This window comes from Roseateles sp. GW835-FHT13E02 (assembly GCF_058794035.1).
In genome coordinates this window covers 1-223,975 of the sequence record NZ_JBXAGJ010000001.1, presented here as the reverse complement: position 1 = coordinate 223,975, position 223,975 = coordinate 1, and the positions used below count along the sequence as shown (strand labels likewise).

Here is a 223,975-nt window from a genome sequence, read left to right as displayed (position 1 = left end):
AGCCCTTGGCCTTCGGTTCGGTGCGCCGAAATCACGATGGTGGTTCGGCGTGGTTCATCGGTCTGCCCGGTAATCCGGTCGCCAGCCTGGTCACCTTCTGCCTGCTGGTGCGGCCAGTCATTCTGCGCTTGCAGGGGGCCACCCGCTTGCATCCTCGTGCCTACGCATTGCGAGCCGATTTCAACTGGCCCCGGGCTGACCGGCGCCAGGAGTTTCTGCGTGCCCGCCTCAATGAGGCGGGCGGCCTGGATCTGTTTGCCAACCAAAGCTCGGGCGTCCTCAGCTCGGCGGTTTGGGGCGACGGCTTGGTGGACAACCCCTCGGGTCGCAGCATCGCGCCCGGCGACACGGTGCGCTTTCTGCCGTTCAGCGAGTTGCTGTCATGAGCGAGGGCGTGGCCATGATTCAGGTGCAGCTGAAATTCTTCGCCTCGCTGCGTGAGCAACTGGGTTCGGGTGAGCGGCTGGAGATACCTGCGGGAACCAGCGTGGCGGCGCTCCGGGCCCAGCTCTGCGCCCGCTCTGCCGTGCATGCCGAAGCCTTGGCGCCCGGGCGTGCCGTGCGCTGCGCGCTGAACCAGCAGATGGTGGCCAGCGATCTGACCCTCATCCCTGCCGATGCCGAGCTGGCTTTTTTCCCGCCAGTCACCGGCGGTTGAGTCGCTGAGGCTGCCGTGCAGGGCTTGCACCTGACTGCTGATCTGCGTGGCTGCGACCCGCAGTCGCCTCTGATGCTGGACCCAGAGGCTCTCGGCCGCCTGTGCCGCGATGCCGTGCAGGCGGCAGGCTTGGGCGCCGTGGCCGAGTTGTTCCATCGTTTCGAGGTCGCGCCGGGCTGTGAGCAAAGCGGCATCACGGGCGTGGTCTTGCTGGCCGAATCGCATTTGGCCATCCACACCTGGCCCGAGTTGGGGGGTGTGACGCTCGATGTCTACGTCTGCAACCTCGTGGGCGACAACAGCGCCTCAGCGGAGCGCCTGATGAAGCTGCTGTGCGACGCCTTCGAGCCCCGCGAGCGGCGAGAGCAGCGTCTGTTGCGAGGTTGAATCGGTTGGCTGGTATCGGCACATTGCGGACCTCTGTGGGGTTGTCGTTCTCGCTGCGGTGTCTCGTCCCGCCGCCGGGCTCATGGTTCGCGGGTCGGCTCTGTGAGCCGACTTCGCTCGGTGCTCACTGCGGGGCTCAGCGGCGCCCTCGGCTGCGCACAAATCGCCCGTCGGCGGGCCGAGCCACCTTCGGAGTTGGCGTGTTCCACCGTGGATGAGGCACATCGACCGCGATGCAAGCGCCCTGCAGCCCGTGCCGCTGCCGGGCGATTTGTGCAGGGCCGAGCAGCACAGCGCCTCGGGGCGCGCACGTACTCGTGCGCTTCAAGTTCTGACTTGGCGCTTCTGTCTGAACGAAGCGAACGCAGGGAGCGGAGTGAGTTATGCGCCAGCCCCGAGGTGCGAGCAGCGCAGGGAAGTCGGCCCGCCAGGGCCGACCCCGGAACCACGAGCCCGGCGGCGGCACGGGCTGCAGGGCCTCACGAGCAAAACCAAAGGCTGTTTCGTGCCGTATTCAGCCCTTCACAACGCAACTCGCCAACAAAAAAGCCCCGCGGCTGCGGGGCTTTTGATAGCTGCATTCAGATCGGTGAGGATCAGAAAGCGTAGTTCAGACCCAGGTTGAACTGGTGGATCTTGATTTCGACGCTGTCGGTGCCGTCGCTGATCTTGTTCTTGCCCAGGTTGGCGTACTCAGCACGCAGGCTCAGTGCCTTGTCGATTTGGTAGGCGCCGCCCAGGCCGAAGAATGCCTTGGTCTTGTGGATGGAGTAGGTTGCCTTGCCTTCGTCCAGGTCCAGGGAGTTGCGGCTCACGCCCAGGCGCGCGAACACCGAGAACTCATTGTTGATCGGGGCGATGCCCAGGGCGGAAATTTGCAGAGCGTTGGCCGACAGCTCATCGCCGTTTACTTTCCAGGAGCCCAGGCGGCGAGCCGAGGCTTCGAAAGCCACATTGGTGTTCAGTTGGTAGCCCACGGTGGCGCCGAAGCCGGTGCGGCTCGACGAGGTGCCCAGCAACTTGAACTTGCTGGAGCCGATGTCGCCACCCACGTACCAGCTGTTGTCAGCAGCGCAAGCGGTGGTGGCGGCGAAGGCCAGAGCGGCCAGGGCAAAAATCTTCTTCATTGGAATACTGCTTTCTGTCTTGATTTCGAGGATCAGGTCACTACTCTCCCCCCTCTGGAGAGAGGGGGCGCATCCTATCAAGGGTTTTCCCGATTCGCGGGCTGTTGTTGTAATCACCCATCAAGCCACGAAGGGGAAGATTTCCCTGCATGACCTCATGCCAGCGACATCGTTCTTGGTGGTCTTGGCCCAAGAAATGGGCAACTCTGATGTCAGTCGGAAGATCGGCGGCTGCCGCGTCGTGCTGCTTTGTGTTGGGCTTGATCGGGCTGCGGCGCGACATCTCCCAGCAGGTAGCGGGCTCCTGGGCCTTGCCTCGCGGCCTGGTCGGCCGGGTTGTAGAGCGCGCATTTGCTCAGGGACAAGCAACCGCAACCGATGCATGAGCTCAGCGTGTCACGCAGGCGGCTGAGCTCGGCAATGCGCTGGTCCAGCAAGGGGCGCCAGGAGGAGGACAGTCGGGCCCAATCGGCCACCGTGGGCGTGCGTCCTTCCGGCAATTCGGCAAGCGCGGCGCGAATCTGATCCAGGCTCAGGCCCACGGCCTGTGCCGCACGCACAAAGGCCAGGCGACGCAGGTCGCTGCGTGCGTAGTGGCGCCGGCCGCTGTCGCTGCGCGTGCTTTGCAACAGCCCTGCGTCCTCGTAGAAGCGCAAGGCGCTGGCGGCCACACCGCTGCGCCGAACCAGCTCGCCGATGGGCAGGCGATCGCCTGCCGAAGGCGCGGCGGATCGCGTTGTTCGGCTGGAACTGGATGCGGAAATGGGAGCAGACGGTTTGCGGATGCGCATGTTCATGGATGGGGCTGCATTTGAATGCCCTTGCGGCATGCAGGGCAAAGCGACTGAAAGGGCTTGACTTCAAGTTCACTTGAACTTTGAGTATAGAGGCCTCTTCACTGCAGCCGAGGTCTCGCACCATGAACCTACATCCCGCACATCCAGCCCATCAAGCACCACGTACTCGCGCGACTCTCGCCGCGCTGCATGCCAGCCTGGACCAATTTCAGGACCATCCTCCCGAGTACGGCGATCAGCTCAGCAGCCACCTGCCCATGGCCGTGCATGCCTTGTATCAGCTCGGTGCAGAAGCGGAACAGCTTGAGGGCTTTGCGTCGACCTATGCAGCCCGTTTCGAAGGCCGACGTCTGGACGAGGCTGGCCAGGTTTTGCCCGACTGGCGCGAGGCCCTGGGGCAGTTCGACGCCTTTGCCGATCTGCGTCGCAGCTTTGCCGAAGAGCTGGCCCGTCGCGGGCGTGATGAACTGCTGGGCCAAGCCCTGCCGGTGTTGCTGCCCGGCATGTCGGCCGTGGCCTTTCACGGCCTGATTCGTACTGCACATGCGGTGGAGGGCGGCCATGATGGCGAATTGGCCTCGGCCTTGGCCTACTGGGCCTGCCGTTGGCAGACTTTGCCCCCGCCGCCATCACCCCCGCCATCACCACCGCCATCGACCATGGCATCGCCCGCATCGCCCGCATCGCCACCTGGCAGGGCGATGGACTTGGCCGCGTGGTCGCAAGCCCTGGTGGACGGTGCGCGTGGCTGGCGCAGTGAGGCGCCGCTGATCTTCCTGCGCATGCAGGAGGCCAGTGCCACGCCTTTGTATGCGGAGCTGGCTCAGGGCCTTGAGCCCGAATCTCTTTTGGCGCAGCGGGTGGCTCAGCTGGCCCATTTGGCCCTGGGCTACTACTTGGCCAGCGGCAATTTCACGGTCTTGCACATGATCACCGGCCTGCGCGCCTTGCGGGTGCTTCTGCCCTGGCTGCCCCAGCGCTTGCATGTGGATCCTGCGGTTCAACACCTGCTCGGGCAAGCCTTTGTGGCCGCCTATCTGGCGGGACGGGTGCAGGTTCGGCCGCAGGCGAATGAGGCCTCACCGCTTCTGTCATGGCCCGAGCTTGCGGCCGCCGCATGCGGTTCCAAGGATGATCACGCGATCAAGTTGGTGCATGCCTGTGGCGATGAAATGGCGGTGTATGGAGACCGCCGCTATATGCAGGCCGCGGCCCTGGCCTTGCGTTCGGGATGAGGGCTTGGGCCTGGCCAGGCGAGGCGAGGGAGCACGCTTTGCTTCTGCCAAAGCGAAAGCCCCGCAGCTGCGGGGCTTGTCACGATTCACACGGGCTGAGGCACTCGTGTCAGAGGTGACGAGGCCTCAGCTTGATTCAGGTTCAGAAGGCGTAGTTCACGCCCACATTGAACTGGTGCATCTTGACCGTCACGGTGTCGGCGCCCGAACCCAGCTTGTTGCTGCCCAGGTTCATGTACTCGCCACGCAGGCTGACGTTTTTGGCCAACTGGTAGCTGGCGCCCAGGCCGAACAAGGCCTTGGTCTTGCGTTCCGTGCCGTTGTAGCCGCCTTCGGTCACGGTCAAGGAGTTGCGGCCCACGCCCAGACGGCCGTAGAGCGAGAACTCATTGGTGATCGGTGCGATGCCCAACACCGAAGCTTGCAGCGCATTGGCCTTGGCAGAGACGCTGCCTTCCTTCCAAGTGCCCAAACGACGCGCGCTCAGTTCAAAAGCGACGTTCGGGTTCAGGGTGTAGCCCAGGGTGGCACCGAAGCCGGTCTTGGAGCCGGACTCTCCATCGACTTTGAATTTGCTCGAGCCGATGTCGGCGCCGATGTAGAAGTTGCTGTCTGTGCCAGGGGCAGCAGAGGCGGTACCAGCGATCAGGGCCAGGGCGGCGGCAGCGATGAATTTGTTCATGGTGTGGACTGCTTTCAAGGAAAAGTTGTGGTTCAAATCAAGCTCCCCCTCGGGAGATGCTTCGCACTCTAACCATCGCTTCACCGGGTGTCGCGTCCGCCTGTGCAAGTGCTGCCGAACTGCCGCTTGGTGCTGAAAATTGCTACCTAAGCTGATTTTCTATGGTTGTTGGTGGTGAATTTTGCGACTGTCGTCGCCGTTTCATATCCCAGGGTGTAAGCCTCCTCGAACACGGAGTAGGCGGCCAGGTCGCTGTGGGCGAAGTGGATGCGCCCGGGCAAGTTCCGCAGCGCCCGCAGGGCCGATGAGCCCCGCAAGCCTGGGCTCGGAATGCTCATGGCATGGCCCCAGCGCACCAGGTCGGCGCGTTCCAGCTGGGTGGGCAGATCTGGATGAACAGCGCTCAATTCCGCCAGCACCTGGGTCAGCCAGTGTCGTCTGTCTGAGCGCAGCAATTCTCCGCGGCGAGATTGAGGCAGTGCCCAGTAGGCGCTCAGCACGGTCGGGCCGCTCACAGGGCGAAGGCTTTGGTGCATGGCGTCGACGTAGCCCAGCGCCTGGCTGCCGTAAATGACGTTGTCCCAGGAGGGCGGGGCGCCCAGGCGCTGCAGCAGCGGCTGCTTGAGCTGCAGATTGGCCACCAGCCAGGGCGCGTGGGCTTGCTGCGCGACCACTTCGTCGAGCGCGGCGAGACCGGGGCCCAGCAGGCGCTGGGCCATGAACAAGGGCGTGGCCAGCACTAGGTGCTGGCACTGCCAGCCTTCCTCGCGTTGCAGGCCTTCGTTCCAGACGCGCAGGCTGATGTCGTGCTTGCCGGCTTCGATGCGCAGTACCATGCGACCGGCATGGATGCGCTCACGCAAGGGGGCGGCCATCGCCTCGCTGAGGAAGGCATTGCCTTGCGGCCAGGTCAGCACCGGTTCGCGCTCGATGCTGTCGGCGCCTGGCGCATGAAAGCCGTGGCGGCTGGCAAAGTAGTGCAGACCGGCCCAGGCCGAAACTCCTTCGCTGGACGTGCCGTAGTCATCGCGGCAGCAATAGTCGAGGTACCAGCGCAGCGTGGGCTCGTTCAGGCCTTGAGCTTGGAGCCAGGCCGCAAAGCTCTGGCTGTCGAGTGCCGCATGGGCTGGCGTCCAGGGCGCGCGATGGCTGGGCATGGCAAAACCCAGCTCGCGCTGTGCGCGCTCCACCGCCTGCTCGAAGCGGCGCAGCTGGGCCAGGGCATTCGGGCTGGGCTCGGGAGGGAGCAGGCCTTCGTGCCACTGGCCCTCGAAGAACAGGCGCTCCTGCGGGCTGTGGCAAAGATAACGCTCGTCCCAGACGGCGCGGCCGAGCTCCTGGCGAACCAGCCCCAGCTGCTCCAGCAACTGGTAGACCTCGTGAGACTGAGGCCCCGGCAGCGGCAGGTAATGCGCGCCCATGGGGCAGGCCATGCCGCCCATGCGATGGCCGCGGCTGTTGCCGCCGACCTGGTCTTCCAGCTCCAGCAGGGCGAAGTCGTCCAGGCCCGCCTGGCTCAGGCCGCGCGCGCAGGCCAGGCCTGCGATGCCGCCGCCGACGATGAGCACCTGGCGGCGCTGCAGAGGCAGGGCTGGCGCGCTCTGAGCCGCAGGCAGAGGCCCACGCAGGCGGTGGCCACGCTCGGCGCTGGCGCCCAGCCAAACGCCGGGCAGCTGGGCCAGCTCTGCCTGTTGGGCTTCGCAGCCCGCCAGCAGCAGCGAGGCGCCTGCGCCTGCACCGGCGGCCGCTTGCAGGAACTCGCGCCGACTCCAGTCCATCAATGCACCTTGCCCCATTCGGCCTCGAACTCATGGACCAGGATCTGGTTGGACAGACGGTTGATCTCGGTGGGCACACGGGCCATATCGGGCGGAAAGTCCAGCAGCGCCGGCAGTCCGCCGAGGCTCAGGAATCGCAAGCCCTCGGGCAGTTGTCTCGGCAGGGCCCAAGGCCGGCGGCCGGCCAGCACAAAGCCCCATTCGCCAAAGCTGGGTACATGGGCGTGGTAGGGCGTGGTGCTCAAGCCAGCCGACTCCAGGGTGCTTACCACGGTCCAGAAGCTGCGACGGGCAATCAGGGGCGAGGTGGTTTGCACCACGGCATAGCCACCCGCGTTGAGGCGTTGATCGATCAGGCGGTAGAAGCTGCTGCTGTAGAGCTTGCCCAGCGAGAAGTTGCTGGGGTCGGGGAAGTCGATCACGATCACATCGAAGCGCTGGTCGGGCGGTTGCTGCTCCAGCCAGCCAAAGGCATCGGTGTTGACGATGCGCAGCTTGGGGCTGAGCAGGGCATCGCGGTTGAGCTGACGCAACATGGGCAGGGTGGAGAACAGCCGGGTCATGTGCGGGTCCAGCTCGACCAGGGTCACCTGCTCAACGCTCGGGTAGCGCAGCACCTCGCGCACGGCCATGCCATCACCACCGCCCAACACCAGCACCCGTTTGGGCGCGCCGTGGCCGGCCATGGCGGGGTGGACCAGGGCTTCGTGGTAACGGTACTCGTCGCGCGAATGGAACTGCAGATTGCCGTTCAGGAACAAGCGCGTGCCGGCCTGGCCCGAGGTCACCACCACGCGCTGGTAGTCACTGCTCTCGCGCACGATGATGTGCTCGCCGTAGAAGCGATCTTCGGCCCAGGTGTTGAGCCGCTCGGCCATCAGCATTGCCAGCATCAGGACCAGCACGCTCAGCCCACAGGCCAGGGCGTGGCTGCGCCAGGCGCGCAGCTCGCTGCGAAAGAGAAACAGGGCCCAGACTGCCACGCCCACATTGAGCAGGCCGAAGAACAAGCCCGTGCGCACCAGGCCCAGATGCGGCACCAGCAGCAAAGGGAAGGCCAGGGCCACGACAAGGGCGCCGAGGTAGTCGAAGGTCAGCACCTGGGATACCAGATCGCGCAAGGCATAGCGGTGGCGGAACTGCTTCTTGAGGATGCGCATCACCAGCGGGATCTCCAGGCCCACCAGGGCGCCGACCAGCAGCACCAGGCCGTACAGCAGCACCCGGAAGGCCGCCTGTTGCCCGGGCGGCAGCAGGCTGTGGGCCAGGAACAGGGCGGCCGGCATCAGGCCGCCGATCAAGCCCACCAGCAGCTCGATCTTCAAGAACTGCGCCACCAGCTGACGCTCGACGTAGCGGCTCAGCCAGGAACCCAGGCCCATGGCGAAGAGGTAGGTGCCGATGATGGTGGAGAACTGCAGCACCGAATCACCGAGCAGATAACTGGCCAGCGCCCCGGCAGCCAGCTCGTAGACCAGGCCGCAGGCCGCCACCACAAACACGCTGACCAGCAGCAGCACTTCGTGCAGGGAGATGCGCCCGGCCTCAGGCGAGTCAGGGCTGGCAGGCTCGGTCGTTTCGGCGGGCGAAGGAGGTGGCGTGAGGCTCATGGAGTCCAGGGCTCTTTTTTCGGGTGCTGCATTGTGGCCGCTGCGCCGCGGCTGATTCGGTGCAGGGCGCTTCTGGGTGGCTCCGGGCCTGGCGAGTTGCTGTTGCAAATCTGCAGCAGTCGGCCCGCCCTTGATTTGAGGGGGTTGGGCAAGGATGGGTGGCGCGAGTGTGAACTGCGTCACCGCGGCTTCCGGGTGGGCCCGGATTTTGCGCTGACACTGGTTTCATTCCACAGCCACGACACCAGGACCTTTCGATGAAGACCCAGACCATGAACGCTTGGACCCGCTGCGCCGCCCTCTTGAGCTTGTTGGGCGCTGGTGTGGCGCAAGCCGGCATCGTCAGCAACGGCGGTTTTGAGAGCCAGACCGGCAGCAATGCCAATGGCTATTGCTACACCAGTTCTGCGGGCTGCGCTTTTGCCGGTTGGAGCAGCACGGGCAACGGCACCGTGGTCATTGGCGCCAACAGCAGTGCCTGGGGCACGCCCAGCAGCCTGGGCAACGCCAGCGGCAATCTGGGCAGCTTTGTGCTCGGGTTGCAAGGCAATGGCGCCAACATTTCGCAAACCTTGAACCTGGCCACGGCCAGTCTGGTGGAACTGAGCTGGTTCGACGCAGGTCGCAGCAACTGGTCGGGCCTGCAAAGCTACAGCGTCTACTTTGCCGGCACCGAGCTCGGCACTTTCTCCACCCAGGCCGGTCAGGCTTGGCGCCAGCATCAGCTGAGCTTCACCGCCAGCGGCTCGGGTCTGCTGGAGTTCCGCAGTCTGAACCTGGGCAGCTATGACCGCACCAGCTTCATCAACGGCGTGCAAGCCACGGCCAGCCAGGTTCCGGAGCCGCAGTCGCTGGCGCTGGCCCTGACCGCACTGGCGGTCTTGGGCCTGACGCGTGCTCGTCGTCATCGCGGCCTCTGAGTCCGCGCGGCGCGCCATGCCGCAGGGGCTCTTGGGCAAGAGGGATTGGCAGAGTTTGCAAAAATACAGGCTGTCTGTTTGCTTCCTGTTACTTGATCGCGATGAGCCAGGCCCCTTCCTGCAACCCGACCCATTCGTCCTCTGTTCCTATCCCTGCGGCCTCCCAGCACACCAGCCCGTGCCAGGCGTGCGGCGCGTGTTGCGCGTTTTTTCGCGTCTCGTTCTACTGGGCCGAGGCAGCCGAGTTGAACGCGCGATGGGTGGAGCCACTCACGCCCCACCTGAGCTGCATGGCCGGCACCAATCGCAAATCCCCGCGCTGTGAAGCGCTGGGTGGGCAGGTCGGCCAGCATGTGGCGTGCAGCATCTATGCCCAGCGCCCCAGCCCCTGCCACGAGTTGCAGGCCGGCGATGAGAAGTGCCAGCGTGCCCGCGCCGCGCATGGCTTGCCGCCGCTGGCCTGAGGCTTGGGGCGACGGCGCTCAGCCGTGGATGGCCGCCGCGACGATCTGACCGATCGAGATGCACATCGCGCCCACCACAATGGCCAGGGCGATGTTTTTGTGCTCGACGATTTCCTCCCAGAGCTTGTAGGGGGTGAGCTTGTCGATGATGACGAAGCTGATCCAGAAGACCAGCACGCCGATCAGGGCGTAGAGGATGGAGCCCAGCACGATGCCGGGCTTGAGCCATTCGAAAGCGCTGTGGTCCATGATGTGGATCTCCTCAAATCTTGCGTGAACGGGTTGTGGCCTGGACGTTTGGCTATTTGTGGCCGCCGCCACCGCTGCTGTAGCCGCCGTAGGAGCCGCCATAGCTGCCGCCGCTTGTTCCGTAACGGGCGCCGCTGGATTTGCGGCATTGCTGGTACTCGCTGCTGGCTTCGCCGTAGCTGTCCTTGTAGGCCTGGCAATCGTCGCTGCTGCAGGCGCGCAGCAGCAAGACCAGGATCAGCAGGATGAAAAAGGCGATGACGATCTTGCGCAAGAGGCCGCCGCCGTCGCTGAGGCTGCTGGCATCGCGGCCCAGAGCGGCCGCGCGCTCGGGCGCCAGCTTGAAGGCCCGCGCCACCACGGCGGCATCGAGCTTGCGCCCGAGGCTCCAGACGACTTCGTTCTCGGTCTGTTCGCGGCTGAGCAGCATCTGCCGGGCTTCGCCCTGGCCTTCGTAGTCGCTGACCAGGGTACGTTGGTCGCGGCTGACCTGCCAATAGAACTCACCCAGCACATAAGTGACCTTGGCCTGATAGGTCCAGCGCTTCTTGTAGCTCTTGCCACCCCAATCGATGCGATCTCCGCGGCTGCTGACGGGTGCGCCGGTCAGGGGCCGCACCAGGCTCCAGCCCTCTTCGGTGTCGACCAGAAAGGCGAAGCCCTCAATCTTGTTGTAGAGCAGGTACTCGCGCCAGAAGGTCTGCTCGTCCTCGCTGCTCTCGGGCAGGTCGCAGCGCTCCTGGTAGCCCACCACCTGCCAGGTGATGGCCTGGCCGGTCTCGGTCTGCAGCATGCCGGTGCTGCCCAGGCGCAGCTGCGGCTCCATGCCATTGTTCTGGGCATAGTGTTCGAGATCGGCCCCGGCGCCCTGCGAGATATCCACCACCGCATGGCATTGGCCGCAGACGATGGAGCGGGTGCTGCTGAGGCTGGGCGTCAGGGCGGCGCCGCAGCTCGGGCATTCCAGGCTGCGCGATTTCAGGTCTTTGCTGTTGACATCGTCGCGCAGGCCCTGCATGGCCATGGCGTCCAGTCGGATCGATCGGCCGATCGACCAGATCGGTGCCGCGTTGCTGGATGCGAGACCTGGGCTGAAGTCGAGGCTGCCGACTTCGTTGCCGGGCCCGCGCAGCTCGGCCACCAGGTACTGGCGCTCCGCTCCGAGCTGGGGTGGGCGTGGCAGCTCACCTTGGGCGGCGCGCAGATGACAGCGGGTGACGGCCGCCACTGTCCAGCGCTGGCCGGCCAGTTGCAAGCTGCGGTCAAGAATCAGTTCCTGTGCCTTGGGGGCGGCTTCCGGCAGAGGCGCTTCGAAGGCCATGACATAACTGCCATTGTCCTCGGCCAGCCAGCCCGAGCGAGGTCCGGCCGGTCCGCCATCGAACAGCACATGCCATTCGTTCCAGCTGCCCTCGGCATAGGCGATCTGCTGGCGGCCGACGACGGTGAAGGGCGCGCCGGCATAGCGGCCGCTGGCGCCGATCTGCAGCGGTGAATAGTCCTCGATCAGCTCGGCGCTGATGCCGATTTTGCGCAGGGCCTCGCCCTCGCGCAGCAGGCTGCTGCGGCAATAGCTGCAGACGGCGCTGGCAGAGGCCGCCGAGGCGAACTCCACCGTGGCGCCGCAGTTGGGGCAGGTGGCTTGCCAGCGGCGCTGAGGAGCGCCACTGGCGGAGGAGCCTGAAGGAGGCGAGGTGTCCGATGCCAAGGCGCGCGCTGCTTCCTCAGCCCAGTTTCTTGAGCAGGTCGGCCTTCTTGGCGGCGAACTCTTCGTCGGTCAGGATGCCCTTGGTCTTCAGGTCGCCGAGCTTCTCCAGCAGCTGCATGATGTCCTCGGCGCTTTGCACCACGGGCGCCGCAGCAGCCACAGCGGCCGCGGCCACGGGTGCTGCTGCAGCCGCCAGTCCGCCTTGCAGCTGCTGGGCCAGCACCTGGCCCATGGCCAGGCCCGCGCCCAGGCCCATGGCGTCGCCTGCGACACCGCCGCCTCCGCCCTGGCCCACGCCTTCGGCCAGCTTGGGGATGGCTTGAGCGGTCTGGTACTGCATGAACTGGCCCATGTTCTGGCCGATCATGCCCATGCCGATCTTCTGGTCGAGGATCTTCTGCAGCTCTTCCGGCAGGGAGACGTTCTGCAGCGTCACGCCTTCCAGCTTCAGGCCGATCTTTTCAAACTCGGGCGCGGTGGCGGTTTGCAGCTGGCGCGCAAACTCGATCTGGTTGGCCGCCAGATCCAGGAAGGGGATGCCGCTTTGGGCCACCGCATCGCTGATGTGTTGCAGCATCAGGCCGCGCAGCTGACCGTCCAGATCCTGCACGGTGTAACGCTCGCGCGTGCCGGAGATCTCGGTGTGGAAGAGTTTCGCATCGGCCACGCGGTAGACGAAATTGCCGAAGGCGCGCAGGCGCACGGCACCAAAGTCCTTGTCGCGGATGGTCACTGGCTGCTGTGTGCCCCAGCGCTGGTCCACCTGCTGGCGGGTGCTGAAGAAGTAGACGTCACTCTTGAAGGGCGACTCGAAGAGCTTGTCCCAGTTCTTCAGATAGGTCAGCACCGGCAGGGTCTGGGTGTTCAGGGTGTGGGTTCCAGGCCCAAAGACATCGGCGACCTTGCCTTCATTGACGAACACGGCCAGCTGCGACTCGCGCACCGTCAGCGAGGCGCCGTACTGAATTTCCATATCGGCCATGGGGAAGCGCCAGGCCAGCGTGCCGTCTCCATCCTCCGTCCACTGGAGGATGTCTATGAACTGCTTCTTGATGAAATCCATCAGGCCCATGGCCGCGTCTCCTTGTTGTCAGCCCGATCCCATGCAGCCGGCGCCAGCACATCACCGATGTGCTGGCATCGAAGCTCTGGCTTCGATGCAAACCGACCGCGCTTGCCGGGCAGTATGCGACAAAGTACCAATGCCTCCGGGCTCGCCCCCGGGTCAAATTCACCGTCGATCCCCAAGCTGGATGTGATATCTCCAGTGGCCGATGACACAATCCGCGCCATGACAGTCAGCCCCACTCGTGTCCGCATCCAGACGGAAGATTTTGACTTGAGCCAGGAAGCGGCCGCCTTGCGCGCGGGCGATGGGCGCACAGGCGCGGTGGTCAGCTTTCTGGGCACGGTGCGAGATGTCGGGGGCGAGGGGCCGGCCATCGAGGCCATGGAGCTCGAGCATTATCCCGGCATGACCGAGGCCAGCATCGAAGCCATGATTGAGGCGGCATTGCAGCGCTTCGACATCCACGAGGCCCGCGTGATCCACCGGGTTGGCCGCCTGGCGGCCTTGGATCAGATCGTGCTGGTGCTGGTCAGCGCCCGCCACCGCGGCCAGGCCTTTCAAGCCTGTGAGTTCTTGATGGACTACCTCAAGACCCAGGCGCCGTTCTGGAAGAAGGAATACACGGCCGAGGGCGGCCACTGGGTCGACGCCCGCGAAGCGGACGATGCGGCTCTGGCTCGCTGGGGCATTCAGGTGGCCGGCAATACGGCGGGTTCGGCCCGGTGAGCTGCCTGCCTGTGGGGTTGGCCCAGGGTGCCGCCGTTGCCGGTGGTGCTGCTTTGGGCGCGCTCTGCCGCTGGATCGCCGGCGTCTACCTCAACAGCAGCTACGCGGGTTTCCCGCTCGGCACCTTGCTGGTCAATCTGGTCGGCGGCCTGTTCATCGGCATGGCGCTGGAATGGTTCGGCCGCACGCCGGATGAGTTCCTGCGCCTGCTGCTGGTCACAGGCTTTCTCGGTGGCTTGACCACCTTCTCGGCCTTTTCGGGTGAATCGCTGGGGCTGTTGCTGCGGGGCGAGATGGGGATGGCCTTGCTGCACGCTGCAGCCCATGTGCTGGGCTCGCTGGCGTGTGCGGCGCTGGGTATGAGGCTGATTCGCTTGTGGCTGGCGATGGGTGCTTGATGTCGCGAGCAGGGCAGGGGCGAAGAACGAGGTCATGAGTTGCTGGCTCGACGGCGCCCCCGGCCAGCCGGGTGCCCGCTTACTGCTCAGCCACGTGGTGGCGACGCGATGACAGCCAGCCGAACAAAGCCAGGCCCGAGAACATCAGCGCCCAGCTGGAAGGCTCAGGCACCGCAGTCACGCGCAAGGTGATGTCGCTGGCGTTGTAGTCGACGCTCAGCGTCAAGCCCGGGCTGCCCAGCCATTGCACCTGGCTGAAGCGGCCCCCGCCGACCAGTTGGCTGAAGGTGGCGATCTTGAAACTGTCTCCCACCTGAGGGCCGAATCCGTCCAGGCTCTCCACTTTCAGCACGCCGCCGACGCGCAAGTCGCTGCTGATGCTGATGGCATCAAAGCTGCTCAAGCTGGCCAGGTCGATGTCCAGCACCGAGGTGCTGCCCAGGGTCAGATCGCCGTCGATGGCCAGTTGGCCGACGGTGGACAAGCTTCCTGGGCTCAGCTCGCCCAGGTTCAGCAGCGCATAGCTCTGGCCTGCAGTCCGGATCATTCCGTCGCCCTCCAGCCGCCCGTGGTTGTTGAAGTTGGCCTCAGATGAGCTCAGGCTCGCGCCTGCAGCAATGCGGGCGACCCCGGTGTTGTTCCATGCGTCTCGGAGCAGGAAAGTGCCGGAGTTGATGTGAATCTGGCCGCTGTTGTTGAAGCCGTAGGCCTGGGTGGTGCCCAGGCCGTTGCGCTCGTAGGTGCCGGCGTTGTTGAAGCTGCCATTGCCGGAGTAGGCGAGGTAGCGGTTGCCGGAGGGGTTGAGGGTACCGGCATCGACGAAGGTGGTGCCGGAGGCGACGTTGATGCGGGCATTGGAGCCGACGGAGATGGTGCCGCTGCCGGCGGACCAGCTGGCGCCGCCGTTCAGGTTGAGGGTGTGGGTGGCGTCGACGTACTGGTTGTTGCTGCCGGAGAAGCTGGCCGCGCCGGTGATGGTGGTGGTGCCGGGGCCGAAGAGGGAGCCGGAGGAGAAGGTGAGGGCGCCGGCGGTGAGCAGGCCGCTGCCACCGCGGTTGCCGCCGGCCAGGCCCAGGCTGGCCACGCTGTGGCTGCCTTCGTTGTAGAAGTTGCCGTAGTCCAGTTGCAGGGCGCCGTCGATGCTGGCGGCCGCGGTGAGGGTGAGGTTGCCAGCGCTCTGGCGCAGCAGGCCGGCGTTGCTGACGCTGCCGGAGATGGTGGCGTTGCCACCGGAGTAGTCGAGCACAGCGCCGCTGGCGATCTGGATCTGGCCGGAGGAGCTGGAGTCAGCGCGCATCAGCATCGTGCCGGCGTTGAGCTTGAGCGTGCCGCTGTTGTTGAAGCCGTAGGCATGGGTGGTGCCCAGGCCGTTGCGCTCGTAGGTGCCGGCATTGTTGAAGCTGCCGTTGCCGGAGTAGGCGAGGTAGCGGTTGCCGGAGGGGTTGAGGGTACCGGCATCGACGAAGGTGGTGCCGGAGGCGACGTTGATGCGGGCATTGGAGCCGACGGAGATGGTGCCGCTGCCGGCGGACCAGCTGGCGCCGCCGTTCAGGTTGAGGGTGTGGGTGGCGTCGACGTACTGGTTGTTGCTGCCGGAGAAGCTGGCCGCGCCGGTGATGGTGGTGGTGCCGGGGCCGAAGAGGGAGCCGGAGGAGAAGGTGAGGGCGCCGGCGGTGAGCAGGCCGCTGCCGCCGCGGTTGCCGCCGGCCAGGCCCAGGCTGGCCACGCTGTGGCTGCCTTCGTTGTAGAAGTTGCCGTAGTCCAGTTGCAGGGCGCCGTCGATGCTGGCGGCCGCGGTGAGGGTGAGGTTGCCAGCGCTCTGGCGCAGCAGGCCGGCGTTGCTGACGCTGCCGGAGATGGTGGCGTTGCCACCGGAGTAGTCGAGCATAGCGCCGCTGGCGATCTGGATCTGGCCGGAGGAGCTGGAGTCAGCGCGCATCAGCATCGTGCCGGCGTTGAGCTTGAGCGTGCCGCTGTTGTTGAAGCCGTAGGCATGGGTGGTGCCCAGGCCGTTGCGCTCGTAGGTGCCGGCATTGTTGAAGCTGCCGTTGCCGGAGTAGGCGAGGTAGCGGTTGCCGGAGGGGTTGAGGGTACCGGCATCGACGAAGGTGGTGCCGGAGGCGACGTTGATGCGGGCATTGGAGCCGACGGAGATGGTGCCGCTGCCGGCGGACCAGCTGGCGCCGCCGTTCAGGTTGAGGGTGTGGGTGGCGTCGACGTACTGGTTGTTGCTGCCGGAGAAGCTGGCCGCGCCGGTGATGGTGGTGGTGCCGGGGCCGAAGAGGGAGCCGGAGGAGAAGGTGAGGGCGCCGGCGGTGAGCAGGCCGCTGCCGCCACGGTTGCCGCCGGCCAGGATCAAGCGGTCCAGCAGTCGGTCGCTGTCCAGAATGGCGCTGCCGGTGCTGAGGGTGGCTGTGTCGCCCGAACCCGGCAGGCCCAGCAGTGACCATTTGTTTGCATCGGTCCAGCTGCCTGTGCCTCCCAGCCAGACGTAGTCCAGCGCCTGGACCGGACCGGCGCCCAATGCCAGCAAGCTGGCCAGCAGCAGGGGACTCAAGCGCATGGGCATCGGCATCAGCTGCTTCGATGGACGGCGAGATGGAATACGCGGTGCGTTCTTCATGTGGATCCCTGTGGTGAAGTGCTGCGGATGTGGGCAGCGGGACGGGGCGAATGACAATGGAGTGCCGGGCGTCATGGCCATGAACAGGCGAATGAGGCTGGGCCTGTGAAACGGCCGCCAGTCCTTTCGCCCACGCCTTGAGCGCGCCGACCCCTCAGAGACGGACATGCGGCAAGGCTGTCAGGGCCGGACGAACTTCAAGTTAGGGGGCTCGCGTACAAGCCTTGGGCGTCGTCGCTCACGCGAAGGACAGGCAGCGTTGCCCCGGACACCGGGCGCGCTGGTTCAGGGGCTAACGGTAGCGATGCAAACCGTCAAAGTCCTGCTTGCCCAGGGGCACGCCGCTCTGGCGCAGCAAGGCGTAGGCGCAGCTCAGATGGAAGAAGAAATTGGGCAGGGCGAAGTGCTGCAGAAACTCGGTGGCGGGCAGTTGCAACTGAGCGCGGCCGGCGTCGCTGTCGATCACCTGCGCTTCGGCGTTGCGGAAGGCCTCGGCAGGCAGGGCGTCGAGGTAGCTTTGACGCTCACGCAGCAGGGCTTGCAGGCCGGCCAGTCCGGGCGCCGGGCTGCCCAGTGGTGGCACGGGCAGCCCTTGCAGCGGGGCGCAGGCGCGCAGGACAAATCCTGCGGTTATCTGTACCTGCAAATGTAGCGGCAGCATGTCCGGCGCCAGGCGCGCTTGCAGCAGCTGGGCTTCGTTGACGCAGCCCTTCGTGACTTCGGCTTGAGCTGCATCAAGCATCAGGCTCAGCTGCCTGAGGTAGCGTTGGAACACGGGCACGCTGGCGGTGTAGAGCTGGGGCGGGTTCATGGTGTGGAAGGCAGGCAGGGCGGCTGACAGGTTTGCGGCGGCGATTGTGCCGTTCGCTGTATGCCGGCGGTAGCAAGCCCTTCGCTGGAGCACTCCCCCTAGAAGCCGCGCTCTGCGCCGCGGACCTCTTGAAAGCCGGGTCTATGGCCTCAGCTGTCCGAGCAACGGAGGATTCATCCCATGCGTGCAGACAAGTTCACCACCCGTTTCCAAGAAGCCTTGGGCGAGGCCCAAAGCCTGGCCATCACCCGCGACAACCCGTACATGGAGCCAGCCCATGTGCTGAGCGCCATGTTGGCGCAGGAAGACGGCCCCAAAGCCTTGCTGGAGCGTTCCGGCGTCAAGGTGCCGGCGCTCAAGACCGCGCTCGACAGCATCATCGCCGGCCTGCCTCAGGTGCAGGGCGAAGGCCAGCAAGTCAGCGCCGGGCGCGACCTGGTGGCCTTGCTGCAAGCGGCCGAGAAAGAGGCCTCCAAGCGTGGCGATCACTTCATCGCCAGCGAGATGTTTCTGCTGGCCTTGGCCGATGCCAAAACCGATCTGGCCGGCATCGCGCGCGGCCACGGCCTGAACCGCAAGTCGCTGGAAGCCGCCATCGAGGCGGTGCGTGGTGGCCAGAAGGTCGACAGCCAGGAGTCCGAGGGCAACCGCGAGGCGCTCAAGAAGTACACGCTCGATCTGACCGAGCGTGCCCGCGAAGGCAAGCTGGACCCGGTGATCGGCCGCGATGACGAGATCCGCCGCGCCATCCAGGTGCTGCAACGCCGCAGCAAGAACAACCCGGTGCTGATCGGCGAGCCGGGCGTCGGCAAGACCGCCATCGTCGAAGGCCTGGCCCAGCGCATCGTCAATGGCGAGGTGCCCGATTCCCTGAAGAACAAGCGCGTGCTGGTGCTGGACATGGCCTTGCTGCTGGCCGGCGCCAAGTACCGTGGAGATTTCGAGGAACGTCTGAAGTCCGTGCTCAAGGAAGTGGCGCAGGACGAAGGCCAGACGATTCTCTTCATCGACGAGATCCACACCATGGTTGGTGCCGGCAAGGCCGAGGGCGCCATCGACGCCGGCAATATGCTCAAGCCGGCCCTGGCCCGCGGCGAGCTGCATTGCATCGGCGCGACCACGCTGGACGAGTACCGCAAGTATGTGGAGAAGGACGCCGCCCTGGAGCGCCGCTTCCAGAAGGTGCTGGTCGATGAGCCGACGGTGGAGGCCACCATCGCCATCCTTCGCGGTCTGCAGGAAAAGTATGAAGTTCACCATGGCGTGGAGATCACCGACCCGGCCATCATCGCTGCGGCCGAACTGAGCCACCGCTACATCACGGACCGCTTCCTGCCCGACAAGGCCATCGACCTGATCGACGAGGCCGCGGCCAAGATCAAGATCGAGATCGACTCCAAGCCCGAGGTGATGGACAAGCTCGATCGCCGCATGATCCAGCTCAAGATCGAACGCGAGGCCGTGCGCCGCGAGAAGGACGAAGGCTCGATCAAGCGTTTCGAGCTGATCGAGGAAGAGCTGCTCAAGCTGCAACGCGAGTACAACGACCTGGAAGAGATCTGGACCGCCGAGAAGGCTCAGGCCCAGGGCAGCGCCCACGTCAAGGAAGAGATCGACCGCATCAAGCAGCAGATCGAGGAACTCAAGCGCAAGGGCGACTTCAACAAGGTCGCTGAGTTGCAGTACGGCCGCCTGCCCGAGCTGGAAAAGGGCCTGAAGGAGGCCCAGGCCAAGGAGGCCGGCAAGGCCAAATCAGGCAAGGAAGGGACTTCGCGCCCTCAGCTGCTGCGCACCATGGTCGGCGCCGAAGAGATCGCCGAGGTGGTGGCCCGCGCCACCGGCATCCCGGTGTCCAAGCTGATGCAGGGCGAGCGTGACAAGCTGCTGCAGATGGAAGCCAAACTGCACCAACGCGTGGTCGGCCAGGACGAGGCCATCACCGCGGTGGCCGATGCCATCCGTCGCTCGCGCGCCGGCCTGTCGGACCCGAACCGCCCCCTGGGCAGCTTCCTCTTCCTGGGCCCCACTGGCGTGGGCAAGACCGAGCTGTGCAAAGCGCTGGCCGGCTTCCTGTTCGACAGCGAAGAGCACCTGATCCGCATGGACATGAGCGAGTTCATGGAAAAACACTCGGTGTCGCGCCTGATCGGCGCGCCTCCGGGCTATGTGGGCTATGACGAAGGCGGCTACCTGACCGAAGCGGTGCGCCGCAAGCCCTACAGCGTGCTGCTGCTGGACGAGGTCGAGAAGGCCCACCCCGATGTCTTCAATGTGCTCTTGCAGGTGCTGGATGACGGCCGCCTGACCGATGGCCAGGGCCGCACCGTGGACTTCAAGAACACGGTGATCGTGATGACCAGCAACCTGGGATCTCAGCAGATCATGGCCTTGGCCGGTGAATCGAGCGAAGTCATCAAGGACGCCGTCTGGGGCGAGGTCAAGGCGCATTTCCGCCCCGAGTTCCTCAACCGCATCGACGAGACCGTGGTCTTCCATGCCCTGGACGCCAAGCACATCGCCTCCATCGCCAAGATCCAGCTGCAGATCCTGGAGCAGCGTCTGGAGAAGCTGGAGATGAAGCTCGACGTCAGCCCGGCGGCCTTGGACGAATTGGCCAAGGTCGGCTTCGACCCTGTGTTTGGCGCCCGCCCGCTCAAGCGCGCCATCCAGCAGCGTGTCGAGAACCCGCTGTCCAAGCTCATCCTGCAAGGCCGCTTCGGCCCCAAGGATGTGATCCCGGTCGATGTGCAGAACGGTGAGTTCCAGTTCGGGCGCGTGGTGCATTGAGTGAGTGCGTGGCGGCCCCTCTCGTTCTGCGAGGGGCTGCTGGCGGCACTTTGCGGACCTCTGTTGGGTTTGTCGTTCTCGCTGCGGTGTCTCGTCCCGCCGCCGGGCTCATGGTTCGCGGGTCGTCTCTACGAGCCGACTCCCCTCGGTGCTCACTGCGCGGCTCAGCGGCGCCAAACTCCCTCCGTTCGCTGCGCTCACTGTGGTCAAACAGTGGCGCCGAGTCAGAGTTTGATGCGCGTGGGTACACGCGCCTGAGCCGCTCCGCTGCGCCCTCGGCCGCGCACAAATCGCCCGCCGGCGGGCCGAGCCACCTTCGGAGGTGGCGTGTTCCACCGTGGAAAGGGGCAGATCGACCGCTATGCAAGCGCCCTGCTGCCCGTGCCGCTGCCGGGCGATTTGTGCCGGGCCGAGCAGCACAGCCCCGAGGCGCGAGCAGCGCAGGGAAGTCGGCCCATCAGGGCCGACCCCGGAGCCATGAGTCCGGTGGCGGCACGGGCTTCAGGGCCTCACGAGCAAAACCAAAGAAAGCTTTGTGCCGTTCACTGCCATCCCAGCTCTCGGATCACCACATCGACCGATGGTCCTCGGTCACGCCCAGCAACTGGTGAACTTCGTGCTTGGGCCCATCGGGTGATGCTCGCACCCAGCCGCTGAAGCGGCCGACCGGCTGCACATAGTGGCTGGCGGCGAAGCCGAGGTGGCGGGCGTCTTGACGGGATCCTTCGGGCTGGAACTGCAAGTCGAGCAGCCCGTCGTCCGTGCGCACATGCCAGGGCTGAAGGGGCCGGGCCGCGTCGAAGGTGAACTGGGCGGCGCTGAGCGGGATGAGCTGACCGTCCAGCCACAGCGCGTTTTCCTGCCCACCGAAATAGCCCTGCTGCAGATTGAAGCCCAGCCCGGGCCCGTGGGCGCTGGCCCAGCGCCAGGCGGTGTGGCGTGCCAGCAGGCCGTTGGAGGCGTCGAGCGCACCCCAGGCCTGGTCCAGGCTCAGATCCTCATGCCCGGCCGCGCCGCGCAAGCGCGCCTCGCCGCGCAAAGGCAAGGCGCTGGTTTTCAGCGTGGCATGGGCCACGCCGCCATCGGCGATGGGGCCGATGGCCAGCAGTGGGGGCGCCATGTGGGCGAGATCCAGTTGTGCGTCCAGCTGAAACTGTGGCGTGTCGAGCTGAACCTGCATCAGCTGACCCGAATCACGGCTCAGGCTGATGCGCGCGCCTGGGCCGCGGAAGCGGGTGACGCTGCCGGCTGCGAACGGCGCATCGGCCACGTGCGCCTGCAGACCCGGCAGACCATCCTGGCTCCAGTCCACGCGCAGGCGGGCTTGCTGCCGGTCGAACAGATAGGCGAAGGCCGTTGCGGTCCAGCCGACATCGACCACGGCCAGGCCGATGAACAGCCGTTCATCTCCGAGGCCCAAGTAAAGCCAGCGCTTGTGATGCAGCCGGCGCCACAGCCAGCTGCGCGCGTGCGGGGGCTGCAGGCCGCGCCAGTCAAAGCCGAGGTCCAGCCGGCCGGCATAGCGCCCCGTGGCGGGGGCGCCGTTCAAGACCAGGCCGGGAGGCGTGGCGGGCAGAGAGAGGGCTTTCATCAGCGACGCACCTCGGCATCCTGCGCGCGCCGCCATTCCTGCGGCGTCTGCCCCGTCCACTGCCGAAAGGCGCGGCTCAGGGCGCTGTGCTCGGAGTAGCCCAGCAAGCCGGCCACCTCGCTGAGCTCTAGCTCGGGGTCGCGCAAATACGCTTCGGCCAGCTGCTGGCGGGTTTGGTCCAGCAGGGTTTGGAAGCTGCTGCCTTGCTCGCTCAGCCTGCGCTGCAGGCTGCGCGGGCTCAGGTGCAGGGCTTGGGCCAGGTCGGCCAGGGCCGTGCGGCCCGAGCGGATCAGGCCGATCAAGGTGTGGCGCCACAGGGCCAGCGGTTCGCTCAGGGCTTGGCGGGTGCCCAGCTCCTGCAGCAAGCGCTCGGCCTGCTCGTCCAGCAGGGCCAGCAGGGCGTTGTCCGAGGCCCGCAAGGGCAGGGCCAGGTCCGCATGGGCCAGGGTCAGGCGGGTGAGCGGCTGGGCAAAGCGCACCGGGCCGCCGAAATAGGCCACGTAGGGCGTCACATCGGCCGGCCGAGGGTTGACGAAATCCACGCCCAGGGCGCGCAGCGGCTTGCCGCTCAAATCACGCGTCAGCTGCATCAAGGCGGCCAGCGCGGTCTCGTCCACCAAGGGGCCGGGTCGGCCGCGCTCCACGCCCCAGACGATGTGCAGGCCTTCCGAACCCAGCTCGACCTGGGCCTGGTTGACGTCGTAGACCGAGCGGTGGTGGCGCTCCAGGCGCTGCAGCGCTTGCGCCAGGGTGCCGCAGGCCAGGGCGGCGTAGCCGATCACGCCGAAATGCCGCGGGCTGATGCCACGACCCAGTCGCAGCGCAAAGGTGGCCGGCGGGCCGGGGTCCAAGGCCTGGGCGCGCTGCAGCAAGGCTTGCCAGCGCTTCAGGGCCACGAAATGTTCGCTCGCGGCCGGGCCTGGGCCCAGAAGGGCGGCTGCGTCGAGGCCGAGCGCGGCCAGATGCTCGTAGAGCAGCTGCACATAGCTGGCGGCAACGCGGGCTTCGGTCATGGGCAAATGGGGGGCAACAGGCGAACGTGCGAGGGGCATGTCTCGGGAAACTGGCCGCGATGATGCCCGAGCCGCATGCGGCGGCGCTCCGGACAAACGCCAGGGCGCCGCGGTTTTGGCGCGATCGGTCAAGTGATTGGCCTTGTCCGTCAAGCCGGTGCCTGCGGTGCGGCGCATCATGTGGGTTGCCGCGGTTTTCTGTTGACCCCATGGACGCCCTGATCGACTTTTTCCAGCAGCTCTACCTGCGCCATGGCGACTGGCGCGACCTGACCCTGCTCTTGCTCTCGCCGCTCTTCATGGTCTGCATCGCCCTGGAGGCCTGGCGCCTGCGCCAGCGCCGTGTCTACCGCTGGCGCGACACCCTGGACAGCATGAACAGCGGCGGCAGCTATCTCTTCGTCGATCTGGTCCTGCTGGCCGTCTGGGTGCTGCCGGCCATGGGCTGGATCTACCAGCACCGGTTGTTCACCATCGAGGTGACGCCGCTGAACTTCATCGGCCTGTTTCTGGCAGTGGAGTTTTTGTACTACTGGTTCCATCGCGCCAGCCATCGCATCCGCTGGTTCTGGTGCGCCCATGTGGTGCACCACGGCTCGGAGCAGATGAACTTCACCACGGCGCTGCGGCAGAGCTGGTTCTACCCCATCGCCGGCAACTGGTTGTTCTACACGCCTATGGTCTGGCTGGGTTTCGAGCCGCGCTGGGTGCTGTTCGCGCTCTCGCTCAATCTGGGCTACCAGTTCTTCGTCCACACCCAGTGGGTCGATCGCATGCCGGCCTGGTTTGAATGGGTGTTCAACACCCCCTCGCACCACCGCGCCCATCATGGCCGTAACGAGGTCTACATCGACCGCAACTTCGGCGGCATGTTGATCGTGTTCGATCGGCTTTTCGGCACCTTTGTGCCCGAAGACGAACCGGTGGACTACGGCCTGCAGCACCCGGTCGAAACCCACAATCTCTTCTGGCTCAATGCCCACGAATGGGCGGCCATGCTTGCGGACATGCGGCGTGAACGCAGCCTGTGGCTGGCCCTCAAGCATCTCTGGGCGCCGCCGGAATGGCGGCGGCTCAGCGACGGGGCCGATGCGCGCTGAGTTGCCGCCGCAGCGGGCTCAGGCGCGCGCCGCCCGGCGTCGCAGCCAGAGGTAAACGCCGCTGCCCAGCAGGAGTGCCGGCACCAGGCCGAACAGCGTCCAGAGCAGGCGCGCGCCCAGGCCCAGGGCTTCGCCCTTGTGCAGGGGGTAGATGAAATCCAGCACCTGATTGCCCGCCGCGGTGTGCAGTGGGTCGTGCAGGGCCTGCGGCTGGCCTTGAAGATTCAGTCGCAGCCGGGTGCTGCCGGTGTCCTTGCGCCATTCGCCCTGCTGCAGCAGGCGCAGCTCCGTCTGGCCTTCGGAGGCCTTGGCCAGGGTGATGCGTGTCCAGCGTGCCTGGCCGGCGGGGAACTGCGCTTCGGCGGCGCGGGCCAGGGCGTCGTAGTCCCAGTCGGTGCTTGCTGCCGCAGGCTGCGCTGATGGCTTGAGCTTGGGCCAGCTCTGCACCGGCAAGACGCTGCCGACCAGGGCGTGCGTGCTGTCACCAAAAGCCAGGGCCGCACCGCTGAGGCTGAGCACGATCAGCACCGGCGCCATCCACAGGCCCACGGCGCGGTGGACATCGAACCAGGTGCGTGCGGTCGATGCCCCCGTCTTGATGCTCAGAACCTGCCGCCAGCTGCGCCAGCTGGGGCGCGCCGGCCAGGCCAGCCAGATGCCCGAGAGGCCCAGGCCCAGCAGCACCAGGCCGCCGATGCCGACCACCGTCTCACCACGGTCGCCGCTGAGCAGGTAGCGGTGCAGCTCGAACAGCGTGGGCATCAGATGAGCGGTGTCCCAGCGCAGGGCGCCGCGGTCGCGGTGGCCGAGGTAGAGCCCGCAGCGGGCATCGATGAAATGCTCGCGGCGCCAGCCGGTCTGCGGATCGCGACGCTCCCACACCTGGTAGGCGGCGCCCGGCTGGGCTGGCGCCACGATCAGGGCCGGCTTGCGGCCGGGCGCATGCTCGGCCAGCCGCTGCAGCACGCGGCGGATGGGCTCCGCGTCTTGGGCAGCTTCGGCCTCGGCGCAGGCCGGCCGCGCCTGCAACCAGGCCGGGTTGAGTACCGCGTCCAGCTCGGCGCGCCAGACCAGGGCGCTGCCGCTCAGGCCCAGCAGCAGCAGCAAGAGGCCTGCCGCCAGCGACACCCAGCGGTGCAGCCAGACCCAGAGCTTGCGAGCGTTCCAGCGCCGGGCCCGGGCCGGGTTTTGCATGATGTGCAGCGTCTCCACGTTCAGAAGGGGCGGCGCCAGCTCAGGTTCAGGCCGCGGCCGCGGCCGGCGTAGAAGTCCTCGGGCGTGCCGGCGTAGTGGGCCTGGCTGTAGTAGGTGATGTACTGGCGGTTGAACAGGTTCTCGACGCCGGCGCTCCACTGGCCTTGTGCCGTGTTCCAGCTCAGCGAGGCATCGACCAGGGTGACGCCCTTGAAGTGCTCTTCGAGCGAGGTCTTGCCCGAGAACTTGCCCACATTGGCATGGCGCGGCAGCTGCCGCTGCAGGCTCAGCTGGCTGCTCCATTGCGGGGCGAACTGCCAGGTGGCGGCGGCCACCCATTTGTCCGGCCCTTGCGAGCGGGCGCCCAGGTCCAGGTCGAGCCCGCCGCCATTGCTAGTGCTGGACGTGCGGCCGCGGGTGCGGGCATAGCTGCTGCTGAGCTTGAGCTGCTCGCTCGGCCGCCATTCGCCGCTCACTTCCAGGCCGCGCACGGTGATGGGCACGCGCTGCACGGTGCCGATGCCATTGCTGACGATCAGCTGGCTGCCCAGGTCGGAGCGCGATTCGTAGACCGAGGCCGAGACGCTGGCCTGCCGGCCGCGCCAGGCCAGGCCCAGCTCGCGGTTCTGGGTGACGATGGGCTGCAGGTCCACCAGGTCGGTGACCGAGCTGTTCGCGGCCTTGACAGCACGCAGGATCAGGCCCACATCCGGCGGGCCGAAGCCCTCGTTGTAGGCCACAAAGCTGGACCAGCCGCTGCGGCCAAAGCGCCAGACCGCGCCCAGGCTCTTGACCATCTCGCTGGCGCGGCGCTCGCCGCCTTGCACGCGCGGCTTGCCGTAGAACGCCAGGGTGTTGTAGTTGTCCACCTGCAGCTGGGTGTGCTCATCGCGCAGGCCGCCGCGCAGGGTCAAGGAGCCGAGCTCGTACTCCAGTTGGGCAAAGGGCGCGGTGCTGCGGAATTTGAGCGGCGGCACCCAGGCACGGCCGGTGAGGGTCAGGTCTTGCTGCGAGACATCGTCCAGCACGTCCAGGCCCAGGGTCAGCTCCAGGCCCGGGGTCCACAAGTCCTGGCGCACCCAGCTGGCGCGCAGGCCCCATTTTCGGGCTTCGATCTGGCTCTGGTCGACCAGGGTGTTCAGCGGCGCAATGGCTGCGTCCTGGAAGGTGGCGATCACGCCGCCGCTGTAGCGTGCGGCAAAGCGCTGGGCGAACAGCTGCAGCTGTGCCTGGCCCTGGGCCAGATCGGCGTGGCTCCAGCTCAGGCTGGCCGAGCGGCTGCGGTTGTAGAGCGGCTGGTAGTCCAGCCGGCCCGGCTTGGCGGAAGCGGGCAGCTCGCGGGCGCGGTCCCCCGGCACATCGACCCAGTCCTCGAAGCCATGGGCGGTGAACTGGTTGAACATCAGCTGCAGCTCTTGGTCGCCGAGGCGCTGGCCCAGCTTGATGAAGGCGTCATTGGCCTTATGCAGGGATTCGGTGGCCAGCATGCGGCCCTCGCCGTCCACGCCCACATCTTGCGAACGCTGGCCGAGGTAGACCAGGGCACTCCAGGGATCGGGGCCCTCGCTCAGGTGTTCCAGGCGGTAGCCGGTTTTCCAGCTGCTGCTGTCGCTGTGGCCCTGGCTGCCCAGTTTCAGCTCCAGCAGGTGTTGGGTGCCGACCCGGCGCGGGCTGCGGGTGATGGTGTTGATGATGCCGCCGGTGGCACCCATGCCCTGGGCCGCCGAAGCGCCGCTGACCACCTCGATGCGCTCCACGATCATCGGGTCGGCGAAGTAACCCTCGCGGCCGCCGAAGCGCAGCGGGTTGGTCTGCGGAATGCCGTCCAGCAAAAGCAGGGCGGTGCGGCCGCGCAGGCCCTCGCCGAAGTTGCTCATCTTCTGCCGCGCCGGCGCATAGCCCGGGATCTGCAGGGTCAGCAGCTGGCTGGGGTCTTCGCTGATCAGGCTCTGGCTTTCGATGTCCTGGCGGCCGATCACGCTGACCGCGCCGGGGATTTTCTCCAGCGCCTTGCTGCTGCGTGTGGCGGTGACGACGGTGCGTTCCAGCTGCTGCACCGAGCTGGTGGGCGCATCCTCGGCCAGTGTTTGCGCCTGGCTGGCGGCGGCAGCGCTGCACAGGCTGGTGGCGAGGGCGAGGGCGTGAGGGGTGAAACGAAGGGCGGAGGTGTGGCGGGCGGAGCGGGGAGGGCGTGACATGAAGAGGGAGGGGAGAAAAAGCGCGAACGAGAAGAAAAAAGAGGAGCCGCCAAGACCCGCGAGCTGCGGGCCTGACGTTTGAGGCCTGGGCTCGGTCGGTGCCCAGGTGGCCCGACCAGCGTTGCCGTGCATTGTAGATTCATAAATGAGAACAATTCGCATTTAATGTTTGACGAAGCGCAATTTACCGCAGGCTCGGCCCGGCTTCCGCCCCTGCCGCACAGCGGTCTCCCCTGCGCCTCCTAGAATGGCCCACGCTGATTTCTCAGCGCCCCGCCGAGACGGGGCGTTTTTCTTTCGATTTCATGACAACTGCCGCTATGCCGAATCCGGACACTTCGCTCCCCGTGGTCATCGTCGGCGCGGGTCTGGCCGGCCTGACCACAGCGCTCCATCTGGCCGACCGCGTGCCCGTGGTGGTGCTGGCCAAGCGCCAGCTGGGCGAGGGCGCCACCGCCTGGGCGCAGGGCGGCATCGTCGGCGTGCTGGGCAGCGATGACAGCATCGACTCCCATGTGCGCGACACCCGCGACGCCGGCGCCGGCCTGGTGGACGAAGACACGGCCCGCTTCATCGCCGAGCGCAGCGCCAAGGCCGTCGAGTGGCTGGTCAATCAGGGCGTGCCCTTCACCGCCGACGAAGAAGGCCCGCTGGGCTTGCACCTGACGCGCGAAGGCGGCCATGCCGTGCGCCGCATCGCCCATGCGGCGGATGCCACCGGCAAGGCCATCCACGAGCAGCTGCTGGCCGCCGCTCAGGCTCACCCCAATATCGACCTGCGCGAGCGCTGGATGGCGCTGGACCTGATCACCTCGCGCCATGTGCAGCGCGAGGAAGAGCCGCGCTGCTACGGCATCTACGCGCTCAACATCGACAGCCAGCGCGTCGAGGCCCTGGCCGCGCGCGCCGTGGTGCTGGCCACCGGCGGCGCCGGCAAGGTCTACCGCTACACCACCAACCCCGACACCTCCACCGGCGATGGCATCGCCATGGCCTGGCGCGCCGGCTGCCGGGTGGCGAATATGGAGTTCATCCAGTTCCACCCGACCTGCCTCTACCACCCGCAAGAGCGCAGCTTTCTGATCACGGAAGCGCTGCGCGGCGAGGGCGGCCATCTGGTGCTGCCCGACCATGTCGGCGGCGGCCGCTTCATGGCCGCACATGACGAGCGCATGGAGCTGGCGCCGCGCGACATCGTCGCCCGCGCGATTGACTTCGAGATGAAGAAGCATGGCGTCGACCATGTCTGGCTGGATGCCACCCATCTGGGCGAGGCCTTCTTGAAGGAGCATTTCCCCACCGTGCATGCGCGCTGCCTGGCCCTGGGCATCGACATCGCGCGGCAGAAAATCCCGGTCGTGCCGGCTGTGCATTTCACCTGCGGCGGCGCCGTCACCGATCTGCAGGCCTGCTGCGATCTGCCCGGGCTCTATGCCGTGGGCGAAACCGCCTACACCGGCCTGCACGGCGCCAACCGCCTGGCCAGCAACTCGCTGCTGGAATGCGTGGTGCTGGGCCAGACCTGCGCCGAGCACATCCTCGGCCTGCCCGATCTGCCGCCCGCGCCCCTGCCGGCCTGGGATGAGAGCCAGGTCGAGGACGCCGACGAGCAGGTGGTGATCGCCCACAACTGGGATGAGATCCGCCTGCTGATGTGGAACTACGTCGGCATCGTGCGCACCACCAAGCGCCTGGAGCGGGCTCTGCACCGCATCCATCTGCTGCGCGCTGAGATTGACGATTACTACGCCAATTTCCGAGTCACCCGCGACCTGCTGGAGCTGCGCAATCTGGTCGATTGCGCCGAGCTGATCGTGCGCTCGGCGCTCTTGCGCCACGAAAGCCGCGGCCTGCACTACAGCCGCGACTACCCGCGCACCCTGCCGGTCAGCTTCCCCACGGTGCTGGTGGCCGACCGCGGCCTGCGCACCACCAAGCGTTGAGCGCCAGCATGCACCGCCTTCGTGGATGGGCCCTGGCGGGCTGGGGTCTGATGAGTGGCGCAGCCCTGGCCGCCGATGTGACGGTGTCGGCGGCTGCCAGCCTCAGCAATGCCTTCAAGGAGCTGGGCCCGGCATTCGAGGCGCAAAACCCGGGTACCCGGCTGCTGTTCAACTTTGCCGCTTCGGATGCCTTGCTGGCCCAGATCAGCAAGGGCGCGCCGGTCGATGTGCTGGCCACGGCCGATCAGGAGACCATGGACCGGGCGGAGGCGCAGAAGCTCTTGCTCCCGGGTAGCCGCTTCAATTTCGTCAGCAATGAGCTGGTGCTGGTGACGCCGGCGGAGGGCGGGGCGGCTTTGAGCAGCCTGGCCGATCTGGCCCGGCCCGCCGTCAAGCGCGTGGCGCTGGGCAAGCCGGAGGGCGTGCCCGCAGGGCGTTATGCCAAGGCGGCCTTGGAGTCGGCCAAGCTCTGGGCTGCGGTCGAGCCCAAAGCCATCTACGCCATCCATGTTCGGCAGGCGCTGGACTATGTGGCGCGCGGCGAGGTGGATGCCGGATTTGTCTACGCCAGCGATGCCTTAGCGCAGAAGGACAAGGTCCGGGTGCTGTTCACGGTGCCGACCGAAACGGCCATCCGCTACCCGGTTGCGGCCATTGCCGGCAGCAGCAAGGCCAGCGAGGCGCGCAAATTCATCGACCACCTGCTCTCTCCGGCCGGCCAGGCAGTGCTGGCGCGGCACGGCTTTCGCAAGCCCTGAACGGAGAGGCCGCGCCCCTCAGGCCTGCTGGCGCAGGGCGGTGCGGGCTTGCACGAAGTTGAAGGCGTAGTCGACCGCCTCTTCGATCGCGGCGTCGATCTCGCGGCGCTCGTTCTCGGTCAGGTAGAAGAGGAAATCCACCGCGTGGCGGATGTAGCGAGGCGGCAGGCGGTTCAGGGCCACGCAGGCCACGTCGCAGAGCAGATCGCTGTCGGCCTCGATGCTGGGGTATTTGTGTGCCAGCGCCATCACGGCGGCCGTCACCTCGCGTTCGTGGTGGTTGTAAAGCGAGCTGAAATCTTGACTCATGGTGCAGGGGTCTCCGCGTTTCGCCGGCAGGGCGGCTTGATCCCTGCAACGATAAACGTTTTTACACGCCGGGCGTGGCAGAAAAAGCCGCGCCCGGCCGCTATTTCGCTTCCTTGCCCGTGGCTCAGATCTGCTGGCTGAAGCTCAGCTTCAGATTGCGGCCCGGCGCATAGACCGCCTCCGCCAGATAGGGCTGGTAGCTGCGGTTGAACAGGTTGTCGACACTCAGCTGCATCCGGCTGCCGGCCCAGCGGCCCCGGCCCTGCCATTGGGCGAACAGGCCGTGCACGGCATAGCCCTTGGCCGCAGGCAGGGCATAGGGCACGATCTCGTCATCCGGCACCTGGGTCTGCGCGCCGACGAACTTGCCCTGCCAGCCCAGCGCCAGGCCGTGCGCCGGCCATTTGGAGCCCAGCACCAACACCGCCTTGGGCGCGCCGATGTCGATCAACGGCTGGTTCTTGGCCGACCAGGGGTCGCGGATCGAGCCCCGGTGCTCGCCGTCCATCCAGGCCAGCGAGGCCGTCATGAAGTAGCGGCGTTGCTCGTAATGCGCCTCTACTTCCAGGCCCTCGCTGCGGTAGCCGGGCAGGTTGCGGTAGAAGGGTAGCTGCGCGGGCCGCACGCTGCCGGGCTCCACCATGACGCCGAAGCGCTTGTGGATGTTGTCGTGCACCAGATTGCGGAAGGCGGTGAAGGTCGCGGCCAGAGCATCGCCATCGCTGAGCCAGTCGGCCTGCTGAAACTTCAGCCCGCCGCGCAGGGCGGTGACCCGCTCCTTACGCAGGCCGCGGCTGGTCGCCGGCGCGCTGGCCGCGGCCGACTGGACCTCGAACATCTCGTCGATCACCGGTGCCCGCCAGCTGCGGCCGGCATCGGCGAACCAGCTCGTCGCAGCGCTGGCCCGCCAGCTGGCAGCCAGGTGCTGGGACCAGCCGCTGTGCCGGGCGGCACTGTAATCATGGCCGGCCTTGGGGTCGTTGTAGCGCGGGGCCCAATTGGGCTGACCCTCGGTGCGTACCTGCTCGTAGCGCAGGCCGGGCTTCAGGCTGAAGCGGCCCCAGCGCATCTCGTCCTCCAGCCAGCCGGCGAGGCTGCGCTGCTGGCCGCTGGGCATGTAGTAGGGCTGCAACCAGCCGTAGTTGTAGCTGGCGTCCTGCGTGCGGGTGTGCAGCAGCATCAGGGTGTCGCGCTGGTGGCGCTGCACTTGCAGGCCGGCGGCCAGCTCGTGCGCCAGCGCGCCGGTGGCGAAGCGGGCGGTGTTGCTCAGCTCGAACTGCTGGTCGCGGTAGCTGGCATGGCTTTGCTTGCCCAGGCTGGCGGCGAAATCGCTGCTGATGCTGTCGGGCCGCTGGTCGTCCTGCACGCTGGACGAGCGCGTCAGGCGCAGCTGCAGGTCCAGCAGCGGCTGTGCCGCCGGGGCGTACTGCCACTGCAGCGTCTGGCTGCTGTCGCGCTGATCGCGCCACAGGACCTTGCGCAGCCAGGCCTCGCGCTCGCCGTACTTGGCGATCTCGGCCGCTGTCGGCGCCGGCATCTCGTCGCGCTTGGCGGCAAAGGGCGACCAAGCCTTGCTGCGTCCCTCGATGGCGGACAGGGTCAGCTTGGCTTCGCCGATCGGCAGGCTCAGCTTGGCCAGGGCCGAGCGCGCATGGGTGTTGGAGAACTCGTACTCGCTGCCGTCGGCGCGCCGCTGGTTGCCCGAGTCGCGGGCGGTAACGGCGAGCAGGAACTGCCAGGGCAGGGCCGCCTCGTCCTCGGCCCGCGCAAACACGCTGGCCGAGCCCAGGCGCTGGTCGTCATTGCTGTGCCAGGCGATCTTGGCCAGACCGCCCAGGCGCTGGCCGGGTTGCAGCAGGTCGGCCGCATCCTTGCTCTCGATCTGCACGGTGCCGCCGAAGCCGCCGTTGCCGAAGCGCACCGAGTGCGCGCCCTTGTCGACGGTGATGCGCTTGATCAGCTCGGGCTCGATGAAGATGGAGCCCTGGCGGTATTTCTCGAAGCCTTTGTTGGCGCCGTCCAGCTGCACCCGGATGTCCTCGACATCGCCGAAGCCCCAGATATTGAGGCTCTGGCCACCGGGGCGGAAGCTGCCGTTCAGGTCGACGCCGGGCAGATTGTCCAGCAGCTGCTGCACCGTCAGTGCCTGCTGGCGCTCGATCTCGGCGCTGCTGATGCTGGTCTTGCCAGGGCTGATGCTGCGCACGCCGTAGACGGTGACCGGCGGCAGCTCCAGTTCGGCAGGGGTGCTGGCAGCGAAGGATTCGGGGATGGCCAGCAGCAAGGGGAGGAGAAGAGACAACGAGGGGGCGGGATGCAAGGACTTCACGAAAACTCAAATGAGAATTATTATCATTTGAGTATAAGGCAGTCCAGCAGCTCAGCCCTCAAGCCAAGCGGCCAATCTGCCAACGAACTGGAAGCGCGGCGGGCCCTAATGGCCGGCCGCTTGCGTGCCGCCGCTGCCGAATCAGGCCGCGCCGATGCCGGGCACCAGGCTGCCAGCAGCGGAAACCGGCGCCTGGCCCTGCGCCTGGCGCGCCTTGAGCGCGGCGGTGAAGTCCAGCATGCGGTCGATGCAACCCAGGGCCTCGACCCGGATCGCTTCTTCGATGTGGATCTCGCCCAGGCCCTGCTCCAGGCAGTCGACCAGGTTCTGCAAGCCGTTCATGGCCATCCAGGGGCAGTGCGCGCAGCTCTTGCAGGTGGCGCTGTTGCCGGCGGTGGGGGCTTCGATCAGGGTCTTGCCCGGCGCCAATTGGCGCATGCGGTGCAGGATGCCGTTGTCGGTGGCGACGATGTACTCCTGCGCCGTGCCTTCGACCACGGCCTTGATCAGGGCCGAAGTCGAGCCCACCACATCGGCCTTGTCGACCACACTCTTGGGCGACTCGGGGTGAACCAGCACCATGGCGCCGGGGTGCTGCTCACGCAGCAGGTCCAGCTCCAGGCCCTTGAACTCGTCGTGGACGATGCAGGCGCCGTTCCACATCAGCATGTCGGCGCCGGTCTGCTCCTGGATGTAGCGGCCCAGGTGGCGATCCGGGGCCCAGAGGATTTTCTGGCCCTTGGCATGCAGATCGGCCACGATCTCGAGCGCGCAGGAGCTGGTCACCATCCAGTCTGCGCGGGCCTTCACGGCGGCGCTGGTGTTGGCATAAACCACGACCTGGCGGTCCGGGTGGGCGTCGCAAAAGGCCGCGAATTCATCGGCCGGGCAGCCCAGATCGAGCGAGCAGGTGGCGTCCAGATCGGGCATGAGCACGCGCTTCTCGGGGCTCAAGATCTTGGCGCTTTCGCCCATGAAGCGAACACCGGCCACTACCAGGGTCTGGGCCGCATGGTCGCGGCCGAAGCGGGCCATCTCCAGCGAATCGGAGACGATGCCGCCGGTTTCCAGGGCCAGGTCTTGCAGGTCCCCATCGACGTAGTAATGGGCCACCAGCACGGCGTTGTGCTGGCGCAGCAGCTCGGCGGCGCGGGCCTTGAGTGCCTGTCTTTGGCTGGGGTTCAGGGGCGCGGGCACCTTGGCCCAGGCGTGGGCGGTGCAGCTGTCGCCCTGGGCGTCCTGGCGGGTGTAGTCGAAAAGTACCTGTGTCATGGGCGGAAATGGTAGCGCAGGCCCGATGGACAGCGGCTGCGCAGGGTGAAGGGCGCGGTGCAGAGGGTGCTTTGCTCAGGCCTCGGCAAAGAACTTGCTCGGCGGCATGCCCACGGTGCGGGTGACCATGGCGCTGAAGGCGCTGGCGCTGGCATAGCCCAGCTCGGCGGCGATCAGGCTCATGGGCCGCTTGCGGGCGGCCAGGCTCAGGGCTTGCGCCAGCAGCACCTGCTGGCGCCACTGGGCATAGCTGCTGCCCAGCTGTTCGCGGAACAGGCGTGAGACGGTGCGCTCGCTGGCGCCCACCTCGGCCGCCCAGTCGGCCAGGGCGGTGTGGCGCTGCGGCGCTTGCAGAATGGCTTCGCAGAGGCGGCGCAGGCGCGGGTCTTGCGGCAGGTCCACGCCCAGGCGCAAAGGCTTGGCCCGGCCCAGCTCGTCCAGCACCAGGCTGGCGATCCAATGCTCGCGCTGGGCTTGCTGCTCCCCCAGCTCGGGCGGGCTCTCGCCGCCGCGGGCCAGCTGCAGCACCAACTCCCGCAAGAGCGGCGTCACCTCCAGCACCCGGGCCTGGGCCCAGGCCTCGGGCCGGCTGGAGGGTGGGGCGGCATGCAGGTAGAGCGTGCGCAGATCGGCGCGCTCGACGGCGGTGACCGCATGCTCGCGCAGCGGTGGGATCCAGACCGCCCGCCCGGGCGGCAGCAAGAAGGTGGCGTCCGGCGTGTTCACCCGCACCACACCGCTGATGGAGAACACCAGCTGGCCCCAGTCGTGGTGGTGGGCGTGGATGTCCATCCAGCTTTCCATTTGCCGCGCCTTGGCCCGCACCGGGCGCGCGGCGCTGGGGGCGTAGCGTTGCGGGTCCAGCGGCGGCAGGCTGGTGCGGCCGGTGGCTCGCAGAGCAGGGGTGGATGGTCTCATGGCGGAAATTCAATACTCTTTGGCGAACTATCGTAACCCGGCCGGGGAGGGGCCGCCTACATTGAGGGCATGAATTCCTCTTCCTCTGCAGTCCTGATCCCTCCAAGTTCCGCCGCCGGCCTGGCCCCCGAGCAGGCCGCGGCCGAGCAAAAGCGCCGTGACATTGCCACCATCAGCCTGATCGGCCTGGCCCATGGCACCTCGCATTTCTTTCACATGCTGCTGCCGCCGCTGTTCCCGGTCTTCATCCGCGACTTCGGCCTGAGCTATTCGCAGCTGGGCCTCTTGGTCACCACCTTCTTTGTGATCTCGGGCATCGGCCAGGCCCTGGCCGGCTTTGTGGTGGACCGTCGCGGCGCCCGCCCGATCCTGTTCGCCGCGCTGGCCTGCTTTGTGGCGGCCTCGGCCGCGGCCGGCCTGGCCCAGGGCTTTGGCGGCCTGCTGCTGGCGGCGGCCCTGGCGGGGCTGGGCAATTCTCCGTTTCATCCGGTGGACTTCACCATCCTCAACAAGCGGGTCTCACCGGCGCGCCTGGGCCATGCGTTCTCGGTGCACGGCATCTCGGGCAATATCGGTTGGGGCCTGGCGCCGCTGTTCGCTCTGGCCCTGAGCAGCTGGAGCGGCAACTGGCGCTATGCCTACCTGGGCACGGCCCTGCTGGGCCTGGCGGTGATCGCCGTGCTGGCCTGGAAGCGCGAGGCCATCGACGATGCCCACGGCAGCTGGGCGCATGAGAAGGCCGGCACAGCCACCCTGGCGCCCGAGCATCCGCTGGCCTTTCTGCGCCTGCCCTCGGTCTGGCTGTGCTTCTCCTTCTTTCTCTTCACCACCGCTTCCTTGAGCGCCATCCAGAGCTTTGCCAGCCCGGCCTTGTCCGCGCTCTACGGCTTGCCGCTGGCGGCCACGGCCTTTGTGGTGACGGGCTATATGTTCTGCGGCGCCATCGGCATGGTGATCGGCGGCTTCTGGGTGGCCAAGGGCAGCTCGCTGGAGCGCAATATCGCCATCGCCCTGAGCATCGCTGCGGCCCTGCTGATCCTGGCCGCCAGCGGCTGGGTGGCGCCGGCGCTGGCGGGTTTCATCGTCGCCCTGGCTGGTTTCGGCACCGGCCTGGCCGGCCCCTCGCGCGACATGCTGATCAAGCGCGCCGCGCCGCCGGGCGCGACCGGCCGGGTCTACGGCACGGTGTACTCGGGCCTGGACATCGGTTTTGCCGCGGCCGCGCCGGTCTTCGGCGCCTTGCTCGACGGCGGCCACCCGGGTGCGGTGTTTGTGGGCGCGGCCCTGGCCCTGTTGTCGGCCCTGTCGGCGGCCAGCCTGGTGCGGCGCGGGCGCAAGGATTGAGGCGGTGCGCAGATCTTGATCTGACACAAAGGCGCTCGAGCTTGCCGCTGCAATGGCGGGTAAGCCCAGAGGCGGGAGGCCTGGCGCGGCGTTTAAAGTGGGGCGCATGAGCTCCAGCCCCAGCCTCCCATCTTCCGCAGTCGCGCCCGGCGCGAGCGCGCCCCGCCTGGCCGGCCATGCCCTGGTCGAAGCCCTGATCGCCCAGGGCGTGGACACCGTCTTCGGTGTGCCTGGCGAGTCCTACCTGGCCGTGCTCGACGGCTTCCACGAGCACCGCGAGCACGGCATCCGTTTCATCGCCTGCCGCCAGGAGGGCGGCGCCGCTTTCATGGCCGAGGCGCAGGGCAAGCTCAGCGGCCGCCCCGGCATCTGCTTTGTCACCCGCGGCCCCGGTGCGACGAACGCCAGCATCGGCCTGCACACCGCCTTCCAGGACAGCACGCCGATGATTCTCTTCATCGGCCAGGTGGCCAGCGACCAGCGCGACCGCGAGGCTTTCCAGGAGCTGGACTACCGGCAGATGTTCGGCCCCGGCACCCTCGGTTTTGCCAAGTGGGTGGGCGAGGTGCAAGACGCCGACCGCCTGCCCGAGTACGTGGCCCGCGCCTTCCACACCGCCTTGCAGGGCCGCCCCGGCCCGGTGGTGCTGGTGCTGCCCGAGGACATGCTGACCCAGATGACGGCCGCACCGGTGCTGCCGCGCGTGCAGGCGGCGCAAAGCTACCCCAGCCCCGCCGCCTTGGCCGAGCTGCGCGAGCGCCTGCTGGCCGCGCAACGCCCACTGGTGATTGCCGGCGGCGGCGGCTGGACGGCCGAGAGCTGCGCCGCGCTGCAAGCGTTCGCGGAGGGCTGGCAGCTGCCGGTCGGCTGTGCCTTCCGCTTCCAGGATCTGTTTGACAACGCGCATCCACTCTATGCCGGCGATGTCGGTATCGCCATCAGCCCCAAGCTGGCCCAGCGCATCAAGGAGGCCGATCTGGTCATCGCCGTGGGCCCGCGCCTGGGCGAGATGACCACCGGCGGCTACACCTTGCTTCAGGCGCCGCGCCCGGCCCAGACCCTGGTGCACATCCATGCCGGCGCCGAGGAGCTGGGCCGCGTCTATGCGGCGGACCAGATGATCAACGCCAGCATGAGCTGCGCCGCCCAGGCCCTGGCCTCGCTGCAGGCGCCCGAGTCGGTGGCCTGGAGCGCCTGGGCCCAGCAGGCGAACGCCGATTACCAAGGCAATCTGCAGCCGCAGGCCGTCAGCCCTCTGGACATGGCCGAGGTCGTGAAGACCCTGGGCCGACGTCTGCCCGAGGGCACGGTCTTCACCAATGGCGCGGGCAATTACAGCGGCTGGCTGCATCGCTTCCACCGTTACACCGGTTTGCAGCGTTATGGCCGCAGCCAGCTGGCGCCGACCAGCGGCGCCATGGGTTATGGCTTGCCGGCGGCAGTGGCGGCCAGTCTTTTGCAAAAGGACCGCTGGGTCGTCAACATCGCCGGTGATGGCGACTTTCTGATGAACGGCCAGGAGCTGGCCACGGCCACGGGCTACGGCGCCCGCCGGCTGATCTGCGTGGTGGTCGACAACGGCACCTACGGCACCATCCGAATGCACCAGGAGCGCGAGTACCCGGGCCGCGTTTCGGGCAGCGATCTTTACAACCCCGATTTCGCCGCCCTGGCCCTGGCCTATGGCTGGCGCTCAGCGCGGGTGGAGCGCACCGAGGACTTCGAGCCCGCCCTGCAGGCCGCGATGGCTGCGCCCGAGCAGCCGACTCTGATCCATCTGCGCCTGTCCAGCGATGTCTCCACCAGCCGCAGCAGCTTGAGTGCCATCCGCGCCGCCGCCGAGCAGCGCCTGGCCGCCCCGAAGTCTTGAGCATGCCGATGTGGCTGACGCTGGAGCCCGGTGACCGGCGTCAGGTGCACGGCGCGGCCGAGCTGGCGCAGGCGCTGGACAGTTGGAGCGCCCGCGAACCCGGCAGCTTTGTCGTGCTGGAAGCGCCCGCGGGCCGCTGCCTGCAGGCGGCCGGCTGCACCGCGACGGGCTTTCAGCTGGAGCTGCTGGATGACGAGGCTGCGGATGCCGAGCAGCGCCTGCTGCGCACCGAGCGCGATGACCTCAGCCGTGCCGAGCTGCTGCGGCGTTTGCAGGACTTCTGGGCCTGTGGCGGCGAGGGCCGGGATGCCCAGGCGCCCTGGCGCCGTGGTCGCCGCTGGCTGCCCGATGGGCATGCGCGCGGCGGGCGTCGCGAGGACGAGGCGCCGACCTGGTGGAGCGCCTTGCGCGCTCTCTTGATCCTCATGATCTTTCCCGGCTTGCTGATTCTGGTGGGTTGCTGGGAGTTGCGCGAGAACGAACGCTTTCGCAGCCAGGCCCAGGCCTTGGACATGCGGGTGCTGGCGCGCGAAGAGCATGGCAGCGGGCGCAAGGCCTATGTGCAGCTGCGCTTGCGGCCTCGCGATGCCGAAGGCCTGGAGCAGGGCCGCGAGCAAGAGCGGGTTTACACCTTCGCGCGAAGTCGCTTCCGGTCTTGGGGCCAGCCGGGCGATGTGATTCGACTTTGGCAGCTGCAGGATGGCAGTGGCCGGCTGCTGGATTCCGAGCCCCATTCCTACCTGGTTTTTCTGATGGGCGTCCTCTTCGGCCTGGGTGTCCTGCACATCTGGCTGCGCGGCATCTATCGCGACTGGCGCAGGCGAGGGCAGCGGCCGCGCTGGAGTGGGTTGCCGCCGCGTCGTCATGCCGCGACGGGTGACTGAGGAGGCCCGAAGCGCTGGCGAGCTTTAGCGGGCTGTCGGGTCTGAGGGCCGCTCGATGTCTTGCCGCAAGGCCTCGATCTGAAGGCCCAGGTTCTCGCAAGCGGCCGCGTCGTTGCTGCTCAGGGCGCCACGCGGGATCTGCGCGTAGGCCTGGCTCAGTGCCTCAAGTCCCGGCTTGAGCAGGCGCGCCTGGCTGACCTGCTCGATTTGCTGATGCAGGTCCAGATAGGCCTGGCGCGCGGCCTGCACGGCCTGCTGCGCATCGGGCTCGCTATGCTGGCGGGCAAGGCACTGGAAGGCGTTCAGCAGGCCCGGGTGGCTTTGCTCGTGGGTCTGGCGCAGCGTCTGCATGGCCTCTGCATCACGGGCGCTGGCCAGTGCTGTGGCGTTGCAGGCCTGGATGCGGGTGAGCACATGCTCTTGAAGCTGGGTCTGCACGCTCTTCTGGCGATTGAGGCCGTGCCTGAGCAAGACCAGCTCGCGCGGCCAGGCGCTCAGCGCGCGCTGTTCGGCTTGCGTGAAAGCGATGACGGGTGCGGGTGCTGCCGCCTGGCCTGGCCGGGGTGGGCTCATGGTTTGTCGCAGTTCGGCCAGTTGCAGCTGCAGCGCCTTCTGGCCCAAGGTCGTGCCAAGAAAGCGGTCCAGGCCGCGCAATTCCTCGGGCTTGTAGGCATGCGATGCCAGCTCGCCGGCGAAAGCCCGGAAGTTGTCCGGGCCCAGGGCTTTGAGGCAGATCGCAGCCTCCGCACCGGTGCCGGGTCGGGCGTGGAGGGCTCGCACCTCGGCCACGGCTTGGGTAACGGTCCAGAGCTGCAGGGCAATGGCCGTTTCGCTGCGTTCGCCGGCTGTGGCGGACGGCGGAGCCAACAGGCTCAGGGCCAGGCTCAGGCCGAGCAGCAGGCCGGACCTGGGGGCCTGCAACCCGTGAGCATGGGTGACATCCGAGGTGAAGGGGATGCCGGCCAAGGTCTGGCGAAGGTGTCGAATCATGGTTCAGCGGCGAAACTGCCGTGGGCTGGATCTGTGGATCTGAAGGCCCGGGCCACTGAACTGCAGGCCGAGCGCCGGAGGGGTGGGCGTCGCGGAGTTTAGAGGGTGAGCGGCTGGGCCCAACAGGCAGCGCATGCCACTCTGGGACAATGCCGCCATGCAACACATCGATTTCGAATTGCGCGGCGAGTTCATTGAGCTGGACAAGCTGCTGAAGGCCAACGGTCTGGTGGAGAGCGGCGGGCGTGCCCGGGCCGTCATCAGCGAGGGCCATGTGCAGGTGGACGGGCGCGAAGAATTGCGCAAAACCGCCAAGATCCGCGCCGGCCAGGTGGTGCAGTATCAGGATGCGCGCATCAAGGTCTTGCCGCCGGCCTGAGTTTGCTCTTGGCCCTGTTGTGAACTGACCCGGAGCCTATGCCCCGACATGGAATTCTCGACCTGCGATATTTGCGACCGCTTCAAGTCCGACGAGTCCGGCCGCCTGCGTGTGCTGCCGGGCGTGTACCGCAGCTATGGGGCCCTGGGCCGCTTTGCCGGGCCTGTTCGCACGGTGAAGTGTTTCGAGGACAACAGCCGGGTCAAGGAAGCCGTGGAAAGCCCGGGCCATGGCCAGGTGCTGGTGGTGGACGGCGCGGGCTCGCTGCGCCGCGCTTTGTTGGGTGGCAATCTGGCAGCGGCGGCCGCTGCCAATGGCTGGGCCGGCCTTTTGATTCATGGCTGCGTGCGCGATCTGGCCGAGCTGGCCGCCACGCCGCTGGGCATTCTGGCTCTCGGCCATGTGCCCATGCCCACCGACCGCAAAGCTCAGGGCCAGAGCGATCTGGTCCTGCATCTGCATGGCCTGCCAGTGCGGCCCGGTGAGTGGCTGTATGCCGATGCCGACGGGGTGGTGATCAGCGAGCAGGCCCTGCACGCCGCTTGATAGCGGCTCAGGAGTCGGCTTGGGTGTCGGCTTGGGTGTCGATGAGGCCCGAGCTGCTGAAATAACGGCCGCCGCCCAGGTGGTGCATGCAGCGCCGGCTCGCGTCGCTCGGCTCGATCCAGTGGCCCTCGGTGAAGGCCCAGTCCTCGGCCCAGGCGGCCACCACCTCGGCCAGGAACAGGTCATAACGCTGCTCCTGCGCGGGCTCGGGGATGCGCCGGCATTCCAGCCAGGCGAGGCAGCCCTCGATCAGGGGCGCCGCCACCTGCGAGCCCGGTTGGGTTCGCAGGCCGAAGCGTTCGAACTTGTCGACATCGCGGCCGCTGCAGTGGCCCACGCCGGTGACCATGGCCGCCTGCGCCACGCAGGGCACGGCGATCACGAACTCGCCGCTGGCCTCGATCAGGCCGCGGGTGAAGGTGTTCTTGTCGATCACCACGGCGATCTTGGGCGGCTCGAAATCCAGCGGCATGTTCCAGGCCGCGGCCATCACATCCTGCTGCGCGCCGTGGCGGCTGCTGACCAGCACGGTTGGGCCGGTGTTGAGCAGGCGGCTGGCGTGGCGGAGTTCAACGGTGTGGCGCATGGCGAGGGGTCAGGAGCGAATTCAGTGAGAACGGAACGATTCAGGCCGGTCGCGGGCCGGGCTTGCGTCGCGCCCAGTGGATGGCCAGATTGGACAGCACGAAGACCAGCAGCAGATCGCCCCAGAGCGTGTACCAAAGCCAGGCGTCCTTGGACATCAGGCTGGCCACGGCCGCATTGACGCCGGCCAGGGCCAGGCCCATGGCACACATGCCAGCCGAGAGCCGGCGCGCGTCGATATCGCTGTAGACCAGGTACGTCATCACCCGCTTGCCCAGCCAGCGGCCGCCGGCCAGCGCGTCCACGCCGAAGGCGCAGGCCACCAGGCCGCCGATCACGCTGGCCTTGAGTTGCACCAGAAACTCCGACTCGAAGTACCAGGAGAAGCCGGCTGACAGCAGCATCACCACCACGCCGAACAAGGCCATGCCACCAAGCAGATCGACCCGCCGCGCGGGCGGCGCGAAGCGGTGGATCGCCCATTGCAGCGGCAGCAAGGCCAGGCCCACCGCGGCCGTCACCAGGGCGGCCGTGCGCAGATCACCGAGCTTGCCCATCACGAAGAAAAGCAGGCCGAGCGCAATGTCCACGGCGATCGCGGGCGCCTGGCCCTTGAGGCGAGAGAAATCGGGTGCGCCCGGCGCCGAGGCTTCCCGCTGGCGCTTGGCCATCATGGCCTGCACCCGGGCCAGGTAGGCGAAGGGGTCGGGGTGGGAGCGGTAGAGCACCTGGCCTTGGCGCGACACCTTGACGCCGTAGCTGAGCACCGTGCGCGGGCCTAGCTCGAAGACCAAGGGGCCTTGTGCCGTGTCCAGTTGCAGCCGATGCAGGCGATAGGGTTCGCGGCCGAAGTCCTGCCGGTCTTCCAGCGTTTTTCCCTCGTGGGTGAGCAGCAGGCGCGAGCCGCGCAAGCCGGCCTCGAAGCGCAGCTCGTAGCGCTGGCCGTCGAGGTCGACCGGGTAGTGGTAGGTCCAGATCTTCAAGGTCGGGCGGCGATGTTGGGGTTCAGCGCAAGACCTCGAGCAGGCGATCCAGCCCGCCCGCGTTGATGGCCACCATGGCCTGCTCGCGCACCCGCGGCTTGGCATGAAACGCCACCGACAGGCCGGCCGCGCCCATCATGGGCAGGTCGTTGGCGCCGTCGCCCACGGCGATGCACTGGGCGGGCAGGGCGCCGATCTCGGCCGCGCATTGCTCCAGCATGCGGCGCTTTTCTTCGCCGTCGCAGATCTCGCCCCAGGGCTGCATCACGAGCGCGCCGGTCAGAGCGCCGTCTTCGATCTCCAGCTCATTGCTGCGCACCCAGTCCATGCCCAGCTCGGCCGCGACATAACGCGTGAAAAACGTGAAGCCACCCGAGACCAGCAGCAGCTTCAAGCCCGCAGCTTTGAGCGCTGCACACAGCTCGCGCGCACCGGGGTTGAACTGCAGGCGCTCCTGCAGCACATGCTCCAGCGCGCTCACCGGCACGCCTTGCAAGAGCGCCAGGCGGCGGCGCAGGCTGTCCTTGAAATCCGTGATCTCGCCGCGCATGGCGGCTTCGGTGATGGCGGCCACTTCCTCTTTCTTGCCCGCGGCGGCGGCGATCTCGTCGATGCACTCGATATTGATCAGGGTTGAGTCCATGTCGAAGGCGGCGAGGCGGAAGTCGGCCAGGCGCAGCGGCGGCGTGAAGCCTTGGGTCACGAGATCTTGCATATCAATAAAAAACTCAGTCCTGCTTGAGGGGTTGGCCGAGCAGCCGCAGCACTTCGCGGATGGCTTGCGCGCGGTCTTTGGGATCGGAGAGCGCCTTGTCGATGCGTAGCTTGTCGTTGCCGACCAGCTTGATGCTCTTGTTCTTCTGCACCAGCTCGATCACGCGCATGGCATCAATCGGTGGGTTGGGGCGGAAGTTGATGTTCATCACCGAGGGGGCCGCGTCGATCTTGAGCACGCCGTAGGGCTTGGCCAGCACGCGCAGGCGGTGGGTGTCGAACAAGGTCTGGCCTTGGGCGGGCAGCTTGCCGAAGCGGTCGGTCACCTCTTCCAGCAGCTTGTCGATCTGCTCGCTCTTCTCGGCCGTGGCCAGGCGCTTGTAGAGCGAGAGGCGCTGATGTACATCGCCGCAGTAAGCGTCGGGCAGCAGGGCCGGGGCATGCAGATTGATCTCGGTGGTGGCGCCCAGGGGCGAGAGCAGGTCCGGCTCCTTGCCGGCCTTGAGCGAGCGCACCGCCTCGGCCAGCATCTCGTTGTAGAGCTGGAAACCGATCTCCATCATGTTGCCGCTCTGGTGCTCGCCCAGCATCTCGCCGGCACCGCGGATCTCCAGATCGTGCATGGCCAGGTAGAAGCCCGAACCCAGCTCTTCCATGCCCTGGATGGCGTCCAGGCGCTGGGCGGCCTGCTTGGTCAGGCCTTCCAGATCGGGCACCATCAGATAGGCATAGGCCTGGTGGTGCGAGCGGCCGACGCGGCCGCGCAGCTGGTGCAGCTGGGCCAGGCCGAACTTGTCGGCGCGGCTGATGATGATGGTGTTGGCGCTGGGCACATCGATGCCGGTCTCGATGATGGTCGAGCACAGCAGCACATTGTGTTTGCCGCCCACGAACTCGCGCATCACACGCTCCAGCTCGCGCTCGGGCATCTGGCCGTGGGCGATGATGATGCGGGCCTCGGGCACCAGCTCTTCAAGCTTCTGACGCCGGTTCTCGATGGTCTCGACCTCGTTGTGCAGGAAGTAGACTTGGCCGCCGCGCTTGAGCTCGCGCAGCATGGCCTCGCGGATGGTGCCGCTGGTCTCGCTGCGCACAAAGGTCTTGATCGCCAGGCGGCGCTGCGGCGCGGTGGCGATGACGCTCAGATCGCGCAGGCCTTCCAGTGCCATGCCCAGGGTCCGCGGGATCGGCGTGGCGGTCAGGGTCAGCACATCGACCTCGGCCCGCATGGCCTTCATCGCCTCCTTGTGGCGCACACCGAAGCGGTGTTCCTCGTCGATCACCAGTAGGCCCAGACGTGCAAACTTGCATTCGCTGGACAGCAGCTTGTGGGTGCCGACCACGATATCGATGGTGCCATCGGCCAGGCCTTCGAGCGCGGCCTTGATCTCCTTGCTGGAGCGGAAGCGGCTCATCTCCGCCACCTTGACCGGCCAGCGACCGAAGCGGTCGGCGATGTTCTGGTAATGCTGCTCGGCCAGCAAGGTGGTCGGCGCGAGGATGGCGACCTGCTTGCCGCCCATCACCGCGACGAATGCCGCGCGCAGCGCCACCTCGGTCTTGCCAAAACCCACATCGCCGCAGACCAGGCGGTCCATGGGTTTGGGGCTGATCATGTCCTGGATCACCGCATGGATGGCGGCACGCTGGTCGGGCGTTTCTTCGAAGCCGAAGCTGGCGGCGAAGGCCTCGTAGTCGTGGCCCGAGTAGCGGAAGGCATGGCCCTCGCGGGCGGCGCGGCGGGCGTAGAGGTTGAGCAGCTCGGCGGCGGTGTCGCGCACCTGCTCGGCGGCCTTGCGCTTGGCCTTTTCCCACTGGCCCGAGCCCAGGCGGTGCAGCGGCGCTTCGTCCGCCGAGACGCCGGTGTAGCGGCTGATCAGGTGCAGCTGGGCCACCGGTACATAGAGCGTGGCCTTGTCGGCGTACTCCAGATGCAGGAACTCGCTGGCGCCGTCGCCGATGTCGATATTGATCAGGCCCTGGTAGCGGCCGATGCCGTGGTTGTTGTGCACCACCGGGTCGCCGACCTTGAGCTCGGACAGGTCCTTGATCAGGGCGTTGACGTCGGAGACCTGCTCCTGCTTGCGCCGGCGCCGCGTGGTGGGCGTGGTGGCGAAGAGTTCCGTCTCGGTGAAGATCTGAATCTGCTGACCGCCCTCGGGGTCGTTCCAGAAAAAGCCCGCAGCCAAGGGAGCCGCCGTGATGGCGAACTTCTCCGGGCTGGTTTCGAAATCGGCCAGGCTGCTGACCGAGGGGGGATCTATTCTGTTGTCGCGCAGCAGCTCCAGCAGGCTCTCGCGCCGGCCTTCGCTCTCGGCCAGCAGCAGCACGCGGTGCGGCGTGCTCAGCAGATGGGCGGCCAGGCGGGCCAGGGGCTCTTGCGCGCCGCGCTCGACGGACACATCGGGCAGGGGCCGGGCATAGTCCACCGCCTCCTTGCCACGCACGGCCAGCACCGGGTGGGCGTGGGTCAGGCTGAAGAACTCTTCGCTCTTGAAGTAGATCTCCTCGGGCGGCAGGATGGGCCGCTCGGGGTCGTGCTGCAGAAAGCGGTGGCGCTCGCGGGTGTCGGTCCAGAAGCGGCCCAGCGCCTCGTCGATCTCGCCGTGCAGGGCCAGCGCGCAATGCTCGCCCAGGAACTCGAAGATGCTGGCGGTCTGCTCGAAGAACAGGGGCAGGTAGTACTCGATGCCGCCGGTGGCGATGCCCTGGCCCATGTCCTTGTAGATGCGGGAGCGGCTCGGGTCGCCCTCCATCTTTTCGCGCCAGCGCGAGCGGAAGGTCTGGCGCGCCGCTTCGTCCATGGGGAACTCGCGGCCCGGCAGCAGGCGCACCGCCGGCACCGGGTAGAGGCTGCGCTGGCTGTCGGGGTCGAAGGTGCGGATGGAATCGACCTCGTCACCGAAGAGGTCGACCCGGTAGGGCACCAGCGAGCCCATGGGGAAGAGGTCGATCAGTCCCCCGCGCACCGCGTACTCGCCCGGCGACACGACTTGCGCCACATGGTTGTAGCCGGCCAGGGTCAGCTGGGATTTGAGGCTGGCTTCGTCCAGGCGCTGCTTCTGCGCGAAGTTGAAGGTGGTGGCGGCCAGAAAGCTGGGCGGGGCCAGGCGGGTCAGGGCCGTGGTGGCCGGCAGCAGCACCACGTCCAGCTCCCTCTCGTCCGCCGGCTTGCCGCGGCTTTGCAGCAGCTGCCAGAGCGTGGCCAGGCGCTCGGAGATCAGGTCCTGGTGGGGCGAGAAGGTGTCGTAGGGCAGGGTTTCCCAATCGGGGAAGACGCCCACGCGCAGCCCGGGCGCGAAGAACTTGAGCTCATCCTCCAGGCGCTGGGTGTCGCCCGGCTCGGCGGTGATGATGGCCGTCAGCCGGCCGGCGCCCAGCTGCTGCTGGGCGTAGCGCGCCAGCAGCAGCGCATCGGCCGAGCCCGTGGGTCGGGGCAGGCTGAACTTTTTTCCGGGCTGGATCAGGGGGAACTGCAGGGACGAGGGCATGGCGTGCGCACAAATGGAAACAGCCCCGAAGCGGGGCTGCGCGGATTGTAGGGAAGCGCAACCGGCCGCGCTGGCCGGGGCCTGATGTCAGACGGCGGCGGCCCGGGATTCAGCCCGGCTCCGAGTGCGACCCGGTACGAGGCTCGGAGGGTGGGGCATCGAGTGCCTGCCAGTGGGCGGGCAGGGCCTGGGCGTCCAGCAGGGCCTCCAGGGCTGCCCGTGGCATCGGTTGGCCGAACAGATAGCCCTGAAAGCGCTGGCAGCCATAGGCCTGCAGAAAGCTGCGCTGGGCGCTCGTTTCCACGCCTTCGGCAATCACCTCCAGGCCGAGGTTGCGGGCCAGGTCGATGATGGCGCGGGTGATGGAGGCATCGTTGGCGTCGTGCGGCAGGTCTTTGACAAAGCCCTGGTCGATCTTGATCTGCTGCAGCGGAAGGCGCTTGAGATAGGCCAGTGAGGAAAAGCCGGTGCCGAAGTCATCCAGGGCCAGCTGCAAGCCGGCCTCGCGCAACTCCATCATCTTGGCGGTCGACTCCGCCGCGTCGGCCAGCAGGGTGGATTCGGTCAGCTCCAGCTTCAGGGCCTGGGCCGAGGCGCCACTGGCCTGCAGGCAGCTGATCAGCGAGGGGATGAAGTCGGCCTGCCGGAACTGGCGGGCGCTGACGTTGACCGCCAGGCTCAAGCCCTGGCGGGCGGGCAGTGTGGCCCAGCGCGCCAGCACTTGGCAGGCCTGCTGCAGCACCCAAAGGCCGATCGGTAGGATCAGGCCGCTGTCCTCGGCCAGGGGGATGAACTCGGCCGGCGACACCCAGCCGCGCACCGGGTGGCGCCAGCGGATCAGGGCCTCGGCACCGAGGATGCAGCCTTGGGCATCAACCTGGGGCTGGTAGTACAGCTCGAACTGTTCCAGTCGGATGGCCTCGCGCAGGTCGATCTCCAGCGCCGCGCGGGTGGACAGTGCGGTCTGCATCTGCAGCTCGAAGAAGCGCACCTGGTTGCGGCCCGCGGCCTTGGCCTGGTACATCGCAAGGTCGGCATGGCGAAGCAGCTCTTCGGCGCTGTCGTCGGCGCGCTGCTGGAGGGCCACGCCGATGCTGGCGCTGCATTCATGACTGGTGCGCAAGCGCTGGCCCTGGGCGTCGGCAATGCTCAGGCGGAAGGGTTGGTTGATCTGGGCCGCCACCTGGCTGACGACGCGCTTCACCTGGTCTTCGGCCTGGCCCAGCGTCAGGCCTTCCAACAACAGCACGAATTCATCGCCGCCCAGGCGCGCCACGGTGTCGGTGTCACGCACGCATTTCTTGAGCCGGCCTGCGGCTTCCACCAGCAAGGCGTCACCAAAGCTGTGGCCTAGGGTGTCGTTGAGCATCTTGAAGTTGTCCAGGTCCAGAAAGACCAGGCCGCAGCAGCTGTGGTTGCGCTTGTGCAGGGACATGGCGTGCTGCAGCCGGTCGTGCAGCAGGCGGCGGTTGGGCAGCTGGGTCAGCGGGTCGTAGAAGGCGAGGTTGAAGATCTCCACCTCGGCCGCCTTGCGCTCCGAGATGTCGAGGAAGCTGCCCACATAGTTGAGGGGCTGGCCCCAGCTGTCCTTGACGGCGGTCAGGGTCAGCCATTCCGGGCAATCCTCGCCGGTGCGCGTGCGGCACCAGAACTCACCCTGCCAGCTCCCCTGGCGGCGCAGCTCGCCCAGCAAGGCCTCGCTGAAGCTGGCTTCGTGGCGGGCCGACAGCATCCAGCTCCAGTGCGCGCCCACGGCCTGCTCGGCCTGGATGCCGGTGTGTTGGCAGAAGGCCCGGTTCACCCGCAGCAGCTTGAGCTCGGCATCGGTGATGAAGATGGCCTCCTGGGTCTCGAAGGCGATCGAGGCGATGCGTAGCTCCTGCTCCTGGACCAGGCTGGCCCGCAAGGCCTCGTCGAGCTGCTGCACCTGCTGCTCCAGCTTGCGGTTCGCCCGAACCAGCGCTCGTTGCGACTGGGCCAGGTCTTCGTTCAGGCCCAGCACCTTGCTTTGCAAGCGTTCGAGGTCAGCGATATCGCACTCGGCCATCAGCAGCAGCTGTTGCTCTGGCAGCGCAAAGACCTGGCCCATCACGCTGTGAAGACTTTGATCGGGCCAACCCAGGCTCAGGCGGCCTTGGTAGAGCAGGCCTTGATCATCGGGCATCAGGCTAGTGAGCTGAGCCAGTGGGGGCTGTACCAGGATCTGTCGGAGGTCGGGGTCCAGGTGCAGGTCAGGCATCGATGGAGTACCTGATGAGCCGCCCGCTGCCGCCTGGGGGTTCTGCAGCAGACGCCAAAAGCCCGCGTTGGCCTGCAGCAACTGGCCTTCGCCATTGAAGCGCAGCATCACCGTGGCTTGGCTGCGTTCCAGCCATTCCATTCGCAACGCCTCTTCTTCAGGCGACCGCGTTTGGGACTCACCGTGTCTGGGGCGCGAGGGTGGAGCCATAGGCGCGGGTCAGCAGACTGGTGCGCTCAAATCCGTCGTGGGCAAGGGTGGGTCAGTCGGCAACTCGTGCAACACCCCCAGGGCATCTCGTGCATAGCCATCCGCCCCCAGAAAATCAACCCAGCCCGGCTCTTGGTTCAGGGCGTCCCCCCCCACCACGATTCGGGGTGCCGCCTGGCCGCAGGCTTTGCGAATCTGGGTGATCGCTTCGCGGGCCTCCAGCAAATGACTGGAGAAAGCCAGAGAGAGCGCGACCAAGCCGGGCCGCCATTCGAGCACTTGGGCCACCAGATCGGGCGTCGGCGTGTCGGCACCCAGGCATTGAACCTCCCAGCCCGCCAGTTCCAATGCATCGGACACCATGCTCAAGCCCACCGAGTGTCGGTTGCCCTGGACACAGGCCAGCAAGGCCCGTTGGCCGTTGAGCGGTGGCAATGGGTGGTGGGCAAAGCGATCGGCCATCACCGTGCTGGCGGTGGCGGTGGCCAGGTGCTCCTGGGCGACGGAGATCTCATTGCGCTGCCAGCGCAGGCCGATGTTTTGCAGGCTGCGTGCGATCAGCCGCACTTCAATCTCGACCAGTGCCAAGCCCTGTGTCTCCAGCTCAACCATCAAGGCCAAGGCTGCGGCCCGATCCCCTTGCAACAAAGCGTCCTCGAAGTGGGGCTGTATGTCGAATCCATGGTCCTCAGGTTCAGGGCGCTCGCGCGTGGACCCGGCCGCTTCGGACGCGTCGAGGGAGTCCTGCAACAAAAGATCGAGGGTGTTTCGCTCGGGGCCCAAATGGGGAGCCAGGCACTCGGCCATGCAGAGCAGGCCGTCGCGCAAGGGTTCGCAGGCTTGTCGCCGAGCTTGGCGCACGCTGCGCAGCCATCGCAGGTAATTGGCAAAAGGTCGGCTGTTGCCCGTGGCCAGGCTGGGGATCAGGAACTCCAGGTGTTGCCGCAGCTCTGCTTCGCTGGTGGGTGCGTAGGCCGCGGACCCTTGTTGTGCGAACTGGAGCTGCCATTGCTTCAGGCGCAGGCTGGCTTGGAGGGTCACCTGTTCGCGCATGCCTTGCACGGTGCGCAGCGCTTTCGCCGAGAGGGGCGTCAAGGGCGCTGAGGCGGGTTGCGTCGTGTTGAGGTTCATGGATCGATCTCAAGAGACGATGGAACCCCGGGCTTGGCTGCCTTCAGGGCGCACGATGGGCAGTCTTCGGCGCCTGCTCGCGGCTGTCAAGGCGAAAACGGGGCCTGGATGCGGTGATTTTCGGAATATTTGATGTGGGTCAATTCAAGATTTGAAATGACAAATTTGATAAATATGCACTTGCCGCAGGGTGCCCCAGGTCTGAGACTCCCCACCCATGTGTTTGAGGTCAATTGAGGTGATCCGATGGTGAATGGCAAGGTGCGGTTTGGAATTGCCGCGCGACTCTATGCCTTGGCGCTGGTTTTGTCCCTGTCGCTCGGGGGTGTGGCTTTGGTCTCCTACCTCAAGCTGTCCCGGGTGGATCAAATTGCGGAGGTTACGCAGAACTTGCGGGTGCCCCAGCTGTCGCGCATCGGCGATGTCGAGCTCAACATCACCCGGGTCTCTCTGCAGCTGCGCCACGCCATGCTGGCGCGCAATCCGTCCGAGTTGCAGGGCGCCGTCGATGACATCAGCGCCAAGCGCCAGGACATCGACAAGCTGCTCAAGGCTTACCAGGACGATCTGTTCACCGAGGAAGGCAAGTCACGGTTTGCCAAATTGGCCGAACCCCTGGCCCGCTTCTGGCAGGCGGGTATGGCCAATGTCGACCTCATCAAGGCAGGCCAGAATGACGAGGCCTTTGCCTACCTGGTCGACCGCACCATTCCGGCCCGCAACGAGGTGCTGGCCATCCTGGCCGATACGGTGCACTACCAGGAGCGCACCCTCAAAGAGGACATTGAAAGCATGCAGGATCAGACCCGCAGCACCTGGCATCTGGTGGTGGGTTTGGCGCTCTTGTCCTTGTTGACCTTGCTGGTGTTTTCCGTGCACGTGGCGCGCTTGCTCAAGCGCCGTGTGCGCTTGGCTCGGCAGCTGACAGAGCGGGTGCGGGACGGCGATCTGGCCCACCCTGAGCCGGATCTGGAGCGCGATGAGTTTTCGCCCTTGCTGGAGGCCCTGAAAGAGATGCGGCAGGCGTTGACTTCCTTGGTTGGCGGCGTGCGCGGCAATGCCGAGCGGGTCTCGGGGGCCAGCAGCGAGATCGCGCAGGGCAATCTGGACCTGTCTTCTCGCACCGAGGAGCAGGCCTCCGCATTGCAGCAGACGGCGGCGACCATGGATGTGCTCAGCCACACCGTGCGCCATAACGCCGACAACGCGCAGCAGGCCAAGCAGCTGTCCATGAATGCGTCCATGGTGGCCGAACAAGGCGGCGATGTCGTCGGCCAGGTGGTCAGCACCATGAAGGACATCAACGAGTCCTCGCGCAAGATCTCGGACATCATCGCCGTCATTGACGGCATCGCCTTCCAGACCAATATCCTGGCCCTGAACGCGGCCGTGGAAGCTGCGCGGGCCGGCGAACAAGGCCGCGGATTTGCCGTGGTGGCCAGCGAGGTGCGCGCTCTGGCGCAACGCAGCGCCGGTGCGGCCAAGGAGATCAAGACCCTGATCAGCGCCAGTGTCGAGCAGGTCGAGCAGGGCAGCGATCTGGTCGATCAGGCCGGTCAAACCATGGGCGAGATCGTCAGCGCCATCAAGCGTGTGGCCGACATCGTCGGCGAGATCAGCGCCGCCAGCCAGGAGCAAAGCCGCGGTGTGGCCCAGGTCAACGAGGCCATCACCCAGATGGACAAGACCACGCAGCAGAACGCGGCCTTGGTCGAACAGTCGGCCGCTGCAGCCGAGAGCCTGGAAGGTCAGGCCAATGAGCTGGTCCAGGCCATGGCGGTGTTCAAGCTGCAGACCTGAGGCCTGAGGACTGAGACTTGGGGCCGGGACCAGGGCCGGGGCCGGGCCGGCGCTTGCGGCTCAGTGCGCCCCGGCGCTGCGCCGCTGCACGCGGATCACTGCGTCGCTGGCGCTGCCATCGCTGGCCAGCGCCCGGGCGCGCAGCTGGCCGCAGCCGCCGTCCACATCCTGGCCGGCCGAATCACGCAACTTGGTCAGCACACCGCGCTGGTGCAGGGCGCGGGCGATGCCTTCGGCCTTGTCCCAGCTGGGCCGGGTGAAGGGCAGCTCGGGCACGCTGTTGTAGGGAATCATGTTGAGGATGGCGTACTTGCCCTTGAGCAGGCGAACGATGCCGTCCAGCTCCTCGGCCGTGTCATTGATGCCGTCCAGCAAGGTCCACTGGTACTGGATCGGATAGCCGGTCTTGCGCGCGTAGTCTTCGCCCAGCGCGACCAGCTCCTCCGGTGTCAGCCGCGGCGCGCGTGGCAGCAGCCGTTCGCGCAAATCGGCGCGGCTGGTGTGCAGGGACAAGGCCAGGGCTGGCTTGACCGGGCCCAGGGGCAGGCGCTCGAACACGCGCGGGTCGCCGACCGTCGAGAAGACCAGGTTTTTGTGGCCGATATTGCCCTCCAGGCCCAGCAATTCGATCGCCTCCAGCACATGCTCCAGGTTGTGGGCCGGCTCGCCCATGCCCATGAACACGACCTTCTTGACCGGCCGCAGGCTGCGTGCCAGGGCCACTTGCGCAATGATTTCGGCGCTGGTGACTTGGCGGATCAGGCCCTCGCGCCCGGTCATGCAGAACTGGCAGCCGACCGCACAGCCGACCTGGCTGGACACGCACAAGCCCTCGCGTGGCAGCAGCACGCTTTCCACTGTCATGCCGTCGCGCAGGGCCAGCAGCAGGCGGGCCGAGCCGTCCTCGCCAGGGTGGTTGGAAACGAGCCGGGTCAGGCCCTGCAACTCGGCATCCAGTGCCTCCAGGCCATCGCGCAGGGCCAGGGGCAGAAAGTTCTCGGGCTTGCGCCGGCTGCGCTCGTGCGGGCGTGCCCGCACCCAGTCGCGCAGGAGGCGGAGTTCGTGGGGCGGCTTGGCGCCCAGGGCGCGCAAGCGCTGGCGGATGTCTTCGATGCGCATGGGGCGGCGATTGTCGCTCAGCCGCGTTTGGGAGCCGAGCTGCGCGCGTCAGCGCCGAAAGTCCGCGCGCAGCCATGGCTGGCCGCTCGGTGCCTGGAACGTCAGGCCGACCTGGACGATGTCGCCCTCATGCCCGATCTTCGGGCGCTGATAGCCGGGCAGGATGCAATCGCTGTCCTGTGGGTCCTCGGGGTCGTTTTGGCTGAGCGCGCGCATATAGGGCTCCGGTCCCGCTCCGAGGATCATGCTCAGATACACACGGCTGCGCGGGATCGGGGCGCTGGGGTCCAGGCCGCGGGGACGGAAGCCGATCCGAAACTCCTCGGCCTCGCTGCCCTCCGCCGTGGGCCTGGTCGCCGGGAAGTGTGACGCCTTGTGTTTCTGTCCGTAAGCGTCACGCCAGTGCAAGCGAAGCTGGGGTGTCGGCTCTTGCGACGACCACATCAGATGCAGATCGCCACCCTGCGTGCAGAACTGCGGATGGCTGACGCCGGCGCTGGGATACCAGGGCCCGGCCACACGTTGGTCGATGCTCAGCAGGCGCAGGCCCTCGGGCGCGATCAGGCTTTGGGTCCAGACCAGGCCGACCCCCGGCATGCGGTAGAGCTTGGGCGGCAGCACGCGGTGGGGCAGCAGCGATTCGTCGGGCGCTTGCCGGGGGCTGGCACTGAGCTGGCGCGCTTCCTTGGCCATCTCCATCTCCGCCATCTGGGCGGCCATCAGGGGCAGGCCGAACAGCAGCACCAGGCCGAGCACGGCCATCACCAGCGATTCCAGCCAGCTCATCGGCGGCCGCAGGCGCCGCCCCAGCCAGGCATGGCTGCCAAACCACAAGCCTGGGCCCACGGTCAGCAAGAGCAGGTAGAACACCCCCAGGGCCATGGGCCCGGAGACCGCCCGCGCGGGAAGCCAGACCACAGCGAAGCACAGCGGCGCCATCAGCAGGGACAGCAGGCGCAGCTTCAACCAACTGCCCGCCTTGGCCCGGCGGCGAAAGTACAGCAGCTCCAGCAGCAAGGGCAGCAGCATCGCCAGGGCGAAAGCGGCCGCAGCTTGCCACCACAGCGCCCGGCGATCGGGCGCCATGGCCAGCCAGGTCTCTTGCATCTGCGCGAATTCCATGGACTCTCCCTTGCCTCGAGCTGTGGGCATCCAGTCTAGGTCTTCACTGCGGCAGGCAGAGCCTCACCTCCAGGCCGCCGCCTTCTCGGTTGCTCAGGCCAATGCGACCGCCATGGGCCTCGGCAATCTCGCGTGCCAGGGCCAGGCCCAGGCCGCTGCCGCCATGCTGGCCGCCGCTGCGCTTGGTCGAGTAAAAGGGCAGCAAGGCCTGGGCCAGCACCGCCTCGCTCATGCCGCAGCCGCGGTCGCGCACGACAAAGCACAGCTCGCGCGCCTGCCACTCCACGGCCAGGCTGACCGCCTCGGGCGGGCCGCCGGCTTCCTGGGCGTTCTTGAGCAAATTGATCAAGGCCTGAGCCAGCTGGCCCGGGTCGAAGCGGGCCGGGCGGGTGGGCACGGCGCCCTCCAGCCGGTAGGGGTGCTGGGCCAGCAGGCCGGCCAGGAAGGCCGGCCAATCCACGGTCTGCCAGTGCGGCGAGGGCAGCTTGGCGAACTCGGCATAGGCCGCCAGAAAACGGTGCAGCTGGCGCGAGCGCTCGCCGATGCTGGCGAACACTGCCTCCAGGCGCTCGGTCTGGCCGCGCCGCGCCAGCTCGGCGCCGCTGTGCGAGAGCGAGGAGATGGGGGCCAGCGAGTTGTTCAGCTCATGGCTGATGACGCGGATCACCCGCTTCCAGCTGGCCACCTCCTGGCGCGAGAGCTCGCGCGTCATGCGCCGCAGCAGCAGCAGGCGGTGCGGCTGGCCTTGCAGCTGCAGGCTGCGTTGCGAGAGGTGGAAGAGTTCCTCCTGTCCGTTTTCGCTCATGCCGAAGACCTGGTCCTGGCCGCCGGCCAGGGCCAGGCGCAAGGCCTCGGGGCTGTCATCCAGCAGACTGGCCAGGCTCAGGCCCGCCAGGCTGCGCCCCTGGGCCAGCAATTGGCGCGCGGCAATATTGGCATAACTGATTTCACCGCCGGGTTCCTGCAGCAGCAGCAAGGCTAGGGGCGTGTTCTGCACCACCGTGTCCAGCAGCAGCTCGCGCCGGGCCAGCTGCTGGCGTTGCTCGCGCAGGGCCAGGCCCAGCTCCTGGTGGGCGCGCAGCAAGGCGGCCAGCTCGGCCTGGCGCAGCGGGCCGCTGGGGCCGGCGGCGATGGACATGCTGAAGTCGCCATCGCGGTAGCTGAGCACCGCACCCTCCAGCGCGCGCAGCAAGCGGCGCAGCGGCTCCAGCAGCTGGCCGCTCAGGCCATACAGGGGCAGGGCCAGCACCAGCAGGCTGTAGATCGGCCACTGCCACTGCTGGATGAGGGCCTGCGCGCCCGCGCCGAGCAGGGCCGCGGCCAGCAGGGCCAGGAAGAGTCGCCATTGCATGAATCGGTCTCAGCTGGCTTCGGCCATGCCATAACGCTCCATGCGCCGGTACAGCGCCTGGCGCGACAGACCCAGGGCCTGGGCGGCGCGGCTGACCACGCCGCCAGCGGCCGTGAGGGCGGCCTGAACAGCTTCGCGGCTGGGCTCGTCGAGGTTGCGATGGCCGGCTGCCGAGGCGGCCGTTGGCGCTGCCGCTTGCAGACCGAGGTGCTGCGGCTGGATGCTGGCGCCGGCAGCCAGCAGGCCGGCGCGCGCCATCACATTCTTCAGCTCGCGCACATTGCCCGGCCAGCGGTGGGCCAGCAAGGCCTCGCGCGCTGCTTCTGACAAGGTGGCCGCGCCGGCCAGGAAATGCTCGGCCAGCACCAGGATGTCTTCGCGCCGCTCGGCCAACGGGGGCAGGCGCAGCTCAAAGACATTGAGCCGGTAGTACAGGTCTTCGCGGAAGCTGCCTTCGGCGACCATGGCTTTCAGGTCGGCATTGGTGGCGCTGATCACGCGCACCTGGCTGCTGCGCGTGCGGCTGGAGCCCAGGCGTTCGAAGCGCCCGGTCTCCAGCACGCGCAGCAGCTTGACCTGGCCGGCCAGGGGCAGGGTGCCGATTTCATCGAGGAACAGCGTGCCGCCATCGGCCGCCTCGAAGCGGCCCTCGCGTGCCTTGTGGGCGCCGGTGTAGGCGCCGCTTTCGCTGCCGAAGAGCTCGGCCTCGATCAGATCCGCGGGCAGGGCGCCGCAGTTCAGGGCCACGAAGGGACCTGTGCGCTGGGCCGAGTTGGCATGGACGATGGCCGCCAGCCGCTCCTTGCCGCTGCCATTGGGCCCGCTGATCAGCACGGGCAGCTCGGTGCGCGCCACCTGTGCGGCCAGCTCCAGCGTGCTCAGCATGGCATCGGAGGCGAACACCAGGCCGGCCAGATCCAGGCGCTGCGTCAGCTGTGCGCGGCGAGCCTGGCGGGCCTGGCGCGCCTGGCTCAGGGCGCGGTTGGATTCGCCCAGCTCCAGCAGGTTCTCCACCGTGGCCACTAGCTTGTGATCATCCCAGGGCTTGGCCAGGTAGTCGGCCGCGCCGGCCTTGACCAGCTCCACCGCCGCCTCCAGCCGGGTCCAGGCAGTCAGCAGGATGACGGGCAGGTCGGGGTGCTGGGCCCGGATGGCGCGGAACAGGGCCGCGCCTTCTTCGCCCGAGGTGGTATCGGCGCTGAAGTTCATGTCCTGGATCACCAGGTCCACGGAAGGGCGGGCCCGCGCCAGCAGGGCCAGACCTTGGGCCGGGCTATCGGCCAGCAGGGGCTCGATGTCGTGCAGGGAGAGCAGCAGGGCCAGGGCCTCGCGCACGCCGGCGTTGTCATCGATGATCAGCACATGTCTCATGGGGTGGCGAGCATAGCAAGAGGACGCTGGGGCGCGGGGCTCAGAAACGCAGGGCTGCCACCGGCGGCAAGGCTGCGGCGCGCCGCGCCGGGCCCAGCACGGCCAGCTGGCCCAGCAAGCAAAGCGTCAGCGCGCCCACCGGCAGGTAATAGGCCGGCAGCAAGGGCAGCTCATAGCTGCGGATCAGGGCCAGATTGATGCCGTAGGCCGCGCCCATGCCGAGCGCAATGCCGGCGCTGGACAGCAGCAGGTTCTCGAGCTGGAAATAGCGCAGGATCTGCCCGCGTGTGGCACCCAGGGCGCGCCGGGTGCCGATCATGCGGGTGCGCTGCTGCACCCAAAAACTGGCCAAGCCGACGATGCCCAGGGCCGTGACCAGGAGCAGGGCCACGCAGACGCCGCCGAGCAGCCAGATCATGGCGCGGTCCTGCGCGTAGTAGCTGCTGCGCATCTCCTCCAGCGTGCGCGCCTCGCGCACCATGCGCTTGCCGCCGATGGACTCCAGCACAGGAGTGGCCGCCTTGAGCACCGCATCACGTTGAGCCGGGTCTACGCGCATCACGTAGAAGCCTCCGCGATAGCTGTTGCGCAGCGGCAGCAGCATGCCGTACCGGCCTGCACCTCCGGTTTCGTTCGGTCCTTGGGCTTGGGGGCCCGGATGAACCTCTCCCAAGGTCTGCACCACGCCAATCACCTCGATCGGCGCATCGCCGAAGACGTACACCTGTTTGCCGAGAGCTGAACTGCCGGGAAACAGACGTTTCGCCAGGGCTTGGCTGATGATGACCTGGCGAGGGCGCGGCGGGTTCTCGCCGGGGCCGTTGAAGGCGTTGTCGAGCACGATTTCTTCGGCGCGGAAGTTGCGGCCCTCGACCAGTTTCAGGCCCATGGTCGTCAGCGCATGTTCATCGCTGGCGTATTGCGGCACGGCGATGCCTTCGCCATTGGGTTCCGGTTGTTGGCGCATGCCGCTGACGGTACTGCTGTTGCCGAACGTCACCTGGTTGATGATGGTGGCGCTTTTCACGCCAGGCAGGGCGCGCAGGGCCTGAAGGTCCTGGCTGGTGATTTCGTCGACATTGTCGGCTTTGCCGATGCCGCTGAGGTAGAGGGTCACCAACTCAGATTCAGCCAGACCACTTTCGGCCTGGATGCGCTCCACGCGCTGTTGAATCAGGTGCAGGGCATTGCAGACGATGGCGCAGGTGAGCGCCACCTCGAGCACGATCAGGCCGGCCGCGGTCTTGTGGCGGCGCAGGGTGGAGAGGATGGGCATCAGTTCCATGGATTGAGTCCTCACTGGGTTTTCAGTTGACGAGCCGGGCTGATGCCGGCGGCATGCCAGGCGGGCAGCAGGCCGGCGGCGAGGCTGGCCAGCAGGGCCAGGGCCAGGGTCAGGGCCAGCATGGGCCAGTCCATTTCGGCCAGGCGGGCATAGGGCGCCGGGCTCAGGCGCACCAGATACAAGCCCAGCGCCGCCAGCGCCAGGCCCAGCAAGCCGCCGATCAGGCCGAGCACGCCGGCCTCGACCAGGAATTGCTGAAAGATGGCGCGGCGCGTGGCCCCCAGGGCGCGGCGCACCCCGATCTCGGCCGAGCGGCGCAGGCTCTTGGCCAGCAGCAGACCCACCGTGTTGGTCAGGCAGACCAGCAGGAAGGCAAAAGCCAGCCAGACCTGCAGGCGCACATCGCTGGGCAGCACTTGTTGATGATCCAGCCACTCCATCACCGGGCGCAGGCGCACATTGGCCGGCCGCTCGAAACGCCCGGCGCGGCCTTGCTCCTCGGAGTACTGCAGCAGGTAATTGCGGTACTCAGCGGCTTGAGCGGCCGAGTCCAGCTCGACCCAGTACTGCAGCCAGGCGCAGGGCACGTTCAGATCACGCGGGTGCTTGCCATCCAGGTCGCCCCAGCAGTTCATATTGCCGGAGCTGCCCATGTTCAGCCGGAACGAGGTGGATATCGGCGCATACACCTCGGCGGGCTGGGTGTAGGCGCCCTGGGTCAGGTCGAAGTAATGGGGCACGGGCCGCCAGGGCTTGAGCACGCCGACGACGCGGAAGCCCTGTTCGCGCAGGCGGATCTCGCGCCCGACGCTGTTGGCGCCACCAAACAGCTTTTCATTCAGGCTGTGCGAGATCACCACCACGCGCGCGTCGGCCTGATCGGCGGCCGCATCCCAGCCGCTGCCGTAGGCAAATGGCGCCTCGAACATGGTGAAGAAGTCGGCGCTGGTCCAGCGTGCCGTGGTGACGAAAGGTTTGAGCGCAGGGTCGTCCGGCAAGACCGTGGCCTGGGCGCCGGTCATCATGACCTGGCGCCGGCCCTTCTTGGCTTGCAGCAAGGCCTCGGCATCGAAGCGGGTCAGCTGCCGCACGGGCTCGTCGCCCGGCTTGAAGCTGGGGTCGGCCGCTTCGGCGTCCAGCTGCACATTGAACAGGCGCTCGCTCTTGCCCGGGATGGGGTCGCCGCCCAGCACGTGGAAGACCGTCAGCGTGGTCATGCAGGCGCCGATGCCCAAGCCCAGGGCCAGGATCATCAGCAGGCTCAGGCCTTTGGCCGCGCGGAAGCTGCGCAGGGCCAGATCGAAGTAGTAGTTCAGCATGCTCATGGGGAACCCTCGGCTGCGCCCGCGCGGGGCTGCAGCAATTGATTGACTTGGGCCAGGCTGGCCTCGTTCAGCTGGCCGGCCGCCTGTTGCAGCAGCACGGTGGCCAGCACATGGCGGTGGCGCGCTTGTTCATGCGCGCCCTGTGCGGCGGTCTGCGACTGAATCGCCAGCAGCAGGTCGGTCATGCTGCGCGTGCCCAGGGCCTGGCCGGCGCGGGTGGCGGCCAGGGCCTCGTTGGCGGCCTGCACGGCGGCGGCGGTGCTCTCCAGCAGCTGGGCGCTGAGCAGCACGGCCTGGTACTGGGCCTGGGTTTCGCGTTGCAGGGCGCGACGCGCTTGCTCCAGCTGTTCACGCAGGGCATCGCGCTGGTGCACGGCGCCTCGGCTCTGCGCCTGCGTCGCGCCGCCGGCCAGCAAGGGGATGTTCAGGCGCAGCGCCACGGTGTGCTCGTTGCGCCCGGCCAGGGCTGCGGGCACGGCCGCGCCCTGCAGGCGCTGGCTGTCCAGGCCCAGGCTCAGGCTGGGCAGGTGGGCGGCGCGGCTGGCGGCCATGCGGTCTTCGCTGGCCTGCAGGCGCAGGGCTTCGGCGCGCAGGGCCGGGTTCTGGCGCAGCGCCTGCTCGACCCAGGCTTCGCGAGAGGCGGGCTGGGGCGGTTGGGCCCGCAGGGCCGGGCTCAGGCCCTGCAGATCGGCGGGTGCCTGGCCGGTGATCTCGGCCAGGGCGGCACGGGCATCGTCCAGCTGCTCCTGTGCCTGCAAGCTGCTGCCGCGCGAGAGCTGGTGGTAGGTGCGTGCCTGCTCGACATCGACGGCGGCCGACAAGCCGGCCTCGAAGCGCTTTTGCGCCTGCCCCACCTGGGCCGCAAACGCGGCCTCATTGGCCTGCGCATTGCGCAGCGCGGCCTGGGCCGAGAGCACGCCGAAATAGGCGCTGGCCACGCGAGCGCAGAGGGCCTGCTCGGCCGCTTGCAGCCGGGCGTCTTCAGCCGAAAGCAGGCGGCTCTCGGCATCCCATTCGCGCAGGCGGCTGAGATCGAACAGCGCCTGGCTGATGCGGCTGCTCAGCTGCTGCTGGTGGGCGCCGCCGGGCTGGCGGCTGGCGGCCAGCTCCAGGTTCCACTGTGGCAGCAGGGCAGCGCGGGCCTGGGTCGCGCTTTCCTGCTGCACGCCGCGCAAGGCCTGGGCCTGGGCCAGGCGCGGGTCGGCGGCGCGGGCCTGGGCGTAGACCTGGAGCAGATCCTGGCTCGTTTGCGCCTGCGCCGCCGCGGTGGCAGCCAGGCTCAGCAGAGCGGCTGCGGCCAGCTGGCGCCAGCTGAAAGGGGTCAGACTCATCGTGGTGCTCATGGCATCTGGACGGCCTGGCTCTGACCTTGCAGCAAGGAAGGATCCATGCGCAGCTCGGCCGCCAGGTCCACCACCTGGCCGTCGATCACATGGACATTGCGCTGCGCCCGCGCGGCCAGCTGCATATCGTGGGTGACCATGACGATGGTGGCGCCGTCGCGGTGCAGCTCTTCCAGCAGGTCCATCACGCTGCGCGCCATGCTGCTGTCGAGGTTGCCCGTGGGCTCGTCGGCGAGCAGCAGCTTGGGTTCACCGGCCAGGGCGCGGGCGATGGCCACGCGCTGTTGTTGGCCGCCGGACAGCTCGGCCGGGTAATGCTTGGCGCGGGCCGAGAGGCCCACGCGGGCCAGGGCTTCGGTGGCGCGCTTTTTGCGCTCGGCCGCGCCCATGCCGCGGTAGCGCAGCGGCACCTCGATGTTGTCGAGCACGTTCAGATCCGGGATCAGATTGAAGGCCTGGAAGATGAAGCCGATCTTCTGGTTGCGGATGCGCGAGCGGGCGTCGTCGTCCATGGCGCTGACGTCCACGCCGTCCAGCTCGTAGCGGCCGCCGCTGAAGGCCTCCAGCAAGCCGGCGATGGTCAGAAAGGTGGTCTTGCCCGAGCCCGAGGGCCCGGTCACGGCGACGAACTCACCGGCCTTGACCTCGAGGTTGAAGTTGCGCAGGGCATAGGTCTCGACCATCTCGGTGCGGTAGACCTTGGCGAGGGATTGCATGTGGAGCATGGGTGGGTACCGGTTGGGTGTGAATGGGTGTGGGGAGAGCGAGTGAACAGGTGAACAGGTGAACAGGTGAACAGGTGAACAGGTGAATGGGTGAGTGGGTGGTGGCAGGGGAGTGATTCACTTGTTCACCCGTTCACCTGTTCACCCAAAGAGTTCAGCTACTCACTCACTACTCCCCGCTCCTTACCCTGGAACAGCTCGCCGCCGTTGCTGACGATCTGCTCGCCGGGCTGCAGGCCTTCCAGCACTTCGACGCGGGCGAGGCCCTGTGCGCCCAGGCGGATGGCGCGGCGTTGCACCTGGCCGTCCTTCAGCACGTAGACAAAGCGGCCGCCGCCTTCATCGACAAAGCTGCCGCGGGCGACGGTGAGCACGCGGTCGCGGTGGTCCAGCTGCACGCGCACCGAGAGGCGCTGGTTCTGGCGCAGCTGCTCGGGCCTTTGGCCCTGGAAGCGCAGCCGTGCGGCCACTTCGTTGTTGACCACCTCGGGCGAGATCGAGCTGACCACGCCCTTCCACTGTTGGCCATTGCCCTGGATGGTGCCGGGCATGCCGGCCTGCAGTTCGCGGGCAAAGCTCTCGGCCACCTGCATCTGCACTTCCAGCGCACTCAGGTCCACGACCGAGAGCAGCCGACCGTCCTTGGCGACGCTGGCCCGCTCGGTGACGAAAAGCTGGCCGACTTGACCGTCCACTGGCGAGCGCACCGCCAGCTCATCCACCTGGCGACTCAGGTCCTGCACATTCAGCTGCTGGCGCTCGAAGGCCTGGCGTTTGGCCTGCAGCTCGAACTTGCTGGCTTCGTCTTTCAGGTCCAGCAAGCCGCGCGCTTGGCGCAGGGCGACTTCGGCGCGGGCCAGGGCGTCTTGCGCCTGGTCGACCTGCGCGCGGGCGGTGGCGCCGGCCTCGAAGGCTTGCGTCTGGCGCTTGAGCTCGTTGCGCGCGCTTTGCTGGGCGATGGTGGCGGTCTCGAGATTGCTTTGGCTTTGAGCGCGCTGCTGGCGGGCGTCGGCCTCGGCCCTCAGCCATTCGCTCTTCAAGGCATCGGCGTTCGAACGCTCCTGGGCCAGGCGGGCGGCCAGCTCGGGGCTGTGGATGCGGGCCAGGATCTGGCCGCGCTGAACGGGGTCGCCCGCTTGCACCGTCAGGCTGACCGTACCGGCATTGCCGGCATAGAGCGTGGGGCTGATCGCGGCCACCACCTTGCCCTCGCCGCTGACTTCACGCGTCAGCGGACCGATTTCTGCGGTCGAGAGGCTCAGGCGCGAGAGCTTGACCGAAGAGGCGCCTTGGCCGCCGACTTGATCGCGCAGCTTGGGCACGGTGTAGGCCAGGGCCAGCAAGGCGGCCAGGCCGACCGTGGCCAGCAGCCAGCGGGATGGCAGCCTGCGTCGACGGGGGCTCAAGACCTGGTCCTGAGCAGAGGTGTCTCGAATCATGGTGTCAGGGTCTCCTTGGAGGGGCTTTGCCTGAATCATTGCAAGCTGCATGCCAGCTCTTCGAGATGGCGCCAAGCTCGGTGGCATGGGCCTTGGCGGCCTTCAGGGGCCGGTGCCGCAGTGTCCGCGGACACTGCGGCGGACACCGATGCCGGACAGGAGCGGACAGGAGCGGACAGGATCGACCCGCATCGGACAGGGCTGGAACGGCGGCGGGGCCTCAGCGACGCCTCCATCCACGGTCCTAGAATCCGCGCCATGACACATTTCCCCATCGGGCTGCAGCCGCGCTGCTTCGCCCTGGTGCCGGCCGCTGGCATCGGCGCTCGCTCCGGCGCGACCGGGCCCAAGCAGTACGTGACGCTGGCCGGGCGGCCCATGATGGCCCACACCTTGGACGCTTTGTCGCAGGTGGCGGCGCTGGAGGCGACCCTGGTGGTGCTCTCGCCAGAGGACGATCTGTTCGAAGCGGCCATTCCCGAGTTCCAGGGCGAACGTGCCTGGGTGGCCCGGGTCGGCGGTGCCAGCCGGGCCGAGACCGTCAGCGCCGGTCTGACCGAGCTGATGGCGCGCGGCGCCCAGCCGCACGACTGGGTGCTGGTGCACGACGCGGCGCGCTGCTTGATCCGGCCCGAGTGGGTGCTGCGCCTGATCGAGGCCTGTGCCGAGGATGAGGTGGGCGGCCTGCTGGCCTTGCCCCTGGCCGACACGCTCAAGCAGGCCGAAGCTGGCCGCGTGGCCGCCACCGTGGATCGGCGCCACAAATGGGCCGCCCAGACACCGCAGATGTTTCGCCTTGGCATGCTCAAGCCGGCGCTGATGATGGCCGGCGATTCGGTCACCGACGAGGCCAGTGCCGTCGAGGCACTCGGTCACGCGCCGCTGCTGGTCGAGTCGCCGATGGAGAACTTCAAGGTCACCTGGCCGGCGGACTTCGCCCTGGCCGAGCGCCTGCTGCGCAGCCGCTGAGCTCGTCCGAGCGGGCTCCGGTGCGAAGCTGCAGTTCATCGCGCCCAGCTGCAGTTCATCCTGAGGATTCGTAAAACTGAACTTTACTTGTTAATTCTTGTAATTAGGTATTACGATACGCTACCAATTTGAGCCCAGCGAGAGGAGAGAGTCACCATGAGCAGCCCCGAAGTCCTGATCCAGGTCCTGCGCAGCGAGATGCGCGCCGCCGGCATCACCTACAAGCAGCTGGGCCAGCGCCTGGAGATGAGCGAGTCCAGCATGAAGCGCATGTTCTCGCAAGGCGATATGAGCTTGTCTCGCCTGGCCCAGATCTGCAAGGCCGTCGGTGTGGCCATGGAGGATGTCCTGCGTCAGGCGGCGGACGCCACGCCGCATGCCGACACGCTGACGCTGGCGCAGGAACGCTCCCTGGTCAGCGACCCCAAGCTGCTGCTGGTGGCGATCTGCTGCCTGGGTCACTGGACTCTGGAGCAGATCATCGAGACCTATGACATCAGCGAGACCGAGTGCATCCGCTACCTGGTCAAGCTCGACCGCCTGGAACTGATCGAGCTCAAGCCGCTGAACCGCTACCGCATGCGCGTGTCCATCGCCTTCCACTGGCTGCCCGATGGCCCGGTGCAGAACTTCTTCCGTAAATACGTCGTCAACGACTATTTCGCGGGCCGTTTCGATGGTGACGGCGAGGCGTTGCTTTGCGTGCATGGCCGTCTGTCCAACCCGAGCGCGCAGGAGCTGGTGCAGAAGATCCGCCAGCTGGCCGCTGAACTGGCGCGTTTGCACCAGGACGATCAGCGCCTGCAGCCCAGCGAGCGAGATGGCTTCACCCTGCTGCTGGGCCTGCGTTCCTGGGAGTTCGAGCAGTTCACGGCCATGCGCCGGGTCAAGAAGGCGAGCTGAGGCATCCGCGAGGCGGGGCGGGGCGCTCCGGCGCCCCGCCTACCAGGTCGGGCCGAGGAAGAGGTAGGCGGTGCCCTGGCCCTTGTAGGTGCCGCCCAGCGCCAGGTAGAAGGGACCGAAGCGCGTGTCAAAAGCCAGGAAGGTGCTGCCGGCCAGTTTCAGCTGACTGCGGTCGAACAGCTCTCGGTCGCGGATGATGCCGCCCAATTCCAGCGACATGCCGGCGCGGATGGCGCCGCCCAAACCGATGGGCATCTCGCCGATGCGGCGCGCCATCACCAGGCGGCCGAAGCCCAGCGTGCGGCCCTCCAGTGAGTTTTCATTGGTGCCTGAAAGGCGCAAGAAACCGCCCAGGCTGCCCCCTGCGCTGCCCAGGGCTGCGTGCTGCCATTCGGTGTAGACATGGCCGGCCCAGCGGCCGGCACGGAAGGCGGCCAGGCCCATGGCGCCGGCGTTCAAGGCGTCCGTGCCGTGCGTGGTGGACGCGTATTGCAAGCGCAGCGAAACCATGTGCCCGCGGCTGGGGAAGGCCAGGGAATCCAGGGTGTCGGTGCGCAACTCGGCAAAAGCGCCCCTGACCCGGTACTTCAGATTGGGGTTCTCTGCGGGCTCAGGAATCACGGCGCGCACCGAACCCGAGGCCCGGACTGCACCCAGGCGCACATCACCCCAGTTGGACAAGCGGCGACCGATCGCCAGCTCGGTGCCGGCCTGGCCCACGCTCAGCCGCATGCTGCGCCGACCGAAGGCATCATGCAAATCGGTGTTCGTGCTCTCGGTGTTGCTGACCAGGTTGAGGTACCAGGGCGAACCGGCTCCCAGGGGTTGGATCAGATCAAAGCTCAGCCCGCGGTTCTCTCCCAGGCTGGCCGAGCTGCGCAGCTCGGCCCCCCAGCGGTTCAGCCAGGTGCTGACATGCATGGCGCTGATCGTGAAGCCGTTGGTGTCACCGAAATTGCTTTTCAGGCTGAGGCCGAAGCGCAGGCGGTTGTGCGCCCACTCGGCCTCCTGCACATGCAGGGTCAGGTGACGCTGTCCTTCCACATCGCTGACTTGCGCGTCGATGCGCTCGAAGTCGCCGAGGCCGTACAAGGCAGCCGTGGCGCGCTTGATGTCCTCAGGGCTGGCGGGCTTGCCCACATGCAGCCCCAGTTCTTCGCGCAAGGCCTTGGGGTTGCTGCGTTGGGTGCCTTCGATCTTCAGGCTGGCCAGGGGCAGGGCCTGCTGGCTCAGCGGGGCGGGCTCGCGCAGCCGACCTTGCTCGTAGCGCGCGAAATGCTCGTCGTCCACCGCCAGTGGAGTCAATCGTTCGAGCGCGGCGTGGGCGGCGCGTTCGCCCGATCTCATGGCCTCTTCGAAACGGCTGAAGTCCATGAAGCTGATATTGCCCAGATCGGGGTCGATCAAGACATCGACGCTGCGCAACTCGCGCAGCGACTGGGCCACATTCTGATTGGTCAGGATCTGCAGCATCTGGTTGGCCACGCCGACCGCGCTGGTGATCTCGCGCTCTTCCAGCAGGGGTGAGCCCACATTGACAGCAATGATGATGTCGGCCCCCATCTTGCGCGCCACATCGACGCCGAGATTGCGCACCAGGCCGCCGTCCACCACCGCGCGGCCGTTCACACGCACCGGTGAGAACACGCCCGGCACGGCCATGGAGGCGCGCATGGCCAGGAACAGCGGCGTGTCCACCATCTCGACCAGATCGCCATTGAGCAAATCGGTGGCCAGGGCGCGGAAGGGCAGGCGCAGCTGGCTGATCGGCGTCTCGGCCTGTTCGCCGCGCACCAGGCTTTCCAACGCAGCCTCCAACGCGCTATTGCCCGCGGCCGAGGGTGGCAAGGTGGTGCGCCCGCCGCGTGGATCCACACCCAGTTCCAGGCGCGAGGGGATGGTCTGATCTTCCTCCCGGCGCCGGAAGCTGAGGTTCTGGCGCGGCGGGCGGTCGGCCAGCACGCTGGGCCAGTCGGTGTGTTGCACAAAGGCTTCCATCTCCTCGATGCTGCGGCCCGAGGCATAGGCGCCGCCCACCACCGCGCCCATGCTGGTGCCAACGACCAGATCCACCGGGATCTTGCGTTCGCGCAGCACCTTGAGCACACCGATATGGGCCAGGCCGCGCACCCCGCCACCCGACAGCACCAGACCAATCTTGGCGCGCTGCCCATCGGCGCGAATGGGCGCGATCGGAGGGTCGCCTGGCAGCACGGTCTGCGCCGGGCTGCCGGTACAGCCTAGAGCGAGACCCAATGCCAGGGTCAGACAGAACAAGCGAGGCAGCAAAGGCATGGGTGTTCGAGAGGGATGAATCAGTCAGGTGGCGCCGGGGCGAACGATAGCGCGTTCAGACGCGGCGCCAGCCGAATCCGCGGCGGGCCGAGGGCAGCATGGCGGAAGTGATGCGCTAAGCTCCCCCGCATTGGAACTCTTTGCCGGCCTTGCGCCCACTCGTCATGTCCCTGAATGCTGCCGCCACATCGTCCTCCGCCTCTTTGCTGCCGCCGCTGCGCATCGGTGAAGGCTGGGACACCCATGCCCTGGTCGAAGGCCGGCCCCTGGTGCTGGGCGGCGTGACCATCCCGCACAGCCATGGCCTGCTGGGCCACTCGGATGCCGATGCCCTGGCCCATGCCATCACCGACGCCTTGCTGGGCGCGGCCGCCCTGGGCGATATCGGCAAGCTCTTCCCCGACACCGCGGCCGAGTTCAAGGGCGCCGATTCCATGGTGCTGCTGGCCGAGGCCTACCGCCAGGTGCGCGCTGCCGGCTGGCAGATCGTCAACCTGGACAGCACCATCGTTGCGCAAGCGCCAAAGATGGCGCCGCACATCCTGGCCATGCGCAGCCGCCTGGCCGAGGTGCTGGGCGTCGAGCTGGCGCGCGTCAATGTGAAGGCCAAGACGGCCGAGAAAATGGGCCCGGTGGGTGAGGGCAAGGCGATCGAGACGCGGGCGGTCTGCCTGCTGGTGGCCTTGGCTTGACGGGGTTTTAGTTCGCGCGCTGCAGGCGAATCAGGGTCTGCAGCCCGCCGTCGACGGCATTGCCGATGCGCAGCTGCCCGCCCAGGCGCAGCACCGATTTTTCGACGATGGCCAGGCCCAGGCCGGCGCCGTTGGCCGCCGTGCGCGCCGCGTCGCCGCGGAAGAAAGGCGTGGTCAGCCGGGCCAGCATGTCGGCCGGCACACCCGGGCCGTGGTCACGCACCTGCAGGGTGACCCAGGGGCCGTTCTGCGTGCAGGTCACTTCCACCAGGGCTGGCACATCGGGCGCGTGGCCGTAGCGGCGTGCGTTCTCGAACAGATTGAGCAGCACGCGCGCCAGCTCGGTTTCGTCGGCCCAGACCTTGGTGCCCGAGGGCAGGGCCACTGCGATGCGGATCTGGTCGGGCCAGCGGAAGGCCTGGGCCTCGCGCTCCACCACCGCGGCCAGCTCGAGCGGTTCGCGCCGCAGCTCGTTGGGGCGGGCGTAGTCCATGAACTTGTGAATGATGGCATCGAGCTGGTCGATGTCCTGGGCCATGAATTGGCGTGCCTGCTCATCGGGCACGCTCATCTCGGCCTCCAGGCGCAGGCGGGCGAGGGGCGTGCGCAGGTCGTGCGAGATGCCGGCCAGCATCACCGCACGGTCTTCCTCGACCTTGGCCAGCTCGCGCGCCATGCGGTTGAAGCCGGTGTTGACATCGCGGATCTCGCTGGTGCGGGTGGTTTCGTCCAGGCGCGAGTCGTACTCGCCCTCGCGGATGCGGTGGGCCGCCTCGCTGAGCGCGCGCAGGGGCTGATTGATCAAGCGGGTGATGGCCGCCGAGCCGAGCACGCTGGCAATCAAGGCAATCACCAGCCACCAGCCCTTGCCCGAGAGGCTGACCGAGACCGGCGCCGCGCTGGTCTTGAGCCAGTAGGCATCGGGGCCGATGCTGAAGCGCACCCACAGGCCTTCATCGTCGTTGACGCTGCGCGCCACCACCGTATCCTGGCCCAGGTTCTGGCGCAGTTCGGTCACCAGGCGGCGGGCGAAGGTGTTGATGTCGTAGGGCTGCCAGCGGTCGCTGTCCTCGGCCACGCGCACCTGCACGGTGTTGCTGCGGGCCAGCGATTTGAGCGTGGTGACGCGGTTGATGGCATCGCTGCCTTCGAGCGCCACACGGCTGAGGTTGACCAAGCCGGCCAGCTGCTGCGCGGCCTGCAGCGCACGAGGCTCGGCCTCCAGCACCTTGAAGGTCTGTTGCCAGGCCAGCACGCCGCCGGCCAGCAGCAGGGCCAGCAGGGCAAAGGTGCGCCAGAAGAGGTTCAGAGCGAACTCTGGTTTGGGCATGTGGTCCGGTCGCTGGGCGGTCAATGCGTCAGGCCATCAGTTCGCTTCATCGGGCACGAAGACATAACCCACACCCCAGACAGTCTGGATGTAGCGCGGCTGGGTCGGGTCGGTTTCCAGCAGCTTGCGCAGGCGCGAGATCTGCACATCGAGGCTGCGGTCGAAGGGCTCGAAATCGCGGCCGCGGGCCAGCTGGGCCAGCTTGTCGCGCGAGAGCGGCTGACGCGGGTGGCGCACCAAGGCCTTGAGCATGGAGAACTCGCCCGTGGTCAGGGGCAGCACCTCGCCGTCTCGGGCCAGGCGGCGCTGGGCCAGGTCGAACTCGAAGGGGCCGAAGGTCACCGTCATCGGCTCCTTCGAAGGTGCGCCGGGGGCTTCCAGCGCCGGGCGGCGGCGCAGCACGGCGTTGATGCGGGCCAGCAGCTCGCGCGGGTTGAAGGGCTTGGCCAGGTAGTCATCGGCGCCGACTTCAAGGCCGACGATGCGGTCCACCTCTTCGACCTTGGCGGTCAGCATGATGATGGGGGTGTTGTCGCTGGCGGCGCGCAGCCGACGGCAGATGGTCAGGCCGTCTTCGCCGGGCAGCATCAGGTCCAGCACCATCAGGTCCACAGTCTCGCGGGTCAGGTGCTTGTTGAGTGAGCGGCTGTCTTCGGCCAGCAGGACTTCAAAGCCTTCTTGCGTCAGGTAGCGACGCAGCAGGTCGCGGATGCGGGCGTCGTCGTCGACGACCAAGATGCGGTTGGGCCGGGAGGTGCTGGTGCTGGTCATGGCCAAGTCCTGGGAGCTCTGAATTTGTAACAGAGCCATTGTCAGCCGGTTTTTTGCCTTTGCCGCCGCGCTGCGGCCAGCGTTACAGCTGGTTAACAATTTTTTAGACATCCAACTTGCAAGCTCCAGCGTTGTGACCAGCTAAGTGGCAGCCGCTAAGCTGTTCCGGCTTTCCCAGCCTTTTCCAAGGAGAACTTGTCCCATGAAGAACTCAAAGACCCGCAAGATCGTCGCCGCCGCCCTGGGTGGCTTGCTGCTGCAAGCCGGAGCCCAGGCCGCCCCGGGCGACCAGCTGCCGCGCGACCGCCTCAACCTCTCGGCCACGGCCAGCGTCGAGGTGACCCGCGATGTGCTGGGCGTGGTCTTCAGCACCAGCAAGGAGGGCAGCGATGCCGCCGCCGTGCAGCAGGCGCTCAAGCAGGCCCTGGACAGCGCCCTGGCCGAGGCGCGCAAGATCGCCAAGCCGGGCCAGGTCGAGGTGCAGACCGGCAATTTCTCGCTCTACCCGCGCTACACCACCAAGGGCGGCATCAATGGCTGGCAGGGCAGTGCCGAGCTGGTGGTGGAAGGCCGTGACAGTGCGGCCATCGCCCAGCTGACCGGCCGCATCAGCAGCATGAGCATTGCGCGGGTGGGCTACAGCCTGTCCAAGGCCCAGCGCGAGAAGGTGGAGTCGGACGTGGTGGCCCAGGCCATTGCGCTGTACAAGACCCGCGCCGCCGATTACGCCAAGCAGTTTGGCTACCCCGGCTTCCAGATCGGTGAGGTCAATGTCAACACCGATGCCAACGGCGCCCAGCCCATGGCCGCACCCCAGATGCGCTTCAAGGCCATGGCTGCTTCGGCCGAGATGGCCTTGCCGACCGAGGCCGGCCAGGCCACGGTCAGCGCCACGGTCAATGGCTCGGTGCTGCTGGTGCGTGAGGCGGTGAACCGCTGAGGGTTGGGCAGGGCGGGCGCGGTGGCCTGAGGTCTATCTCGACCTTACTGCGCCGTCCAGCCGCCGTCCAGGCTCCAGGCCTGGCCTTGCACATTGCTGGCCGCGTTCGAGCACAGGAATGCGGCCAGCTCGCCCAGCTGCTCGGGCGTGGTGAACTGCAGCGAAGGCTGCTTTTCCGCCAGCAGGCGGCGCTTGGCTTCTTCGCCGTCCACGCCGTCGGCCACGGCGCGCGCATCGACTTGCTTTTGCACCAGCGGGGTCAGCACCCAGCCCGGGCAGATGGCATTGGCCGTCACGCCGCTGGTGGCGATCTCCAGCGCCACCGATTTGGTGAAGCCCACCAGCCCATGCTTGGCCGCCACATAGGCCGATTTCTGCGCCGAGGCCACCAGGCCGTGCACCGAGGCCACATTGATGATGCGGCCCCAGCCCTTGCGCTTCATGCCAGGCAGGGCCAGGCGGGTGGTGTGGAAGGCCGAGCTGAGGTTGATGGCGATGATGGCGTCCCAGCGCTCGACCGGGAAGCTCTCGACCGGCGCCACATACTGGATGCCCGCGTTGTTGACCAGAATGTCGCAGCCGCCGAACTCTTGATCGGCATAGGCCATCATGGCTTCGATCTCGGCCGGCTTGCTCATGTCGGCGCCGTGGTAGCCGACGCGGATGCCCTGGGCCTGGCCGGCGGCCAGCACCTCGGTGCGCGGGCCTTCATGGTCGCCAAATCCGTTCAGCACAATGTTTGCGCCCTGGCGTGCCAGAACCAGCGCCATGCCCAAACCAATACCGCTGGTGGAGCCAGTAATCACGGCGCATTTGCCTTGAAGCATCGGGAATCCTTTCGAGGGTTGCTAGGATGGACTTTATAAGGATCTCAATCATGGCCGAACCACAACTGAATTTCGTGAAATGCCTGGGGCAGGGCGGTCTGCACCGCATGGCCTATTGGGAGTGGCCCTGCCGTGCTGCCTTGCCGGCGGGCGAGAAGGCGCCGGTGCTGGTCTGTGTGCACGGCCTGTCGCGCCAGGGGCGGGATTTCGATGCCTTGGCCGAGGTCCTGAGCGCACGCTACCGTGTCATCTGCCCCGATGTGGTGGGCCGCGGTCGCTCGGACTGGCTGGCCCAGGCGGCCGGCTACCAGGTGCCGGCCTATGTCGCCGATATGGTGACCTTGCTGGCCCGGCTCGATGTCGAGCAGGTCGATTGGGTGGGCACCTCCATGGGCGGCTTGATCGGCATGGGCCTGGCCGCCTTGCCCGGCAGCCCGGTGCGCCGCCTGGTGCTCAACGATGTGGGGCCGAGCATCCAGTTCGACGCCTTGCAGCGCATTGGTAGCTACCTCGGCCAGCCCCGGCGTTTCTCCAGCGTGGAAGAGGGCACGGCCTACCTCTGGAGTATTTCGGAGAGCTTCGGCCCGCACACGCCCGAGCAATGGGCGCGCTTGTCCGCGCCCATGTTCAAGCCCGAGGGCGAAGGCTTCAAGCTGCACTACGACCCGCAGATCGCCCAGGCCTTCCATGCCGTGACGCCCGAGCTGGCCCAGGCGGGCTCGGCGGCGCTCTGGTATGCCTACGACACCCTGCGCTGCCCGACGCTGCTGCTGCGCGGCGCGACGTCGGATTTGCTGAGCGCCGAGACGGCGCAGGCCATGACCCAGCGCGGCCCGCGCGCTCAGCTGCATGAGTTCGCCGGCGTGGGCCATGCGCCGACCCTGGTGCAGCCCGATCAAATCGCGCGGGTGCGGGACTTTCTCGAGGCGGCATGAAAACTGGTTTGACGACCCAGGCGCCGGCCCTGGTTCAGGCGGCGCCCATCGTGGCTTTGCTGGACACGCCCGAGGGTGGCTTGCCCTCCGAGGCCTTGCCCTTCGCCCGCGCACGCGCTTTTGCCGAGCCCTTGCTGGCCGGCCAGCCGCTGGACACCGGTGAGGACGCCCTGGCCCATGCTGATGGCGTGGCCGCCATCCTGGCCGGCATCGGCGCGGCGCCGACCATGCAGGCGGCCTCCTACCTGGTCTATGCCGGTGAGTACCTGCACAAGCCCGAGGAGATCGTCGCCAAGGCTTTTGGCGAGTCCTATGCCAGCCTGGTGCTGCACACCCGGCGCCTGGTGCAGATCCAGCGCGCGGCGCGTGAGGCGCGGGTGGAGGACGAGCGCCGCGGCGAACAGACCGAGCGGGTGCGCAAGATGCTGCTGGCCTTCTCGCGCGATCTGCGCGTGGTGCTGCTGCGCCTGGCCTCGCGTCTGCAGACCCTGCGCTACTTTGCCGCCTCCAAGCGGCCTTGCCCGGCCAGTCTGGCGCAGGAGACCCAGCAGGTGTTCGCGCCCCTGGCCAATCGCCTGGGCATCTGGCAGATCAAATGGGAGCTGGAGGACTTGTCTTTCCGCTTCTCCCAGCCCGAGGCTTACCGCGAAATTGCGCGGGCTCTGGACGAAACCCGGGTGCTGCGCGAGCAAGGCATCGAGGCCACCCGCGCCGCTCTGCAGGCCGATCTGCAAGCCCATGGCCTGCAGGCGCAGGTGCAAGGCCGGCCCAAGCACCTCTACAGCATCTACAAGAAGATGCAGGGCAAGAGCCTGCAGCTGGAGCGCGTGTTCGATCTGCGCGCCCTGCGGGTGGTGGTGCCGACCGTGGCCGATTGCTATGCCGTGCTGAGCCGTCTGCATGAGCAGTTCACGCCGGTGGCCGGTGAGTTTGACGACTACATCGCCCGGCCCAAGCCCAATGGCTATCAGTCCCTGCACACCGTGGTGCAGGGCGCCGACGGCCGGGCCATGGAGGTGCAGATCCGCACGCAGGCCATGCATGAGCATGCCGAGCATGGCGTGGCCGCGCACTGGGCCTACAAGGAGGCCGGGGCGCGCGGCTATGCCGGCGTCAGCGCGGCGGGCGAGTTCGAGGACCAGGTGGCGCAGGCCCGCAAGGCCGTGCTGCGCCAGCTGCTGGCTTGGGAGCGCGATTTCGTCGAAGGCCATAAGGACGAGGCCCCGGCCGAGGCCGGCGGCGGACAGGCCTTGTTCGACGATCGCATCTATGTGTTCACGCCGCAGGCCACCATCATCGAGCTGAGCGCGGGCGCCACGCCGGTGGATTTCGCCTACGCCGTCCACACCGATCTGGGCCACCGCTGCCGCGGCGCCAAGGTCGACGGTGCCATGGTGCAGCTGAACACGCCGCTGCAAAGCGGGCAGACGGTGGAGATCACCGCGGCCAAGGAGGGCGGTCCCTCGCTGGACTGGCTCAATCCCGAGCTGGGCTATCTGCAAAGCCAGCGTTCGCGCGCCAAGGTGCGCGCCTGGTTCAACGCATTGGCCCAGGCGCAGACGGCGGCGCGTGGCCGCGAGGCGGTGGAAAAGCTGCTGCAGCGCGAGGGCAAGACGGCGGTCAAGCTGGAAGACCTGGCCGCGCGCCTCGGCTTCAAGAATGCCGAGGCCTTGTTCGAGGTGGTGGGCAAGGATGAATACTCTCTGCGCAATATCGAGCAGCTCCTGCGCCCGCCCGCCCCCGAGCCCGACAACGACGAGCTGCTGGCTCAGCGCCGCACCAAGCCCACCCGCAGCGGCCCACGCGGCGGCGTGCTGGTCGTGGGCGTCGATTCCTTGCTGACCAATCTGGCGCGCTGCTGCCGGCCGGCCCCGCCGGACGCCATCGGGGGCTATGTCACCCGCGGCAAGGGCGTGGCCATCCACCGCCTGGACTGCAGCAACTTCCGCCAGATGGCCCAGCAGGCCGGCGAGCGGGTGATCGAGGTCGAGTGGGGTGGGGCGGCTGCGGCCGGCAGCGGCGCCAAGGGCCCGGCCCTGTACCCGGTCGATGTGGTGGTCGAGTCCAACGATCGCCAGGGCTTGCTGCGCGATGTGCTGGAAGTCTTCGCCAAGGAGAAGATGAATGTCATCGCCGTCAACACGCAGTCGGTCAAATCGGCGCGCAGCGACACGGCCTGGATGAACTTCACCGTCGAAGTGGCCGACTCCGGCCGCCTGTCCCAGGTGCTGCGCAGCGTGGCCCAGGTCAGCGGCGTGAGGGGCGCGCGAAGAAGATAATGAAGAAATATTCGCAAAGACTAGACAGACCCTAAAAATCTGTTCTATACTGCGAAGCTCTTGAGGCGCGTAGCTCAGCTGGTTAGAGCACCACCTTGACATGGTGGGGGTCGTTGGTTCGAGTCCAATCGCGCCTACCAAAATACGTAAGTAAGACGGTAGGCGTTACTCAAGTAACGTTGAAGCAGAAACCCGGTAGATCTCAGATCTCCCGGGTTTTTTGCTTTTCGGGCCGGTTTGTGTTGCCCGGCTTAGAGGGCGGGGCTGGCGGCGCGGATGTAACGAAGCGTGCAGTGCCGCAGCCATGTTCTGCTCCTGTGCTCCAATGCGGCCATCGTCATGGATGTCCCCGCGTTTTTGAGCCCGACCGATGAGTGCTTCTGACAGTGCTTTTGTCACTCCCTCCTGCTTTGCCCAGCTCGATCAGCTGAGCTTGAAGGACATCATCCGTCTGCAGGCGCAGTTGGAGCAGGAGTTGAAGCGGCGCTTCGAGCGCAGCCTGGTGCTGCTGTTTTCGGACATGGTGGGCTCCACCTCGTATTTCCAGCGTTTCGGCGATGCCGCCGGGCGGCAGCTGCAGCAGTTGCATCTGGACCTTCTGGAGGCGGCAGTCCTGGCCCACGATGGGCGCATCGTTGACACCGCCGGGGACGGCGCCTTTGTGGTTTTTGAGGACTGCGGCCGCGCGCTGCGGGCCATCCAGCAAGTGCAGGTGCAGCTCAGCGAACAAAACCTCAGCCGCGCGCGCTCGCATCAGTTGCAGCTGCGCATGGGCCTGCACTGGGGGCGGGTGCTCAGCGATGGGCAGTCGGTGTCCGGTGATGCCGTCAACTTCTGTGCGCGCGTGGTGGCCTCGGCTGAGCCCGGTGAGGTGCGCCTGAGCCGCGAGGCTTTTCAAGAGTTGCCGGCCGCCTGGCGCGTGCAATGCCGGCCCCTGGCGCCGGTGCTGCTCAAGGATGTGGCGGCGGCGGTCGAGCTGATGGCCTTTGATTGGCGCGATCGCAGCCAGTTCCCGACCCATGTCTTGATCGGAGATGCCAAGGAAGCACAGGCCTTGCCCTTGCTGGACATCATCAGCTTTGGCCGCCTGCGCGAACATGAGGGTGTGCCGGCCAATGATGTGGTGCTCTCTCATGCCGATCCCATGCAGGCGCTGCAGATCAGCCGCTGGCATTTCGAACTGCGCCGCGGCGCCCAGGGCATGGTCTTGCGGGCCTTGTCGGACAGTGCCACCTTGGTCGATGGCCAGCCGGCACCCAAGGGTCGCGATGTGCCGGTCCGTGTCGGTTGCCGCATCGATGTGGCCAATGCCTTGAGCCTGCGGCTGCTGGCGCCGCTGCCTTGTCACGCGGCCGATGCCGATCAGACGCTGGTCAGCATGAGCCGCATGCGCCTGGATTTGTCGGCGGTGGCGGCGGCCGGGCCGCTTACGGGGGAAATCCCCGCCGGAGCACGTCGCGCGGGCTCCTAGAATATTGCTGCACCTGCACAACACCCTGTGCCGGTCGGACAAGGAGCATTCATGGTGACGGCCCGCAGAGGCAGCAAGACAGCAGCAGCAGCAGCAGCCGGCTCGGCTCCCGAGGCGGGTAGCGACCGCGAAGCGCAAGCGCCCGCCGTGCGCGTGCTCAAGAAATACCCCAACCGCCGTCTCTACGACACCCAGACCAGCAGCTACATCACGCTGGCCGATGTGAAGAAGATGGTGCTGGACGGCCAGGCCTTCGAGGTGCGCGACGCCAAGACCGCCGAAGACCTGACCCGCAGCATCCTGCTGCAGATCATTCTGGAAGAAGAAACCGGCGGCGTGCCCATGTTCAGCACGAATGCACTGGAGCAGATCATCCGCTTCTATGGCCATGCCATGCAGGGCGTGATGGGCGACTATCTCGAAAAGAACGTTCAGACCTTCACGGCTTTGCAGAGCAAGTTTGCTGAGCAAAGCCAGGGCCTGGCTTTCAGCCCCGAGCTCTGGACCCAGTTCCTCGGCGCCCAAGCGCCGGTGATGCAGAACCTGATGGGGGGCTATGTCGAGCAGAGCAAGAACCTGATCGAACAGATGCAGGAGCAGCTCAAGCAGGCCGGGGCCATGTTCCCGGTGATGTCGGGCATGTCCGGAATGCCGGGGTTTGGCGGCAAGAAGTAGGGCGCTTGGCGCCCCGGAGGCGCCTGCAAGGCCGGGCTCAGGCAAAATCCGGGGATGAGCGAAACCATCACCCCCAGCCCAGCAGCCGTTGCCGCGGGCGCTGCCCCCAAGATCGGCTTTGTGTCCTTGGGTTGCCCCAAGGCCTTGACCGATTCGGAACTGATCCTCACCCAGCTGCGGGCCGAGGGCTATGAAACCTCCAAGACCTTTGCCGGCGCCGACCTGGTGATCGTCAACACCTGCGGCTTCATCGACGATGCCGTCAAGGAAAGTCTGGACACCATCGGCGAAGCCCTGGCCGAGAACGGCAAGGTCATCGTCACCGGCTGCCTCGGCGCCAAGGCCGGCACCAGCAGCAGCGATGCCGGCAGCCTGGTGCGCGAAATGCACCCCAGCGTGCTGGCCGTGACCGGCCCGCATGCCACGCAAGAGGTGATGGATGCGGTGCACACCCATGTGCCCAAGCCGCACGATCCCTTCATCGATCTGGTGCCTGAGTCGCGCGGCATTGCCGGCATCAAGCTGACGCCCAAGCATTACGCCTATCTGAAGATCAGCGAGGGCTGCAACCACCGCTGCACCTTCTGCATCATCCCCAGCATGCGCGGCGATCTGGTCTCGCGCCCGGTCGGCGATGTGCTGAACGAGGCACGGGCGCTGTTCGAGTCGGGCGTCAAGGAGTTGCTGGTGGTCAGCCAGGACACCAGTGCCTACGGCGTGGACGTCAAGTACCGCACCGGCTTCTGGGACGGCAAGCCGGTCAAGACCCGCATGCTGGACCTGGTCGCGCAAATGGGCGAGCTGGCCAAGCAGTACGGCGCCTGGGTGCGCCTGCACTATGTCTATCCCTATCCGCATGTGGACGAGGTGCTGCCGCTGATGGCCGAAGGCTTGATCCTGCCTTACCTCGATGTGCCGCTGCAGCATGCTCACCCCGATGTGCTCAAGCGCATGAAGCGCCCGGCCAGCGGCGAAAAGAATATGGAGCGCATCCTGCGGTGGCGCGAAACCTGCCCGGACATCGTCATCCGCTCGACCTTCATCGCCGGCTTCCCTGGTGAGACCGAAGAGGAATTCCAGTACCTGCTGGATTTCATGAGCGAGGCTCGTATTGACCGCGCCGGCTGCTTCGCCTATTCGCCGGTGACCGGCGCGACCGCCAATGAGCTGCCCGGTGCGCTGCCGCTTGAGGTGCGTGAAGAGCGTCGTGCGCGCTTCATGCAGATCGCCGAAGCGGTGTCCATCGACAAGCTGCGGGCCCGTGTCGGCGCCACCATGCAGGTGCTGGTCGATTCCGCGCCGGCTCTCGGCCGCAAGGGCGGTGTCGGCCGCACCTATGCCGATGCGCCCGAGATCGACGGCACCGTGCGCCTGCTGCCGCCGGAGAAGGCCAGCAAGACGCTCAAGGTGGGCGAGTTCACCCGCGCGCGCATCGTCGCGGTGGAGGGCCATGACCTGATCGGCATGCCGATCTGAGCACGGTTCAATCTGAGTCAGAATCAAAGCGGGCTTCGGCCCGCTTTGTTTTTCAGCGCCTCTTCAGGACCCCCTCGTGAGCAAACACGCCCCCGCCCCAGACCTCGCATTGGCCACCCAGCAGATCCACCATCCCTACCAGCCGCCCGAGGGCTGGGCTGCGCATCCGGTGGGTGTGTTCAAGGCCTCGACGGTGCTGTTCAAGAACACCGCCGATCTGCACCAATACCGCCCGCGTGACGGCAAGAGCTACCGCTACGGCCTGCACGGAACGCCGACCAGCTACACGCTGGGGGCGCGCATCGCCGGCCTCGAGGGCGCCGAGCACTGCTTGCTGGTGCCCAGCGGTTTGGCGGCCGTCACCCTGGTGTCGCTGAGCTTTTTGCGGCCGGGCGACGAGGTGCTGGTGCCGGACAATGTCTATGGACAAAACCGTTACTTGAGCGAATCGCTGCTGCCGCAGTTCGGCATCCAGCATCGCTTCTACGACCCACTCGATGTGGCTGGATTCGCCGCCCTGATCAGTGAAAAGACCAAGCTGGTCTGGCTGGAAGCGGCGGGCTCCATCACCCTGGAGTTCCCCGATCTGGTCGGCCTGCTGCGGGTCTGCCGCGAGCGCGGCATCACCTCGGTGCTGGACAACACCTGGGGCGCTGGTGTCGCCTTCAAGGCCTTTGATTTGCTGCCGGACAGCGAGCCGGGCTTGGGCGTGGACATCTCCATGCACGCGCTGACCAAATACCCCTCGGGCGGCGCCGATGTGCTGATGGGTTCGGTCTGTACCCGCGACCTGGCCTTGCATGAGCGCATGAACTACATGCACGAGCACCTGGGCTACGGCCTGGGGCAGAACGATGTGGAGCTGGTGCTGCGCAGCCTGCCGACGCTGGAGCTGCGCTACCGCGCCCAGGATGCGACCACGCGCGCGCTGGCCGCCTGGATGCAGGCCCAGCCGGCGGTGGCTCAGGTGCTGCATCCGGCTCTGCCTGGCTCGCCCGGGCATGCGCACTGGCGCGAGGTCAGCAGCGGCGGGGCGGCTTGTTTGTTCTCGGCGGTGTTCCAGCCTCGGTACAGCGCGGCCCAGGTCGATGCCTTTGTCGATGCGCTGCGGTTCTTCGGCATCGGCTACTCCTGGGCCGGCCCCATGAGCCTGGCCGTGCCCTACAACATGAGCCGCAGCCGTTCGCTGGGCTTGCCGTACCGCGACGGGCATCTGGTGCGATTTGCCATCGGCCTGGAGGCTGAGGCCGACTTGCGCGCCGATCTGGCGCAGGCGCTGGAGGTCTTGAAAGACTGAGGGAGGCGGCTTCAGCTGCGCGACTTGGTCGCGTGGCGTATCAGCTGTCCCTTTTAGTGAAAAGGGCAGCGAGTCGCTACGCGCCTCAGCCCCGCGACTTTGTCGCGTGTCTCATGAGCTGCCCTTTTTCTCGTTCCCAATCGCGCTTTTTCTCGGTGTCGCGTTTGTCGTGCTCGGCCTTGCCCTTGGCCAGGCCGATTTCGGCTTTCACGAAGCTGCCTTTGTAGTGCAGGTTCAGTGGCACCAGGGTGAAGCCGCGCTGTTCCACCTTGCCGATCAGGCGTCGGATGTCGCCCTTGCTCATCAAGAGCTTGCGGGTGCGGTCGGCCAGGGGGCTGACATGGGTGGAGGCGGTGCGCAGCGGGTTGATGCGGCAGCCAATCAGGAACAGCTCGCCGTTCTTGATCAGCACATAGCCATCGGTCAGCTGCACCTGGCCGGCGCGGATGGCCTTGACCTCCCAGCCTTCCAGCACGATGCCGCATTCATGCCGCTCGTCGATGAAGTAGTCAAAACGGGCGCGGCGGTTTTCGGCGATCGGGGCGCTGGACACGGCCGGCTTGGCCTTTGGGGGCGGGCGTGAACCGTGGTGGTGGGCAGAGGCAGCAGTGGACATGAAACTCGCTGGTGGGTGGGCGGCCGGGTCGGCTTGGGCGGGCCTGGGCGCGCCAATACAATCCGCCCATTGTATGAAGCGCTATGAAACACGTTAGGAAGTCTGTTCTGCTCTGGTACTCGCCGCGCGAGATGTATGACTTGGTGGTCGGCGTCGAGCGCTATCCCGAGTTCCTGCCCTGGTGCGAGCGCGCCGAGGTGCTGGAGCAGCAGGGCGACGCCATGACGGCCCGCCTGTCGCTGTCCTACGCCGGCGTGCGCCACGCCTTCACCACCCGCAACACCCACGAGACGGATCGCAGCGTCGGCATGACCCTGGTCGACGGCCCCTTCTCCTCGCTCGATGGGGTCTGGCATTTCCACCCCCTGCAAAAACCAGGCAGCGACAGCCCGGAGGCGGTGGCCTGCAAGATCGAGTTCGAGTTGCGCTACGCCTTCTCCAGCGCGGCGCTGGAGGCGGTGGTCAGCCCGGTGTTCGACCGCATTGCCAACACCTTTGTCGATCGCTTTGTGCAGCGCGCTGAAAGTGTCTATGGCCCTCGCTGAGCCCGTCGAAGGGCAACAGGCCTTGATCGCCGTGGAGCTGGTCTGGAGCCCGCAGGCGGGCACCGTTCACCGCCTTGATCTGCGGCTGCCGCTGGGTTGCACCCTGGGCCAAGCCTTGCAAGCCTGTGCTGAGTTTCAGCCCATGCAGGCGCGCCTGGCGGAGTTCAAGCTGGGTATCTGGGGGCGGCAGCAGCCGGCAGACACGGTCTTGCGTGAGCGGGATCGCATCGAGGTCTATCGGCCCCTGACCGTGGACCCGAAGGAGGCGCGTCGGCAGCGCTACAAGGACCGAGGCGAGCGCATCGTCTCGCGCCATCGGCCGCTGGCGGGCAAGACCCGCCGTTGATCTCGCGAAAGGGGGGCTGATTGCTCGTTGGGAGCCTCAGTTGCCGCCACAGTCGCTTGCCACGATGGCTCGGGTGCGCTGGATTTCTTCGGACCGTTGGCGGTCGTCAAGGATCACGTTTTCGCCTTGCGCGTTGCGTCGGCTGATGCGCATGCCGTCCTGCAGCATGCGCAGATTCTCCTGGGCCCGGCTGCAGTTCTCGCGCTTTTGCTCGGCGTAGCGGCGCTCTTGCTGCTTGTGTTTTTCGATGGCTTCGCGTTCCTGCTGCTTCTCGAGCTTTTCTTGCTCGCGCTGGCGCGCCTGTCGATCCAGTTCGGCCTTGCTGGGGGCGTTGGCCGAGGCTGCAGCGGCGGCGCTGGCGGCGGCTTCCGCCTTGCTGGCATACGGCAGGACAAACACCGGCGGCGGTTTGTAGCCGGCCGGGCGCTGCAGGATGTCTTTGTCGGGTGTGCCGCTCGGCGGTGGCAGATCGCTGATCTGCATGCGGCCACTGGCATCGCGCCATTTCCATTGCGCGTGGGCGGGCAGGGCGCAGCACAGCAGGCACAGCGTGGAGAGGGCCAGAACCCACGCTGGACGCCGGGTTTGCGAGGCGCGTGGGGACAGGTGGGCGTGGTGGGCGAACCGGGGCGTTTGCATGGGCAAAGTGTAGCCCTGGGTCTGGTGAAACCGGGTTCGCAAAATTGCGTCAATTTGCGCAAATTCGGGTTGTCACAGCCCGGCGCGGGCAAGGCGGTGCCAGTCTTCCGTATAATGCCGCTTTGCGTCTGGAGCTTCCCTCATGCGCCTTTTAGGAAAAGCGCTCACCTTCGATGATGTTTTGTTGGTGCCAGCGTTCTCCCATGTGTTGCCTCGCGACACCTCCCTCGCCACCCGGCTGTCCCGCAATATCCATCTGAACCTGCCCCTGGTCTCTGCGGCCATGGACACGGTGACAGAAGCGCGTCTGGCCATCGCCATCGCGCAAGAGGGCGGCATCGGCATCGTTCACAAAAACCTCAGCGCCAAGCAGCAGGCCATCGAAGTGGCGCGCGTGAAGCGCTACGAGTCGGGCATCGTGCTCGAGCCCTTCACCATCACGCCCTCGACCACGGTGCGCGAAGTGGTGGAGCTGCAGCGCCAACACGGCGTCTCGGGCTTCCCGGTGTTGGAGGGCAAGCGCGTCGTCGGCATCGTCACCGGCCGTGACGTGCGCTTCGAGACCCGCATGGATCTGGCGGTGCGCGAGATGATGACCCCGGCCGAGCGCCTGGTCACCGTCAAGGAAGGCGCGTCGCTGGAAGAGGCCAAGGCCTTGATGCACAAGCACAAGCTGGAGCGCGTGGTCGTCGTCAACGACGCCTTCGAACTGCGCGGCCTGATGACCGTCAAGGACATCACCAAGCAGACCAGTTTCCCCAATGCCGCCCGCGATGCTCAAGGCAAGCTGCGCGTCGGTGCTGCCGTCGGTTTCGGCGATGACACCGAAGAGCGCGTGGCCATGCTGGTCAAGGCCGGCGTGGACGCCCTGATCGTCGACACCGCCCACGGCCACAGCGCTGGCGTGCTGGAGCGTGTGCGCTGGGTCAAGCAGAACTTCCCCGGCGTGGACGTGATCGGCGGCAATATCGCCACCGGCGCAGCAGCGCTGGCCTTGGTGGAAGCGGGCGCCGATGGCGTCAAGGTCGGCATCGGCCCCGGTTCCATCTGCACCACCCGCATCGTGGCTGGCGTGGGCGTGCCGCAGATCACGGCCATCGACAACGTGGCCACCGCCCTGCGCGGCACCGGCGTGCCGGTGATCGCCGACGGCGGCGTGCGCTTCTCGGGCGACCTGGCCAAGGCCATCGCCGCGGGCGCCGACTGCGTGATGATGGGCGGCGCCTTTGCCGGCACCGAGGAAGCCCCGGGCGACCTGATCCTGTACCAGGGCCGCTCCTACAAGAGCTACCGCGGCATGGGCTCCATGGGTGCGATGGCCAAGGGTTCTGCCGATCGCTACTTCCAGGACACCTCAGCCAACAATCCCAACACCTCCAAGCTGGTGCCGGAAGGCATCGAAGGTCAGGTGCCCTACAAGGGTTCGGTGGTGCAGGTCATCTTCCAGATGGCCGGCGGCCTGAAGGCTTCGATGCACTACTGCGGTTGTGCAACGATTGCCGACATGCAGAACAAGGCGGAGTTCGTGGAGATCACCTCGGCCGGCATGCGCGAAAGCCATGTCCACGACGTGCAGATCACCAAGGAAGCACCGAACTACCGTTCCGAGTGAGGCGGGTCGAAGTCCCGCCGCCGGCGCCGAGGCCTCAGGGCAAGGCCGGGCGCCGGTGAACTTCAAGAAAGGGGCCGCGGCCCCTTTCTTCGTATGCGGCTTCAAGCCGCGAGAGCTAGCTAGCAAGCAAGGACATCGATTGAGCGAGCGAGTGATGACAGAAGGCAGCGGTCAAGCAGCAGGTGGCAAGGGCCGCTCGGCCGGCATGGGCTTCATCCTGATTGCCGTGCTGATCGACATGATCTCCATCGGCCTGATCATCCCTGTGCTGCCGCCGCTGGTGGGCACCTTCACCCACAACCCCTCCGAGCACACCCTGGCGCAGTTGGCTGTGGCCTTTGCTTTCGGTATCGCCAATTTCTTTGGCTCGCCCATTCTGGGCGGCCTGTCGGACCGTTACGGCCGCCGCCGCGTCATGCTGATCGGCTTCTCGGGTCTGGCGCTGAGCTTCTTCGTCACCGCCATGGCCGATGCGCTGTGGATGTTGATCGTGGTGCGTCTGTTCTCGGGCGCCATGCAGGCCAATGCCGCTGTGGCCAATGCCTATGTGGCCGACATCACGCCGCCGGCCGAGCGCGCCAAGCGCTTCGGCATGCTGGGCGCCGCCTTCGGCATGGGTTTCATCCTGGGCCCGGTGCTGGGCGGCCTGCTCGGTGACATCAACTTGCACCTGCCTTTCTATGTGGCCGGCAGCATGGCGGTGCTGAACTGGATGTATGGCTTTTTCGTCCTGCCCGAGTCGCTGCAGCCAGAGAACCGCCGCGCCTTTGACTGGCGCCGCGCCAACCCCTTCAAATCCCTGAGCCGTGTGCGCGATCTGCAAGGCGTGGGCCCCCTGGTCTATGTGCTGGCGCTCAGCGGCCTGGCGCAGATGATTCTGCAAAGCAGCTGGGTCATGTACACCACCTACAAATTCGGCTGGGGACCCAAGGACAACGGCCTGTCCCTGTTTGCCGTCGGTGTGATGGCGGTGCTGGTGCAGGGCGTGCTGCTCAAGCACATCCTCAAGCGGGTGTCGGCTGCCCGCCTGGTGCTGCTGGGCCTGGCTTCGGCCGTGCTGACCAACACCATCTGGGGCCTGTCCAGCGCCGGCTGGATGATGTACGCCGCCATCGGCGTGGGCGTGCTCAGCTATGCCGCCGGCCCGGCTTTGCAAAGCCAGATTTCCAATGCCGCCGATGCCCGCAACCAGGGTGAGACCATGGGCGCCATCTCCTCGCTGAACAGCCTGATGGCCGTGATCGCGCCGGTGCTGGGCCTGGGCCTGATCTACCTGGTCAGCGAGCTGCCCAAGGGCGATTGGCGCATTGGCGCCCCGTTCTACTTCTGCGCCGCGCTGCAGGCGCTGTCCCTGTTCTTCGCCTGGCGGCACTTTGCCCAGCTGCCTCAGCAAGCGCCCGACGCCGATGCCGCCCCCGCCGGCCCCTGAATTCAGAATCCAGACAGAGAGTGAAAGCCCGACCATGCATGACAAAGTCCTGATCCTCGATTTCGGCTCCCAGGTGACCCAGCTGATCGCGCGCCGCGTGCGCGAGGCGGCGGTGTTCTGCGAAATCCACCCCAACGATGTTTCGGACGAGTTCATCCGCAGCTTCGCGCCCAAGGCCATCATCTTGTCGGGCAGCCATGCCTCGACTTATGAGGACCACGAGCTGCGCGCACCGCAGGCCGTCTGGGACCTGGGTGTGCCGGTGCTGGGCATCTGCTACGGCATGTTTGCGATGTCCGTGCAGTTGGGCGGGCAGGTCGAACCCAGCGATCACCGCGAGTTCGGCTATGCCGAAGTGCGGGCGCATGGCCATACGCGGCTGTTGGACGGCATCCAGGACCACGCCACGCTGGAAGGTCATGGCATGCTCAAGGTCTGGATGAGCCATGGCGACAAGGTCACGGCCATGCCGCCTGGCTTCAAGCTGATGGCCTCCACGCCCAGCTGCCCCATCGCCGGCATGGCCAACGAAGAGAAGGGCTATTACGCCGTTCAGTTCCACCCCGAGGTGACGCACACCGTCAAGGGCCAGGAAATACTGACCCGCTTCGTGCGCGACATCGCCGGTTGCAAGGGCGACTGGATCATGGGTGACTACATCGAAGAAGCCGTGGCCAAGATCCGCGAGCAGGTCGGTGACGAAGAGGTCATTCTCGGCTTGTCCGGCGGCGTCGATTCCTCGGTTGCAGCCGCCCTGATCCACCGCGCCATCGGTGACCAGCTGACCTGCGTCTTCGTCGATCACGGCCTGCTGCGTCTCAACGAAGGCGATATGGTCATGGACATGTTCGCCGGCAAGCTGCACGCCAAGGTCATCCGCGTGGATGCCAGCGAGCTCTTCCTGGGCCAGCTGGCCGGTGTCACCGACCCCGAGAAGAAGCGCAAGATCATTGGTGGCCTGTTCGTCGATGTGTTCAAGGCCGAGGCCGCCAAGCTCAAGGCGGCCGATGCCGGCGCCAAAGGCGCCAAGTGGCTGGCCCAGGGCACCATCTACCCCGATGTGGTGGAAAGCGGTGGCACCAAGACCAAGAAGGCCACGACGATCAAGAGCCACCACAACGTCGGTGGCCTGCCCGAGCAGCTCGGCCTGAAGCTGCTGGAGCCCCTGCGCGAGCTCTTCAAGGACGAGGTGCGCGCCCTGGGCGTGGCCCTGGGCCTGCCGCCCGAGATGGTCTACCGCCACCCCTTCCCGGGACCCGGCCTGGGCGTGCGCATCCTGGGCGAGGTGAAGAAGGAGTACGCCGACCTGCTGCGCCGTGCCGACGCCATCTTCATCGAAGAGCTGCGCAATACCAAGGATGAAACCACGGGCAAGAGCTGGTATGAGCTGACCAGCCAGGCCTTCACGGTGTTCTTGCCGGTCAAGAGCGTGGGCGTGATGGGCGACGGCCGCACTTATGACTACGTCGTGGCGCTGCGCGCCGTGCAGACCAGCGACTTCATGACCGCCGACTGGGCCGAGCTGCCTTACAGCCTGCTCAAGCGCACCTCGGGCCGCATCATCAACGAAGTGCGCGGCATCAACCGCGTCACCTACGATGTGTCCAGCAAGCCGCCGGCAACGATCGAGTGGGAATGATCTCTCAGGTCTTGAGCCCCTGGTTCAAGCCCCGAGTGAACGCAAAAGGCGACCCGCAAGGCCGCCTTTTTGTTTCAAGCCAGCGGCGCTGGATGCTCAGAAGAAGCCAAGAGCATTGGGTGAGTAGCTGACCAGCAGGTTTTTGGTCTGCTGGTAATGGTCCAGCATGGCCTTGTGGGTTTCGCGGCCGATGCCGGATTCCTTGTAGCCGCCGAAGGCCGCGTGCGCCGGATAGGCGTGATAGCAATTGGTCCAGACCCGGCCGGCCTGGATGGCGCGGCCCATGCGGTAGGCGCGGCTGCCGTCGCGTGTCCAGACGCCGGCGCCCAGGCCGTAGGGCGTGTCATTGGCGATCTGCAGGGCTTCGGCCTCGTCCTTGAAGGTGGCCACGGCCAGCACGGGGCCGAAGATCTCTTCGCGGAACACGCGCATATTGTTCGTGCCCTTGAACAGCGTGGGCTCGATGTAATAGCCGCCGGCCAACTCGCCCGACATCTGCTTGCGGCCACCGCCGATCAGCAGCTGAGCGCCTTCCTGCTTGCCCACTTCCAGGTAGGACATGATCTTGTCCATCTGCAAGGCCGAGGCCTGGGCGCCCATCATGGTGTCGGTGTCCAGCGGGCTGCCTTGCTTGATGGCGGCCACGCGCTTGAGTGCGCGTTCGATGAAGCGGTCGTAGATCGACTCCTGGATCAGCGCCCGGCTCGGGCAGGTGCAGACCTCGCCCTGGTTGAAGGCGAACAGCACCAGGCCTTCGATCGCTTTGTCGAGGAAGGCGTCGTCCTGCGCCATCACATCGTCGAAGAAGACATTGGGGCTCTTGCCACCCAGCTCCAGCGTGGCCGGGATCAGGTTGCTGGCTGCCGCCTGCGCAATCACGCGGCCGGTGGCGGTGGAGCCGGTGAAGGCAATTTTGGCAATGCGCTTGCTGGTGGCCAGCGGCATGCCGGCCTCGCGGCCATAGCCGTTGACGATGTTGAGCACGCCGGGCGGCAGCAGGTCGGCGATCAGCTCGGTCAGCACCAAGATGCTGATGGGCGTCGACTCCGCCGGCTTGAGCACCACGCAGTTGCCCGCGCCCAGCGCAGGCGCCAGCTTCCAGGCCGCCATCAGGATGGGGAAGTTCCAGGGGATGATTTGCCCGACCACGCCCAGCGGTTCGTGGAAGTGATAGGCCACGGTGTGGTCGTCGATCTGGCTCAGCGCGCCTTCCTGCGCGCGCAGGCATCCGGCGAAGTAACGGAAATGGTCGGCGGCAAGCGGGATGTCGGCATTGAGCGTTTCGCGGATGGGCTTGCCGTTGTCCACCGTCTCGGCATAGGCCAGCAACTCGAGGTTGGCCTCGATGCGGTCGGCGATCTTGAGCAGGATGTTGGCGCGGGTGGCGGCATTGGTGGCGGCCCACTGGGCCGTGGCGGCATGGGCGGCGTCCAGGGCCAGCTCGATGTCCTCGGCGGTGGAACGGGCGGCGCGGGTGTAGACCTGGCCGCTGATGGGGGTGACGACGTCGAAGTACTCGCCCTTGACCGGCGGCACGAAGCGGCCGCCGATGAAGTTGTCGTACTGCGCTTTGTAGGCGAGTGTGGCGCCGGGGGTGTTGGGGCTGGCGTAAAGCATGTCGGTCTCCGTGTGTTGTGTTGGGGTCTCAAGGTCTGGGCCCGCTCCGTCTCCATCCCAGATGCTGAGTTGCGGGGTTGGAGGCAAGCAGGCCAGCCGCAGGGTTTCTTGCACGGAGCGTGCCAAGGCTGTGGTTTGCTCGGAATTTGGGCGTAAGGGGCTGCTGCTGCGCGGGGCGAAACGACTGGCCGGTACGGCTGGCTGCGCACCGTGTCGCCCCACTGTCACGAAAGAGGACAGGTGACCGCCTCGCGTGGCACAGCTTTCACGTCCACTTGTGCTGGAAGCGGGCAAAACCAGCTCAAGGGCTTGGCAAGCGCCATGAGCCTGTTAAGGTCGCGCTGCGGCTCGGGTGCCAACACCTGAGCCGCGTCCGATTCAGAGCCCGTTCACAAGGGCCGATCACGGAGACAAACGCGATGACTGCAGCCAATGCCTTGATGAGCTTGCGCACGCCGCCCAGCCGCCTGCGACAGGCGCGCCGGCAGCTGCTGGAAACCGGTGAGCTGGGCGCCGGCTTGCTCGATGCCCGGCTCCATGCCAGCTGGCAGCGCAGCCGGGCCTATGGTCTGGCGCCCGAGGGGCGGTCGCAGGGTGTGCCGCACGCGTCGGCCGCCCAGCTGGCGCGGGCCCTGGAGCAGCGCCGCGCCTTGCTGGCCCAGGCCCGGCCGGTGATGGAGTTTGTGGCCGAGCAGGTGAGGGCCAGCGACAGCCTGGTCATCCTGGCCGACCCGCAAGGCATGCTGCTGCACGCGCTGGGCGACGATGGCTTTGCCGACAAGGCCGCACGGGTGGCCTTGCGGCCCGGCGCCGTCTGGCTTGAGCAATGGCGCGGCACCAATGCGATCGGCACGGCGCTGGCCGATGGCCGGCCCGTCGTCATCAACGGCGCCGAGCATTATCTGGAGCGCAATGGGTTCCTGACTTGCGCCGCTGCGCCCATCGTCGACCCCAGCGGTGCCTTGCTTGGGGTGCTGGACATCTCGGGCGACCGCCGTGGCTACCACCCCCACACCCTGGGCCTGGCCCGCTCGGCCGCGCGCATGATCGAGCACCAGCTGTTTGTGGCGCGTCATGGCGGCGGCCTGGTGCTGCGCCTGCACAGCCGGCCCGAGGGGCTGGACACGGTCACCGAGGGCTTGCTGGCCCTGGCCGATGACGGCCTCATCCTCGGCGCCAACGGCCTGGGGCTCGAGTGGCTGGGCCTGGCGCCCAGTGCCCTCGGTCGCTGCACGGTGGAGGCGGCGCTGGGGCTGCGCATGCAGGAGCTGCTGGCCGGTGTGCATGGAGCGCATGGTTCGCAGCCTCGGCGCCTGCAGCGGGTGGACGGCAGCTTGATCTACGGCCGGCTCGATGGTGCGCGGCCCCTGCAGCCCCGCCCACGCGTGGCGCCGCCGGCTGCCACGGCTTTGCTTACGACGGCATCGCCAGCGTCTGCGCCTGCCCCTGCCTCGGATGCACTGAGCGCGCTCGACACCGGTGACGCGGCCGTGCACAAGCTGATCGAGCGGGCGCGTCGCGTGCTGGCCAAGCCGATTGCCTTGCTCTTGCAGGGCGAGTCGGGCGTCGGCAAGGAGTTGCTGGCGCGGGCCTGCCACCAGAGCGGGCCGCGGCGCGCCGGGCCGTTTGTGGCCATCAACTGCGCGGCGCTGCCCGAGCATCTGATCGAGGCCGAGCTCTTCGGCCACCGGCCGGGCGCTTTCACCGGGGCGCTCAAGGATGGGGCGCCAGGGCTGCTGCGCCGGGCGCATGGCGGCACGCTCTTCCTTGATGAAATCGGTGACATGCCGCTGGCGCTGCAGGCGCGGCTGCTGAGGGTCTTGCAGGAGCGCCAGGTCTCGCCGCTGGGCGGTGGGCAGCCGGTGGCCGTGGACTTTGCGCTGATCTGCGCCAGCCATCGGCGCTTGCGCGAGGAGGTGGACGCGCAGCGCTTTCGCGAGGATTTGTACTACCGCATCAACGGGCTCAGCCTGCAACTTCCGCCGCTGCGCGAGCGCAGCGATTTTGCGGCCCTGGTGCAGCGCCTGCTGGCCGAGGCAGAGCCGAGCCGCAGTGTGAGCGTAGAGCCCGATGTGTTGGCGCTGCTCGGCCGCCATCGCTGGCCCGGCAATCTGCGCCAGCTGGCCAATGTGCTGCGCACCTGCTGCGCGCTGCTCGATGCCGACGAGGCACAGATCGGCTGGAGCCACCTGCCCGACGACATGGCCGAAGAGTTGCAAGCCCTGGCCCGGGCTGAGCCTGTTCAGCCGGAGCAGGTGAAAGAGGAGGCGGCGCCGCTGGAGCTGGACCTGCGCCTGGCCTCCAGCCGCTGCGTTCAGCAGGCCCTGGCCTTGGCCCAGGGCAACCGCAGCGAAGCGGCACGCCGGCTGGGCGTCAGCCGCAACACGCTGTACCGCAAGATGCGCGAGGCGGGACTGGATGATCGGCTGGATGCCCGGCTGCATGGTCCGCTCGATTAGGCTGGCGGCTTCTCGAGCTTTTGTTTTCCGCAGGAGGCGGTTTCTCGATGCGCGCAGCGTTCAGCATTCTGGGTTTGGTGATCACCTTGGCGGTGGTCTTGTTCATGGTCAAGCAGCAGGCGCGTTCCTTGCAGCCACCGGCGGCGTCGGGCAGCCCAGCGGCATCCGCGGCCGGGCTCGCTTCATCGGACCCTGGCGCTGTGCAGGCCGGCACCGTGCGCCCCGAGGCGGTACGCCAGGAGCTGCAACAGTTGGTGGACCAGGCCGCGGCGCGCGCCTCCGAGGCTCAGCCCTGAGTGGCGCCGGCGTTGGCAAGGCGAGCAAGGGATTTCCCGGGGCGGGGCAGGTCGCTTGTTACACTGCGCCGGGCCGACCATGTCTGAAATCCTGCTCTCATCTTCCTCGTCCGCCGCTGCGGTTTCCGCCGCCGATGAATACGCCATGCGCATCGCGCTGGACCAGGCCCATAATGCCTGGCTTGCAGGGGAGGTGCCGGTCGGCGCGGTACTGATGCGCGCCGGCCAGGTGATCGCCACCGGCTACAACCGGCCCATCACCACCCACGACCCCACGGCCCATGCCGAGATCGTGGCCTTGCGCCACGCCGCCACCTTGCTGGGCAACTACCGCCTGCCCGAGTGCGAGCTGTTCGTGACTCTGGAGCCTTGCGCCATGTGTGCCATGGCCATGATGCATGCCCGGCTCAAGCGGGTGGTGTTCGCCGCCCATGACCCCAAGACCGGCGTGGCTGGTTCGGTGCTGGACTTGTTTGCCCAGCCCCAGCTGAACCACCACACCTGCATCCAGGGCGGGGTGCTGGCCGAGGCCTCGTCCAAGCTGCTGCGCGAGTTTTTTGCCCAGCGGCGCGACGCCGCCCGCCAGCGCCGCGCCGCCGCGCGTGCTGCGGCCGGCGACAGCGATTTGCCCGATGCCATCCCGACCGGCGACGTGACCCATCTCGATTTTTCTTCGTCTTCTGAACCCTCACCGGAATCCCAGCCATGAGCGCAAGTCCGAGCCTGACCCTCTACACCCCCGCCGGCGTGCTGGCCCATGCCGCAGCACTCAAGCGCGCGGCCAAGCGCCTGGAGAAGCTGGGCTTTGCGGTCAGCGTTGACGAAGACGCCCTGGCCCGCCATCAGCGATTTGGCGGCGATGACGCCACCCGCCTGGCGGCCCTGCATCGCGTGGCCAGCGCGGCGCCCAGCGTGGCTTTGGCCACCCGCGGCGGCTACGGCCTGACCCGTTTGCTCGATCAGATCGATTGGAAGCTGCTGGCGCGCAGCGTGGAGCAGGGCACGCGCTGGGTGGGTTACAGCGACATCACCGCGCTGCAGATGGGTTTGCTGGCCCATGCCAAGGCACAGAGCTGGGCCGGCCCCTTGGCCTGCGGTGATTTCGGCCGCAGCAAGGACGAGGGCGGCGTGGACGATGTGACCCAGGACTGCTTCGTCGAGGCCATGGACGGCCTGCTCGAGGCCGTGGGCTTTCGCACCGAGAAGGGCTTTGCCGGCCTGGGCCTCAAGGGCCAGCTCTGGGGTGGCAATCTCTGTGTGCTGAGCTCGCTGCTGGGCACGCCGCATTTCCCGCGCATCAAGGGCGGCGTGCTCTTCTTGGAAGATGTGGGCGAGCATCCCTATCGCGTCGAGCGCATGCTGCTGCAGCTGCAGCAGGCGGGTGTGCTGGATGCGCAGAAGGCCGTGCTGCTGGGTGAATTCAGCGCCTGGAAGAAGTCGCCGCTGGACCGCGGCTACACGCTCAAGCATGCGATTGAAGCGGTGCGTTCGCGCACCAAGACGCCGATCCTCACGGGTCTGCCTTTCGGTCATGTCGACACCAAGGTCTGCCTGCCGGTTGGCGCCAAGGTGGAACTGGTGGTGGAAGGCCGCGATGTGATGATGGGTTGGCAAGGGGATCCCAAACACCGCCATGCGGATGAGGATCATGCGCATTCGCATTGAGTCACCAAGCGGCAGCCATCTAGCGTCGGAAGAGCCGTCCGTGCCGGCTGGCGCGAGACATGAAGTGGCACCCCTGAAACGGAGCCATTTCGAGTGAGAGTGATGGCCTCGGTGCGTGTCCTTGTGCTCTCGCCGTTAGGTCTCCGTGTTCCGTGTCTCTGTGCCCGGGCCAGATGAGGGCCATGGTGCGGATCGACAGACGGTGTAGCAAGCGCAAACCGCTATTCCTGCGGGATGTGTACTTGTTTCACAACTTTGCCTTTCCTCACGATCGAATCAGCGTAAACCCTGATTCGATGGGTGATGGGATCTGGCTCGATACCACTAAAATACCAGTAAGGCCTGCGGCTCGTCGAAGATCAATGCCTAGCGCGGGCTTCGGGTGTCATGCTCTTGTCAGCTCCTGGGGTAATCCCCACGGCTTCGGGGCTTTGGAACTCGTTTATGATCGCAGGCGCTTGTGTAGATGTCCGACTCCGCCTGACGCGGCTTCGGGTAGATGCCGAGCTCAAGCCCGCGGTCGCAAGCTGACGGGCATTTTTGTTGTAGGTGGTGCCGCAAGTGCCGATAGAGAGAATCGATCTGCCTTTGTCGGGTGGTGATGGTTCAGAAATTGGCAGACTGTGGGACCCGAACGTTCGAGACGGGCGCTGCGCAGGGGTGATGAACCCACGTGTCTTGATGAAAGAAATTCGCAGTCTTAAGAAGGAGCGCGCATGAACTTTGCGCAGGATAAGCAAGGCTCGTCACGCTTCACGGGTATTGGCATCGTGGTCTTGATCCACGTGTTGATCGCGTGGGCGTTGGCAAGTGGACTGGCCCGGAAAGCCATTGAGGCGGTCAAGGGTCCCATCGAGACCAAGGTGATTGAAGAGAAGGTCAAGCCGCCGCCGGAGCCTGAAAAGGTCGTTCCGCCGCCGCCGGACCTGAAGGCGCCTCCGCCGCCCTTCATCCCGCCGCCGGAATTCCAGGTGACCGCGCCCGCTCCGCCGGCACCGGCCATTGCGTCGACCCAGGTGGCGCCTCCGGCAGCTCAGCCGGTTCGCCCGGCGCCGCCGCCGGCTCCGGCTGCTGCCCCGGCCCCGGCCCCGGTTCGCACGGGCCCCAAGACCGCAGGCATGGTTTGCACCAAGATGGGCAAGCCGGAAGTGCCGTCGGTGAACTGGAGCGGTGAGGCTTTGTACAAGGTCACCGCTACGGTCAAGTCGGGTCGTGTGGCCAGCATCGAAGTGCAAAGCCTGCGCCCGGGCGTGGACCGCAAGGCACAGCGCGCCATCATTGCGGCCATCGAGGAAACGCTGCGCGACACTTACGAGTGCCCCGGCGACCACGTGTTCGAGCAGGAATTCCAGTTCCGCATCGAATAAAGCCGCGACAGGCTAGAGTTCTGCAAGACCCAACACTGGGGCAGGGCAGTGCCCGGCTCCATTTCTCTCAAACCGATTTCGATTTCATTCGCAGGAGTTGACTCCATGATTTCTCGTATTTCCGGCCTGTTCGCCGCCATCGCTTTTGCTGCGGCAATGGCTGTTTCGCCTGTGCAAGCTCAAGAAGCTGCTGCTTCCGCTGCTGCTCCCACTGAGGCTGTCGCTCCTGCTGCTGAAGCTGCCCCCGTGGCGCAAGCCGCTGCCAAGCCTGCAGACAACCCCTACGGCCTGCAAGCCATGCTGGCTCACGGCGACATGGTGTCCAAGGGCGTTCTGGCCCTGCTGCTGATCATGTCCATGGGCAGCTGGTACATCCTGATCACCAAGCTGTGGGACACCCAAAAGCTGGCCAACGAAGCCAAGGACGTGCGCGCCACCTTCTTCAAGAAGGCCAGCCTGGCCGAAGGCGTCAAGAGCCTGAAGGAAGCCAGCGCTTTCCGCTACATCGCCGCCAACGCGATCGAGGCTTCGGAGCACCATGAAGGCGCCCTGACCGAGAACATCGACCACAACACCTGGGTCTCGACCAACATCGAGCGCTCGGTGGCTGAAGTGCAAAGCCGCGTGCAAACCGGTCTGGGCTTCCTGGCGACCGTGGGTTCGACCTCTCCCTTCATCGGTCTGTTCGGTACCGTGTGGGGTATTCTGCAAGCCCTGACCGCCATCGGCGTTGCTGGCCAAGCATCCATCGACAAGGTGGCCGGTCCTGTGGGTGAAGCGCTGATCATGACCGCCATCGGTCTGGGCGTCGCTGTGCCGGCCGTGCTGGGTTACAACTGGCTGGTGAACCGCAACAAGTCGGTGATGGGCCAAGTTCGTGCCTTCGCAGGTGACCTGCACGGCGTCCTGATGGGCAACCGTCAAGTTGCCAAGCGCTAATCAGCGCTGACCCGGAGAACCCATCATGGGAATGAACGTCGGATCTTCTTCCGGCGATGATGAAGTGGTCTCAACCATCAACACCACGCCCCTCGTGGACGTGATGTTGGTGCTGTTGATCATCTTCCTCATCACCATCCCGGCGGTGGTCAGCACGGTCAAGGTTGAGCTTCCTAAGGAAACCAACGTCGTCCGCGTGACCAAGCCGGAGAACATTGATATCTCGGTCACCAAGAACGGCGAGATCTACTGGAACACGACTCTGGTGCCTGATGTCGATGCCTTGGTGCAGCGTCTGGGCAAGGTGGCGGTTCTGAATCCGCAGCCTGAGGTGCATGTCCGTGGCGATGACAAGTCGCGCTACGAGTCCGTGGGCCGTGTGGTTTATGCCTGCCAGCGTGCCGGCATCATGAAAGTCAGCTTCGTCACCGAACCGCCTGCGCGCGGTGGTTGAAGCGAGGAGCGAATAGCATGGGAATGAATGTAGGTAGCTCCTCCGGTGGCGACGAGCCCGAAGTCATGATGGACGTCAACACCACGCCCTTGATCGACGTGATGTTGGTGCTGATCGTGATGCTGATCATCACGATCCCGATCCAGTTGCATTCGGTGAATCTGGATATGCCGCCTCCGAGCAACTCGGTCCCACTCAAGGATCCTGTGGTTCATGTGGTGTTGATCGACTTTGACGGCAAGGTGTATTGGGATGAGAACGAGATGCCCAATCATCAAGCCGTGGAAGGTAAGCTGGCCGAGGTGGCTGCCGAAGCGGATCAAGCCGAAGTGCACATCAAGCCCAATAAGTTGGCTGAGTACGGTGCTGTCGCAGCTGTCATGGCTTCCGCCCAACGGCTGGGTGTGAAGAAGATGGCCATGGTCGGCAACGAACAGTACGTCAAGTGAGACGGCGCAAGCCGTGATCTGAGACGACAAAAGAACAGCGCGCCGTCCGTCAAGGGCGGCGCGTTTTTTTTCGCAAAGAGGGTAGAAGACGATGAAGATCAGGACATTGGCCTCGGTCGCTATTGGCGCCATGGCGTTTGTGTTGGGCAACGCCCCCCAAGGCGAATTGGGCGTGGTGCAAGCCCATGCTCAGGCTGAGGGTGTGCGTCCTCAGGTGGGCAAGGCGCTGAAAGATGCCGTCGCCTTGATCAAGTCCGGCAAGTACAAGGACGCCCTGGCCAAGGTGCACGAGGCTGAAGCTGTCAGTGGCCGCAATGCCACCGAGAACTACAACATCGAAGCGATGCGCATGGCCGCCGCTTCGGGCGCTGGTGACACCGAGTCCATGGTCAAGGCCTTTGAGGCTTTGAAGTCCAGCGGCAAGCTGTCGGGCGCCGAGCAGCTGCGCTACATCGAGTCGATCGCAGGTACCTATCTGCGCAACAAGGACAATGCCCGTGCCCTGACCTGGGCACAGCGCTACTTCAAGGAAGGCGGCAACAGCCCCACCATGAAGCAGGTCCTGACCTCGGCGCAGTTCAATTCCGGTGACATGGGTTCCATCATCAAGGACACCGAGGCCGAGATTGCTGCCGATGAAAAGGCGGGTCGTACGCCTTCGCAGGACAAACTGAACCTCTTGCTGAGTGCCGCCATCCGTCAGAAGGACGGCAACGCCGAGCAATTGGCCATCGCTAAACTGCTGAACTACTACCCGCGCAAGGAACTGTGGACGCAGGTGTTGGGCGCGCTTCAGAGCAAGAAGGGTTTCTCTGATCGTTTCACCCTGGATGTTTACCGTCTCAAGCTGGCCACTGGCAATCTGAAGGACGCCAACGACTACATGGAAATGGCTCAGTTGGCGGCTCAGGCTGGCTATCCCGAGGAAGGCAAGCAGGTCGTGGACAAGGGCTTTGCGGCCAATGTCCTGGGCCAGGGCAAAGAAGGTGAGCGTCATAAGCGCCTGAACGACCTGATGGTCAAGCGCATCGGCGAAGCCAAGGCTGCTCTGCCCGAGGTCGAAAAGACCGCTCAGGCTGCCAAGGATGGCAACGCCCTGGTATCCCTGGGTCTGGCCACGGCTTTCCGCGGCGATGCGGCCAAGGGCGTCAAGTACATCGAGCAGGGCATCGAGAAGGGCAATCTGGCTCGTCCGGATGATGCCAAGCTCTACCTGGGCCTGGCTCAGTCGATGGCGGGCGACGCGTCCAAGGCGCAGGCCACCTGGCGTTCGGTCAAGGGTACGGACGGCTCAGCCGATCTGGCTCGTCTGTGGGGCATCCACAGCCGCAGCGCCAAGCGCTGATTGAGCATGTGTTGACTCGCTTTCGCTCAGGTCAGACTTCGGTTGCTTGAGCGAGAGCAGAGACCAGAAAAAGGGCCCTGGCTTTGCGCCAGGGCCCTTTTTTGTTTGAGGCGCGCCGGACGGTTGCAGCGCGATGCCGTCGAATGAACGAATTATTTCGGTGCCAGACGGATGGCACCGTCCAGGCGAATCACTTCGCCGTTCAGCATCTCGTTGGTGATGATCTGGTGCACCAGCTTGGCGTAGTCGGCGGGGGTGCCCAGGCGCGAAGGGAAGGGCACGCCGGCGGCCAGTGCGTCCTGGACCTCTTGCGGCATGCCGAAGAGCATGGGCGTGCCAAAGATGCCGGGAGCAATGGTCATGTTGCGGATGCCGTTGCGGGCCAGGTCGCGGGCGATGGGCAGGGTCATGCCGACCACGCCGCCCTTGGATGCCGCGTAGGCGGCTTGGCCGATCTGGCCGTCGTAGGCCGCGACCGAGGCGGTCGAGATCAGCACGCCGCGCTCGCCTGTGGGTTCGGGGTCGTTCTTGCTCATGGCCTCGGCGGCCAGGCGGATCATGTTGAAGCTGCCGATCAGATTGACGGTGATGGTCTTGCTGAACAGAGCCAGGGCGTGGGCGCCGTCCTTGCCGACGGTCTTGGCGGCCGGGGCGATGCCGGCGCAGTTGATCAGGCCGAAGAGCTTGCCCAGGCTCAGGGCCTTGGCGACCACGGCCTGGCCGTCGGCTTCCTGGCTGACGTCGGCCTTGACGAAGGCGCCGCCCAGTTCGGCCGCGACGGCCTCGCCGCGCTCGACCTGCAGGTCGGCGATCACGACCTTGGCGCCGTGTGCCGTCAGCATGCGTGCCGTGCCTTCACCGAGGCCCGAAGCGCCGCCGGTGACGATGAATACCTTGCCTGCGATGTCCATGTTCAATCCTTTGAAAGAAGGGTTGGTTGACGTTGACGTAAACGTCAATTATTGGTCAAAAGAAAGCCGCATTGAAGCGGCTTTGCTCGAGAAGGAAAAATGCTCAGCTCAGGGCGGCCAAGGCGCGCTGGGTGATGTCGTCGACCGAGCCGATGCCTTCGATGCAGCGGTACTGCGGCGCGCCGGCCTCGCCGCTCGCGGCCCATTGCGAGTAGTAGGCGACCAGGGGGCGGGTTTGCGACTGGTAGACCTCCAGGCGCTTCTTGACGGTTTCTTCCTTGTCGTCGTCGCGCTGGATCAGGTCTTCACCGGTGGCATCGTCCTTGCCTTCCACCTTGGGCGGGTTGAACTTGACGTGGTAGGTGCGGCCCGAGGCCACATGCACGCGGCGGCCGCTCATGCGCTCGATGATGGCGCTGTCGGGCACGTCGATTTCCAGCACATAGTCCAGCTTCACGCCGGCGGCCTTCATGGCATCAGCTTGCGGGATGGTGCGGGGGAAACCGTCGAACAGGAAACCTTGGGCGCAATCGGGCTGGGTGATGCGTTCCTTGACCAGGCCGATGATGATGTCATCGCTGACCAGGCCGCCGGCATCCATGACCTTCTTGGCGGCCAGGCCCATTTCGGTGCCGGCCTTGACGGCGGCACGCAGCATGTCGCCGGTGGAAATTTGCGGGATACCAAATTTTTGGCAGATGAAGGCAGCTTGGGTGCCTTTGCCGGCGCCGGGGGCGCCCAGAAGAATCAGTCGCATGGGTCTCCTTGATGCAGCATGGAAGGCACGCAAGGCCCTCTTCAACAGCGGGCGAGGATAGCATGCGCTGACCTACGCCAGACTGACGCAAACCCCGCTTGTTGTCTTCACGTAACCCCGGGCTTCGCAGGAGCCGTGCCTCCGTGCCCGCGCTTCACTTGGCGGCCTGGGCGCGAAACACGGCGCGCACGCGCTCCAGGTCTTCGGGTGTGTCGACGCCGGGGCCGGGGCGCTCGGCACTCAGGTGCACGGCGATGCGCTCGCCGTGCCAGAGCACGCGCAGCTGTTCCAGCGATTCGATCTGTTCCAGCGGGCTGACCTCCAGCTGCGGGAAGCGGCGCAGAAAACCGGCCAGATAGCCGTAGAGCCCGACATGGCGCAAGGCCGAGCCGGGCTGGGCGCGTGCTGCACCTGTGGCCTGACCATCGCGCCAGAAGGGGATGTGGGCGCGCGAGAAGTACAGCGCCAGGCCGTTCTTGTCGGTCACCACCTTGACCACATTCGGGTTGGCGAACTCAGCCTGGCCCTCGGGCGTGTCGTCCAGCCCATGGGCCACCGTGCTCATCACGCATTCGGGTCGCTGGCGCAGCAACTCGGCGCAGGCGTCGATCATGGCCGGCTCGATCAGCGGCTCGTCGCCCTGCACATTGACGACCAGGTCCTGCCCGTCCAGGCCCAGCAGCGCGCAGGCTTCGGCCAGGCGGTCGCTGCCGGAGACATGGTCCGCACGGGTCAGCACCGCCTTGATGCCATGGGCGGCACAGGCGTGCAGCACCTCTGGCGCGTCACTGGCCACCACCACACGGCTGGCGCGCGACTGGGCGGCGCGCTGGGCCACGCGCACGATCATGGGCAGGCCCTCGATATCGGCCAGCGGCTTGTTGGGCAGGCGGGTGGAGGCCAGACGAGCCGGCACGATGACGGTGAAACTCATAGGGCGACAGGCTTGTGGCTCTCGGCATCCGGGTCGTAGGCACGCGCCTCGTTTTCCAGCATTACGGGGATGCCATCGCGCACCGGGAAGGCCAGGCGGTCGGCATGGCAAATCAGCTCGCGGCCGCCATCGGGGCTGCGCAGATGTTCCAGCGGACCTTTGCACAAGGGGCAGACCAACATTTCCAACAAGCGGTTATCCATCGTCATCCCCATCTTCAACTGCAGTGCATCGTTCATCAATGATTTGTTCCGCCGCGCCAACTAGGCCGTGGCGCTGGCCAGGCCCAGGGTGCTCAATCGCTGGTGCAAGGCTTGCGCAAAGGCGGCTTCGGGGCGGAAGTCTAGCGCCACCACCCAGATGCGCGGGCCGCTTGCGGTGCTCGCCTCGGTGGGGCGCAGTTTGACTGCGTCCTTTTCCGTCACCAACAGATCACCCGGCTCGGCGCCCCAGGGGCGCTCGGCGAAGTCGTAGTGGTCGGGCAGGGCGTGGCGTGCGTGCAGCGTCAAGCCGCAGGCCTCCAGCATGTCAAAAAAGCGCGCCGGCTGGGCCATGCCGGCCGCGGCGGCCAGGGGGCGCCCGCGCAAGGCTTGGAGGTGTTCGAGCTGCGCCGGCTTGCCGGCCCACCAGTCCTGCAGGGACACCGCACCCGCGAGCATGCGCTCAGCCAGAAAACCGGGCAGGGCGGTGCTCGGCCGATCGGCGTTGTACAGCACCAGGTGGTCCGGCGGCAGCTGTGCCTGAAAGGGCTGACGCAGCGGGCCGGCCGGCAAGACATGGCCATTGCCAATGCCGCGGCTGTCGAAGACCAGGACCGAGAGTGCGCGCGGCAGGCGGCCATGCTGCAGGCCGTCATCGCTGATCAGCAACTGCAGTTCCGGATGGGCCTGCAACAGCGCGCGTGCGGCGGCCACCCGGTCGCGGCCCACGGCCACGGGCACGCCGCTGCGCAAATGGATCAACAAGGGCTCATCGCCGACCTGGCGGGCGGCACTGTCACGCTGCACCAGAGCCACCGCATCGTCCTCGCGCCCGTAGCCGCGAGAGACCACGCCGGCCCGGATGCCCCGGGCCTTTAAGAGTTGCAGCAGGGCCAGGGTGGTGGGCGTCTTGCCGGCGCCGCCGACGATCCAATTGCCCACCACGATCACCGGCACGGGCAGGGCTTCGGGTTTCAGGATGCCCAACTGGTAGAGCAGGCTGCGGCCAGCCCAGAGCAGGCGGTAGAGGCCCGAGAGCGGCAGCAAGCTGGTGGAGAGGGCGCCACCCGTGAGCCACTGCGCTTGCAGGGTCTGCGCCAGGGACGGAGACAAAGGCTGGGGCAGGGGCCGGGGCAGGGGCGCCGGCGGGCGCGGCGCGCCGGCAGGCGGCGCGGACGGTTCTTGCTCGGCGGCCATCACTGGCCGCTGGTTTGCGCGGCGAAGGTCAGGCGGGACAAGCCAGCGCGGCGCGCCGCGTCCATCACATTCACCACCGACTGGTGGGCGGCCGAGGCATCGGCGGACACGATCACCATGGTCTCCGGCCGGCCCTGGCTGGCCTGGGTCAGCGAGGCGGTCAGCAGCTCCACCGTGCGGCCTTCCACCGCCTGGCCGTTGATCACGTAGCGGCCATCGGCCGAGACGGCGATGATGATTTCCTGCGGCCGCTCTTTCAGCTGCTCGGAATTGGCCACCGGCAGCGCGATCTGCAGCTCGGTGAACTTCGAGTAGGTGGTGGACAGCATCAGGAAGATGAGGACCACCAGCAGTACGTCGATGAAGGGGATCAGATTGATCTCCGGCTCTTCGCTGCGGCGCTGTCTGAATTTCATCGTGGCAACTCCGCCGCAGGCTCAGGCCGTGTAGCGCTGCAGTTGGCTCAGCAGTCGCTCGCTGCTTTGCTCCAGCTCCAGCACATACTCTTCCACGCGGCCACGGAAGTAGCGGTAGAACATCAGCGAGGGAATCGCCACCATCAGGCCGAAGGCGGTGTTGTAGAGGGCGATGGAGATGCCGTGCGCCATCTGCGCCGGGTTGCCGCCGCCAGGCGTCTGGCTGCCGAAGATCTCGATCATGCCGACCACCGTGCCCAGCAGGCCCAGCAGGGGGGCGGCCGTGGCGATGGTGCCCAGGGTGTTGAGGTAGCGCTCCAGCTGGTGGATGGCGCGGCGACCGGCCAGCTCGAAGACCTGGCGCAGCTTGGCCTCTGGCAGCTGCGGCTCCAGCGTGACGGCGCGCAGGCCCGAGGCCAGCAACTCGCCCAGCAGGGAATGCTCGGCCAGGCGGTTGACCATATCGGGTGTGGGCAGGGACTGGCTGCTGATGCCCAGCACTTCATCGAGCAGGCGGGGCGGCACGATGCGGCTGCGGCGCAGGCTGGAGAAGCGCTCGATGATCAGGGCCAGGGCAATAACGGAACAGATCAGCAGGGGCCAAATCGGCCATCCGGCGGCTTGTATGATCGAAAACAAAGACAACCCCTGTCGTTGAATGCTGCGATTGCTGAAAAACCTGCCGCGGGGCGGGGCCCCTGTTGGGCGCCTCGCGATTGCGGGCGATTATGGCCCGAAGCGCGGGCCTTTCAAGCGAGCCTGGGGTTGACCATCAGTTGCCGTGCGCGCTGCGTGGCGGGCGGCGAAAATCGGCGCCGAACACTCATCCACTTTCGCTGTGGATAACTTTGTGGGCAAGCTGAGTTTTCATGCCGCCAGGGCCCGAAAATCCAGGCTCTGGGCTAAGTTGCCTCATTCTTAAGCAGAAAAAACACTTGAAAAACAAGCGCTTGTGTGCGTATGACGACGGCGTGACGGGCTCGACTTCCGGCCGGTCCATGATCGCGCTCTCTGTGGAGTTCTCGGCTGCTCAGAGCGAAAGGGTGCCGCATGTTTGACCGCTCCAGCGGCCCGCCGCAGCGCATGGTCTGGGGTGTGCAGGCCTTGCTGACGGCCGTCAGCGACAGCCTGGCCGCGCGCTTTTCGGTCTGCGTGGTCTGCGGCGAAATCTCCGGCTTCATGCGCGCGGGCAGCGGCCACTGTTATTTCAGCCTCAAGGACTCCAATGGTGCGGGTGCGGTGCTGCGCTGTGCCATGTTCCGCCGCGCCGCGGGCCTGCTCGACTTTTCGCCGGGAGAGGGCATGTTGGTCGAGCTGCGCGGCAAGGTCACGCTCTACGAGCCGCGCGGTGAGCTGCAGTTCATCGTCGAAAGCATGCGCCGCGCCGGCGCGGGCGCGCTGTATGAGCAATTCCTGCGTCTGAAAGCGCGGCTGGAGGCGCAGGGCTATTTCGATGCCGACCGCAAACGGCCACTGCCCGTGTTCCCGCGCCGTCTGGGTGTGGTCACCTCGCGCGCCGGGGCGGCCTTGCACGATGTGCTGACCGCGCTGGCGCGCCGTGCGCCCCATGTCGAGGTGGTGATCTATCCCTGCCTGGTGCAGGGTGAGCAGGCGCCGCCGCAGATCGTGCGGGCCCTGGAGCTGGCCAATGAGCGGCACGAGGTGGATGCCCTGCTGCTGGTGCGGGGCGGCGGCTCGCTGGAGGACTTGTGGGCTTTCAACGACGAGCGCGTGGTGCAGGCCCTGGCGCTCAGTGCCTTGCCGGTGATTTGCGGCGTTGGCCATGAAACCGATGTCACTCTGGCCGATCTGGCTGCGGACTTGCGTGCACCCACGCCGACCGCCGCGGCCGAGCTGGCCGCGCCCTCGCGCGAGGCGCATCTGGAGCGCCTGGCTGCGATCTCCGATGCCCTGAGCCGCCGCCTGGAGCAGCGCCTGGACGGCCTGGCCCAGCGCCTGGACCGCGCGGCCCTGCGCCTGGCCCGGCCGACCGAGGTGCTGACCCGTCAGCGCCGCCGCCTGGCCTTGCTGGCCCAGCGCTGGGGTCAGGCCTTGCCTCGGGTGCAGGCGGCCGAGGCCCAGCGCCTGGAACATCTGAGCCAGCGCCACCGCCGTGCGGCGCCGCAGCTGCTGCGGGCGCAGGTGCTGCGGCTCGAGGCCTTGCAGGCGCGGCTGTCGGCCCTGGACCCACAGCAGGTGCTGGCCCGCGGCTTCGCCTGGCTGGACGATGGCGAGGGCCGGGCCCTGATCTCGGTGCAGCAGCTGCAGCCGGGCCAGCGGGTCCATGCTGTGCTGGCCGACGGTGAGGCGCAGATGCAGGTGCTGGCGCCCCGGCCCAAGTCCGCCAAGTCTGCCAAGCCCGCCGACTGAAGGGTTATCACCGCCGCCCCGTCAAAGCCAACCAAGCTGCCTACAATCGCCCGCAACGTTCTGGCCCTTGCTGCCGGAGCCTCGTTTTCTTTCTCTCAATACAGCCCTGAGGAGTTGATATGGAACATCTGTTGCCCGCACTGCCCTATGCCAAGGACGCCCTGGCCCCTCACTACAGCGCCGAGACGCTGGAGTTCCACCACGGCAAGCACCACAACGCCTACGTGGTCAACCTGAACAATCTGCAAAAGGGCACCGAGTTCGAAGCCCTGAGCCTGGAAGAGATCGTCAAGAAGTCCAGCGGCCCGATCTACAACAACGCCGCCCAGATCTGGAACCACACCTTCTTCTGGAACTGCATGAAGCCCAACGGCGGCGGCGCACCGACCGGCGCTCTGGCCGAGGCCATCAACGCCAAGTGGGGCAGCCTGGATGCCTTCAAGGAAGCCTTCACCAAGAGCGCCGTGGGCAACTTCGGTTCCGGCTGGACCTGGCTGGTGAAGAAGGCCGACGGTAGCCTGGACATCGTCAACACCGGCGCTGCCGGCACGCCGCTGACCACCTCCGACACCGCGCTGCTGACCATCGACGTGTGGGAGCATGCCTACTACATCGACTACCGCAATCTGCGTCCCAAGTTCGTGGAGACCTTCCTGAACCATCTGGTCAACTGGGACTTTGCTGCGGCGAACTTCGCCTGAAATCGCGAGTCGCCTAGATTTCGAAAGGGGCCGGCGTTAGCCGGCCTCTTTTTTTCTGGGGTCGCCTGCTGCGTGGAATGAAGCAGCTTTGCGACACGGCCTTGATAAATGTCATGACGAGGCGAGGAGTTCGGGCCTAGATTACGACTACGGCTGCCGAACCATGATCCCCATTACCGCTCCAGTTATTTCTCCTTCAGAGCTTGCCGGCGAGGCCAGGGCGGGTCAGCCTGTCGCAGGCTCCGCGCCTGCGGCGATTGCGCCCCTGGATGACCCCGATTTGTTGGCGCCCTTCACGCGTTGGCCGGGTGGTGAGTCGGTGGCGGAATCTCAGTTCCAGCTCTCCGGCCTGCATTGCGCGGCCTGTGCTGGCATCATCGAACGGGCCTTGTTGGAGCTGCCGGGGGTGAAGGGCGCCGTGGTCAATGCGGCCAGCGCGCGCCTGAGCCTGCGCTGGCTGCCCACGCAGAATCGACTGGCTGCAGTGCTGGCGCGTATCGAGCGAGCTGGTTACGGCGCTGCGCCCGATGTGGCTGCGCCAGCCCGCCAGTTGCGTGAGCGCGAACAACGCCAGGCCGTCTGGCGCCTCTTTGTCGCCGCCTTCCTGATGATGCAGGTGATGATGATGGCGGCGCCGGCCTATTTTGCCGAGCCCGGGGATCTGAGCCCCGATCTGGAGCGCCTGCTGCAATGGGCCAGCTGGGTGATGAGCCTGCCGGTGCTCTTGTTCTCGGCCGGCCCATTTTTCCGCGCCGCCTGGCAGCAGCTGCGCGCGCGCCGCCTGGGCATGGATGTGCCGGTGGCTCTGGGGCTGGCGGTCACCTTTGTCGCCAGCAGCGGGGCTTTGTTTGAGCCGGGTGGCCTGTTCGGCCGCGAGGTGTATTTCGACTCGCTGACCATGTTCGTCACCTTCCTGCTGGCCGGGCGCTGGCTGGAGCTGCGGGCGCGCCATCGGGCGGCGGGTACGTTGGAGGCGGCCAACTCGGCGCTGCCGGATGCGGTGGAGCGCATCGAAGCCGATGGTTCGGTCAGCCGCGTGGCGCCCATCCGCCTGCGCGTGGGGGACCTGGTGCGCATCGTGGCGGGCCAGGCTTTTCCGGCCGATGGTCGTGTGGAGCGCGGCAGCAGTGCGGCCAATGAGGCCTTGCTCAGCGGGGAGTCTCAGCCGGTGGCCAAGACCGTGGGCGACGAGGTGGTGGCGGCCAGCATCAATGTGCAAGCACCGCTGTGGGTGCGGGTCAGCCGCGTTGGCGCCGACACCCGCCATGAAGCCATCCAGCGCCTGATGCGCGAGGCCATGAGCCAGCGCCCGGCCATGGTCGAGCTGGCGGACCGGGTGGCGGGCTATTTTCTGTGGGCCGTGTTGCTGCTGGCCGGCCTGGCCGCAGCAGCGTGGAGCCAGATCGAGCCCGGTCGTGCGGTCTGGGTGGCGGTGTCGGTGTTGATCGTCACTTGTCCCTGCGCTTTGTCTCTGGCGGCGCCGGCCGCGCGTTTGGCCGCGACCGGTGCCCTGGCTCGCCGTGGCTTGTTGCTGGTCCATATGGATCTGCTGGAGACCATGTGCAAGGTCGACACCGTGGTGCTCGACAAAACCGGCACCCTGACCGAGGACCGCATGAGCTTGCTGGCCCACGCGGCGGCTGATCCCGCGCAAGCGGCCGAACTGCTGGCGGCGGCGCGCAGCCTGGCGCAGCAGTCGCAGCATCCATTTTCGCGCGCCCTGGTGCAGAGCGCGGGATCGCAGAGCGCGCCGACTCAAGACAGCGAGACAGCCGCGGGCAAGCTGTGGTCCGAGGTGCAGGAGCATCCCGGGCAAGGCCTGCAGGCCCGCGATGCCCAGGGCCGGGTCTGGCGCCTTGGCGCGCCGGCCTGGGTGGCCACGGCGGGCCTGCCGGAAACCCTGCCTGCCGATTTGCGCCGCGACGCGCAGCTGGCTTTTGCCTGCCAGGGCCAGGACCAGGGCCAGCAGGCAGAGGGTCAGGTCTTGCTGATGCAGTTTGGCGAGTGCTTGCGCGCCGATGCGCTCCAGGCTTTGCAGCGCCTGCATGCCCTCGGACTGGAAACGGTCTTGTTGTCCGGCGATGCGCCGGCGCGGGCTGAGGCCTTGTCCCGGCAGGCGGGCGTGCAGCGCGCCATCGGCGGCGCCAGTCCGGAGCGCAAGCTGGCCGAGGTGCAGCGCCTGCAAGAGGCGGGGCACTGTGTCTTGATGGTGGGCGACGGCATCAACGATGCGCCGGTGCTGGCGCGGGCCGATGCCAGCGTGGTGATGGGGCAGGGCGCCATGCTGGCGCGGGCCAGTGCCGATGCGCTCTTGCTGTCCGGCCGTTTGACCGATCTGGCGCAGCTGCGTGAATTGGCCTTGCGCACGCGCCGCATCATCCGCCAGAACCTGGCTTGGGCGGCTGGCTACAACGCGGCCTGCATTCCCCTGGCGCTGGCCGGCTATCTGCCGCCTTGGGCTGCCGGCCTGGGCATGGCCTGCAGCTCGGTCTGGGTGGTCTTGAACGCGCAGCGTCTGGCGCGCAATCTGAACGGACGCTGAGCATGGAAGTTCTGTATCTCTTGATCCCGGTGTCGGTGCTCTTGGTGCTGGTGATCGTGGGTGTGTTTGGGTGGGCAATTAACAACGGCCAACTCGAAGATCTGGAGCGCGAAGGCGTTCGTATTCTTGAAGAAGCTGCGGGGGTTGATGAAGGTCAATCCTCCGCTCCGGGCGCTGGCAAAGAATCGCCCTCGTCAAACTAAAAGCTGCAAGGAGCCAAAACAAATGGCAAAGACTGCTGCGCCGGACATTGCATCCGGAGGCGTATACGAGGATGGTGTGGTACGTGCATTCGCACTGGCCGCTGTTCTCTGGGGTGTTGTGGGCATGTTGGTGGGGGTGATCATTGCCGCCCAGCTGACCTGGCCGGAACTCAATCTGGGCATTCCATGGCTGAGCTATGGCCGCTTGCGACCGCTGCATACCAATGCGGTGATCTTCGCGTTCGGTGGTTGCACCCTGTTCGCCACGGCTTATCACGTGGTGCAGCGCACCGGCCAGACGCGCCTGTTCGCGCCCGGCCTGGCCTGGTTCACGTTCTGGGGCTGGCAGCTGGTCATCCTCTCGGCCGCGCTCACCCTGCCGCTGGGCATCACCAGCGGCAAGGAATACGCTGAACTGGAATGGCCGATCGACATCCTGATCACCCTGGTCTGGGTCTCCTACGCCGTGGTGTTCTTCGGCACCGTCGGCACCCGCAAGGTCAAGCACATCTATGTGGCCAACTGGTTCTTCGGCGCCTTCATCATCGCCGTCGCCCTGCTGCATTTGGTCAACAGTGCCGCCATCCCGGTGAGCTTGTTCAAGAGCTACTCGGCCTACGCTGGTGTGCAGGATGCCATGGTGCAATGGTGGTACGGCCACAATGCCGTGGGCTTCTTCCTGACAGCAGGTTTCCTGGGCATGATGTACTACTACATCCCCAAGCAAGCCGGCCGCCCGGTCTACAGCTACCGCCTGTCCATCGTCCACTTCTGGGCGCTGATCTTCACCTATATGTGGGCGGGCCCGCACCATCTGCACTACACCGCGCTGCCGGATTGGGCGCAATCGGTGGGCATGGTGTTCTCTCTGGTGCTGCTGGCGCCCAGCTGGGGCGGCATGATCAACGGCATCATGACCCTGAGCGGTGCATGGCACAAGCTGCGTGACGACCCGATCCTGAAGTTCCTGATCGTGTCCCTGTCCTTCTACGGCATGTCGACCTTCGAAGGTCCGATGATGTCCATCAAGACCGTCAATGCGCTGAGCCACTACACCGACTGGACCGTGGGCCACGTGCATTCGGGTGCCCTGGGCTGGGTGGGTCTGATCTCCATGGGTTCGCTCTACCACCTGATTCCCCGCATGTTTGGTCGCACCGAGATGTACTCGAAGAAGGCCATTGAGCTGCACTTCTGGGTCGCGACCCTGGGCATCGTGCTCTACATCGCCGCGATGTGGATTGCCGGTGTGATGCAAGGCCTGATGTGGCGCGCGGTCAATCCGGACGGCAGCCTGGTCTACACCTTCGTGGAGAGCGTCAAGGCCACCTATCCCTTCTACGTGATCCGTCTGCTGGGTGGCGTGCTCTACCTGGGCGGCATGTTGGTGATGGCCTGGAACGTGGTGAAGACGGTGCAAGTGGGCCGTGCCGTCAAGGCACCGATCCCCACGTTGGTGGCCGCCTGAAGCGCTGAACGCGAGATCCAAGGAGAAATACAAAATGGCATCCACAGAACACAAGTCCAGTGGCCATCAGCGCATCGAGACCAGCAATTTCTTGATGATTGTGCTGACCCTGGTGACGGTGCTGGCAGGTGGCGCGGTTGAAATCGTGCCGCTGTTCTTCCAGCGCTCCACCACCGAGGCTGCGCCTGGCCTCAAGCCCTACACGCCGCTGCAGCTGGCCGGTCGGGACGTCTACATCCGCGAAGGTTGCTACAACTGCCACTCGCAGATGGTTCGCCCTTTCCGGTCAGAGACCCTGCGTTACGGTCATTACTCGACCGCCGGTGAGTTTGTCTACGACCACCCCTTCCAATGGGGCAGCAAGCGCACCGGTCCCGACCTGCACCGTGTTGGCGGCAAGTACAGCGATGAATGGCACCGCATTCACCTGATCAATCCGCGGGATCTGGTGCCGGAGTCGAACATGCCAGCCTATCCCTGGTTGGCCGGCGCTCAGCTGAACCCGGCTGAGCTGGCACCCAAGATGAAGGCCCTGCGCACCGTGGGCGTGCCCTACACCGACGCCGAGATCGCCGGCGCGGCCGACGAAGTCAAGGGCAAGACCGAAATGGAAGCTGTGATTGCTTATCTGCAGGTGCTCGGCACCGCGCTGAAGTAATAAGCAAGAAGGAGTCCGCAATGGATATCAATAGCTTGAGAACGGCGGTGACCCTGCTGTCACTGCTGGTGTTCCTGGTGATCGTGGTCTGGACCTACTCCAGCCGCAACAAGGCGCACTTTGACGAATTGGCCGGCATGGCCTTGCAAGACGAAGCCGATGGGAGGCCTCAATGAGTGATTTTTTCTCTGACGGTTGGTCCATGTTCGTGGCCGGCGTGACGGTGGCTGGCCTGGTGTTCTGCATCGTCTTGCTGCTGGTCGCCGCTCGCCACCGCGTCATGGCCAGTGACAACAGCACGGGTCATGTGTGGGACGAAGACCTGCGCGAGATGAACAACCCCTTGCCGCGCTGGTGGGCGATTCTGTTCGTGCTGACGGTGGTGTTCGCCGGCATCTATCTGGCGGCCTACCCCGGCCTCGGCGCGAACAAGGGCTCGCTGGGCTGGAGCAGCGCGGGTCAGTACGAGAAAGAGCAGGCCGATGCCCACAAGGCCATGAGCGCGCTGTACGCCAAGTTCAACGGCAAGCCGGTGGAGCAGCTGGCCCAGAACCCGGAAGCCATGGCCATTGGTGAGCGCCTGTTCGCCAACAACTGCGCCGGTTGCCACGGCTCGGACGCCAAGGGCAGCAAGGGCTTCCCCAACCTGACCGACAGCGACTGGCTCTACGGCGGTTCGCACGAGACCATCGTGCAAACCATCAGCAACGGCCGCAACGGCGTCATGCCGCCCATGGCTGCCGCCGTTGGCACGCCCGAGGACGTGCGCAACCTGGCCAACTATGTGCTGAGCCTCTCGGGCAGCGCCCACAACTCCATCGCCGCGCAAAAGGGCAAGGAGAAGTTCGGTGCCTGCGCTGCCTGCCACGGCGCCGATGGCAAAGGCAACCAAGCCCTGGGTGCGCCCAACCTGACCGACAAGATCTGGCTGCATGGCTGGGGTGAAGATGCGGTCATGGCCATGATCAACAATGGCAAAAACAATCTGATGCCGGCCCAGTCGACCCGTCTGAGTGCCGAACAGATCCAGGTGCTTGGTGCCTATGTCTGGAGCCTGTCTAACAACAAAACTGTGGCCACGGCCCCTTGAGTGATCGACCATGACTGAAGCCCGGGCAGTACCGCCGGCGCCCCGCGTCGGACCGGCCATCGCTCCTGCGCCAGCCGCCAAGCCGGCGGATGGCGAGGATGCGGTGGTAGAGATCGTCTCGCTCTACGCAGCGCAGAAGAAGATCTACCCCCGTGCCGTGTCCGGCCTCTTCGCCTCCTGGCGTTGGGCGCTGGTCTGGTTCACGCAGATCCTGTTTTACGGTCTGCCCTGGCTGCTTTGGAACGACCGGCAGGCGGTGCTCTTCGAGCTCGCCAGCCGGCGTTTTTACATTTTTAGCCTGGTCCTGTACCCGCAGGATTTCATTTACCTGACCGGGCTGCTGCTGATCTCGGCCTATGCCCTGTTCCTGTTCACCGCCGTGGCCGGGCGGCTGTGGTGCGGCTATGCCTGCCCGCAGACGGTCTACACCGAAATTTTCTTGTGGATCGAGCGGCAGTTCGAGGGTGACCGCCAGGCGCGCATGAAGCTGGATGCCTCGCCTTGGGGCTTCAACAAGCTGTGGCGCAAGGGCGGCAAGCAGCTGGTGTGGATCGCCGTCGCGCTCTGGACCGGCTTCACTTTTGTCGGCTATTTCACCCCGATCAAGTCCTTGTGGGCTGAGGCGTTCACGCTCAGCTTTGGCCCTTGGGAATGGTTCTGGGTGCTGTTCTACGCCTTTGCGACCTACGGCTTCGCGGGCTTCATGCGTGAGCAGGTCTGCAAATACATGTGTCCCTACGCGCGCTTCCAGAGCGCCATGTTCGACAAGGACACATTGATCATCAGCTACGACGCCGAGCGCGGCGAACCGCGCGGCTCCCGCAGCAAGAAGGCCAGCGTGGACGAAGTCAAGGCCGCGGGACTGGGGTCGTGCATCGACTGCACCCTGTGTGTCCAGGTTTGCCCCACAGGCATCGACATCCGCAAGGGCTTGCAGTACGAGTGCATCGGTTGTGCCGCCTGCATCGACGTCTGTGATGGCGTCATGGACAAGATGAACTACCCGCGTGGCCTGATCCGCTACGACACGCAAAACGGCTTGCAGCAACACCTGAGCCCGGCGCAAAAGCTGCGCCGCCTGTTCCGCCCGCGTGTGGTGATCTACACCGTGGTCTTGTTCGTGTTGTGCACCGCCTTGCTGGCCAGCCTCTTGTTCCTGCGCAGCCCCGTCAAGCTCGATGTGGTGCGTGACCGTGGTGTGCTGGCCCGCGTGGTGGAAGATGGCTATGTCGAGAACCTCTACCGATTGCAGGTCATGAACGCCACCGAACAGAATCACCGTTATCAGGTGACGGTCAGCGGCATGGAGGGCATCAAACTGGAGCAGGTGGCTGAGCTCAGTGTTGCACCGGCCGAGGCGCGCTGGCTGACGCTGTCGGTGCGGGTGCCGCCCGAGACAGCGGCCCGCGCGGCGCAGGATCGCAAGGGCTCGCACGCGATCGAGTTCCAGCTGCGTAGCCTCGACGGCGCCAGCAGCGGTGCGACCGTCGTGCATGAAAAATCAACCTTCATCGTGCCGCGCTGAACCAAGCTTGGCACACACACAGGAGACGAGACGCATGAGCCAGAATTTCAAGCCCGAAAATGGCACGGCGGCCCCCAAGGCCGCTGGCTGGTGGCGCACGCCGATGATGTGGCTGGTGGTTGGCGGCCCGGCGCTGGTGATTGTGGCCAGCTTCATCACTCTGAGCTTGGCCATCAACAACCCCGACCCCGTGCTGGAGGACAAGGTGGTGGCCAACAAGGCCAGCGGTAGCAAGGCCCTGGTTCCTGCGCGTGAAGCGCGCAACCATGCAGCCACTGGCGGGCAGTGATCATGGACGCGGCTGATCCGTCCGCATCGGCAGTTCCCAAGCAAAGTAGCCGCTGGGCCATGGCAGTGGCTTGGCCATCCTTTTTCATGGCCGGGGTGATGGAGGCTCTGGTGTTTGCGGTCGTCGACCCCAGTGATCTGAGCTGGTTTGGCGCCGAGCGCCTGGATTGGTCGCGTCAGGCGGTCTATACCGTCAGCTTCATGATCTTTTGGTTGGTCATCAGCCTGGCAGCCAGTGTCAGCGTCATGCTGGCCACCTTGCCTGATTTGCCCGAGGACGCCCACCCGCGCGGCTGGCCGCGTTGATCCCGCAATGCGATTCGCCCGCCCGGCGTGGTGGCGCCAAACAAAAAGGCCTTCGTTCACACGAAGGCCTTTTTGTTTGACTGCGCCGCCCATGCCGCGGGCGCGTTGATCTCAGCAGTTGCTGTTGTTGACCAGCTTTTGCAGGCCGGCCTGGTCGAGGATGCGCAGGTGCCGTTGCTTCACCTCCAGCAGGCCTTCTTCCTGGAACTTGGAGAAGGTGCGGCTGACGGTCTCCAGCTTCAGGCCCAGATAGCTGCCAATTTCCTCGCGCGTCATGCGCAGCACCAGGGCGGCGGCCGAGAAGCCGCGGGCTTGCAAGCGCTGGGTCAGGTTGAGCAGGAAGGCGGCCAGGCGTTCTTCGGCCCGCATGCTGCCTAGCAGCAGCATCACGCCGTGGTCGCGCACGATCTCGCGGCTCATGATCTTGTGGAACTGGCGCTGCAGATCGGTGAACTCGCGCGACAACTCTTCGAGCTGTTCGAAGGGGATCACGCAGACCTGGGAGTCTTCCAGTGCGACAGCGTCACAGCTGTGGCGGTCGGTGCTGATGCCGTCCAGGCCCAGCAATTCGCCGGCCATCTGGAAGCCGGTGACCTGGTCGCGACCATCTTCCGAGGACACGCAGGTTTTGAAGAAGCCCGTGCGCACGGCGTAGAGCGACTGGAACTCGTCGCCGCTGCGAAACAGGGTGTCACCTCGAGCCACGCTGCGGCGGGTGGCCACCAGCTGGTCCAGCTGATCCAGGTCGCCGGAGGATAAGCCCACCGGCAGGCACAGCTCGCGCAAATTGCAGCTGGAGCAGGCGACCTTCAGCGGCTCAAACTTGATAGGGACGGTGGCATTCATCGTGTGCTTTTTAAGGGATTCGCAGGCAGCAGGCGGAGCAGACTGGGGCTGCGGGACTTCCAGATTTTTCACGGACATGAGCATGATGCACCTCAAACATGGGTGCATTGTTGGGTCGACAATGCGCGCCGAGCTTGATCCTTGTCAAGTCGGCTCGCCAAAGCCTTGGCAAAGTGCGGCCCATGGTACAGAACATTCAAGACCGAGGCCCTCGGCAACCTGAGACAAAGCCTGCCAGCGGCGCTGCGGCGGGTGCGCCCGCAGCCGCACAAATCAACGAAGCGCTCTTGCGACGCTTCGATGTATCCGGGCCTCGCTACACCTCGTACCCCACGGCCGATCGCTTCGTCGAAGCCTTCACCATCGAGCAATACCAGCAGGCGCTGGCGCAACGCGCGGGCGGTTCGCAGGTGGGCGGCAACACGCCGCTGTCGCTCTATGTCCACATTCCGTTCTGCGAATCGGTCTGCTATTACTGCGCCTGCAACAAGGTCATCACCAAGCACCATGATCGTGCCACCGAGTACCTGCAGGCCTTGGTGACCGAGATGGACCTGACCCTGGAGCACCTGGGCCGGGGCGCGGCGGTCTCGCAGCTGCATTTGGGTGGCGGTTCTCCGACCTTCCTGAGCGACGCGGAGCTGAGCCAGCTGATGCAGGCCATGCTGGAGCGCTTCCGCCTGGCGCCGGGCGCCGAGGTGTCGATTGAAGTGGATCCGCGCACGGTCAGCGTCGAGCGCCTGGCCCATCTGCGTCAGCTGGGCTTCAACCGCCTGAGCTTTGGCGTGCAGGACTTTGACCCCGAGGTACAGAAGGCCGTGCATCGCCAGCAGAGCTACGAAAGTGTTGAGGCCTTGATGGTCTCTGCCCGCTCGCTGGGATTTGAATCCACCAATGTGGATCTGATCTACGGTCTGCCGCTGCAAACACCCGAGTCCTTTGCTCGCACCATCGAGCAGGTGGGGGCGCTCAAGCCCGACCGCATCGCGCTCTACGGCTATGCCCATCTGCCGCAGCGCTTTAAGCCGCAGCGCCGCATCAATGAGGCCGAGCTGCCGGTGGCGGGCGACAAGATCACCATGCTGGCGGCGGCCATCAGCGGCTTTGAGCGCCATGGCTACAGCTATATCGGCATGGATCACTTTGCCTTGGCCAGCGACTCCTTGGCCGTGGCCAAGCGCCAGGGTCGGCTGCACCGCAATTTCCAGGGTTACAGCACCCAGCCGGACTGCGACCTGATTGCGCTCGGCGTCTCGGCCATCGGCCGGGTGGGCGCCAGCTACAGCCAGAACGCCAAGACCCTGGACGAGTACTACGACGCGTTGAATCAGGGCCAGTTGCCCATCCAGCGTGGCTTGGCCCTCACGCGGGACGACATCGCCCGGCGTGCCGTCATCATGGCCTTGATGTGCCAGGGGCGGCTGGAGTTTGAGTCCATCGAGTTGGCGCATCTGCTCAGCTTTGAGCAGTACTTCAAGCCCGAGATGGAGCGCATCCGCGAGCTGGCCGAGCAAGGCCTGGTGGTGCTGGAGCCGGGGGCCATCCAGGTCACGCCCATGGGCTGGTATTTCGTGCGTGCAGTTGCTATGGTGTTTGACCGATACCTGCAAGCCGATCGCAGCCGTGAGCGCTTCTCCCGCATCATCTGATCCCCATGCTTGACGCCAGCCTGGCCGCGTCCGCCGCCCTGATGGGGCTGGCGGGCACGCCGCACTGCCTGGCGATGTGCGGCGCCACCTGCGCGGCGGCGGGCGCGCGTTCGCCGCTCGCGTTTCAGTTCGGCCGCCTGCTCGGCTACAGCCTGGCCGGGGCGGTGGCGGCCGCCAGCATGCAGCTGCTCAGCCAGATGGGCCAGGCCACGGCACTGCTGCGGCCTTTCTGGGTGCTCATTCACGTGGCGGCTTTTCTGCTCGGCATGTCCTTGCTGTGGCGGGGGCGCCAGCCGGCCTGGATGGAGCGCTTGGGTCAGGATGTGGCGCGCCAAGTCGAAGTGCCTGTGGCCGGTTTGCGGCAAGGTGGCTTGGCTTTGGCTGGCCCCAAGCGCGCGGCCCGGGCAGGCCTGGCCGGCCTGGCCTGGGTGGCCTGGCCTTGTGGTCTTTTGCAGTCGGCACTGCTGCTCTCGGCCCTGGCCTCGGGGCCGGCGCAGGGTGGGGCGGTGATGGCCAGTTTTGCCTTGAGCTCGGGAGCCGGTCTGGCGCTCGGGCCCTGGCTGCTGCGCCGCCTGCGCCAGTCCAAGGACGGCGGCGCCGAGGGCTTGCGCTGGTCCGTGCGCCTGGGTGGCCTGGGCCTGGCGTCCGCCTCGGCCTGGGCCTTGGGCCATGGGGTGTGGGCGCAGATTGCCGCCGTGTGCAGCCAGTGGGCCTGATCCAGGCGCCGAAATGCCAAGACTTATATAAGACTTGAGTCCGCAGCCGGCGCCGCTGACTTAGAATCGGCGCCCTAATCGTTCCACTCCTTGGGCCTGAAGATGGCCGATCTGGAAATCACATGACAGCAACGCAGCCGACCATCATCTACACCCTGACCGACGAAGCCCCGCTGTTGGCGACGGCCTCGTTCCTGCCCATCGTGCAGGCCTTCACGGCGCCGGCCGGCGTTCGCGTCGAGACCAGCGACATCTCCGTGGCCGGTCGCATTCTGGGCCAGTTCCCGGAATTCCTGAGCGAAGAACAGCGCGTGCCCGACCGCCTGTCGGAGCTGGGCAAGCTGACCCTGAAGCCGGAAGCCAACATCATCAAGCTGCCCAATATCAGCGCGTCGGTGGCGCAGCTGAAGGCGGCGATCAAGGAGCTGCAAGGCAAGGGCTACCCGATCCCGGACTACCCGGAAAGCCCCAAGACCGACGAAGAGAAAGACATCCGCGCCCGCTACGGCAAGTGCATCGGCAGCGCGGTGAACCCGGTGCTGCGTGAAGGCAATTCCGACCGCCGCGCCCCCAAGGCCGTCAAGGAATACGCCCGCAAGAACCCGCACAGCATGGCCGACTGGAGCCAGGCTTCGCGCTCGCATGTCTCGCACATGCACGGCGGCGATTTCTACCATGGCGAAAAGTCCATGACCCTGGACCGCGCGCGCAACGTCAAGATGGAGCTGATCACCAAGAGCGGTCAGACCATCGTGCTCAAGCCCAAGGTGGCCCTGCTGGACCGTGAGGTCATCGACAGCATGTTCATGAGCAAGAAGGCGCTGCTGGAGTTCTACGAGAAGGAAATCGAAGACGCGCGCCAGACCGGTGTGATGTTCTCGCTGCACGTCAAGGCCACCATGATGAAGGTCTCGCACCCCATCGTGTTCGGTCACTGCGTGCGCATCTTCTACCGTGAGGCTTTCGAGAAGCACGGCAAGCTGTTCGACGAGCTGGGCATCAACGTCAACAACGGCATGGTCGATCTCTACAACAAGATCGCCACCCTGCCGCAGAGCAAGCAAGACGAGATCAAGCGCGATCTGCACGCCTGCCACGAGCACCGCCCCGAGCTGGCCATGGTCGACTCGGCCAAGGGCATCACCAATTTCCACTCGCCCAACGACATCATCGTCGACGCGTCCATGCCGGCCATGATCCGCAACGGCGGCAAGATGTGGGGCGCCGATGGCCGCCTGAAGGATGTCAAGGCCGTGATGCCGGAGTCGACCTTTGCCCGCATCTATCAGGAGATGATCAACTTCTGCAAGTGGCACGGCGCTTTCGACCCCAAGACCATGGGCACGGTGCCCAATGTCGGCCTGATGGCTCAGCAGGCCGAGGAGTACGGCTCGCACGACAAGACCTTCGAGATCCCCGAAGACGGCGTGGCCAACATCACCGATCTGGACACCGGCGAAGTGCTGATGAGCCAGAACGTGGAGCAGGGCGACATCTGGCGCATGTGCCAGTGCAAGGACGCCGCCATCCGCGACTGGGTCAAGCTGGCTGTGACTCGCGCTCGCAACTCCGGCATGCCGGTGGTGTTCTGGCTGGACGCTTACCGTCCGCACGAGGCGCAGCTGATTACCAAGGTCAAGATGTATCTGCACGAGCACAACACGGCCGGCCTGGACATCCAGATCATGAGCCAGGTTCGCGCCATGCGTTACACCCTGGAGCGCGTGATCCGCGGCCTGGACACCATCAGCGCGACCGGCAACATCCTGCGCGATTACCTGACCGACCTGTTCCCCATCATGGAACTGGGCACCTCGGCCAAGATGCTGTCCATCGTGCCGCTGATGGCCGGTGGTGGCATGTACGAAACCGGCGCCGGCGGATCGGCCCCCAAGCATGTGCAACAGCTGGTGGAAGAGAACCACCTGCGCTGGGATTCGCTGGGTGAGTTCCTGGCTCTGGCGGTCAGCCTGGAAGACCTGGGCCTGAAGAACAACAACCCCAAGGCCAAGTTGCTGGCCAAGACGCTGGATGCCGCCACGGGCCAGCTGTTGGACAACAACAAGAACCCCAGCCCCAAGACCGGCCAGCTGGACAACCGCGGCAGCCAGTTCTACCTGGCCCTGTACTGGGCCCAGGCCCTGGCGGCGCAGAACGAGGATGCCGAACTGGCCGCCAAGTTCGCGCCCCTGGCCAAGGTGCTGGCCGAGAAGGAATCGGCCATCGTCGCCGAGCTGGCTGCGGTGCAAGGCAAGCCGGCCGACATCGGCGGTTACTACAAGCCGGATATGGCCAAGCTGGCCGAAGTGATGCGCCCGAGCGCCAGCTTCAATGCCGCCTTGGCCACGGTGCTGGGCTGATCAGCCGCGGCGTCTTGAGCGCCTGAACCGCTGTCGTTTGCACCCTGCAAACGGCAGCGGCCCCGAGAGAAAGCCGGTGCCCTGCATCGGCTTTTTCATATCCCGGCTTCGTCATTGAATGCCGCTAGAATTTTTGGCTGCCTTCTACGAGAGGGCATCCCGTCCCCTTCGGAGTACCTCCTACATGTTCCAGCACATCCAGGTCCCTGCCCAGGGCGCCAAAATCACCGTCAATGCCGACCATTCGCTGAATGTGCCGGATCAGCCCATCATTCCCTTCATCGAGGGTGACGGCACGGGCGCGGACATCACGCCGGTGATGATCAAGGTGGTCGATGCCGCGGTGGCCAAGGCTTACGGCGGCCAGCGCCAGATCCAGTGGATGGAAGTGTTCGCCGGTGAGAAAGCCACCCGTGTCTACGGCCCCGATGTCTGGCTGCCGGCCGAGACCCTGGAAGTGCTGCGCGACTACGTGGTCTCCATCAAGGGCCCGCTGACCACGCCGGTCGGTGGTGGCATCCGCTCGCTGAATGTGGCGCTGCGCCAGGAGCTGGATCTCTACGTCTGCCTGCGCCCGGTGCAGTATTTCAAGGGCGTGCCCTCGCCCCTGAAGGAGCCCGAGAAGACAAATATGGTGATCTTCCGTGAGAACTCGGAAGACATCTACGCCGGCATCGAGTACGAGGCCGAAAGCGAAAAGGCCAAAAAGCTGATCAAGTTCCTGCAAGAGGAAATGGGCGTCAAGAAGATCCGCTTCCCGGAGACCTCGGGCATCGGCATCAAGCCGGTCTCGCGTGAAGGCACCGAGCGTCTGGTGCGCAAGGCCATCCAGTACGCCATCGACAACGACAAGCCCAGCGTGACCATCGTGCACAAGGGCAACATCATGAAGTACACCGAAGGTGGCTTCCGTGACTGGGCCTATGCCCTGGCGCAGAAGGAATTCGGTGCTGAGCTGATCGATGGCGGCCCCTGGTGCCGTTTCATCAGCCCCAAGAATGGCAAGCCCATCACCATCAAGGACTCGATCGCGGACGCTTTCCTGCAGCAGATCCTGCTGCGCCCGGCCGAGTATTCAGTGGTGGCCACGCTGAACCTGAATGGCGACTACATCTCCGACGCCTTGGCCGCGCAAGTCGGGGGCATCGGCATCGCCCCGGGCGCCAATATGTCGGATTCGGTCGCCTGCTTCGAGGCCACCCATGGCACCGCGCCCAAGTACGCCGGCAAGGACTATGTGAACCCGGGCAGCGAGATCCTCTCGGCCGAGATGATGCTGCGTCACCTGGGCTGGACGGAGGCAGCCGACCTGATCATCGCTTCGCTGGAAGCCGCCATCGCCAGCAAGCGGGTCACCTACGACTTCGCGCGCCTGATGGACGGCGCAGTGCAAGTGTCCTGCTCTGGCTTCGGTCAGGTCATGATCGACCATATGTGAGCTGGCGTCCCGGCCCTGGCGCCGGAGACCTGCAGCGCACAAAAAAAGGCCCGCCTCTGCGGGCCTTTTTGCTTGGGGGACTGAGCCGTGGCACATGGCCGGGCGGCGGGTCCTCTTCGCCTGGGGTCAGCGGGCTGACCGAGTGTTCAGCGTTTCGCCAGTGTTGCCACCAGCGAGCGCCAGTCTCAAGCGGCTTCGCTGAGTTCTTCCTGCGCTTGAGCGGCCGTGGAATACAGCGGGGTGATGTTCTGGGCCAGCTGGCCTTTGGGGCCTTGCACCAGCTCATAACTCACCTTGCCGCCTTGTTGCAGGGTTCGAAAACCCTCCATCTGGATGGCTGAAAAATGCGCGAACACATCTTCGCCGCCCGCTTCGGGTTCAATAAAGCCAAAGCCCTTGGCATCGTTGAACCACTTCACCGTTCCTATCGTCATAACGCCTCCGTCCCGGTGTCTATTGCACCGCGGCGGATTTTTGGCGGCGGCCTGTGCGCTGTCAATTCAGGGCCTGCCCGGATGGGGGAGACCCTTGGGTGCCTGCGTTTGATGAAAAAGCCCGGGGCGCGGGTCTAATTTCACTCTTGTTTTCTCCCCAGTCGGCGCAAGATGGATTTCGCAGGGCCAGCGGGTATCGGTGGCTCTCGATAGAATCAATCCATGCCAGATTTCCCCAGTCAACCGCCAATGCCACCCGGATTGCCGCCCGGGCGTGAAGATGCCGACGGTACGACCACTGTTGAGCGTCTGACGCAAAAAACCGAGCCGCCGCGCCTCTACCAAGTGCTGCTGCTCAACGACGACTTCACACCCATGGAGTTCGTGGTCATGGTTTTGCAGGAATATTTCCGACATGACCTGGATACGGCCACCCAGATCATGCTCAAAATCCACCACGATGGGCGTGGGGTCTGCGGCGTCTTCAGCAAGGACGTTGCGGCGACCAAGGTCGAATTGGTGCTGGCGGCCGCAAGGCGCGCCGGCCATCCTTTGCAGTGCATTATGGAGGCCGCATGATTGCGCAAGAGCTTGAAGTTAGCCTGCACATGGCGTTCGTGGAAGCACGCCAGCAGCGCCATGAGTTCATCACCGTCGAGCACTTGCTGATGGCCCTGCTGGACAACCCTTCCGCTGCCGAAGTGCTGCGCGCCTGCTCGGCCAACCTGGACGATCTGCGCAAGAGCCTGACGCAGTTCATCAAGGAAAACACCCCGACCGTGGGTGGCGCCGATGAGGTGGACACCCAGCCGACGCTGGGCTTCCAGCGCGTGATTCAGCGCGCCATCATGCATGTGCAGTCCACGGGCAGCGGCAAGAAGGAAGTGACCGGCGCCAATGTGCTGGTCGCCATCTTTGGCGAGAAGGATTCGCACGCTGTTTACTACCTGCACCAGCAGGGCGTGACGCGTCTGGACGTGGTGAATTTCATCGCCCACGGCATCAAGAAGTCCGATCCTCCTGAGCCGCCCAAGGGGCAGGAGGGCAGTGCGGGCGCCGAGACCGAGCGCGAAGAGGGCGAAGGTCAGGGCAAGGGCTCGCCGCTGGAGCAGTTCACCCAGAACCTGAATCAGCTGGCCAAGGACGGCAAGATCGATCCGCTGATCGGCCGCGAGCATGAGGTCGAGCGCGTGGTTCAGGTGCTCTGCCGCCGTCGCAAGAACAACCCGCTGCTGGTGGGCGAAGCGGGCGTGGGCAAGACGGCCATCGCCGAGGGCCTGGCCTGGCGCATCACCGAGGGCGATGTGCCCGAGGTGCTCTCCGAAGCCGTGGTGTATTCGCTGGACATGGGCGCTTTGCTGGCCGGCACCAAGTACCGCGGTGACTTCGAGCAACGTCTGAAGGCCGTGCTCAAGCAGCTGAAGGACCAGCCGCATGCCGTGCTGTTCATCGACGAGATCCACACCCTGATCGGTGCCGGTGCGGCCTCGGGCGGCACGCTGGACGCCAGCAATCTCCTCAAGCCGGCGCTGAGCTCCGGCGCGATGAAGTGCATCGGCGCCACCACCTTCAGCGAATACCGTGGCATCTTCGAGAAAGACGCGGCCCTGAGCCGTCGCTTCCAGAAGGTCGATGTGGCTGAGCCTTCGGTCGAGCAGACCATCGAGATTCTCAAGGGTCTGAAGTCGCGCTTCGAAGAGCACCACAACGTCAAGTACGCCCTGGGTGCGCTGCAGGCGGCGGCTGAGCTGTCGGCCAAGTACATCAACGACCGCCACCTGCCGGACAAGGCCATCGATGTGATCGATGAGGCCGGCGCGGCCCAGCGCATCCTGCCCAAGAGCAAGCAGAAGAAGACCATCACGCGCAGCGAGGTGGAAGACATCGTGGCCAAGATCGCGCGCATCCCGCCCGCATCCGTATCCAGCGATGACCGCAGCAAGCTCAAGAGCCTGGATCGTGATCTGAACAGCGTGGTGTTCGGCCAGGAGCCGGCCATCGATGCCCTGGCGGCCGCCATCAAGATGGCGCGCTCCGGCCTGGGCAAGCCGGACAAGCCGATCGGTTCTTTCCTGTTCAGCGGCCCGACCGGCGTGGGCAAGACCGAGGTGGCCAAGCAGCTCGCCTACATCTTGGGTATCGAGCTGATTCGCTTCGACATGTCGGAGTACATGGAGCGCCATGCGGTCAGCCGCCTGATCGGCGCGCCTCCGGGTTATGTCGGTTTCGACCAAGGCGGTCTGCTGACCGAGGCCGTGACCAAGAAGCCGCATGCGGTGCTGCTGCTCGATGAAATTGAGAAGGCCCACCCGGATGTCTTCAATGTCCTGCTGCAGGTCATGGACCATGGCTCGCTGACCGACAACAACGGGCGCAAGGCCGATTTCCGCAACATCATCATCATCATGACGACCAATGCGGGCGCCGAGGTGATGAACAAAAGCAGCATCGGTTTCATGAACTCGCGCCAGCAGGGCGATGAAATGGCCGACATCAAGCGTCTGTTCACGCCGGAGTTCCGCAACCGCCTGGACGCCATCGTGTCCTTCCGTGCGCTTGATGAGGAAATCATCATGCGCGTGGTCGACAAGTTCCTGCTGCAGCTGGAAAGCCAGCTGCAGGAGAAGAAGGTCGAGGTCACCTTCAGCGACGCGCTGCGCAAGCAGCTGGCCAAGAAGGGCTTCGATCCGTTGATGGGCGCCCGCCCCATGCAGCGGTTGATCCAGGACACCATCCGCCGCGCCTTGGCCGACGAGTTGTTGTTCGGTCGCCTGGTCGATGGCGGTCGTCTGGGAGTGGATGTCGATGGCGCTGGCGAGGTCCAGCTGGACATCCAGCCTCTGAGCAAGCCCAAGGACAACAAGCCCAAGGCGGAGCCGGCCACGGCCAGCTGAGCTTGATGATGAGGCGCCCTGAGCCGGGCGCCCGAATCACCCAAGCCCCGAGCCTGTCTCGGGGCTTTTTCTTTTTATTGGGTGTGCCGCTGTTTCGAAGCGTCAGGCCGCCGGGTCTTGCCGGAAGAAGCCGGCCAGCAGCCGGTACAGCGAAGGCTGCTCCTGGCGCAGCTCGGTGGGCGCCACAAAAAAGGCCTCCACCGCCACGGCGAAGAACTCTTCCAGGCTCTCGGCACCGTAGGGGTCGATCAGGGTGGCTTCGCCGGCATCGACGCGGGCGCAGAAGGCCTGCCACTCGGGCTCGATCACATCCAGCCAGCGCTCGCGCTCGGCCAGGCTGGGCAGGGGCGGCACGCCGTCGGCCCAACCGTCTCGCATGTCGATCACATGGGCGAACTCATGGATGACGACGTTGAAGATGCTGTCGCCGGGGTCCAGGGCGGGATCGGGGTGTGCCGCCATGGCCTGCCAGCTCAGCATCAAGGGCCCGCCTTCCATGGCTTCGCCGGCCAGCTCTTCGTCAAAGGCGTGGACGATGCCGTCTTCGTCCATCACCTCGCGCCGAGCCAGCACTTCGCTCTCATGCATGACGATGCCGACGAAGCCGTCGTACCAGGCAAGCCCCAGGCGCAGCACCGGCAGGCAGGCCTGTGCAGCGACGGCCAGGGCGACTTCATCGCTGACTTCAAAGCCGGCTGCGCCGTGGAACTCTTTGCTGTCAAGAAACAGCGAGCACAGGCGGCGCAACTCGTTCAGGTCTTCGGCGGAGCGCTGGGCGAGAAATGGGTAGCGCAGCAGGGTCAGCTGCCACAGCGGCTCGGGGATCGCCAGGCGCTCCACGGTGCGTTGCTCGCGTTGCTGGCGCCAGGCGCCGGGCAGCGCTTGCAAACGCGCGAGAACGTGGCCCAGCCAGCCCATCAGGCCAGGTCGATGCGGCGCAGGCCGGCGTGCCGCAGGCGCAGCAGGTCGCCGCGTGGCTTTGCGCCTTCGAAATCCCAGTCCGACAGCACATGGCGGCGCAGACCCGGCGCCAGCTCGTGCCGAGCCGGCCGATGGGTGTGGCCGTGGATCAGGTCGCTGCAGTTGGAGGCTTGCAGCCATTGCACGCAGGCGGCGCTGTCCAGATCAGCGTACACGCTCATCTCGGCTTGGCCGGCCTGACTGGCCTCGCGCATCTGGCGGGCCAGGGCACGGCGCTCTTCGAGCGGGCGGGCCAGGAATTCGGCCTGCCAGGCGGCGCCGCGCACCTGGGCGCGGAAGGCCTGGTAGGGTTTGTCGTCCAGGCAGAGCGCGTCACCGTGGCTGAGCAGCCAGCGTTGCCCGAAGGCGTTCAGCACCGTAGGGTCGGCCAGGGCTTGCATGCCGCAAGCGGCCAGCATGTCCGGTCCGACGAGAAAGTCGCGGTTGCCGGCCATGAAGAACAGGGCGTGGTGCTGGCTGGCCGCGTGCAGCAACTCCACGCAAGAGGCTTCGAAGTCCTGGTGCCGGGCGTCGTCACCGATCCAGACTTCAAAGATATCACCCAGCAGGAAGATCGCCTCGGCGCTGCTGTCCTGCAGATGGGCGGCCAGGGCAGCCAGGGTGGCCGGCGTGTCCGGCGAGAGGTGCAGGTCGGACAGAAAGTCCAGTCGGCGCCACTCGGCGGGCACGTCCAGCTCGGCAAAGGCCGGCAGGGCAGGGCGGGGTTCAGCCCCCGCCGCCGCTGCGGCCGGCGCTGTCGCCGCAGAAGGCGTCTCAGGCCGCAACTTCGACCGCGCGCTCGATGACCACGTTTTCCAGCGGCACATCGTCATGGAAGCCCGAGCGGCCGGTTTTGACCTTCTCGATGGCGTCAACGACTTCCTTGCCTTCGATCACGCGGCCGAACACGGCATAACCCCAGCCTTGCGAGGACTCGGACTTGAAGTTCAGGAAGCCGTTGTTGGTGGTGTTGATGAAGAACTGGGCGGTGGCCGAGTGCGGCGCGTTGGTGCGGGCCATGGCCAGGGTGTAGTGGTCGTTTTTCAGGCCGTTGTTGGCTTCATTCTGGATCTCGCCCGCCGTCGGCTTTTGCTTCATGCCGACTTCAAAGCCGCCGCCCTGGATCATGAAACCCTTGATCACGCGGTGGAACACGGTGCCGTTGTAATGGCCGTTGTTCACATAGGACAGGAAGTTGGCGACCGAGATCGGGGCCTTGACGTCGTCGAGTTCGACGCGGATCAGACCGTGGTTGGTGTGCAGTTCAACAATCTTGCTCATTTCTTGGGCTCCACAAGGGCTTTGGTGATGGTGATGGGGGTTTGCGGCAGGTTTTGGTGCGGGCCTTGGGCCGTGGTCGGCGTGGCGCGGATCTTGTCGACCACGTCCATGCCTTCGAGCACCTGGCCGAAGACGGCGTAGCCATTGCCGTCGCGCGAGTTGTCCGCGTCCAGGAAGGCGTTGTCCACGGTGTTGATGAAGAACTGCGAGGTGGCCGAGTTCGGGTCGCTGGTGCGGGCCATGGCCAGGGTGCCGCGCAGGTTCTTCAGGCCGTTGCGCGATTCCAGCGGAATCGGCGGCTTGGTCGGGCGCTGCTGCAGGTCTTTGGTGAAGCCGCCGCCCTGGATCATGAAGTTCTCGATCACGCGGTGGAAGATCAGGCCGTTGTAGTGGCCGGCCTTCACGTACTGCAGGAAATTGGCCACGGTCTTGGGCGCCTTGTCGGCATCCAGGCCGATGCGGATCTCGCCTTCGCTGGTGCTCAGGCGCACGAACACGGTCGGGTTGATTTGCGGCACGGCCGCGGCCGAGGCTGGCGTGGCCAGCGGGGCTTGGGCCTCGGCGCTGCAGACGGCCAGGGCGGCCAGCGAGAACAGGGCCAGGCGGCGGCTCAGGGACTGCACGAAATTCCTTGGCATGGGACGCATTCCTCCGGGGAACTTTGGGTCTGTGAAATGGATTGAAGCGGCGCGATTGTCGGTGCGCCGCCGGCTTCAGGCTGGCAACGCCTTCGCTCATGAAAGGTCTTGTCTATCTGGCCGCTCAGCGGCTGCGGCTTGACGCTTCCTGCAAGAGATCGTGGGTGCGCTTGAGTTTGAGCGCCAGGCTGGTCGACGGGGCGGCCATGGCCTCTTGCGCGCGCTGGTAGGCCCGCAAGGCCTGGCGCAGCAGCACATCGCCGAGGTTTTCCTGGGCCTGGGCGTGGCTGGGCTGCAGGCGCAGGGCCTGTTCCAGCTCATTGCGGGCCCGGTCCAGGTCGCCTTGGCCGGCATGGATGACGGCCAGATTGTTGTAGGGGTCGGCCAGGTCGGGGAAGTCTTCCGTCAGCTGGATGAAGATCTGCTGGGCGCTGGACAGCTGGCCCATTTCCATGCGCATCACGCCCAGGGCGAAGCGCAGCTTCAGCTCGTCAGGGGTTTGCTTCAGGGCGGCTTCCAGCGTGCCTACGGCCTGCTGGCGCTGGCCGGCCAGCCATTGGCGCTGGGCGATGTCCAGCTCGCTGGCCTGGCTCCAAGCCGGTGCCAGCAGGCCGAGGGTCAGCAGTGCGGTGAGGAGCGGCCGCCGTGCCCGCAGCCGAGGCTGCCGGCGGGGTGTTGGAAGCAGGGGGGAGGGCAGAGTTTGGTCGGGCATGGGGCGCAAGTGGGGCAGCTTGGCGGGTAAGTGCCAGGACTTGGCTGCAGAACCCTGCCGGTATACTGAGGCTCATTCTACGGCGCCCGCCCACAGTCGTCCGGCCGGCCTTCGAAGCAGTGTGAGCATCGCTTGAAGCCGAACCGGCCGCAGCCCATGCCCCCGCGCGCCTCGCAGGCTCGCCAGCCACTTTGACGTCTTTTGTCGGCTCGGCGCGTAAATCCTGGCTCAAGCACCCATGTCGTCTCTTCGCATTTACAACACGCTGACCCGCTCGGTCCAGCCTTTCGCTCCCATCGAACCCGGCCATGTGCGCATGTACGTCTGCGGCATGACGATTTACGACCTCTGCCATGTGGGCCATGCCCGCATGATGATGGCCTTCGATGTGGTGCAGCGCTGGCTCAAGGCCTCGGGCTACCGCGTGACTTATGTGCGCAACATCACCGACATCGAGGACAAGATCATCAAGCGCGCGGTCGAGCGCGGCATCAGCATCCGCGAACTGACCGACGAGATGATCGCCGCCATGCACCGCGACATCGGCGCCTTGGGCGTCGAGCGCCCGACCCATGAGCCGCGCGCCACCGATTACGTGGGCCAAATGCTGGACCTGATCGGCACGCTCGAAAACAAGGGCCTGGCCTACCGTGCCAGCAACGGCGATGTGAACTACGCTGTGCGCAAGTTCCCCGGCTACGGCAAGCTCAGCGGCAAGTCGCTGGACGATTTGCGCGCCGGCGAGCGCGTGGCCGTGGACGACGGCAAGCTCGACGCCCTGGACTTCGTGCTGTGGAAATCCGCCAAGGAGAGCGAGCCCGAGGACGCCAAATGGGCCAGCACCTACGGCCTGGGCCGCCCCGGCTGGCACATCGAATGCTCGGCCATGTCCTGCGCCTTGCTGGGTGAGCGTTTTGACATCCATGGCGGCGGCATGGATCTGCAGTTCCCGCACCACGAGAACGAAATTGCGCAGAGCGAGGGCGCGTTGGGCCACTCCTTCGTCAACGTCTGGATGCACAACGGCTTCCTGAATGTGGACAACGAGAAGATGTCCAAGAGCCTGGGCAACTTCTTCACCATCCAGGATGTGCTGAAGACCTACGACGGCGAAACCCTGCGTTACTTCATGCTGCGCACGCACTACCGCAGCCCCTTCAATTTCAGCGACGCCAACTTGGACGACGCGCGCGCCGCGCTGCGCCGTCTCTACACCGCGCTCGATGGGTTGGAGGTGCCGGAGCTGGCTGAGCTGGACTGGAGCGAGCCGCGTGCCGCGGCGTTCCGTGCGGCCATGGACGATGACTTCAACACCCCGGGCGCCCTGGCTGTGTTGTTCGAGCTGGCCAGCGAGGTGAACCGCACGCGCTCGCTGGCGGATGCGGCCTTGCTGAAGAAGCTGGCTGGCACCCTCGGTGTGCTGCAGCAGCCGCCTCGCCAGTACTTGCAGGCCGGCGCCAGCTTGGACGAAGCCGCCATTCAGGCGCAGATCGAAGCCCGCGCCGCCGCCAAGGCCGCGCGTGATTTCGCCGGTGCGGATCGCATCCGCGCCGAACTCCTGGCCGCAGGCATCGTCTTGCAGGACTCCGCCGCTGGCACCACCTGGTCGCGAGCCTGAGCGTGGTGCGCGTCAATGCAGCCGGGGTGACCCCGGACTACTGGGATGAGGCTTGCCGCCATCTCGTCAAGCGCGATCGGGTGCTGAAGAAGTTGATCCCTCAGTGGGGCGAAGCCCGCCTGCAGAGCCGGGCCGATGCCTTCACCACCCTTGCCCGCTCCATCATCGGCCAGCAGATTTCGGCCAAGTCGGCCCAGGCGTCCTGGGAGAAGTTCGTGGCCTTGCTGCCCGGCAATGCCGCCAAGATTCAGCCGGCCGCCTTGCTGGCGCAGCCCACCGAGTCGCTGCGCGGCGCGGGTCTGTCGGCCCGCAAGATCGAGTACCTGCGCGATCTGGCCCAGCATTTCGAGGACGGCCAGGTCCATGTCAAGCAATGGACGCAGATGGACGACGAGGCCATCATCGACGAGCTGGTGGCCATCCGTGGCATCGGCCGCTGGACGGCCGAGATGTTCCTGATCTTCCACCTGACGCGGCCCAATGTGCTGCCGCTGGACGATCCGCGCTTGATCAAGGGCATCAGCGATCTGTACTTTTCCGGCGAGCCGGTGTCGCGGGCCGAGGCGCGCGAGCTGGGTGATGCCTGGGCGCCTTACCGCTCGGTGGCCACATGGTACATTTGGCGCAGCCTCGATCCGGCCCCGGTGCAGCCCTGATTCGCCCGTCTCCCGCCTCCCGTAAAATGGCGGCTTGAGTCGTCTCCGGACCCTCCTCACTGACACGAAATCGCAGGATGAGCAAAAAACATTTTCTCGAGTTCGAGCAGCCCATTGCGGAGCTGGAAACCAAGATCGAAGAGCTGCGCTATGTGCAAAGCGAATCGGCGGTGGACATCTCCGAAGAGATCGACCGGCTCTCCAAGAAGAGCCTGCAGCTGACCAAGGACGTTTATGCCAACGTCGAGCCCTGGCAGGTCTACCAGATCGCCCGGCACCCGCAGCGCCCCCAGACCCTGGACTACTGCGCCGAGGTCTTCACCGAGTTTCAGGAACTGCACGGCGATCGTCATTTCGCCGATGACGCGGCCATCGTCGGCGGCTTGGCCCGTTTCAATGGCCAGGCCTGCATGGTGATCGGCCACCAGCGTGGCGCCGATTCGAAAGAGCGCGCACTGCGCAATTTCGGCATGCCGCGCCCCGAGGGCTATCGCAAGGCCCTGCGTTTGATGAAGCTGGCCGAGAAGTTCGGCCTGCCGGTCTTCACCATGATCGACACCATGGGCGCCTACCCCGGCATCGGTGCTGAGGAGCGCGGTCAGTCGGAAGCGATCGGCCGCAACATCTTCGAGATGGCCCAGCTGGAAGTGCCCATCATCGCCACCGTGATCGGCGAAGGTGGTTCGGGCGGCGCCCTGGCCATCGGTGTGGCCGATCAGGTGCTGATGCTGCAGTTCTCGGCCTATTCGGTGATCTCGCCGGAAGGTTGCGCCTCCATTCTGTGGAAGTCGGCCGAGCGCGCCTCGGAAGCCGCCAGCGCCCTGGGCATCACCGCCCACCGCCTGAAGGCCATGGGCCTGGTGGACAAGATCGTCAACGAGCCGGTCGGCGGCGCCCATCGCGACAACAAGCAGATGGCCTCCAACCTCAAGCGCGCCCTCAGCGACGCCCTGCGCCAGGTCAGCGACCTCAAGCCCAAGGAGCTGCTGGACCGCCGTTACGAGCGTCTGCAGGCCTATGGCCGCTTTGGCGACACCAAGAGCCGCTGATCCCTCCGCGGATCGCGAACACCGGGCCCCGAGGGGCCCGTTTTTCATGGGCGATGTGTGGCCGTGCTGAATCCCAAGCAGTCTGTCGATCCGGCCCGGCCCCGGCGCGTGGCCGTGGCCTTCAGCGGCGGCCGTGATTCGACGGCCTTGCTTCACTGCGTGGCGCGCCAGGCCCAGGTACTGAATCGCACGCTGGAGGCGCCTGTGCAGGTGCTGGCCCTCCATGTCCACCACGGTCTGAGCTCGCAAGCCGATGCCTGGGTGCAGCACGGGCAAACGCTGTGCCGGGAATGGGCGGCACAAGGCCTGCCGGTCGAGTTCCTTCACCGCCGCTTGGCCGGCGAGCCTGCTGCGGGACAGAGCATCGAAGCCTGGGCGCGCGAGGGGCGCTACGCCGCCTTGGCCGCGATGGCGATCGAGACCGGCGCCACGCTCATCCTCATGGCCCACCAACGGCGCGATCAGGCCGAAACCCTGCTGCTGCAAGCCCTGCGCGGCGGTGGCGTGGCTGGCTTGGCGGGCATGCCGCGCTTGCAGCAGCGAGCGGGGCACAGTGGCCTGGTTTGGGCCCGACCCTGGTTGCAGCAGGGCCGCGAAGCCATCGAGGCCTACGTCGAAGCGCAGGGCCTGAGCTATGTCGAGGACGAGAGCAACAGCGACCCACGTTACAGCCGCAACCGCCTGCGCTTGCAGGTCTGGCCGGCGCTGGCGGAGGCTTTTCCTGCGGCCGAGCGCAGCCTGGCTCTGGGTGCGCAGTGGGCCCAGCAGGCGCTGGCCTTGCAGCGCGAGATGGCCGAGCAGGACCTGCCGGGCTTGCTCGGTCCGCAAGGCCTGCATCTGCCCGGCTTGCGAGCGCTCAGCCCGGCGCGTGCCAGCAATGCCTTGCGGGCCTGGCTGCATCAGCAAACCGGGCAGGTCGCGTCTGCACGTCGTGTCACCGAGCTGCTGGCGCGCGAGGACGTGGAATCGACCCTCAGCTGGCCCTGCGGCCCCGGTGTCTTGCACCTTTACCGTGAGCATCTGAGCTGGCAGCCTGCGCTGCAGGCGGGAGCGCCGGTCGGTGAGGCGAAGCTGCTCGATTTGAGCCGGCCGGGCGTCTATCCGCAGCCCGATTGGGGCGGTGCCTGGGAGGTCGTGGCGGCGAGTGATGGCGGTGTGCTGGCCGCATGCCTGGCCCAGGTCTGCATGCGGGCTCGGCAGGGCGGCGAGCAGTTTCAACGCCAGCCGCGCGCGGTGGCGCGCGGTCTCAAGAAGGCCTACCAGAGCGCGGCGCTGCCGGCCTGGCATCGCGAGGGGCCGCTCTTGCTGCGGGCCGATACCCAGCAAGTTTTGTTCGCGCCGGGCCTGGGTTTGGATGCCCGCAGCTGGGCCCCGCCGGGGGTGCCGCAGCTACAGCTTCGCTGGCTTCGTCTGGGTGAGAGTGAGCCTCCGCCGGATGCGTAAGCCGGCTCCCGCAGGCCCGGGGGAGGGCGTCATATTGCTGCAATGCAGCAGCTAGAATCTTTGGCTGCGACCGCGGCGCACCCCACCCGACCGGGTTTTCCACCCTTTCCGCGCGTGACGAACTGACCCTTATGGCATTGATTGTTCACAAGTACGGCGGCACCTCGATGGGGTCGACCGAGCGCATCCGCAATGTCGCCAAACGTGTCGCCAAATGGGCCCGTGCCGGGCATCAGATGGTGGTCGTGCCTTCGGCGATGAGCGGTGAAACCAACCGTCTTCTGGGCCTGGCCAAAGAGCTGGCGCCCGCCGGCAGCAGCGCCGCGCTGAACCGTGAACTGGACATGATTGCCTCGACCGGCGAGCAGGTCTCAGTGGGCCTGCTGGCCATTGCCCTGCAGGCCGAGGGCCTGGAGTCGGTCAGCTACACCGGCTGGCAAGTGCCGGTGGCCACCGATTCGTCCTACACCAAGGCCCGCATCGAAAGCATTGACGACACCCGTGTGCGTGCCGATCTGGCCGCCGGCAAGGTGGTTGTGATCGCCGGCTTCCAGGGCATCGACGAAGAGAACAACATCACCACCCTGGGGCGTGGCGGTTCGGACACCTCGGCCGTGGCGATCGCTGCGGCCATGAAGGCCGATGAGTGCCTGATCTACACCGATGTGGACGGCGTCTACACCACCGACCCGCGCATCGTGCCGGAGGCCCGCCGCCTGCACACCATCAGCTTCGAAGAGATGCTGGAGATGGCCTCGCTGGGCTCCAAGATCCTGCAAATCCGCTCGGTCGAGTTCGCGGGCAAGTACCGCGTGCCGCTGCGCGTGCTGTCCAGCTTCACGCCCTGGGACATCGATTTCAACGAGGAAGCCAAGTCCGGCACCCTGATCAGTTTTGAAGAGGACGAGAAAATGGAACAAGCCGTCGTGTCGGGCATTGCCTTCAACCGTGACGAAGCCAAGGTGACCCTGCTGGGCGTGCCGGACAAGCCGGGCATTGCCTTCCAGATCCTGGGCCCGGTGGCCGATGCCAATATCGACATCGACGTCATCATCCAGAACGTCTCGCATGACGGCAAGACCGACTTCAGCTTCACCGTGCCGCGCAACGATTACGCCCGCACGCTGGAGCTGTTGGAGACCAAGGTCGGCCCCGCCACCAATGCCTCCAAGGTGGTCGGCGATCCGCGCATTTGCAAGGTCAGCATCGTCGGCATCGGCATGCGCTCGCATGTCGGCGTGGCCTCCAAGATGTTCCGCGCGCTGAGCGAAGAGGGCATCAACATCCAGATGATCTCCACCAGCGAGATCAAGACCTCGGTCGTGATCGACGAGAAGTACATGGAGCTGGCCGTGCGCGCGCTGCACAAGGCCTTCGATCTGGACCAAGACGAAAAATCTTGAAGAAGTTCTTGCGAAGCCTGAAATTCTTCGTATAGAATGCAAGGCTACGCTGGAGTCGTGACCGAGTGGCCGAAGGTGCTCCCCTGCTAAGGGAGTATGTGGGCAAAACCTGCATCGAGAGTTCGAATCTCTCCGACTCCGCCAGCTGAAGTTGGCAGACTGCAAAGTCGAAAACAGACGCTGCAAAAATGCGAAACCCCTGATGAGCGAAAGCTGATCAGGGGTTTTTGCTTTGTGCGCTCGATTTTCTTATTCATCTGAGCAGTGGGCGCAAAAGAAAAGCCCGGCCGCCTTGCGGTGCCGGGCTGTGCTGATGGGCTAACGGTTTACGGAGACGTGGCGGCCGCAGCGCTTGCTGAGCCTGATTTGTTGCCCGCTGCTTCAGCAGCCTTTGGCTTGTAGGCCTCCGACACATCGCGCTTGCCGCGTTCCAGCCAGGGCACGGGTTGGTCCATCCAAGCCGGGCGCGGCGCGTTCAGCAGGTAGTGGTCGAAGAACTCGGCCATGTGCAGGCTGAAGTGCTTGATGCTGTCGCGCTCGCGCAGGCCGTGCTTCTCGCCGTTGTAGTTGAACCAGTAGGCCTCCTTGCCCAGGCGGCGCAGGGCAGTGAAGAACTCGATGGCCTGGTAGAAGGGCACGGCATCGTCCTCATCGTTGTGCACGGTGAGGTAGGGCGTTTGCACTTTGTGGATCTGGAAGATGGGCGAGTTCTCGATGTAGAGCTGCGGCTTGTCCCAGGGCGTGGCGCCGATGCGGCTTTGGCCTTGTTCGTACTGCACCGCGCGGCTGATGCCGGTGCCCCAGCGGATGCCGCCGTAGCCGCTGACCATATTGGCCATGGAAGCACCGGCCTCAGCGGCACGGAACATATCCGTGCGCGTCAGCATGTAATTGATCTGGTAGGCGCCCCAGCTGTGGCCCTGGATGCCCACACGCTTGGGGTCGGCGTAGCCCTTCTTGATCAACTCGCGCACGGCCGGCAGCACCGTGTTCATGGCGCTCTGGCCCGGGTGGCCGACGCTGAACACCACGTCGGGGCGCAGCACCAGATAGCCCTGGCTGGCATAGCGGGTCGGGTTGATGTTCTGGCCCGGCGCCGGCGCCACATGGTTGTGCAGCTTGTCCGTCATCTTTTCGTAGATGTAGACCATCACCGGGTACTTCTTGGCCGGGTCGAAGTTCTCGGGCTTGGTCAGCAGGGCTTGCAGCTTCTTGCCGTCGGCGCTGGTGTAATCCATCAGCTCCTGTGTGCCCCAGAGGTAGCCAGCCTGCTGTGGGTTGGCCTGGCTGATCTTTTTCGGCGCGGCCAGGGCGGTGTTGCTGGCCCAGAGGTCGGGGAACTCGCTGAAGCTTTGCTGCGTGTAGAGCAGGGTGTCGGCCTGCTTGGCCTTGATCACCGTGCCCAGCAGCTTGTCGGCATGCAGCAGACGCTGCGGCTGGCCGCCGGCCAATGGCAGCAGGTAGAAGCCGGTGTCGCGCTTGAGCAGATGGGTGGCGCCCAGCATCAGGCCCGCGGCAGGCAGGGGTTTGTGCTCGGGCTCTTCGATGTCCAGCACGATCTGGCGCAGCTGCAGGCCGTTCTTGCGACCCCAGCCCTGGCTGAGGTTGCGGGTGCTCAGGTCACTGAGCTGCACGGCCCAAAGGTCGTAGCGGTCGTAGAGCACGACGCTGGCGTCGCCCTCGGTCCAGCCCGCCGAGCCATAGGGTTCGGCTGGCCCGGGCGTGTCGCGCTCCTCGTTGTCGAAGTGCAGGCCGCTGCGCTTGCTGAGCTTGGCGGTCAGTGCCTGCGCCTGGCCGCTGCGCGTGTCCCAGGCCCACCAGCCGCGGTCCTCGACCTGATAGCCCAGCACATAGCGGCCGGTCGGCGAGAGCTTGGGTGCGAACTTGAGCTTGCGGGCCAGCAGCTTGGCCTCGCCGGTTTGCAGGTTGACGGCGTAGGCATCCTGCTTCTGCCCCTGCCAGGAGGCTTCGATCTGGTAGGGCAGCTCGGACAGACCGAGGCCCATCTCGGCGTTGTCGTTGATCACCACCGTGGGCAGCTCGGTGCGGGCCAGCTGCACCAGGCGCGGCGCCGCTTCGCTGCCCGTCGCGGGCAGATGCAGCACGGCGCGGTAGTTGCGCTGGCGTTCCTTGTCGGCCTTGACCTTCTGCACCGATTGCAGCTCGGGGTCTTTCCAGTGCCAGAGGTCCACCTTGATCGGCTCGGGCGCGTCCTTGGGCTCGGCCTTGGGCAGGGGCGCGGTGCCCAGGAACAGGCGCTGGCCGTCCTTGCTGAAGCTCAAGGCCCCATGCTCGCTCGGGGCCCAACCGGCGGGCAGGCCGGCCGTCTCGGCGCTGACCACGGCCAGTGCGGTTTTCTGATCGGCGCACCAGAAGAAGAGCTTGAACGGTGTCGGCTCCTCGGCCTTGTCTTTTTTGTCCTCGGCTTTGGATTCGGACTTGTCTTCCGTCTTGGCCGCCTGCGCTGCCAGATGGTCACGGTTGCTCAGCCAGGCCAGTTGCTGGCCGCTGCGGTCAAAAGCCAGCTGCCTGTAGCTGCCCGCACCGGCCAGCAGCGCTTGCGGCGTGGCGTTCTCCGCTCCCAGCTCCAGCAGGTAGACGCCTTCGCGCGCTCGCGCCTTGGCGGTGGTGGCGGCATCGGCTTTGCCTGACGGTTCTTTCACACTGACCGCATAGGCGATGCGCTGGCCCGAGCGGGCCCAGACGAAATCGCTGGCCTCTTTGTCCAGGCTCTGCCGCTGGCCGGTGGCGGCGTTGATCAGCAACAGCTCACTGCCGCTGTCCTTCTTTTTGCCGGCGGCGCTGTTCGTGGCGGCGGCGGCGGTTTGGTCACCGGCCTCGTCGCCCTCATCGGTTTTGGCCTTGGCGGCCTCGTCTTTTTTGGCGGCTTCCTTGACCGGCTCCAGCAAGAGGGCCAGATGGCTGCCGCCGTCCTCGGCCCAGGCGAAGCGCTTGACGCGCTCCAGGCTCTCGGGCTTGCCGCTGCTCAGGTCCAGCCAGCCGGCGCCGGGCTTGGGCGCGTCCTCGCCTTTTTTCTTGTCCTTCTTGGCCTTGTCCAGCTCGGCGCGGCTGGGCTGGATGGCATAGGCGACAAAGCGACCGTCGGCGCTGAAGACCGGCGCCGTGCCGCGCGGCACGCGCCATTCCTGTCCATCGGCCAGGCGGCGCAGCACCAGCTCACCGTCGCTTTCCTGGCCCACCAGGGCGTAAGCCGCCCACTGGCCGTCGCGGCTCAGGGCCGTGCCCTGGATGCTGCGCCAGCCGGCGTACGCGGCGTGGTCGATGGCTTGCTTCGCGCTGGCCGCGGGCGCACTCGCACCCACGGGCGCGGTTTCGGCGGCATGCAGGGGCAGGCTCAGCAGCCCCAGGCCGGCGCCGGCCAGGCTGATGGCCAGAGGCCATGCGCGCAGCTGCTGCTTGAAGCGAGCGGGGCGCGTCGCTGCGCGGGGGTGAGGGAGGAGGGCGGAGCCCGAAGGGCCGGAGTGGGAGCCAGACATCGCAGCGGCGCCTGCGCAAACAGGCGTGGGGAATCATCAAGCTGCGCTTTATATCAAGCCCGGGCCCGCTCCTGGGTCCGAATGGATCATGCCTCCCAGTCGGCCGTGCCGATTTCCGCGAGTTGCAGGCCCTCAAGGTGGAAGTCCGCCAAGGTCCACCACATCCAGCCGGCCAGGGCCACGGAAGGCAGCAGCAGCAAGAGGGCCAGCAGGTACAGCCCGGTGTTCATGCGCGCACCCCCGGGCTGGCCGTGGCCGCTGCGTCGGCGGGGACCTCGCTCGCTTGCGTGGCTTCGTCCCCGCCGAGCTCGGCCCGCTGCGGTCGGCGCGCGCGCGGCTGAGGCAGGGGGAAGATTAGCTCGCGCGCCGGTGCGGGCGCCGCGCCGGGGCGGACGGGCAGGTGCAGGGTGCTGCGTGTTTTCATGACGTCCTTGATAGTGGAGGAGGTGAAGCAAGTGCGGCAAGTGAGGCAACTGAAGCAAGAGCTGCGGTTGTAGCGGCGCCGAGGCCCGAAGTCGGTTCGCCAGCGCACCGCGCCTGCCGTGACGCCTTGCTGCGCCGCCCTGCCGCGCCTGCCGGGTGCGCTAGGGCACAGACCGGGGCCAGGCACCCGCCCTAGGCTGGAGTTCTGAGCTGCCATCCCGGCGGCCCTGGAGGACCCACACCATGAGCTACGAAGACCGCGATCCCTACGGCATTTACAAGAGCAATGCGCAGCGCAAGAGCAGCAACGGCACGGGCACCGGCCCCGGCCCGCAGCTGATGGGCGCCGACACCTTGATCGGCAACGATGTGGTCAGCCTCAGCGAGGACGATCTGGGCGACATCAAGGAGCTGATGCTGGACATGAAGACCGGCCAAGTCGCCTACGCCGTGCTCGCCTTTGGCGGCTTTCTCGGCATGGGCGAGAAGCTGTTTGCCGTGCCCTTCAGCGCCCTGCGCCTGGACACCTTGCACAAGCGCTTTGTGCTCAATGTCGAGCGTGAGCGCCTGCAGGGCGCGCCCGGTTTCGACAAATCGCAGTGGCCCGATATGGCCGATGCCGAGTGGGCGCGGAGTGTCCATGCCTACTATGGCAGCAAGCCCTATGCCGACAGCATGAATCGCTGAAACCCGTGCCTGACGGCACCGGGGCAATGCAGCGGCTATGCTCGGCGGGTCTCGTGGTTCGCCACCCGGCCCGCCTGTGCGGGCCCCGCATGGAGTCTTGTGTCCCGTGAATTCCAAGCTGCAGCACTACATCCAGCTCGCCGCCCTGTCCGTCGTCGTGATCGGCTGCTTCCAGATCCTGCAGCCCTTCATTCCGGCCCTTTTGTTTGCCGCCGTGGCCTGCTCGGCCAGCTGGCCCCTGCATCTACGCCTGCGGAGTCGCTTGAACGGGCGTGCCACCGTGTCTGCCGCGGTGATGACCTTGCTCTTGGTCGTGCTGGTCATCGGTCCCAGCAGCTTGCTGGCCATGAGTCTGGCTGATGATGTGACCCATGCCGTTGAGCGTGTGCGTTTGCTGCTGGACGCCGGGCCCATGCCGCCACCGGCCTGGTTGCGCGAGCTGCCCCTGGTCGGCGTGCCGCTGGACAACTACTGGCACCGCATCGCCGACAGCCGCGAGGAGTTCGTGGCCCTGCTCAAAAGCCTGATCGAGCCCACCAAGACCGTGCTGCTGGTGGCCGGCCGTGCCGTGGCCGGCAGCTTGATCCAGATGCTGTTTGCCGCCTTTGTGTTGTTCTTCTTCTATCGCGATGGCGAAAAGCTGGTCGCGAGCGCACGTGCCATGCTGGGTACCTTGGCCGGGGGGCACGGCGATGAGATTCTCGACACCGTGCACCACACCGTCACTGGCGTGGTGCACGGCATCTTCGGTACTGCCTTGGCCCAGGGCCTGGTGGCCCTGGCCGGCTTCTGGGTGGCCGGTGTGCCCGGCGCCCTGGTGCTGGCGGCGGCCACGTTTTTCCTGTCCATGATTCCGGTCGGCCCGCCGCTGATCTGGGGCGGCGCCACCATCTGGCTGTTCCAGCAGGAGCAGCCCGGCTGGGGGGTGTTCATGTTGCTCTGGGGCTTGCTGGCCATCAGCAGCATCGACAACGTGGTCAAGCCCTTGCTGATCAGCCGCCACAGCGCCTTGCCCATGCTGCTGATCGTGCTGGGCGTGTTCGGTGGCATCGCGGCCTTCGGCTTCATCGGCATCTTCATCGGCCCGCCCATGCTGGCCGTGGGCTTGAATCTGGTGCAGATGTGGACAGCCCGTCCGGCACCGGTCGTTGCGGCAACGCCAAGCGCAGCGGCGCCGGACCAGCTTCTCTGATCGGGCGCCGCTGCGGGCTCCGCGGTGCGCAGGCTGAGGATGACTACTTCTTCGGAACCTTGCCATCATGGGCGGGCTTGGGGCTGCTGAACCAGCCTTCGCTGGCGCGGCGTTCCCAGGCGGCCAGCTGCTTTTCAGCTTCTTCCTTGATCAGGCCATAGCGTTCCTGGATCAGGCCGGCCAGCTGGTCGCGGCGCCCGGCCACCACGTCCAGATCGTCGTCGCTGAGCTTGCCCCACTGCTCCTTGGCCTTGCCGGCCGCCTGCTTCCAATTGCCTTGTATGCGATCCCAGTTCATGGTGGGTGTCCTTTGAGGGTGAGTGTGTGATTGAACGTTCAAGTGCTCGAGTTGCCGGGGCCGTTCAAGGCCGGACGGCGATCTCGTTCTTCACCGCCTTGACGCCCACCACCTTCCAGGTCAGCGCCTCGGCCGTGGTCTTTTCGCGGCTGCTCTTGGCAAAGCCCGAGAGCATCACCGTGCCTTGCAGGGTTTCGACGCTGATGGCCGAGGCGTCGACATCTTTGTTGTCAATGAAGCGGCCCTTGACGGCCGTGGTGATGGCGCTGTCGTCCAGATAGGCGCCGACGGTCTCCTGGCCGCGGGTGACGGCACAGCCGCTGCCCATCAGCAGCAGGCTGGCGCAAAGGCCGGTGTAGATGCCGCCGAGGATCAGGGTTCGGAGTGGCGGGCGGGTGAGCTGTGGCCTGACTTGATTCATGATGATTCCTTGCTTGAAAGGCCGCCGGCGCGGGATGCGCCGCAGCGGGCTACCGTCACTATCCGGCGGCGCCGGGGGCGGCCGCCTAGGGCAACAGCGCAATCCGCTGTAGGACAAGAGGCCTTGAGCCCGAATCGGCCGCCAGCGTTCGCCAGCGAACCGACGCGCTCCGCCTCACACCCCAGGCTCGCTCATCCGTGTCAACACCTTGGAGCACCCGATGAGCACCCCGATCACGATCACCACGCCCCGACATGTCCGGGCCCGGGCCTGGGCCGCGCTGTGCGGCGCCGGCCTGTTGGCGGCTTGCGCCAGCATGCCGCCGCCGACCGAACAGATGACGGTGTCCACCGCCGCCCTCAACAGCGCGACGGCATCCGGCGCCGGGCAATGGGCGCCGCTGGAGCTGCGCAATGCCCAGGACAAGCTGACCCGAGCCGAGCGGGCCATGAACGAGAAGAACTACGAACAAGCGCTCTGGCTGGCCCAGGACGCGCAAGTCCAGGCCCAGCTGGCCGAGAAGAAAGCCGGTGCCGGCAAGGCCGGCAAGGCCGCCGATGAGCTGCGCGAGGCCAGCCGTGTGCTCAGCGAAGAGCTGCGGCGCAAGACGCCCTGAGCGGCCTCGATTCCATCCCGCGCATCCCTCCCATCTCTCCGACAAGGACACCCCCGCCATGAAATCTCCCCGTCGCATCCATTCCCTGTCCCTGGTCAGTGCGGCCTTGCTGGCCGTCTCGGCCAGCCTGCTGGGCTGCAGCAGCCTGCCCAGCGACAACCTCCAGCTCGACCGGGCGCGCAGCGATTACCGCAGCGCCCAGGCCGACCCGCAGACGGCCGCCCATGCCGCCAGCGAGATGAAACTGGCCCGCGAAGCCCTGGACCGCGCCAACAGCGCCTGGGCCGCACAGGACGCTAGCGCCAAGGTCGATCACCTGGCCTTCCTGGCCCAGCAGCAGGTCGCCATCGCCCAGGAGACCACGCGCCAGAAGCTGGCCGAGGCGGCGGTGAGCAGCGCCAATGCCCAGCGCGACCAGATCCGCCTGCAGGCCCGCACGCAAGAGGCCGATCGCGCGGGTCAAGCCGCCGGCATCGCCCAGGCCCAGGCGGCGCAGTCGCAGCAGGACAGCCTGAACGCCCAGGCGCAGACGGCCGCCGTCCAGCTGCAGGCGCAGAACCAGGCCGAGCAGGCACGCATCCGCACCTACCAGCTGGAGACCCAGATCCGCGAGTTGCATGCCAAGCAGACCGAGCGCGGTCTGGTCATCACCATCGGTGATGTGCTGTTTGACAACAACCGCGCCGAGCTCAAGAGCGGTGCCCAGCGGGATCTGGAGCGTCTGTCGGTCTTTCTGAAGACCTATCCCGAGCGTCGCGTGCGGGTGGAAGGTTATGCCGACAGCGTCGGCAGTTCCAGCAGCAACGAGTCGCTGTCCGGCCGCCGCGCCGAGTCGGTGCGCAGCGCCTTGCTGGCTCTGGGGGTGGAACCCGGCCGCGTGGTGAGCCAGGCCATGGGTGAGACCCACCCGGTCGCCAGCAATGACAACGCTGCCGGCCGCCAGCAGAACCGGCGGGTCGAGATCGTGCTCTCGGATGAGAGTGGGGTGATGGCCTCGCGCTGAGCGCGCGGCCGGTCAAGAAGAAGTGAAGGGCGGCCTCGGCCGCCCTTTTCCATGGGCGCATGCCCCGGCGCACAGACCTCAGAGTTGCAAGACAAAGCGCGCCTCGAGTGGCAGCCCGGCGAGGGCCTGCCGCTGCCCTGGTCGCAGCAGCTGCGCCGCTTGTTCGTGCGCCAGGGCCTGGGCTTGCGCGGGCGTTCCGCGCAGCAGGGTGATCTGCAGCAGCCGGCCCTGGCGGCGCAGGATCAGGCGGGCTTGCGGCCAGTCCAGGGGCAGGCAGGGTTGCAAGCTGAAGTGGTCCGTGCCCAGCGCCAGGCCGAAGATGGATTCCAGCGCCGCCCGGTGCAACCAGGCGGCCGAGCCGGTGTACCAGCTCCAGCCGCCGCGGCCGGTGTAGGGCGGGGCGCTGTAGACATCGCCGGCCACGGCATAGGGCTCGGCGCCGTAGACCCGGCTCTGGCGCGGGTGGTTGGTGCGGTGGGCCGGGCTCAGGTAGCGGAAGTAGCGGTAGGCGTTCTCGCTGGCGCGTTCGGCCTGGGCTTGCAGGGCTGCCGCCGCCAGGGCTTGGGGCTCTCCCTGGGTCAGCTCCAGCAGCTGGCGCGCCAGGCCGGCCTGGGCCATCAGCGCCCACACGCCGGCATGGGTGTACTGGCCGCCGTTCTCGCGCACACCGGGTGGGTAGGCCTGGATGTAGCCGGGGTTGTGGGCGTGGTCGGTGCCGGCGGCCCCCGCTTCTGCAGCATCCTGCAGCGGCGGGTCCAGCAGGCGGATCAGGTCGGCGCTGCTGTCCACGAGCAAGCCATCCATCGAGGCCAGGGCGCGCGCCTGCAGGTCCAGCGGCGCAGCGCCGGACAGCACGCTCCAGGCCTGGGCAATCAGGTCAATGCGGGCCTGGCCCGGCTCGGGCTTGTGAGCCTGGCCGCCCAGGGCCTGGCCGTCGTCGAAGTAGGCGCGGGTGAACCAGGCCCCGCCCCAGGCCGTGCCCAGCAAGGCCTGCTGCCAGCCCTGCGCCGCGTCCAGCCAGCGTTGCGCCCGCAGATGCTGGCCGCGCGCCTGTGCCAGCGGCGCAAAGTCCATCACCAGGCGCCAGAGCAGCCAGCCCAGCCAGACCGATTCGCCCTGGCCGCCCTGGCCCACGCGGTTCATGCCATCGTTCCAGTCGCCCGTGCCCATCAGGGGCAGGCCATGGCGGCCCACGCGCAGGCTGCGGTCGATGCTCAGCGCTGCATGTTCGTAGACGCTGGCCCGCTGGGTGCTGATGCCGGGTCGGGCGTAGCGGTCCTCGCCCAGCTCGGGCGGCTCCACGCCGTTCAGGAAGGGCACGCTTTCGTCCAGCAAGCCCGCATCGCCGTTGATGCGCAGATGCTGCAGGCAGGCCAGGGGCAGCCAGAGCAGATCGTCCGAGCAATGGGTGCGCACGCCCGCGCCCAGCGGCGCATGCCACCAGTGCTGCACATCGCCCTCGGCGAACTGGCGGCTGGCATGCAGCAGGATCTGCGCGCGCAGCAGCTCGGGCGCGGCCCAGGCCAGGGCCATGGCGTCCTGCAGATGGTCGCGAAAGCCCGTGGCGCCCCCGGCCTGGTAGAAGCCTGCCTTGGCCCACAGGCGGCAGGCCAGGGTCTGGTAGAGCAGCCAGCGGTTGACCAGGGCGTCGAACAGCGTGTCGGGTGTCTGCACCTCGCTGGCCTCCAGCAAGGCGTCCCAGCGTGCCCGCACCAGGCTCAGGCGCTGCAGCGGCGGATGGCGCACGGCCTGGGTCAGCAGGCGCTGGGCCGCGGCCGGGCTGGCGGCATGGCCGAGCAGAAAGGTCTGCTCGCAGCGCGCGCCGGCCGCCAGGGTCCAGCGCCGGCTCAGCAGGGCGCAGGGGTCCAGGCCGGCGCCCTCCACCTCGCCGCCATGCTGCGGCAGCTGCAGGCGGCCGCGGGCGTCGAAGCATTCGCGGCGGTCGCAGCTCCAGTCCAGGCTGTCCTCGGGGCCGGCCGTGCCCGGGGCCATGGGCAGCAGGGTCAGGAAGGCCGTGCTCTGGCCAAAGCCGGCCGAGCCCTCGCGCTGCGTGCACAGCAGGGCCAGGCCGCCATCCAGCTGCAGCATGCGGCTGTCGCAGCTCATGCGCTCGCTGCGCTGCGCGCCCATCAGCCATTCGACCAGGCCGATCAGGCGCAAGCGCCGGCTGCGCTCACCCGCGTTGTGCAGGCGCAGCTGCACCTGCTTGATGGCCTGCTCGGCATCGACACACCAGCGCAGGGTCCAGCTCAGGCTTGCGCGCTGCTGGCGCATCTCGGTCCAGCCCTGGCTGTGACAGACCTGGGCCGGCGAGCCCTCGCCCCAGGCCGAGGGCGCCAGGCTCCAGACCTCCTGGCTGGCCTCGTCCTGCAGCAGCCACCATTCGCCCGGGGTGTCGGCCACCGGGTCGTTGGACCAGGCGCTGAGCTGGTGCAGGCGGCTGTTCAGCGCCCAGCTGTAGCCGGCGCCGCTGTCCGAGACCTGGGTGCCGAAGCCCGGGTTGGCCAGCACATTGATCCAGGGCCGCTCGGGCCTCTGGCGCGCGCTGACCTCGAATTCGAAGCGCGCGCCGTCCGGGCTGAAGCGCCCTGGGTCGGCCGGCTGCCGCGCCGCGCTGCGGCACAGCGCCACGACCTCGGCGCCGCCGTCCTGGCGCTGCTGGCAGGCGGCCTCGAAGGCGGCGCTCCAGACCCGCACCTGGTGGTGCAAGGGCCGGCCATCGGCTTCCAGGCAGACGCTGGCCAGCGCGCGCAAGCTGCCCAGCTCGGCGGGGCTGACATCCTCGGCGCGCAGCAGGTGGAACAGGGTGCGGCTCGGGCCCGCGGCCTTGCCCTGGGTGTTGTGCGTGTTCTGCATCTGCGCCTGGGCGGCGCCTTCGGCGAGATGGCGTTCGCGCAGGGCCGCCAGCTCGCGCTGCAAGGCCATGTGGTAGGAGGCCGATTCGGCATTGATCACCACCAGATCGCAGGCCACGCCGGCCCAGGCCCAGAGGTTCAGGGCCTGCGCCAGGCTGCGCAGCAGGCCCAGGCCTTCGATCACCCCGGCCTGCACGACGATCAGCGGCCGCTCGCCCGAGATGCCGAAGCGCCAGAGCAGGCTGCGATCGCAGCCGGGCGTGCCGTCCAGCAGCCCGCCCGCTGCCTCTTGCAGCTGCGGGCGGCTCAGGCTCAGCAGCAGCGCGCTGCTCAGGGTCTGCACGGCCGCCAGATTGGCCGGGCTGATGCGCAGGCTGCGCAGGCGGATGCCGCAGAGCGTGGCCGACATCAGCGAGGCACGTTGCACATGGGCGGCCTGCCGGTACTTGTCGATCACCGCATGCAGCGTGCCGGCCTCGCGGCTGGCCGCGGTGGCAAAGGTCAGCATCAGCTTGCCCTGGGCCGGGATGCGCAGGCGCGCGGCCAGCACGCAGACCGGGTCCAGGCCGGTGTCCAGCACCACCGCCTCCTGCCCGGCCGGCACGGCGCGCAGCTGGCCACGCGGGCGGCAGGCCGGCTGCAGGCGGCCGCGCCAGAGCTGGCGGTCGGTCTGCAGGGCCAGTCCTTGCAGGCCGCTCTCGGCTGCGGGGCTCTCGGGGCAGAGCTCGGTCAGGAAATGCGCCAGCAGCAGCTCGGGCTCGCCCGGCAGGCGCGGCTTGCGCTGCAGCAGCAGGGCTTGCTGCGCCGCCTGCCACTGGGCGCGCAGAAACAGGTTGCTGAAGGCCGGGTGCGCTTCGTCGGCGCCGGCTTCGGCCAGGGTGGGCTCGAAGGCCGAGATCAGCTCGAGCTCCAGCGGCCGATCACCGAGGTTGTGCAGCTCGACCTGGCGGAACTCGATGTCGTCCTCGGGGCTGACCCAGACGGTCAGCTGGCTGCTCAGGCCCGGCCAGTGCGCGCTCAGGCAGACGCGGTCGGGGTGGAAGCTGCAGCGGTAATCGGCCCGAGCATCGGGCGCGGGATGCTGGGTCAGCGAGACCAGGCGCTGCGGCTCGGCCGGGTCCAGGCCGCGCAGAAAGAGAAAGCTGCCGTACTCATCGCGCAAGGCATCGTCGCGCTGGCGGCTCAAGCCGCTGCTGCCCAGCTGCGAAGCGCCGGCCCCGTTGGGCCGCAGGCTCAGGTGGTAGCGGCCGTTGGAGAGCAGCTGGCTGGGCTCGATGGCGGCCTCGCCCGGGTCCACCTCGCGCAGCAGGCCGCTGACGCGGCGCTCGAACACCGGCGCCGGCAGCAGGGCCACCGGCAGGCTCAGGCGCGGCAGCTCGCGCGGCGCACGCTCGTGCAGCAGGGAGGCCACCGCCTCCAGCGGCGCATAGGCCATGCCCCAGCGCTGCACCTGACCGTCCAGCAGCACATTGGCCAGGGCGACGATGCTCATGCCCTGGTGGTGGGCCATGAAGGTCACCACCGGTACGCAGCCGGCCAGGCGGCGCTCGGGCAGGCCCGGGCCTTGCTCCTGGCCCTGGCGTGCCGGGCTGAAATCCAGCGCCTCGATGAAGCCGTAGCGGCCGCGCGCAGACAGCTCCTCCAGCAGGGCGAAGTTGCGGCAGGCCAGGCGCGGCTCCAGCTGCGCGGCCAGGGCGGTGGCGTAGGGCGCGATCACCAGCTCCTCGGGCGGCGTGCGGCGCAGGGCCAGGCGCGGCACGCCTTGCGGCGCGTACTGGTAGGCCAGGCTGTGGTCGCGCCCGGCATAGGCCGATTCCGAGATGCCCCAGGGCAGGCCGGTGCGGGCGCCAAAGGCGCGCTGCTCGGCAATCGCCGCACGGCAGGCGCCGCGTAGGGCGCTGCCCACCGGCTCGTCCAGCATCAGGCTGGGCATCAGGTACTCGAACATCGAGCCCGACCAGGAGCGCAGGCCCGCTGCCAGGCCCGAGGCAAAGAAGGGCCGGCCCAGCGCCGCCCAGTGCCGCACCGGCACATCGCCCTTGGCCATGGCCAGCAGGCTGGTCAGGCGCGACTCCGAGGCCAGCAGGTCGTAGAAGCCGGCGTCCAGCTCCTGCTCGGCCACGCGGAAGCCGATGTGCAGCAGATGGCGCTTGGGGTGGTAGAGAAAACCGAAGTCGGGCTCGGCGGCGAGCGCTTCGCAGCGCTGGGCCAGGGCCAGCAACTGGGGGCTGGACGTGGCCGTGCGGCCCTTGGTCTGCGCCTGAATGTCCTCCAGCGCCGAGCGCAGCAGGTTCAGGTGGTCCAGCAGCAGCCAGTTCAGCTGCTCGCGCGGGTCGCTGCTGAGCTCGATCGGTGCCTGATGCGCGCCGGTGCTGCGGGCACGGCGCTGGGCCAGCTCGCCGGCCGCCTGCTCGAGCAGCAGCTCGAAGCCTGCCTCATCGGCGCGCGCCTGGGCCAGCGGCGCCGGCAGTTCGATCAGCTCGCGCAGGCGGGGCCAGCTCGGTTCCCGACCTTCCCTCGCCAGCGGCCACAGCACCCGCAGCGGCTGCAGGCGCTGGTGTGAGTCTTCCAGCGCAGCTTCGGCGGGGCCGCTGGCCCAGGGCGCCAGCGCCAGGCTGCGGCAGGCCTGGGCCACGGCCAGCAGATGGCCGCAGAGATTGCCGCTGTCCACGGTGGAGACATAACGCGGCAGCAGGGCGGTGCCAGTTTCGGTGTCGTACCAGTTCAGCCAATGACCGCGGTGGCGCTCCAGCGCGGCCAGGCTGTCCAGGGTGGCGCTGAGGCGGCGCATCAGCTCCTCGCTGCCGATCCAGCCGAACTGGCGGGCGCAGGCCACGCTCAGCAGGTAGAGGCCGATATTGGTGGGCGAGCTGCGGTGGGCCACCATCTCCTGCGGCAACAGCTGCAGATTGTCGGGGGGCAGCTGCCGGTCTTGCGGGCCGACGCAGCGCTCGAAGAAGCGCCAGGTGTCGCGGGCAATGCCGCGCAGATAGCGCTGCTCGGCCCCGTCCATGCGCTGCGATCGCCGCCCGGCCTGCAGCCAGCCGGGCCGGCTGGCCCAGGCCAGCCACAGCGGGCTGGCGGCCCAGAGCAGGCACAGGCCCAGGGCCAGGCGCGGTGCGGTGGCGGGCGCCAGGCTCAGGCCCGCGGCCAGCAGCAGGCCGGCCACGGTGACGCGGCGGCGCCGGGCCCAGATCGCTGTCCAGTGCGTGCCGCTGTGCAGCAGGGCCGCCTGTGCGGCGGCGGCCGTGGTCCATTGCAGCAGCAGGCGGTGGCTGTGGCCGCTGCGCCAGAGCGCGCGCACGATGGCATCCAGGGCCAGGGCGCTTTGCTCCAGCAGCAGGGCCAGCTGCCAGAGGCTGGCCAGCAGGGCCCGGGCCAGCTCGGCCCCGCCCTCGCGCAGGAAGTGACCGAGGGCGATGCCGCTGCGGCTGGGCAGCAGGCCGGCCAGGGCACCCAGCAGCGGCCCGGCCAGATGGGCGGCCAGCACCAGAGCCAGGGCCGCGCCCGGTGCCAGCCAGAGCCCGGCCGGCAGGCCCAGGGCCAGCAGCAAGAGCAGCAGCGAGGCCGGTGCCACCAGGGAGCGGCGCAGGTTGTCGGCCAGCTTCCAGCGGTTCAGCCCGCCCAGCCGCAGGGCCTGGCGGCTCCAGCGCTGCGGAATCAGGGCGGGCAGCAGAAACGGCAGCAGCTGCCAGTCACCGCGGATCCAGCGGTGCAGGCGCGAGGCGGCCACCTCGGCATGAAATGGCGCATCCTCGACCAGGCTGATGTCGCTGACCGCGGCGCAGCGCGCCAGCGCACCTTCCAGCAGGTCGTGGCTCAAGACCTGACCCTCGGGCAGGCGGCCGTTCAGCACGGCCTGCAAGGCCTGCACATGGAGCAGGCCCTTGCCGCTGAAGCTGCCTTCGTCGAACAGGTCCTGGTAGGTCTCGGAGCTGGCCGAGCCGTAGGGGTCGATGCCGCACTGGCCGGCAAACAGCCAGTGGTAGGGCGTGAAATCGCTGCGCGCCGGCAGCGGCGTGACCACGCGCGGCTGCAGGATGGCATAGCCGGCCAGCACGCGGCGCGGCTGTTCGGGCGCGGCGCCGGCCTCGCTCAGGCGCGGCTCGTTGCGCGGGTGGGCGGCCACGCCGACCAGCTCGCGCAGGCGGCCGGGCGGCATCTGGGTGTCGCTGTCCAGGGTCAGCAGGTGGTGGATGCCCGGCGCCGGTTGCGAGAGCCGGCCCAGTTCGACAAAGGGTGACACCGCCTCGCCCGGGCAGGCCAGGTGCTCGACCAGCTGCTCCAGCTTGCCGCGCTTGCGCTCCCAGCCCATCCAGCGCTGCTCGCTGTCGCTGAAGCGGCGCGGGCGGTGCAGCAGCAGAAAGCGCGCCGGGGCCTCGGGCGCCACCGGCGCGGCGCGGTTGAGCGCGCCGAGGGCGGCGACGGCGGCGCCGAGCAGGGCCTCGTCGCCCTCGCTGCTGGCCTGATCGGCATCGGCCCAATCACTGAGCAGAGCGAACTGCGCCTGCGGCTCGGGGTTGGCCAGCTGGTGCAGGTGCAGGCGGTGGGCCAGGGCGGCGATGGTGGCCGCGTCGCTGAGCAGCACCGGCATCACCACCAGCACACGCTGGGGCGGTGGAATGCCCTCGGCCAGGGCCAGGCGGGGCAGCTCGGCCGGGCGCAGCGATTCGCTGAGCAGGCGGTTCATCAAGGCCAGGCAAGCCTCGGAGGCCGGCAGCAGCATCAGGGCCGCACAGGCCAGCAGGGCCGGCCAGGGTGCGGCCGCCAGCGAGGGCTCCAGCCACGAGAACATGGCCAGCACCGCGGCCGTGGCCAGGCCCAGGCTGCCGAGGTAGAGCGGCAGGGCACGGCGGCGCAGCACGGCGCGCAGGGCCAGGCCGGGCGATTCGCGCAGGCCCAGGGCCTGCAGCAGGACCGGTCGCCCTTCGCCTTGCAGCCAGTGGCCGCAGGTCTGGGTGTGGGCCGCCGGGACATCGACGCCGGCGCGCGGGCAGCGCATCACATCGAGCAGCAGCTGGGCCACGCCCAGCTCGCTGCGGCCGCAGCGGCGCGCCAGCGCCTCGATGGCATGCAGGGTCTGGTCACGGGTGCGGCTGTGCTCGGCGGCAAAGCTCTCGCAGCCCAGCAGCAGCTGAATCAGCGGGCTGCTGCGGGCGATGATCTCGGGCCAATCGGCCTCGCCGATCACGCGCAGGGAATGCACGGCGTTGCTGACGCTGAGGTTGTCGGCCGTCTGCTCGGCCGCTTGTTGCAGCTGGGCGGCGGCCGGGTCGGGCAGGGCTTGCAGCAGCCAGGCGCGGCGGGCCTGGCTGGCCAGAGGCGCCGCCGCATCCAGCGGCTCGGCACGGTGCAGCAGGCGCTGGGCCATCTGCGCCAGAAAGGGCTGGTCCAGGCCACGCTGCTGCAGGGCGGCGCGCTGGGCTTCCAGCGAGGCCACGTCGAGCTCGGCGATCCGGTCACAGGCCTGGTTGGCCAGCTCGCGCGCGGCCTTCTGGCCGGCCACGCGCTCGGCCAGGCGGCGCAGGTTCTCGATCAGCACCACGCGCAAGGTGGTGGGCAGGGCCCAGATCTCGCCCAGATTGAGCGGCCGCACGCCTTGGTAGGCACACAGGAAATGGACCAGCAGGTCTTCATCGAAGGCGCCGTCGGTGTGGGCGATGCAGGCCCAGGCGACGCCGTAGACCCGCGGCAGGCCGGCCAGCGGCTCTTCGCTGAGCACGGGCAGGGCGCGGAAGTAGCGCCGCGGCAGGCCTTGCTGCACCTCTTGCAGCTGGGCCTCGATCAGGTGGAAGTTGTCGAGCAGCCATTCGGCCGCCGGGCTGATGTCGAAGCCGGTGCTGGCCTGGCGGGCCAGGAAGCGGTGGGCCTGGCGCAAGCTGTCGATATTGCTGCGCAGGCGCGGCACAAAGGTCTGACCGCGCCGCTGTTCGCGGGCCGCGCGCACCCGGTGGGTGGCGGCCAGGCTGCGGCCATGCTGGGCAAAGCGCTGCTGGCCAAAGATTTCCGCGCGGATGGGCGCCAGCATGCGGCCCTGCCGGGGGTCGAGCAGGGCGTGCAGCAGCTCCATCGCTCAGCGCCAGGCTTGGTAGAGCAGGGCGGCCAGGGCGGCCAGCAGCAGGGCACTGGTGACGCTGCGGCGGCTGACAAAGCTCACCAGGGCATCGGCGCCGCAACGCAGGGCGAACAAGCGCCCGCGCAGGGCCCGGCACAGGCCCAGATGGGCGCCCAGGGCGGCGGCGCTGGCCGCGGAATCGTCGCCACGACCTGGCGGGGCATGGCGGTCTTGCGCGCAGGCTGGGTTCGGGGCGGTGAAGGCGGGCAGGCTGGGGTTCATGCGCGGCTCCGATCTCAGCGCGGGCTGCTGTTGTTGTTGTTGCCGCTGCTATTGCTCACGCCGCTGCTGCTGACCTCGGCCTGCACCTCCACCTCGACCCGGCGGTCGGGTTGCAGGCAGCGCAGCAGGGCCGCAGACTTGTGCTCGCCCTTGCAGTCGCCCGCTCGCGTCACCGGCATCGATTCGCTCTTGCCCTGGGCGCTGATCTTGCTGGCCTCGATGCCGCCAGGGTTGATCAGATAGGCTTTGACCGCATCGGCGCGCTGCTGCGACAGGGTCTGGTTGTAGTCGCTGCGGCCGAGGCGGTCGGTGTGGCCTTCGACCGTGACGAGCTGGAAGCTGCTGCCCTTGAGCTCGGCCGCCAGGGCATCGAGCGCACGCGCGCCCTTGGGGCGAATCTGTGACTCGTCAAAGCCGAACAGCGATTCGGCCGAGAAGCTCAGGCGCCGCGGTGGGATGGGGATGCCGGCCGCGGGCGGCGGCAGCAGCATCGGTGTGGCCACGGGCTCGGGCGGCGGTGGCGGCGGCGCGGCGGCCATCACCGAGGCGGGCGGGCTGTAGCTGGGCGCCACGCTGCTCATGCGCGGGGCCGAGGTGGGCGAGCGGCCGAAGGGGAAGACCAGGCTCAGCGACACCAGGTTGACGGGGATGTGATAGCCCAGGGCATTGCGCACCCGATAACGCTCCGCTTCGGCGCGCACGGCCATGCCACCCGGGTTCCATTCCAGACCGGCGCCGAGCTTCATATTGGTGTCGCGGCGGCTGGGGTCATAGCCGTTCAGCGCGGCGGCGCCGCTGCCGTCGAAATGGGTGCGGGTGCGGTTGAACTGCGTGCCGATTCGGCCCAGCAGCGACCATTGATCGCTCATCGGCAGCTTGCCGACCAGATCGAGATTGATGCCTTTCAGGTCGAAGCGGCCGTTGACCGTGCCGGCCGGCGTGGTGCTGGCATCGATATTGAATCGGCCGAGCTGGAAGTAGCCGGCCTCGACCGCCCAGTAGCGGTTCATCTGGTAGCCGAGAAAGAGCTTGTAAGCCGTGTCACGCTCATCGCGCGAGATGCTGGTGGCGGTGACGCCGGCAGGCAGCACCACGCCGAGGGCGCGCTCGGCATCGAGCTTGGCCCGCGCCTGGCCGGCACCGAAGCCGCCGTACATATACGGCTCATCGGACTGCGCCCAGGCGGGCAGGGCCAGCAAGGGCAGGAGGCCGATCGCGCTGCAAAGCCCCGCTCTCGCCAGGCCTTGCATGAGCGGACGAGCCGTCACCTGAACTGAGGTGCGGCGGCTGCGGAGGTGTGTGCCATGGGACATGGTGATCCTTGTGGAGTGAAGACGGGGCAGGGAGCCAAGGCGCCCTGAAAGACTGCGAACCTTCAGTCTCAGCGGCTTTGACTCAGGGGTCTGTACGCTGGCGTACCGCAGCGCTGTGGCGTGCCTCCGGCGTGGCAGGCTTGGGCGGGGGCGATCCAGCGGGCGCCGAGCCGCGCGCGCGCAGATGGCTGCCCAAGGCCCGGTCCCAGAAGCTGCTGCTGACGCCGTAGCAGCGTGAAGCGCCGCCCTGGTGATGCAGGGCATGCCAGCGCGCGCGCCGGGCCAGCCAATCGCCCGGTGCCCGCTCGGCCGCCAGCCCTTGATGCGCAGCATGGTGGATGGCCGAATACATCAGGTAGCCGCTCAAGACCCCCAGCATCACCAGCGTGCTCCAAACGCCGCCCAGCAGCAGGTACAGGGGCGCATATACCAGCGTGGCGAACAGGCTGGCGCTGAGCCATGTGGGCAGGCCCACATGGGCTTGTGGCAAGGCATGGTGCAGGGCGTGCCAGCGTTGGAAGGGCTGCAGGCCGTGCAGCACAAAGCGGTGGGTCAGGTACTCCAGCAGCGACCACAGCAGCAGGCCCAGCAGGAACAGGCCCAGCACCCGCGCTGCAGATTGCGGCTGCCAGCTTGGCGCTGCGGCGTTCAGCCACAGGGCGGCCGCCAGGCCGGCAATGGCCAGGGCGTAGAAGGCCAGATCGGCCAGGCAGGCGCGCCGGCTTTGGCGCAAGGTGATCAGGGGCATGGGATTCCTTGGCAAGGACGAGGACAGGAGGCGTGGCCTGTTGGCCGCCCGGCCCAGGCTAAAGGCCGGAGGCGCCTGCGCTCTGTGCGCCTGCGCACCGATGGGGCATGGGGTGCAGCGGATGCGTTTGGACGCAGGCGGTGGGCTTGGTCCTTGTGTACGCTGGCGAACATACCGGCCAGGCTCGGCTGCCTATAGTCGGGCGAACGCCCTGCACGCCAGACCCTGGCTGCTGATGGCGTTCGGCGCAGGAGCGAGCTCTGCGCACCACCACAGGGAGCTGCGATGGCACACACGATGGACCCGAAGAAGAATCACCTGCTGGCCGCCTTGCCCGAGGCCGAATGGCTGCGCTGCCGAGGATTTCTGGAACCGGTGGACCTGCCCCTGGGCCAGGTGCTGTACGAATCGGGCCGGCCCATGAGCCATGTCTATTTCCCCTGCAATGCCATCGTCTCCCTGCTGTTCGTGATGGAGAACGGCGCCTCGGCCGAGATTGCCGTGGTGGGCAATGAAGGCATCGTCGGCATCTCGCTCTTCATGGGCGGCGGCTCCACGCCCAGCCGCGCGGTGGTGCAGAGCGCCGGCCTGGGCTACCGCATGCGCGCCGGCGCGCTGACCGAGGAGTTCAAACGAAGCGGCCCGCTGATGCATCTGCTGCTGCGCTACACCCAGGCCCTGATCACGCAGATGGCCCAGACGGCCGCCTGCAACCGCCACCACAGCCTGGATCAGCAGCTCTGCCGCTGGCTGCTCTTGAGCCTGGACCGCTTGCAGGGTGATGAGCTGGTCATGACCCAGGAGCTGATCGCCAATATGCTGGGTGTGCGCCGCGAGGGCGTCACCGAGGCGGCGCTCAATCTGCAGAAGCTGGGCCTGATCCGTTATGCGCGCGGTCACATCTCGGTGCTGGACCGTGCCGGTCTGGAGCAGCGCAGCTGCGAGTGCTACGGCGTGGTCAAGAAGGAATACGACCGCCTGCTGCCGGAGCGCATCGCGGTCTGATGCGATACGGCGGCGCAGCCTGCCACGCAGGATGCCACCGCATGTGCGCTTGCAGACAGAGAGCTTGCCGCACCGGCCTCAATCTGGCGGCAGCAGCGCCGCAGTCTTTGCGGCTCAAACGAAAGTTGCCGTGAACTCGACGACACCGCCTGTCTCCACGCGTCCGCACAAGGGCGATGCCCGTCTGCCCGCACAGAATCGCCTGATTGCGGCGCTGCCTGCGACGCGACGGGCCAGTTTGCTGGCGCTGTGCGAACCGGTGGATCTGAAGCTCTCGGAGCGTTTGTTCGAAGCCGGTGAGGCCACGCGTTACGTCTATTTTCCTGTCGATGCTTTCATTTCCTTGCTGGCTCAGATCGATGAGCACCCAAGCCTGGAAATGGGCATGGTGGGCCGTGAGGGCATGCTGGGCCTGCAGCTGATCCTCGGCGTCAGCCGGGCCCCGCTGGGCGCCCTGGTGCAAGGTGAGGGCCGGGCCTGGCGCTTGGGCGCGTCGGCCTTTCGGGCCGAGCTCTTGCGCAGCCTGCCGCTGCGCCTGCTGCTGCAACGCTACCTCTACGTACGCCTGGCCCAGCTGGCCAGCGCCGCCGGCTGCCTGCGCTTCCACCAGATCGGCCCGCGCCTGGCGCGCTGGTTGCTGATGAGCCAGGATCGTGCCGGCCATGCCCAGCTGGCGGTGACGCAGGAGTTCCTGGCCTTCATGCTGGGCGTGCGGCGCGTGGGTGTGACCCAAGCGGCCGGCGCCATGCAGCGCAGCGGCCTGATCCGCTACCACCGTGGCTTGCTCACGGTGCTGGACCGGGCCGGTCTTGAAGCCGCTGCGTGCAGCTGTTATGCCTGCGACCAGCGCCACTATGCCGCCCAGTTTCCGGCGCTCAACGTGCGTCGGCGCACAGATTCAAGCGGCGCTCGCGCCTAAGGTGGGGTGGATTCTTCACCCCACCGGAGCCTCCGCATGTACCCCACTCCCACCCCTGTCCACAACACCCAGGGCGCCCTGGCGCACCGCGGCGCCGCGCTGCAAACCCCGACCGATCTGCACCCCAACGCCACCCGTGACCTGTCGGCCAGCCTCAACGGCGTGCTGGCCGATGTGTTTGCGCTCTACCTCAAAACCAAGAACTTTCATTGGCATATGAGTGGCCCGCATTTCCGCGACTACCACCTGATGCTGGACGAGCAATCGCTGGAGCTCTTGGCCATGACCGACCCGCTGGCCGAGCGCATTCGCAAGCTCGGCGGCTCCACCTTGCGCTCCATCGGCCACATCACCCGCAGCCAGCGACTGCTGGACAACGACGCGCCCTTTGTCGAGCCGGCCGACATGCTGGCCGAACTTTGCGAGGACAACAAGACGCTGAGCCAATGGCTGCGACAGGGCCATGAACTGTGCGTCGAGCATCGCGACCTGGCCACGGCCAGCTTGATCGAAACCTGGATCGATGCCGGCGAGCGCCGCACATGGTTTCTGTTCGAGTCGGGTCGGCATGGCGACAGCAGCGGCCATTGATGATGGCCCAAGTCTCCAGCCCATCGAACCCTGCCACCGGAGAACTGCCATGACGCTGAATCTCACACCCTTGCGCCCACTCCCGCGCCCACCCCCGTTCCGCCGCATCGCTCGGGCGGCTTGCCTGGGTCTGCTGGCGCTCAGTGCCGCCCTGGGGCCGGCCCACGCTCAGCCCGGGGGCGAACGTGGGCGCAGCGAAGCGCAAGGCCGGGACCGGCAGGAGCGCCAGCAGCGTGAGGAGCGCCGGCAGCGTGACGATCGCCAGGAGCGCCGCGAAGGGCGACATGCTCGCGATGAGCCGAGAGACCGGAGTCAGTCACACGGCCCCGGCGAGGACCGCGGCGCCGGCCCCGACCATGCCTACTACCGCGGCAGCCGCCTGCCGCGCGAGTACCGTGGCCCGCGCTATGTGGTGGAGGACTGGCGCGGCCACCGGCTCAGCGCGCCGCCGCGCGGCTACCACTGGGTGCAGTCGGGCGGTGACTACCTGCTGGTGGCCATTGCCACCGGGGTGATCCTGCAGCTGTTGCTCCAGCAGCAATAGCCGCAGTGGCTGGGCGGGTCGCGGTGGCGGCCAAGCGCCCGCGCCCTGTTCTTGCTATGCTGCCTCGCGCCAAGTTCACGGGCTGCCGTCACCCGGCAGCCGTGCCAGCCCAGAACCGCAGAGAGCCCGCAGCATGAGCCAGTTCCGTCTTCATATCAACGGTGAAGTCCGCCAGGTCGATGTGGCGCCCGACACGCCTCTGCTTTGGGTGCTGCGCGACAGCCTGGACCTGGCCGGCACCAAGTATGGCTGCGGCGTCGGCGCTTGCGGTGCCTGCACCGTGCACCTCAACGGCGTGCCCACCCGCTCCTGCATGACGCCGGTGGCCACCGTCGGTTTGAAGAAAGTGCTGACCATCGAAGGCCTGGATGCCCAGGCCCGCCATCCCCTGCAACAGGCTTGGGTGGAGCTGGACGTGCCGCAATGCGGCTACTGCCAGGCCGGCCAGATCATGACGGCCGCGGCCCTGCTGAAAGAGAACCCCAAGCCCAGCGACGCCGACATCGACGGCGCCATGTCCGGCAACCTATGCCGCTGTGCCACCTACCTGCGCATTCGCGCGGGCATCCACCGTGCCGCCGAGATTGCGGCTGTGCCCGTCAAATCCCCGGTGTCCCGCAAGACCAAGCCGCAAGCGAAGGAGGGCGTATGAGCCGCGCCGCCCTGGTGAACCCCAGCCGCCGCCGTTTCCTCGGCCACAGCGGCGCCGGTCTGGTGCTGGCGCTCAGCGGCTCGACCGTGGCCCTGGCGCAAGGCGCCAAGCCCGCAGCGGCCCAGGCGTTCAAGCCCAGCGCCTTCATCAGCATCTCGCCCGAGGGCGTGGTCACGCTGATCTCCAAGCAGCCTGAGATCGGCCAGGGCATCAAGACTTCGCTGCCCATGGTGATTGCCGAAGAGCTGTCGGTGAACTGGCGCGATGTGAAGATCGTGCAGGGCGATCTGGACCCCATCTACGGCAGCCAGGGCGCGGGCGGCTCCACCTCCACGCCCACCAACTACCAGGACTTCCTGCGCCTGGGCGCCACCGCCCGCACGCTCCTGGTTCAAGCGGCGGCGCAGCGCTGGGGCGTGCCGGTGGCGGATTGCCAGGCGCGCGACTCCGTCGTCCACCACCGGCCCACGGGCCGCAAGCTGGGCTATGGCGAGCTGGCCAGCCTGGCCGCCACGCTGCCCCTGCCCGATGCCGCCAGCGTGCAGCTGAAGGACCCCAAGGATTACCAGCTGCTGGGCCAGCGCATCGGCGGCGTGGACAACGCAGGCTTGGTGCGCGGCGCGCCCTTGTTCGGCATCGACGTCAAGCTGCCCGGCATGCTTTACGCGGTGTACGAGAAGTGCCCGGCCTTCGGCGGCAAGGTGGTCAGCGCCAATCTGGCGGCGGTCAAGGCGCTGCCCGGCGTGCGCGATGCCTTTGTGATCGAGGGCAGCAGCAATCTCAACGGCCTGATGCCCGGCGTGGCCATCGTGGCCGAGACGACCTGGGCGGCCTTCAGCGCCCGCAAGCAGCTGCGTGTGCAATGGGACGAGGGCGCCGTGGCCACGCAGAGCTGGGACGGCTTTGCTGCCCAGGCCGCGGCCCTGCGCGGCAAGCCCGGCGCCAGCAGCCTGCGCCGTGACGGCGATGTCGAGCAGGCCTTGCGGGCCAGCGGCGCCAAGCTGGTGGAGGCCAGCTACAGCTACCCCTTCATCTCGCACGCCAGCATGGAGCCGCAGAATTGCACGGCCTGGTGGAAACCAGAGAGTGCCAGCCTGGAACTCTGGGCGCCGACCCAGAACCCGGCCTCGGGCCAGAACCTGGTGGCCAACACCCTGAACATTCCCAAGGAAAAGATCAGCCTGCACATCACGCGCAGCGGTGGCGGCTTTGGCCGGCGCCTGAGCTCGGACTTCATCGTCGAGGCCGCCGCCATCGCCCAGCGCGTGGCCGCGCCGGTCAAGCTCTGCTGGAGCCGCGAGGACGATCTGCGCCACGACCATTTCCGCCCGGGTGGCTTTCACCACCTGCGTGGCGCCGTCGATGCGCAAGGCCGGGTCAGCGCCTGGCACAACCATTTCGTCACCTTCGCCAACCGCGTGCAGCGCGAGGGGCAATCGGTGCTGCAGCCGGGCAGCGGCGGCAGCTTGTCCGCCGACGAGTTCCCCGGCCGCTGGCTGCCCAACATCCTGCTTGAACAGACGGCGCTGGAATGCGGCGTGCCCATGGGCCCCTGGCGGGCGCCGGGCAGCTGTGTGTTCGCCTGGGTGTTCCACAGCTTCATCGATGAGCTGGCCTATGCGGCCGGGCGCGACCCGCTGGAGTTGCGCCTGGAGCTGCTCGGCGATCGCGAGATCGTGCCGCCCAGCAATGAGCGCGGCCAGCCCTACCACGCCGGCCGCATGCGCGCCGTGCTGCTGGAGCTGGCGGCCAAGTCCGGCTGGGGGAAGAAAAAGTTCCCGCGCGGCCAGGGCCAGGGCATGGCCTTCCACTTCAGCCACCGCGGCTACATCGCCGAGGTGGCCGAGGTGACGGTCAGCAAGAGCGGCCAGCTCAAGGTGGACCGCGTGGTGGTGGTGTCCGACATCGGCCGCCAAATTGTCAATCTCAGCGGTGCCGAGAACCAGGTCCAGGGCTCGGTGCTGGATGGCCTGGGCACGCTGATGCATGCCCAGCTCGACATCCAGCGCGGCCGCATCGTGCAGGGCAATCTGGGCGAGTACCCGCTCTTGCGCATGCACGAGTCGCCGACCCGGGTCGACGTGCATTTCCTGCGCAGCGACCATCCGGTCACCGGCCTCGGTGAGCCGGCCCTGCCGCCGCTGGCGCCGGCCGTGTGCAATGCCATCTTCGCGGCGACCGGCCACCGCGTGCGCCAGCTGCCGCTGAGCTTGAGCGATCTGAGCTGGTCCTGAGCCCGGCAGCCCTCGCTGGGGGCGGTGTTGTCTGCACGGCCCAAGTGAGCGGTATGTTCGCAAGCGCACCGAGGCTGGGTGCGCGCCGGCGTAGTCTGAAGGTGGAGCGACATCCCGTGCGCTGCCCTCGCATCCACACAGACCCGGAGCCTCTCATGAGCTTGTCCACCATTTTGTTGATCGTCCTGATCCTGATGCTGATCGGCGTGGCGCCGACCTGGCCGCACAGCCGGGGCTGGGGCTATCTGCCCAGCGGCGGGCTGGGCTTGATTCTGCTGGTCGTGCTGATCCTGATGCTGCTGGGCCGTATCTGAGCCTGCTTGCCTGCGCCTTTGAAGGCCGCAGCACGCAACAAGGAGGAGGGCGCCCATGAAACCTGCTGATTCCCACGAGGCCCGAGGCTGCTTGAGTCAGCCGTCACGGGCGCCGCAAGCCCCGCTGGCGAGCCCGGTGCGCGAAAGCGGCAAGGACCTGGTTCTGGACCCCACGGCCGGCGATGTGTCTCTGGCCGACTGGAGCGTCTTGCTCGATGCCGTCAAGCAGCGCCTGCGCGCCAGCGTCAGCGCCTCGCAGGACGATGGCAGCGGCATGCGGGACAGTGGCAGCGCCAGCCGCAAAGGGCCACCGGGCCCATCACCGCGGCAGCTGGCCGAGCCCCAAGCCTTGCGGCGCACCGTGCTGGAATGCGTGCAGGCCCTGGATCAGCTGCACAGCACCTTGCTGCACGAGCTGGCGCGGCGGCTGCAGCTGGAGCTGCAGGTCTTTGATGGCCAGGTGGCGCTGGCCCAGGCGCAGGCGGAGCTGGGCGGGCGCGCCTCGCTGGGCGCCAAGGTGAGGGAGCCCGAGGCGGCGCCAGGGCGTGCGCCACCCGGCCCCGATGCCTTCAGCCGCAGCCGCCACCTGGCCTTGCATGATGCGCTGACCGATCTGCCCAACCGCCGTTTCTTCCTGGAGCGCTTGGCCCATGGCCTGGTGCACCGGCGCAGCGAGCAGCCCTGCATCGCGGTCTTCAGTTTCTGCGTGGAGGGCTTTGCCGGCATCGAAGCCGAACACGGCCCCGAGTTCGGCCAGGCCTTGCTCAAGGTGGTGGCGGCGCGCTGGAGCCGGGTGCTGCGGCCCGAGGACATGCTGGCCCGTCTCGACGGTGCCCATTTCGCCTGCCTGCGCCTGAACCAGGGCGGTGACGCCCAGGCCCTGAGCCTGGCCTCCAGCAAGCTCTTGCTGGCCCTGGCCGGGCCGGTGCGGCTGGCGCCCTTGACCGTGCCGCTGCGCCTGAGCCTGGGCATGGCGCAAAGCCTGGCCGGCGCGGACGAGGCCCTGGCCCTGCTTGATCGGGCCGAGGCGGCGCGACTGGCCGCGCGGGTGGCGCACGACGAGGCGGCGGCTTCATGAAGCTGGCCACTGCGCACTCAGCCTGCCGGCAAACGCACCTGCAGGCGGCAGCCCTGACCGGCCGGCGCATGCAGCAGCAGCCGACCCTGCTCGGCCTCGATGCGCAAGCGCATGGCCAGCAGACCAAAAGAGGCGCTGCGCGCGGGCGCGCTGCCGCTGAAGCCGCGGCCATCGTCCTGCACGCTGAGCTCCACCCAGGCCGGCTCGGGCGCCGCAGCGGCCAGGGTCAGCAGCCGCACCTCCAGGCGCTGCGCGGCTGCATGCTGGGCCACATTGCTGAGCGCTTCTTGCAGCGCGCGGTAGAGCACCAGCTGGCGCGCCGGGCTCAGCGTGACCGACTGCAAGGCACTGCGCAGCTGCAGGCCGCTGCTGTCGGCAAAGTCCTGGCACAAGCCCTGCAGCGCCGGCAAGAGGCCGAGGTGGATCAGGGCCGAAGGCCGCAGGTCTTCGATGATGCGGCGCTTCAGTGCAATCACGCTGTTCAGGGTGGCACTCAGGTGATCGAGCCGCTCCAGCGCCACGGCGGCATCGGGCGGCTGCTGGCGCAGCCGGGCCTGGATGCGCGCGGTGTCCAGCTTGGCCGAGGTCAGCAGGGCGCCCAGCTCGTCATGCAGATCAGCGGCCAGGCGCTGGCGTTCGTCTTCGCGCGCGCTTTGCAGATGCAGGCTCAGCTCGGCCAGCTGGGCGGTGCGCTGCTGCACCAGGGCTTCCAGCTGGGCCAGGCGGCGCTGGGCGCGGGTCTTCATGGGGCAGGCCTGCGGGTGGCGCGGTGCATGGAACAAGGCAACAGGGGCTCCTTGCGATGATCCATATCGTCATCGTGGACGATCATGCCGTCGTGCGGGCCGGCTTGCGCCAGTATTTTTCCGAGCAGGCCGATTTCTGCGTGGTGGCCGAGGCCTCCCAAGGTCGTGAGGCCCTGGCCCTGCTGCGCGCTGCCGAGCAGACCGGCATGGCCATCGATGTGATGCTGCTGGACATCGCCATGCCCGATCAGAGCGGCGTCGATGCCTTGCAGGCCATCCGTGCCCGCGCGCCCAGCTTGCCGGTCCTGATCTTCAGCGGCTTCCCCGAGAGCCAGTACGCCAGCCTCTTGCTGCGCCAGGGCGCCAGCGGCTATCTGAGCAAGGATTGCGAGCCCGAGGCCCTCCTGCAGGCCATCCGCACGCTCAGCCGCGGCCGGCGCTACATCAGCGCGGCCGTGGCCGAGCAGCTGGCCGATGGCCTGGCGGCCGGTGGCGTGGATGCCGCCCAAGCCCACCAGCAGCTGTCCGAGCGCGAGCTGCAGGTGTTTCTGCGCCTGGCCGCCGGCCAGAATGTGGGCCAGCTGGCCCCGGCCCTGTGCCTCAGCGTCAAGACGGTCAGCACCTACCGCAGCCGGGTGATGGACAAGATGGGCCTGAGCAGCAACAGCGAGCTCACGCATTACGCCTTGCGTCACGGCTTGATCCTGTGAGGGCCGGGTCCAGCTGCGGCAGCAGCTGGGGCGGCAGGCCGCGCAGGTAGAGGATCAGCGCATCGATCTCGCCGGACTTGTCGAAGATGCGGTCGGCGCCCAGCTCCAGGCAGCTGCGCTGGATCTCCGGCGTGGCGTAGTTGCTGAGCACCACCAGGCGGCGCGGCAGATCGGGCGGCGGCAGGCGCTGCACCGCGCGCAGCAGGCCCAGGCCCGAGCCGCCCTTGAGAAAGATGTCGATCAGCAGCAGATCGACATGATGGCCGGGCAGGGCCAGCCAGCGCAGGGCCGCGGCCTCGCTGTCGGCCACGCCGAGCACGCGCAGCGGCAGCAGCTCTTCCAGCGTGGCGATCAGCTCCGCTTGCAGCAGCGGGCTGTCTTCGACGAGAAAGGCCTTGAGTTCAAGCATGGGGGCCAGTGTCGGGCGTCGGCGAGGCCGGCGCCATCGGAGAAGCCGGTGAGGGCGTGTCAGACAAGGCCTACAACCGAGGTGTGGCTGGCGGCCTGTAGGCCAGGGCCTACGCGGGCTCGCGGTGTCGTCCGCTGGTGGCCAATCTGCGGCCCGCCCACACTGGCCCTGGCCCGAGCCGCAAGCCCAGAGTGGCGCGTCGCGGTTCATGTTTCAACGCAGCCCATCAAGGAAGACCCACCATGAAGAAACTCAACACCTCCATCGCCTCATCCCTGTTCCAGCACAGCGCGCTGGGCCTGTTGCTCGCAGCCCTGCCGCTGAGCAGCGCCTGGGCCATGAGCAAGGCCGAGAACGCCGATGCGCGCAGCCGCATCGAGAGCAGCTACAAGACCGATCGCGCGGCCTGCAATGCCATGGCACACAACGCCAAGGACATCTGCATCGAGGAAGCCAAGGCCAAGGAAAAGGTCGCCCTGGCCGAGCAGGAGTTCGCCTTCACCGGCACGCTGTCTGACCAGCGCAAGGTCGGCGTGGCCAAAGCCGAATCGGCCTATGCCGTGGCCAAGGAGCGCTGCGACGACAAGTCCGGCAACGACAAGGATGTCTGCGTCAAGGAAGCCAAGGCCGTCGAGACCAAGGCCCTGGCCGACCTGACCCTGTCCAAGAAGGTCGGTGAAGCCGTCACCGAAGCCAAGGACGACAAGCGCGATGCCAATTACAAGGTCGCGACCGAGAAGTGTGATGCCATGGCCGGCACGGCCAAGGACAACTGCGTCGCCCAGGCCAAGCTCAAGTACGGCAAGAGCTGAGTCGTGGAGGGGCGGGATGATGGATCAGCTGGATCCATCCCGCCAGGCCTGGGCCAGGGCGCGCACGGCCGGGCCGATCTCGGCCGTGGGCACGCTGGCAAAGCCCAGCACCAGGCCGGCTTGCTGGCTGTGCGCCGGCAGGCCGCCCATCTGCGCCAGCGCGCCCAGCTCGATGCCGGCGCGCCGCGCCCGTTCCGCCAGGCGCGTCTCCTCTGCACGATCGGCCAGGGGCAGAAAAGCCTGCAGCCCGGCCGGCACCGGCTGCAGCCGGTGCTGCGGGTGCAGGGGCAGCAGGTGCTGGGACCAGGCCTGCAGCAGGGCGTCGCGCCGCTCGCGTGCGGCCCGGCGCATGCGCCGCACATGGCGCAGAAAATGCCCCTCGGCCATGAACTCGGCCAGCACCGCCTGATCGGCGATCGAGGCCTGGCGGTCCAGCACCGAGCGCAGGCGCGCCAGCGTCGGCAGCCAGGCCGCCGGCGCCACCAGATAGCCCAGGCGCAGGCCCGGGAACAGCAGCTTGGAGAAGCTGCCCACGTACAGCGTGCGCGCGTCCGACTCGCCTTCCAGCGAGGCCAGAGGCGCAAGCGGCACGCCGCTGAAGCGGTACTCGCCGTCGTAATCGTCCTCCAGCACATAAGCATCGTTCTGGCGTGCCCAGGCCAGCAGTTCCAGGCGCCGCTGCGCGCTCATCACCACCCCGGTCGGGTACTGGTGCGAGGGCGTGGTGTAGACCAGGCGCAGCCGCCCCAGGGCCTGCAGTGCGCCGATGCGCAGGCCCTGGCCATCCAGCGGCACCGGCAGCACCTGCGCGCCGCTCAGCCCCAGGGCCGCAGCGGCGGCGCGGTAGCCGGGGGACTCCATGCCCACCCGGTCGCCCGGGCGCAGGAGGGCCAGGGCGGCCATGGCAATCGCCTGCTGCGAGCCGGCCGTCACCAGCACCTGATCGGCGCGGCAGTGCAAGCCGCGTGAGTGGCTCAGATAGCCGGCGATCAGCTCGCGCAGGCGCGGCAGGCCGGCGGCATCCTCGTAGCTCAAGGAGGCCCGAGGGCCGGGCCGCGCTTGCGCGCGCCAGAAGCGGGCCTGCAGGCGCGACCAGAGCGCGTGGGGGAAGAGGTCCAGCGCCGGCAGGCCGTGGCGGAAGGCCCGGCCCGGGCCTTGCACCACCGGGCTGGGCTGGTAGTCTTGCAGGCGCAGCCAGAGCGGGCTGTCGGGCGTGCGCGGGCTCGCGGCGCGGCTTGGCGCCGTGGGAGAGGCGGATGAAGACGGTGCAGCCAGATCGCTGACATAACTGCCCGCTCCCATGCGCGAGCGGATGAAGCCCTCGCTCTCCAGCTGCTCGTAGGCTCGCAGCACCGTGTTGCGCGAGACCGCCAGGGCCTGGGCCAGGGCGCGGCTGGTCGGCAGGCGTGCGCCGGGTGCCAGCTGGGCCTGCAGGATGCGGGCCTTGATCTGGCCGTGGATCTGTTGGCTCAGGCCAGGCACCGCGTCCTTCCCGGCGCCCACCTCGCCCAGCAGTTGCATGCCGGTCGGGTCCAGTGCCAGGGCGGCTTGAGGCGGGCGCCGCTTGGAAATTGGTTCCATCATTTTTTTGAAAAGTGGCTCTTTGATGGTACCAAGCGGCGCCCTATGCTGAGCGCCATGTACCAACCTGCCCATTTCCGCTGCGAAGAATTCGCCCACGCCCGCCGCTTCATGGCCGAGCAGCCCCTGGCCCTCTTGATCGGCCCCGATGCCCAGGGCGAGAGCTTTGGCAGCCATCTGCCGCTGAGCCTGCTGGAGCTGCCCGCCGATGCGCAGGGCCAGCCGGCCTGGTGTCTGGAGGGCCATATGGCCCGTGCCAACCCGCACTGGGCCTGGTTGGCCGGGCTGCTGCAGGCAGGAGGCCCGCAGGTGCTGGCGGTGTTCAGCGGCCCCGGCGCCTATGTCTCGCCGCGCAACTACGACAGCCTGCAGAACGTGCCAACCTGGAACTACATGGCCGTGCATGTCTACGGTGAGCTGGAGCTGGTGGACGGAGCGGAGGCCAAGGACGCCCTGCTCAAGCGCCTGATCTCCTCGCACGAGCCGGCCTATGCCGAGCAATGGCGCGGCCTCTCACCCGAGTACCAGCAGCGCTTGCTGGCCGCCATCGTCGGCTTTCGCCTGCACGTCCGGCGCTGGGAGGCCAAGTTCAAGCTGAGCCAGAACCGCAGCGCGGCCGAGCGCCAGCGCATCCAAGCGGTCTGGAGCGAAGGCAGCCCGCGCGAGCAGGAGCTGGCGGCCTGGATGGAAAGGCTGGGCCTGTGAGACATCGATCAACCCACCCACTGACACAGCAGATGCAAGCCGAACCGCAACAACTTCAAGTCCCAGTGCCGCCGGACATCGCCCCGATGCAGATTCAGCCCCTGCGCCTGCAAGGCCGCGTGGTCTGCCTGGAGCCTCTGGACCTCGATCAACATCTGCCGGGCTTGTGTGCCGTGGGCCTGGACCCCGAGCTCTGGCAATGGGTGCCCACCCGGGTGCGCAGCGAAGCGCAGATGCGGGCGTACGTGGAGACGGCACTGCAGGAGCAGGCGCGCGGCAGCTCGCTGCCCTTTGCCATCCGCTCGCTGGCCGAGGACCGGGTGATCGGCTGCACCCGCTTCGGCAATATCTCGCCGCGCGACCATCGGCTGGAAATCGGCTGGACCTGGCTGGGCCGCGCCTGGCAGCGCAGCGGCGCCAACACCGAAGCCAAGACCTTGCTGCTGACCCATGCCTTCGAGACCCTGGGCGCCTGGCGGGTGGAGCTCAAGACCGATGCGCTCAATGCCAGATCGCGCGCTGCCATCGCTCGCATCGGCGCACAGCAAGAGGGCATCTTGCGCCGCCACACCCTGACCGACACCGGCCGTGTGCGCGACACCGTCTACTTCTCGGTGCTCGATCACGAGTGGCCGGCCGTGAAAGCGCGGCTGCAAGCGATGCTGCGCTGACCGGTGCCCCCGGCTCAGGGGCTGAGGCGGGCAGGCAATGCAGGGTCAGACCGGAGCCGCTGGGGCGGTGGCGGGTGTTAGGGTGCGGGCTTGAAAGCTGTGGCGCTCCCGCTCGACGGACGGTTCAGCCTGTGTTCACCCTTGCTGACCGACCCATCCGATGAGCACCGCTGCCAAGACCTTGCTTGATTCCGAGCGCCGCTTGCTTCACCCTTCGTTCTTCATGTTCCTGATCGCGCCGTTTGGCGCGACCACCGGCTACACCGCGGTCTGCCTGGCCTATCTGCTGACCCAGGCCCAGGTGGGGGCCGAGTCTGTGGCCGGCCTGCTGGCCCTGGCCTATCTGCCGCAGACCTGGAAGTTCCTCTGGGCCCCGGTGGTGGACCTGAGCCTGAGCCGCAAGACCTGGTATGTGCTGGGCCTGGTGGGCATCGTGCTGTCCATGCTGCTGGTGGGCAGCAGCCCGCTGAATGCCGCCTCCATGACCCGGCTGACGATCTGGGTGCTGGTGATGGGCACGGCTTCCACCTTTCTGGCCATGGCGGTGGACAGCCTGATGGCGCACCAGACGCCCGAACATGCCAAGGGCCGCGCTGCCGGCTGGTTCCAGGCCGGCAATCTCGGCGGTGGCGGCCTGGGCGGCGGAGCGGCCCTGTGGCTGATCCAGTCCGGTGGGCTTTCGCCCCCGATGGGCGCAGCGGCCCTGGCGGGCCTGTGCGTGCTCTGCGCCTGGCCGATTTTTTGGGTGTCTGAGGGCAGCGAGCCGGCCGCTGAGCAGGCCGCCGATCAAGCCGAGGGCGCGGCACCGGCGCGCATCGGCCAGCGCTTGCGTGAAACCTGGGCCGATCTTTGGTCCGTGGTCCGCTCGCGCAACGGCGCCCTGGCCATGCTGCTGGTCTTCCTGCCACTGGGCACCGGCTCGATGGCAAATATGTACTCCATCATGGCGACCGAGTGGCAGGCCTCGGCCAACACCGTGGCCCTGGTCACCGGCACGGTGGCCGGCCTGCTCTCGGCCCTGGGTTGCCTGGTTGGCGGCTACATCTGCGACCGCATGAATCGGCAGATGGCCTATGTGCTGTTCGGCCTGCTGCTGGCCGGCGCCAGTGTGGCCATGGCGGTGGCGCCGCACACCGAGTGGCATTTCGTGCTCTGGACCAGCCTCTACTCCCTGATGACGGGCCTGTGCTACGCCGGCTTTTCGGCCGTGACGCTGGAGGCCATCGGCAAGGGCGCTGCGGCCACCAAGTACAACCTCATGGCCTCGCTGTCCAACACCCCGATCGGCTGGACCACGGCGCTGTACGGCTGGGTGTTTGCGCAGTTCGGCGGCCGCCTGACCTTGCTGGCCGAGCTGGCGCTGACGATTCCGGCCGCACTGCTCTTTGTCTGGGTGTTTCGCAGGAGCCGGGCTGGCGCTGCAGCCATGCTCTGAGCTGCGTGCGTGCGTGCGTGCTTCGCGCAGCAAGGCCGAAAGCCGCGCTGCCAGGGGCAGAGCGGCTCAGTATCGAGTCGAGGATGACGCGAGTGCGCTGGTGCGTCAGAGCGTCATCTTCAAGGTGTAAGCCCCGGTCGTGCCCGCACTGCGCATCACACGCAGCACCAGGGTCACGGCACTGCCGCCGGGGTTGCTGATCTTGAGCTGCTGGCTGGCGCCGACGATGCCATTGGACAGAAGCACGGTCTGACCCGTGCTCATGTAGACACCGACGCCGAAGCCTGAGGCCGAGCTGCTGGCGCTCAGCACGGCGGTGACCGTCTTGCCGGCCGGCAGGGTGAACTTGAAGTAGTCGTTGTCACTGGTGCTGCTGATGCTGCCGGCCACTTGGGCGGGCAGGCTGGCAACAGCTTGAGCCGTGGCGATGGTCTCGTTGGGCTCTTTGTCACTGAGCTTGAGCAAGGCCGGGATGGGCGAGGGGGCCGGCACCGGCTTCGGTGCGGGGGTGGGTGCGGGCACCGGGGCTGGCTTAGGCGCCGGTGTCGGGGCCGGGGTGGGTGCCGGCGCCGGGGTTGGTGCGGGCGCAGGGGCCGGCGCGCTGGTCTTGGCCGCCACGGCGGCCAGCACCGCGGCATTGGCATCGACCAGGCCGCTGCCGCAGCCGCTGCAGGCGGCAGGGAAGGCTCGGGCGCTGCTCTTGAGCAAGGAGGCCACCTGGTCCGGTGTCAGCTTGGGGTTGGCCGCCAGCATCAGGGCGGCGACACCGCTGACCACGGGCGTGGCCATGGAGGTGCCCATCATCGAGCCGTAGTTGTCGGCGCCGGGCGTGGTGGTGCCGGCGTTCCAGGTGGAGAGGATGCCGAAGCTGCCGTCGCCGCCCGGGGCGGCCAGTGTCACCTTGCTGCCGAAGTTGGAGTAGCTGGCGCGGCCGCCGGTCTTGCCGGTGGCGGCCACCACGATCACGCCGCTGCAGTTGGCGGGCGAGCTGCCTGCAGCGTCGATGTTGCTGTTGCCGGCCGCCACCACGACCACGGCGCCCTTGGCTCTCGCGGTGTTGATGGCATTCTGGGTGGTCGTGCTGCAGACGCCGTTGCCGCCCAGGGACAGGTTCAGCACCTTGGCTGGGTTGGGGTTGACCGGCAGGCCGCTGACGCTGCCGCCCACGGCCCAGACGATGGCGTCGGCGATGTCCGAGTCGTAGCCGCCGCAGCGGCCCAACACGCGCAAGGGCAGCACCTTGGCGGCATAGGCCACGCCGGCCACGCCCACGCCGTTGCCGCCGCTGGCGGCGGCGATGCCGGCCACATGGGTGCCGTGCCAGGAGCTGTTGCCGGCCCGGGAGCCGTTGCCGCATTGGTTGTTGAGCGTGAAGTCGCCGGGGTCGCTGGCATCGGCATCGCGGGCATTGCCGTCGCCCGCGAAGCTGGCGCTGCTGATGAAGTCATAGCCGGGCAGCAGGCGGGCCGCCAGGTCGGCATGGGGGCGTACGCCGGTGTCCAGCACAGCCACGGTCACACCGGCACCGGTACTGCGGTCCCAGGCGGCCGGGGCACGGATGCCGGCCACGTTGTCGCTGAGGCTCCATTGCTGGGCCAGCAAGCTGTCGTTGGGCACCAGGGTCGGGTGGTGCAGGCGGTCGGGCTCCACATACTCGATGGCGGCATCGCCCATGCGCAGATTGGCGGCCATGGCGCCGGCATCGGCCAGGCTCAGGCGGCGGTCGAGGTGGAAGACCTGGGCGCCGTTGGCCATGCGGCGCAGGTGCTTCATGCGCACGCCCTGGCGGTTGGCGGCCACCTGCATGGCGGCTTCGCTGCGGGCATTGGGGCTGCCGTCGGCATTGCTGCTGACCGCGCCGCTGCGGTATTTGACGATCAGGCGGTCGGTGTGCGGGGTGGGTTCGAAGCGCGCCATCGTGGGCGTGAGATCGTCGAGCTGCAGGGGCGGGCGGGCTTGGGCCGGGAAGCTGGCCGAGCTGGCCCAGGTAGCCAGGGTGAGTGCGGCGGCGAGCTGGGTGGCGCGCAGGGGGAATGTGGCCAGGTACAGCATCAGGGATCTGCCTCGGGAGGATCGAGGCCAGGCTCCGCCATCTCGAGGCGCTCACCTGGCAGCCCCGCTACCGTGGCGCGCTGTCAGGCGGTGCGCTGTAGGCCGGAGGCTTTGCGTCCCTTGCTTTCACAAGGTTTGCGGGTGCCCGGACGATAGGGCCGGGGCCTGTGGCAGTCCAGGGGCGCAGAGCGCACATCGCGCAATTGTGAGAATTTGTATGCAAGCGGCGCAGAAAAGAAAACGGGCCCTGTGCAGGGCCCGCTTGCGGCGTGATTTTTCTGTTACATGCCGGCGTAGTTGGGCCCGCCACCGCCCTCGGGCGTGACCCAGACGATGTTCTGGCTCGGGTCCTTGATGTCGCAGGTCTTGCAGTGCACGCAGTTCTGGGCGTTGATCTGCAGGCGGTCTTCGCCGGCATCGCTCTTGACGAACTCGTACACGCCGGCCGGGCAGTAGCGGCTCTCGGGGCCGGCGAACTTGGCCAGGTTCAGCGACACCGGCACCGAAGCGTCTTTCAGCGTCAGGTGAGCGGGCTGGTTTTCTTCGTGGTTGGTGTTGGACACGAAGACCGAGGACAAGCGGTCAAAGGTCAGCTTGCCGTCCGGCTTGGGGTAGTCGATCTTGGCGCAGTCGGCCGCGGGCTTCAGGTAGAGGTGGTCGGGCAGGGGGCGGTGGATGGTCCACGGCGGGCTCTTCATGCCCAGCTTGGGCAGCAGCCATTGCTCGATGCCGGTCATCAGCGTGCCGACGGTGTTGCCTTTCTTGAACCATTGCTTGAAGTTGCGTGACTGGTTCAGCTCTTCATGGAGCCAGCTTTGCTCAAAGGCGGCGGGGTAGGCGCTCAGCTCGTCATGCTGGCGGCCGGCGACCAGGGCTTCGAAAGCGGCCTCGGCTGCCAGCATGCCGCTCTTGATGGCGGCGTGGCTGCCCTTGATGCGGGCGGCGTTCAGGTAGCCGGCATCGCAGCCGACCAGGGCGCCGCCGGGGAACACGGTCTTGGGCAGGCTCAGGAGGCCGCCGGCCGTGATGGCGCGGGCGCCGTAGCCCAGGCGCTTGCCGCCTTCGATGTGCTTGCGGATGCTGGGGTGGGTCTTCCAGCGCTGCATCTCTTCAAAGGGCGAGAGCCAGGGGTTTTTGTAGTCCAGGCCGACCACATAGCCCAGGGTGACCTTGTTGCCTTCCAGGTGGTAGAGGAAGCCGCCGCCGTAGGTGTCGCCGTCCATGGGCCAGCCGGCGGTGTGCACCACCAGGCCGGGCTGAGCTTGCGCGGCCGGCACTTCCCAGAGTTCCTTGATGCCGATGGCGTAGCTTTGCGGGTCTTTGCCGGCGTCGAGCTGGAACTTGGCGATCAGCTGTTTGCCCAAATGGCCGCGGGCACCTTCAGCAAAGATGGTGTACTTGCCCAGCAGCTCCATGCCGAGCTGGAAGTTCTCGGTCGGCTCGCCGTCCTTGCCCACGCCCAGATTGCCGGTGGCCACACCGCGCACGCTGCCGTCTTCACCGTAGACCACTTCGGCGGCGGTGAAGCCGGGGAAGATCTCCACGCCCAGGCCCTCGGCCTGCTCGCCCAGCCATTTCGTGACGGCGCCCAGCGAGATGACGTAGTTGCCATGGTTGTGGAAGCAGCCGGGGATCAGCCACTGCGGCGTGGCGGTGGCGCCGGTTTCGTTCAGGAACAGCACCTCGTCGGCCTGCACCGCCTGGTTCAGCGGTGCGCCGAGCTCCTTCCAGTTGGGCAGCAGCTCGGTCAGCGCGCGTGGGTCCATGACCGCGCCCGAGAGGATGTGGGCGCCCGGCTCCGAGCCTTTTTCCAGCACCACGACCGAGAGCTCCTGGTTCTTGGCCGCCGCCAGCTGCTTGAGCCGGATCGCGGTGGCCAGGCCGCCGGGGCCGCCGCCGACGATGACCACGTCGTACTCCATCGATTCACGCGGTCCGTACTGGCTCAGAAGTTCTTGGTTTGTCGTCATGGTGTTCTTGTCCTGGCTGAAGCTGTAGAGCTGGCTTGTCTGCGCGGCATTCTATAAGGGGCTTTGATAAAACGAACGGTCGTGCTTTTCTTGCCGCTAGGTGCGGGGCTCTAGCAGCTTGTCGCATGTCAATCAGACCTCGGCCGGGCGCTCTGTTTTCCTCGTAGGCCCCGGGGTCGCGTGCTACGCTTCCCCCGCAGTTTTCCCAGAGGATGACCATGAGTTACAGCATTGATTTGTCGGGCCGCGTGGCCCTGGTGACTGGCGCATCGAGCGGCCTGGGCGCCCAGTTCGCCCGAACCCTGGCCCAGGCCGGCGCCTGTGTGGTGTTGGCTGGCCGCCGCACCGAGCGGCTCAAGACCTTGCGCAGCGAAATCGAAGGTTCGGGAGGCGACGCCCATGTGGTGACCCTGGATGTCACCGATCTGGACAGCATCAAGTCGGCCGTGGCCCATGCCGAGACGGAAGTCGGCACGCTGGACATCCTGATCAACAACTCCGGTGTCAGCACCACCCAGCGCCTGACCGAGGTCACGCCCGACGACTACGACTTCGTCATGGACACCAATGTCCGCGGCGCCTTTTTTGTGGCGCAGGAGGTGGGCAAGCGCATGCTGGCCCGCGCCCAGGGCTCGGCGCCCGGCACCTTCATCGGCGGCCGCATCGTCAATATCGCCTCCATGGCCGGCCTGCGCGTGCTGAGCCAGATCGGCGTCTACTCCATGAGCAAAGCCGCGGTCATCCACATGACCCGCGCCATGGCGCTGGAGTGGGGCAAGTACGGCATCAATGTCAACGCCATCTGCCCGGGCTACATCGACACCGAGATCAACCACCACCACTGGGGCACCGAGCAGGGCAAGAAGCTGGTGGAGCTGCTGCCGCGCAAGCGCGTCGGCCAGCCTCAGGATCTGGACACCTCGCTGCTCATGCTCTGCGCCAACGAGAGCCATTTCATCAACGGGGCCATCATCCAGGCCGACGACGGTTTCGGGGTCTGAACATCCATGTCTTTGCGAACCCTGAGCGCCCTGGAGGCGCGTGTGCTGGCGGTGCTGGTGGAGAAGGAATCCACGGTGCCGGACAGTTATCCCCTGTCCCTCAACGCCTTGACCCTGGGCTGCAACCAGAAGACCGCCCGTGATCCGGTCATGAACGCCAGCGAGGCCGATGTGCTGCTGGCGCTGGAAGAGCTCAAGGCCATGCACTTGGTCAACAGCGTCAGCGGCAGCCGCGTCGTGCGTTTCGAGCACAACGGGGCGCGCGGCCTGGGCGTGCCCGGCGCCGGCCTGGCCTTGCTGACCCTGCTGATGCTGCGCGGCCCGCAGACCACGGCCGAGCTGCGCCTGCACACCGAGCGCCTGCACCGCTTTGCCGATGTGTCCTCGGTCGAGGGCTTTCTCGAGGAGCTGGCCGAGGCCACGGACAAGCGCCCGGCCTTTGTCGTCAAGCTCGCCCGTGCGCCTGGCGCCCGCGAATCGCGCTGGGCTCATCTGCTCTGCGGTGAGCCGGTCATCGAGGCGCAAACCGGATTTTCCCCAGGAGCGAGCAGCCCCGAGCAAGCCGAAGACATCGCCCATCTGCGCGCCGAGCAGCAGCGTTTGAGCCGCGAGCTCGAGCAGCTCAAACTTTTGGTACAGCGGATGGCAGGTGAGTTGGGCATAGACTCCAGCCTCAGCTGACCCTCGGCAGGTGCTACTTTTGCCGGCCTCACCTTTCCTGGTGGCCGAGTGGAGGGGCGGGTGCTGGGTTCGGCTGGGCTATTGACCAAGGGCATCGTTGAATTTCAAACACATCGAGCCCCAGCTTCGAGGGAGACCTGCACCATGACGTTGAGCCGCACACGGAATCGTCTTTTTTTCTGTAGCCTGAGTGCCCTGGCTGCAATCGGTCTGAGTGGCTGCGCCAGCACCGCGGCCGAAGACCAGGCACAAGGCAGCTATGAGCGCCCCGAGTACACCACTGGCAGCAATTTGCCGCGCAAGAGCAAGGACGCCGGCCGCTTGCCAGACAACGTCAAACTGGTGGACAAGGAAGCATTCCAAGCCGGTTTGCCTGGTGCGGCTGGAGCTGCCGCGGCGGCCAGCGCCAAGGGCAAATGACCGTTCTGGGCTAGGGTGGGCTGATCGCTGACGGCGGTTGCTTGGCAGGACCAGGGGCGCCAGCGCGGCTTGTGGGCTGCACGCCGATCAAAGATCGCCCCAGCGTTTGATCAGAGACTGCCAGAGCTGGTGGCCGTTCAGGCTGTTGCTCAGAAAGACGAGGCCGCTGCCCTGTGAAGGGTTGAACTGGCAGTAGGCGCGAAAGCCACTGCTGTTCGTGCCGGTGTGATAGATCACGCGGCTGCCATCGGCCATGGGGTTGAGGATCCAGCCCAGGCTCCAGTAGGCCTTGGCCGGCTGGCCTGGCAGATCGAGGGCGCGCCCGGGCCGCTCCAGCGGCTGGCGGTCGCTGGCCACGGTCTGCGCGGCCAGCATTTCGCGCCGCCACTCTTCATTCAGCAAAGCGCTGGCCGTGGGTGCCGGGCGCAAGAGCGCCGCCAGAAAGCGGCCGTAATCCTGCGCCGTGGTGTGCAAGGTGTAGGCCGCATTGGCCCGCTCGTAGCGGCTCCAGGGCAGGGGCTTGCCATCTTCGCCATGGCCACGCGCACGCCGGGCCTCGAGCGCCGGCGTCAGCACAAAGCTGCTGCTGCTCATGCCGAGCGGCGCGAACAGCTCGCGTTCGGCCGTGGTCTGCAGGGGCTCGCCCAGCAGATGCTCCAGCGCGCGCTGCAAGTAGAAATAGCCTTCGCCCGAATATTCAAAACCCTCGCCGGGCGTGAACTTGAGGGGCAGGGGGCCGCGGTTCTCGTCGCCGCTGCGCCAATTGGGCAGGCCGGAGCGGTGGCACAAGAGCATGCGCGCGGTGATGCGCGCCTGCGCGGGTTGCGGCGGTTGAAAGCGCTCGGGGTAGAAATCCAGAATCGGCTGATCAAGGCCCAGCCGTCCGCGCTGCACCTGTTGCATCAGCAGGTAGGCAAACACCGGCTTGCTCATGGAGGCGCATTCGAACACTGTGCCGGCCGTGACCGTCTCCGAGCTCTCCTCGCCGAACTCGCGCCGACCCAGGTGCCAGGCTTCGCTGAGCTCGCCATGCTGGATCAGCTGCAAAGCCAGGCCCGGCACGCCGAGCTTGGCCATCAAGCCCGGCCATTGCTGCTCCACCTCCTCGCGCCGCTCCAGCAGCCGCCGCGCCAAGGACAGGGCCTGCCAGGCGGGAGAGTTGCCGGAACCCGGCTCGACCGTGGCCCCAGCCGGCTGGGCGCGCACCCCAGTGGCGGACAGCCCCGCCGCGGCCAAGGCCTGCAATCCGAGACGGCGCCTCATGCCCACCTTCTCGATCGCCCGCCCGCCCATGCTCCGCTTCAGCGGAACTGGTACTGCACGCTCAGATAGCCGAAGCGGCCGCGCGGGTCGGTGTAGCTGGGGTCGTAGCCCGAGAGGAAGAACCAGGCCTGCTGCGAGAACGGCGGCGAGGTGTTGAACAGGTTCTTCACGCCGGCCCGCACCGTCAGCGCCGGGGTCACCGCCCAGGCACCGGTCAGGTCCCACAGAGAGTAGGAGCCCACCTTGCGGTCGGCTTTGCCGACGATGGTCTGGTCCGTGTAACCCGAAAGGTAGCTGTTGCTCAGGGTGGCACTCCAGGGGCCTTGCTCCCAGTCGGCGCTCAGGGTGTGGCGCCAGCGTTGCACCACGCCGTCGTTCACGAAGTGGGCGAGGTTGCTGTAGTAGGGGTCGTCGTTGGCCGTTTGCTGCTTGGAGTTCAGGGTCACCGTGCCGTTCAGGCGCAGGCCCAGGGTGCCCAGCGGGCTCTTGAAGCCGGAGAAATTGAGCGCCAGGTCCAGGCCGGAGATCTTCTGGCGGCCGCGGTTGCCCTTGACCAGTTCGATGTAGTCGATCTCGTTGTCCTCGTCGCGATGCACGAGATTGCCGTACTTGGCGAGGTTGGCCAGGATGGAGTCCACGCCCAGCGTGCCGATCAGGTTGCGCTTCTGGATGTTCCAGTAGTCCAGGCTCAGGGTCACGCCGGCCTGTGGCTCCAGCACGCCGCCGAAGGAGAACTGCTTCGAGCGCTCGGGCTTGAGAGCGGAATTGCTGTACGTCAGGGTCTTCCAGGTGTCTGAACAGTCGGTGACGGTGTTGCTCGGGTCGGCGGCCATGCAGACTGGATCGACCAGGGTGGCGGCCGTGCCTTGGGTGACCGGGCGGTAGAGATCGGTCAGGCTGGGCGCGCGGAAGCCCGAGCCGACCGAGGCACGCAGCAACAGTTGCTTGCTGGGCGTGTAGCGCAGGCCGAGCTTGGGGCTGGTGGCACTGCCGGTGACCTGGTAGCGCTCATGCCGGATGGCCGCCTGCAGCTCCAGCTCCTTGCTCAGCGGTGCATTGATCTCGGCAAACACGGCCGCCACCTTGCGCGAACGGCCGAAATCGGCGTCCGGGCCTTGTGAGGTTTCGCCGAGGATCAGATCCTTGGCCAGGGCCTCCGACTGGTGGTAGTTCTGCTTCTCGCGGCGGAATTCGCCGCCCAAGGCCAGGGCCAGATCGCCGCCGGGCAGGGCCATCAGATTGCGCGAGGCCTTGACGTCCAGACTGTCCACGGTGCCGACGGCGTTGCGCACCTCGCCGCGGATCTGCGCCTTGTCGTACAGGGCCAGACCGGCCGCACTGGAGGGGCCGAAGGGGTTGAGCGTGCCATCGGCAAAGCCCTTGAGGATCATGCCCTCGTTGAGGTAGCCGTTGTGGTCGCGATCCGAGACCTTGCTGCGGCTGCGGTTGTAGGCCACTTCGTAGTCCCAGCCGGCCAGGGCGCCATTCAGGCCCAGCACCACGCGCTCGCCGGTGGAGACCAGCTCGCTGGTGCGCAGGCCGGCTTCGCTGAGCCGGGTGCGCACGGTGATGATGCGGTCCTCGTCGTCCGCGTCCAGGGTGGCCAGGGTGGTCTTGCTCAGGCTGGCGATCTTGCCCACATCGATGTCGGCATCGACCCGGTTCGGTGTGCCGGAATAGAGCGTTTTGGCGCGGGTCAGCGAGGCTTCGGCAAACAGCTGGTGGCCTCCGCCCAGGTCGAACACGCCGCGGCCGAACAGGCTTGACTTGTTGGACTTGGGGTAGAGCTCGATGTCACGCATGTAGTCATACGTGCAGCCATCGACGCCGCCGATGCCGTCCGGCAGATAGAGCGAAGAAGGTGCGTTGCAGCCGGTGGCTGCCGCGGGGTTGATGGTCTTGCTGTCGATGACCGTCTTGCCGTTGGTCGAGAACTTGTCGTCGATCAGGTAGTCGCGCTGGCTGTTGCTCAAGCGCATATTGCCGGGGAAAGTGGCGCTGGACAGCAGGTCGGGCAGGCGTTCCGGGATCTTGAGGTCGTTGATAAACTTGCGCTGACTGGCATTCATGGCGCCGGTCTTTTGCAGATCGATCACGCCGAAAAGATTGAAGCCATCGCGGCCATAGTCGCCCACGCCGCCGGCGATGGAGGCGGTGCGCTTGCTGGCACCGCCCTCACTGGTGTTGCCAGCGCTGGCATTGAGCTCGATGCCGGTGTAATCCTTGCGAGTGATGAAGTTGATCACGCCGCCGATGGCATCGCTGCCGTACAGGGCCGAAGCGCCGTCCAGCAGCACTTCCACGCGCTGGATCGCGGCGGCCGGGATGTTGTTCAGATCCACGCCGGAGTCATCACCGGGCGAAGCGAAGTTGGCCATGCGCCGGCCGTTCAGCAGCACCAGGGTGCTGGAGACGCCGATGCCGCGCAGATTCGCGCCGTTCATACCGGTCTGGTCGCGGAAGCCGCCATAGGAGATGCTGCCGCCGTCGGTGCGGTTGTTGGTGCTGGCGCTGAGGCGGGCGACGATTTCTGCTGCGGTGGTCAGGCCTTGCTTGACGATGTCGGCCCGGGTGATCACCTGCACCGGCAGCGCCGTTTCTGACTCCAGGCGCTTGATCGCCGAGCCAGTCACTTCGACACGGTTCAGGGTGCTGGTGGCTTCCTGGGCTTGGGCCAGGTGGCTGGTCACTGCGGTCGAGGCCATCAGGGCCGCCAGGGCCGTGGCGCGAAGAACGGGGCGGGTGCAAGCGCGGGGCGGTGTCATCGGTACTTCTCCCAGGATGTAAGGGGTTTGCACCAGTCTAGGAAGCATGGACCTGTCGGGCCATAGGGGATTCACGCGCCAGTCGCATCAGCGCAACTCAGGGTGCAGTTCGTTCGCATAGCGTTCCAAACGCCCTCGGGGCGGCCTCAGACTGACCGGTGCACAAGGCCGCGAGTGCGGCCGTGCCATGATTCGCATCGCCCCGCCTGAATCTTCTGTTTTTGCGTTGGCTCATTCACACAGTCTCCCTGGCCATGAACACCAAGCACGTCTCTGATTTGTTGATCTCCACCCTGGCTGCGGGCCTGCTGGCCACGGCCAGCCTTGGCGCATCTGCCCAGGGTGGCACGGTGCACACCCTGAAGCCGGGCACCTTCGGCCCCGCCGGCACGGTGCTCGGCGCCACGCCGCCGCCGCCGACCACGCCGGTCAAGGGCGTGCATGCGCCCTCGCCGGTCACGGCCAAACCGACCAGTTCGACGGCAGGCAACAGCGCCGCGTCCGGCAGCAGCGCCGGCCCCGGCCCGCTGGGCGCGGGAGAGGGCGCCATCAAAGGCTATGCCGTGCCCATCGGGGGTGCATTGAAGGCCGACAACGAAGACGTCTGGGGCCGCATCGTGCAGCTGGCCGGCGGCAAGGGCGCGCGTTTTGTCGTCTTCGGCACGGCGGCCGAGGACCCCGAGGCCAGCGCCAAGACGGCGGTGGACATGTTGCAAAAGCGCGGTGCCGTGGCTGAGGCCCTGCCGGTGGCCCCCAAGTTCAGTTGGGTGGACCTGAGCAAGGTGGTGCGCGACCCGTCCCTGATCGCCAAGGTCAAGAACGCCCGTGGCGTGTTTTTTACCGGCGGCTCGCAAGAGCGCATCGTCGACGTGCTGATGCCCGGCGGCCACAGCACGCCCATGCTGGACGCCATCTGGGACGTCTACCGCCGCGGCGGTGTGGTGGCCGGCACCTCGGCCGGTGCGGCCATCATGAGCACGGTGATGTTCCGTGACGCACCCAGCGTCATCAACATCATGAAAGGCAAGTGGGCCGAGGGCAAACAGATCGACCGTGGCCTCGGTTTTGTCGGCCCCGATCTCTTCGTCGACCAGCATTTCCTCAAGCGCGGCCGTTTTGGCCGCATGATCCCGCTGATGATGGCCAAGGGCTACAAGCTGGGCCTGGGTGTGGAAGAGAACTCGGCCGCCGTGGTGCATGGCGATGAGGTCGAGGTGATCGGCGCCAAGGGCGCCTTGCTGGTGGACCTGACCGATGTGAAGACCGACCCGACCCTGGGCGCCTTCAATGTGACCAGTGCGCGCCTGAGCTTCCTGGACCAGGGCGACCGCTACAACCTCAAGACCCGGCAGACCACGCCGGCGCCCATCAAGCTGCGCGGCGCCAAGCATGACCACACGGCGCCCGACTTCAAGCCCTATTTCACCGAAGACCGTTTCGATCTGGACATGCTGGGCGACTCCACCATCGCCAATGCCATGACCTATCTGATCGACAGCAACCGCAACGAGGTGCGCGGCCTGTCCTTCGATGTGCTGCCCAAGCCCGGTGACCCGGTCGCCGAGCTCGGTTTCCTGTTCCGCCTGTACAAGGGCAAGGGCAGTTATGGCTGGAGCACCGAGGAGTGGGGTGGTGAGGAATTCACCGTGGTCAATCTCTACCTCGACGTGACCCCGGTGCGCATGCCCCAGCCGCTGTACAGCGCCTGGCCCGGCCCCGACCGCGCCACCGGCCCGGCCCCCGAGCGGGGCGACGGGCCGAGCAAGTGAAACGACAAGCCAGCCCCGATTGAAGTGAAAAAAGGGGCCGGGCGCGTGATGCGCCCGGCCCCTTTGCTTTGAGGCTGCCCGGTTTCAGCGGAAGCTGTAGTTCAGGCTGAGGTAGAAGTTGCGGCCGCGCGGGTCGGTGTAGGTCGGGTCATAGGTGGCCAGGAAGTAGTAGCCCTGGTTGGAGAACGGCGGCTGCGTGTCCAGCAGATTCTGGATGCCGGCGCGCAGCTTGAGCTGCTTGTTGATGCGCAAGGAACCCGACAGATCCCACAGCGAGTAGGCCTGCACGCTGCGCGCGGGCAGCAGTTCGTCGGTGTTGGGATTGAAGGCGGTGTTGTGGTCGCGGTAGCCCGAGTAGTAGGTGTTGCCCAGGGTCAGGCCGTAAGGGCCCATATCCCAGTCCACCGACAGGCGATGGCGCCATTTCTGGATCACCTGGTCGCTCAGGAACTGGCCGGCGTTGTTCATGAAGGGCTCGCCGGCGCCGGGCTGGCGTTCGTACTTGAGCACATAGGTGCCGCTCAGCGAGGCGGTGAAGCGGCCCCAGCCCTCGGTGGCCTGGCGCAGGGTCAACTCCAGATCCAGGCCCGAGGTGCGCAGCTCGCCCTGGTTGTCCTTCTTGAGCAAGATGGTGTCGATGAATTCACCGAACTCGTCGCGCTTGACGAAGTCCTTCTCGTACTTGGGCAGATTGCCCAGGATCACCTGTTCCGAGAGGTCGCTGATGACGTCGGTCTTGCGGATCTGCCAGTAATCCAGGCTGGCGGTCGCGTCCTTGCTGGCTTCGAAGACCACGCCGAAGGAGGCCTGCTTGGACTTCTCGGGCTTGAGATTCGGGTTGCTGCGGCGCTCGACACGCCATTGGTCGGTGCAGTCGGCGACGGCAAAGCCCTGGGCCACGCAGCCCGGGTCGGTCAGGAAGGCCGAGCTGCTGCCAAACGAGGTCGGGCGGGTCAGCTCGGTGATGGTGGGCGCTCGGAAGCCGGTGCCGGCCGAGCCGCGCAGCACCAGCTGCTTGTTCGGCTGCCAGCGCACGCCGAGCTTGGGGTTCAGGGTGTCGCCCACGCCGCTGTATTTGTCGTAGCGCAGCGCGGCTTGCAGTTCCAGCGTCTTGCTCACGGGGGCGTTCAGTTCGGCAAACACGGCGCCGACCTTGCGGCTGTTGCTGCTGGCCACAGGTGCATCACCGCGCGAGCTGCGGTCACCCTGGATGTTGTTGGTCAGCAGCAAGGCCGAGGGCGTGAACTCGGTCACCTCGCGGCGCAGCTCGGCGCCCACGGCCAGGCCCAGGTCGCCGCCTTCCAGCTTGCCCAGGCTACCGCTCAGTTTGAAGTCCAGGGTGGTGGTCGTGCCCTTGGAGCGGCGCGATTCATCCTGCACGCGAATGCTGTTCAGCAAGTCCTTGCCGGCCTGCGGCGAAGGGCCGAAGGGGTTGACCTTGCCCGTGCGCACACCGGCGACGAACTCGTTGTAGAGGAAGTAGCCATCCTCGATGGCATCGGTCGAGCGGTTGACGGCGCGGTTCAGGGCGATGTCGTAGTCCCAGCCGCCGAACAAGGCCAGGCTGCCGCTCGCGCCCACCACCAGGCGCTCGGCATCGCTGGTCACTTGATTGGTCCGGTTGCCGGCTTCGGTCACGCGCTGACGGATGTCCACCGTGCCGCCGAAGGGCAGGGGCTTGCTCAGGAAGGGGTTGATGGCCGCGGTCGGCACCGCGGTGATTTCGATCGGGTTGGGGCTGGCCACGTACTGGGTCGTGGTCTTGCTCTTCAGCACCTCGGCGAAGAGCTGGTGCTGCTCGTTCAGCTGAAAGACACCGCGGCCCAGGAAGGCGAGCTTCTCGGATTCGGGGTAGAGCTCGGTGTCCTGCATGTAGTCGAAGCTGCAGGCCTCGGACAGGTTGTCGGGCGCGTAGACCGTGGCCGGCGGGTTGCAGGCCGGGGCCGAGAGGTTGATGGTGCGCTGGGTCAGCGGCTTGCCGTTGAAGTTGAAGCCGGCGGCGTTGAGGGCATCGAGCTGCACCTTGCGTGCGGCGGCCCGGCTGGCCAGGCGGATGTTGCCGGGGAAGGTGCGGCTGCTCATGTAGAAGGGCAGGGTGCTGGCCAGCGGACGCTCCTTCAGAAAGTCGCGCTCGCTGCTGCGCAGGGCGCCGAGCTTTTGCGCGTCGATCACGCCGAAGACATTGAAGCGGTCCTTGGCCAGGTCACCGAAGCCACCGCCCAGCGAGGCGGCCGTCTTCTCGGCGCCACCCTCTTGGGTGCGCGAGGCGTAGACGTTCACATCGGCACCGCGGTAGTCCTTGCGGGTGATGAAGTTGATGACGCCGCCGATGGCGTCGGTGCCGTAGATGGCCGAGGCGCCGTCCTTGAGGATTTCCACGCGCTCGATGGCGCCGGCCGGGATGTTGTTCAGGTCCACGCCCGAGTTGTCGCCGGGCGAGGCGAAATTGGCCATGCGCCGGCCGTTCAGCAGCACCAGGGTGCTGGAGACGCCGATGCCGCGCAGGTTCGCGCCGTTGAAGCCGCGCTGGCCGCCGGTGCTGTCGGTGATGGAGGCGCCATCCGTCAGGCCGGCGGCATTGCCGCTGATGGATTTCATGATTTCGGCCGCCGTGGTGGCGCCGGTCTTGTCGATGTCGCTGCGCTTGAGGGTCTGCACCGGCAGGGCAGTCTCGCCCTCCAGGCGCTTGATGCTGGTGCCGGTGACTTCCACACGTTCCAGTTTCGCTTCCTGGGCTTGGACGCTGCTCAGGAATTGGCTGCCGAGCAGCAGCATGGCGGCCTGGGCCAGGCGCTGGGGTTGAAAGAGTCGATGCGGCTTGCGGGCTTGCGTCATGGTGGAACCTTGGAGGAGGGAGAAGTGAACAGGTGAAGGGGTGAACAGGTGAGGGGGACGAACAACCTTGGGCGCCGGGGTGGCTGGGGTTTGAACGGACTCTAGAAGTGGCCCTCGTGACTTGCCTATGGGGTTTTGGCGCCTCGGTCGCTTGCGTGTAAATGCATGTCGCAAGCGCGCAAACCTCGATGAACAGGGGTGAAACGCGCTTGCATGGATGCGACACGCACTTGCGCTTTGCGTCCTTTGCAGGCGCTGCAGCGGGCCAACCCGCTGGTTTTGCGGCGCGCGCGCTGACAGACTGGCGCCATGCAAACCCCAAGCCACTCCATCGCATCCGGTGCGCGCGCCGCAGGCCGCCGTCGCTTTTTGCTGGCCTCGCTGCTCGCCTCGCTTCTGGCCAGCACGGGCCTCTTCGCCACGCCCAGCCATGCGCAAACTTCGGCTGAAGCGGCTCCGCGCGGCACGGCCATCGTCATCGGCGGCGCCCTGAAGTACGACAACGACGCGGTCTGGAAACGCATCGTTGACGAGGCCGGCGGCCCCGGCGCGCGCTTCGCCGTGTTCGCCACGGCCGCCGCCAACCCCGAGCGCAGCGCCGGCCAGATCATCGAAGCCTTGCAGCGCCAGGGCGCCCGCGCCGAACACATCCCCGTGGCGCCGCGCCTGGCCGGCAGCGATGTGGCCGCTGCCGTGCGCGACCCGGCCCTGCTGGCCAAGGTGAATGCGGCGCAAGGCGTGTTCTTCTCGGGCGGCGCGCAAGAGCTGATCGTTGACAGCCTGCAGCCCGGCGGCCAGCCCACGCCCATGCTCGAGGCCATCTGGGCGCTCTACCGGCGCGGCGGTGTGGTGGCTGGCACCAGCGCCGGCGCGGCCATCATGAGCAGCACGATGTTTCGCGACGCGCAGGACTCGCTCAAGGTCTTGAAAGGTCAGCTGCGCCGCGGCCAGGAGGTGGACCGCGGCCTGGGCTTTGTCGGCCCCCATCTCTTCATCGATCAGCATTTCCTCAAGCGCGGCCGCATTGGCCGCCTCCTGCCCCTGATGCAGGCCGAGGGCTATCGCCTGGGCCTAGGCGTGGAAGAGAACAGCGCCGCCGTGATCAAGGGCGAGGCCCTGGAGGTGATCGGTGCGCGCGGCGTGCTTCTGGTGGACCTGGGCGATGCCCGCCGCGATGCGCGCTTGCCCGCCTTCAACATCCGCGGCGTGCGCCTGAGCTTTCTCGACCGCGGCGACCGCCACCATCTGGGCCGCGGCGAGACCACGCCCTCGGCCGCCAAGCGCGCCGGCCACAAGATCGACCCGCGTGCGCCGGACTTCAAGCCCTTTTTCACCCAGCAGCCGTTCCTGATGGACATGTTGGGCGACAACACGATTGCCAACGCCATGGCCCAGCTGATCGACAGCCCCTTCCAGGAGGTGCTGGGCCTGGCCTTCGCCGGCCCGCGCACGGTGCCTGTATCGGCATCGGCATCGGCATCGGCAGCGAGCGCGACGGGCAGTGAGTCGGACAGCGAGCTGGGTTTTGAGTTCCGCCTCTACAAAGGCCCGGACAGCCTGGCCTGGTTCACCGGCGCCCTGGGCGGCGAGGACTACACCGTTCTGAATTTGCGCCTCGATGTGCTGCCGGTGCGGGTGCAGCAGCCCTTCTACAAGCCCATCAGCCCCATGCCTTGAGCCGAGTCCGCGCGGCTCGCGCGCGGTCTACCTCTGAGTCGTTCTCGATCTCGGCCCTGGGCTCTCGCCCAGCCGAGCGGGGCAGGGCTATGCCCGCCCAACTACCCCAAGCACTTTCACTTCTTCATCCACACCCTCATGCGCCGCCAACTTCATGCCCTACCGCCGGCCCATGCCGGCAGCGCCCGCCAGCTGCACAGCCTGCATTTCGGTGCGGGCCAGAGCGGCCGCAAGGTCTACATCCAGGCCTCGCTCCATGCCGACGAGGTGCCGCCCATGCTGGTGGCCCAGCATTTGAAAGATCGATTGCTGGAGTTGGAGGCGGCCGGCCATCTGCCCGGCGAGATCGTGCTGCTGCCCCTGGCCAACCCCATTGGCCTGGCCCAGGAGCTGCAGGGCACGTCCTTCGGCCGCTTCGATCTCAGCACCGGCGTCAACTTCAACCGCGGCTATCAACACCTGACCCCGTCCCTGCTGCCGCGCCTGCAGGGGAAGCTGGGCGCCGATGCCGCGGCCAATGTGCGCACGGTGCGCGCGGCTGCCCAGGCCCTGCTGGCCGAGCGGCCCGTGGCCACCGAGACCGAGACCCTCAAGCGCCTGCTGCAATCCCTGGCCCTGGATGCCGATGTGGTGCTGGACCTGCACTGCGACAACCAGGCCGTGCTCCATGTTTACACCGGCACGCCCCTGGCCTCGGCCCTGGCGCCGCTGGCCGCGCGCCTGGGCGCCCAGGCCTATCTGATCTCGCGCGAGTCGGGGGACGACCCTTTCGATGAATCCCTGGCCCGCCACTGGTGGGAGCTGGCCGAGCACTTCGGCCCAGCCACGCCGGTGCCCCTGGCCTGCCTGGCCGCCACGGTGGAGCTGCGTGGCGAGACCGAGGTGTCGCACGAGCTGGCCGCGGCCGATGCCGCCGCCCTGATCGAGTTCCTGCGCGACACCGGCGATGTGGCGGATCGCCCGCCTGCCGCGCTCCAGGGCCTGGCCTGTCCCGCCACGGCGCTGGAGGCGGTGGAGCCCATCGTCGCGCCCCATGCCGGCGTGCTGGTCTTCCTCAAGGCGCCCGGTGATCGCGTCGCCGCTGGCGAGGCCGTGGCCGAGCTGATCGATCCCTTGAGCGAGCAGCGCAGCCTGCTCTGCGCCCGCGCCGCGGGCCTGATGTTTGCCCGGGTGTCTCGGCGTTATGCCAGCGCCGGTATGCGGGTCTGCAAGGTCGCAGGCGCCATTCCATTCCGCAGCGGCAAGCTGCTTTCCATGTGAGCCCGGCCATGTCCACGCCCATCACGCCTGCGAACCCCGCAAGCCCCTCCGCCAAGCCCCTCAAGTTCCCCAACACCTTTGTCCTGCTGTTCGCCTTGCTGGCCCTGATCGCCCTGGCCACCTGGGTGCTGCCCGGCGGCCAGTACCAGACGGAGTTGGTTGATGGCAAGAAGGTGATCGTGGCCGATTCCTTCCGCCACATCCCCAGCCAGCCGCAAGGCCTGGTGGCCTTGATGACGGCGCCGATCAAGGGTTTCGTCGAGGCGGCCCTGATCATCGGCTTTGTGCTCATCGTTGGCGGCGCGTTTTCGGTCCTGCAGCGCAGCGAGGCCATCGACGCGATGATCAAGTCCGTGGCCCGCGCCCATCGGCACTCGGCCCTGGTGCGCGCCGGCCTGATCCCGCTCTTCGTTGGGCTGTTCTCCCTGGGTGGCGCCACTTTCGGCATGGCCGAGGAGGCGATTCCCTTTGTGCTGATCTTCATCCCCCTGGCCCTGGCATTGAAGTACGACAGCATCGTCGGCGTGGCGATTCCTTTCGTCGGCTCGCAGATCGGTTTTGCCACGGCTTTTCTCAACCCCTTCAATGTCGGCGTGGCCCAGAACATTGCCGGTGTGCCCATGTTCTCGGGCCTGGGCTACCGCCTGGTCTGCTGGCTGATCTTCACCACGGTGACCATCGCCTTTCTGATGTGGTACGCCGCCCGCGTGCAGCGCGACCCGCGCCTGAGCCCCTGCTTTGAACAAGACCAGGAGCGCCGCCGCCACCTGGACCTCAGCAGCTTCGAGCAGTTCGAAGGCCTGCAGCCGCGCCACAAGCTGGTGCTGGGTCTGTTCGTGCTGACGCTGCTGTCCATGATCGTCGGCGTGGTGCGCTTCGGCTGGTACATCGAGGAGATCGCAGCCCTGTTCCTGGTGATGGCCCTGGCCGTGGGCCTGGTGGCGCGGCTCTCGGCCGAGGACTTCGTCGCCGCCTTCATGCAAGGCGCCAAGGACCTGGTCAGCACCGCCCTGGTGATCGCCCTGGCCAAGGCCACCGTGGTGCTGATGCGCGACGGCCACATCATCGACACCGTGCTGCACAGCCTGGTGCCCCTGGTGGAATCGAGCAGCCCCATCTTCTCGGCGCAGAAGATGTTTCTGATTCAGTCGGTGATCAACTTCTTCATCCACTCCGGCACCGGCCAGGCTGCCCTGACCATGCCGGTGATGGCGCCGCTGGCTGATCTGGTGGGGGTGAGTCGGCAGACCGCCATCCTGGCTTTTCAGTTCGGCGAGCTGACCACGCCGGTCATCCCCACCTCGGGCATCACGGTCGGCGTGCTGGCCCTGGCCGGCATCCCCTGGAGCCGCTGGGCGCGCTGGATGCTGCCCCTGCAGCTGGCCTACCTGCTGCTGGCCTTGCTGCTGCTGGCGGTGCCGAGCTGGATTCAGTGGCACTGAGCCCGTGCCGCCCGCCGCTTGCCGTACAGTGACCGCGTGAACGGCGACACCTCGATCTCCACCCGCATGCCGGCGTCTGAGCCGCAGGCGGCCGCGTTCGCCTCTGAGACGGCTGCGCACTGCCGCTGCGCGCTCTTGCTGCTGCCCGGCGCCGCGCTCTTGTCGGTGGCCGGCGTGCTGGAAGCCTTGCAGCGTGCCAACGCACTGCAAACGGCCTGCCGCTACGACTGGCGCTGCTTCACGCTGGAGGGCCAAGCGCCCGCCTGGCCCGGCCTGGCGCTGCTGGCGCCCGAGACGGTGCCGCTGCGTGGCGAAGTGGGGGGCGAAGAGGGGGGCGAAGAAGGCAGTGAAGAAGGTGGCGGCGCAGGGCTGGGCGCCGAGCTCCTGCTGGTCTTCAGCGGCGAGGCTGCGCTGGATGATGAACGCCTTTTGTCCTGGCTGCGCCGGCAGGCGCAGCTCGGGGCCGAGCGCATGGCCATCGCCGGCATCGATGGCGGCAGCGCCTGGCTGGCCGCTGCCGGCCTGCTGGATGGCGAGCGCGCCACCGTGGCCAGCGAATGGATCGAGGCCTTGCAGGAAGAGCAGCCGGCCGTGGTCTGGAGCGACAAGGTCTGGGAGATGAATGCTTCGGGCCTGCGCATGAGCTGTGCCGGCGGCAGCGCCAGCCTCGATCTGATGACCGCCTGGCTGGGCCGCCGCCACGGCGAGCGTCTGGCGCAAGACCTGACCCTGGCCCTGGGCCTGGAGCGCGCGCGGGGGCGCGATGAGCGCCAGCGCCGCCCCGTGGCCGAGCAGCGCGGCAACAGCCCCAAGCTGGCCGAGGCCCTGAGCCTGATGGAAGCCAATCTGGCCGAACCCCTGCCGACCGAGGAGGTGGCGCGCCTGGTGGGCGTGTCGCGCCGCCAGCTCGAGCGCTTGTTCAAGCAGCACCTCGACGCGCTGCCCTCGCGCTACTACCTGGAGCTGCGCCTGAACCGCGCGCGCCGCCTGTTGCAGCAGAGCAGTCAGTCGATTCTGCAGATCGGTCTGAGCTGCGGTTTTTCCTCGGGCCCGCATTTTTCAAACGCCTACAAAGCCCATTTCGACAAGACCCCGCGCGACGAGCGCAGCCAACGCGCGGCGGCCTGGCGCCGCCCGGCAGGAGAGATCCCCCCATGAACCTCATTGAGCCGCACGATCCGCGCGCGCTGGTCTTGCGCCCGGTGGCGCTGCCCGACCTGGCGGCGCTGGAGCGCATCGCCGCCGCCAGCGAGCACGGCATCAGCTCCTTGCCGCATGACCGCGAGCAGCTGCGCCAGCGCATCGGCCATTCGATCGAGTCCTTTGCCAGCGCCGACGATGCCAGTGGCGAAGAGCGGTATCTCTTTGTGCTGGAGGACCTGGCCCGGGGCGAGGTGGTGGGCTGCAGCGGCATCGCCGCCAGCGCCGGTTTCCATGACCGCTTTTACAGCTACCGCAATGAGTTCGTGGTCCACGCCAGCGCCGCCCTGGGCGAGAGCCACCGTCTGCACACCCTGCATCTGTGCCATGACCTGACCGGCTACACCTTGCTCACCTCCTTCTACATCGACCCGGCCTATGCCGAGGGCCCGGCGCCGCAGCTGCTCTCGCGCGCCCGCCTGCTCTTCATCCTGCGCCATCTGGAGCGCTTCAACGACCGCATCGCGGCCGAGAGCCCGGGCCTGGCCGACGAAGCCGGACAAAGCCCATTCTGGGACGCGGTGGGCCGGCGCTTTTTCGACATGGACTACCCGCAGGCCGAGGCCGTCACCGGCGGCCGCAGCAAGTCCTTCATTGCCGACCTGATGCCGCAGTCGCCCATCTACGTGCCCCTTCTGCCTGAGGCCGCGCAGTTCGCCATCGGCCAGCTGCACCCGGTCGGCGAGCTGCCGTTCTCCATCCTGCAGGACGAGGGCTTTGATGCTGACAGCTATATCGACATCTTCGACGGTGGCCCCACGGTCGAGGCCAGCCTGCACCTGCTGCGCAGCGTGCGCCACGCCCGCGAGCTGAGCGTGCGCGCCGACGCCATGGCCTTGGGTCAGCCGATCTGGCACTTGGCGGTTCACAACGCCCGGCCGGGCTTTCGCGCCGTTTTGGCCGAGCTGCCACCGGCCGCCCAGGCCTTGGCGCCCGGCCATGAAGCCGTGCAACGCCTGGGCCTGAGCGAGGGCCAAAGCCTGTGGGTGACGCCGCTGCAGCCCGAAGCCTTAGAAAGGAGCCGGCCATGAGCGCCGCAGCAGCCACTGACTTCGGCCGCCTGCGCCCCTGGCGCGCCGAAGACGCCGCCCACATCCGCGCGGCCGGCTGGCGCAACCAGACCGGCGCCGCCCTGCAGCTGGACGCCCCTGCCGAGCAGTGGCTGCTGCTGGCCGACCCGGTGGACGAGCGGCCACTGGCCTGCCTGCGTCTGGTGGCGCGCCTGGGCCTGGCGCCGCTGCCGCGCTACAGCTACCACCTGGGCCAGATCGTCCACGCCGCCGCCGAGCTGGGCCTGTTTCGCGCCCAGCCGACCTTGCTGCTGGGCAACGACCACACGGGCGAGAGCGAGCTGGCCGATCTAGCCTGCGCGCCGGAGCTGGATGCGGCTCAGCAGCAGGCCGCCCTGCAGCGCCTGATGCGCGCGGCCCTGGAAACCATGGCCGCCCAGCCTGAGCGTTATGGTCGCCAGCTCCTGATCGAACTGGCCGGCCCCCGCGATGCGTCCGGCGCCTCGCCCTTCTGGCAAGGCCTGGGCGCGCATTTCTTCAGCGGCGACCCGGCCGCCGCCGAATCGCGCCTCGGCGAAGCCTGGCGCAGCCACCTCGCCGCCTTGCTGCCGCGCCAGACCTTGTACCTGTCCTTCCTGAGCCCCGAGGCGCAAGCCGCCGTGGGGCAGGTGGGTGATGCAGGCCGTGCAGCGGCAGCGGCAGCGGCCTCACTCGGCTTTGCCGATTCCAGCCATGTGCGGATTGATGATGGTGGGCCGGTCTGGGGCTTGCGGCTGCGCTGACGCAGGGGTCGTCGACCGCAAGTTCAATGCCCAGATTGGGCCGGGGTGGCCGCGCGAAGCGCGTCCAGGGCCTCGGTCAGCACGGCGTCCCCCATCGTCCGCCGAATCAAGTCGTGGAGCTTGCCCTCCGAAAACTCCTTCCAGCTGCACTGGGTGGAGCCGGATGCGTGGGCATAACGCCCGGTGGCGGCGCAGAGGGTGCCGTTGTCAAAGAGGAAGAGTTCGTAGAGATCGCCGCCCGGGATGTCGAGCGTCCAGCTTCGAAGGGTCTTGGGAGCGGTGTATCTGCGGGGCACCATGCTTGAGCTTGGGCGGGCCTGCTTGTTCCTGAAGAGCCGGGTCACCCATTGGATGAACACGCGGCGCATCAGCGAAGGCCCGATTCCGCAGCGAGGGACGGCGCGCTGCCGAGCTCGTAGGCCAACACATGAGGTCCGTGGGTCACGAACATCCGCCCTTGGGCAAGCGCAATGCCGCCCGCTGAACAGGGCTGTGTCTTGAGTCGAATCTCGGATTCAGGCGCGCCGGAACTGGCGTCGATACGGCAGATGACGCCATCATGGCTCAGATAGAGCAGGCCCTGTTCGCCGACCGGCAGCGGTGCGCCGCACAGGCCCCGCGCTTCTTGCTTTTGCCAGGCGATGGACATGGACAGCTTCTCGCCAAAGAAGCCTCGAGACGCCTTCACGTCAAGGGCAGTGATGGCGTCGGCGCCTGTCCCGTGGCTGTCGCGCCAGACGTAGAACCGACCTTCGCTCGGGCCTTGCACCAGTCTGAGCGTTTGGTTCTGATCTTCGAGCGGCAGTTCGGCAAGCAGCTTGCCACCCGCCGCATCACGGATCTGAAGCGCGCGGCTGTTGCAGACATAGAGTCGCTTGCCCGAGACGATGGGGTTGTAAAAGTAGAGGCTGTCCGTGATCGACCACCCGCTCTTGCCGGTCTCAAGCGACAGGCTGTGAAGCGAGCATCTCGAGGGCTCGTCCATCCCGGTGCTGGCTGCGGCGCTGTGGAACACGCGGCCATCGGCCATCGTGAGTGGATAGGCGTGGCCGCCGCCCTCGAACTTCCACAAGGTTTCGCCCGAGTGCCGGTTCAGGCACCAGGTGAACTTCGCTCCGCCCGCGATCTCGGCAAAGACCAGTCGATCACCCGACAGAACAGGCACGCCGATATTCCTTCCGCACTCCGGCCCCCGCCAGATCAGCTGCCCTTGCGCGTCGAGCGCATGAATGGAGCCGTCAAAGCTGCTCCAGTAGGTGATGTCGCCAGCGGCGATCGGCTCGTTGCCGACGTGATCGATCAGACAGCTCCAGATTTCACGGCCCGTCGCCGCCTCGAAGGCGCACAGCTTGCTCTGAAAAAAGCCTGCTTTTTCATAGTGAAAGCAAGCAAGAACCCGGTCACCGGCGATGACCGGCCGCCGTGCCTGAACGCGCCGTTCCTTCGGCAGTTTGAAAGACCATTTCAGTTGTGCCTCCATCAGAACCCTGACCTCCTCTCAGGTGGAAAACGTGTGAATTGAGCTTCAAGTAGCGGCTGGGCAAGCAAGGCCAAGAATGAACTGGGGCGATTCACTCGGGCAGAGGGAGCGTGTTGTACCGACTACGGCTGCCGGTAAATGACAGCGACCATTCGCCATCGGGCTTGAGCATCCAACGCTCGACAACTTCTGGATCGGGATACGCCAGTCTGGATAGATTCCCAAAAGCCTCTCGTCCATCTGGCATGAACTGTTCATGCGCGTAGCGGATCAATCCATCGGAATGTTCGAAGACCTGCACCTGCCCGCCATGTTGTGCTCTGCTTATCAGGGTGCTCGGGAGGTTTGCAACTAGCGTCAGCAGTGCTGCTCGAATGGGGATCTTTTCAACGCCATAGTCGAACAACAGGGCAGTAACTTCCGCTTCTCCATACAGAAAGAACTGTTCGTAGTACTGTTCGTCAAACTCAGTGTGATTTCGTGCAACTCTCAGACGACCTGCTTCATCAAACCCATACAAATGTTTGTGCTGCGTTGATGCAGGCCTCCTTATGCTTCCCGCACCCCTACGCGATGAGTCGTCAAGGAAGTAGAGCGGATCAAGTTCATATCGCGGTAGAGATGAACTCCACTCCCAGCGTGTGACGGTATGCGCAGCGTCGTCTCGCAGTTCAGCGTACTGGGATCGCGCACTGGAGAGGCATTCGTCCAGTCGCGCCAGTTCACTCAATTGCCGTTCGACCAGGCTCGAGAGGCGGTTGGGTAGATCGTCGTCGCGCATGTGAGGCCTAACTTGTTGCATGTCGATCTTTAACGAATTTTGCACAACATTTGAGCATGCTCACGAGGCCAAGACCGGCCTCGCAAACCCGATCAGCTTTCCTGCCCTGTACCGAGTTGTGTGTCATTGCATACGTCGGCTTACTCATCCAGAAACTTCCAGGTATCCGCCCCGTCAAACCTGCGCACGCGCACGGAGGCGATCAGCTGCGGATCGAAGTTGCCGAGGTGGACGCCATGTTTGGCGCCGTGTTCGGGTGCAATGGGCTCCCAATGGGTCACGCTGCCGCAGTGGGCGCAGCGCATGGTTCGCAGGGTCTTGTCGCCTTGGACGTAGGCCTGTTGCGGTAGCGCGCCTGGCGCGGTTTCGATCTTCACCGCGCCCCACTCAAAGTACACCCAGGGTCCGCCGACCCGGCGGCACAGCGAGCAGTTGCAGGAGGTGGCCGTTTCGGGCGTCTTGGGCAGGGTCAGGCGGACGGCGCCGCAATGACAGGAACCTTGGTGCTGAAGATGTTGCATCTTCTCTTGCTGCCGCTGCTGTTGCTTCTGCATGGTCGGAGGCCTCTGGCTTGGTGGGTCAAAGAGGACGGCGGAATGACTGAATGACTGAGTGAATGGAGGGATGCAGGGACGGATGGAAGAGAACGAGCGTAGGGGTTTGCGCGCAAAAAAAGAGTAGCGCAGGCGTGCGAGCAGGGGCAAGGGCAAGGGCAAGGGCAAGGCTAACCGACAACGGCACCACTTGCGTCCGTGCACAGGGCTTGTTTGTCAGTGCTCGGTGCTTGATCGTGTACCGCTCTCAGCTGCGGTTGCCCTTGGCTTTCAAGGCTTCAGAGCCCGCGCATCCTGAAGCGCCGGCGGTGGGCCCCGGCGCCCTCTTAGCAATTCTTTAGACAAGACCTGCAGGCCTTGCGCGAGCATGGTCCGCTGCGGTTCTGGGTTCTTCTATCCACTCACTCACTTATTCAGTCAATCAATCGTTCCCCCACTCATACATGAACAGGGGCGGTGCGCCGGTGGCCCCATGGACCGGGCTCCGGTGCAGGGGCTGGTGTGCAGGCCCTGCCGCTGCACCGAGCGGGCCACTGGATCACCATGCGTTTATCCCTTGTTTCGAGCTGGCCCAAAAGCAAGTTTGTCCTCGCGCTGCGTGAGAGCTTTCTCGCCATGCTGCCGGTCTTCCTCCTGCTGCAGGGCATGGGCCTGGGCCTTTCGGCCCTGGAGCTGAGTGATGCGGCGAACTCCAGCGTTCTGCGGCATGTGCTCAGCTCGGTGCTGGGCTTTCAGCAGTATTTCTGGCCAGTGGCCATGTCGGTGTCCACGGCCATTCACCTGGCCAGAGCCTATGGGGAGGACCCGATCTACACCGTGGTCCTGACCTTGTCGCTGATGTTGCTGGCGCTCCAGTCCTCACAGGGGCTGGGCGAGTCGAAGCAGAACTGGGCTTGGATGATGCTGGGCTCGGTGCTTTTGCCCGGTGCCTCGGTGACCTGCATGCACGGGCTTTCGCGTTGCATGCCGCGGCTTGAGTTTGGCGGGCTGGGGCAGGCCTCGCCAGCCATGGCGCGCACCTTGACCCAGGGTCTGCACTTCGCCTTGGCCCTGTGCCTGCTGGCGTGGCCAGCGCTGCTCTTGCCCCACAGTTCGGGCCCGCTGGAGGGCATCTTTGAGTGGATGCCGCAGTGGCTGGCCTGGTTGCTGCTGACGCTGCTGAGCAATATGGCCTGGTGGATGGGCATGAACGGGGCCGGCATCATGGATTGGGCCACGGGCAATGCCTTGCAGCGCGTGCAGGCCATCCCCGGGGTCTCGCTGCTCGATCTGGACAACAGCTTCAATTACATCGGGGGCTCGGGCTCGACCCTGGCGCTGCTGGTCTGGCTGGTCTGGTTCCAGCGGCACAAAGCCGGCCCCAAGGTGTGGCGCTGGGCCTTGCCCCTGCATCTGTTCAACATCAACGAGGTGTTGACCTTTGCCTTGCCGGTGGTGGGCAACTGGCTGTTCTTCATTCCCTTTGTCTTCGCGCCCACGATCAGCGCCTGGGTGACCTACGCGGTGGTCGTGCAAGGGCAGTGGATTCCAGCCAGCGGGTCGTGGGAGGTGATTTGGACGATTCCCCATTTCTTGAAGCCATTGATGATGGCGGCACCGGTGGCCAAGGTCTGGGCCCTGCAGCTGCTGCTGTTCTTGTTGACCCTGCTGCTGTACCGCCCCTTCGTCAAGCGATGGGTGCAAAGAGAGCAGCTGGGCGAGCCCGCATGGGATCTGGCCAATCGCATGAACTTGGGGCCGGAGCTGGAGCTCTATTCGGAGGCCCGCTTCGTCAAGCGGCAGGAGGCCCAGCATGAGTGGGGGCGTCAGGCACAGGCAGCGCTCAAGCTGCTGCGAGAGGGCGGTTTGAGCATGCACTACCAGCCCAAGCTCGAAGTGCAGACGGGCCGTGTTGTGGGCTTTGAGGCCTTGCTGCGATTGCAGGACGCCAACGGCCGGCCTGTGGCGCCGCAGCACTTCTTGCCGGCCCTGGAGCGTGTGGGTTTTGGTGACCTGCTGGATTTGTGGGTGGTGCGCCAGGTGGTGGAGGACATGCGAGGCTGGCGCGCGCAGGGCCTGGATCTGCCGGTGGCTGTGAACCTCACCGCCGCCACTTTGGGCGATGCCGAGGCCTTTGCGCTCCTGATGAATGCGCTGCGCAGCCTGCCGCCCGGTGGCTTGCAAGTGGAATTGCTGGAGAGCAGCCTGATCGATGAGTCGTCCCTGGTGCGGGAGCGGCTGGTTCAGTTGCGTGAAGCCGGCGTGCGGGTGTTTGTGGACGATTTCGGGACCGGTTACTCCAACCTCGCCTTGTTTCATGTGGCCGAGGTGGATGTCGTCAAGGTGGACCGTTCGCTCTTGCTGGCGGCCTCCGAGCCGCGTGGCGAGCGGCTCTACCGCGAGGTCTGCAGCATCCTCCATCGCCTGGGCTATGACGTGGTGGCCGAGGGTGTGGAGACGGTGGCAGAGCGCGATTTCGTGGCGCAGTGCGGCGTCAGCGCCATCCAGGGCTGGTGGGTCGGCAAACCTGTGCCTTCCAGCCAGGTGCCTGAGATGCTGAAAGGCCTGGCCCTGCGCTTTGGCGTGGCCTGATTGCGGCAGGCCTCGGCCTGCCTCTTCCAGGCTCTTCCTGGCTCACACGCCCAAAGCGAAGCGCCCATCCGGCGCCGGCAGATCCGGCCCGTCGAGGCGATGGAGCGGCCGCCCGGCCCGGTCGTACCAAAGCTGCAGTTCGCTGCCTTCCACACGCAAGAGGGCGAAGCCATCGCCAGGGAAGTCCGTCCAGGCGCTGACGCGGCAGCGCAAGACCTGACCCTCGGGGCCATCGAAGGTGAACTCGTCAGGCTCGGCCAGGGCCTCGACATCGGTGATGGCAAACGGCCAGGGTGCATAGAGGGCCGAGCTGTGGATGCTGTGCAGGCGGACGGTTGGGCCCTGGGCCTCGCCATTGGCGTCCAGCGCGCAGATCTCGGCGCTGACGAAGCCCGAGCGGTGCTCGTCGCCGGAGAGAAACACCACCCCGTCGGCCTGCTGGGCCCAGAGCTCGGCCAGCAGAGATTTCAGGCTGGCCGGGTAGCCGCACCAGGCGTCCGAGTGCAGGGCGCTGGCCGCATGCTCCTGGCAGGTGCGGCGGCGTGGCAGCAGCAGGGAGCCGGTCAGCACCAGGCGGGGGCGCTCGCGATGGCTGCGCAGCCAGTGGGCGAACGCCGCTTCCTGTTCCGGGCTGAAGATGCGGGCTTCGCGCCAGTTGCCGCTGTGCCGGGGTTCGCGCTCGGTGCGGGTGTCGCCGATGAAAAAAGCCGCGCCGCGCCAGACGAAGTCGTGCCAGAAATGCTGGAACAGCCCCGGGCGCTCCTGCTCGTCACCGGGCTCCCAGCGCGCCGCCCAGGCGGCGGCCACCGCCGCCTCAAAGAAGGGGCCGCGGCGCAGGCCGCCAGGCGCCGAGGGGTCAGCGACGGGCTCCCAATTGTCTTCGATCTCGTGGTCGTCGGGTGCGTGGACGATGCGCGCCAGGGTGGGTGGCAGATGCCGCACCAGACCGGCCTTGAAATGCTGGTAGGGCTTGGCATAACGCTCGATTCGCGTGCCCGCATCGGCCAGGCCGCCGCTGGCATCGGCATAGATCTCATCGCCGGCCAGCAGCAGCAAGGACAGCTCAGCCCCGCGCGCATGCTCGCGGCTGAAAGCCAGCAATCGAGCCAGCGAGGCCTGGGCCGGGCCCACCAGCTCGGGCGCGGTGTCGGCCGGCTGGCGGGCATCGAGCACGCCCGGCGGGTACTGGCAGGCGGCCAGTACCAGGCTCAGGGCCTGGCCAGGCCGGGCCTGCTCGGGCTGGGTGTCGGGCCGCTGTACGAGGGCGTGGCGCCAGCTCAGCGGCGGCTGGGCCAGGGCGTCGCGCAGGGCGTCTTCCAGGCCCGGTGGCGGCCGCTCGCCCTCGCGGCGCGGCGTGCGGGCGTCGGCGTAGACGAGAAGGCAGAGCAGGGCGGCATCTTCATCGGGCCTGCCCTCGAAGAAGTCCATCGGGATGGCATGGCGCAGCGGCTCGCCGGGCAGGGGCTCGCGCGTGCCATCGCCGGCCGGTTTCTCAAACACCTGCAGCATCGCCTGGCTGGCCAGCGGCGCATCGGGCTGCAACGGCTGCCATTCATCGGCACTCACGCGCCGCATCGGCAGCCAGGCCCAGAGCCGTGGCCAGCCCAGCTCGGGCTGCAAGGCGGTCAGCACCAGGGCCAGGTCTTGCCCGGCCGGCGCGTCGGTGTCGGGCTGGGCGGCGGGTGCCGCACGGTGGCGCACTTCCAGACGGTGCAGGGGCGGGTGGGCGCTGCGCAGTTCCGGGTCGAGCCTCTGTGCTTCGGCGGGGGGGAGACGCTGGGGTATCACGACAAGCCCTCCTTCAGGAAGCCGATGATGTGGGGGAAGACGCGTTGCTCGATGTGGCGGCCGATCAGGCAGTCCTGGTGGCCATGCTCGGCGATCACGCGGAAACGGTAGCGGCCCGGCGCCACCTGCTCGTAGAGATCGGCCGTCAGCTCGGCGCTCTCGGCCTGGCAGAGGCCGTTGTCCTGGCCGTGGATGGACAACACCGGGAACTGCTGCAGCTGGGCCAGGGTCTTGGCCATGTCATCGAGGTAGAGGCTGGCGCCGCTCCAGTCGGTGATCTCGTTGCTGCGCGCGAAGTTGATGGCTTGCGCCACCGTGTCCATGTTCAGCGGGCCGAAATGGTCATCGATGAAATCGAACACCGGCTGATCGACATTGCCGATGGCGAAGTCGCGCCCGTAGAGCAGGTCCATGCGGTGGCGGGTGGCCGTCCACGGCGTTTTGCGCAGGCTGGGGAAGGGCGGGTTCTCGATGTCGAACTCCTTGTCCGGGTAGGGCAGGCTGGACAACAGACGGTCGATCAGTTGGTCCCTCAGGCCCGCCGGCTCGCTCGGGCGGAAGCTGTAGTCGTCCAGTGGCAGGTAGGGCCGGATGTACTGCATCAGATGCGCCCGCAAGCTGTTGGTCGGCGAGAAGATCATCTTGGGCGTGACCTGCGAGATCACCAGCCGGCGGATCAGCCCGCCGGCCATCAGCTTCTGCCGCAGGGGGTAGAAGTGCTCGAAGAGCTGGGCTTGAGGCTGCAGCAAGGCCATGTGCAGCATCACCGAGCCCATGCAGTGCGCGAGCACGTCGATCTGGGGCTTGCCGCTGGCGCGCAGCACATGGTCCACCGCCACCGGGATGTCGTTGAGCGCGCATTCCTCAAAAGTCCAGGGCAGGCGGGCCGAGGGCATGCCGGCACTGGTGCGCATGTCGGCGATCCAGATGTCGAAGCCGGCGTCCCACAAGAGCTGGGCCGGGCCGGGCTGCACCGAGTGGTGCGCAAAGGTCGTGCCGCTGGCGCTGTAGCCGTGGATCATCAACAGGGGCTGGCCATGGCCGCCCGGTCGCGCGCGGTAGCGGGTCAGGCGCAGGTGCACGGGCTGGTCGTCATCGTCTGCCTCGCGTGTCTGCACCGGCTGGCGCGAGAGCCCGGCCTCGCCACGCCGGCCCACGGCCAGCTCGCAGATCTCGGGCGCCGGCAGGCCAGGCACCTCGGCCGGCAGGCGCTGGGGCTCGCGCGTCGGCGCCGCATCGGGCTTGCGGAAGCTCCAGATGTGCACGCCGATCAGCAAGCGCAGCACATAGCTGAGCAGGGAGCCGACATCGCGCATGGCGCTGGCCAGGTCCTGCTGCTGGGTGATGCGCAGCAGGGGCTGGCCTTGGCGGGCCAGGTAGAAGAGATCCAGGTCCAGCTGCGGCGTGCCGCCGTCCAGGCCTGGCAGCTGCGGCGCCTCCAGGACCATGCGGCTGAGTTGGGTCCAGGGGTTGGCGCGGCGTGTGTAGCTGATGCGCTTCACGCCGTGCAGGGGCTGGGCATAGAGCGGCTGCAGCCAGGCGGGCAAGACCTGACCCGGCTCGGGCCGCTGGGGATGGACGTGGTACTCCATCAAGCGCAGCTGGCCGCCATGGCTGGCCAGGGCCAGGGCGTTGCGGGCCCGCTCAAGAAAGTCCTTGGGTCGAGGGCCGAAACGGGGCTTGGGCGCCTCGCTTTGCTGCAGCTTGTCCATCAAGGCAAACATGCTGTCGCGCCAGCCGCGATTCATGAACCAGGCTTTCAGTGCGCTGCAGCGGCGCTGGCGGTGGCTGCTGCGAGCGCGGTGGAAGACCTGCAGCTGCGCTTGTTCCAGTGGCGCCAGCCAGCGTGCGTCACGGTCCTCGCGCTCGGCATGCATCCAGAGCTTGGCGCCTTGGCGCTGCGGGTCGGCGCTGACGATCATGGGCCGGCCGGGCGAGTCTGGGTCGGCGGCGGTGTCGAAGAGGCGCAGCCGGCTCTGGCCCCCGGGCCCGCTCTGCAAGCGGCGCTGCGGCCCGGGCTGCAGCAAGTCCTGCAGGGCCACCGGCTCAAACACAAAGTTCAGCTCCAGGTACTTGAGCTCGCCGCCCGGCGCGCCGGGCAGGCGCACATAGCCGCCCATGCGCTCGCGGAACTCGGCCAGGGTGGGCTGGCTCGCGGGTGCCTGCTCGGGGTCGATCGGGCGATAGACGGGGCGCGGTGTCAGGTCTTGCTTCTGGCGAGGCTTGCCCTCGACCCAGCCCCAGCGTTGGCGTAAGCCGGCCAGAGCGCGCAGGCTCAAAGCGGTGATGGTCAGCGCCGGGTTGATGCCCACGGCGGCCGGCACGATGGCGCCGTCCAGCACGGCCAGGCCTGGATGCACGGCCTCGCCGAAGCGGCCGCTGAAGACCTGGCCCCATTCATTGACCACGCCGCGGCTGGCCTCGTCGCCCATGGCGCAGCCGCCCAGGGGGTGCACGGTCAGCATGGGGCCGCGCTGGTCATTGATGAGAAAGCTCATCTCGGCCGGCAGCAGCCGCCACATGGGGTTGGCCAGCAGGCGCGCGCCGTGGCGAGCGAGGCGCAGGTTCAGCCAGTCGTGGCGGGCCTGAACGGCGGGGTCTTGCCGGGCTTCGGGCCAGTGCACGCCGAGGGTGCCGGGCTCGGGGGCTTGCTGCTTGCGCGCCGGGCTGTGCAGGCGGCCGATGGCCGCATCCAGGCCCATCACGGCCACTGGCAGCATGCGCGGGCGCCGCGCCACAGGGATGGCATAGGGGTCGTCGAAGCTGAGGCTGCTGCCATGCTCGCTGCGGTCCGGCCGGGCCAGGCCGTGCAGGGTCTCGGCCATGGCAAAGCTCTCTTCAAACGCCCAGCGCATCGGCCCCGGGATGGCCAGGTCCTCGACCACAAAGCCGCCCGCCTCGCGCACATCAATGAGGCCGGTGATGGTGGGGCCGACCTCGCGCTGGGCGGGCGCCTGGTCTTCGTCCGCCAGAGCGTTCAGATCGCTGGGCGCATCGACGGCCAGGGCCAGCACATCGCCATTGCCGCTGAACTGCTCGCCCAGCCGGTCGGACAGGGTCAGGCCTTGCTCGCGCGAGCGCATCAGGATTTCGGTCGAGCCCAGGCTGCCGGCGGCCAGCACCACATGCCGGGCGCGCAGCTGCAGGTCGCGTGGCTCTCGGGCGTTCAGCTTTTCGTCGGTGTGGGACAGGTGCACGGTCCAAACGGGCTCATCGCCCGCGCTGCGCTCCAGATGGCGCACCGTGGCCCCCGTCACCAAGCGCACGCCTTGCGCTTGAGCCTGGCGCAGCAGATTGGTGTCCAGCGATTCCTTGGCGCCCTGGTTGCAGCCGGTGGCGCAGTCACCGCAGGCGATGCAGCGCTCCAGCGGCAGGCCGGCGGCGCTGCGCGGCGCGGCGTCCAGGGCCACAGTGATGGGCACCTGGCGTGCTGGCACGCTGCCCTCGGCGCCCAGCTGAGCCAGCAAGTCAGCGCGGCGCGGGGGGTGGCCGCTCAGGCGGGCGATGGTGTTGGGCTGGCCCTGGGCATCGAGGCTGCCCAGGGCGCGGCCGGCCTGCTCGTACCAGGCCTGCATCTGGCCGGGGTCGCGGCGCAGGGCTTGCGGCCAGCGCTCACCCTCGAAGACCGAGGGCAGGGCGGGCTCCATCACCCCGGCATTGATCAGCGAACCGCCGCCCAGGCCATTGGCCAGAACCACGCACATATCCGGCCCGAGGCGGAAGTCGAACAGGGCCTTGCGGTAGCCCTTGACCTCGGCGCTGCCCGCGGTGGCGAAGCGCACATGGCCGGGCAGATCGGCCATGCGGCGCGGGAAGGCGCCGGGCAGGTATTCCTGGCCGCGCTCGAGCACGGCGATGCGCAGGGGCCGATCGGGGGCATCGGCCGCCGCGCAGCGCGACAGATACTCGGCCGCCGCCGCACCGCCGTAGCCGCTGCCGATGATGAGCACATCGAAGGGTTCGCTGGCCGAGGCCCCGGCGTCCGCCATCTCGGCGAGCAAGACCTCCAGACCGACGGAGATGTCACGGGTGGCGCGTCGTGGACGGGCCGCCCCGGCGGCCGGGTGGGTGTTCGAGTCTGAAGCCGGAGTGGACATCATGAAAACGGTCTCGCGGTGAACAGCCGCGCAGCATAACGGGATGTGCACGCGGGCGGGCCGATCTCGCGCTGCGGCTCGTGGGGTGGCAGAGGCCGGGCATCAGTCCCCGGGGCGTTTCGTCCCAGCCGGGCGGGCACCGAGCACAGGGTGGGCGCGCGTGCGGCCTGGCGGGCGTCCAATGCCTGCATTTGTAAAACTCGGAAGGAAGCTTGCCTCATGAAGATTGCACTGCTGAGCACGGCCCGCTTGCGCCCCCGGGCCGCCGGCTGGCTGTTGGCGCTGCCCATGCTGCTGCTGGGCGCTGCGGCCGTGCAGGCGCAAAGCCCGGTCACGCCGGAGCCTGATCACGGCCGCCTGCTGCACAGCGACGATGCCCGCCTGGCGGCCCACAAGCGGCGGGTCTACGACTTCTGGCGCGATGTGCTGGAGGCGGGCCAGTTGGACCGCGCCGAGCAGTACCTGGCCGAGAACTATGTTCAGCACAACCCCAATGTGCCGAACGGCCGGGCGGGCTTTGTCGAGTTCTTCCGCAAGTTCAGCAAGCCGCGGCCGGTGGCGGCGCGCGTCGAGGCGCCTCTGGTGGCCATCCTGGCCGAGGGCGACCTGGTGAACCTGGTGTTTGTCTCGGTGCATGCCGATCCCAAGGCGCCGGGCCAGACCTACACCAGCACCTGGTTCGATCTCTTCCGCCTGGACGCGCAGGGCCGCATCGTCGAACACTGGGACCCAGACACCCGGCGTTGAGTCTCCGGGCGGCCGCACGCCGGTGGCTCTGTAAAACCCTGAGTGAATGTGCGCTCGAGCAGCCCTCCTTTCCCGCAGAATGCCCCGGTTCAACAGGGAGGATTTTTCGATGCGTCTGCGTTCAACTTTTGCGCTGCTGGCCGTCTCGGCCATGTTCGCCGGCTGCGCCAGCTACCAGCCCATTCCAGCGGATTACAAAGGCCCGACCGCCACCGTGACCGATTCCGGCCGGCTGGAGGACGGCACCAAGGCCCAGATGTTTGTGCTGGCCGAGATCGATGGCAACCGAATCGACAACGCCATCGGCGACAGTGCCCGCGCCAGCCAGGGCAAGGGCTTTGCGCTGACCACGGTGTTCACCAGCCGGGCGCTGCCGGCCCGGCCGATGAAGGTCAAGCTGGTGGCCAGCCACGCCACCGCAGCGCCGATTCAGGCCATGGCCAGCCAGATGGCAGGCACCTGGTATTCGACCGAGGGCGTGGTCGATTTCAAGCCCGAGCCTGACGGCCAGTATGTGGTGCGCGGCGAGCTGAAGAAGCAGGGTTCGACCGTCTGGATCGAGGACGCCAAGACCCGCCAGGCGGTGACCGCCAAGGTGGGTTCTTGAAACGGGAGCGCGCGCCGTCTTTGACGAGCGGCGCGCGCCGGCGCTGCCTGAAACAGTGGGGCGCCAGCGCCGCAGCCCTGGCGTTGCCCTGGGGTTCAGCCGGCGCGAATGGGGTGCCAGGGGCGGGGCCTGGGTCGGCCTTGCTGGCCACCCCGCGCGCGCGTTTCAGCCTGCCCTTTCATCGGGTCAATGGCTACATCCTGATCGACGCCAAGGTCGGCAGGCGGGCCGGGCGCTTGATGTTCGACACGGGCACCGAGTTCCCTTTGTTCATCAACCGCCATGTGCTGCCCATGGCCAAGGACCAGTTCATGGTGCGCGGCCATGCCGCCTCCGGGCAGGCCCTGGTGCTGTACCGGCAGCGCGCGCCCTTGCGCGATCTGGTGCTGGCGGGGGAGCTGGCCTTCGCGCCGCTGGCCGGGCTGCCGCATGCCGACTTCAGTTTTCTCGAGGCCGCCATCAGCGAACGCTTTTTGGGCATGCTGGGCCATGGCTTCAGCCGTGACTACGAGTTCGCGCTGGATTACCAGCAGCAGATCCTGGATTTCTTTGCCCTGCCTGCGGCAGGGGCTGCGGACCCGGAGTCGGGCGAGGTGCCGCAGTACCGGCCGGATCCCGCCGCGGCATTGCTGCTGACCATGCAGTTTCGCCCCACCGGGGTGAACGGCAAGATGCCGGAGTTGGAGATGCAGCTGGGCGGGCAGCGCCTGCGCGCCACCGTGGACACCGGCAACCTGGGCTCCCTGCGCCTGAGCTCGGCCTTGCGTGAGCAACTGGAGGCCCAGGGGCTGCTGCGCGTCACGCCGGGGCGCTATCTGCTGGGCCAGCCCTCGCAGCATCTGCGCGCCAGTCTCAGCGGGCTCAGCATCCAGGGTGTAGCCCTGCCACCCTTGCAGGAGCTGCATCTGACCCTGGACGCCAGCGATGCGCCGGGCCAGGGCCCGCATCTGGGTCTGGGCTATCAGTTCCTCAAATCCTATGTGTCGGTCTGGAACTACCAGCGCTCGGAGATCCGCCTCTACCGGCCTTGAGCTGCGGCGGTGCAGCGAAGAGCAGCGAGGCGAGGCCGGGAAGGCGCGGCCGTGAACGATGTCTCGTTGCGTCGCGAGACCTAGGGTTTTCCCTTGATTTGCGATCGAGTCTTGATCACAATCAAATACCAGTTCAGAACCAGAGGCCCACAAGGCCTGGCGAGAACTGGTGTTGGCACACCCGATTGAAAAACGGGGTCGCAAAGCTTCCGGTCTACGACCGCGGAGGCACTGAATGGTGAACGCCTGGCTGCGCCACAACCCATCAGCCTGCTTCCGCGCGCCACGACAGCGGGGCCGCCACAGCCTGACAAGGAGGACGGGGTCATCCCGGCCTCGACTGCGAACTTGCCCGCGAGTTCGCCCTTCACCGGCGCCGCGTGCGCCCGATCTCAGGCCTGTGTTCATCGTCTGACGCGTTCCGCCCGTTCTCATGGACCGGGCCGGCCTTGCTTGTTGGCGATCGCGATTCCTTTTCCGTTCTTCATTCCGCCTTTTGAGCGGCAGTCCCCGAGGACCGCCGTGCGGCATGCATGGCTGTGCGAATGACCGAATCAACGACGACCGACCGCCTGGACCCCGACGATGTTTGCCTCCCCCGCTGTAGCTGTTTCTTCTTCCGCCCAACGCTACACCCAACGCTCCACCCAACGCTCCACCCAACGCTCCACCCAACGCTCCACCCAAGCCACGCCGGCCGCGCAGCGCACCGGCCGCCCCAGCTCCCTGGCCCGCCGCGTGGCCTGGATCGGCGGCCTCGGTGTGGCCCTGCTGATCGGCCTGACCACCCTGGGCCTGAGCCTGCAATCGACCGGCGTGGAGCGCGAGCGCGCCGCCGCGCTGGCCACCAGCGAGGCGGCCTCGGTGGCCCGCATGGCCGATGCCTTTGACAACAGCGCGCGGTTGATGGTCGAGCGTTTCTACAACACCTTTGCCAGCGAGTTTCAGGGCAGCTTCAGCCTCAGCGCCGATGGCCGTGACCTGCAATTCGAGCAGACCCGCCTGGCTGGCAATTTCGAGGCGGTGGACCGTTTCAGCCGCAATTCCGGTGGCGCCGCCACCATCTTCATGCGCCAGGGTGATGACTTTCTGCGCATCAGCACCTCGCTGAAGAAAGAGAACGGCGAGCGTGCCGTTGGCACCTTGCTGGGCAGCAGCCACCCGGCCTATGCCACGCTGATGCAGGGCCAGCCCTATGTCGGCCGCGCCGTGCTCTTCGGCCGCCCCTTCATGAACCATTACCAGCCGGTTAAGGACGCTGCAGGTCGGGTGGTGGGCATTCTCTTCGTCGGCTTCGACACCTCGGAGTTCCAACGCTCGCTGGAGCAGATGACGCGCCAGGTCAAGCTCTTCGAAACCGGCGGCCTCTACCTGGTGGACCCGACCGGCGCCAAGGGCCAGCCCCTGCTGCGCGCCCACCCCAGCCAGGCCGGCAAGCCGGTGGCCGAGCTGAGCCCTGAGGCCGATCGTTTCCTGCAGGAGGTGTTCAAGAAGCCGGCCGGTTTCGCCGGCCCGGCGCCGGCCTTGCTGAACCCCAAGCAGAAAGACACCTGGCTGGTGGGTCAGCGCAGCGAGGCCACGGGTTGGTGGGTGCTGGCCGAGGTCTCGGATGCCGAGGCCTTGCGCGAGCACTGGCGCGTGCAGCGCCACCTCTGGCTGACCCTGGGCCTGGCCAGTCTGGTTCTGGCGGCCGGCCTGTACGGGCTGCTGCGCCGCTGGGTGGGCCAGCCGCTGGCCGCGCTCAATGCCGCCGTGCTGCGCGTGGCCGAGGGCGATCTGTCCCTGCCGGTGCAGGCCTTGCGCCATGACGATCTGGGCCTGCTGGCCGGCAATGTCGAGCGCATGCGCTTGCAGCTGGCCCGCACCATCGGCTCGGTGCGCCTGGCCACCGATGGCATTTCCACCGCCAGCTCGCAAGTCGCCGCCGGCAGCCAGGACCTGTCCAGCCGCACCGAAAGCGGCGCCAGCAGCCTGCAGCAGATCGCCAGCTCGGTCGAGCAGCTGACCGTGGCGGTCACGCAAACGGCCGAGTCCGCCGGTGTCGCCAGCGATCTGGCTCTCAGCGCCAATGCCGCAGCCCAGCAGGGCGGCGCGGTGATGGAGCAGCTGGTGCAGACCATGGACGGCATCAGCCGCGCCAGCGGCAAGATCAGCGAGGTTATCGGCACCATCGACGCGATCGCCTTCCAGACCAACATCCTGGCGCTCAATGCCGCCGTCGAGGCCGCCCGTGCCGGCGAGCAGGGCCGCGGCTTCGCCGTGGTGGCCAAGGAGGTGCGCAGCCTGGCCCAGCATTGCGCCGAGTCGGCGCGCGAGATCAAGGGCTTGATCAGCGGCAGCAGCGAGCGGGTCGATGCCGGCCTGAAGCTGGTGCAGACCGCCGGTCGCTCCATGGGCGAGATCGTGCACAGCATCGGCCGCGTCAGCACCGCCGTGGCCGAGATCAATGAAGCCACGCGCGAGCAAGGCGCCGGCCTGGGTCAGGTCAACTCGGCCATCACCGATCTGGACGCCAGCACGCAGCAGAACGCCGCCCTGGTGGAAGAGAGCGCCGCCGCGGCCGAGAGCCTGCACGCCCAGGCCCAGACCCTGGTGGACCTGGTGCGGGGTTTCCATCTGCTGCAGGCGCAGGCCGCCGCGCTGCGCCCCTGAGTTTCGGCAGGGGCGCCCGGCTCTGCGAAACTGCGAGCTTCATCGGACGCCGTTCGATTTGGCCTGGACCTGATTCACCATGAGCGACACCTCTGCTTCTCCTCCGTCTGCAGACGCAACTGCCACCGCCGGCAACACCGCGCCGGTTCAGGCGCGCATCGACTGGGCTGCGTTCGAAACGCATGCCGGCGGTGTGGTCAGCGCCTTGCGCGACTACAGCCGCGCGGTCGACGCCTCGGGCCTGGACAAGGGCCTGGTCGAACTGCTCAAGCTGCGCGCCTCGCAGATCAATGGCTGCGCGTTCTGCCTGCAGTTCCACCTCAACCTGGCGCGCAAGCTGGGCTTGCCGCAGCGCCAGCTGGACCAACTGGCCGCCTGGCGGGATTCGCATGCCTTCAGCGCCCGCGAGCGTGCCGCCCTGGCCTGGACCGAAGCCCTGACCCGCATGGCCGCCGCCCCGGTGGAGGGCACGCTGTACGCCGACCTTCAAGCCCAGTTCAGCGAGGGTGAGATCGCCAATCTGACCGCGGCCATCGCCGCCATCAATGCCTGGAACCGCATCGCCGGCGCGCTGCGCTTCACCCCGCCGGGCGGCTGATCCCTTGTCGATGCCAAGCCGGCGCCTGGGTGGGCTGCAGATCCTGGCCCTGGCCCTGATCCGGGGCTACCAGCGTTTTCTGTCGCCGCACAAAGGCTTTGCCTGCGCCTACCGCGTGCATCGCCGACATGCAGCGGGCTGCTCGGCCCTGGGCTACCGGGCGATCCGCCGCCTCGGTGTGTGGCGCGGCCTGGGTGTCTTGCGCCTTCGGCTGGCGGCTTGTGGAGCGCTGCACCGGCGCTGTCAGGCCGAGATGGCTGGCGTGGCGGGTGGTGTGCGCAGGCCGCTGGCTGCCCAGCGCGGGGACTGCGATTGCGGCTGCGATCTCGGCGACCTGGGCGGCTGCAACAGCTGCGACGCCAGCGACGGCGCTCGCATCTTCAGCCGCCTGATCGATGGCTGCAGCTGCTGTGATTGCGGCTGCGATGGCTGGGGGCGGGATCGCAAGAAGCCGCCCGCAAAACCAAGCTGGCGCTACCGCAGGCGCCAGCCACGCGATCAGAAGAGCTAGCGCCTGAACTTCAGGCCGACAGCGCCTGGATGCGCGGCTCGCTGCTCAGCACCACCCGGTTGCGCCCCTCGGCCTTGGCGCGGTAGAGCGCCTGATCGGCCGCGTCCACCAGGCGCAGGGCCAGGGCCTGCTTGTCGTCGGGCTCGCGGCTGCCTTCGGGTGCACGCTCCAGCATGGCCAGGCCCACCGAGACGGTGGCCGGGATGAACTCACCGCTGGGCAGCAGCAGGGCGCGGGCGGCGATGCTGGCGCGGATGCGCTCGGCGATCTCGCGCGCGTGCTGCAGCGGCGCCTGCGGCAGCAGCACCACGAACTCTTCGCCGCCAAAGCGGGCAATCGTGTCGCCCAGGCGCAGCTGCGACTGGATCAGGTGGCCGATGCTGCGCAGCACCTCGTCGCCGGCCGGGTGGCCGTGGCGGTCGTTGATGGCCTTGAAGTGATCGAGGTCCAGGAACAGGCAGGCCAGGTCGTGGCGGTAGCGGCGCGCCTGCGCGATCTCGATCAGGCAGCGGTGCTCGAAATAGCGGCGGTTGTGCACGCCGGTCAGCATGTCGGTCAGGCCGGCCAGCTTGAGCCGCTCCTGGTTGAGCGCGCTGTCCAGACAGACCGAGACGATGGCGGCCAGGCGCTCCAGCAGCTGGGTGCCGGCGCCGCGATCGTAGCGGGACGGGTCGCTGCTGCCGAAATGCAGGCTGCCGATCAGTTCGCCGTGGCGTGACAGCGGCAGCAGGGCCACCGAGGCCAGGGTGGCTTGAGGTGCGCGATGGGGCGCAGCATGGGGCGCGCCAAACAGCGGGCGGTGCCGCTGCTCATTGAAGGGGCCCAGCCAGGGCTGGTGCAGCTGGCCTTGGAACAGCGGCGCGATCGGGGCGATGCTGGGCAGCAGGGTCAGGCCGTCCAGCGGCGCGGGTTCGTGGTGATTGGGGCCCTCGTGGCGGTGGCGCTCGGCGTCCAGCATGCGGCTGGCTTCGTCGTCACGGTCCAGCAGCACCATGGACACGGCGTCGATGCCAAAAGCCTGGCGGTAGTCATTGAGCAGCAGGCTCAGCAGCTCGGCCATGGAGCGGGCGCCGATCAGCCGGTGTTCCAGCTGGTCGAAGCGGCGCATCTTCTCTTCGTTGTTGCGCGCTTCGCGCAAAAGGCTGTCCAGCTGCCGGCGCAGGGCCTGATTTTCTGCCTGGAGATCGCTGTCCATCGGGTGCTTGCTGAGGAGGGGGCTACGGTTTGCTCAGACTGTAGCCGCTCTTGGGTACTCGCCGTTTTCGCCTGGTCGGACTTGGACGTGGCGGCTGGAAGTGCCCGTTGCAGAGTTGGAACCTGATCGAAGGAGGGATTCATTAGAAATGAGGATGGCTCCGATGCACGAGGGCATTCTCAGGGTTTGTTCGGGTCGGTCAAATGGGGTGGCGATTTAGTATGTGAATAACTAATTATCTAAGTTGACTTAGACATGAAAAGGCGATTTTTCAATGTGCAGCTTTCCTGGCTTGCCATCGTGGGGTGCGGGTTGGGCGTGGGTGTCGCCATTCCAAGGATTCCAAAGTTTCTCGAAAGCAATTCGGTGGTCGGTGACTACTCGCCTTATCAGCAGAAGCACCAATCCATGGTGCTTCTGTACGGAACTGCCGCTTGCAGCTTCTGCAGATCGGCCCGTGGGTTTCTTTCGGAACGCAAGATCGAATTTGCCGATTTGGATGTGCAACGTTCGACGCAAGCTTCGCAGGAGCACCGCAGTCTGGGCGGTGGAGGTGTTCCGTTGGTCTTGATCGGCAACCATCTGATCAGGGGCTTCCATCCTGATCTCTACAGCGACGCTCTCCGGAGCTTGATGCGCGATTGACGACCTGGACGGCGCGAACGGGGCCGCGCTTGTTCATTGGTTTTTATGTGCCCCAGTTTGCAATGAAAGAGTACTCATGAAGTCTTCTCTCAAGAAAGTTATTGCGTTTGCACTGGCGACCATCGTGGGGGCTGCAGTCGCTTATCCGCCGCCGATCTACTTCTGCAAGAAGTTGTGCCGGCAAGAGGCGCCGGAAGGTACGCCTGAGTTCGAATGGTGCCTTCAGGACTGTTTGTCGATGTATCCCTGACGGGGTGAACTCGCCTCACGCGAGGCGGGTTCATATGGGGGGCCGCGCGAACTGCCTGCTGATCACCAACAGTTTGTTGCGCGCTCAGGCGCTGGTTCCGCCTTTGATCAAGGCAAGTTCATCTTTCAGGCGCAGCACCTCATCCTTGAGCTGCTTGTTCTCGGCCGTCAGCTCGGCCACGGTGTCCTGCAGCAGCTTGAGCTGGGTTTCACGGTTGCGCAGGTCGGCGTCGCTGGCGCTCTCGGCGGCGCTGCCGGCTTCGCCACTGGCCTCAGTGCCGGCTTCGGCGGCCTTGGGGGCGCGGTTGCCGCTCTTGCCCTCGCGCACGCGCTTGGCGGCTTGCTGCAGCTCTTTCTTGCCGCCGGCCACCGCGGCGATCTGTTCTTCCGGCGCCAGGCTGGCCACGGCGGCGGCGGCGTTGATGGAGATGGTGCCGGCCTTGACCGCCTCGACCAGCTCGGGCGCGGCGCTTTTCTGGATCTTCTCGATCTGCACCACGGTGTTGCTGCTGATGCGCGCGGCCTTGGCGATGGCCTCGCGGCTGGTCAGTGGCTCGGGCGGGGGCAGGGCGTTGCTGTCCGGGCCGGTGGGCAGGCCATCAGCCAGGTCGGGCGGGAACTCCACCGCGCCCGCCGAGCCGGCTTCGGCCAGGCGAGCCACCGCCTCCTTGGCGCGCGCGGCGACGATTTCCTTTTTGCGCAGGGCCAGGATGCCGCGCTGGAAATCCGAGACGCTGCGCCGGCCCAGGTGCTGGTCGATCATCCACAGGTGTACGTCTTCCATGGATTTGAAGCGCGGGTTCTGCACGGTCTGGAAGGGGATGCCGTGCTTCTGGCAGATGCCGTAGCGGTTGTGGCCGTCGACCAGGATTTCGCCCCAGAGCACCAGCGCGTCGCGGCAGCCCTCGGCCAGGATGCTGCGCTCCAGCGCCTGGTGTTCTTCGGGGGTCAGCGGGTCGATGTAGGCGCGCAGTTCGTCAAGGACGGTGATGTTCATGGGCTGGGGAGGGGCAGGGCTTCCGCGAGGAAGCCGCCCCATTGGGCTGATCGGGTAACAAAGGGGAAAGGGCGCGCATTTTAGGCTGGCTGCGCGACCCGCTCCTGGCCGCCCGGTGCCAGCGTCAGCCCCAAGCCCTGCGCCACGGCCTGGCGCAGCTCGCCCGCGGCAAACGGTTTGTGCAGGAGGAACAGGGCGCCATATTGCTGCGCGCGGCGTTGGCAAGCGCTGCCCCGGTCCATGGTGATGAAGCCCACGGGCAGCTGCTCAAAGCCCGCCTGGCGCAGGCGCTGCAGCATTTCCAGGCCCGAGGCGCCGGGCATGTGCCAGTCGGCCAGCACGAGGTCGGGCCGGAAGCGCGCCACCTGGGCCAGGGCGTCCAGGCCATCGCTGGCGGTTTCGATCTGCAGAGAGCCCAGCTCTTCGCAGTCCAGGCAGCGGCGGATCAAGGCCTGGATGGCGCGGCTGTCGTCCACGATCAAGATGCGGCGCGTGCGCCGTATGGCCTCGGAGGCTGTGGTGGCCGCGGTGGCCATGTCGTGGTCGGTGTTGCGGATGCGGGCAGTCGCCAGCTCCTCGGTGTGCACGGGCACAGTCATCGCCATCCCTCGCTCGCTCGGTCTCGGCCGGAGCGCTGTTGTGCGCGCTCTCGGCGGTCTGATCTGCTCGCGCCGCATATCGTGCCCGGGTGGGGCGTGTCTTCGCGGGCAAGCGGGTGGCTCCCTGGGCCGTGCTGATGCCGGTACTTGAGCCCGTGTTGGCGATAGCTCTGGGGCGGGTACTTCAACCGCGCGTGCATCGCCTGGGCTTCTTGGCTGCGGAGTTTCGGGGCGAGCTGCGCCCAGTCAAAGCCAGAACAGGGCGGGCAAAGTGGTGCATCTCTGTGCCGCGCCGGGCGTTGGGGCGCAGAGCGCGCGCCGGGGTGGGCTTCCGTGCCGCAGGCTGGGCTGGCGTTTGTGGCGGCAACCGCACAATGGGCAGCCGTGGGGCTCTGGCATGACGCCCGAGCACGGCGACTAAAAAGAAGGAAAGTGAGTCCCCTGCATGAGTGAGCTGTGGCCTGAGGCGGCTTTGGACCGCGTGGACGCCGTAGTGGTGGGCGCCGGCGTGCTGGGCCTGGCCGTGGGCCGGGCCTTGGCCCAGCGAGGCCTGGAAACCCTGGTGCTGGAGCGTGCCGGCCAGATCGGCAGCGGCATCAGCTCGCGCAGCAGTGAGGTGATTCACGCCGGGCTCTACTACCCCAGCGGCTCGCTCAAGGCCGAGCTGTGCGTGCGCGGCCGCGAGCTGCTCTACGACTTCTGCGCCTTGCATGCCGTGCCGCACCGGCGCTGCGGCAAGCTGCTGGTGGCCACCGAGGCAGCCCAACTGCCGGCCCTGCAGGCCCTGGCCGAGCAGGCGCGGCGCAATGGCGTGGACGATGTGCAAGCCTTGAGCGCCGCACAGGCGCGGGCCCTGGAGCCGGCGTTGCGCTGTGAGGCGGCCTTGCTCTCGCCCTCGACCGGCATTGTCGACAGCCATGCCCTGATGCTAGCCCTGCAAGGCGATCTGGAGGCTGCGGGCGGCTGCGTGGCCGTGGGCAGCGCGGTGGGGGCCTTGCGCCGCCAGGGGGCGCTGTGGCGGGTGGAGATGCAGGCCGAGGCCGGTGCTGAGCCCTATGCCGTCTTGAGCCCGCGCGTGGTCAATGCCGCCGGCCTGTGGGCCCCGGCCCTTGCCCGGGCCACCGAGGGCCTGGCCGCCCGCCATCAGCCGGCGCCGCGCTTTTGCAAGGGCAGCTATTTCTCGCTCTCGGGCCGCGCGCCGTTTTCGCACCTGATCTATCCCATGCCCCAAGCCGCGGGCCTGGGCGTGCACCTTACCCTGGATCTGGGCGGTCAGGCCCGCTTCGGGCCTGATGTGGAATGGCTGGACGGCGTCAGCGATCCGGCGGCGCTGGACTACCGCGTCGACCCCGCGCGCGGCGAGCGCTTTGCCGCCGAAGTGCGCCGTTACTGGCCCAATCTGCCCGAGGGGCGCCTGCAAGCCGCCTATGCCGGCGTGCGGCCCAAGATCAGCGGTCCGGGAGAGCCGGCCGCCGATTTCCGCATCGAAGGGCCGGCCGAGCATGGTCTGGCTGGTTTGGTGCAGCTGCTGGGCCTGGAGTCTCCCGGGCTGACCAGCTGCCTGGCGGTGGCCGAGCGGGTGTCAGCGCTCCTGGGTTGAGTCAGGCGCTGCGCCCGGGTGCGCCGTGCTGCCCATGGCCTGTACCTGGTCTGCCTCTTCTGCCCAATTCCATTGGCCTTGCTGCAGCAGCTGGTGCGGGCGGAAATCGGCCTTGTAGGCCATCTTGCCGCTCTCGGCGATCCAGTAGCCGAGGTAGAGGTGGGCCAGCTGCAGATCGCGCGTTTGCTGGATCTGCCAGAGCACGTTGTAGGTGCCGTAACTGCAGCGCTCCTCGGGCTCGTAGAAGGTGTAGACGGCCGAGAGCCCGTCGCTGAGGATGTCCAGGATGGACACCATCTTGAGCACCATCTCGCCGTCGTCGCGGCGCTCGCGGAACTCCACGAGGCGTGAGTTGATGCGGCTTTGCAGCAGGAACTGGCTGTACTGCTCGACGCTGTCGTGGTCCATGCCGCCGCCCGAGTGGCGCGCGGCCTGGTAGCGCAGGTAGAGCTCGTAGTGCTCCTGGCTGTAGCCCAGGCGCATGACCTTGGCCTGCAGATGCTGGTGCTGGCGCAGGGCGCGGCGCTGGCTGCGGCTGGGCTTGAAGCTGGCCACCGGGATGCGCATGGGCACGCAGGCCTTGCAGCCATCGCAGAACGGCCGGTAGGTGAACAGGCCGCTGCGGCGAAAACCGGCCGCCACCAGGCTGGAGTAGGCATCGGCGTGGATCAGATGGCTGGGCGTGGCCACCTGCGAGCGCGCCTGGCGGTCCGCCAGGTAGCTGCAGGGGTAGGCGGCCGTGGCGTAGAACTGCAGCTGGGCCAGCGGGAGCTCTTTCAGATGGGTCACGGTCGTCGGCTCGGTGGCGGCAAATTGGGTGGAAGAAGGTGGGGGGGCGTCGGGCGAACGCTCAGGATCGGGGCTCGAATCCAGCATCCCGGTCAAACGCTGGGCCCAGCTGCGCCCACAGCGCTGGATGATAGGTCCAATCCTGTGGCCTGGGCTGTTGCAGGGCTTGCTGCAGATGCGCTTCGAACTGCTGACGCGGCACTTCGGCGGCGCCCAGCGAGGCCAGGTGGCGGGTGTTCTGCTGGCAATCGATCCAGGGAATGCCGTGCCGGCGGCACAGGCAGATCAGGGCGGCCAGGGCGATCTTGGACGCGTCCGTGCGGCATATGAACATCGATTCGCCGAAAAACATGCCGCCGAGGTTGATGCCGTAGAGCCCGCCCGCCAGTTCGCCGTCCATCCAGGTCTCGATGCTGTGCACGGCGCCTTGCGCCCGTGACCAGGCCAGGTAGGCGGCCTGCATCTCGGGCAGGATCCAGGTGCCGCTCTGGCCCTCGCGCGGCGCCTGGGCGCAGGCGCGCAGCACCTCGGGCAGGGCGCTGTCCACCCGGATCTCGCAGCCCGGCGTGCGGATGAAGTGCTGCAAGGTCTTGCGCAGCGAGCGTGAGAGCTTGAAATGGTCGGTCTGCAGCACCATGCGCGGGTCCGGCGCCCACCACAGCGGCGGTTGATTGGGCCCGTACCAGGGAAAGATGCCGCGCGCGTAGGCGGCGGCCAGGCGCTCGGGGCGGAGGTCGCCGCCGGCGGCCAGCAGGCCCGGGGCGTCGGACTCGGGCCCCAGCGCGCGCTGCGTCGGGGGGAAGTCCAAGCTGCGTTCATCCAACCAATCGATCATGCGGTCATGGTAGCGTGCGACCCATGATTACCGTTTATGGCATTCCCAACTGCGACACCGTCAAACGCGCCCGCACCTGGCTGCAAGAACAGCCCGGTCTGACGGTTGAATTCCACGACTTCAAGAAAGCCGGCGTCCCCGCCGACCAGCTGCCGCTCTGGATAGCGGCCCTGGGCTGGGACAAGGTGATCAACCGCGCCGGCACCACTTGGCGCAAGCTCGACGAAGCGACCAAAGCCGCCGTCGTCGACGCCAGCAGCGCCACCCAACTCGCCCTGGCCCAGCCCAGCGTCATCAAGCGCCCGCTGGTGCGCTGGGCGGATGGGAGTTTCACGGTGGGGTTTGCGGTGGAGGTGTTCGGGGAGAAGGTGGCGGGGGGCGGGTGAACTTGGCTGCAGCTTCCTGTACGGGGCTGACTGCCATTTCAGTTTTGCCAAGTTGCGTTGCGCAGTTGCGGACGGGTTCTCTTCAACACTAGACATCAGAGATATGCAAATCAATTTGCGCATGCTTTTTGTGGTCGCCGCGTTGCTGAGATCCTCACTGGACGCAACCGCCTGCACTTCTCCGGGACACCATACCAACGATGAACTGATCCGCGACGCCGAAGCGATAGTGCTCGCGAAGGTTGTTGGTGGATCGCTGGAACACTTTGAAAATCCGAACTGGCCTTCGATTGAAATGACGCAGTTTCATGATGGAGTGGGGCCGGGAGCTCAGGTGACCTTCGAACCGATTCGAACGTTGAAGGGCGCATCTTTTGCAACGCGATTTGAACTTTTGGGTTCACTCAAGTATTTCGGGTCGAACAAGGACTCTGTACCCTACAAGTTGGCGCGTCCCGGCGCACAGCGCGGGATGTGTTTTGCGTACGACTACAAGTTGAACGGGACTTTCTTGCTGTTTCTAAAGAACGGAAGCCCGTATTGGTCCGCGGTCAGACCGACCAATGAAGAGGTGTTCGGTCCTCGAGACAAGTGGCTGACTTGGGTCGAATCGCGAATTCGGCAGATCTCTAGGCGCCCAGCTGAACCCCGCGGTGAAAAAGTAAAGTGAACCGTGCTCCCTGGGGGTATTTCGTTTGAATCATGGGGTAGGGGTAGTTATTGGGTTTCAAGGCAAGGCCCGACCTTCTGTACAAGTTCCTGGAAATTCGAATCAGTGCTTCGTCATCGACGAGCCGGTGTTTTCTTGAGAGCCCGCGGCATAACGAATACCAGAGTCGCTTGGATCACTGCGTGCAAGGCAAGGTCAGGACGTTGGGGAGAAGGCATTGCATGGTCCAAAATACAGTGGAGTTCTTAAGCCGAGGCATTGGGCAGACCAGGGTTCAGTAACGCGGTCAATTGGCGGCACAATCGCGCCCACGTGCCGAAAGATCCGGCTCTCGGGTTCACATTCATCAATGAACTCTGAATTCAACTTCGCAAGCATTCACGTGCACCGGGAGGGTGGAATGGCTGTGAAACTTGTGTCTGTGGACTGCCTCGTCAGGACCGTGATGCAGATGATTGCTCGAATGATATGGATAGCCCTGTTCTCGGTGGCACTAACTGGTACAGCCTCAGCTTGTTCTTGTGTCCCTGGGTACAGCAAATTCGCCAAGTCTCATGCCCGTGCAAAGGCTATCTACGTTGCTGAGTGGTCGAAAGTGACGCAGTCACCTGAACTAGCCCCTGCTGGAAGCGGCGACTATCTCGAAGAGGTTCAGTTCCTCATTACGGAGGTCTTTAAGGGCAAGCGGCGTGCTGGTGAAGTTGTCCAAGTTAGATCCTTGGTTGGAATGGGTGTTTGCGGCGCGAGCGTCCTGAACAGTCCGCTTTGGCTTGAGGTAAGAGCAAAGTCGAACGACTTTGGCCGGCCAACTGCAGCATCGTTATCAAAATCGTGGTTGATCTACGAGGAAGAGGCGGAGCCCTTCGAACTGTCGACTTGCTCAAGATCGAGGCCCATGAATCATGGCGGTGAGGCAGATGCGGTGCGTCTTCGCTCGAATGTGGCCCGCGCAGCCAAACCCATGTCGTAGGCGTGTGCGGGGCCTGTGGTGCGACCTGCGATGCGGTGTCGTTCCGCTGACCTCAAGCACGAGGTCTTACACACCACAACCGTTGCATTGCAGGGGCTACATTTGCGTACATCCATCTTGATGGTCGGTCTGGCAGCTGCAGCGCTGATCGCCTGCTCCACGGTTCAGCCAGCCTCCAAGCCGCAGCCCTTGGAGCTGCTCGGTACCTGGAAAGTCGACCTTCGCCCCACACCGGATTCGGCCCCCTACTTTCAGGAGTTCGTGGTCACCCAGGTGGAAGGCAAGGCCTTCAATGGGACGTTTTACGGCTCGCCGATCAGCCAGGGGCGGCTGAACACCGCTTGGGGCACCGTGCGAATCGCGTTCGTCACGGCCGATGGCTCTGGCCCCTACAACCACTCCGCGGTGCTGTTGGGCGGGCGCCTGGAAGGGCTGACGAGTTCCGCGGGGCGAGACTTCTTGTCGTATTGGTCCGCGAGCAAGAAATAAGTAGACAGGGAGGGCGCCGCGTTGACGTCCTCAGCGGCAGCGCCGTGAGCTTCTCTCCGCTTCTTGCTGGGCAGTCATCCGGCTGTTCAAGGCTTTTTCTCTGCTTTCCCTGCACAAGAACAGGGTCGCTAAGGCCTGGAGGGCCAGCCACGATGGCCTGCTCCAGCGCTCATCTCTGGTGCGTTTGCGCCCCTAAATGAAGCTTGATGCCTTCGTTTGGTGCATCCGTTCCTGATTGGCCCTGCGCCAATTTGGGCATTGTTCTTGCTGATCTGGTGCGTCTGGCCCTCCGATGGTGCAAATGCGGCCGGCCACGAGACAAGCCAGCGAACAAAACAAGCAAGCCACAGCCAGCCCCATGGACACTTCTTCCTCTCTGTCATCACTCAAGCAGGGCGCAGACGCGCTGTTCATCTTGCTCGGCGCCATCATGGTACTGGCCATGCACGCGGGCTTTGCCTTTCTGGAGCTGGGCACGGTGCGCAAGAAGAACCAGGTCAATGCCCTGGTCAAGATCCTGGTGGATTTCGCGGTGTCCACGGTGGCTTACTTTTTGGTGGGTTACACCGTGGCCTACGGCGTGCACTTCTTCACCGGGGCCGAGAGCCTGGCGGCGCGCAATGGCTATGAGCTGGTGAAGTTCTTCTTCCTGCTGACCTTTGCGGCGGCGATTCCGGCCATCATCAGCGGCGGCATTGCCGAGCGGGCCCGCTTTGGCCCGCAGCTGGTGGCCACGGCCGTGATCGTGGGCCTGATCTACCCGCTGTTCGAGGGCCTGGTCTGGAACCAGGGCTTTGGTTTTCAGGCCTGGCTCAAAGCCCAGTTCGGCGCCGAGTTCCATGACTTTGCCGGCTCGGTGGTCGTGCACGCGGTGGGCGGCTGGATCGCTTTGGCCGCCGTGCTCTTGCTGGGCCCGCGCATGAACCGCTACCGCAAGGACGGTGCCATCAGCGCGCATCCGCCGTCCAGCATTCCCTTCCTGGCCCTGGGCGCCTGGGTGCTGGCGGTGGGCTGGTTCGGCTTCAATGTGATGAGCGCGCAGACCCTGGACAAGATCTCGGGCCTGGTGGCCGTCAATTCACTGATGGCCATGGTGGGCGGCACCCTGGCCGCCGTGCTGGCCGGCCGCAACGACCCCGGCTTTGCCTACAACGGCCCGTTGGCCGGCTTGGTGGCCGTGTGTGCCGGCTCGGACGTGATGCACCCGCATGGCGCGCTGATCACCGGCGCGGTGGCCGGCTACATCTTCGTCAAGATGTTCACCCTGACGCAGAACCGCTGGAAGATCGACGATGTGCTGGGCGTGTGGCCGCTGCACGGCCTCTGCGGCGCCTGGGGCGGCATTGCCTGCGGCATCTTCGGTAGCCAGGCCGGCGGCGGCGTGGGCGGGGTGAGTTTCTGGTCGCAGCTGATCGGCACCCTGGCCGGCGTAGCCTGGGCCTTGGCCGGCGGCTTTGTGGTCTACGGTCTGCTCAAGCGCCTGGTTGGCCTGCGCCTGAGCCAGGAAGAAGAGTTCGACGGCGCCGACCTGTCCATCCACAAAATCGGTGCCACGCCGGACCGCGAGGTCAGCTGGTAAGCTCAGGCCAGCGCTTTCCTCCAATTGGGCAGCCTGTCTTCCACCGCCTTCGGGCGGTGGTGGCGTTTTGGGCCCAGGGTCTTCTTCATTCACCGCAGTTCAATCACGATGTTCACAGGCATTGTTCAAGCCGTGGCCCAGGTGGCCGCCCTGCAAGACCGCCCCGGTCTGCGCAGCTTCACGCTGCAGTTCCCGCCTGGTTTCTGCCAAGGCCTGGAGATCGGCGCCAGCGTCGCGTCAGACGGCGTATGCCTGACGGTGACCGCGCTGGACGAGGCGGCTGATCGCGCTGACTTCGATGTGATGCAGCAGAGCCTGAACCTCACCACCTTGGGCGCGCTGCAGTCGGGCAGCCGGCTCAATGTCGAGCGCGCCGCGCGCGACGGCGCCGAGATCGGCGGCCATCCGCTGTCCGGCCATGTCGATTTCATGGCCACGGTGCAGGCCATACGCCAGCCCGAGAACAACCACGTCATCCGCATCGGCGTGCCCGCGCCCTGGATGCGCTACATCTTCGCCAAGGGTTACATCGCGGTGAACGGTGCCAGCCTGACCGTGGCCGAAGCCGGCCGCGAGCGCGATGGCTCGGGCTGGTTCGAGGTCTGGCTGATCCCCGAAACCCTGCGCATGACCACCTTCGCCGAAAAGGGCGTGGGCGCAGCCCTGCACATCGAGATCGAGCGCCAGACCCAAGTGATGGTGGACACGGTGCGAGCCGCGGTGGACGAGCGTCTGGGGCCGCTGCTGCCGGCGCTGGAGGCTTGGCTGGCCGCGCAAGGCCAAAGCCTGGACGGCGTGCTGGGCGGCTGAGCCCGGCTGGGCGAGCGAGCGGGCGGACGGACGGGCGCCTTTCGCCCGTCCTTTTTTTAAGCCCGAAGCAAGTCGCGCAGCACAAAAGGCAGGATGCCGCCGTGCTGGTAGTACAGCACCTCGATTGGCGTGTCGATGCGCAGCAGCAGCGGGGCGCTGCGCTGCGTGCCATCGGCACCGTGGATGCGCAGCTCGGCCTGGCGCTGCGGTGTCAGCTCGCCGTCGATGACGATGTCGATGACTTCATCGCCCCTCAGGCCCAGGCTTTGCCAGCTCTCGCCGGGCAGGAATTGCAGGGGCAGCACGCCCATGCCGACCAGGTTGGCGCGGTGGATGCGCTCGAAGGAGCGGGCCACTACGGCCTTGATGCCCAGCAGCGCCGTGCCCTTGGCCGCCCAGTCGCGGCTGGAGCCGGTGCCGTATTCCTCGCCGGCAAAGATCACGGTCGGCACGCCGGCCGCCTGGTAGGCCATGGCGGCGTCGTAGATGGGGCGGGGCTCGCCGCCGGGCTGCTGCAGGGTCAGGCCGCCTTCGATGCGCTGGCCGTCGGGGCCTGGTGGCAGCATCAGATTCTTGATGCGGACGTTGGCAAAGGTGCCGCGCATCATCACCTCGTGGTGGCCGCGGCGGCTGCCATAACTGTTGAAATCCAGGGCCTTGATGCCTTGGGCCTGCAGGTAGAGCCCGGCCGGTGAGCTGGCCTTGATGGAGCCGGCGGGCGAGATGTGGTCGGTGGTGATGGAGTCGCCGAACAAGGCCATGATGCGGGCGCCCTGCACGCCGCCTGCGCTGCCTGCGCCAGCTGCGCCGCTTTGCGGGGGCTGCATCTCGAAGCCGGCAAAGAAGGGCGGGCGGGCGATGTAGCTGCTGCTGGGCCAGTCGTAGCTGTCGCCGCTGACACCTTCGATCTGCTTCCAGAGTTTGCCGGGCTTGCGCTCCACCTGCTCGTAGTTGGCGCGGAAGGTCTTGGGGTTCATGGCCTGGCTGAGCAGGGCGTGGACTTCATCGCTGTGCGGCCAGATGTCGCCCAGGAAGATCTCGCGGCCTTCGGCGTTGCGGCCCACCGGCTCGGTCATCAGGTCCACCTGCACATTGCCGGCCAGGGCATAGGCCAGCACCAGGGGCGGTGAGGCCAGGAAGTTGGCCTTGAGGTTGGGGTGGATGCGGGCCTCGAAGTTGCGGTTGCCCGAGAGCACGGCGGCGCAGATGAGCTGATTGGCCGTGATGGTTTCGTTGATCTCGGCCGTCAGGTCGCCGGCATTGCCGATGCAGGTGGTGCAGCCATAGGCCGCCACATTGAAGCCCAGCTGCTCCAGATAGGGCAGCAGGCCGGTCACTTGCAGGTACTCGGTGACCACGCGCGAGCCCGGAGCCAGCGAGGTCTTGATGTGCGGGGCCACGCGCAGGCCGGCCTCCACCGCCTTTTTGGCCAGCAGGCCGGCGGCCAGCATCACGCTGGGGTTGGAGGTGTTGGTGCAGGAGGTGATGGCAGCGATCAGCACATCGCCGTTGCGCAGGGCCAGGCCGTTGCGGGTGGGGAAGGTCTGCGTGAGCTTCTCGGCCGGCTGGTTGAAACCGCTGGCGCTGTCCGTCGAGCTGAAGAGTTCGGCAAAGCGCTGGCTCAGGTGGGTGATCTCGATGCGATCCTGCGGCCGCTTGGGGCCGGCCAGCGAGGGCGTGACCTGGCCCAGGTCGAGCGCGATGCGGCGGCTGTATTCGATCTGCTGCAGCTCGGGCGAGGCCTCGGGCGTGCCGGGGATGCCGAACAGGCCCTGGGCGCGGAAATAGGCCTCGAAGGCGGCGATCTCGCGGCCGGTGCGGCCGGTGCCGCGGAAGTAGTCCAGGGTTTTCTCGTCCACCGGGAAGAAGCCCATGGTGGCGCCGTACTCGGGCGCCATATTGGCGATGGTGGCGCGGTCGGGCACGCTCAGGCGTGCCACGCCGGGGCCGTAGAACTCGACGAACTGTCCGACGACTTTCTCGCGCCGCAGGATCTCGGTGACGCTGAGCACCAGGTCGGTGGCAGTGACGCCCTCGCGCAGCTCGCCGCGCAGCTCGAAGCCGACCACATCGGGCGTCAGCACATAGACCGGCTGGCCCAGCATGGCGGCTTCCGCCTCGATGCCGCCCACGCCCCAGCCGACCACGCCAATGCCGTTGATCATGGTGGTGTGGCTGTCGGTGCCGACCAGGCTGTCGGGGTAGTAGAGCTTGGCGCCCTTGTCGTCCTTGGGGCCGCTCTTGTGCACGCCGCGCGCCAGGTATTCCAGGTTCACCTGGTGGACGATGCCGAAGCCGGGCGGCACGACGCGGAAGGTGTCAAAGGCCCGCATGCCCCACTTCATGAACTGGTAGCGCTCGCGGTTGCGCTGGAACTCCAGTTTCATGTTCAGGTCCAGCGCGTCGGCGCTGCCGTAGTGGTCGATCATCACCGAGTGGTCCACCACCAGGTCCACCGGCACCAGGGGCTCGATGTTCTTGGCCGGCAGGCCGAGGCTGGTGGCGACATCGCGCATGGCGGCCAGGTCGGCCAGCAGGGGCACGCCGGTGAAATCCTGCAGCACCACGCGGGCCACGGGGAAGGGGATCTCCAGGCTGCGCGGCTCGGCCGACACCGGCTGCCACTGCGCCAGCTGGGCCACATGCTCGGGCGTCACGCCCGGCTCGCCGCAGTGGCGCAGCAGGGACTCCAGCATGATGCGCAGGCTGACCGGCAGCCGCGTGATCTGCGGGTACTGCACGCTCAAGGCCGGCAGCGAGAACAAGCGGCCGTTGCGAGCCTTGCCGAACTCGAAGTGGCGCAGGGTGTGGGCGAAGGGATGAGCCGCTTGTGCGGATCCGGGCGCTGCTTGCTGCTCGATGGGCGTGGATTCGGTCATCAATGCCTCCTGGGAGATGGAGGCTGATTGTGAGCCTGTCTTGATGACAGCAGCGAGTAGCCCTTCAAAGCGGAGGAGGCCGCCCCGCATGCAGGCGGCCTCCTGGCCCCGTGGCGCACGAGCCCCGGCTCACGCAGCGTGGCGGGGCTCAATACCAGGGGCAGCTCGCCAAAGGCGAGGCCCGCTCAGTTGCAGCTGCCTTGCGCGGACCAGACATTGCTGTAGATGTCCGGCTGCGCGGCTTGCGACCACCAGATGGCCTGGTACTTTTTGCCCTTGTAGCTGACCACATCGCGAATGGCGTACAGCTTGGTGGCGCTCCAGGCCGCCACACCGCCGCAGCCTGTGTCTCCGCCACCGCCCACGCGCAGCACTTGCGAGCTGGTGTTGCTTTGGTTGGCCGTGTCCGTGACCGTCAAGGTCACGGTATAGCTGCCTGCGCTTGCGTAGGCATGGTTGGGCGAGGCCTGGGTGGAGCTGCTGCCATCACCGAAGTTCCATGCCCAGCGGCTGATGCCCTTGTCGTCGGTGGAGGCATCGCTGAAGACAACGTTGAGCCCGGTGACGGTGGCGTTGAAGCGGGCCACAGGTGCCTGGTCGGGCGGCACATCGGTGTCCGGGCGCACGCCCGTTCGCTGGGCGATCCAGTCGAGATAGCTGCTGGTTCGTGTGAACACCGTCGCGCCACGGCAGGAGTTGCCCCAGCTGACCGTGCCGATGCTGTAGAACTTGCCGTTGGCGCTGGCCGCAAACGGACCGCCGCTGTCACCGTTGCAGGCCGACACGCCGCCGGTGCCGCCGCCGCAGATCACCGAGGCCGGCAGGTTGAAGGCCATCTCGCTGCTGCAGGCGGAGTTGCTCAGCACCGGCAAGTTGACCTCACGCAGCACATCGCTGGGGCTGCCGCCGTTGCTGGTCAGGCCCCAGCCAGACACGGTGACATAGCGGCCCACGCCCGCGATTTGCGATTCGATCGCCGCGGTGGGCAGCTTGGCCGGCGTGATGTTGGCCGGTGCGGGGCTGGCCAGGCGAAGCACGGCAATGTCCCAGCCGGAGCGGATGCCTTGCGCGCCGCGCCAGTTCTCGTGGCTGATGATCTGGCTGACCCGGATGTTCTGCCCATCGCGCCGGCTGATGCTGTGCGCGCCGACCTGCACCGTCAGGCTGGCGGTGGATGCGCCGTCCACGCAGTGCGCAGCCGTCAGCACCCAGTTCGGGCTGATCAGGGTGCCGCCGCAACCCTGGCGGCCGTTCATGAGCAGCGCCACTTGGTAGGGGCGGGAGTAGGGCGTGGTCACGGTGCCGCCCACGATCTGAGGCGTGGCTTCGTCGGGTTTGGCCGCGACGCCGCTGGCGGCCGTTTGGGCGAAGCTTCCGCCCGCGAGCAGCCCGAGGCTGGCGGCCAGGGTCAGGCGCGCGCTGAGGCTGGCGAGTGAAACTGGGTGTGGTGTGTTGCGGGGGGTACGGCGGTAGGTCATCGCAGATCTCCGGTTGGGGATGAACAGCCTGATCCGAGCTGAAGACCCTGTTCATGGGGCTGTGCAGAGGGTCAGGGCTTGCAAGAGCTGCGGATCGATCGCTGTTCTTGCGGCTGGCGATGGTGCGTTCAGGGGCCGCGTTCGGGCATGGTGCTAACCCTGAAAAACGGCGGTGAATTCCCGCTGAAGCCACCGAACGGGCTGGAGCCTGTAAGAGCTTGCATCAGGCCCAACCCCAGGATCGTTCCTCGGCTTATTCGCTGGCTATCGGCACATTCAGAGCTTGCTCGTTTTTTGCATAAGCAAACCGATTCTTCTTGTTTGCGGCCCGCGGACCCCCTACCTACAGTCCGGCGCATCCCTTCACCTCTTTGCGCTGCCTTGCAGCCCTTTGCCTGCCATGAACCTCTTGCGTCGTACTCTTTCCGTTTGGGCTGCCGCTGCCGCACTGGGCGGCGCGGGCCTGGCTCAGGCTCAAACCACCCTGCTCAATGTGTCCTACGACCCGACCCGTGAGCTGTATCAGGAATTCAACAGCGCCTTTGCCAAGCACTGGAAAGCCAAGACCGGCGAGACCTTGACGGTCAAGCAATCGCATGGCGGTTCGGGCAAGCAGGCGCGCTCGGTGATTGACGGCCTCGAAGCCGACGTCGTGACCCTGGCCCTGGCCTATGACATCGACGCCCTGCATGACGCGGGCAAACTGCTGCCTGTGGATTGGCAGAAGCGCCTGCCCAACAATGCCAGCCCTTACACCTCGACCATCGTCTTCCTGGTGCGCAAGGGCAACCCTAAGCACATCAGCAACTGGCCGGACCTGGCACGCAGCGGCGTGGATGTGATCACCCCCAATCCCAAGACCTCGGGCGGCGCGCGCTGGAACTATCTGGCAGCCTGGGCTTTCGCCCTGAGCCAGCCGGGCGGCAATGCCGAATCGGCCAAGGCCTTCGTCAAACGCGTTTATGCCAATACCAAGGTGTTGGACTCGGGCGCGCGCGGCTCGCTGACCACCTTTACGGAACGTGGCATTGGCGATGTGCTGATCTCCTGGGAGAACGAGGCCTATCTGGCGCAGAAGGAGTTGGGTTCTGACAAGTTCGAGATCGTGACGCCCAGCCTCAGCATCCTGGCCGAGCCGCCAGTGTCCGTGGTGGACAAGGTGGTGGACAAGCGCGGCACACGCAAGCAGGCGCAGGCATATCTGGAGTTTCTCTACACGCCGGAAGGCCAGGATATTGCAGCACGCCATTTCTACCGCCCGCGCGATGCCAAGGTGGCTGCGCGTTATGCCAAGCAATTCAAGCAAAGCAAGCTGATCACGGTCGATGAGGTTTTCGGCGGCTGGCGCACGGCGCAGAAGACCCATTTTGCCGACGGTGGTGTGTTCGATCAGATATTCACGCCGGGGCGTTGAAAAGCGAGTTTGGAGGCAGTAATCGGCGCATTGCGGACCTCCGCTGTCTTGATTGATCTTTCTCGCTGCGGTGTCTCGTCCCGCCGCCGGGCTCATGGTTCGCGGGTCGGCTCGGGCGAGCCGACTCCCCTCGCTGCTCACTGCGCGGCTCAGCGGCGCCAAACTCCCTCCGTTCGCTGCGCTCACTGTGGTCAAACAGTGGCGCCGAGTC

At 66.9% G+C, this 223,975-nt stretch carries 192 protein-coding genes, 2 tRNA genes and 2 riboswitches (1 of these 196 cut by a window edge); of the genes, 109 read left to right on the top strand and 85 right to left on the bottom strand.

The genetic code is table 11. From position 1 onward, the window contains the following. The 3 genes in view from AC1Q6P_RS00970 to speD are tightly spaced (at most 17 nt apart) and all read left to right on the top strand, a layout consistent with a single transcriptional unit that may run on beyond the window. Positions 1-386, top strand: the 3' end of a protein-coding gene (locus tag AC1Q6P_RS00970) for a molybdopterin molybdotransferase MoeA (RefSeq protein WP_492664287.1). Its footprint begins 874 nt before the window's first position; 386 of the gene's 1,260 nt are visible here — the last part of the coding sequence; its start codon lies off the left edge, out of view; the stop codon is at positions 384-386. A 17-nt stretch (positions 387-403) separates the two neighbouring features. After that, entirely contained in the window at positions 404-658 is a 255-nt protein-coding gene (locus AC1Q6P_RS00965; RefSeq protein ID WP_492664295.1) for a MoaD/ThiS family protein, read from the top strand. 15 nt (positions 659-673) lie between these two features. Next, entirely contained in the window at positions 674-1,045 is a 372-nt protein-coding gene (speD, locus tag AC1Q6P_RS00960) for an adenosylmethionine decarboxylase (protein ID WP_492664288.1), read from the top strand. A 596-nt stretch (positions 1,046-1,641) separates the two neighbouring features. On the opposite strand, the gene AC1Q6P_RS00955 is transcribed toward speD, so the two are convergent. Together AC1Q6P_RS00955 and soxR are read right to left on the bottom strand one after the other, a co-directional pair. Continuing rightward, positions 1,642-2,172, bottom strand: coding sequence for an outer membrane beta-barrel protein (locus tag AC1Q6P_RS00955; protein ID WP_492663951.1), 531 nt, complete (start codon positions 2,170-2,172; stop codon positions 1,642-1,644). A gap of 212 nt (positions 2,173-2,384) precedes the next feature. Further along, a complete protein-coding gene (gene soxR, locus AC1Q6P_RS00950) occupies positions 2,385-2,969 on the bottom strand; it encodes a redox-sensitive transcriptional activator SoxR (RefSeq protein ID WP_492663950.1) in 585 nt (194 codons plus the stop codon). Between the two features lie 122 nt (positions 2,970-3,091). Between soxR and AC1Q6P_RS00945 the strand changes: the two genes are divergently transcribed. After that, positions 3,092-4,204 (top strand): questin oxidase family protein, encoded by a 1,113-nt coding sequence (locus AC1Q6P_RS00945; RefSeq protein WP_492663949.1) that lies wholly within the window; start codon positions 3,092-3,094, stop codon positions 4,202-4,204. A gap of 142 nt (positions 4,205-4,346) precedes the next feature. Here the strand turns inward: AC1Q6P_RS00945 and AC1Q6P_RS00940 are convergent, their stop codons facing one another. From AC1Q6P_RS00940 to AC1Q6P_RS00930, 3 genes are all read right to left on the bottom strand, one after another. Then, positions 4,347-4,886 (bottom strand): outer membrane beta-barrel protein, encoded by a 540-nt coding sequence (locus AC1Q6P_RS00940; protein ID WP_102767259.1) that lies wholly within the window; start codon positions 4,884-4,886, stop codon positions 4,347-4,349. Between the two features lie 146 nt (positions 4,887-5,032). After that, positions 5,033-6,682, bottom strand: coding sequence for a flavin monoamine oxidase family protein (locus tag AC1Q6P_RS00935; protein ID WP_492663948.1), 1,650 nt, complete (start codon positions 6,680-6,682; stop codon positions 5,033-5,035). Continuing rightward, complete coding sequence (locus tag AC1Q6P_RS00930; protein ID WP_492663947.1) at positions 6,664-8,274, bottom strand: polyamine aminopropyltransferase; 1,611 nt, start codon at positions 8,272-8,274, stop codon at positions 6,664-6,666. The genes AC1Q6P_RS00935 and AC1Q6P_RS00930 overlap by 19 nt, the downstream gene beginning before the upstream one ends. Positions 8,275-8,546: 272 nt before the next feature. Here AC1Q6P_RS00930 and AC1Q6P_RS00925 point away from each other — a divergent pair, with 272 nt between their 5' ends. After that, positions 8,547-9,194, top strand: a complete 648-nt coding sequence (locus tag AC1Q6P_RS00925; protein ID WP_271009886.1) for a hypothetical protein — start codon at positions 8,547-8,549, stop codon at positions 9,192-9,194. 101 nt (positions 9,195-9,295) lie between these two features. Next, the gene (locus AC1Q6P_RS00920; protein WP_492663946.1) at positions 9,296-9,658 is read left to right on the top strand and encodes a YkgJ family cysteine cluster protein; all 363 of its coding nucleotides are present in this window, start codon (positions 9,296-9,298) and stop codon (positions 9,656-9,658) included. A gap of 18 nt (positions 9,659-9,676) precedes the next feature. On the opposite strand, the gene AC1Q6P_RS00915 is transcribed toward AC1Q6P_RS00920, so the two are convergent. From AC1Q6P_RS00915 to AC1Q6P_RS00905, 3 genes are read right to left on the bottom strand one after another with little or no spacing between them, the layout of a single operon-like run. Further along, complete coding sequence (locus tag AC1Q6P_RS00915) at positions 9,677-9,907, bottom strand: DUF350 domain-containing protein (RefSeq protein WP_102767254.1); 231 nt, start codon at positions 9,905-9,907, stop codon at positions 9,677-9,679. Positions 9,908-9,959: 52 nt separating this feature from the next. Beyond that, positions 9,960-11,615: a DUF4178 domain-containing protein gene (locus AC1Q6P_RS00910; RefSeq protein WP_492663945.1), complete on the bottom strand. Its 1,656-nt coding sequence runs from the start codon at positions 11,613-11,615 to the stop codon at positions 9,960-9,962. Positions 11,616-11,631: 16 nt separating this feature from the next. Then, complete coding sequence (locus AC1Q6P_RS00905) at positions 11,632-12,687, bottom strand: SPFH domain-containing protein (protein ID WP_102767252.1); 1,056 nt, start codon at positions 12,685-12,687, stop codon at positions 11,632-11,634. 219 nt (positions 12,688-12,906) lie between these two features. Here AC1Q6P_RS00905 and AC1Q6P_RS00900 point away from each other — a divergent pair, with 219 nt between their 5' ends. Together AC1Q6P_RS00900 and AC1Q6P_RS00895 are read left to right on the top strand one after the other, a co-directional pair. Beyond that, positions 12,907-13,410 (top strand): molybdenum cofactor biosynthesis protein MoaE, encoded by a 504-nt coding sequence (locus AC1Q6P_RS00900; protein WP_492663944.1) that lies wholly within the window; start codon positions 12,907-12,909, stop codon positions 13,408-13,410. Beyond that, positions 13,407-13,808 carry a CrcB family protein gene (locus tag AC1Q6P_RS00895; protein WP_492663943.1) on the top strand — a complete coding sequence of 134 codons (402 nt, stop codon included), beginning with the start codon at positions 13,407-13,409 and terminating at the stop codon, positions 13,806-13,808. The genes AC1Q6P_RS00900 and AC1Q6P_RS00895 overlap by 4 nt, the downstream gene beginning before the upstream one ends. A gap of 79 nt (positions 13,809-13,887) precedes the next feature. Here AC1Q6P_RS00895 and AC1Q6P_RS00890 read toward each other — a convergent pair whose 3' ends face one another. Further along, positions 13,888-16,371 carry a PEP-CTERM sorting domain-containing protein gene (locus AC1Q6P_RS00890; RefSeq protein ID WP_492663942.1) on the bottom strand — a complete coding sequence of 828 codons (2,484 nt, stop codon included), beginning with the start codon at positions 16,369-16,371 and terminating at the stop codon, positions 13,888-13,890. Between the two features lie 352 nt (positions 16,372-16,723). Beyond that, on the bottom strand, positions 16,724-17,242 hold the full coding sequence (locus AC1Q6P_RS00885; protein WP_492663941.1) for a DUF1993 domain-containing protein: 519 nt from the start codon (positions 17,240-17,242) through the stop codon (positions 16,724-16,726). A gap of 180 nt (positions 17,243-17,422) precedes the next feature. Between AC1Q6P_RS00885 and clpB the strand changes: the two genes are divergently transcribed. After that, entirely contained in the window at positions 17,423-20,029 is a 2,607-nt protein-coding gene (gene clpB / locus AC1Q6P_RS00880) for an ATP-dependent chaperone ClpB (RefSeq protein ID WP_492663940.1), read from the top strand. Positions 20,030-20,594: 565 nt separating this feature from the next. On the opposite strand, the gene AC1Q6P_RS00875 is transcribed toward clpB, so the two are convergent. After that, on the bottom strand, positions 20,595-21,620 hold the full coding sequence (locus AC1Q6P_RS00875; protein ID WP_492663939.1) for a DUF2804 domain-containing protein: 1,026 nt from the start codon (positions 21,618-21,620) through the stop codon (positions 20,595-20,597). Then, positions 21,620-22,633 (bottom strand): AraC family transcriptional regulator, encoded by a 1,014-nt coding sequence (locus AC1Q6P_RS00870; protein ID WP_492663938.1) that lies wholly within the window; start codon positions 22,631-22,633, stop codon positions 21,620-21,622. Before AC1Q6P_RS00870 ends, AC1Q6P_RS00875 begins: the two co-directional genes overlap by 1 nt. A 209-nt stretch (positions 22,634-22,842) precedes the next feature. On the opposite strand from AC1Q6P_RS00870, the gene AC1Q6P_RS00865 reads away from it, so the two are divergent. Then, the gene (locus AC1Q6P_RS00865) at positions 22,843-23,733 is read left to right on the top strand and encodes a sterol desaturase family protein (RefSeq protein WP_492663937.1); all 891 of its coding nucleotides are present in this window, start codon (positions 22,843-22,845) and stop codon (positions 23,731-23,733) included. A gap of 18 nt (positions 23,734-23,751) precedes the next feature. Here AC1Q6P_RS00865 and AC1Q6P_RS00860 read toward each other — a convergent pair whose 3' ends face one another. Together AC1Q6P_RS00860 and AC1Q6P_RS00855 are read right to left on the bottom strand one after the other, a co-directional pair. After that, entirely contained in the window at positions 23,752-24,927 is a 1,176-nt protein-coding gene (locus AC1Q6P_RS00860) for a PepSY-associated TM helix domain-containing protein (protein ID WP_492663936.1), read from the bottom strand. Between the two features lie 20 nt (positions 24,928-24,947). After that, positions 24,948-27,125, bottom strand: coding sequence for a TonB-dependent receptor (locus AC1Q6P_RS00855; protein ID WP_492663935.1), 2,178 nt, complete (start codon positions 27,123-27,125; stop codon positions 24,948-24,950). A gap of 320 nt (positions 27,126-27,445) precedes the next feature. Between AC1Q6P_RS00855 and nadB the strand changes: the two genes are divergently transcribed. Then, positions 27,446-29,068 carry an L-aspartate oxidase gene (gene nadB / locus AC1Q6P_RS00850; protein WP_223696523.1) on the top strand — a complete coding sequence of 541 codons (1,623 nt, stop codon included), beginning with the start codon at positions 27,446-27,448 and terminating at the stop codon, positions 29,066-29,068. An 8-nt stretch (positions 29,069-29,076) separates the two neighbouring features. Next, positions 29,077-29,826: a molybdate ABC transporter substrate-binding protein gene (gene modA, locus AC1Q6P_RS00845; protein WP_492663933.1), complete on the top strand. Its 750-nt coding sequence runs from the start codon at positions 29,077-29,079 to the stop codon at positions 29,824-29,826. An 18-nt stretch (positions 29,827-29,844) separates the two neighbouring features. Here modA and AC1Q6P_RS00840 read toward each other — a convergent pair whose 3' ends face one another. From AC1Q6P_RS00840 to AC1Q6P_RS00825, 4 genes are all read right to left on the bottom strand, one after another. Next, positions 29,845-30,135, bottom strand: a complete 291-nt coding sequence (locus AC1Q6P_RS00840; RefSeq protein WP_102767242.1) for a late competence development ComFB family protein — start codon at positions 30,133-30,135, stop codon at positions 29,845-29,847. A 124-nt stretch (positions 30,136-30,259) separates the two neighbouring features. Beyond that, entirely contained in the window at positions 30,260-32,437 is a 2,178-nt protein-coding gene (locus tag AC1Q6P_RS00835; RefSeq protein WP_492663932.1) for a TonB-dependent receptor domain-containing protein, read from the bottom strand. Positions 32,438-32,605: 168 nt separating this feature from the next. Beyond that, positions 32,606-33,736 carry a quinolinate synthase NadA gene (nadA, locus tag AC1Q6P_RS00830; protein ID WP_492663931.1) on the bottom strand — a complete coding sequence of 377 codons (1,131 nt, stop codon included), beginning with the start codon at positions 33,734-33,736 and terminating at the stop codon, positions 32,606-32,608. Between the two features lie 75 nt (positions 33,737-33,811). Continuing rightward, positions 33,812-34,654 carry an AraC family transcriptional regulator gene (locus AC1Q6P_RS00825; protein ID WP_492663930.1) on the bottom strand — a complete coding sequence of 281 codons (843 nt, stop codon included), beginning with the start codon at positions 34,652-34,654 and terminating at the stop codon, positions 33,812-33,814. A gap of 69 nt (positions 34,655-34,723) precedes the next feature. On the opposite strand from AC1Q6P_RS00825, the gene AC1Q6P_RS00820 reads away from it, so the two are divergent. From AC1Q6P_RS00820 to AC1Q6P_RS00810, 3 genes are all read left to right on the top strand, one after another. Next, positions 34,724-35,998, top strand: a complete 1,275-nt coding sequence (locus tag AC1Q6P_RS00820; protein WP_492663929.1) for an MFS transporter — start codon at positions 34,724-34,726, stop codon at positions 35,996-35,998. A 106-nt stretch (positions 35,999-36,104) separates the two neighbouring features. Further along, complete coding sequence (locus AC1Q6P_RS00815; RefSeq protein WP_492663928.1) at positions 36,105-37,868, top strand: thiamine pyrophosphate-binding protein; 1,764 nt, start codon at positions 36,105-36,107, stop codon at positions 37,866-37,868. Between the two features lie 2 nt (positions 37,869-37,870). Further along, positions 37,871-38,752 carry a hypothetical protein gene (locus AC1Q6P_RS00810; RefSeq protein WP_492663927.1) on the top strand — a complete coding sequence of 294 codons (882 nt, stop codon included), beginning with the start codon at positions 37,871-37,873 and terminating at the stop codon, positions 38,750-38,752. Positions 38,753-38,776: 24 nt separating this feature from the next. Here the strand turns inward: AC1Q6P_RS00810 and AC1Q6P_RS00805 are convergent, their stop codons facing one another. Beyond that, on the bottom strand, positions 38,777-39,742 hold the full coding sequence (locus AC1Q6P_RS00805) for a hypothetical protein (RefSeq protein WP_492663926.1): 966 nt from the start codon (positions 39,740-39,742) through the stop codon (positions 38,777-38,779). Between the two features lie 157 nt (positions 39,743-39,899). Between AC1Q6P_RS00805 and AC1Q6P_RS00800 the strand changes: the two genes are divergently transcribed. Beyond that, the gene (locus AC1Q6P_RS00800; protein ID WP_102769514.1) at positions 39,900-40,121 is read left to right on the top strand and encodes an RNA-binding S4 domain-containing protein; all 222 of its coding nucleotides are present in this window, start codon (positions 39,900-39,902) and stop codon (positions 40,119-40,121) included. A 48-nt stretch (positions 40,122-40,169) separates the two neighbouring features. Next, positions 40,170-40,667, top strand: coding sequence for a ribonuclease E activity regulator RraA (gene rraA / locus AC1Q6P_RS00795; RefSeq protein ID WP_492663925.1), 498 nt, complete (start codon positions 40,170-40,172; stop codon positions 40,665-40,667). Between the two features lie 7 nt (positions 40,668-40,674). Here the strand turns inward: rraA and AC1Q6P_RS00790 are convergent, their stop codons facing one another. From AC1Q6P_RS00790 to AC1Q6P_RS00765, 6 genes are all read right to left on the bottom strand, one after another. Continuing rightward, complete coding sequence (locus AC1Q6P_RS00790) at positions 40,675-41,253, bottom strand: flavin reductase family protein (RefSeq protein WP_492663924.1); 579 nt, start codon at positions 41,251-41,253, stop codon at positions 40,675-40,677. Between the two features lie 40 nt (positions 41,254-41,293). Further along, complete coding sequence (locus tag AC1Q6P_RS00785; RefSeq protein WP_492663923.1) at positions 41,294-42,235, bottom strand: septation protein IspZ; 942 nt, start codon at positions 42,233-42,235, stop codon at positions 41,294-41,296. Positions 42,236-42,257: 22 nt separating this feature from the next. Further along, a complete protein-coding gene (gene serB, locus AC1Q6P_RS00780; protein ID WP_492663922.1) occupies positions 42,258-42,950 on the bottom strand; it encodes a phosphoserine phosphatase SerB in 693 nt (230 codons plus the stop codon). A gap of 13 nt (positions 42,951-42,963) precedes the next feature. Continuing rightward, positions 42,964-46,440 (bottom strand): transcription-repair coupling factor, encoded by a 3,477-nt coding sequence (gene mfd, locus AC1Q6P_RS00775; protein ID WP_492663921.1) that lies wholly within the window; start codon positions 46,438-46,440, stop codon positions 42,964-42,966. A 109-nt stretch (positions 46,441-46,549) separates the two neighbouring features. Continuing rightward, a complete protein-coding gene (locus AC1Q6P_RS00770; protein ID WP_492663920.1) occupies positions 46,550-48,820 on the bottom strand; it encodes a putative bifunctional diguanylate cyclase/phosphodiesterase in 2,271 nt (756 codons plus the stop codon). 78 nt (positions 48,821-48,898) lie between these two features. Continuing rightward, positions 48,899-50,020 carry a cobalamin B12-binding domain-containing protein gene (locus tag AC1Q6P_RS00765; RefSeq protein ID WP_492663919.1) on the bottom strand — a complete coding sequence of 374 codons (1,122 nt, stop codon included), beginning with the start codon at positions 50,018-50,020 and terminating at the stop codon, positions 48,899-48,901. A 246-nt stretch (positions 50,021-50,266) separates the two neighbouring features. Here AC1Q6P_RS00765 and AC1Q6P_RS00760 point away from each other — a divergent pair, with 246 nt between their 5' ends. Beyond that, entirely contained in the window at positions 50,267-51,820 is a 1,554-nt protein-coding gene (locus tag AC1Q6P_RS00760; RefSeq protein ID WP_492663918.1) for a methyl-accepting chemotaxis protein, read from the top strand. A 60-nt stretch (positions 51,821-51,880) separates the two neighbouring features. Here the strand turns inward: AC1Q6P_RS00760 and AC1Q6P_RS00755 are convergent, their stop codons facing one another. The 9 genes from AC1Q6P_RS00755 to AC1Q6P_RS00715 form a co-directional block, all read right to left on the bottom strand. After that, positions 51,881-52,939 carry an RNA methyltransferase gene (locus tag AC1Q6P_RS00755; protein ID WP_492663917.1) on the bottom strand — a complete coding sequence of 353 codons (1,059 nt, stop codon included), beginning with the start codon at positions 52,937-52,939 and terminating at the stop codon, positions 51,881-51,883. A 48-nt stretch (positions 52,940-52,987) separates the two neighbouring features. After that, on the bottom strand, positions 52,988-54,061 hold the full coding sequence (locus AC1Q6P_RS00750; protein WP_492663916.1) for a hypothetical protein: 1,074 nt from the start codon (positions 54,059-54,061) through the stop codon (positions 52,988-52,990). Between the two features lie 43 nt (positions 54,062-54,104). Then, positions 54,105-55,412, bottom strand: a complete 1,308-nt coding sequence (locus AC1Q6P_RS00745; RefSeq protein ID WP_492663915.1) for a sensor histidine kinase — start codon at positions 55,410-55,412, stop codon at positions 54,105-54,107. Between the two features lie 9 nt (positions 55,413-55,421). Next, positions 55,422-56,783, bottom strand: a complete 1,362-nt coding sequence (locus AC1Q6P_RS00740; protein ID WP_492663914.1) for a sigma-54-dependent transcriptional regulator — start codon at positions 56,781-56,783, stop codon at positions 55,422-55,424. Between the two features lie 40 nt (positions 56,784-56,823). Then, complete coding sequence (locus AC1Q6P_RS00735) at positions 56,824-58,068, bottom strand: ABC transporter permease (RefSeq protein WP_492663913.1); 1,245 nt, start codon at positions 58,066-58,068, stop codon at positions 56,824-56,826. Between the two features lie 11 nt (positions 58,069-58,079). Continuing rightward, positions 58,080-59,393, bottom strand: coding sequence for an ABC transporter permease (locus AC1Q6P_RS00730; RefSeq protein WP_492663912.1), 1,314 nt, complete (start codon positions 59,391-59,393; stop codon positions 58,080-58,082). After that, on the bottom strand, positions 59,390-60,724 hold the full coding sequence (locus AC1Q6P_RS00725) for a TolC family outer membrane protein (protein ID WP_492663911.1): 1,335 nt from the start codon (positions 60,722-60,724) through the stop codon (positions 59,390-59,392). The genes AC1Q6P_RS00730 and AC1Q6P_RS00725 overlap by 4 nt, the downstream gene beginning before the upstream one ends. Positions 60,725-60,732: 8 nt before the next feature. Further along, positions 60,733-61,461 carry an ABC transporter ATP-binding protein gene (locus tag AC1Q6P_RS00720; protein WP_492663910.1) on the bottom strand — a complete coding sequence of 243 codons (729 nt, stop codon included), beginning with the start codon at positions 61,459-61,461 and terminating at the stop codon, positions 60,733-60,735. 158 nt (positions 61,462-61,619) lie between these two features. Continuing rightward, positions 61,620-62,900, bottom strand: a complete 1,281-nt coding sequence (locus AC1Q6P_RS00715) for an efflux RND transporter periplasmic adaptor subunit (protein ID WP_492663909.1) — start codon at positions 62,898-62,900, stop codon at positions 61,620-61,622. Between the two features lie 258 nt (positions 62,901-63,158). Between AC1Q6P_RS00715 and ispD the strand changes: the two genes are divergently transcribed. Both ispD and AC1Q6P_RS00705 read left to right on the top strand, forming a co-directional pair. Further along, complete coding sequence (gene ispD, locus AC1Q6P_RS00710) at positions 63,159-63,869, top strand: 2-C-methyl-D-erythritol 4-phosphate cytidylyltransferase (RefSeq protein WP_271009856.1); 711 nt, start codon at positions 63,159-63,161, stop codon at positions 63,867-63,869. A 156-nt stretch (positions 63,870-64,025) separates the two neighbouring features. Continuing rightward, positions 64,026-64,772 (top strand): helix-turn-helix domain-containing protein, encoded by a 747-nt coding sequence (locus AC1Q6P_RS00705; protein ID WP_102767218.1) that lies wholly within the window; start codon positions 64,026-64,028, stop codon positions 64,770-64,772. Positions 64,773-64,811: 39 nt separating this feature from the next. On the opposite strand, the gene AC1Q6P_RS00700 is transcribed toward AC1Q6P_RS00705, so the two are convergent. Continuing rightward, on the bottom strand, positions 64,812-67,067 hold the full coding sequence (locus AC1Q6P_RS00700; protein ID WP_492663908.1) for a patatin-like phospholipase family protein: 2,256 nt from the start codon (positions 67,065-67,067) through the stop codon (positions 64,812-64,814). Positions 67,068-67,231: 164 nt separating this feature from the next. On the opposite strand from AC1Q6P_RS00700, the gene ispF reads away from it, so the two are divergent. After that, a complete protein-coding gene (ispF, locus tag AC1Q6P_RS00695; RefSeq protein ID WP_492663907.1) occupies positions 67,232-67,759 on the top strand; it encodes a 2-C-methyl-D-erythritol 2,4-cyclodiphosphate synthase in 528 nt (175 codons plus the stop codon). A gap of 7 nt (positions 67,760-67,766) precedes the next feature. On the opposite strand, the gene AC1Q6P_RS00690 is transcribed toward ispF, so the two are convergent. Together AC1Q6P_RS00690 and ompR are read right to left on the bottom strand one after the other, a co-directional pair. Beyond that, positions 67,767-69,089: an ATP-binding protein gene (locus AC1Q6P_RS00690; protein ID WP_171825943.1), complete on the bottom strand. Its 1,323-nt coding sequence runs from the start codon at positions 69,087-69,089 to the stop codon at positions 67,767-67,769. 36 nt (positions 69,090-69,125) lie between these two features. Continuing rightward, positions 69,126-69,860: an osmolarity response regulator transcription factor OmpR gene (ompR, locus tag AC1Q6P_RS00685; protein WP_102767214.1), complete on the bottom strand. Its 735-nt coding sequence runs from the start codon at positions 69,858-69,860 to the stop codon at positions 69,126-69,128. Positions 69,861-70,062: 202 nt separating this feature from the next. Between ompR and AC1Q6P_RS00680 the strand changes: the two genes are divergently transcribed. Next, positions 70,063-70,800: an SIMPL domain-containing protein gene (locus AC1Q6P_RS00680; RefSeq protein ID WP_492663906.1), complete on the top strand. Its 738-nt coding sequence runs from the start codon at positions 70,063-70,065 to the stop codon at positions 70,798-70,800. Positions 70,801-70,844: 44 nt separating this feature from the next. On the opposite strand, the gene AC1Q6P_RS00675 is transcribed toward AC1Q6P_RS00680, so the two are convergent. Next, a complete protein-coding gene (locus tag AC1Q6P_RS00675; protein WP_492663905.1) occupies positions 70,845-71,627 on the bottom strand; it encodes a 3-hydroxybutyrate dehydrogenase in 783 nt (260 codons plus the stop codon). Positions 71,628-71,677: 50 nt separating this feature from the next. Between AC1Q6P_RS00675 and AC1Q6P_RS00670 the strand changes: the two genes are divergently transcribed. The 7 genes from AC1Q6P_RS00670 to AC1Q6P_RS00640 all read left to right on the top strand — a co-directional run bounded on the left by AC1Q6P_RS00670 (position 71,678) and on the right by AC1Q6P_RS00640 (position 79,760). Next, on the top strand, positions 71,678-72,562 hold the full coding sequence (locus tag AC1Q6P_RS00670) for an alpha/beta fold hydrolase (protein WP_492663904.1): 885 nt from the start codon (positions 71,678-71,680) through the stop codon (positions 72,560-72,562). Continuing rightward, on the top strand, positions 72,559-74,841 hold the full coding sequence (locus tag AC1Q6P_RS00665; protein ID WP_492663903.1) for a RelA/SpoT family protein: 2,283 nt from the start codon (positions 72,559-72,561) through the stop codon (positions 74,839-74,841). The genes AC1Q6P_RS00670 and AC1Q6P_RS00665 overlap by 4 nt, the downstream gene beginning before the upstream one ends. A 63-nt stretch (positions 74,842-74,904) precedes the next feature. Continuing rightward, positions 74,905-74,981 (top strand) — tRNA-Val (locus AC1Q6P_RS00660). Between the two features lie 230 nt (positions 74,982-75,211). Beyond that, the gene (locus AC1Q6P_RS00655; protein ID WP_492663902.1) at positions 75,212-76,312 is read left to right on the top strand and encodes an adenylate/guanylate cyclase domain-containing protein; all 1,101 of its coding nucleotides are present in this window, start codon (positions 75,212-75,214) and stop codon (positions 76,310-76,312) included. Positions 76,313-76,363: 51 nt separating this feature from the next. After that, on the top strand, positions 76,364-76,987 hold the full coding sequence (gene phaR / locus AC1Q6P_RS00650; RefSeq protein ID WP_492663901.1) for a polyhydroxyalkanoate synthesis repressor PhaR: 624 nt from the start codon (positions 76,364-76,366) through the stop codon (positions 76,985-76,987). Positions 76,988-77,041: 54 nt separating this feature from the next. Continuing rightward, positions 77,042-78,463, top strand: a complete 1,422-nt coding sequence (gene rimO, locus AC1Q6P_RS00645; RefSeq protein ID WP_492663900.1) for a 30S ribosomal protein S12 methylthiotransferase RimO — start codon at positions 77,042-77,044, stop codon at positions 78,461-78,463. A 76-nt stretch (positions 78,464-78,539) separates the two neighbouring features. Beyond that, positions 78,540-79,760 carry a PLP-dependent transferase gene (locus AC1Q6P_RS00640; RefSeq protein WP_492663899.1) on the top strand — a complete coding sequence of 407 codons (1,221 nt, stop codon included), beginning with the start codon at positions 78,540-78,542 and terminating at the stop codon, positions 79,758-79,760. A gap of 85 nt (positions 79,761-79,845) precedes the next feature. On the opposite strand, the gene smpB is transcribed toward AC1Q6P_RS00640, so the two are convergent. Next, on the bottom strand, positions 79,846-80,376 hold the full coding sequence (smpB, locus tag AC1Q6P_RS00635) for an SsrA-binding protein SmpB (RefSeq protein WP_102767205.1): 531 nt from the start codon (positions 80,374-80,376) through the stop codon (positions 79,846-79,848). 83 nt (positions 80,377-80,459) lie between these two features. Here smpB and AC1Q6P_RS00630 point away from each other — a divergent pair, with 83 nt between their 5' ends. Continuing rightward, positions 80,460-80,921: a type II toxin-antitoxin system RatA family toxin gene (locus tag AC1Q6P_RS00630; protein WP_102767204.1), complete on the top strand. Its 462-nt coding sequence runs from the start codon at positions 80,460-80,462 to the stop codon at positions 80,919-80,921. Continuing rightward, positions 80,908-81,267: an RnfH family protein gene (locus tag AC1Q6P_RS00625; RefSeq protein ID WP_492663898.1), complete on the top strand. Its 360-nt coding sequence runs from the start codon at positions 80,908-80,910 to the stop codon at positions 81,265-81,267. Before AC1Q6P_RS00630 ends, AC1Q6P_RS00625 begins: the two co-directional genes overlap by 14 nt. Before the next feature lie 36 nt (positions 81,268-81,303). Here the strand turns inward: AC1Q6P_RS00625 and AC1Q6P_RS00620 are convergent, their stop codons facing one another. Then, on the bottom strand, positions 81,304-81,906 hold the full coding sequence (locus tag AC1Q6P_RS00620) for a DUF4124 domain-containing protein (protein WP_492663897.1): 603 nt from the start codon (positions 81,904-81,906) through the stop codon (positions 81,304-81,306). A 142-nt stretch (positions 81,907-82,048) separates the two neighbouring features. Between AC1Q6P_RS00620 and guaB the strand changes: the two genes are divergently transcribed. From guaB to guaA, 3 genes are all read left to right on the top strand, one after another. Continuing rightward, positions 82,049-83,518: an IMP dehydrogenase gene (gene guaB / locus AC1Q6P_RS00615; RefSeq protein WP_492663896.1), complete on the top strand. Its 1,470-nt coding sequence runs from the start codon at positions 82,049-82,051 to the stop codon at positions 83,516-83,518. A 154-nt stretch (positions 83,519-83,672) separates the two neighbouring features. Next, positions 83,673-84,947, top strand: a complete 1,275-nt coding sequence (locus AC1Q6P_RS00610; protein ID WP_492663895.1) for an MFS transporter — start codon at positions 83,673-83,675, stop codon at positions 84,945-84,947. Between the two features lie 34 nt (positions 84,948-84,981). Further along, entirely contained in the window at positions 84,982-86,586 is a 1,605-nt protein-coding gene (gene guaA / locus AC1Q6P_RS00605; protein WP_492663894.1) for a glutamine-hydrolyzing GMP synthase, read from the top strand. A 96-nt stretch (positions 86,587-86,682) separates the two neighbouring features. Here the strand turns inward: guaA and exaC are convergent, their stop codons facing one another. Next, a complete protein-coding gene (gene exaC, locus AC1Q6P_RS00600; protein WP_102767200.1) occupies positions 86,683-88,203 on the bottom strand; it encodes an acetaldehyde dehydrogenase ExaC in 1,521 nt (506 codons plus the stop codon). A gap of 419 nt (positions 88,204-88,622) precedes the next feature. Here exaC and AC1Q6P_RS00595 point away from each other — a divergent pair, with 419 nt between their 5' ends. From AC1Q6P_RS00595 to AC1Q6P_RS00555, 9 genes are all read left to right on the top strand, one after another. Beyond that, positions 88,623-90,662, top strand: coding sequence for a sigma-54-dependent Fis family transcriptional regulator (locus AC1Q6P_RS00595; protein WP_492663893.1), 2,040 nt, complete (start codon positions 88,623-88,625; stop codon positions 90,660-90,662). A gap of 47 nt (positions 90,663-90,709) precedes the next feature. After that, positions 90,710-90,958: a hypothetical protein gene (locus AC1Q6P_RS00590; RefSeq protein ID WP_492663892.1), complete on the top strand. Its 249-nt coding sequence runs from the start codon at positions 90,710-90,712 to the stop codon at positions 90,956-90,958. A gap of 79 nt (positions 90,959-91,037) precedes the next feature. Then, complete coding sequence (tadA, locus tag AC1Q6P_RS00585; protein ID WP_492663891.1) at positions 91,038-91,667, top strand: tRNA adenosine(34) deaminase TadA; 630 nt, start codon at positions 91,038-91,040, stop codon at positions 91,665-91,667. Beyond that, positions 91,664-92,623 carry an LD-carboxypeptidase gene (locus tag AC1Q6P_RS00580; protein ID WP_492663890.1) on the top strand — a complete coding sequence of 320 codons (960 nt, stop codon included), beginning with the start codon at positions 91,664-91,666 and terminating at the stop codon, positions 92,621-92,623. The genes tadA and AC1Q6P_RS00580 overlap by 4 nt, the downstream gene beginning before the upstream one ends. A 716-nt stretch (positions 92,624-93,339) precedes the next feature. Continuing rightward, on the top strand, positions 93,340-93,990 hold the full coding sequence (locus tag AC1Q6P_RS00575; RefSeq protein WP_102767195.1) for a hypothetical protein: 651 nt from the start codon (positions 93,340-93,342) through the stop codon (positions 93,988-93,990). A 60-nt stretch (positions 93,991-94,050) separates the two neighbouring features. Continuing rightward, positions 94,051-94,929: a MotA/TolQ/ExbB proton channel family protein gene (locus AC1Q6P_RS00570; RefSeq protein ID WP_409994048.1), complete on the top strand. Its 879-nt coding sequence runs from the start codon at positions 94,051-94,053 to the stop codon at positions 94,927-94,929. 25 nt (positions 94,930-94,954) lie between these two features. After that, entirely contained in the window at positions 94,955-95,383 is a 429-nt protein-coding gene (locus AC1Q6P_RS00565; RefSeq protein WP_102767193.1) for an ExbD/TolR family protein, read from the top strand. 17 nt (positions 95,384-95,400) lie between these two features. After that, complete coding sequence (locus tag AC1Q6P_RS00560; protein ID WP_171825960.1) at positions 95,401-95,832, top strand: ExbD/TolR family protein; 432 nt, start codon at positions 95,401-95,403, stop codon at positions 95,830-95,832. A 91-nt stretch (positions 95,833-95,923) separates the two neighbouring features. Next, the gene (locus AC1Q6P_RS00555; RefSeq protein ID WP_492663889.1) at positions 95,924-97,177 is read left to right on the top strand and encodes a hypothetical protein; all 1,254 of its coding nucleotides are present in this window, start codon (positions 95,924-95,926) and stop codon (positions 97,175-97,177) included. A gap of 152 nt (positions 97,178-97,329) precedes the next feature. On the opposite strand, the gene AC1Q6P_RS00550 is transcribed toward AC1Q6P_RS00555, so the two are convergent. The 7 genes from AC1Q6P_RS00550 to AC1Q6P_RS00520 all read right to left on the bottom strand — a co-directional run bounded on the left by AC1Q6P_RS00550 (position 97,330) and on the right by AC1Q6P_RS00520 (position 102,231). Beyond that, positions 97,330-98,088 (bottom strand): 3-hydroxyacyl-CoA dehydrogenase, encoded by a 759-nt coding sequence (locus tag AC1Q6P_RS00550; RefSeq protein ID WP_492663888.1) that lies wholly within the window; start codon positions 98,086-98,088, stop codon positions 97,330-97,332. A 103-nt stretch (positions 98,089-98,191) separates the two neighbouring features. After that, positions 98,192-98,845 carry an adenylate kinase gene (gene adk / locus AC1Q6P_RS00545; protein WP_102767189.1) on the bottom strand — a complete coding sequence of 218 codons (654 nt, stop codon included), beginning with the start codon at positions 98,843-98,845 and terminating at the stop codon, positions 98,192-98,194. Between the two features lie 154 nt (positions 98,846-98,999). Next, complete coding sequence (kdsB, locus tag AC1Q6P_RS00540) at positions 99,000-99,779, bottom strand: 3-deoxy-manno-octulosonate cytidylyltransferase (RefSeq protein ID WP_492663887.1); 780 nt, start codon at positions 99,777-99,779, stop codon at positions 99,000-99,002. Continuing rightward, entirely contained in the window at positions 99,776-99,982 is a 207-nt protein-coding gene (locus AC1Q6P_RS00535; RefSeq protein ID WP_102769509.1) for a Trm112 family protein, read from the bottom strand. The genes kdsB and AC1Q6P_RS00535 overlap by 4 nt, the downstream gene beginning before the upstream one ends. 60 nt (positions 99,983-100,042) lie before the next feature. After that, the gene (gene lpxK / locus AC1Q6P_RS00530; protein ID WP_492663886.1) at positions 100,043-101,176 is read right to left on the bottom strand and encodes a tetraacyldisaccharide 4'-kinase; all 1,134 of its coding nucleotides are present in this window, start codon (positions 101,174-101,176) and stop codon (positions 100,043-100,045) included. Then, positions 101,176-101,592: an ExbD/TolR family protein gene (locus AC1Q6P_RS00525; protein ID WP_102767186.1), complete on the bottom strand. Its 417-nt coding sequence runs from the start codon at positions 101,590-101,592 to the stop codon at positions 101,176-101,178. Before AC1Q6P_RS00525 ends, lpxK begins: the two co-directional genes overlap by 1 nt. Positions 101,593-101,613: 21 nt before the next feature. Continuing rightward, positions 101,614-102,231: a MotA/TolQ/ExbB proton channel family protein gene (locus AC1Q6P_RS00520; RefSeq protein ID WP_102767185.1), complete on the bottom strand. Its 618-nt coding sequence runs from the start codon at positions 102,229-102,231 to the stop codon at positions 101,614-101,616. Positions 102,232-102,642: 411 nt separating this feature from the next. Here AC1Q6P_RS00520 and xseA point away from each other — a divergent pair, with 411 nt between their 5' ends. The 11 genes from xseA (at position 102,643) to AC1Q6P_RS00465 (ending at position 112,743) form a co-directional block, all read left to right on the top strand. Then, on the top strand, positions 102,643-103,962 hold the full coding sequence (xseA, locus tag AC1Q6P_RS00515) for an exodeoxyribonuclease VII large subunit (protein WP_492663885.1): 1,320 nt from the start codon (positions 102,643-102,645) through the stop codon (positions 103,960-103,962). Between the two features lie 119 nt (positions 103,963-104,081). After that, complete coding sequence (locus AC1Q6P_RS00510; RefSeq protein WP_492663884.1) at positions 104,082-104,663, top strand: superoxide dismutase; 582 nt, start codon at positions 104,082-104,084, stop codon at positions 104,661-104,663. A gap of 280 nt (positions 104,664-104,943) precedes the next feature. Further along, positions 104,944-107,205: a heavy metal translocating P-type ATPase gene (locus tag AC1Q6P_RS00505; RefSeq protein ID WP_492663883.1), complete on the top strand. Its 2,262-nt coding sequence runs from the start codon at positions 104,944-104,946 to the stop codon at positions 107,203-107,205. 2 nt (positions 107,206-107,207) lie between these two features. Next, positions 107,208-107,408 (top strand): cbb3-type cytochrome oxidase assembly protein CcoS, encoded by a 201-nt coding sequence (gene ccoS, locus AC1Q6P_RS00500; RefSeq protein ID WP_102767181.1) that lies wholly within the window; start codon positions 107,208-107,210, stop codon positions 107,406-107,408. Positions 107,409-107,430: 22 nt separating this feature from the next. Next, entirely contained in the window at positions 107,431-108,876 is a 1,446-nt protein-coding gene (ccoN, locus tag AC1Q6P_RS00495; protein ID WP_102767180.1) for a cytochrome-c oxidase, cbb3-type subunit I, read from the top strand. Between the two features lie 34 nt (positions 108,877-108,910). Continuing rightward, complete coding sequence (ccoO, locus tag AC1Q6P_RS00490) at positions 108,911-109,534, top strand: cytochrome-c oxidase, cbb3-type subunit II (protein ID WP_171825971.1); 624 nt, start codon at positions 108,911-108,913, stop codon at positions 109,532-109,534. A gap of 20 nt (positions 109,535-109,554) precedes the next feature. Beyond that, complete coding sequence (locus AC1Q6P_RS00485) at positions 109,555-109,710, top strand: cbb3-type cytochrome oxidase subunit 3 (protein ID WP_102767178.1); 156 nt, start codon at positions 109,555-109,557, stop codon at positions 109,708-109,710. Then, on the top strand, positions 109,707-110,624 hold the full coding sequence (gene ccoP, locus AC1Q6P_RS00480) for a cytochrome-c oxidase, cbb3-type subunit III (RefSeq protein ID WP_171825972.1): 918 nt from the start codon (positions 109,707-109,709) through the stop codon (positions 110,622-110,624). The genes AC1Q6P_RS00485 and ccoP overlap by 4 nt, the downstream gene beginning before the upstream one ends. 10 nt (positions 110,625-110,634) lie before the next feature. After that, a complete protein-coding gene (gene ccoG, locus AC1Q6P_RS00475; RefSeq protein WP_492663882.1) occupies positions 110,635-112,149 on the top strand; it encodes a cytochrome c oxidase accessory protein CcoG in 1,515 nt (504 codons plus the stop codon). A gap of 34 nt (positions 112,150-112,183) precedes the next feature. Next, positions 112,184-112,438, top strand: coding sequence for a hypothetical protein (locus AC1Q6P_RS00470; RefSeq protein ID WP_102767175.1), 255 nt, complete (start codon positions 112,184-112,186; stop codon positions 112,436-112,438). Between the two features lie 59 nt (positions 112,439-112,497). Further along, entirely contained in the window at positions 112,498-112,743 is a 246-nt protein-coding gene (locus AC1Q6P_RS00465; RefSeq protein ID WP_243392728.1) for a hypothetical protein, read from the top strand. Positions 112,744-112,854: 111 nt separating this feature from the next. On the opposite strand, the gene fnr is transcribed toward AC1Q6P_RS00465, so the two are convergent. Further along, positions 112,855-113,589, bottom strand: a complete 735-nt coding sequence (fnr, locus tag AC1Q6P_RS00460; RefSeq protein WP_102767173.1) for a fumarate/nitrate reduction transcriptional regulator Fnr — start codon at positions 113,587-113,589, stop codon at positions 112,855-112,857. 182 nt (positions 113,590-113,771) lie between these two features. Here fnr and hemN point away from each other — a divergent pair, with 182 nt between their 5' ends. The 4 genes from hemN (at position 113,772) to icd (ending at position 119,752) form a co-directional block, all read left to right on the top strand. After that, positions 113,772-115,238 (top strand): oxygen-independent coproporphyrinogen III oxidase, encoded by a 1,467-nt coding sequence (gene hemN / locus AC1Q6P_RS00455; protein ID WP_102769508.1) that lies wholly within the window; start codon positions 113,772-113,774, stop codon positions 115,236-115,238. Positions 115,239-115,243: 5 nt separating this feature from the next. After that, positions 115,244-115,954 carry a sulfite exporter TauE/SafE family protein gene (locus tag AC1Q6P_RS00450; RefSeq protein ID WP_102767172.1) on the top strand — a complete coding sequence of 237 codons (711 nt, stop codon included), beginning with the start codon at positions 115,244-115,246 and terminating at the stop codon, positions 115,952-115,954. Between the two features lie 122 nt (positions 115,955-116,076). Then, the gene (locus AC1Q6P_RS00445) at positions 116,077-118,314 is read left to right on the top strand and encodes an NADP-dependent isocitrate dehydrogenase (protein WP_171825977.1); all 2,238 of its coding nucleotides are present in this window, start codon (positions 116,077-116,079) and stop codon (positions 118,312-118,314) included. Positions 118,315-118,498: 184 nt separating this feature from the next. Next, complete coding sequence (gene icd, locus AC1Q6P_RS00440) at positions 118,499-119,752, top strand: NADP-dependent isocitrate dehydrogenase (RefSeq protein ID WP_102767170.1); 1,254 nt, start codon at positions 118,499-118,501, stop codon at positions 119,750-119,752. A 185-nt stretch (positions 119,753-119,937) separates the two neighbouring features. On the opposite strand, the gene AC1Q6P_RS00435 is transcribed toward icd, so the two are convergent. Continuing rightward, positions 119,938-120,186, bottom strand: coding sequence for a cold-shock protein (locus tag AC1Q6P_RS00435; protein WP_102767169.1), 249 nt, complete (start codon positions 120,184-120,186; stop codon positions 119,938-119,940). Positions 120,187-120,408: 222 nt separating this feature from the next. On the opposite strand from AC1Q6P_RS00435, the gene clpS reads away from it, so the two are divergent. Both clpS and clpA read left to right on the top strand, forming a co-directional pair. After that, positions 120,409-120,765, top strand: a complete 357-nt coding sequence (gene clpS / locus AC1Q6P_RS00430; protein WP_171825978.1) for an ATP-dependent Clp protease adapter ClpS — start codon at positions 120,409-120,411, stop codon at positions 120,763-120,765. Next, positions 120,762-123,080 (top strand): ATP-dependent Clp protease ATP-binding subunit ClpA, encoded by a 2,319-nt coding sequence (gene clpA / locus AC1Q6P_RS00425; protein WP_102767167.1) that lies wholly within the window; start codon positions 120,762-120,764, stop codon positions 123,078-123,080. The genes clpS and clpA overlap by 4 nt, the downstream gene beginning before the upstream one ends. Before the next feature lie 102 nt (positions 123,081-123,182). Here clpA and AC1Q6P_RS00420 read toward each other — a convergent pair whose 3' ends face one another. The 5 genes from AC1Q6P_RS00420 to AC1Q6P_RS00400 form a co-directional block, all read right to left on the bottom strand. Then, a complete protein-coding gene (locus AC1Q6P_RS00420; protein WP_492663881.1) occupies positions 123,183-123,998 on the bottom strand; it encodes a M90 family metallopeptidase in 816 nt (271 codons plus the stop codon). After that, on the bottom strand, positions 123,998-124,729 hold the full coding sequence (locus AC1Q6P_RS00415) for a UDP-2,3-diacylglucosamine diphosphatase (RefSeq protein ID WP_492663880.1): 732 nt from the start codon (positions 124,727-124,729) through the stop codon (positions 123,998-124,000). Before AC1Q6P_RS00415 ends, AC1Q6P_RS00420 begins: the two co-directional genes overlap by 1 nt. A gap of 85 nt (positions 124,730-124,814) precedes the next feature. Then, a complete protein-coding gene (locus tag AC1Q6P_RS00410) occupies positions 124,815-125,321 on the bottom strand; it encodes a peptidylprolyl isomerase (protein ID WP_271009826.1) in 507 nt (168 codons plus the stop codon). Beyond that, positions 125,318-125,959 (bottom strand): peptidylprolyl isomerase, encoded by a 642-nt coding sequence (locus AC1Q6P_RS00405; protein WP_102767163.1) that lies wholly within the window; start codon positions 125,957-125,959, stop codon positions 125,318-125,320. The genes AC1Q6P_RS00410 and AC1Q6P_RS00405 overlap by 4 nt, the downstream gene beginning before the upstream one ends. Positions 125,960-126,083: 124 nt before the next feature. Further along, entirely contained in the window at positions 126,084-126,671 is a 588-nt protein-coding gene (locus AC1Q6P_RS00400) for a tetratricopeptide repeat protein (protein ID WP_492663879.1), read from the bottom strand. Positions 126,672-126,909: 238 nt separating this feature from the next. Here AC1Q6P_RS00400 and cysS point away from each other — a divergent pair, with 238 nt between their 5' ends. The 6 genes from cysS (at position 126,910) to AC1Q6P_RS00370 (ending at position 132,984) form a co-directional block, all read left to right on the top strand. Next, positions 126,910-128,289 (top strand): cysteine--tRNA ligase, encoded by a 1,380-nt coding sequence (cysS, locus tag AC1Q6P_RS00395; RefSeq protein ID WP_492663878.1) that lies wholly within the window; start codon positions 126,910-126,912, stop codon positions 128,287-128,289. A 2-nt stretch (positions 128,290-128,291) separates the two neighbouring features. Beyond that, positions 128,292-128,945 (top strand): DNA-3-methyladenine glycosylase family protein, encoded by a 654-nt coding sequence (locus tag AC1Q6P_RS00390; RefSeq protein ID WP_492663877.1) that lies wholly within the window; start codon positions 128,292-128,294, stop codon positions 128,943-128,945. 77 nt (positions 128,946-129,022) lie between these two features. Beyond that, complete coding sequence (locus tag AC1Q6P_RS00385; protein ID WP_102767159.1) at positions 129,023-129,994, top strand: acetyl-CoA carboxylase carboxyltransferase subunit alpha; 972 nt, start codon at positions 129,023-129,025, stop codon at positions 129,992-129,994. Positions 129,995-130,057: 63 nt separating this feature from the next. Beyond that, positions 130,058-131,437 (top strand): tRNA lysidine(34) synthetase TilS, encoded by a 1,380-nt coding sequence (tilS, locus tag AC1Q6P_RS00380; protein ID WP_492663876.1) that lies wholly within the window; start codon positions 130,058-130,060, stop codon positions 131,435-131,437. Between the two features lie 131 nt (positions 131,438-131,568). Next, positions 131,569-132,840: an aspartate kinase gene (locus AC1Q6P_RS00375; RefSeq protein WP_492663875.1), complete on the top strand. Its 1,272-nt coding sequence runs from the start codon at positions 131,569-131,571 to the stop codon at positions 132,838-132,840. A 51-nt stretch (positions 132,841-132,891) separates the two neighbouring features. Further along, positions 132,892-132,984, top strand: a tRNA-Ser gene (locus tag AC1Q6P_RS00370). A 182-nt stretch (positions 132,985-133,166) separates the two neighbouring features. On the opposite strand, the gene AC1Q6P_RS00365 is transcribed toward AC1Q6P_RS00370, so the two are convergent. The 3 genes from AC1Q6P_RS00365 to AC1Q6P_RS00355 all read right to left on the bottom strand — a co-directional run bounded on the left by AC1Q6P_RS00365 (position 133,167) and on the right by AC1Q6P_RS00355 (position 136,761). Continuing rightward, positions 133,167-136,337: an alpha/beta hydrolase family protein gene (locus AC1Q6P_RS00365; RefSeq protein WP_492663874.1), complete on the bottom strand. Its 3,171-nt coding sequence runs from the start codon at positions 136,335-136,337 to the stop codon at positions 133,167-133,169. Positions 136,338-136,423: 86 nt separating this feature from the next. Next, positions 136,424-136,567, bottom strand: coding sequence for a hypothetical protein (locus AC1Q6P_RS00360; RefSeq protein WP_492663873.1), 144 nt, complete (start codon positions 136,565-136,567; stop codon positions 136,424-136,426). Next, on the bottom strand, positions 136,564-136,761 hold the full coding sequence (locus AC1Q6P_RS00355) for a hypothetical protein (protein ID WP_492663872.1): 198 nt from the start codon (positions 136,759-136,761) through the stop codon (positions 136,564-136,566). Before AC1Q6P_RS00355 ends, AC1Q6P_RS00360 begins: the two co-directional genes overlap by 4 nt. A gap of 242 nt (positions 136,762-137,003) precedes the next feature. Between AC1Q6P_RS00355 and AC1Q6P_RS00350 the strand changes: the two genes are divergently transcribed. Both AC1Q6P_RS00350 and AC1Q6P_RS00345 read left to right on the top strand, forming a co-directional pair. Next, positions 137,004-137,447 carry a PRC-barrel domain-containing protein gene (locus AC1Q6P_RS00350; protein WP_492663871.1) on the top strand — a complete coding sequence of 148 codons (444 nt, stop codon included), beginning with the start codon at positions 137,004-137,006 and terminating at the stop codon, positions 137,445-137,447. 106 nt (positions 137,448-137,553) lie between these two features. Then, on the top strand, positions 137,554-138,639 hold the full coding sequence (locus tag AC1Q6P_RS00345) for an AI-2E family transporter (protein ID WP_492663870.1): 1,086 nt from the start codon (positions 137,554-137,556) through the stop codon (positions 138,637-138,639). Positions 138,640-138,682: 43 nt separating this feature from the next. On the opposite strand, the gene AC1Q6P_RS00340 is transcribed toward AC1Q6P_RS00345, so the two are convergent. Together AC1Q6P_RS00340 and AC1Q6P_RS00335 are read right to left on the bottom strand one after the other, a co-directional pair. Beyond that, a complete protein-coding gene (locus tag AC1Q6P_RS00340) occupies positions 138,683-138,937 on the bottom strand; it encodes a CsbD family protein (RefSeq protein WP_171825988.1) in 255 nt (84 codons plus the stop codon). A 64-nt stretch (positions 138,938-139,001) separates the two neighbouring features. After that, positions 139,002-139,265, bottom strand: a complete 264-nt coding sequence (locus AC1Q6P_RS00335; RefSeq protein WP_223696594.1) for a BON domain-containing protein — start codon at positions 139,263-139,265, stop codon at positions 139,002-139,004. Positions 139,266-139,578: 313 nt separating this feature from the next. Here AC1Q6P_RS00335 and AC1Q6P_RS00330 point away from each other — a divergent pair, with 313 nt between their 5' ends. Beyond that, the gene (locus AC1Q6P_RS00330; protein ID WP_492663869.1) at positions 139,579-139,974 is read left to right on the top strand and encodes a DUF4398 domain-containing protein; all 396 of its coding nucleotides are present in this window, start codon (positions 139,579-139,581) and stop codon (positions 139,972-139,974) included. A 58-nt stretch (positions 139,975-140,032) separates the two neighbouring features. Beyond that, complete coding sequence (locus AC1Q6P_RS00325; protein ID WP_492663868.1) at positions 140,033-140,977, top strand: OmpA family protein; 945 nt, start codon at positions 140,033-140,035, stop codon at positions 140,975-140,977. Between the two features lie 78 nt (positions 140,978-141,055). Here the strand turns inward: AC1Q6P_RS00325 and AC1Q6P_RS00320 are convergent, their stop codons facing one another. From AC1Q6P_RS00320 to AC1Q6P_RS00305, 4 genes are all read right to left on the bottom strand, one after another. Continuing rightward, entirely contained in the window at positions 141,056-149,902 is an 8,847-nt protein-coding gene (locus AC1Q6P_RS00320; RefSeq protein ID WP_492663867.1) for a GH36-type glycosyl hydrolase domain-containing protein, read from the bottom strand. A 3-nt stretch (positions 149,903-149,905) separates the two neighbouring features. Then, on the bottom strand, positions 149,906-150,169 hold the full coding sequence (locus AC1Q6P_RS00315) for a hypothetical protein (protein ID WP_492663866.1): 264 nt from the start codon (positions 150,167-150,169) through the stop codon (positions 149,906-149,908). 14 nt (positions 150,170-150,183) lie between these two features. Beyond that, the gene (locus tag AC1Q6P_RS00310) at positions 150,184-151,482 is read right to left on the bottom strand and encodes an OmpA family protein (protein ID WP_492663865.1); all 1,299 of its coding nucleotides are present in this window, start codon (positions 151,480-151,482) and stop codon (positions 150,184-150,186) included. 82 nt (positions 151,483-151,564) lie between these two features. Then, on the bottom strand, positions 151,565-152,230 hold the full coding sequence (locus tag AC1Q6P_RS00305; protein ID WP_492663864.1) for a sterol desaturase family protein: 666 nt from the start codon (positions 152,228-152,230) through the stop codon (positions 151,565-151,567). A gap of 285 nt (positions 152,231-152,515) precedes the next feature. Between AC1Q6P_RS00305 and AC1Q6P_RS00300 the strand changes: the two genes are divergently transcribed. The 8 genes from AC1Q6P_RS00300 to AC1Q6P_RS00265 all read left to right on the top strand — a co-directional run bounded on the left by AC1Q6P_RS00300 (position 152,516) and on the right by AC1Q6P_RS00265 (position 159,567). Further along, positions 152,516-153,235, top strand: coding sequence for a Crp/Fnr family transcriptional regulator (locus AC1Q6P_RS00300; protein WP_492663863.1), 720 nt, complete (start codon positions 152,516-152,518; stop codon positions 153,233-153,235). A gap of 130 nt (positions 153,236-153,365) precedes the next feature. Next, positions 153,366-154,154: a Crp/Fnr family transcriptional regulator gene (locus AC1Q6P_RS00295; protein WP_492663862.1), complete on the top strand. Its 789-nt coding sequence runs from the start codon at positions 153,366-153,368 to the stop codon at positions 154,152-154,154. Positions 154,155-154,190: 36 nt separating this feature from the next. Further along, positions 154,191-154,745 (top strand): Dps family protein, encoded by a 555-nt coding sequence (locus tag AC1Q6P_RS00290; RefSeq protein WP_102767147.1) that lies wholly within the window; start codon positions 154,191-154,193, stop codon positions 154,743-154,745. Between the two features lie 49 nt (positions 154,746-154,794). After that, positions 154,795-155,289, top strand: coding sequence for an RcnB family protein (locus AC1Q6P_RS00285; RefSeq protein WP_492663861.1), 495 nt, complete (start codon positions 154,795-154,797; stop codon positions 155,287-155,289). A gap of 133 nt (positions 155,290-155,422) precedes the next feature. Next, positions 155,423-155,941, top strand: a complete 519-nt coding sequence (locus AC1Q6P_RS00280) for a (2Fe-2S)-binding protein (protein WP_102767145.1) — start codon at positions 155,423-155,425, stop codon at positions 155,939-155,941. After that, positions 155,938-158,175 (top strand): xanthine dehydrogenase family protein molybdopterin-binding subunit, encoded by a 2,238-nt coding sequence (locus AC1Q6P_RS00275; RefSeq protein WP_492663860.1) that lies wholly within the window; start codon positions 155,938-155,940, stop codon positions 158,173-158,175. The genes AC1Q6P_RS00280 and AC1Q6P_RS00275 overlap by 4 nt, the downstream gene beginning before the upstream one ends. Positions 158,176-158,330: 155 nt before the next feature. Continuing rightward, positions 158,331-158,489 carry a DUF3309 family protein gene (locus AC1Q6P_RS00270; RefSeq protein WP_171825999.1) on the top strand — a complete coding sequence of 53 codons (159 nt, stop codon included), beginning with the start codon at positions 158,331-158,333 and terminating at the stop codon, positions 158,487-158,489. Positions 158,490-158,544: 55 nt separating this feature from the next. Next, on the top strand, positions 158,545-159,567 hold the full coding sequence (locus tag AC1Q6P_RS00265; protein WP_492663859.1) for a GGDEF domain-containing protein: 1,023 nt from the start codon (positions 158,545-158,547) through the stop codon (positions 159,565-159,567). Between the two features lie 17 nt (positions 159,568-159,584). Here AC1Q6P_RS00265 and AC1Q6P_RS00260 read toward each other — a convergent pair whose 3' ends face one another. Then, positions 159,585-160,349, bottom strand: a complete 765-nt coding sequence (locus AC1Q6P_RS00260; RefSeq protein ID WP_492703016.1) for a sensor histidine kinase — start codon at positions 160,347-160,349, stop codon at positions 159,585-159,587. Positions 160,350-160,369: 20 nt separating this feature from the next. On the opposite strand from AC1Q6P_RS00260, the gene AC1Q6P_RS00255 reads away from it, so the two are divergent. After that, positions 160,370-161,023 (top strand): response regulator, encoded by a 654-nt coding sequence (locus tag AC1Q6P_RS00255; protein ID WP_492663857.1) that lies wholly within the window; start codon positions 160,370-160,372, stop codon positions 161,021-161,023. On the opposite strand, the gene AC1Q6P_RS00250 is transcribed toward AC1Q6P_RS00255, so the two are convergent. Next, positions 160,986-161,432: a response regulator gene (locus AC1Q6P_RS00250; RefSeq protein WP_102767139.1), complete on the bottom strand. Its 447-nt coding sequence runs from the start codon at positions 161,430-161,432 to the stop codon at positions 160,986-160,988. The genes AC1Q6P_RS00255 and AC1Q6P_RS00250 overlap by 38 nt on opposite strands. Positions 161,433-161,674: 242 nt before the next feature. Here AC1Q6P_RS00250 and AC1Q6P_RS00245 point away from each other — a divergent pair, with 242 nt between their 5' ends. Continuing rightward, entirely contained in the window at positions 161,675-162,244 is a 570-nt protein-coding gene (locus tag AC1Q6P_RS00245; protein WP_492663856.1) for a hypothetical protein, read from the top strand. A gap of 24 nt (positions 162,245-162,268) precedes the next feature. Here the strand turns inward: AC1Q6P_RS00245 and pdxR are convergent, their stop codons facing one another. Further along, a complete protein-coding gene (gene pdxR / locus AC1Q6P_RS00240) occupies positions 162,269-163,828 on the bottom strand; it encodes a MocR-like pyridoxine biosynthesis transcription factor PdxR (protein WP_492703014.1) in 1,560 nt (519 codons plus the stop codon). 54 nt (positions 163,829-163,882) lie between these two features. Between pdxR and AC1Q6P_RS00235 the strand changes: the two genes are divergently transcribed. From AC1Q6P_RS00235 to AC1Q6P_RS00225, 3 genes are all read left to right on the top strand, one after another. Continuing rightward, positions 163,883-164,530 carry an FMN-binding negative transcriptional regulator gene (locus tag AC1Q6P_RS00235; protein WP_492663854.1) on the top strand — a complete coding sequence of 216 codons (648 nt, stop codon included), beginning with the start codon at positions 163,883-163,885 and terminating at the stop codon, positions 164,528-164,530. Positions 164,531-164,616: 86 nt separating this feature from the next. After that, positions 164,617-165,201 carry a GNAT family N-acetyltransferase gene (locus AC1Q6P_RS00230; protein ID WP_492663853.1) on the top strand — a complete coding sequence of 195 codons (585 nt, stop codon included), beginning with the start codon at positions 164,617-164,619 and terminating at the stop codon, positions 165,199-165,201. A 160-nt stretch (positions 165,202-165,361) separates the two neighbouring features. After that, positions 165,362-166,636 carry an MFS transporter gene (locus AC1Q6P_RS00225; RefSeq protein ID WP_492663852.1) on the top strand — a complete coding sequence of 425 codons (1,275 nt, stop codon included), beginning with the start codon at positions 165,362-165,364 and terminating at the stop codon, positions 166,634-166,636. Between the two features lie 105 nt (positions 166,637-166,741). Here the strand turns inward: AC1Q6P_RS00225 and AC1Q6P_RS00220 are convergent, their stop codons facing one another. Together AC1Q6P_RS00220 and AC1Q6P_RS00215 are read right to left on the bottom strand one after the other, a co-directional pair. Next, a complete protein-coding gene (locus AC1Q6P_RS00220; protein WP_492663851.1) occupies positions 166,742-168,688 on the bottom strand; it encodes a S8 family peptidase in 1,947 nt (648 codons plus the stop codon). 54 nt (positions 168,689-168,742) lie between these two features. Beyond that, a riboswitch (cyclic di-GMP riboswitch) is annotated at positions 168,743-168,838 on the bottom strand. Positions 168,839-168,969: 131 nt separating this feature from the next. Next, positions 168,970-170,658 (bottom strand): electron transfer flavoprotein-ubiquinone oxidoreductase, encoded by a 1,689-nt coding sequence (locus tag AC1Q6P_RS00215; RefSeq protein ID WP_492663850.1) that lies wholly within the window; start codon positions 170,656-170,658, stop codon positions 168,970-168,972. A gap of 218 nt (positions 170,659-170,876) precedes the next feature. Between AC1Q6P_RS00215 and AC1Q6P_RS00210 the strand changes: the two genes are divergently transcribed. From AC1Q6P_RS00210 to AC1Q6P_RS00200, 3 genes are all read left to right on the top strand, one after another. Further along, on the top strand, positions 170,877-171,659 hold the full coding sequence (locus AC1Q6P_RS00210) for an SDR family oxidoreductase (protein WP_171826008.1): 783 nt from the start codon (positions 170,877-170,879) through the stop codon (positions 171,657-171,659). 6 nt (positions 171,660-171,665) lie between these two features. Continuing rightward, entirely contained in the window at positions 171,666-172,340 is a 675-nt protein-coding gene (locus tag AC1Q6P_RS00205; RefSeq protein WP_165794509.1) for a YceH family protein, read from the top strand. Positions 172,341-172,484: 144 nt separating this feature from the next. Continuing rightward, on the top strand, positions 172,485-172,760 hold the full coding sequence (locus tag AC1Q6P_RS00200; protein ID WP_492663849.1) for a hypothetical protein: 276 nt from the start codon (positions 172,485-172,487) through the stop codon (positions 172,758-172,760). Positions 172,761-172,847: 87 nt separating this feature from the next. Here AC1Q6P_RS00200 and AC1Q6P_RS00195 read toward each other — a convergent pair whose 3' ends face one another. Both AC1Q6P_RS00195 and AC1Q6P_RS00190 read right to left on the bottom strand, forming a co-directional pair. After that, the gene (locus AC1Q6P_RS00195) at positions 172,848-174,023 is read right to left on the bottom strand and encodes a serine hydrolase domain-containing protein (protein WP_492663848.1); all 1,176 of its coding nucleotides are present in this window, start codon (positions 174,021-174,023) and stop codon (positions 172,848-172,850) included. A 38-nt stretch (positions 174,024-174,061) separates the two neighbouring features. Then, positions 174,062-176,788, bottom strand: a complete 2,727-nt coding sequence (locus AC1Q6P_RS00190; protein ID WP_492663847.1) for a TonB-dependent receptor — start codon at positions 176,786-176,788, stop codon at positions 174,062-174,064. 254 nt (positions 176,789-177,042) lie between these two features. Here AC1Q6P_RS00190 and AC1Q6P_RS00185 point away from each other — a divergent pair, with 254 nt between their 5' ends. Next, the gene (locus AC1Q6P_RS00185; RefSeq protein WP_492663846.1) at positions 177,043-178,557 is read left to right on the top strand and encodes a cyanophycinase; all 1,515 of its coding nucleotides are present in this window, start codon (positions 177,043-177,045) and stop codon (positions 178,555-178,557) included. An 84-nt stretch (positions 178,558-178,641) separates the two neighbouring features. Here AC1Q6P_RS00185 and AC1Q6P_RS00180 read toward each other — a convergent pair whose 3' ends face one another. Further along, positions 178,642-181,392, bottom strand: a complete 2,751-nt coding sequence (locus tag AC1Q6P_RS00180) for a TonB-dependent receptor (protein ID WP_492663845.1) — start codon at positions 181,390-181,392, stop codon at positions 178,642-178,644. 309 nt (positions 181,393-181,701) lie between these two features. Here AC1Q6P_RS00180 and AC1Q6P_RS00175 point away from each other — a divergent pair, with 309 nt between their 5' ends. The 6 genes from AC1Q6P_RS00175 to AC1Q6P_RS00150 all read left to right on the top strand — a co-directional run bounded on the left by AC1Q6P_RS00175 (position 181,702) and on the right by AC1Q6P_RS00150 (position 188,763). After that, complete coding sequence (locus tag AC1Q6P_RS00175) at positions 181,702-183,069, top strand: cyanophycinase (protein WP_492663844.1); 1,368 nt, start codon at positions 181,702-181,704, stop codon at positions 183,067-183,069. A gap of 138 nt (positions 183,070-183,207) precedes the next feature. Then, positions 183,208-184,329: a succinylglutamate desuccinylase/aspartoacylase family protein gene (locus AC1Q6P_RS00170; RefSeq protein ID WP_492663843.1), complete on the top strand. Its 1,122-nt coding sequence runs from the start codon at positions 183,208-183,210 to the stop codon at positions 184,327-184,329. A gap of 8 nt (positions 184,330-184,337) precedes the next feature. Then, positions 184,338-185,771: a YfcC family protein gene (locus AC1Q6P_RS00165; RefSeq protein WP_492663842.1), complete on the top strand. Its 1,434-nt coding sequence runs from the start codon at positions 184,338-184,340 to the stop codon at positions 185,769-185,771. 36 nt (positions 185,772-185,807) lie between these two features. Beyond that, positions 185,808-186,929 (top strand): GlxA family transcriptional regulator, encoded by a 1,122-nt coding sequence (locus AC1Q6P_RS00160; protein WP_492663841.1) that lies wholly within the window; start codon positions 185,808-185,810, stop codon positions 186,927-186,929. Beyond that, on the top strand, positions 186,926-188,002 hold the full coding sequence (locus AC1Q6P_RS00155; RefSeq protein WP_492663840.1) for an arginine N-succinyltransferase: 1,077 nt from the start codon (positions 186,926-186,928) through the stop codon (positions 188,000-188,002). Before AC1Q6P_RS00160 ends, AC1Q6P_RS00155 begins: the two co-directional genes overlap by 4 nt. Beyond that, positions 187,999-188,763: an arginine N-succinyltransferase gene (locus AC1Q6P_RS00150; RefSeq protein ID WP_492663839.1), complete on the top strand. Its 765-nt coding sequence runs from the start codon at positions 187,999-188,001 to the stop codon at positions 188,761-188,763. The genes AC1Q6P_RS00155 and AC1Q6P_RS00150 overlap by 4 nt, the downstream gene beginning before the upstream one ends. Positions 188,764-188,786: 23 nt before the next feature. On the opposite strand, the gene AC1Q6P_RS00145 is transcribed toward AC1Q6P_RS00150, so the two are convergent. The 4 genes from AC1Q6P_RS00145 to AC1Q6P_RS00130 all read right to left on the bottom strand — a co-directional run bounded on the left by AC1Q6P_RS00145 (position 188,787) and on the right by AC1Q6P_RS00130 (position 191,578). After that, positions 188,787-189,062 (bottom strand): hypothetical protein, encoded by a 276-nt coding sequence (locus AC1Q6P_RS00145; protein ID WP_492663838.1) that lies wholly within the window; start codon positions 189,060-189,062, stop codon positions 188,787-188,789. Between the two features lie 68 nt (positions 189,063-189,130). Beyond that, positions 189,131-190,243: an outer membrane protein assembly factor BamB family protein gene (locus AC1Q6P_RS00140; RefSeq protein WP_492663837.1), complete on the bottom strand. Its 1,113-nt coding sequence runs from the start codon at positions 190,241-190,243 to the stop codon at positions 189,131-189,133. A gap of 91 nt (positions 190,244-190,334) precedes the next feature. Further along, complete coding sequence (locus tag AC1Q6P_RS00135; protein ID WP_492663836.1) at positions 190,335-191,024, bottom strand: hypothetical protein; 690 nt, start codon at positions 191,022-191,024, stop codon at positions 190,335-190,337. A gap of 140 nt (positions 191,025-191,164) precedes the next feature. Continuing rightward, positions 191,165-191,578, bottom strand: coding sequence for a GFA family protein (locus AC1Q6P_RS00130; RefSeq protein WP_492663835.1), 414 nt, complete (start codon positions 191,576-191,578; stop codon positions 191,165-191,167). 543 nt (positions 191,579-192,121) lie between these two features. Between AC1Q6P_RS00130 and AC1Q6P_RS00125 the strand changes: the two genes are divergently transcribed. Then, the gene (locus tag AC1Q6P_RS00125) at positions 192,122-194,149 is read left to right on the top strand and encodes an EAL domain-containing protein (protein WP_492663834.1); all 2,028 of its coding nucleotides are present in this window, start codon (positions 192,122-192,124) and stop codon (positions 194,147-194,149) included. 42 nt (positions 194,150-194,191) lie between these two features. Here AC1Q6P_RS00125 and AC1Q6P_RS00120 read toward each other — a convergent pair whose 3' ends face one another. Beyond that, a complete protein-coding gene (locus AC1Q6P_RS00120; RefSeq protein ID WP_492663833.1) occupies positions 194,192-195,937 on the bottom strand; it encodes an alkaline phosphatase D family protein in 1,746 nt (581 codons plus the stop codon). Then, entirely contained in the window at positions 195,934-200,037 is a 4,104-nt protein-coding gene (locus AC1Q6P_RS00115; protein WP_492663832.1) for an FAD-dependent oxidoreductase, read from the bottom strand. The genes AC1Q6P_RS00120 and AC1Q6P_RS00115 overlap by 4 nt, the downstream gene beginning before the upstream one ends. 216 nt (positions 200,038-200,253) lie before the next feature. Here AC1Q6P_RS00115 and AC1Q6P_RS00110 point away from each other — a divergent pair, with 216 nt between their 5' ends. The 6 genes from AC1Q6P_RS00110 to yidD all read left to right on the top strand — a co-directional run bounded on the left by AC1Q6P_RS00110 (position 200,254) and on the right by yidD (position 206,180). Continuing rightward, complete coding sequence (locus AC1Q6P_RS00110) at positions 200,254-200,781, top strand: nuclear transport factor 2 family protein (protein ID WP_492663831.1); 528 nt, start codon at positions 200,254-200,256, stop codon at positions 200,779-200,781. A 109-nt stretch (positions 200,782-200,890) separates the two neighbouring features. Further along, complete coding sequence (locus tag AC1Q6P_RS00105) at positions 200,891-201,388, top strand: hypothetical protein (RefSeq protein ID WP_492663830.1); 498 nt, start codon at positions 200,891-200,893, stop codon at positions 201,386-201,388. 140 nt (positions 201,389-201,528) lie between these two features. Further along, entirely contained in the window at positions 201,529-202,419 is an 891-nt protein-coding gene (locus AC1Q6P_RS00100; RefSeq protein ID WP_492663829.1) for a hypothetical protein, read from the top strand. 164 nt (positions 202,420-202,583) lie between these two features. Beyond that, positions 202,584-202,724: riboswitch (cyclic di-GMP riboswitch) on the top strand. Between the two features lie 280 nt (positions 202,725-203,004). Further along, positions 203,005-205,071, top strand: coding sequence for a methyl-accepting chemotaxis protein (locus tag AC1Q6P_RS00095; protein WP_492663828.1), 2,067 nt, complete (start codon positions 203,005-203,007; stop codon positions 205,069-205,071). 79 nt (positions 205,072-205,150) lie between these two features. Next, positions 205,151-205,669: a carboxymuconolactone decarboxylase family protein gene (locus tag AC1Q6P_RS00090; RefSeq protein WP_492663827.1), complete on the top strand. Its 519-nt coding sequence runs from the start codon at positions 205,151-205,153 to the stop codon at positions 205,667-205,669. A gap of 10 nt (positions 205,670-205,679) precedes the next feature. Then, positions 205,680-206,180, top strand: a complete 501-nt coding sequence (gene yidD, locus AC1Q6P_RS00085; protein ID WP_223696957.1) for a membrane protein insertion efficiency factor YidD — start codon at positions 205,680-205,682, stop codon at positions 206,178-206,180. A 10-nt stretch (positions 206,181-206,190) separates the two neighbouring features. Here yidD and AC1Q6P_RS00080 read toward each other — a convergent pair whose 3' ends face one another. Next, positions 206,191-207,375, bottom strand: coding sequence for a GGDEF domain-containing protein (locus tag AC1Q6P_RS00080; protein WP_171829298.1), 1,185 nt, complete (start codon positions 207,373-207,375; stop codon positions 206,191-206,193). Positions 207,376-207,630: 255 nt separating this feature from the next. Between AC1Q6P_RS00080 and AC1Q6P_RS00075 the strand changes: the two genes are divergently transcribed. Together AC1Q6P_RS00075 and AC1Q6P_RS00070 are read left to right on the top strand one after the other, a co-directional pair. Then, complete coding sequence (locus AC1Q6P_RS00075; RefSeq protein ID WP_171829299.1) at positions 207,631-208,020, top strand: glutaredoxin family protein; 390 nt, start codon at positions 207,631-207,633, stop codon at positions 208,018-208,020. 76 nt (positions 208,021-208,096) lie between these two features. Further along, a complete protein-coding gene (locus AC1Q6P_RS00070) occupies positions 208,097-208,270 on the top strand; it encodes a hypothetical protein (RefSeq protein WP_492663826.1) in 174 nt (57 codons plus the stop codon). An 84-nt stretch (positions 208,271-208,354) separates the two neighbouring features. Here the strand turns inward: AC1Q6P_RS00070 and AC1Q6P_RS00065 are convergent, their stop codons facing one another. Continuing rightward, entirely contained in the window at positions 208,355-209,266 is a 912-nt protein-coding gene (locus AC1Q6P_RS00065) for a plasmid replication/partition related protein (protein ID WP_492663825.1), read from the bottom strand. Between the two features lie 80 nt (positions 209,267-209,346). Beyond that, a complete protein-coding gene (locus AC1Q6P_RS00060) occupies positions 209,347-209,865 on the bottom strand; it encodes a response regulator (protein WP_492663824.1) in 519 nt (172 codons plus the stop codon). Positions 209,866-210,337: 472 nt separating this feature from the next. Here AC1Q6P_RS00060 and AC1Q6P_RS00055 point away from each other — a divergent pair, with 472 nt between their 5' ends. Then, positions 210,338-211,465 carry an NAD(P)/FAD-dependent oxidoreductase gene (locus AC1Q6P_RS00055; protein WP_492663953.1) on the top strand — a complete coding sequence of 376 codons (1,128 nt, stop codon included), beginning with the start codon at positions 210,338-210,340 and terminating at the stop codon, positions 211,463-211,465. Here AC1Q6P_RS00055 and AC1Q6P_RS00050 read toward each other — a convergent pair. Beyond that, the gene (locus AC1Q6P_RS00050) at positions 211,448-212,254 is read right to left on the bottom strand and encodes an arginyltransferase (RefSeq protein WP_492663823.1); all 807 of its coding nucleotides are present in this window, start codon (positions 212,252-212,254) and stop codon (positions 211,448-211,450) included. The genes AC1Q6P_RS00055 and AC1Q6P_RS00050 overlap by 18 nt on opposite strands. A 61-nt stretch (positions 212,255-212,315) precedes the next feature. Further along, positions 212,316-213,089, bottom strand: coding sequence for a leucyl/phenylalanyl-tRNA--protein transferase (aat, locus tag AC1Q6P_RS00045; protein WP_492663822.1), 774 nt, complete (start codon positions 213,087-213,089; stop codon positions 212,316-212,318). A 23-nt stretch (positions 213,090-213,112) separates the two neighbouring features. Between aat and AC1Q6P_RS00040 the strand changes: the two genes are divergently transcribed. The 5 genes from AC1Q6P_RS00040 (at position 213,113) to AC1Q6P_RS00020 (ending at position 217,993) form a co-directional block, all read left to right on the top strand. Continuing rightward, complete coding sequence (locus AC1Q6P_RS00040; protein WP_492663821.1) at positions 213,113-213,475, top strand: ArsC family reductase; 363 nt, start codon at positions 213,113-213,115, stop codon at positions 213,473-213,475. Between the two features lie 103 nt (positions 213,476-213,578). After that, positions 213,579-214,145, top strand: coding sequence for a hypothetical protein (locus AC1Q6P_RS00035; protein WP_492663820.1), 567 nt, complete (start codon positions 213,579-213,581; stop codon positions 214,143-214,145). A 1,087-nt stretch (positions 214,146-215,232) separates the two neighbouring features. Continuing rightward, complete coding sequence (locus tag AC1Q6P_RS00030; protein WP_492663819.1) at positions 215,233-215,604, top strand: hypothetical protein; 372 nt, start codon at positions 215,233-215,235, stop codon at positions 215,602-215,604. 376 nt (positions 215,605-215,980) lie between these two features. Beyond that, entirely contained in the window at positions 215,981-217,183 is a 1,203-nt protein-coding gene (locus AC1Q6P_RS00025; protein WP_492663952.1) for an ammonium transporter, read from the top strand. A gap of 108 nt (positions 217,184-217,291) precedes the next feature. Next, positions 217,292-217,993, top strand: a complete 702-nt coding sequence (locus AC1Q6P_RS00020) for a riboflavin synthase subunit alpha (RefSeq protein WP_492663818.1) — start codon at positions 217,292-217,294, stop codon at positions 217,991-217,993. Positions 217,994-218,049: 56 nt separating this feature from the next. Here the strand turns inward: AC1Q6P_RS00020 and acnA are convergent, their stop codons facing one another. Next, a complete protein-coding gene (gene acnA, locus AC1Q6P_RS00015; protein ID WP_492663817.1) occupies positions 218,050-220,872 on the bottom strand; it encodes an aconitate hydratase AcnA in 2,823 nt (940 codons plus the stop codon). Positions 220,873-221,057: 185 nt separating this feature from the next. After that, complete coding sequence (locus AC1Q6P_RS00010) at positions 221,058-222,350, bottom strand: trypsin-like serine protease (RefSeq protein ID WP_171828083.1); 1,293 nt, start codon at positions 222,348-222,350, stop codon at positions 221,058-221,060. A gap of 400 nt (positions 222,351-222,750) precedes the next feature. On the opposite strand from AC1Q6P_RS00010, the gene AC1Q6P_RS00005 reads away from it, so the two are divergent. Next, entirely contained in the window at positions 222,751-223,764 is a 1,014-nt protein-coding gene (locus AC1Q6P_RS00005; RefSeq protein WP_492663816.1) for a sulfate ABC transporter substrate-binding protein, read from the top strand. Positions 223,765-223,975 lie beyond the last annotated feature (211 nt).

What these genes read in the sequence shown, in the direction of transcription:
- AC1Q6P_RS00955 (WP_492663951.1), bottom strand. Translation starts at nt 2,172, where the DNA reads ATGAAGAAGATTTTTGCCCTGGCCGCTCTGGCCTTCGCCGCCACCACC.
- soxR (WP_492663950.1), bottom strand. Translation starts at nt 2,969, where the DNA reads ATGAACATGCGCATCCGCAAACCGTCTGCTCCCATTTCCGCATCCAGT.
- AC1Q6P_RS00945 (WP_492663949.1), top strand. Translation starts at nt 3,092, where the DNA reads ATGAACCTACATCCCGCACATCCAGCCCATCAAGCACCACGTACTCGC.
- AC1Q6P_RS00940 (WP_102767259.1), bottom strand. Translation starts at nt 4,886, where the DNA reads ATGAACAAATTCATCGCTGCCGCCGCCCTGGCCCTGATCGCTGGTACC.
- AC1Q6P_RS00935 (WP_492663948.1), bottom strand. Translation starts at nt 6,682, where the DNA reads ATGGGGCAAGGTGCATTGATGGACTGGAGTCGGCGCGAGTTCCTGCAA.
- AC1Q6P_RS00930 (WP_492663947.1), bottom strand. Translation starts at nt 8,274, where the DNA reads ATGAGCCTCACGCCACCTCCTTCGCCCGCCGAAACGACCGAGCCTGCC.
- AC1Q6P_RS00925 (WP_271009886.1), top strand. Translation starts at nt 8,547, where the DNA reads ATGAACGCTTGGACCCGCTGCGCCGCCCTCTTGAGCTTGTTGGGCGCT.
- AC1Q6P_RS00920 (WP_492663946.1), top strand. Translation starts at nt 9,296, where the DNA reads ATGAGCCAGGCCCCTTCCTGCAACCCGACCCATTCGTCCTCTGTTCCT.
- AC1Q6P_RS00915 (WP_102767254.1), bottom strand. Translation starts at nt 9,907, where the DNA reads ATGGACCACAGCGCTTTCGAATGGCTCAAGCCCGGCATCGTGCTGGGC.
- AC1Q6P_RS00905 (WP_102767252.1), bottom strand. Translation starts at nt 12,687, where the DNA reads ATGGGCCTGATGGATTTCATCAAGAAGCAGTTCATAGACATCCTCCAG.
- AC1Q6P_RS00900 (WP_492663944.1), top strand. Translation starts at nt 12,907, where the DNA reads ATGACAGTCAGCCCCACTCGTGTCCGCATCCAGACGGAAGATTTTGAC.
- AC1Q6P_RS00890 (WP_492663942.1), bottom strand. Translation starts at nt 16,371, where the DNA reads ATGCGCTTGAGTCCCCTGCTGCTGGCCAGCTTGCTGGCATTGGGCGCC.
- AC1Q6P_RS00885 (WP_492663941.1), bottom strand. Translation starts at nt 17,242, where the DNA reads ATGAACCCGCCCCAGCTCTACACCGCCAGCGTGCCCGTGTTCCAACGC.
- clpB (WP_492663940.1), top strand. Translation starts at nt 17,423, where the DNA reads ATGCGTGCAGACAAGTTCACCACCCGTTTCCAAGAAGCCTTGGGCGAG.
- AC1Q6P_RS00875 (WP_492663939.1), bottom strand. Translation starts at nt 21,620, where the DNA reads ATGAAAGCCCTCTCTCTGCCCGCCACGCCTCCCGGCCTGGTCTTGAAC.
- AC1Q6P_RS00870 (WP_492663938.1), bottom strand. Translation starts at nt 22,633, where the DNA reads ATGACCGAAGCCCGCGTTGCCGCCAGCTATGTGCAGCTGCTCTACGAG.
- AC1Q6P_RS00865 (WP_492663937.1), top strand. Translation starts at nt 22,843, where the DNA reads ATGGACGCCCTGATCGACTTTTTCCAGCAGCTCTACCTGCGCCATGGC.
- AC1Q6P_RS00860 (WP_492663936.1), bottom strand. Translation starts at nt 24,927, where the DNA reads ATGCAAAACCCGGCCCGGGCCCGGCGCTGGAACGCTCGCAAGCTCTGG.
- AC1Q6P_RS00855 (WP_492663935.1), bottom strand. Translation starts at nt 27,125, where the DNA reads ATGTCACGCCCTCCCCGCTCCGCCCGCCACACCTCCGCCCTTCGTTTC.
- nadB (WP_223696523.1), top strand. Translation starts at nt 27,446, where the DNA reads ATGCCGAATCCGGACACTTCGCTCCCCGTGGTCATCGTCGGCGCGGGT.
- modA (WP_492663933.1), top strand. Translation starts at nt 29,077, where the DNA reads ATGCACCGCCTTCGTGGATGGGCCCTGGCGGGCTGGGGTCTGATGAGT.
- AC1Q6P_RS00840 (WP_102767242.1), bottom strand. Translation starts at nt 30,135, where the DNA reads ATGAGTCAAGATTTCAGCTCGCTTTACAACCACCACGAACGCGAGGTG.
- nadA (WP_492663931.1), bottom strand. Translation starts at nt 33,736, where the DNA reads ATGACACAGGTACTTTTCGACTACACCCGCCAGGACGCCCAGGGCGAC.
- AC1Q6P_RS00825 (WP_492663930.1), bottom strand. Translation starts at nt 34,654, where the DNA reads ATGAGACCATCCACCCCTGCTCTGCGAGCCACCGGCCGCACCAGCCTG.
- AC1Q6P_RS00820 (WP_492663929.1), top strand. Translation starts at nt 34,724, where the DNA reads ATGAATTCCTCTTCCTCTGCAGTCCTGATCCCTCCAAGTTCCGCCGCC.
- AC1Q6P_RS00815 (WP_492663928.1), top strand. Translation starts at nt 36,105, where the DNA reads ATGAGCTCCAGCCCCAGCCTCCCATCTTCCGCAGTCGCGCCCGGCGCG.
- AC1Q6P_RS00810 (WP_492663927.1), top strand. Translation starts at nt 37,871, where the DNA reads ATGCCGATGTGGCTGACGCTGGAGCCCGGTGACCGGCGTCAGGTGCAC.
- AC1Q6P_RS00805 (WP_492663926.1), bottom strand. Translation starts at nt 39,742, where the DNA reads ATGATTCGACACCTTCGCCAGACCTTGGCCGGCATCCCCTTCACCTCG.
- AC1Q6P_RS00800 (WP_102769514.1), top strand. Translation starts at nt 39,900, where the DNA reads ATGCAACACATCGATTTCGAATTGCGCGGCGAGTTCATTGAGCTGGAC.
- rraA (WP_492663925.1), top strand. Translation starts at nt 40,170, where the DNA reads ATGGAATTCTCGACCTGCGATATTTGCGACCGCTTCAAGTCCGACGAG.
- AC1Q6P_RS00790 (WP_492663924.1), bottom strand. Translation starts at nt 41,253, where the DNA reads ATGCGCCACACCGTTGAACTCCGCCACGCCAGCCGCCTGCTCAACACC.
- serB (WP_492663922.1), bottom strand. Translation starts at nt 42,950, where the DNA reads ATGCAAGATCTCGTGACCCAAGGCTTCACGCCGCCGCTGCGCCTGGCC.
- mfd (WP_492663921.1), bottom strand. Translation starts at nt 46,440, where the DNA reads ATGCCCTCGTCCCTGCAGTTCCCCCTGATCCAGCCCGGAAAAAAGTTC.
- AC1Q6P_RS00770 (WP_492663920.1), bottom strand. Translation starts at nt 48,820, where the DNA reads ATGGAATGGCTGGAACGCAGCCAAGCCACGGTGATGCTGCGCTTCAAT.
- AC1Q6P_RS00765 (WP_492663919.1), bottom strand. Translation starts at nt 50,020, where the DNA reads ATGAACCTCAACACGACGCAACCCGCCTCAGCGCCCTTGACGCCCCTC.
- AC1Q6P_RS00760 (WP_492663918.1), top strand. Translation starts at nt 50,267, where the DNA reads ATGGTGAATGGCAAGGTGCGGTTTGGAATTGCCGCGCGACTCTATGCC.
- AC1Q6P_RS00755 (WP_492663917.1), bottom strand. Translation starts at nt 52,939, where the DNA reads ATGCGCATCGAAGACATCCGCCAGCGCTTGCGCGCCCTGGGCGCCAAG.
- AC1Q6P_RS00750 (WP_492663916.1), bottom strand. Translation starts at nt 54,061, where the DNA reads ATGGAATTCGCGCAGATGCAAGAGACCTGGCTGGCCATGGCGCCCGAT.
- AC1Q6P_RS00745 (WP_492663915.1), bottom strand. Translation starts at nt 55,412, where the DNA reads ATGCAATGGCGACTCTTCCTGGCCCTGCTGGCCGCGGCCCTGCTCGGC.
- AC1Q6P_RS00740 (WP_492663914.1), bottom strand. Translation starts at nt 56,783, where the DNA reads ATGAGACATGTGCTGATCATCGATGACAACGCCGGCGTGCGCGAGGCC.
- AC1Q6P_RS00735 (WP_492663913.1), bottom strand. Translation starts at nt 58,068, where the DNA reads ATGGAACTGATGCCCATCCTCTCCACCCTGCGCCGCCACAAGACCGCG.
- AC1Q6P_RS00730 (WP_492663912.1), bottom strand. Translation starts at nt 59,393, where the DNA reads ATGAGCATGCTGAACTACTACTTCGATCTGGCCCTGCGCAGCTTCCGC.
- AC1Q6P_RS00725 (WP_492663911.1), bottom strand. Translation starts at nt 60,724, where the DNA reads ATGAGTCTGACCCCTTTCAGCTGGCGCCAGCTGGCCGCAGCCGCTCTG.
- AC1Q6P_RS00720 (WP_492663910.1), bottom strand. Translation starts at nt 61,461, where the DNA reads ATGCTCCACATGCAATCCCTCGCCAAGGTCTACCGCACCGAGATGGTC.
- AC1Q6P_RS00715 (WP_492663909.1), bottom strand. Translation starts at nt 62,900, where the DNA reads ATGATTCGAGACACCTCTGCTCAGGACCAGGTCTTGAGCCCCCGTCGA.
- ispD (WP_271009856.1), top strand. Translation starts at nt 63,159, where the DNA reads ATGACACATTTCCCCATCGGGCTGCAGCCGCGCTGCTTCGCCCTGGTG.
- AC1Q6P_RS00705 (WP_102767218.1), top strand. Translation starts at nt 64,026, where the DNA reads ATGAGCAGCCCCGAAGTCCTGATCCAGGTCCTGCGCAGCGAGATGCGC.
- AC1Q6P_RS00700 (WP_492663908.1), bottom strand. Translation starts at nt 67,067, where the DNA reads ATGCCTTTGCTGCCTCGCTTGTTCTGTCTGACCCTGGCATTGGGTCTC.
- ispF (WP_492663907.1), top strand. Translation starts at nt 67,232, where the DNA reads ATGTCCCTGAATGCTGCCGCCACATCGTCCTCCGCCTCTTTGCTGCCG.
- AC1Q6P_RS00690 (WP_171825943.1), bottom strand. Translation starts at nt 69,089, where the DNA reads ATGCCCAAACCAGAGTTCGCTCTGAACCTCTTCTGGCGCACCTTTGCC.
- ompR (WP_102767214.1), bottom strand. Translation starts at nt 69,860, where the DNA reads ATGACCAGCACCAGCACCTCCCGGCCCAACCGCATCTTGGTCGTCGAC.
- AC1Q6P_RS00680 (WP_492663906.1), top strand. Translation starts at nt 70,063, where the DNA reads ATGAAGAACTCAAAGACCCGCAAGATCGTCGCCGCCGCCCTGGGTGGC.
- AC1Q6P_RS00675 (WP_492663905.1), bottom strand. Translation starts at nt 71,627, where the DNA reads ATGCTTCAAGGCAAATGCGCCGTGATTACTGGCTCCACCAGCGGTATT.
- AC1Q6P_RS00670 (WP_492663904.1), top strand. Translation starts at nt 71,678, where the DNA reads ATGGCCGAACCACAACTGAATTTCGTGAAATGCCTGGGGCAGGGCGGT.
- AC1Q6P_RS00665 (WP_492663903.1), top strand. Translation starts at nt 72,559, where the DNA reads ATGAAAACTGGTTTGACGACCCAGGCGCCGGCCCTGGTTCAGGCGGCG.
- AC1Q6P_RS00655 (WP_492663902.1), top strand. Translation starts at nt 75,212, where the DNA reads ATGAGTGCTTCTGACAGTGCTTTTGTCACTCCCTCCTGCTTTGCCCAG.
- phaR (WP_492663901.1), top strand. Translation starts at nt 76,364, where the DNA reads ATGGTGACGGCCCGCAGAGGCAGCAAGACAGCAGCAGCAGCAGCAGCC.
- rimO (WP_492663900.1), top strand. Translation starts at nt 77,042, where the DNA reads ATGAGCGAAACCATCACCCCCAGCCCAGCAGCCGTTGCCGCGGGCGCT.
- smpB (WP_102767205.1), bottom strand. Translation starts at nt 80,376, where the DNA reads ATGTCCACTGCTGCCTCTGCCCACCACCACGGTTCACGCCCGCCCCCA.
- AC1Q6P_RS00630 (WP_102767204.1), top strand. Translation starts at nt 80,460, where the DNA reads ATGAAACACGTTAGGAAGTCTGTTCTGCTCTGGTACTCGCCGCGCGAG.
- AC1Q6P_RS00625 (WP_492663898.1), top strand. Translation starts at nt 80,908, where the DNA reads ATGGCCCTCGCTGAGCCCGTCGAAGGGCAACAGGCCTTGATCGCCGTG.
- AC1Q6P_RS00620 (WP_492663897.1), bottom strand. Translation starts at nt 81,906, where the DNA reads ATGCAAACGCCCCGGTTCGCCCACCACGCCCACCTGTCCCCACGCGCC.
- guaB (WP_492663896.1), top strand. Translation starts at nt 82,049, where the DNA reads ATGCGCCTTTTAGGAAAAGCGCTCACCTTCGATGATGTTTTGTTGGTG.
- AC1Q6P_RS00610 (WP_492663895.1), top strand. Translation starts at nt 83,673, where the DNA reads ATGACAGAAGGCAGCGGTCAAGCAGCAGGTGGCAAGGGCCGCTCGGCC.
- guaA (WP_492663894.1), top strand. Translation starts at nt 84,982, where the DNA reads ATGCATGACAAAGTCCTGATCCTCGATTTCGGCTCCCAGGTGACCCAG.
- exaC (WP_102767200.1), bottom strand. Translation starts at nt 88,203, where the DNA reads ATGCTTTACGCCAGCCCCAACACCCCCGGCGCCACACTCGCCTACAAA.
- AC1Q6P_RS00595 (WP_492663893.1), top strand. Translation starts at nt 88,623, where the DNA reads ATGACTGCAGCCAATGCCTTGATGAGCTTGCGCACGCCGCCCAGCCGC.
- AC1Q6P_RS00590 (WP_492663892.1), top strand. Translation starts at nt 90,710, where the DNA reads ATGCGCGCAGCGTTCAGCATTCTGGGTTTGGTGATCACCTTGGCGGTG.
- tadA (WP_492663891.1), top strand. Translation starts at nt 91,038, where the DNA reads ATGTCTGAAATCCTGCTCTCATCTTCCTCGTCCGCCGCTGCGGTTTCC.
- AC1Q6P_RS00580 (WP_492663890.1), top strand. Translation starts at nt 91,664, where the DNA reads ATGAGCGCAAGTCCGAGCCTGACCCTCTACACCCCCGCCGGCGTGCTG.
- AC1Q6P_RS00575 (WP_102767195.1), top strand. Translation starts at nt 93,340, where the DNA reads ATGAACTTTGCGCAGGATAAGCAAGGCTCGTCACGCTTCACGGGTATT.
- AC1Q6P_RS00565 (WP_102767193.1), top strand. Translation starts at nt 94,955, where the DNA reads ATGGGAATGAACGTCGGATCTTCTTCCGGCGATGATGAAGTGGTCTCA.
- AC1Q6P_RS00560 (WP_171825960.1), top strand. Translation starts at nt 95,401, where the DNA reads ATGGGAATGAATGTAGGTAGCTCCTCCGGTGGCGACGAGCCCGAAGTC.
- AC1Q6P_RS00555 (WP_492663889.1), top strand. Translation starts at nt 95,924, where the DNA reads ATGAAGATCAGGACATTGGCCTCGGTCGCTATTGGCGCCATGGCGTTT.
- AC1Q6P_RS00550 (WP_492663888.1), bottom strand. Translation starts at nt 98,088, where the DNA reads ATGGACATCGCAGGCAAGGTATTCATCGTCACCGGCGGCGCTTCGGGC.
- adk (WP_102767189.1), bottom strand. Translation starts at nt 98,845, where the DNA reads ATGCGACTGATTCTTCTGGGCGCCCCCGGCGCCGGCAAAGGCACCCAA.
- kdsB (WP_492663887.1), bottom strand. Translation starts at nt 99,779, where the DNA reads ATGAGTTTCACCGTCATCGTGCCGGCTCGTCTGGCCTCCACCCGCCTG.
- AC1Q6P_RS00535 (WP_102769509.1), bottom strand. Translation starts at nt 99,982, where the DNA reads ATGGATAACCGCTTGTTGGAAATGTTGGTCTGCCCCTTGTGCAAAGGT.
- lpxK (WP_492663886.1), bottom strand. Translation starts at nt 101,176, where the DNA reads ATGGCCGCCGAGCAAGAACCGTCCGCGCCGCCTGCCGGCGCGCCGCGC.
- AC1Q6P_RS00525 (WP_102767186.1), bottom strand. Translation starts at nt 101,592, where the DNA reads ATGAAATTCAGACAGCGCCGCAGCGAAGAGCCGGAGATCAATCTGATC.
- xseA (WP_492663885.1), top strand. Translation starts at nt 102,643, where the DNA reads ATGTTTGACCGCTCCAGCGGCCCGCCGCAGCGCATGGTCTGGGGTGTG.
- AC1Q6P_RS00510 (WP_492663884.1), top strand. Translation starts at nt 104,082, where the DNA reads ATGGAACATCTGTTGCCCGCACTGCCCTATGCCAAGGACGCCCTGGCC.
- ccoS (WP_102767181.1), top strand. Translation starts at nt 107,208, where the DNA reads ATGGAAGTTCTGTATCTCTTGATCCCGGTGTCGGTGCTCTTGGTGCTG.
- ccoN (WP_102767180.1), top strand. Translation starts at nt 107,431, where the DNA reads ATGGCAAAGACTGCTGCGCCGGACATTGCATCCGGAGGCGTATACGAG.
- ccoO (WP_171825971.1), top strand. Translation starts at nt 108,911, where the DNA reads ATGGCATCCACAGAACACAAGTCCAGTGGCCATCAGCGCATCGAGACC.
- AC1Q6P_RS00485 (WP_102767178.1), top strand. Translation starts at nt 109,555, where the DNA reads ATGGATATCAATAGCTTGAGAACGGCGGTGACCCTGCTGTCACTGCTG.
- ccoP (WP_171825972.1), top strand. Translation starts at nt 109,707, where the DNA reads ATGAGTGATTTTTTCTCTGACGGTTGGTCCATGTTCGTGGCCGGCGTG.
- ccoG (WP_492663882.1), top strand. Translation starts at nt 110,635, where the DNA reads ATGACTGAAGCCCGGGCAGTACCGCCGGCGCCCCGCGTCGGACCGGCC.
- AC1Q6P_RS00470 (WP_102767175.1), top strand. Translation starts at nt 112,184, where the DNA reads ATGAGCCAGAATTTCAAGCCCGAAAATGGCACGGCGGCCCCCAAGGCC.
- AC1Q6P_RS00465 (WP_243392728.1), top strand. Translation starts at nt 112,498, where the DNA reads ATGGCAGTGGCTTGGCCATCCTTTTTCATGGCCGGGGTGATGGAGGCT.
- fnr (WP_102767173.1), bottom strand. Translation starts at nt 113,589, where the DNA reads ATGAATGCCACCGTCCCTATCAAGTTTGAGCCGCTGAAGGTCGCCTGC.
- hemN (WP_102769508.1), top strand. Translation starts at nt 113,772, where the DNA reads ATGGTACAGAACATTCAAGACCGAGGCCCTCGGCAACCTGAGACAAAG.
- AC1Q6P_RS00450 (WP_102767172.1), top strand. Translation starts at nt 115,244, where the DNA reads ATGCTTGACGCCAGCCTGGCCGCGTCCGCCGCCCTGATGGGGCTGGCG.
- AC1Q6P_RS00445 (WP_171825977.1), top strand. Translation starts at nt 116,077, where the DNA reads ATGACAGCAACGCAGCCGACCATCATCTACACCCTGACCGACGAAGCC.
- icd (WP_102767170.1), top strand. Translation starts at nt 118,499, where the DNA reads ATGTTCCAGCACATCCAGGTCCCTGCCCAGGGCGCCAAAATCACCGTC.
- AC1Q6P_RS00435 (WP_102767169.1), bottom strand. Translation starts at nt 120,186, where the DNA reads ATGACGATAGGAACGGTGAAGTGGTTCAACGATGCCAAGGGCTTTGGC.
- clpS (WP_171825978.1), top strand. Translation starts at nt 120,409, where the DNA reads ATGCCAGATTTCCCCAGTCAACCGCCAATGCCACCCGGATTGCCGCCC.
- clpA (WP_102767167.1), top strand. Translation starts at nt 120,762, where the DNA reads ATGATTGCGCAAGAGCTTGAAGTTAGCCTGCACATGGCGTTCGTGGAA.
- AC1Q6P_RS00420 (WP_492663881.1), bottom strand. Translation starts at nt 123,998, where the DNA reads ATGGGCTGGCTGGGCCACGTTCTCGCGCGTTTGCAAGCGCTGCCCGGC.
- AC1Q6P_RS00410 (WP_271009826.1), bottom strand. Translation starts at nt 125,321, where the DNA reads ATGAGCAAGATTGTTGAACTGCACACCAACCACGGTCTGATCCGCGTC.
- AC1Q6P_RS00405 (WP_102767163.1), bottom strand. Translation starts at nt 125,959, where the DNA reads ATGCCAAGGAATTTCGTGCAGTCCCTGAGCCGCCGCCTGGCCCTGTTC.
- AC1Q6P_RS00400 (WP_492663879.1), bottom strand. Translation starts at nt 126,671, where the DNA reads ATGCCCGACCAAACTCTGCCCTCCCCCCTGCTTCCAACACCCCGCCGG.
- cysS (WP_492663878.1), top strand. Translation starts at nt 126,910, where the DNA reads ATGTCGTCTCTTCGCATTTACAACACGCTGACCCGCTCGGTCCAGCCT.
- AC1Q6P_RS00385 (WP_102767159.1), top strand. Translation starts at nt 129,023, where the DNA reads ATGAGCAAAAAACATTTTCTCGAGTTCGAGCAGCCCATTGCGGAGCTG.
- AC1Q6P_RS00375 (WP_492663875.1), top strand. Translation starts at nt 131,569, where the DNA reads ATGGCATTGATTGTTCACAAGTACGGCGGCACCTCGATGGGGTCGACC.
- AC1Q6P_RS00365 (WP_492663874.1), bottom strand. Translation starts at nt 136,337, where the DNA reads ATGTCTGGCTCCCACTCCGGCCCTTCGGGCTCCGCCCTCCTCCCTCAC.
- AC1Q6P_RS00360 (WP_492663873.1), bottom strand. Translation starts at nt 136,567, where the DNA reads ATGAACACCGGGCTGTACCTGCTGGCCCTCTTGCTGCTGCTGCCTTCC.
- AC1Q6P_RS00355 (WP_492663872.1), bottom strand. Translation starts at nt 136,761, where the DNA reads ATGAAAACACGCAGCACCCTGCACCTGCCCGTCCGCCCCGGCGCGGCG.
- AC1Q6P_RS00350 (WP_492663871.1), top strand. Translation starts at nt 137,004, where the DNA reads ATGAGCTACGAAGACCGCGATCCCTACGGCATTTACAAGAGCAATGCG.
- AC1Q6P_RS00340 (WP_171825988.1), bottom strand. Translation starts at nt 138,937, where the DNA reads ATGAACTGGGATCGCATACAAGGCAATTGGAAGCAGGCGGCCGGCAAG.
- AC1Q6P_RS00335 (WP_223696594.1), bottom strand. Translation starts at nt 139,265, where the DNA reads ATGGGCAGCGGCTGTGCCGTCACCCGCGGCCAGGAGACCGTCGGCGCC.
- AC1Q6P_RS00330 (WP_492663869.1), top strand. Translation starts at nt 139,579, where the DNA reads ATGAGCACCCCGATCACGATCACCACGCCCCGACATGTCCGGGCCCGG.
- AC1Q6P_RS00325 (WP_492663868.1), top strand. Translation starts at nt 140,033, where the DNA reads ATGAAATCTCCCCGTCGCATCCATTCCCTGTCCCTGGTCAGTGCGGCC.
- AC1Q6P_RS00320 (WP_492663867.1), bottom strand. Translation starts at nt 149,902, where the DNA reads ATGGAGCTGCTGCACGCCCTGCTCGACCCCCGGCAGGGCCGCATGCTG.
- AC1Q6P_RS00315 (WP_492663866.1), bottom strand. Translation starts at nt 150,169, where the DNA reads ATGAACCCCAGCCTGCCCGCCTTCACCGCCCCGAACCCAGCCTGCGCG.
- AC1Q6P_RS00310 (WP_492663865.1), bottom strand. Translation starts at nt 151,482, where the DNA reads ATGTCCCATGGCACACACCTCCGCAGCCGCCGCACCTCAGTTCAGGTG.
- AC1Q6P_RS00305 (WP_492663864.1), bottom strand. Translation starts at nt 152,230, where the DNA reads ATGCCCCTGATCACCTTGCGCCAAAGCCGGCGCGCCTGCCTGGCCGAT.
- AC1Q6P_RS00300 (WP_492663863.1), top strand. Translation starts at nt 152,516, where the DNA reads ATGGCACACACGATGGACCCGAAGAAGAATCACCTGCTGGCCGCCTTG.
- AC1Q6P_RS00290 (WP_102767147.1), top strand. Translation starts at nt 154,191, where the DNA reads ATGTACCCCACTCCCACCCCTGTCCACAACACCCAGGGCGCCCTGGCG.
- AC1Q6P_RS00285 (WP_492663861.1), top strand. Translation starts at nt 154,795, where the DNA reads ATGACGCTGAATCTCACACCCTTGCGCCCACTCCCGCGCCCACCCCCG.
- AC1Q6P_RS00280 (WP_102767145.1), top strand. Translation starts at nt 155,423, where the DNA reads ATGAGCCAGTTCCGTCTTCATATCAACGGTGAAGTCCGCCAGGTCGAT.
- AC1Q6P_RS00275 (WP_492663860.1), top strand. Translation starts at nt 155,938, where the DNA reads ATGAGCCGCGCCGCCCTGGTGAACCCCAGCCGCCGCCGTTTCCTCGGC.
- AC1Q6P_RS00270 (WP_171825999.1), top strand. Translation starts at nt 158,331, where the DNA reads ATGAGCTTGTCCACCATTTTGTTGATCGTCCTGATCCTGATGCTGATC.
- AC1Q6P_RS00265 (WP_492663859.1), top strand. Translation starts at nt 158,545, where the DNA reads ATGAAACCTGCTGATTCCCACGAGGCCCGAGGCTGCTTGAGTCAGCCG.
- AC1Q6P_RS00255 (WP_492663857.1), top strand. Translation starts at nt 160,370, where the DNA reads ATGATCCATATCGTCATCGTGGACGATCATGCCGTCGTGCGGGCCGGC.
- AC1Q6P_RS00250 (WP_102767139.1), bottom strand. Translation starts at nt 161,432, where the DNA reads ATGCTTGAACTCAAGGCCTTTCTCGTCGAAGACAGCCCGCTGCTGCAA.
- AC1Q6P_RS00245 (WP_492663856.1), top strand. Translation starts at nt 161,675, where the DNA reads ATGAAGAAACTCAACACCTCCATCGCCTCATCCCTGTTCCAGCACAGC.
- pdxR (WP_492703014.1), bottom strand. Translation starts at nt 163,828, where the DNA reads ATGATGGAACCAATTTCCAAGCGGCGCCCGCCTCAAGCCGCCCTGGCA.
- AC1Q6P_RS00235 (WP_492663854.1), top strand. Translation starts at nt 163,883, where the DNA reads ATGTACCAACCTGCCCATTTCCGCTGCGAAGAATTCGCCCACGCCCGC.
- AC1Q6P_RS00230 (WP_492663853.1), top strand. Translation starts at nt 164,617, where the DNA reads ATGCAGATTCAGCCCCTGCGCCTGCAAGGCCGCGTGGTCTGCCTGGAG.
- AC1Q6P_RS00225 (WP_492663852.1), top strand. Translation starts at nt 165,362, where the DNA reads ATGAGCACCGCTGCCAAGACCTTGCTTGATTCCGAGCGCCGCTTGCTT.
- AC1Q6P_RS00220 (WP_492663851.1), bottom strand. Translation starts at nt 168,688, where the DNA reads ATGCTGTACCTGGCCACATTCCCCCTGCGCGCCACCCAGCTCGCCGCC.
- AC1Q6P_RS00215 (WP_492663850.1), bottom strand. Translation starts at nt 170,658, where the DNA reads ATGACGACAAACCAAGAACTTCTGAGCCAGTACGGACCGCGTGAATCG.
- AC1Q6P_RS00210 (WP_171826008.1), top strand. Translation starts at nt 170,877, where the DNA reads ATGAGTTACAGCATTGATTTGTCGGGCCGCGTGGCCCTGGTGACTGGC.
- AC1Q6P_RS00205 (WP_165794509.1), top strand. Translation starts at nt 171,666, where the DNA reads ATGTCTTTGCGAACCCTGAGCGCCCTGGAGGCGCGTGTGCTGGCGGTG.
- AC1Q6P_RS00200 (WP_492663849.1), top strand. Translation starts at nt 172,485, where the DNA reads ATGACGTTGAGCCGCACACGGAATCGTCTTTTTTTCTGTAGCCTGAGT.
- AC1Q6P_RS00195 (WP_492663848.1), bottom strand. Translation starts at nt 174,023, where the DNA reads ATGAGGCGCCGTCTCGGATTGCAGGCCTTGGCCGCGGCGGGGCTGTCC.
- AC1Q6P_RS00190 (WP_492663847.1), bottom strand. Translation starts at nt 176,788, where the DNA reads ATGACACCGCCCCGCGCTTGCACCCGCCCCGTTCTTCGCGCCACGGCC.
- AC1Q6P_RS00185 (WP_492663846.1), top strand. Translation starts at nt 177,043, where the DNA reads ATGAACACCAAGCACGTCTCTGATTTGTTGATCTCCACCCTGGCTGCG.
- AC1Q6P_RS00180 (WP_492663845.1), bottom strand. Translation starts at nt 181,392, where the DNA reads ATGACGCAAGCCCGCAAGCCGCATCGACTCTTTCAACCCCAGCGCCTG.
- AC1Q6P_RS00175 (WP_492663844.1), top strand. Translation starts at nt 181,702, where the DNA reads ATGCAAACCCCAAGCCACTCCATCGCATCCGGTGCGCGCGCCGCAGGC.
- AC1Q6P_RS00170 (WP_492663843.1), top strand. Translation starts at nt 183,208, where the DNA reads ATGCGCCGCCAACTTCATGCCCTACCGCCGGCCCATGCCGGCAGCGCC.
- AC1Q6P_RS00165 (WP_492663842.1), top strand. Translation starts at nt 184,338, where the DNA reads ATGTCCACGCCCATCACGCCTGCGAACCCCGCAAGCCCCTCCGCCAAG.
- AC1Q6P_RS00155 (WP_492663840.1), top strand. Translation starts at nt 186,926, where the DNA reads ATGAACCTCATTGAGCCGCACGATCCGCGCGCGCTGGTCTTGCGCCCG.
- AC1Q6P_RS00150 (WP_492663839.1), top strand. Translation starts at nt 187,999, where the DNA reads ATGAGCGCCGCAGCAGCCACTGACTTCGGCCGCCTGCGCCCCTGGCGC.
- AC1Q6P_RS00145 (WP_492663838.1), bottom strand. Translation starts at nt 189,062, where the DNA reads ATGGTGCCCCGCAGATACACCGCTCCCAAGACCCTTCGAAGCTGGACG.
- AC1Q6P_RS00140 (WP_492663837.1), bottom strand. Translation starts at nt 190,243, where the DNA reads ATGGAGGCACAACTGAAATGGTCTTTCAAACTGCCGAAGGAACGGCGC.
- AC1Q6P_RS00135 (WP_492663836.1), bottom strand. Translation starts at nt 191,024, where the DNA reads ATGCGCGACGACGATCTACCCAACCGCCTCTCGAGCCTGGTCGAACGG.
- AC1Q6P_RS00130 (WP_492663835.1), bottom strand. Translation starts at nt 191,578, where the DNA reads ATGCAGAAGCAACAGCAGCGGCAGCAAGAGAAGATGCAACATCTTCAG.
- AC1Q6P_RS00125 (WP_492663834.1), top strand. Translation starts at nt 192,122, where the DNA reads ATGCGTTTATCCCTTGTTTCGAGCTGGCCCAAAAGCAAGTTTGTCCTC.
- AC1Q6P_RS00115 (WP_492663832.1), bottom strand. Translation starts at nt 200,037, where the DNA reads ATGATGTCCACTCCGGCTTCAGACTCGAACACCCACCCGGCCGCCGGG.
- AC1Q6P_RS00110 (WP_492663831.1), top strand. Translation starts at nt 200,254, where the DNA reads ATGAAGATTGCACTGCTGAGCACGGCCCGCTTGCGCCCCCGGGCCGCC.
- AC1Q6P_RS00105 (WP_492663830.1), top strand. Translation starts at nt 200,891, where the DNA reads ATGCGTCTGCGTTCAACTTTTGCGCTGCTGGCCGTCTCGGCCATGTTC.
- AC1Q6P_RS00095 (WP_492663828.1), top strand. Translation starts at nt 203,005, where the DNA reads ATGTTTGCCTCCCCCGCTGTAGCTGTTTCTTCTTCCGCCCAACGCTAC.
- AC1Q6P_RS00090 (WP_492663827.1), top strand. Translation starts at nt 205,151, where the DNA reads ATGAGCGACACCTCTGCTTCTCCTCCGTCTGCAGACGCAACTGCCACC.
- yidD (WP_223696957.1), top strand. Translation starts at nt 205,680, where the DNA reads ATGCCAAGCCGGCGCCTGGGTGGGCTGCAGATCCTGGCCCTGGCCCTG.
- AC1Q6P_RS00080 (WP_171829298.1), bottom strand. Translation starts at nt 207,375, where the DNA reads ATGGACAGCGATCTCCAGGCAGAAAATCAGGCCCTGCGCCGGCAGCTG.
- AC1Q6P_RS00075 (WP_171829299.1), top strand. Translation starts at nt 207,631, where the DNA reads ATGAAAAGGCGATTTTTCAATGTGCAGCTTTCCTGGCTTGCCATCGTG.
- AC1Q6P_RS00070 (WP_492663826.1), top strand. Translation starts at nt 208,097, where the DNA reads ATGAAGTCTTCTCTCAAGAAAGTTATTGCGTTTGCACTGGCGACCATC.
- AC1Q6P_RS00065 (WP_492663825.1), bottom strand. Translation starts at nt 209,266, where the DNA reads ATGAACATCACCGTCCTTGACGAACTGCGCGCCTACATCGACCCGCTG.
- AC1Q6P_RS00060 (WP_492663824.1), bottom strand. Translation starts at nt 209,865, where the DNA reads ATGACTGTGCCCGTGCACACCGAGGAGCTGGCGACTGCCCGCATCCGC.
- aat (WP_492663822.1), bottom strand. Translation starts at nt 213,089, where the DNA reads ATGATCGATTGGTTGGATGAACGCAGCTTGGACTTCCCCCCGACGCAG.
- AC1Q6P_RS00040 (WP_492663821.1), top strand. Translation starts at nt 213,113, where the DNA reads ATGATTACCGTTTATGGCATTCCCAACTGCGACACCGTCAAACGCGCC.
- AC1Q6P_RS00035 (WP_492663820.1), top strand. Translation starts at nt 213,579, where the DNA reads ATGCAAATCAATTTGCGCATGCTTTTTGTGGTCGCCGCGTTGCTGAGA.
- AC1Q6P_RS00020 (WP_492663818.1), top strand. Translation starts at nt 217,292, where the DNA reads ATGTTCACAGGCATTGTTCAAGCCGTGGCCCAGGTGGCCGCCCTGCAA.
- acnA (WP_492663817.1), bottom strand. Translation starts at nt 220,872, where the DNA reads ATGACCGAATCCACGCCCATCGAGCAGCAAGCAGCGCCCGGATCCGCA.
- AC1Q6P_RS00010 (WP_171828083.1), bottom strand. Translation starts at nt 222,350, where the DNA reads ATGACCTACCGCCGTACCCCCCGCAACACACCACACCCAGTTTCACTC.
- AC1Q6P_RS00005 (WP_492663816.1), top strand. Translation starts at nt 222,751, where the DNA reads ATGAACCTCTTGCGTCGTACTCTTTCCGTTTGGGCTGCCGCTGCCGCA.